223 protein-coding genes, 5 tRNA genes and 1 pseudogene (2 of these 229 cut by a window edge) are annotated in these 222,241 nt (G+C 64.9%); 111 read left to right on the top strand and 118 right to left on the bottom strand.

The window, feature by feature from the left end; genetic code table 11:
* From HALO32_RS12975 to HALO32_RS12910, 15 genes are all read right to left on the bottom strand, one after another.
* On the bottom strand, nt 1–22 hold the start of the coding sequence (locus HALO32_RS12975; protein ID WP_151444280.1) for a hypothetical protein. The gene continues 164 nt to the left of window position 1, outside the view; only the first 22 of its 186 coding nucleotides appear in the window; it begins with the start codon at nt 20–22; its stop codon lies beyond the left edge, outside the window.
* Nucleotides 23–112: 90 nt separating this feature from the next.
* Complete coding sequence (locus tag HALO32_RS18315; protein WP_151444279.1) at nt 113–502, bottom strand: DUF1353 domain-containing protein; 390 nt, start codon at nt 500–502, stop codon at nt 113–115.
* Nucleotides 453–830: a hypothetical protein gene (locus HALO32_RS12965; protein WP_151444278.1), complete on the bottom strand. Its 378-nt coding sequence runs from the start codon at nt 828–830 to the stop codon at nt 453–455. Before HALO32_RS12965 ends, HALO32_RS18315 begins: the two co-directional genes overlap by 50 nt.
* Before the next feature lie 2 nt (nt 831–832).
* Nucleotides 833–1,159 (bottom strand): 6,7-dimethyl-8-ribityllumazine synthase, encoded by a 327-nt coding sequence (locus tag HALO32_RS12960; RefSeq protein WP_151444277.1) that lies wholly within the window; start codon nt 1,157–1,159, stop codon nt 833–835.
* Between the two features lie 8 nt (nt 1,160–1,167).
* Nucleotides 1,168–1,719: a glycoside hydrolase family 24 protein gene (locus HALO32_RS12955; RefSeq protein ID WP_151444276.1), complete on the bottom strand. Its 552-nt coding sequence runs from the start codon at nt 1,717–1,719 to the stop codon at nt 1,168–1,170.
* 120 nt (nt 1,720–1,839) lie between these two features.
* Nucleotides 1,840–1,915, bottom strand: a tRNA-Met gene (locus HALO32_RS12950).
* 163 nt (nt 1,916–2,078) lie between these two features.
* A complete protein-coding gene (locus HALO32_RS12945; RefSeq protein WP_151444275.1) occupies nt 2,079–2,702 on the bottom strand; it encodes a hypothetical protein in 624 nt (207 codons plus the stop codon).
* Nucleotides 2,703–2,715: 13 nt separating this feature from the next.
* Nucleotides 2,716–3,330: a VRR-NUC domain-containing protein gene (locus HALO32_RS12940; RefSeq protein WP_151444274.1), complete on the bottom strand. Its 615-nt coding sequence runs from the start codon at nt 3,328–3,330 to the stop codon at nt 2,716–2,718.
* Nucleotides 3,327–3,593, bottom strand: coding sequence for a hypothetical protein (locus tag HALO32_RS12935; protein ID WP_151444273.1), 267 nt, complete (start codon nt 3,591–3,593; stop codon nt 3,327–3,329). The genes HALO32_RS12940 and HALO32_RS12935 overlap by 4 nt, the downstream gene beginning before the upstream one ends.
* Nucleotides 3,590–3,877: a hypothetical protein gene (locus HALO32_RS12930; protein ID WP_225809996.1), complete on the bottom strand. Its 288-nt coding sequence runs from the start codon at nt 3,875–3,877 to the stop codon at nt 3,590–3,592. Before HALO32_RS12930 ends, HALO32_RS12935 begins: the two co-directional genes overlap by 4 nt.
* A complete protein-coding gene (locus tag HALO32_RS18240; protein ID WP_267902497.1) occupies nt 3,874–3,996 on the bottom strand; it encodes a hypothetical protein in 123 nt (40 codons plus the stop codon). The genes HALO32_RS12930 and HALO32_RS18240 overlap by 4 nt, the downstream gene beginning before the upstream one ends.
* Before the next feature lie 91 nt (nt 3,997–4,087).
* Nucleotides 4,088–4,777, bottom strand: a complete 690-nt coding sequence (locus HALO32_RS12925; RefSeq protein WP_151444272.1) for a hypothetical protein — start codon at nt 4,775–4,777, stop codon at nt 4,088–4,090.
* Nucleotides 4,774–5,091 carry a hypothetical protein gene (locus HALO32_RS12920; protein WP_151444271.1) on the bottom strand — a complete coding sequence of 106 codons (318 nt, stop codon included), beginning with the start codon at nt 5,089–5,091 and terminating at the stop codon, nt 4,774–4,776. The genes HALO32_RS12925 and HALO32_RS12920 overlap by 4 nt, the downstream gene beginning before the upstream one ends.
* Nucleotides 5,088–5,798: a replication protein P gene (locus HALO32_RS12915; protein ID WP_151444270.1), complete on the bottom strand. Its 711-nt coding sequence runs from the start codon at nt 5,796–5,798 to the stop codon at nt 5,088–5,090. Before HALO32_RS12915 ends, HALO32_RS12920 begins: the two co-directional genes overlap by 4 nt.
* Nucleotides 5,731–6,681: a helix-turn-helix domain-containing protein gene (locus HALO32_RS12910; RefSeq protein WP_151444269.1), complete on the bottom strand. Its 951-nt coding sequence runs from the start codon at nt 6,679–6,681 to the stop codon at nt 5,731–5,733. The genes HALO32_RS12915 and HALO32_RS12910 overlap by 68 nt, the downstream gene beginning before the upstream one ends.
* Nucleotides 6,682–6,761: 80 nt before the next feature.
* On the opposite strand from HALO32_RS12910, the gene HALO32_RS12905 reads away from it, so the two are divergent.
* Entirely contained in the window at nt 6,762–7,184 is a 423-nt protein-coding gene (locus HALO32_RS12905; protein WP_151444268.1) for a hypothetical protein, read from the top strand.
* Nucleotides 7,185–7,369: 185 nt separating this feature from the next.
* On the opposite strand, the gene HALO32_RS12900 is transcribed toward HALO32_RS12905, so the two are convergent.
* On the bottom strand, nt 7,370–7,660 hold the full coding sequence (locus HALO32_RS12900) for a hypothetical protein (RefSeq protein ID WP_151444267.1): 291 nt from the start codon (nt 7,658–7,660) through the stop codon (nt 7,370–7,372).
* Between the two features lie 378 nt (nt 7,661–8,038).
* Between HALO32_RS12900 and HALO32_RS12890 the strand changes: the two genes are divergently transcribed.
* The 12 genes from HALO32_RS12890 to HALO32_RS12840 all read left to right on the top strand — a co-directional run bounded on the left by HALO32_RS12890 (nt 8,039) and on the right by HALO32_RS12840 (nt 15,091).
* Nucleotides 8,039–8,773: an XRE family transcriptional regulator gene (locus HALO32_RS12890; RefSeq protein ID WP_192576506.1), complete on the top strand. Its 735-nt coding sequence runs from the start codon at nt 8,039–8,041 to the stop codon at nt 8,771–8,773.
* Nucleotides 8,774–8,858: 85 nt separating this feature from the next.
* Nucleotides 8,859–9,377: a DUF6978 family protein gene (locus tag HALO32_RS12885; RefSeq protein WP_192576505.1), complete on the top strand. Its 519-nt coding sequence runs from the start codon at nt 8,859–8,861 to the stop codon at nt 9,375–9,377.
* Nucleotides 9,367–10,140: a DUF1828 domain-containing protein gene (locus HALO32_RS12880; RefSeq protein ID WP_151444265.1), complete on the top strand. Its 774-nt coding sequence runs from the start codon at nt 9,367–9,369 to the stop codon at nt 10,138–10,140. Before HALO32_RS12885 ends, HALO32_RS12880 begins: the two co-directional genes overlap by 11 nt.
* Nucleotides 10,141–10,284: 144 nt before the next feature.
* Nucleotides 10,285–10,938: a BRCT domain-containing protein gene (locus HALO32_RS12875; protein ID WP_192576504.1), complete on the top strand. Its 654-nt coding sequence runs from the start codon at nt 10,285–10,287 to the stop codon at nt 10,936–10,938.
* Between the two features lie 1,227 nt (nt 10,939–12,165).
* Nucleotides 12,166–12,582, top strand: coding sequence for a response regulator transcription factor (locus tag HALO32_RS12870; RefSeq protein ID WP_192576503.1), 417 nt, complete (start codon nt 12,166–12,168; stop codon nt 12,580–12,582).
* Nucleotides 12,579–12,950 carry a hypothetical protein gene (locus HALO32_RS12865; RefSeq protein ID WP_151444262.1) on the top strand — a complete coding sequence of 124 codons (372 nt, stop codon included), beginning with the start codon at nt 12,579–12,581 and terminating at the stop codon, nt 12,948–12,950. Before HALO32_RS12870 ends, HALO32_RS12865 begins: the two co-directional genes overlap by 4 nt.
* Complete coding sequence (locus HALO32_RS12860) at nt 12,947–13,249, top strand: hypothetical protein (protein WP_151444261.1); 303 nt, start codon at nt 12,947–12,949, stop codon at nt 13,247–13,249. Before HALO32_RS12865 ends, HALO32_RS12860 begins: the two co-directional genes overlap by 4 nt.
* Nucleotides 13,246–13,371: a hypothetical protein gene (locus HALO32_RS18235; protein ID WP_267902496.1), complete on the top strand. Its 126-nt coding sequence runs from the start codon at nt 13,246–13,248 to the stop codon at nt 13,369–13,371. Before HALO32_RS12860 ends, HALO32_RS18235 begins: the two co-directional genes overlap by 4 nt.
* Nucleotides 13,368–13,661: a hypothetical protein gene (locus HALO32_RS12855; protein WP_151444260.1), complete on the top strand. Its 294-nt coding sequence runs from the start codon at nt 13,368–13,370 to the stop codon at nt 13,659–13,661. The genes HALO32_RS18235 and HALO32_RS12855 overlap by 4 nt, the downstream gene beginning before the upstream one ends.
* A gap of 11 nt (nt 13,662–13,672) precedes the next feature.
* Entirely contained in the window at nt 13,673–13,876 is a 204-nt protein-coding gene (locus tag HALO32_RS12850; RefSeq protein WP_151444259.1) for a hypothetical protein, read from the top strand.
* A gap of 10 nt (nt 13,877–13,886) precedes the next feature.
* Complete coding sequence (locus HALO32_RS12845; RefSeq protein ID WP_151444258.1) at nt 13,887–14,138, top strand: hypothetical protein; 252 nt, start codon at nt 13,887–13,889, stop codon at nt 14,136–14,138.
* Between the two features lie 11 nt (nt 14,139–14,149).
* Entirely contained in the window at nt 14,150–15,091 is a 942-nt protein-coding gene (locus tag HALO32_RS12840; RefSeq protein WP_151444257.1) for a recombination-associated protein RdgC, read from the top strand.
* 8 nt (nt 15,092–15,099) lie between these two features.
* Here the strand turns inward: HALO32_RS12840 and HALO32_RS12835 are convergent, their stop codons facing one another.
* Nucleotides 15,100–15,612 (bottom strand): hypothetical protein, encoded by a 513-nt coding sequence (locus tag HALO32_RS12835; protein WP_151444256.1) that lies wholly within the window; start codon nt 15,610–15,612, stop codon nt 15,100–15,102.
* A 316-nt stretch (nt 15,613–15,928) separates the two neighbouring features.
* On the opposite strand from HALO32_RS12835, the gene HALO32_RS12830 reads away from it, so the two are divergent.
* The 11 genes from HALO32_RS12830 to HALO32_RS12780 are packed head-to-tail and all read left to right on the top strand — an operon-like array spanning nt 15,929 to nt 21,892.
* Nucleotides 15,929–16,237 carry a hypothetical protein gene (locus tag HALO32_RS12830; RefSeq protein ID WP_151444255.1) on the top strand — a complete coding sequence of 103 codons (309 nt, stop codon included), beginning with the start codon at nt 15,929–15,931 and terminating at the stop codon, nt 16,235–16,237.
* Entirely contained in the window at nt 16,234–16,440 is a 207-nt protein-coding gene (locus tag HALO32_RS12825; RefSeq protein WP_151444254.1) for a hypothetical protein, read from the top strand. The genes HALO32_RS12830 and HALO32_RS12825 overlap by 4 nt, the downstream gene beginning before the upstream one ends.
* Nucleotides 16,437–16,859, top strand: coding sequence for a hypothetical protein (locus tag HALO32_RS12820; protein WP_151444253.1), 423 nt, complete (start codon nt 16,437–16,439; stop codon nt 16,857–16,859). The genes HALO32_RS12825 and HALO32_RS12820 overlap by 4 nt, the downstream gene beginning before the upstream one ends.
* Nucleotides 16,856–17,110, top strand: a complete 255-nt coding sequence (locus tag HALO32_RS12815) for a hypothetical protein (RefSeq protein WP_151444252.1) — start codon at nt 16,856–16,858, stop codon at nt 17,108–17,110. Before HALO32_RS12820 ends, HALO32_RS12815 begins: the two co-directional genes overlap by 4 nt.
* A complete protein-coding gene (locus HALO32_RS12810) occupies nt 17,107–18,729 on the top strand; it encodes a class I SAM-dependent methyltransferase (protein ID WP_151444251.1) in 1,623 nt (540 codons plus the stop codon). The genes HALO32_RS12815 and HALO32_RS12810 overlap by 4 nt, the downstream gene beginning before the upstream one ends.
* Nucleotides 18,726–19,424 carry a hypothetical protein gene (locus HALO32_RS12805; protein WP_151444250.1) on the top strand — a complete coding sequence of 233 codons (699 nt, stop codon included), beginning with the start codon at nt 18,726–18,728 and terminating at the stop codon, nt 19,422–19,424. Before HALO32_RS12810 ends, HALO32_RS12805 begins: the two co-directional genes overlap by 4 nt.
* Complete coding sequence (locus HALO32_RS12800; protein WP_151444249.1) at nt 19,421–19,636, top strand: hypothetical protein; 216 nt, start codon at nt 19,421–19,423, stop codon at nt 19,634–19,636. The genes HALO32_RS12805 and HALO32_RS12800 overlap by 4 nt, the downstream gene beginning before the upstream one ends.
* Nucleotides 19,633–20,028 carry a hypothetical protein gene (locus tag HALO32_RS12795; RefSeq protein WP_151444248.1) on the top strand — a complete coding sequence of 132 codons (396 nt, stop codon included), beginning with the start codon at nt 19,633–19,635 and terminating at the stop codon, nt 20,026–20,028. The genes HALO32_RS12800 and HALO32_RS12795 overlap by 4 nt, the downstream gene beginning before the upstream one ends.
* Nucleotides 20,025–20,546, top strand: coding sequence for a hypothetical protein (locus HALO32_RS12790; protein ID WP_151444247.1), 522 nt, complete (start codon nt 20,025–20,027; stop codon nt 20,544–20,546). Before HALO32_RS12795 ends, HALO32_RS12790 begins: the two co-directional genes overlap by 4 nt.
* 3 nt (nt 20,547–20,549) lie before the next feature.
* Nucleotides 20,550–20,759: an excisionase gene (locus HALO32_RS12785; protein ID WP_151444246.1), complete on the top strand. Its 210-nt coding sequence runs from the start codon at nt 20,550–20,552 to the stop codon at nt 20,757–20,759.
* A complete protein-coding gene (locus HALO32_RS12780; RefSeq protein WP_151444245.1) occupies nt 20,759–21,892 on the top strand; it encodes a tyrosine-type recombinase/integrase in 1,134 nt (377 codons plus the stop codon). Before HALO32_RS12785 ends, HALO32_RS12780 begins: the two co-directional genes overlap by 1 nt.
* Before the next feature lie 108 nt (nt 21,893–22,000).
* Here HALO32_RS12780 and HALO32_RS12775 read toward each other — a convergent pair.
* Nucleotides 22,001–22,076, bottom strand: a tRNA-Ala gene (locus HALO32_RS12775).
* Between the two features lie 229 nt (nt 22,077–22,305).
* On the opposite strand from HALO32_RS12775, the gene uvrY reads away from it, so the two are divergent.
* The 8 genes from uvrY to nadB all read left to right on the top strand — a co-directional run bounded on the left by uvrY (nt 22,306) and on the right by nadB (nt 28,672).
* A complete protein-coding gene (gene uvrY / locus HALO32_RS12770) occupies nt 22,306–22,953 on the top strand; it encodes a UvrY/SirA/GacA family response regulator transcription factor (RefSeq protein WP_151444244.1) in 648 nt (215 codons plus the stop codon).
* A gap of 65 nt (nt 22,954–23,018) precedes the next feature.
* Nucleotides 23,019–24,833, top strand: a complete 1,815-nt coding sequence (gene uvrC, locus HALO32_RS12765) for an excinuclease ABC subunit UvrC (RefSeq protein WP_151444243.1) — start codon at nt 23,019–23,021, stop codon at nt 24,831–24,833.
* A 66-nt stretch (nt 24,834–24,899) separates the two neighbouring features.
* On the top strand, nt 24,900–25,451 hold the full coding sequence (gene pgsA, locus HALO32_RS12760) for a CDP-diacylglycerol--glycerol-3-phosphate 3-phosphatidyltransferase (protein WP_151444242.1): 552 nt from the start codon (nt 24,900–24,902) through the stop codon (nt 25,449–25,451).
* Nucleotides 25,452–25,510: 59 nt separating this feature from the next.
* Nucleotides 25,511–25,585: transfer RNA gene (locus HALO32_RS12755), tRNA-Gly, on the top strand.
* 119 nt (nt 25,586–25,704) lie between these two features.
* Nucleotides 25,705–25,778 (top strand) — tRNA-Cys (locus tag HALO32_RS12750).
* Between the two features lie 35 nt (nt 25,779–25,813).
* A tRNA-Leu gene (locus HALO32_RS12745) sits at nt 25,814–25,900 on the top strand.
* Between the two features lie 58 nt (nt 25,901–25,958).
* The gene (locus HALO32_RS12740) at nt 25,959–27,104 is read left to right on the top strand and encodes an FUSC family protein (protein WP_151444241.1); all 1,146 of its coding nucleotides are present in this window, start codon (nt 25,959–25,961) and stop codon (nt 27,102–27,104) included.
* Nucleotides 27,101–28,672 carry an L-aspartate oxidase gene (gene nadB / locus HALO32_RS12735; RefSeq protein ID WP_151444240.1) on the top strand — a complete coding sequence of 524 codons (1,572 nt, stop codon included), beginning with the start codon at nt 27,101–27,103 and terminating at the stop codon, nt 28,670–28,672. Before HALO32_RS12740 ends, nadB begins: the two co-directional genes overlap by 4 nt.
* Before the next feature lie 48 nt (nt 28,673–28,720).
* On the opposite strand, the gene HALO32_RS12730 is transcribed toward nadB, so the two are convergent.
* Together HALO32_RS12730 and HALO32_RS12725 are read right to left on the bottom strand one after the other, a co-directional pair.
* On the bottom strand, nt 28,721–29,119 hold the full coding sequence (locus tag HALO32_RS12730) for a protein YgfX (RefSeq protein ID WP_325063458.1): 399 nt from the start codon (nt 29,117–29,119) through the stop codon (nt 28,721–28,723).
* Nucleotides 29,079–29,372: an FAD assembly factor SdhE gene (locus HALO32_RS12725; protein ID WP_151444238.1), complete on the bottom strand. Its 294-nt coding sequence runs from the start codon at nt 29,370–29,372 to the stop codon at nt 29,079–29,081. Before HALO32_RS12725 ends, HALO32_RS12730 begins: the two co-directional genes overlap by 41 nt.
* Before the next feature lie 223 nt (nt 29,373–29,595).
* Here HALO32_RS12725 and HALO32_RS12720 point away from each other — a divergent pair, with 223 nt between their 5' ends.
* Genes HALO32_RS12720 through lapB form a run of 3 tightly spaced genes read left to right on the top strand, consistent with a single transcriptional unit; the run spans nt 29,596 to nt 31,436 of the window.
* Nucleotides 29,596–29,892 carry an integration host factor subunit beta gene (locus tag HALO32_RS12720; protein ID WP_089849146.1) on the top strand — a complete coding sequence of 99 codons (297 nt, stop codon included), beginning with the start codon at nt 29,596–29,598 and terminating at the stop codon, nt 29,890–29,892.
* A gap of 52 nt (nt 29,893–29,944) precedes the next feature.
* Entirely contained in the window at nt 29,945–30,250 is a 306-nt protein-coding gene (locus tag HALO32_RS12715) for a lipopolysaccharide assembly protein LapA domain-containing protein (RefSeq protein ID WP_089713164.1), read from the top strand.
* A gap of 1 nt (nt 30,251) precedes the next feature.
* The gene (gene lapB, locus HALO32_RS12710; protein ID WP_151444237.1) at nt 30,252–31,436 is read left to right on the top strand and encodes a lipopolysaccharide assembly protein LapB; all 1,185 of its coding nucleotides are present in this window, start codon (nt 30,252–30,254) and stop codon (nt 31,434–31,436) included.
* A 6-nt stretch (nt 31,437–31,442) separates the two neighbouring features.
* On the opposite strand, the gene pyrF is transcribed toward lapB, so the two are convergent.
* Nucleotides 31,443–32,144, bottom strand: coding sequence for an orotidine-5'-phosphate decarboxylase (gene pyrF, locus HALO32_RS12705; RefSeq protein WP_151444236.1), 702 nt, complete (start codon nt 32,142–32,144; stop codon nt 31,443–31,445).
* A gap of 244 nt (nt 32,145–32,388) precedes the next feature.
* Here pyrF and HALO32_RS12700 point away from each other — a divergent pair, with 244 nt between their 5' ends.
* Nucleotides 32,389–32,670, top strand: a complete 282-nt coding sequence (locus HALO32_RS12700; protein ID WP_151444235.1) for a ComEA family DNA-binding protein — start codon at nt 32,389–32,391, stop codon at nt 32,668–32,670.
* Between the two features lie 84 nt (nt 32,671–32,754).
* Here HALO32_RS12700 and HALO32_RS12695 read toward each other — a convergent pair whose 3' ends face one another.
* Nucleotides 32,755–33,516 (bottom strand): SDR family oxidoreductase, encoded by a 762-nt coding sequence (locus tag HALO32_RS12695; RefSeq protein WP_151444234.1) that lies wholly within the window; start codon nt 33,514–33,516, stop codon nt 32,755–32,757.
* Between the two features lie 225 nt (nt 33,517–33,741).
* Here HALO32_RS12695 and HALO32_RS12690 point away from each other — a divergent pair, with 225 nt between their 5' ends.
* The 4 genes from HALO32_RS12690 (at nt 33,742) to HALO32_RS12675 (ending at nt 37,405) form a co-directional block, all read left to right on the top strand.
* Nucleotides 33,742–34,266 (top strand): FxsA family protein, encoded by a 525-nt coding sequence (locus HALO32_RS12690; protein ID WP_151444233.1) that lies wholly within the window; start codon nt 33,742–33,744, stop codon nt 34,264–34,266.
* A gap of 210 nt (nt 34,267–34,476) precedes the next feature.
* Entirely contained in the window at nt 34,477–34,770 is a 294-nt protein-coding gene (locus HALO32_RS12685) for a co-chaperone GroES (RefSeq protein WP_133484406.1), read from the top strand.
* A 63-nt stretch (nt 34,771–34,833) separates the two neighbouring features.
* Nucleotides 34,834–36,480, top strand: coding sequence for a chaperonin GroEL (gene groL, locus HALO32_RS12680; protein ID WP_151444232.1), 1,647 nt, complete (start codon nt 34,834–34,836; stop codon nt 36,478–36,480).
* A gap of 190 nt (nt 36,481–36,670) precedes the next feature.
* Complete coding sequence (locus tag HALO32_RS12675) at nt 36,671–37,405, top strand: RNA methyltransferase (RefSeq protein ID WP_151444231.1); 735 nt, start codon at nt 36,671–36,673, stop codon at nt 37,403–37,405.
* Here the strand turns inward: HALO32_RS12675 and HALO32_RS12670 are convergent.
* From HALO32_RS12670 to HALO32_RS12620, 11 genes are all read right to left on the bottom strand, one after another.
* Complete coding sequence (locus HALO32_RS12670; protein ID WP_151444230.1) at nt 37,400–38,749, bottom strand: Na+/H+ antiporter family protein; 1,350 nt, start codon at nt 38,747–38,749, stop codon at nt 37,400–37,402. The two genes, HALO32_RS12675 and HALO32_RS12670, sit on opposite strands and share 6 nt — an antisense overlap.
* Before the next feature lie 283 nt (nt 38,750–39,032).
* On the bottom strand, nt 39,033–40,058 hold the full coding sequence (locus tag HALO32_RS12665) for an Lnb N-terminal periplasmic domain-containing protein (RefSeq protein WP_151444229.1): 1,026 nt from the start codon (nt 40,056–40,058) through the stop codon (nt 39,033–39,035).
* A gap of 73 nt (nt 40,059–40,131) precedes the next feature.
* Nucleotides 40,132–41,100, bottom strand: coding sequence for a branched-chain amino acid transaminase (locus HALO32_RS12660; protein ID WP_151444228.1), 969 nt, complete (start codon nt 41,098–41,100; stop codon nt 40,132–40,134).
* Between the two features lie 20 nt (nt 41,101–41,120).
* On the bottom strand, nt 41,121–42,251 hold the full coding sequence (locus HALO32_RS12655; RefSeq protein ID WP_151444227.1) for a class II histone deacetylase: 1,131 nt from the start codon (nt 42,249–42,251) through the stop codon (nt 41,121–41,123).
* Complete coding sequence (gene lhpI, locus HALO32_RS12650; RefSeq protein ID WP_151444226.1) at nt 42,248–43,189, bottom strand: bifunctional Delta(1)-pyrroline-2-carboxylate/Delta(1)-piperideine-2-carboxylate reductase; 942 nt, start codon at nt 43,187–43,189, stop codon at nt 42,248–42,250. The genes HALO32_RS12655 and lhpI overlap by 4 nt, the downstream gene beginning before the upstream one ends.
* 1 nt (nt 43,190) lies before the next feature.
* Entirely contained in the window at nt 43,191–43,547 is a 357-nt protein-coding gene (locus HALO32_RS12645) for a RidA family protein (protein ID WP_151444225.1), read from the bottom strand.
* Nucleotides 43,548–43,573: 26 nt separating this feature from the next.
* Nucleotides 43,574–44,608: a histone deacetylase family protein gene (locus tag HALO32_RS12640; protein ID WP_151444558.1), complete on the bottom strand. Its 1,035-nt coding sequence runs from the start codon at nt 44,606–44,608 to the stop codon at nt 43,574–43,576.
* Between the two features lie 11 nt (nt 44,609–44,619).
* Nucleotides 44,620–45,897: a TRAP transporter large permease gene (locus HALO32_RS12635; RefSeq protein ID WP_151444224.1), complete on the bottom strand. Its 1,278-nt coding sequence runs from the start codon at nt 45,895–45,897 to the stop codon at nt 44,620–44,622.
* Entirely contained in the window at nt 45,894–46,439 is a 546-nt protein-coding gene (locus HALO32_RS12630; protein ID WP_151444223.1) for a TRAP transporter small permease, read from the bottom strand. The genes HALO32_RS12635 and HALO32_RS12630 overlap by 4 nt, the downstream gene beginning before the upstream one ends.
* Nucleotides 46,440–46,511: 72 nt before the next feature.
* On the bottom strand, nt 46,512–47,585 hold the full coding sequence (gene dctP, locus HALO32_RS12625) for a TRAP transporter substrate-binding protein DctP (protein ID WP_151444222.1): 1,074 nt from the start codon (nt 47,583–47,585) through the stop codon (nt 46,512–46,514).
* 95 nt (nt 47,586–47,680) lie between these two features.
* Nucleotides 47,681–48,526, bottom strand: coding sequence for an AraC family transcriptional regulator (locus tag HALO32_RS12620; RefSeq protein ID WP_151444221.1), 846 nt, complete (start codon nt 48,524–48,526; stop codon nt 47,681–47,683).
* Between the two features lie 145 nt (nt 48,527–48,671).
* Between HALO32_RS12620 and HALO32_RS12615 the strand changes: the two genes are divergently transcribed.
* The 8 genes from HALO32_RS12615 (at nt 48,672) to HALO32_RS12580 (ending at nt 56,974) form a co-directional block, all read left to right on the top strand.
* A complete protein-coding gene (locus HALO32_RS12615; protein WP_151444220.1) occupies nt 48,672–49,778 on the top strand; it encodes a pyridoxal phosphate-dependent aminotransferase in 1,107 nt (368 codons plus the stop codon).
* Nucleotides 49,779–49,781: 3 nt separating this feature from the next.
* Complete coding sequence (locus tag HALO32_RS12610; protein WP_151444219.1) at nt 49,782–50,990, top strand: MFS transporter; 1,209 nt, start codon at nt 49,782–49,784, stop codon at nt 50,988–50,990.
* Between the two features lie 220 nt (nt 50,991–51,210).
* Nucleotides 51,211–54,006, top strand: coding sequence for a monovalent cation/H+ antiporter subunit A (locus HALO32_RS12605; RefSeq protein ID WP_151444218.1), 2,796 nt, complete (start codon nt 51,211–51,213; stop codon nt 54,004–54,006).
* On the top strand, nt 54,006–54,344 hold the full coding sequence (locus HALO32_RS12600) for a Na+/H+ antiporter subunit C (protein WP_151444217.1): 339 nt from the start codon (nt 54,006–54,008) through the stop codon (nt 54,342–54,344). The genes HALO32_RS12605 and HALO32_RS12600 overlap by 1 nt, the downstream gene beginning before the upstream one ends.
* The gene (locus HALO32_RS12595; protein WP_151444216.1) at nt 54,341–55,864 is read left to right on the top strand and encodes a monovalent cation/H+ antiporter subunit D; all 1,524 of its coding nucleotides are present in this window, start codon (nt 54,341–54,343) and stop codon (nt 55,862–55,864) included. The genes HALO32_RS12600 and HALO32_RS12595 overlap by 4 nt, the downstream gene beginning before the upstream one ends.
* Nucleotides 55,861–56,367, top strand: a complete 507-nt coding sequence (locus HALO32_RS12590; RefSeq protein ID WP_151444215.1) for a Na+/H+ antiporter subunit E — start codon at nt 55,861–55,863, stop codon at nt 56,365–56,367. The genes HALO32_RS12595 and HALO32_RS12590 overlap by 4 nt, the downstream gene beginning before the upstream one ends.
* Nucleotides 56,364–56,633 carry a K+/H+ antiporter subunit F gene (locus tag HALO32_RS12585; protein WP_151444214.1) on the top strand — a complete coding sequence of 90 codons (270 nt, stop codon included), beginning with the start codon at nt 56,364–56,366 and terminating at the stop codon, nt 56,631–56,633. The genes HALO32_RS12590 and HALO32_RS12585 overlap by 4 nt, the downstream gene beginning before the upstream one ends.
* Nucleotides 56,630–56,974: a Na+/H+ antiporter subunit G gene (locus tag HALO32_RS12580; RefSeq protein WP_225809993.1), complete on the top strand. Its 345-nt coding sequence runs from the start codon at nt 56,630–56,632 to the stop codon at nt 56,972–56,974. The genes HALO32_RS12585 and HALO32_RS12580 overlap by 4 nt, the downstream gene beginning before the upstream one ends.
* 41 nt (nt 56,975–57,015) lie before the next feature.
* On the opposite strand, the gene HALO32_RS12575 is transcribed toward HALO32_RS12580, so the two are convergent.
* Nucleotides 57,016–57,642, bottom strand: a complete 627-nt coding sequence (locus HALO32_RS12575; protein ID WP_151444213.1) for a TetR/AcrR family transcriptional regulator — start codon at nt 57,640–57,642, stop codon at nt 57,016–57,018.
* A 236-nt stretch (nt 57,643–57,878) separates the two neighbouring features.
* On the opposite strand from HALO32_RS12575, the gene HALO32_RS12570 reads away from it, so the two are divergent.
* Entirely contained in the window at nt 57,879–58,982 is a 1,104-nt protein-coding gene (locus HALO32_RS12570) for a class I SAM-dependent methyltransferase (RefSeq protein ID WP_151444212.1), read from the top strand.
* Nucleotides 58,983–59,147: 165 nt separating this feature from the next.
* Here HALO32_RS12570 and HALO32_RS12565 read toward each other — a convergent pair whose 3' ends face one another.
* Nucleotides 59,148–59,510 (bottom strand): alpha/beta fold hydrolase, encoded by a 363-nt coding sequence (locus tag HALO32_RS12565; protein WP_151444211.1) that lies wholly within the window; start codon nt 59,508–59,510, stop codon nt 59,148–59,150.
* Nucleotides 59,511–59,815: 305 nt separating this feature from the next.
* Between HALO32_RS12565 and HALO32_RS12555 the strand changes: the two genes are divergently transcribed.
* A complete protein-coding gene (locus HALO32_RS12555; RefSeq protein WP_225809990.1) occupies nt 59,816–60,097 on the top strand; it encodes a flavin reductase in 282 nt (93 codons plus the stop codon).
* A gap of 80 nt (nt 60,098–60,177) precedes the next feature.
* Here the strand turns inward: HALO32_RS12555 and HALO32_RS12550 are convergent, their stop codons facing one another.
* Both HALO32_RS12550 and cysK read right to left on the bottom strand, forming a co-directional pair.
* Entirely contained in the window at nt 60,178–60,807 is a 630-nt protein-coding gene (locus HALO32_RS12550) for a carboxymuconolactone decarboxylase family protein (RefSeq protein WP_151444210.1), read from the bottom strand.
* A gap of 17 nt (nt 60,808–60,824) precedes the next feature.
* Nucleotides 60,825–62,324, bottom strand: coding sequence for a cysteine synthase A (gene cysK / locus HALO32_RS12545; RefSeq protein ID WP_151444209.1), 1,500 nt, complete (start codon nt 62,322–62,324; stop codon nt 60,825–60,827).
* A 167-nt stretch (nt 62,325–62,491) separates the two neighbouring features.
* Here cysK and HALO32_RS12540 point away from each other — a divergent pair, with 167 nt between their 5' ends.
* The 4 genes from HALO32_RS12540 (at nt 62,492) to HALO32_RS12525 (ending at nt 67,330) form a co-directional block, all read left to right on the top strand.
* Nucleotides 62,492–64,795: a hypothetical protein gene (locus tag HALO32_RS12540; RefSeq protein ID WP_151444208.1), complete on the top strand. Its 2,304-nt coding sequence runs from the start codon at nt 62,492–62,494 to the stop codon at nt 64,793–64,795.
* Nucleotides 64,792–65,349, top strand: coding sequence for a nickel-binding protein (locus HALO32_RS12535; protein ID WP_151444207.1), 558 nt, complete (start codon nt 64,792–64,794; stop codon nt 65,347–65,349). Before HALO32_RS12540 ends, HALO32_RS12535 begins: the two co-directional genes overlap by 4 nt.
* 104 nt (nt 65,350–65,453) lie before the next feature.
* On the top strand, nt 65,454–66,014 hold the full coding sequence (locus tag HALO32_RS12530) for an OsmC family protein (RefSeq protein ID WP_192576502.1): 561 nt from the start codon (nt 65,454–65,456) through the stop codon (nt 66,012–66,014).
* Nucleotides 66,011–67,330: an NAD(P)-binding domain-containing protein gene (locus tag HALO32_RS12525; protein ID WP_151444206.1), complete on the top strand. Its 1,320-nt coding sequence runs from the start codon at nt 66,011–66,013 to the stop codon at nt 67,328–67,330. Before HALO32_RS12530 ends, HALO32_RS12525 begins: the two co-directional genes overlap by 4 nt.
* A 36-nt stretch (nt 67,331–67,366) precedes the next feature.
* Here the strand turns inward: HALO32_RS12525 and HALO32_RS12520 are convergent, their stop codons facing one another.
* A complete protein-coding gene (locus HALO32_RS12520) occupies nt 67,367–68,236 on the bottom strand; it encodes a class I SAM-dependent methyltransferase (RefSeq protein ID WP_151444205.1) in 870 nt (289 codons plus the stop codon).
* A gap of 1,170 nt (nt 68,237–69,406) precedes the next feature.
* Between HALO32_RS12520 and HALO32_RS12515 the strand changes: the two genes are divergently transcribed.
* Nucleotides 69,407–70,582: an RNA-guided endonuclease InsQ/TnpB family protein gene (locus HALO32_RS12515; protein WP_151444204.1), complete on the top strand. Its 1,176-nt coding sequence runs from the start codon at nt 69,407–69,409 to the stop codon at nt 70,580–70,582.
* Between the two features lie 50 nt (nt 70,583–70,632).
* Here the strand turns inward: HALO32_RS12515 and HALO32_RS12510 are convergent, their stop codons facing one another.
* Nucleotides 70,633–71,577 carry a helix-turn-helix transcriptional regulator gene (locus HALO32_RS12510; RefSeq protein ID WP_225809987.1) on the bottom strand — a complete coding sequence of 315 codons (945 nt, stop codon included), beginning with the start codon at nt 71,575–71,577 and terminating at the stop codon, nt 70,633–70,635.
* A gap of 78 nt (nt 71,578–71,655) precedes the next feature.
* Here HALO32_RS12510 and HALO32_RS12505 point away from each other — a divergent pair, with 78 nt between their 5' ends.
* The 3 genes from HALO32_RS12505 to HALO32_RS12495 are packed head-to-tail and all read left to right on the top strand — an operon-like array spanning nt 71,656 to nt 73,942.
* A complete protein-coding gene (locus HALO32_RS12505) occupies nt 71,656–72,360 on the top strand; it encodes an ABC transporter permease (RefSeq protein ID WP_151444203.1) in 705 nt (234 codons plus the stop codon).
* 20 nt (nt 72,361–72,380) lie between these two features.
* Nucleotides 72,381–73,082, top strand: a complete 702-nt coding sequence (locus HALO32_RS12500) for an ATP-binding cassette domain-containing protein (RefSeq protein ID WP_151444202.1) — start codon at nt 72,381–72,383, stop codon at nt 73,080–73,082.
* 44 nt (nt 73,083–73,126) lie between these two features.
* On the top strand, nt 73,127–73,942 hold the full coding sequence (locus HALO32_RS12495) for a substrate-binding domain-containing protein (protein WP_151444201.1): 816 nt from the start codon (nt 73,127–73,129) through the stop codon (nt 73,940–73,942).
* A gap of 28 nt (nt 73,943–73,970) precedes the next feature.
* On the opposite strand, the gene HALO32_RS12490 is transcribed toward HALO32_RS12495, so the two are convergent.
* On the bottom strand, nt 73,971–74,930 hold the full coding sequence (locus HALO32_RS12490) for a LysR family transcriptional regulator (protein ID WP_151444200.1): 960 nt from the start codon (nt 74,928–74,930) through the stop codon (nt 73,971–73,973).
* A gap of 123 nt (nt 74,931–75,053) precedes the next feature.
* On the opposite strand from HALO32_RS12490, the gene HALO32_RS12485 reads away from it, so the two are divergent.
* The 6 genes from HALO32_RS12485 (at nt 75,054) to HALO32_RS12460 (ending at nt 83,448) form a co-directional block, all read left to right on the top strand.
* Nucleotides 75,054–75,995 carry a sodium-dependent bicarbonate transport family permease gene (locus tag HALO32_RS12485; protein ID WP_151444199.1) on the top strand — a complete coding sequence of 314 codons (942 nt, stop codon included), beginning with the start codon at nt 75,054–75,056 and terminating at the stop codon, nt 75,993–75,995.
* Nucleotides 75,996–76,228: 233 nt separating this feature from the next.
* Nucleotides 76,229–77,398 carry an isovaleryl-CoA dehydrogenase gene (locus tag HALO32_RS12480; protein ID WP_151444198.1) on the top strand — a complete coding sequence of 390 codons (1,170 nt, stop codon included), beginning with the start codon at nt 76,229–76,231 and terminating at the stop codon, nt 77,396–77,398.
* 240 nt (nt 77,399–77,638) lie between these two features.
* A complete protein-coding gene (locus tag HALO32_RS12475) occupies nt 77,639–79,246 on the top strand; it encodes a carboxyl transferase domain-containing protein (protein WP_151444197.1) in 1,608 nt (535 codons plus the stop codon).
* A gap of 7 nt (nt 79,247–79,253) precedes the next feature.
* Entirely contained in the window at nt 79,254–80,084 is an 831-nt protein-coding gene (locus tag HALO32_RS12470; RefSeq protein WP_151444196.1) for an enoyl-CoA hydratase/isomerase family protein, read from the top strand.
* Nucleotides 80,081–82,114 carry an acetyl/propionyl/methylcrotonyl-CoA carboxylase subunit alpha gene (locus HALO32_RS12465; protein ID WP_151444195.1) on the top strand — a complete coding sequence of 678 codons (2,034 nt, stop codon included), beginning with the start codon at nt 80,081–80,083 and terminating at the stop codon, nt 82,112–82,114. The genes HALO32_RS12470 and HALO32_RS12465 overlap by 4 nt, the downstream gene beginning before the upstream one ends.
* A 434-nt stretch (nt 82,115–82,548) precedes the next feature.
* Nucleotides 82,549–83,448 carry a hydroxymethylglutaryl-CoA lyase gene (locus HALO32_RS12460; RefSeq protein ID WP_151444194.1) on the top strand — a complete coding sequence of 300 codons (900 nt, stop codon included), beginning with the start codon at nt 82,549–82,551 and terminating at the stop codon, nt 83,446–83,448.
* Between the two features lie 170 nt (nt 83,449–83,618).
* On the opposite strand, the gene HALO32_RS12455 is transcribed toward HALO32_RS12460, so the two are convergent.
* From HALO32_RS12455 to HALO32_RS12445, 3 genes are all read right to left on the bottom strand, one after another.
* Nucleotides 83,619–85,883, bottom strand: a complete 2,265-nt coding sequence (locus tag HALO32_RS12455; protein WP_192576500.1) for an SIR2 family protein — start codon at nt 85,881–85,883, stop codon at nt 83,619–83,621.
* A 237-nt stretch (nt 85,884–86,120) separates the two neighbouring features.
* Nucleotides 86,121–87,362, bottom strand: coding sequence for a hypothetical protein (locus tag HALO32_RS17975; RefSeq protein ID WP_192576499.1), 1,242 nt, complete (start codon nt 87,360–87,362; stop codon nt 86,121–86,123).
* Nucleotides 87,363–87,447: 85 nt separating this feature from the next.
* A complete protein-coding gene (locus HALO32_RS12445; RefSeq protein ID WP_151444192.1) occupies nt 87,448–88,200 on the bottom strand; it encodes an endonuclease/exonuclease/phosphatase family protein in 753 nt (250 codons plus the stop codon).
* Nucleotides 88,201–88,399: 199 nt separating this feature from the next.
* On the opposite strand from HALO32_RS12445, the gene HALO32_RS18310 reads away from it, so the two are divergent.
* Nucleotides 88,400–88,891: a site-specific integrase gene (locus HALO32_RS18310; protein ID WP_407646867.1), complete on the top strand. Its 492-nt coding sequence runs from the start codon at nt 88,400–88,402 to the stop codon at nt 88,889–88,891.
* A 92-nt stretch (nt 88,892–88,983) separates the two neighbouring features.
* On the opposite strand, the gene HALO32_RS12435 is transcribed toward HALO32_RS18310, so the two are convergent.
* The 4 genes from HALO32_RS12435 to HALO32_RS12420 all read right to left on the bottom strand — a co-directional run bounded on the left by HALO32_RS12435 (nt 88,984) and on the right by HALO32_RS12420 (nt 93,038).
* Nucleotides 88,984–89,913, bottom strand: coding sequence for a LysR family transcriptional regulator (locus HALO32_RS12435; protein ID WP_151444191.1), 930 nt, complete (start codon nt 89,911–89,913; stop codon nt 88,984–88,986).
* A 132-nt stretch (nt 89,914–90,045) separates the two neighbouring features.
* On the bottom strand, nt 90,046–91,686 hold the full coding sequence (locus HALO32_RS12430) for an acyl-CoA synthetase (protein WP_151444190.1): 1,641 nt from the start codon (nt 91,684–91,686) through the stop codon (nt 90,046–90,048).
* Nucleotides 91,687–91,770: 84 nt separating this feature from the next.
* A complete protein-coding gene (locus HALO32_RS12425) occupies nt 91,771–92,562 on the bottom strand; it encodes an enoyl-CoA hydratase (RefSeq protein WP_151444189.1) in 792 nt (263 codons plus the stop codon).
* 26 nt (nt 92,563–92,588) lie between these two features.
* On the bottom strand, nt 92,589–93,038 hold the full coding sequence (locus HALO32_RS12420; RefSeq protein WP_151444188.1) for an OsmC family protein: 450 nt from the start codon (nt 93,036–93,038) through the stop codon (nt 92,589–92,591).
* A 420-nt stretch (nt 93,039–93,458) separates the two neighbouring features.
* Here HALO32_RS12420 and HALO32_RS12415 point away from each other — a divergent pair, with 420 nt between their 5' ends.
* The 3 genes from HALO32_RS12415 to nfo all read left to right on the top strand — a co-directional run bounded on the left by HALO32_RS12415 (nt 93,459) and on the right by nfo (nt 97,491).
* A complete protein-coding gene (locus HALO32_RS12415) occupies nt 93,459–94,844 on the top strand; it encodes a solute carrier family 23 protein (RefSeq protein ID WP_151444187.1) in 1,386 nt (461 codons plus the stop codon).
* A 119-nt stretch (nt 94,845–94,963) separates the two neighbouring features.
* The gene (locus tag HALO32_RS12410; RefSeq protein ID WP_192576498.1) at nt 94,964–96,388 is read left to right on the top strand and encodes a dihydrolipoyl dehydrogenase; all 1,425 of its coding nucleotides are present in this window, start codon (nt 94,964–94,966) and stop codon (nt 96,386–96,388) included.
* A 254-nt stretch (nt 96,389–96,642) separates the two neighbouring features.
* Nucleotides 96,643–97,491, top strand: coding sequence for a deoxyribonuclease IV (gene nfo, locus HALO32_RS12405; protein WP_151444185.1), 849 nt, complete (start codon nt 96,643–96,645; stop codon nt 97,489–97,491).
* 66 nt (nt 97,492–97,557) lie between these two features.
* On the opposite strand, the gene HALO32_RS12400 is transcribed toward nfo, so the two are convergent.
* The 5 genes from HALO32_RS12400 to HALO32_RS12380 form a co-directional block, all read right to left on the bottom strand.
* Nucleotides 97,558–98,241, bottom strand: a complete 684-nt coding sequence (locus HALO32_RS12400) for a DNA-3-methyladenine glycosylase I (RefSeq protein WP_151444184.1) — start codon at nt 98,239–98,241, stop codon at nt 97,558–97,560.
* Entirely contained in the window at nt 98,231–100,129 is a 1,899-nt protein-coding gene (locus tag HALO32_RS12395) for an ABC transporter ATP-binding protein (RefSeq protein WP_151444183.1), read from the bottom strand. The genes HALO32_RS12400 and HALO32_RS12395 overlap by 11 nt, the downstream gene beginning before the upstream one ends.
* 105 nt (nt 100,130–100,234) lie before the next feature.
* On the bottom strand, nt 100,235–100,837 hold the full coding sequence (locus tag HALO32_RS12390; RefSeq protein ID WP_151444182.1) for a LysE family translocator: 603 nt from the start codon (nt 100,835–100,837) through the stop codon (nt 100,235–100,237).
* A 239-nt stretch (nt 100,838–101,076) separates the two neighbouring features.
* Nucleotides 101,077–103,596 carry a two-component system response regulator gene (locus HALO32_RS12385; protein ID WP_151444181.1) on the bottom strand — a complete coding sequence of 840 codons (2,520 nt, stop codon included), beginning with the start codon at nt 103,594–103,596 and terminating at the stop codon, nt 101,077–101,079.
* Nucleotides 103,593–106,598, bottom strand: a complete 3,006-nt coding sequence (locus HALO32_RS12380; protein WP_151444180.1) for an ATP-binding protein — start codon at nt 106,596–106,598, stop codon at nt 103,593–103,595. Before HALO32_RS12380 ends, HALO32_RS12385 begins: the two co-directional genes overlap by 4 nt.
* A 126-nt stretch (nt 106,599–106,724) precedes the next feature.
* Here HALO32_RS12380 and HALO32_RS12375 point away from each other — a divergent pair, with 126 nt between their 5' ends.
* Nucleotides 106,725–107,027 carry a helix-turn-helix transcriptional regulator gene (locus tag HALO32_RS12375; protein ID WP_151444179.1) on the top strand — a complete coding sequence of 101 codons (303 nt, stop codon included), beginning with the start codon at nt 106,725–106,727 and terminating at the stop codon, nt 107,025–107,027.
* 12 nt (nt 107,028–107,039) lie between these two features.
* On the opposite strand, the gene HALO32_RS12370 is transcribed toward HALO32_RS12375, so the two are convergent.
* The 3 genes from HALO32_RS12370 to HALO32_RS12360 form a co-directional block, all read right to left on the bottom strand.
* Nucleotides 107,040–107,909, bottom strand: a complete 870-nt coding sequence (locus HALO32_RS12370; RefSeq protein ID WP_151444178.1) for a DMT family transporter — start codon at nt 107,907–107,909, stop codon at nt 107,040–107,042.
* Nucleotides 107,910–107,946: 37 nt separating this feature from the next.
* Nucleotides 107,947–108,417 (bottom strand): GNAT family N-acetyltransferase, encoded by a 471-nt coding sequence (locus tag HALO32_RS12365; protein ID WP_151444177.1) that lies wholly within the window; start codon nt 108,415–108,417, stop codon nt 107,947–107,949.
* A gap of 438 nt (nt 108,418–108,855) precedes the next feature.
* Nucleotides 108,856–109,224: a truncated hemoglobin gene (locus tag HALO32_RS12360; protein WP_151444176.1), complete on the bottom strand. Its 369-nt coding sequence runs from the start codon at nt 109,222–109,224 to the stop codon at nt 108,856–108,858.
* Nucleotides 109,225–109,327: 103 nt separating this feature from the next.
* On the opposite strand from HALO32_RS12360, the gene HALO32_RS12355 reads away from it, so the two are divergent.
* On the top strand, nt 109,328–111,373 hold the full coding sequence (locus HALO32_RS12355) for an ATP-binding protein (RefSeq protein WP_151444175.1): 2,046 nt from the start codon (nt 109,328–109,330) through the stop codon (nt 111,371–111,373).
* Nucleotides 111,374–111,419: 46 nt separating this feature from the next.
* Here the strand turns inward: HALO32_RS12355 and HALO32_RS12350 are convergent, their stop codons facing one another.
* The 4 genes from HALO32_RS12350 to HALO32_RS12335 form a co-directional block, all read right to left on the bottom strand.
* Entirely contained in the window at nt 111,420–113,672 is a 2,253-nt protein-coding gene (locus HALO32_RS12350; protein WP_151444174.1) for an OsmC domain/YcaO domain-containing protein, read from the bottom strand.
* A 186-nt stretch (nt 113,673–113,858) separates the two neighbouring features.
* On the bottom strand, nt 113,859–114,317 hold the full coding sequence (locus tag HALO32_RS12345) for an acyloxyacyl hydrolase (protein ID WP_192576497.1): 459 nt from the start codon (nt 114,315–114,317) through the stop codon (nt 113,859–113,861).
* A gap of 157 nt (nt 114,318–114,474) precedes the next feature.
* Entirely contained in the window at nt 114,475–114,738 is a 264-nt protein-coding gene (locus HALO32_RS12340; protein WP_151444172.1) for a Txe/YoeB family addiction module toxin, read from the bottom strand.
* Nucleotides 114,735–114,977, bottom strand: a complete 243-nt coding sequence (locus tag HALO32_RS12335) for a type II toxin-antitoxin system Phd/YefM family antitoxin (RefSeq protein ID WP_151444171.1) — start codon at nt 114,975–114,977, stop codon at nt 114,735–114,737. The genes HALO32_RS12340 and HALO32_RS12335 overlap by 4 nt, the downstream gene beginning before the upstream one ends.
* Before the next feature lie 172 nt (nt 114,978–115,149).
* Between HALO32_RS12335 and HALO32_RS12330 the strand changes: the two genes are divergently transcribed.
* On the top strand, nt 115,150–115,569 hold the full coding sequence (locus HALO32_RS12330; RefSeq protein ID WP_151444170.1) for a DCC1-like thiol-disulfide oxidoreductase family protein: 420 nt from the start codon (nt 115,150–115,152) through the stop codon (nt 115,567–115,569).
* A gap of 85 nt (nt 115,570–115,654) precedes the next feature.
* On the opposite strand, the gene HALO32_RS12325 is transcribed toward HALO32_RS12330, so the two are convergent.
* The 3 genes from HALO32_RS12325 to HALO32_RS12315 form a co-directional block, all read right to left on the bottom strand.
* Nucleotides 115,655–116,620 (bottom strand): universal stress protein, encoded by a 966-nt coding sequence (locus HALO32_RS12325; protein ID WP_151444169.1) that lies wholly within the window; start codon nt 116,618–116,620, stop codon nt 115,655–115,657.
* Entirely contained in the window at nt 116,617–118,281 is a 1,665-nt protein-coding gene (locus HALO32_RS12320) for a cation:proton antiporter (RefSeq protein ID WP_151444168.1), read from the bottom strand. The genes HALO32_RS12325 and HALO32_RS12320 overlap by 4 nt, the downstream gene beginning before the upstream one ends.
* Nucleotides 118,282–118,442: 161 nt before the next feature.
* Nucleotides 118,443–119,477: an Acg family FMN-binding oxidoreductase gene (locus HALO32_RS12315; RefSeq protein WP_151444167.1), complete on the bottom strand. Its 1,035-nt coding sequence runs from the start codon at nt 119,475–119,477 to the stop codon at nt 118,443–118,445.
* Between the two features lie 134 nt (nt 119,478–119,611).
* On the opposite strand from HALO32_RS12315, the gene HALO32_RS12310 reads away from it, so the two are divergent.
* Nucleotides 119,612–120,121: a CIA30 family protein gene (locus HALO32_RS12310; protein WP_151444166.1), complete on the top strand. Its 510-nt coding sequence runs from the start codon at nt 119,612–119,614 to the stop codon at nt 120,119–120,121.
* A gap of 63 nt (nt 120,122–120,184) precedes the next feature.
* On the opposite strand, the gene HALO32_RS12305 is transcribed toward HALO32_RS12310, so the two are convergent.
* Together HALO32_RS12305 and HALO32_RS12300 are read right to left on the bottom strand one after the other, a co-directional pair.
* On the bottom strand, nt 120,185–120,778 hold the full coding sequence (locus HALO32_RS12305; protein ID WP_151444165.1) for a hypothetical protein: 594 nt from the start codon (nt 120,776–120,778) through the stop codon (nt 120,185–120,187).
* A gap of 107 nt (nt 120,779–120,885) precedes the next feature.
* Nucleotides 120,886–121,563 carry a TVP38/TMEM64 family protein gene (locus HALO32_RS12300; RefSeq protein WP_225809983.1) on the bottom strand — a complete coding sequence of 226 codons (678 nt, stop codon included), beginning with the start codon at nt 121,561–121,563 and terminating at the stop codon, nt 120,886–120,888.
* A gap of 316 nt (nt 121,564–121,879) precedes the next feature.
* Here HALO32_RS12300 and HALO32_RS12295 point away from each other — a divergent pair, with 316 nt between their 5' ends.
* On the top strand, nt 121,880–123,199 hold the full coding sequence (locus HALO32_RS12295; RefSeq protein ID WP_192576496.1) for a peptidoglycan-binding protein: 1,320 nt from the start codon (nt 121,880–121,882) through the stop codon (nt 123,197–123,199).
* A gap of 100 nt (nt 123,200–123,299) precedes the next feature.
* Here the strand turns inward: HALO32_RS12295 and HALO32_RS12290 are convergent, their stop codons facing one another.
* Together HALO32_RS12290 and HALO32_RS12285 are read right to left on the bottom strand one after the other, a co-directional pair.
* Nucleotides 123,300–124,421 (bottom strand): GGDEF domain-containing protein, encoded by a 1,122-nt coding sequence (locus tag HALO32_RS12290; protein WP_192576495.1) that lies wholly within the window; start codon nt 124,419–124,421, stop codon nt 123,300–123,302.
* 262 nt (nt 124,422–124,683) lie between these two features.
* The gene (locus tag HALO32_RS12285) at nt 124,684–124,953 is read right to left on the bottom strand and encodes a CDGSH iron-sulfur domain-containing protein (RefSeq protein WP_151444162.1); all 270 of its coding nucleotides are present in this window, start codon (nt 124,951–124,953) and stop codon (nt 124,684–124,686) included.
* Nucleotides 124,954–125,133: 180 nt separating this feature from the next.
* Here HALO32_RS12285 and HALO32_RS12280 point away from each other — a divergent pair, with 180 nt between their 5' ends.
* The gene (locus HALO32_RS12280; RefSeq protein ID WP_151444161.1) at nt 125,134–126,039 is read left to right on the top strand and encodes a cation diffusion facilitator family transporter; all 906 of its coding nucleotides are present in this window, start codon (nt 125,134–125,136) and stop codon (nt 126,037–126,039) included.
* 33 nt (nt 126,040–126,072) lie between these two features.
* On the opposite strand, the gene HALO32_RS12275 is transcribed toward HALO32_RS12280, so the two are convergent.
* Together HALO32_RS12275 and HALO32_RS18230 are read right to left on the bottom strand one after the other, a co-directional pair.
* Nucleotides 126,073–127,731: an MBL fold metallo-hydrolase gene (locus HALO32_RS12275; RefSeq protein WP_151444160.1), complete on the bottom strand. Its 1,659-nt coding sequence runs from the start codon at nt 127,729–127,731 to the stop codon at nt 126,073–126,075.
* 9 nt (nt 127,732–127,740) lie between these two features.
* Nucleotides 127,741–127,872 (bottom strand): hypothetical protein, encoded by a 132-nt coding sequence (locus HALO32_RS18230; protein WP_267902495.1) that lies wholly within the window; start codon nt 127,870–127,872, stop codon nt 127,741–127,743.
* A gap of 148 nt (nt 127,873–128,020) precedes the next feature.
* Here HALO32_RS18230 and HALO32_RS12270 point away from each other — a divergent pair, with 148 nt between their 5' ends.
* Nucleotides 128,021–128,419: a RidA family protein gene (locus HALO32_RS12270; RefSeq protein WP_151444159.1), complete on the top strand. Its 399-nt coding sequence runs from the start codon at nt 128,021–128,023 to the stop codon at nt 128,417–128,419.
* Nucleotides 128,420–128,481: 62 nt separating this feature from the next.
* Here HALO32_RS12270 and HALO32_RS12265 read toward each other — a convergent pair whose 3' ends face one another.
* The 7 genes from HALO32_RS12265 to HALO32_RS12235 all read right to left on the bottom strand — a co-directional run bounded on the left by HALO32_RS12265 (nt 128,482) and on the right by HALO32_RS12235 (nt 135,052).
* Nucleotides 128,482–129,537, bottom strand: a complete 1,056-nt coding sequence (locus HALO32_RS12265; protein WP_151444158.1) for a L,D-transpeptidase family protein — start codon at nt 129,535–129,537, stop codon at nt 128,482–128,484.
* Nucleotides 129,538–129,668: 131 nt separating this feature from the next.
* Nucleotides 129,669–130,664 (bottom strand): substrate-binding domain-containing protein, encoded by a 996-nt coding sequence (locus tag HALO32_RS12260; protein ID WP_151444157.1) that lies wholly within the window; start codon nt 130,662–130,664, stop codon nt 129,669–129,671.
* Nucleotides 130,665–130,782: 118 nt separating this feature from the next.
* Complete coding sequence (locus tag HALO32_RS12255) at nt 130,783–131,310, bottom strand: gluconokinase (protein WP_225809982.1); 528 nt, start codon at nt 131,308–131,310, stop codon at nt 130,783–130,785.
* A gap of 15 nt (nt 131,311–131,325) precedes the next feature.
* The gene (locus HALO32_RS12250) at nt 131,326–132,606 is read right to left on the bottom strand and encodes a TRAP transporter large permease (protein ID WP_151444156.1); all 1,281 of its coding nucleotides are present in this window, start codon (nt 132,604–132,606) and stop codon (nt 131,326–131,328) included.
* A 1-nt stretch (nt 132,607) separates the two neighbouring features.
* A complete protein-coding gene (locus tag HALO32_RS12245) occupies nt 132,608–133,207 on the bottom strand; it encodes a TRAP transporter small permease (RefSeq protein WP_151444155.1) in 600 nt (199 codons plus the stop codon).
* A 100-nt stretch (nt 133,208–133,307) separates the two neighbouring features.
* Nucleotides 133,308–134,384 (bottom strand): TRAP transporter substrate-binding protein, encoded by a 1,077-nt coding sequence (locus tag HALO32_RS12240; RefSeq protein ID WP_151444154.1) that lies wholly within the window; start codon nt 134,382–134,384, stop codon nt 133,308–133,310.
* 311 nt (nt 134,385–134,695) lie between these two features.
* Nucleotides 134,696–135,052 carry a hypothetical protein gene (locus tag HALO32_RS12235; RefSeq protein ID WP_151444153.1) on the bottom strand — a complete coding sequence of 119 codons (357 nt, stop codon included), beginning with the start codon at nt 135,050–135,052 and terminating at the stop codon, nt 134,696–134,698.
* 151 nt (nt 135,053–135,203) lie between these two features.
* Between HALO32_RS12235 and HALO32_RS12230 the strand changes: the two genes are divergently transcribed.
* From HALO32_RS12230 to HALO32_RS12215, 4 genes are all read left to right on the top strand, one after another.
* Nucleotides 135,204–136,355 carry a ChaN family lipoprotein gene (locus tag HALO32_RS12230; RefSeq protein ID WP_151444152.1) on the top strand — a complete coding sequence of 384 codons (1,152 nt, stop codon included), beginning with the start codon at nt 135,204–135,206 and terminating at the stop codon, nt 136,353–136,355.
* 226 nt (nt 136,356–136,581) lie between these two features.
* The gene (locus HALO32_RS12225) at nt 136,582–136,989 is read left to right on the top strand and encodes a glutaredoxin family protein (RefSeq protein ID WP_151444151.1); all 408 of its coding nucleotides are present in this window, start codon (nt 136,582–136,584) and stop codon (nt 136,987–136,989) included.
* 91 nt (nt 136,990–137,080) lie between these two features.
* Nucleotides 137,081–138,844, top strand: coding sequence for a chloride channel protein (locus HALO32_RS12220; protein WP_151444150.1), 1,764 nt, complete (start codon nt 137,081–137,083; stop codon nt 138,842–138,844).
* The gene (locus HALO32_RS12215; RefSeq protein ID WP_151444149.1) at nt 138,831–139,937 is read left to right on the top strand and encodes an extracellular solute-binding protein; all 1,107 of its coding nucleotides are present in this window, start codon (nt 138,831–138,833) and stop codon (nt 139,935–139,937) included. Before HALO32_RS12220 ends, HALO32_RS12215 begins: the two co-directional genes overlap by 14 nt.
* Nucleotides 139,938–139,948: 11 nt before the next feature.
* Here the strand turns inward: HALO32_RS12215 and HALO32_RS12210 are convergent, their stop codons facing one another.
* The gene (locus tag HALO32_RS12210) at nt 139,949–140,383 is read right to left on the bottom strand and encodes a GFA family protein (protein WP_151444148.1); all 435 of its coding nucleotides are present in this window, start codon (nt 140,381–140,383) and stop codon (nt 139,949–139,951) included.
* 168 nt (nt 140,384–140,551) lie between these two features.
* Nucleotides 140,552–141,757, bottom strand: a complete 1,206-nt coding sequence (locus HALO32_RS12205; protein WP_151444147.1) for a methyltransferase — start codon at nt 141,755–141,757, stop codon at nt 140,552–140,554.
* 147 nt (nt 141,758–141,904) lie between these two features.
* Here HALO32_RS12205 and HALO32_RS12200 point away from each other — a divergent pair, with 147 nt between their 5' ends.
* Entirely contained in the window at nt 141,905–142,771 is an 867-nt protein-coding gene (locus tag HALO32_RS12200; RefSeq protein WP_151444146.1) for an SDR family oxidoreductase, read from the top strand.
* Nucleotides 142,772–142,873: 102 nt separating this feature from the next.
* Here HALO32_RS12200 and HALO32_RS12195 read toward each other — a convergent pair whose 3' ends face one another.
* The 4 genes from HALO32_RS12195 to HALO32_RS12180 form a co-directional block, all read right to left on the bottom strand.
* The gene (locus HALO32_RS12195; protein WP_151444145.1) at nt 142,874–143,842 is read right to left on the bottom strand and encodes a YbgA family protein; all 969 of its coding nucleotides are present in this window, start codon (nt 143,840–143,842) and stop codon (nt 142,874–142,876) included.
* A 132-nt stretch (nt 143,843–143,974) separates the two neighbouring features.
* Nucleotides 143,975–144,445 carry a GFA family protein gene (locus HALO32_RS12190; RefSeq protein WP_151444144.1) on the bottom strand — a complete coding sequence of 157 codons (471 nt, stop codon included), beginning with the start codon at nt 144,443–144,445 and terminating at the stop codon, nt 143,975–143,977.
* 62 nt (nt 144,446–144,507) lie between these two features.
* Nucleotides 144,508–145,248, bottom strand: coding sequence for an aspartate racemase/maleate isomerase family protein (locus tag HALO32_RS12185; protein ID WP_151444143.1), 741 nt, complete (start codon nt 145,246–145,248; stop codon nt 144,508–144,510).
* A gap of 114 nt (nt 145,249–145,362) precedes the next feature.
* On the bottom strand, nt 145,363–145,644 hold the full coding sequence (locus HALO32_RS12180) for a DUF503 domain-containing protein (RefSeq protein ID WP_151444142.1): 282 nt from the start codon (nt 145,642–145,644) through the stop codon (nt 145,363–145,365).
* A gap of 137 nt (nt 145,645–145,781) precedes the next feature.
* On the opposite strand from HALO32_RS12180, the gene HALO32_RS12175 reads away from it, so the two are divergent.
* The 3 genes from HALO32_RS12175 to HALO32_RS12165 all read left to right on the top strand — a co-directional run bounded on the left by HALO32_RS12175 (nt 145,782) and on the right by HALO32_RS12165 (nt 147,316).
* The gene (locus HALO32_RS12175; RefSeq protein WP_151444141.1) at nt 145,782–146,456 is read left to right on the top strand and encodes a glutathione S-transferase family protein; all 675 of its coding nucleotides are present in this window, start codon (nt 145,782–145,784) and stop codon (nt 146,454–146,456) included.
* Nucleotides 146,457–146,533: 77 nt separating this feature from the next.
* Entirely contained in the window at nt 146,534–146,923 is a 390-nt protein-coding gene (locus HALO32_RS12170; protein ID WP_151444140.1) for a gamma-glutamylcyclotransferase family protein, read from the top strand.
* Between the two features lie 69 nt (nt 146,924–146,992).
* On the top strand, nt 146,993–147,316 hold the full coding sequence (locus HALO32_RS12165) for a hypothetical protein (protein WP_151444139.1): 324 nt from the start codon (nt 146,993–146,995) through the stop codon (nt 147,314–147,316).
* Between the two features lie 127 nt (nt 147,317–147,443).
* On the opposite strand, the gene lpdA is transcribed toward HALO32_RS12165, so the two are convergent.
* The 11 genes and pseudogenes from lpdA to HALO32_RS18135 form a co-directional block, all read right to left on the bottom strand.
* Nucleotides 147,444–149,546 carry a dihydrolipoyl dehydrogenase gene (gene lpdA / locus HALO32_RS12160; RefSeq protein WP_151444138.1) on the bottom strand — a complete coding sequence of 701 codons (2,103 nt, stop codon included), beginning with the start codon at nt 149,544–149,546 and terminating at the stop codon, nt 147,444–147,446.
* Nucleotides 149,547–149,560: 14 nt separating this feature from the next.
* The gene (gene aceF, locus HALO32_RS12155) at nt 149,561–150,862 is read right to left on the bottom strand and encodes a dihydrolipoyllysine-residue acetyltransferase (RefSeq protein WP_151444137.1); all 1,302 of its coding nucleotides are present in this window, start codon (nt 150,860–150,862) and stop codon (nt 149,561–149,563) included.
* 17 nt (nt 150,863–150,879) lie between these two features.
* Entirely contained in the window at nt 150,880–153,549 is a 2,670-nt protein-coding gene (gene aceE, locus HALO32_RS12150) for a pyruvate dehydrogenase (acetyl-transferring), homodimeric type (RefSeq protein WP_151444136.1), read from the bottom strand.
* A 36-nt stretch (nt 153,550–153,585) separates the two neighbouring features.
* Nucleotides 153,586–155,856, bottom strand: coding sequence for an NADP-dependent malic enzyme (locus tag HALO32_RS12145; RefSeq protein ID WP_151444135.1), 2,271 nt, complete (start codon nt 155,854–155,856; stop codon nt 153,586–153,588).
* A gap of 525 nt (nt 155,857–156,381) precedes the next feature.
* Complete coding sequence (locus tag HALO32_RS12140) at nt 156,382–156,672, bottom strand: type II toxin-antitoxin system RelE/ParE family toxin (RefSeq protein WP_151444134.1); 291 nt, start codon at nt 156,670–156,672, stop codon at nt 156,382–156,384.
* Nucleotides 156,669–156,893, bottom strand: a complete 225-nt coding sequence (locus HALO32_RS12135; RefSeq protein ID WP_151444133.1) for an addiction module protein — start codon at nt 156,891–156,893, stop codon at nt 156,669–156,671. The genes HALO32_RS12140 and HALO32_RS12135 overlap by 4 nt, the downstream gene beginning before the upstream one ends.
* 119 nt (nt 156,894–157,012) lie before the next feature.
* The gene (gene hsdR, locus HALO32_RS12130; RefSeq protein WP_151444132.1) at nt 157,013–159,418 is read right to left on the bottom strand and encodes an EcoAI/FtnUII family type I restriction enzme subunit R; all 2,406 of its coding nucleotides are present in this window, start codon (nt 159,416–159,418) and stop codon (nt 157,013–157,015) included.
* Nucleotides 159,419–159,858: 440 nt separating this feature from the next.
* A complete protein-coding gene (locus tag HALO32_RS12125; RefSeq protein ID WP_233279920.1) occupies nt 159,859–160,878 on the bottom strand; it encodes a restriction endonuclease subunit S in 1,020 nt (339 codons plus the stop codon).
* Between the two features lie 96 nt (nt 160,879–160,974).
* A pseudogene (locus HALO32_RS18305) lies at nt 160,975–161,130 on the bottom strand (restriction endonuclease subunit S); the annotation flags it as partial.
* Nucleotides 161,127–162,164: an HsdM family class I SAM-dependent methyltransferase gene (locus HALO32_RS12120; RefSeq protein ID WP_225810030.1), complete on the bottom strand. Its 1,038-nt coding sequence runs from the start codon at nt 162,162–162,164 to the stop codon at nt 161,127–161,129. The pseudogene HALO32_RS18305 and the gene HALO32_RS12120, both read right to left, overlap by 4 nt.
* Before the next feature lie 12 nt (nt 162,165–162,176).
* Complete coding sequence (locus HALO32_RS18135; RefSeq protein WP_225809979.1) at nt 162,177–162,599, bottom strand: type I restriction-modification system subunit M N-terminal domain-containing protein; 423 nt, start codon at nt 162,597–162,599, stop codon at nt 162,177–162,179.
* A 374-nt stretch (nt 162,600–162,973) separates the two neighbouring features.
* Here HALO32_RS18135 and HALO32_RS12115 point away from each other — a divergent pair, with 374 nt between their 5' ends.
* A complete protein-coding gene (locus HALO32_RS12115) occupies nt 162,974–163,348 on the top strand; it encodes a hypothetical protein (protein WP_151444130.1) in 375 nt (124 codons plus the stop codon).
* A gap of 53 nt (nt 163,349–163,401) precedes the next feature.
* On the opposite strand, the gene HALO32_RS12110 is transcribed toward HALO32_RS12115, so the two are convergent.
* The gene (locus tag HALO32_RS12110; RefSeq protein WP_151444129.1) at nt 163,402–164,310 is read right to left on the bottom strand and encodes a LysR family transcriptional regulator; all 909 of its coding nucleotides are present in this window, start codon (nt 164,308–164,310) and stop codon (nt 163,402–163,404) included.
* A 117-nt stretch (nt 164,311–164,427) separates the two neighbouring features.
* On the opposite strand from HALO32_RS12110, the gene HALO32_RS12105 reads away from it, so the two are divergent.
* The 7 genes from HALO32_RS12105 (at nt 164,428) to HALO32_RS12075 (ending at nt 171,191) form a co-directional block, all read left to right on the top strand.
* On the top strand, nt 164,428–165,294 hold the full coding sequence (locus HALO32_RS12105; RefSeq protein ID WP_151444128.1) for a class I SAM-dependent methyltransferase: 867 nt from the start codon (nt 164,428–164,430) through the stop codon (nt 165,292–165,294).
* Nucleotides 165,295–165,336: 42 nt separating this feature from the next.
* Nucleotides 165,337–166,275 (top strand): carbon-nitrogen hydrolase family protein, encoded by a 939-nt coding sequence (locus tag HALO32_RS12100; protein WP_151444127.1) that lies wholly within the window; start codon nt 165,337–165,339, stop codon nt 166,273–166,275.
* A 211-nt stretch (nt 166,276–166,486) separates the two neighbouring features.
* Entirely contained in the window at nt 166,487–166,765 is a 279-nt protein-coding gene (locus HALO32_RS12095) for a peptidylprolyl isomerase (protein ID WP_151444126.1), read from the top strand.
* Between the two features lie 127 nt (nt 166,766–166,892).
* On the top strand, nt 166,893–167,099 hold the full coding sequence (locus HALO32_RS12090; RefSeq protein ID WP_151444125.1) for a DUF6494 family protein: 207 nt from the start codon (nt 166,893–166,895) through the stop codon (nt 167,097–167,099).
* Nucleotides 167,100–167,106: 7 nt separating this feature from the next.
* On the top strand, nt 167,107–168,030 hold the full coding sequence (locus tag HALO32_RS12085) for an ABC transporter ATP-binding protein (protein ID WP_151444552.1): 924 nt from the start codon (nt 167,107–167,109) through the stop codon (nt 168,028–168,030).
* Nucleotides 168,027–168,788, top strand: coding sequence for an ABC transporter permease (locus tag HALO32_RS12080; RefSeq protein WP_151444124.1), 762 nt, complete (start codon nt 168,027–168,029; stop codon nt 168,786–168,788). The genes HALO32_RS12085 and HALO32_RS12080 overlap by 4 nt, the downstream gene beginning before the upstream one ends.
* A 138-nt stretch (nt 168,789–168,926) precedes the next feature.
* Complete coding sequence (locus HALO32_RS12075) at nt 168,927–171,191, top strand: vWA domain-containing protein (protein ID WP_151444123.1); 2,265 nt, start codon at nt 168,927–168,929, stop codon at nt 171,189–171,191.
* A gap of 360 nt (nt 171,192–171,551) precedes the next feature.
* Here the strand turns inward: HALO32_RS12075 and HALO32_RS12070 are convergent, their stop codons facing one another.
* Both HALO32_RS12070 and HALO32_RS12065 read right to left on the bottom strand, forming a co-directional pair.
* A complete protein-coding gene (locus tag HALO32_RS12070) occupies nt 171,552–172,550 on the bottom strand; it encodes a hypothetical protein (RefSeq protein ID WP_225809977.1) in 999 nt (332 codons plus the stop codon).
* 30 nt (nt 172,551–172,580) lie between these two features.
* The gene (locus tag HALO32_RS12065; protein WP_151444122.1) at nt 172,581–173,582 is read right to left on the bottom strand and encodes a hypothetical protein; all 1,002 of its coding nucleotides are present in this window, start codon (nt 173,580–173,582) and stop codon (nt 172,581–172,583) included.
* 173 nt (nt 173,583–173,755) lie between these two features.
* Between HALO32_RS12065 and HALO32_RS12060 the strand changes: the two genes are divergently transcribed.
* The 5 genes from HALO32_RS12060 to HALO32_RS12040 all read left to right on the top strand — a co-directional run bounded on the left by HALO32_RS12060 (nt 173,756) and on the right by HALO32_RS12040 (nt 178,571).
* A complete protein-coding gene (locus tag HALO32_RS12060) occupies nt 173,756–174,271 on the top strand; it encodes a molybdopterin-dependent oxidoreductase (RefSeq protein ID WP_225809975.1) in 516 nt (171 codons plus the stop codon).
* Complete coding sequence (locus HALO32_RS12055) at nt 174,271–175,704, top strand: sensor histidine kinase (protein ID WP_192576494.1); 1,434 nt, start codon at nt 174,271–174,273, stop codon at nt 175,702–175,704. The genes HALO32_RS12060 and HALO32_RS12055 overlap by 1 nt, the downstream gene beginning before the upstream one ends.
* A complete protein-coding gene (locus tag HALO32_RS12050) occupies nt 175,691–176,773 on the top strand; it encodes a response regulator (protein ID WP_151444121.1) in 1,083 nt (360 codons plus the stop codon). The genes HALO32_RS12055 and HALO32_RS12050 overlap by 14 nt, the downstream gene beginning before the upstream one ends.
* A gap of 73 nt (nt 176,774–176,846) precedes the next feature.
* Nucleotides 176,847–177,854, top strand: coding sequence for a nucleoid-associated protein YejK (gene yejK / locus HALO32_RS12045; protein WP_151444120.1), 1,008 nt, complete (start codon nt 176,847–176,849; stop codon nt 177,852–177,854).
* Between the two features lie 132 nt (nt 177,855–177,986).
* Entirely contained in the window at nt 177,987–178,571 is a 585-nt protein-coding gene (locus HALO32_RS12040; RefSeq protein ID WP_151444119.1) for an NAD(P)H-dependent oxidoreductase, read from the top strand.
* Nucleotides 178,572–178,666: 95 nt separating this feature from the next.
* Here HALO32_RS12040 and trxC read toward each other — a convergent pair whose 3' ends face one another.
* The gene (trxC, locus tag HALO32_RS12035) at nt 178,667–179,104 is read right to left on the bottom strand and encodes a thioredoxin TrxC (RefSeq protein ID WP_151444118.1); all 438 of its coding nucleotides are present in this window, start codon (nt 179,102–179,104) and stop codon (nt 178,667–178,669) included.
* A gap of 194 nt (nt 179,105–179,298) precedes the next feature.
* On the opposite strand from trxC, the gene HALO32_RS12030 reads away from it, so the two are divergent.
* Both HALO32_RS12030 and HALO32_RS12025 read left to right on the top strand, forming a co-directional pair.
* Nucleotides 179,299–181,563 carry a bifunctional diguanylate cyclase/phosphodiesterase gene (locus tag HALO32_RS12030; protein ID WP_192576493.1) on the top strand — a complete coding sequence of 755 codons (2,265 nt, stop codon included), beginning with the start codon at nt 179,299–179,301 and terminating at the stop codon, nt 181,561–181,563.
* Nucleotides 181,564–181,575: 12 nt separating this feature from the next.
* Nucleotides 181,576–183,375: an ABC transporter transmembrane domain-containing protein gene (locus tag HALO32_RS12025; protein ID WP_151444116.1), complete on the top strand. Its 1,800-nt coding sequence runs from the start codon at nt 181,576–181,578 to the stop codon at nt 183,373–183,375.
* A 14-nt stretch (nt 183,376–183,389) separates the two neighbouring features.
* On the opposite strand, the gene HALO32_RS12020 is transcribed toward HALO32_RS12025, so the two are convergent.
* Genes HALO32_RS12020 through HALO32_RS12015 form a run of 3 tightly spaced genes read right to left on the bottom strand, consistent with a single transcriptional unit; the run spans nt 183,390 to nt 186,599 of the window.
* Nucleotides 183,390–185,003, bottom strand: a complete 1,614-nt coding sequence (locus HALO32_RS12020; RefSeq protein ID WP_225810028.1) for a DNA polymerase II — start codon at nt 185,001–185,003, stop codon at nt 183,390–183,392.
* Nucleotides 184,940–185,782, bottom strand: a complete 843-nt coding sequence (locus tag HALO32_RS18130) for a hypothetical protein (RefSeq protein ID WP_225810046.1) — start codon at nt 185,780–185,782, stop codon at nt 184,940–184,942. Before HALO32_RS18130 ends, HALO32_RS12020 begins: the two co-directional genes overlap by 64 nt.
* Before the next feature lie 46 nt (nt 185,783–185,828).
* A complete protein-coding gene (locus HALO32_RS12015) occupies nt 185,829–186,599 on the bottom strand; it encodes a metallophosphoesterase (protein ID WP_151444115.1) in 771 nt (256 codons plus the stop codon).
* Nucleotides 186,600–187,072: 473 nt separating this feature from the next.
* On the opposite strand from HALO32_RS12015, the gene HALO32_RS12010 reads away from it, so the two are divergent.
* A complete protein-coding gene (locus tag HALO32_RS12010) occupies nt 187,073–187,957 on the top strand; it encodes an NAD(P)-dependent oxidoreductase (RefSeq protein WP_151444114.1) in 885 nt (294 codons plus the stop codon).
* On the opposite strand, the gene HALO32_RS12005 is transcribed toward HALO32_RS12010, so the two are convergent.
* A complete protein-coding gene (locus HALO32_RS12005) occupies nt 187,948–188,265 on the bottom strand; it encodes a cupin domain-containing protein (protein WP_225809973.1) in 318 nt (105 codons plus the stop codon). The two genes, HALO32_RS12010 and HALO32_RS12005, sit on opposite strands and share 10 nt — an antisense overlap.
* Nucleotides 188,266–188,419: 154 nt before the next feature.
* Between HALO32_RS12005 and HALO32_RS12000 the strand changes: the two genes are divergently transcribed.
* The 6 genes from HALO32_RS12000 to HALO32_RS11975 all read left to right on the top strand — a co-directional run bounded on the left by HALO32_RS12000 (nt 188,420) and on the right by HALO32_RS11975 (nt 194,502).
* Nucleotides 188,420–189,274: an AAA family ATPase gene (locus HALO32_RS12000; RefSeq protein ID WP_151444112.1), complete on the top strand. Its 855-nt coding sequence runs from the start codon at nt 188,420–188,422 to the stop codon at nt 189,272–189,274.
* A gap of 3 nt (nt 189,275–189,277) precedes the next feature.
* Complete coding sequence (locus HALO32_RS11995) at nt 189,278–190,468, top strand: vWA domain-containing protein (protein WP_151444111.1); 1,191 nt, start codon at nt 189,278–189,280, stop codon at nt 190,466–190,468.
* Between the two features lie 113 nt (nt 190,469–190,581).
* The gene (locus HALO32_RS11990; protein ID WP_151444110.1) at nt 190,582–191,217 is read left to right on the top strand and encodes a hypothetical protein; all 636 of its coding nucleotides are present in this window, start codon (nt 190,582–190,584) and stop codon (nt 191,215–191,217) included.
* Nucleotides 191,214–191,969, top strand: a complete 756-nt coding sequence (locus HALO32_RS11985) for a DUF3307 domain-containing protein (RefSeq protein ID WP_151444109.1) — start codon at nt 191,214–191,216, stop codon at nt 191,967–191,969. The genes HALO32_RS11990 and HALO32_RS11985 overlap by 4 nt, the downstream gene beginning before the upstream one ends.
* Nucleotides 191,970–192,110: 141 nt before the next feature.
* Nucleotides 192,111–193,832 carry a proline--tRNA ligase gene (locus tag HALO32_RS11980; protein WP_151444108.1) on the top strand — a complete coding sequence of 574 codons (1,722 nt, stop codon included), beginning with the start codon at nt 192,111–192,113 and terminating at the stop codon, nt 193,830–193,832.
* 22 nt (nt 193,833–193,854) lie between these two features.
* Complete coding sequence (locus tag HALO32_RS11975) at nt 193,855–194,502, top strand: lytic transglycosylase domain-containing protein (RefSeq protein WP_407646856.1); 648 nt, start codon at nt 193,855–193,857, stop codon at nt 194,500–194,502.
* A gap of 195 nt (nt 194,503–194,697) precedes the next feature.
* Here the strand turns inward: HALO32_RS11975 and HALO32_RS11970 are convergent, their stop codons facing one another.
* A complete protein-coding gene (locus HALO32_RS11970; RefSeq protein WP_151444107.1) occupies nt 194,698–195,717 on the bottom strand; it encodes an acyltransferase family protein in 1,020 nt (339 codons plus the stop codon).
* A 129-nt stretch (nt 195,718–195,846) separates the two neighbouring features.
* Between HALO32_RS11970 and HALO32_RS11965 the strand changes: the two genes are divergently transcribed.
* Nucleotides 195,847–196,716 carry an alpha/beta hydrolase gene (locus tag HALO32_RS11965; protein ID WP_151444106.1) on the top strand — a complete coding sequence of 290 codons (870 nt, stop codon included), beginning with the start codon at nt 195,847–195,849 and terminating at the stop codon, nt 196,714–196,716.
* Nucleotides 196,717–196,849: 133 nt separating this feature from the next.
* Here the strand turns inward: HALO32_RS11965 and ccoM are convergent, their stop codons facing one another.
* From ccoM to rfaH, 3 genes are all read right to left on the bottom strand, one after another.
* Entirely contained in the window at nt 196,850–196,966 is a 117-nt protein-coding gene (gene ccoM, locus HALO32_RS18270) for a cytochrome c oxidase subunit CcoM (RefSeq protein ID WP_278033512.1), read from the bottom strand.
* A gap of 128 nt (nt 196,967–197,094) precedes the next feature.
* A complete protein-coding gene (locus tag HALO32_RS11960) occupies nt 197,095–197,601 on the bottom strand; it encodes an FKBP-type peptidyl-prolyl cis-trans isomerase (RefSeq protein ID WP_151444105.1) in 507 nt (168 codons plus the stop codon).
* Nucleotides 197,602–197,645: 44 nt separating this feature from the next.
* Nucleotides 197,646–198,188, bottom strand: a complete 543-nt coding sequence (gene rfaH / locus HALO32_RS11955; RefSeq protein ID WP_151444104.1) for a transcription/translation regulatory transformer protein RfaH — start codon at nt 198,186–198,188, stop codon at nt 197,646–197,648.
* Nucleotides 198,189–198,384: 196 nt separating this feature from the next.
* On the opposite strand from rfaH, the gene HALO32_RS11950 reads away from it, so the two are divergent.
* Nucleotides 198,385–199,746: an AmpG family muropeptide MFS transporter gene (locus HALO32_RS11950; protein ID WP_151444103.1), complete on the top strand. Its 1,362-nt coding sequence runs from the start codon at nt 198,385–198,387 to the stop codon at nt 199,744–199,746.
* Between the two features lie 21 nt (nt 199,747–199,767).
* Here HALO32_RS11950 and HALO32_RS11945 read toward each other — a convergent pair whose 3' ends face one another.
* Both HALO32_RS11945 and HALO32_RS11940 read right to left on the bottom strand, forming a co-directional pair.
* Nucleotides 199,768–201,588, bottom strand: a complete 1,821-nt coding sequence (locus HALO32_RS11945) for an SEC-C domain-containing protein (protein ID WP_151444102.1) — start codon at nt 201,586–201,588, stop codon at nt 199,768–199,770.
* Nucleotides 201,589–201,651: 63 nt separating this feature from the next.
* A complete protein-coding gene (locus tag HALO32_RS11940; protein ID WP_151444101.1) occupies nt 201,652–202,896 on the bottom strand; it encodes an ABC1 kinase family protein in 1,245 nt (414 codons plus the stop codon).
* Nucleotides 202,897–203,015: 119 nt separating this feature from the next.
* Here HALO32_RS11940 and HALO32_RS11935 point away from each other — a divergent pair, with 119 nt between their 5' ends.
* From HALO32_RS11935 to HALO32_RS11925, 3 genes are all read left to right on the top strand, one after another.
* Nucleotides 203,016–204,935, top strand: coding sequence for a DNA topoisomerase III (locus HALO32_RS11935; RefSeq protein ID WP_151444100.1), 1,920 nt, complete (start codon nt 203,016–203,018; stop codon nt 204,933–204,935).
* A 16-nt stretch (nt 204,936–204,951) separates the two neighbouring features.
* Nucleotides 204,952–205,887, top strand: a complete 936-nt coding sequence (locus HALO32_RS11930) for a ketopantoate reductase family protein (protein ID WP_151444099.1) — start codon at nt 204,952–204,954, stop codon at nt 205,885–205,887.
* A gap of 61 nt (nt 205,888–205,948) precedes the next feature.
* A complete protein-coding gene (locus HALO32_RS11925) occupies nt 205,949–206,521 on the top strand; it encodes a hypothetical protein (RefSeq protein WP_151444098.1) in 573 nt (190 codons plus the stop codon).
* A 103-nt stretch (nt 206,522–206,624) separates the two neighbouring features.
* On the opposite strand, the gene ppc is transcribed toward HALO32_RS11925, so the two are convergent.
* The 5 genes from ppc to cysM are packed head-to-tail and all read right to left on the bottom strand — an operon-like array spanning nt 206,625 to nt 214,784.
* Nucleotides 206,625–209,273 carry a phosphoenolpyruvate carboxylase gene (gene ppc / locus HALO32_RS11920; RefSeq protein ID WP_151444097.1) on the bottom strand — a complete coding sequence of 883 codons (2,649 nt, stop codon included), beginning with the start codon at nt 209,271–209,273 and terminating at the stop codon, nt 206,625–206,627.
* Nucleotides 209,270–210,166, bottom strand: a complete 897-nt coding sequence (mazG, locus tag HALO32_RS11915) for a nucleoside triphosphate pyrophosphohydrolase (RefSeq protein WP_151444096.1) — start codon at nt 210,164–210,166, stop codon at nt 209,270–209,272. The genes ppc and mazG overlap by 4 nt, the downstream gene beginning before the upstream one ends.
* The gene (relA, locus tag HALO32_RS11910; protein ID WP_151444095.1) at nt 210,163–212,448 is read right to left on the bottom strand and encodes a GTP diphosphokinase; all 2,286 of its coding nucleotides are present in this window, start codon (nt 212,446–212,448) and stop codon (nt 210,163–210,165) included. The genes mazG and relA overlap by 4 nt, the downstream gene beginning before the upstream one ends.
* Nucleotides 212,441–213,886, bottom strand: coding sequence for a TRAM domain-containing protein (locus HALO32_RS11905; RefSeq protein ID WP_151444094.1), 1,446 nt, complete (start codon nt 213,884–213,886; stop codon nt 212,441–212,443). Before HALO32_RS11905 ends, relA begins: the two co-directional genes overlap by 8 nt.
* Nucleotide 213,887: 1 nt before the next feature.
* Complete coding sequence (cysM, locus tag HALO32_RS11900) at nt 213,888–214,784, bottom strand: cysteine synthase CysM (protein WP_151444093.1); 897 nt, start codon at nt 214,782–214,784, stop codon at nt 213,888–213,890.
* 118 nt (nt 214,785–214,902) lie between these two features.
* Between cysM and HALO32_RS11895 the strand changes: the two genes are divergently transcribed.
* Nucleotides 214,903–217,632 carry an ATP-binding protein gene (locus tag HALO32_RS11895; RefSeq protein WP_151444092.1) on the top strand — a complete coding sequence of 910 codons (2,730 nt, stop codon included), beginning with the start codon at nt 214,903–214,905 and terminating at the stop codon, nt 217,630–217,632.
* Here HALO32_RS11895 and acpS read toward each other — a convergent pair.
* The 7 genes from acpS to lepA form a co-directional block, all read right to left on the bottom strand.
* Nucleotides 217,572–217,949, bottom strand: a complete 378-nt coding sequence (gene acpS, locus HALO32_RS11890) for a holo-ACP synthase (RefSeq protein WP_151444091.1) — start codon at nt 217,947–217,949, stop codon at nt 217,572–217,574. The genes HALO32_RS11895 and acpS overlap by 61 nt on opposite strands.
* Nucleotides 217,946–218,746 carry a pyridoxine 5'-phosphate synthase gene (gene pdxJ / locus HALO32_RS11885; protein WP_151444090.1) on the bottom strand — a complete coding sequence of 267 codons (801 nt, stop codon included), beginning with the start codon at nt 218,744–218,746 and terminating at the stop codon, nt 217,946–217,948. The genes acpS and pdxJ overlap by 4 nt, the downstream gene beginning before the upstream one ends.
* Nucleotides 218,747–218,979: 233 nt before the next feature.
* A complete protein-coding gene (gene recO / locus HALO32_RS11880) occupies nt 218,980–219,690 on the bottom strand; it encodes a DNA repair protein RecO (protein ID WP_151444089.1) in 711 nt (236 codons plus the stop codon).
* Nucleotides 219,691–220,590, bottom strand: coding sequence for a GTPase Era (gene era / locus HALO32_RS11875; RefSeq protein WP_151444088.1), 900 nt, complete (start codon nt 220,588–220,590; stop codon nt 219,691–219,693).
* Nucleotides 220,587–221,291, bottom strand: coding sequence for a ribonuclease III (rnc, locus tag HALO32_RS11870; RefSeq protein WP_151444087.1), 705 nt, complete (start codon nt 221,289–221,291; stop codon nt 220,587–220,589). The genes era and rnc overlap by 4 nt, the downstream gene beginning before the upstream one ends.
* A 56-nt stretch (nt 221,292–221,347) precedes the next feature.
* A complete protein-coding gene (gene lepB, locus HALO32_RS11865; protein WP_151444086.1) occupies nt 221,348–222,151 on the bottom strand; it encodes a signal peptidase I in 804 nt (267 codons plus the stop codon).
* Nucleotides 222,152–222,165: 14 nt separating this feature from the next.
* Nucleotides 222,166–222,241, bottom strand: the end of a protein-coding gene (gene lepA / locus HALO32_RS11860; RefSeq protein ID WP_151444085.1) for a translation elongation factor 4. It continues 1,742 nt past the right edge of the window; 76 of the gene's 1,818 nt are visible here — the last part of the coding sequence; its start codon lies off the right edge, out of view; it ends in the stop codon at nt 222,166–222,168.

Here is a 222,241-nt window from a genome sequence, read left to right as displayed (position 1 = left end):
CGAACTGTTCGCGCTTTGTCATATCGTTTCCCCGTGTGCCACCAGAGCCCTATCAGATAGTGGGCTATCAAGTAGCGGCGCAGCCAGACGAATCTCGTTCGGCGCCACCTCGCTACCATCCGCCTTTGCCATGCCTTGAGATGGCCCAGTGGAAGCTGTCGGCTATCCATGACTTGGCCCCGTGATAAAGCATCACCGCCCTGAATGCGGAATCGGCAAACGTCTTGCTGACCTGGCGCCAAAGGTGGGAGTAGAACCAGTCATGCAGACAGCTTGCTTCCCATGCCGGGGCATACGTCGGCGGGAAGAGCCACCAGAGCCACCAGGGGATAGACGAGCCGTTGAAGACATATCCTTTGGGAACGCAGTACCAGACGCCATCAATGCAGACCCACCAGTCCTTGGCGACTACCCACCGAGTGCCGCGGCCTTTCAGCCACGGTGTCTTTAGGTCACTCGGCGCCTTGTACGTCAGGAGCCGGCTGGGTATCTGTATCTGCATCGCCCTGCTCCTGGAAGCGGCGCTGGTCTTCGCGGGCCTGCTCGATGTCTATGGTCGCGCCCTCGGGCAGATCCTCGAGCTGTCGTGCGATCTCGGCCGCCAGGGCCTGCTCAGCGTCAGTGCACAACCCCGATGCGGGATAGCCCGGCACCTGCGCGCGAATGAGTGCCAAGGCAGCAGCTCGGGTCACCGGGCTTGTTTCCGTGCAGTAAGTGCGCTGCCGTGCGAGCACGCGCTCTGAGAGGCTGGTGGATTGCTCACCAGGTTGAGAGGTAGCGCACCCGGCAATAACCAGGGCGCCGAGAACAGCAACAATGACTCGGATCATGATCAACTCCCGATGTGCAGTAGCTTGATGACGGCATTACCGACGAAGGCGCCTATCGCGCCGAGAATGACCAGCGATGCAGCCCCCACAGCAGCCCACCGCCCATTCAGGGCCCTGGTCTGCGCCTTGCCGGATGCAGCAGCCACCGCCAACTGAACCTCGAGCTCACGAATGCGCTGGCTGTACTCAGATAGCTGGATGGCGTGGCTGTCGATCTGGGCCGACTGTGCGTTCTGGCGCTCCTCCATCCGCGTCAGTCGGTCCAACACCTGCGCCAGCAAGCCCTCGATTCGGTCGAGTTGCGATCCCTGCTTCGGTACCTCAGACATAGTCACGCTCAAACCCTGCCCGGTTGATCCTCGGCGACCCGGCCGCCCGCCCTGCGATACACCTCGACAAGTTCCTCGGTATCCACCTCACGCTGGCCATAGCCCGCCCCAGGCAGGCTCGCCCAGATGCGACGGCACGCATGGATGGCCTCGCGGATCCGGCCATCGTGAATCAGGCCCAGGGCCCGGCATTGACGGACCAGCTGGATGGCGCCCGCGTCCTGGCTGGCCGGGCTGAAGTCGCGCAGGTTGAAGCGCCTCGCCAGATCGTCCCAGGTGCGGGACAGAAACTGATAACGGCCGGCCGCAGAGCTGGAGATGCCGTACCGAGGCAGAGAGATGAGCTGGCGAGGATGGTCGCTGTAGTCACTGAACAGTCCGCCACCCACGATGACGTTGTAGCCATCCTGGTCACCGAACCGAATCGTTCCCTCGGCGTGCGCCAGCATGTCGAGGAAGGCCGCCACATTGCCCTTGTCGTCAGCCGATGGATCGACCGGGGGCTCGAACGCAACGAGCTCTGCCTCGTCCAGCCAGTGGGCGGGAGTGTGGGCGGTCATGGCTTACCTCAGAGAGAAAAGGCCCGGCTAGTCGCGGGCAAGGCAAAGGCGCCAGGTGGCGGCGTCATCACGAGAAAGGGGTGGCCATCCCTGGCCGGGGAACACGCATGGCAACGTGTCTGGTAGCAGGCCCTGGAGTCGAACCAGGTATCTCCGGGTTATGAGCCCAGCGACTTGACCGTCTGTCCCGCCTGCTGAAAACGGAAACGCCCCGCCGGATGGCCGGCAGGGCGTTGTGTTGGGTGGCGCCTGGCGGGTCGATCGCCAAGCTATGAATAATGTAGTGGACTCGTGGAGAAAGCGCAACATCTGGTAGCTCTATCAGACTCAACCACTACAGGTTGACTCACGACACGAACCTAGCGCTTCGCGAGCATGATCAAAGCGGCCTTGGCTGACTTCGCGGCATCCTTGATCGCCTGGCCGTTCCTGAATGCCATCACCTGGTGTGCGCGACGAACACGCACGCTACCTTTCGTGCGCTTCTCCTCATCGATGCAGTCGAAGGTGTGAGCAGGCGGAGAGCCAGGCGGCATGCCCAGCAGCTGAGCGTAATGCCCAAGGTTGCCGGCGATCTGGTCGTAGCTCTTGATCCACTCCTTGCCGGTACCGTACTGGTTGCCATTGCCGTGGAGCTTGCGGGCCTGGATCAGCGCGGCGAGCAGTTGACGGGATGGCAGCCGAGCCGCGGCGACCCAGCGGCGGGCCGTTTCGTGCTGCTCGTGGGTGTAGATGCCTCGGTCGTAGAGCATGGCCAGTGGCTCCCGGGCGATGTCGGTGCTGCCCGGTGCCCAACCCGGGGCGATGGGGCTGCCGCCATAGCCCTGCAGGTGTTCGTCGCCGTAGAGCGTGCGACGCTCGGCTTCCATGTCGAGGATCCGGGTGACGAAGACCCGGGTGGCCTCCGGGTCGTGGTCCGGGTGCTGCTCCCGCGCCAGCTCGCGCAGCTCCCAGATATGCATCCGCTGATAGTTTCGCGCCACGCATCCCCCTCGCTCAGTCCGTGGTGTCGTCGGTACCGCCAGTGCTGCCATCGCCATCGTCGCTCTCCTTTCGCCATTCGGTGCCGTTCTCCAGCACCAGTCGATCGCCCACCACCTGGGTGCGGGGCCAACTGGCATACTCCCTGAGCACTCTCTTTGCCTCCTCGAGACCGAGCGCCAATGCCGGGCAATAGCCCTCGTACTCGCTGCCTTCTAGCCACTCGAACTGACTCGGGGCCAGGTCCGCATCCCGGGGAGGAGTCGCCTTAAGTTCGAGGTAGAGACCATGCCATCCACCTCGAGCCTGACGAGTCACCAGGTCACTGACCCCCGACTTGCTGCCTTGGGCTTTCATGGCCTTGGCCGTCTTCCAGGCCCGCAAGCCGCCATTCGGGACGCTGTAGGTATGGTCGTAGAACTCCCCTACCGGCGTGCCTCGCATCTTCTCGCCCAGCAACCAGCGGATCAGTACCGCCTGTTCCTGACCTTCCCAGTCCACCGGGCGCTTGCGTGGCGTGCCATCCTTGTTGATGGCGCGCTTGCGCGGGGCCTTGTGTCCTTTCGCCCCGGGCGGCGGGTTGCGCTTGGCCTGCGCCAGCGTTTTGGGCTTGGTGCGGTAGGTCGTCATAGCGCCAGTTCCTGGTTGCGATCCCACAGGGCGAAGGCCCGGGCGATCTGATCGAAAGCGGTCGCGGCCTCAGGATCCGTGGCCAGGTGCCCAAGACTCTCGATGCCGCACTGTTCCTCAAGCCAACGCCGAGCGGTATAGCGGCTGTGCTGCCAGCTGTTGCTCCTCGCTGTCGAGATGCTGGAATCCAGCCATTCGCAGAAGCGCACATCATCAACCAGAGCCCATGCCTGGTCTTCCAGCTGGTGGTTGGCTTCGGTCACAGTCCCGCCCTCCTCTTCCATCGCATGTGATCGGCCACAATCCGGCGGTACATCGCCGCGGCCTGCTCGTTGTGATCCAGCTCGGCACGGCTCTGGATACCGCACGCCTGGCGCAGGGCATCGGCGGCGTCCTCGGGTGTGTGGGTGCCATCGGGCAGCTGGGCCGGGCTCAGGCCCTGGCGCCAGCGGCGGCGCTGGTCGAGGTAGAGCCCGAACACCGGAAGCTCGCAGAGCATCGCGGCCTGACGCGCCAGCGTTCCGCCCTTGGTCTCGCTCTGTGTCACGGCCGGTTGTCCTCGTCGAAGCCATAGATCTCGCGGTGGATCTGGAACAGCGTCACGCCCAGGGCGATCGTGAGCCCCGCAATGGCGAACAGCAGACCGGCGTGGATCAACGTGGTCATCACCGCAGCACCTCCAGCGAGGCGATGAGCAGCGCCAGGTAGATCGGCGAGGCCAATATCACCAGCGCCAGGCTCTTCAGGGTTCGCTTCTTCACGCGCATGACAGGCCTCCCGCTTCGAGCAGCTGCTGGCCGGTTTCCTGCAGCCAGCGGATCTCCCCGGCCGCATCAACGTCGCCCTGCTCATAGCGCCGGCGGGCATCCGCCAACAGGGCCATCTGCATGGCCGCGCAGCGGTTCACCAGGTCAGGCGCCAGCGGGCCAGGGCCGATGCGCTCCACTGTGGCCGGGTACTCAACGGGCGGCAGCGCCTGACCAGACCCATCGCCCTCAATGGCCAGGTCGGCCGCCAGCGGCGTATGGCAGTCGGCAGCCGGCTCCTCTGGGCTATCAGGATCATCGAAGGCCGGCGCGGCGGGATCAGGCCGCGTCACCGGCTTGGGGGCAGCGCCTTGGCGAGTGCGCAGTGTGTCGCGGCTCTTGGGGCGTACCGGCGGCGCCTCTTCCAGAGACTCGGGTGCCGGGGCGGCGGGCACGGTGCCCGTCTTGATCATGCGGGCGGCACGGAAGCCGTCCCGCGTGGGCCACCAGGCGTCACCCTTCATGTCGACCAGGCCCTGACGCTTGAGCGAGGCCAACGCCACCAGCATGGCGTCCTGCTGATGGCCGGCGCGGGCATTGCAGGCGGCCATCACGATCAGGGTCGAGATGAGGCGCGGGTTCTCGTCGTGCTCTTCCACCAGCGCCAGCAGGGCCCGTTGTTCGTTCTTTGGCAGGTTCATGCCGGCATCTCCTGGGACTGGGTCGCGCCCTGGGCAACCTCCGATGGGCTCAGGTCGAGCACCTGGCGGGCGGGCTTGCCCACAGTGCCGACCACCTCGAGGCGGCTGGCATCCAGCAGGGCATTGCAGCGGCCGCAGACACTGGCCAGCGGGATCCCGGTACGCTCGAAGATCTCGTGACGCGTGCTGGGACCGTTGGCGCGAAGGTCGGCAAGGATCGCCAGCTTCTGGTGGGCGGCGCGGCCGGAGCGGCGCACGTCGTCCCAGCCCTCGCGGGAGACTTCCTTGCCGGTGGGTTGCATGGCGGCAGTCATGATCCGTTCCTCCCCAGTGCCGCGCGCAGGGAACGCAGCCCCTGGTCGGCGTTCATGGCATGTGGCAGGCCGTCGGCCTCGGCTTTCTGGGCGGCGGCTTCGCGCCCGGCGCGTTCGGCCAGCTCGGCGGCACTGCGGCTGCCGTCGTGCTCGAGCAGCTGGCGGGGCGTCAGGTCCTCGCCGGCCATCACCCGGTTGATCAGCGCCGTGTACTCCCGGGCGAAGCGGCGCTCCAGGCGCTCGACCCGGCTGGGCTGAACATGGGTGATCTCCCACCAGCCCACGGCAGCCCCGGCCAGGCGCACCGCCTCGTGACGCCAGCGATGGCCGGCGGGGTCGTGGGCATGGCCCGCGGCCTCGCGCCACGCTTCGGCCACCGCCGGCAGGCCCAGGTCCTCGGGGCGCGGCTCGCACAGGGCGGCGAAGGCCACCGGCTGGGGCGGCCAGGCCTCGTCACCGGAGCGAGCCGACTCGCGCACCTGCTGGCGCAGCCGAGAGATCCCCAGCTCCAGGTGGCGCCGGCTCAAGTGCGAGAGCTCGGCCAGCCAGGCACCGTCGGCGTCATAGCTGCCCCACTGGCTGGAGAACTTGTGGCCGAACAGCTGGCCCAGGGCATCGAACACCAGGTCCATGTCCTGCTCAGCCAGCGCCGGAGCATTGGCCGTCGAACGTGCGTCCGGCGTGGGGCTGCTGGGCGGCTCGGTCACGTGCACGCGCCTCTGCTGCGGTGAGACGACGCGCTGGAGTACGGTCTCGGCGGTTGGCATGGTCACCTCCGTGGGCGGGCTTGGCAGCCTGGCGCTGCAGGTTCTGGTGGACCCACTTGGCGAAACGCCGGGTCCAGTCGGCAGGGGTAGCGGAGCGCCCGGGCTGGGCGGCGAAGTGCTCGCGGAAATCGATCAGTGCGGTACCGACGTCAATGTCCACGGGCAAACCGCGGTCGAAGCAGGCGCGCTGCCAGGTCGGCATGTCCGGCTCCCAGTCCAGGGTCATCGGCTGCTTGCGGTCACGATGGCCGGCCAGGGGTGGAGTCTGGTCGGCAGAGTCGTCCAGGGGCTGGCCGTCGTCGCTCAGGTTCTCGCCGAAGTGGTCCGGCGAATCGCTCGCGTCCGCGCCAGTGAGAGAGGGGGTTGGTGGTAGAGTCCTAGTGGTAGATTCAAGGGGTGACACCGGTGACACCCTCCCCCTGTCACCGGTGTCACCCTCCCCTGTCAATTTGTCACCCTCGGGGGGTGTCAGGTTGTCACCCTCCCCCGATTGGTCAGATATAGAGGGGGTGTCAGATTGACGCCCTACCGGGAAGCGCTCATCGACGCCCAGGTGATAGCGGTTCGACATCTGCCGGCCGTTGACCGCGTGGCGAATCTCCACCCTCACCAGGCCGTGAGCTTGCAGCAGCTCGATGGCCCGCTGAACGCTGCGCACCGAGCAGCCCATCTCCTCGGACATGGTGGTGATTGAAGGCCAGCTGGCATGCTGCTCGTCGGCGTAGTCGGCCAGCAGCATCAGCGCCAGCCGGGCCGGTGCCTTCACGGTGGCCGGCAGTGTTTTCAGGGACTGACGCGCCCAATGCATTGCGGCCAGGCTCATACTTCTTCACCCCCGGGAAAACAGAAGGCAATGGCGTCAGCTACGCTGGGAGTTCTCACACAACCCGATGGAGCAACGACATGGCCAAACCGATTGACTACGACGAGCGCTGGTACCAACTGCTGGATAAGGCAGCAGGCGGCAATCGCAGCGATCTTGATGACATGCCAGCTCAGAAAGCCGAGACGGCAATCATGAGCGCCTTCCGCCGGTATCTGCTGGCTCACTATTGCGACCAGGTGAAGAACGAACTGGGACCAGCACTGAGGCCGGAAAAAGACGCAGACGCCTTGCGCATGAGGGTCATGGCACTGCATCACTGGAAGTTCAGCGAGGTTGAGAAGCTGAACTCCAGCGCCCTGATCGCCGCCTTGAATGAGCAGCTGGCGCATCTCACGCTCCCACCTGAGGCGATCCAAACGGTTGAAAACCTGATGGACCGTCGCCCGAACCTGAAGGCGGCTCTTGATCATCACCGGTCACAGGAGCCGGGTGTTCGGTAGGCCCATCCGGCAGGCCGAGCTGCTGGCGATGCTTACGCACCTCCTCCGCCAGCTCGGCCTCCTTCTTGCGAAGCGCACGAGCGTCTTGCTCTTTGTCTTCAGCATGTAAGCGGGCGTCCTGCAGCTGGCGAATCAGAAACCCCAGCCTGACTTCCAGCTCCCACTGCTGCTGCTCTTCGAGTGGTTCAAACATCACGCTCCCCTCCTGTTGTCGGCGCCAGCCCCTCGAGCTCGCGCTGGTATTCCTCGGCCAGGCGCAAGTGATCCCGCCGGGCCCACTCCACCTTGGCGCGTCCTTCCGGATGCCAGGAGGTGGTCAGCGCCAGCAGTTCAGCCATGGCGGTGTGGAAGCGCACGCGCAACTGGGCGCACTCGATGGAACGGCCGGCACGCTCGGCGGCCTCGATCTCGAACGCCAGGCGGCTGGTCTCGGTGATCAGCGCCTCGCGGTTGGCAGTGGGTGTGGTCTCGGTCATGGCGGGCCCCTGTATATCCGTTCACGCCTCACCGGCCGCAGCGCGACTGGTGGAGGCAGGACTAGGCTGTGAATCAGAGGTCGGCCCGGCGTTTTCGAGAAGCCACTGCGCGGTGAAGGCACCCTGGCTTGCAGAGGCCATGCGATGAGCGTGCTGGGTCTCGCCGGTGTACTCGGTCCGGGGGAGCGAATCGCGATGGAGCCACTTGTAAACCCCTCGCGGGGTGATGCCACAAATGCGGGCGCATTCAGCGACGCCACCCACTTTGTCTATTGCGAAGCGCAGCGCGCTCATGAGCGTGGACCTCTAGATAATGTACTTACGGTACATCATAGACGGGAACTGAAAGTACATTCAAGCTCACCTATCGTTGAACCTATGGTTCATACTGAAGATTCACGGGCTGAATTCAGCGCCCGTTTGAGGAAAGCACTTGCCCGCGCCGGATTTTCCGGACGCGGCGAAGGCGTATGGCTGGCTCAGGTCGCAGGTGTTACACCTAAGGCCGCAAGCAAGTGGCTGAATGGCGAATCACGCCCTGGTCATGACAAGGCCGTAGCCCTAGCTGCCAAGCTGGGCGTTCGTGAAGACTGGCTGGTGTATGGCAGGGGCCACATGACAGACGACCACCCCTCCATGACCGAACCCCAGTCGCTCACCATCACCGAGGGAGAGCCGGGGCCGGCGGGGCTGGACGAGGTCGAACTGCCGTACTTTCGCGAGGTGGAGATGGAGGGCGGGATCGGCAGGACGCAGGTGATCGAGAATCACGGCATGACGATGCGTTTCCCAACCGCCAAGCTGGCCAAGAAGAACGTCAACCCGATGAATGCCGCCTGCGCCACCCTGGTCGGCAACTCAATGGAGCCGCGCATCATGGATGGCAGCCCCATCGCGATTGACCGTGGCTGCACGCGCATCGAGGACGGCAAGATCTACGCCATCGACCACGGCGGCATGCTGCGGGTGAAGTACCTTTACCGCCTCCCCCTGGGGCGCATCCGCATCGCCAGCGAAAACTCAGCCGAGCACCCGGACGAGATCGTCAGCCCGCCGGAGCTGGAGGAACTGCGCATCATCGGCCGCGTGTTCTGGTGGGAAGTGTTTGACTAACCGCCGGATTTCCATCACCGGACCCGGCCTGATCCGTTGCAGCCGCCGCGGAAGTCATTAAGCGGATGAAACGCAAGGAGGCTTTGTGACCCAGCTCGTTCTGACCGATGATGAAATCTCCGTACTGCTCAGCACGCACAAGACGGTGACCAATCCTCGTGCGCGCTGGAAGCAGCAGAGCGGTTCGATGCAGAAGAACTACAAGGTCAAGTCGACATGCGGCCTGCACTTTGTGCTCTACCTGCGTCAGAACATTCGCTTAGAAGAGAGCTTTTCTTGCGGGCTTCGATACTGTCATCCTGAGGGCAAGCATAAGGATGTGACACTATGCCGCTACAATGGAAACGATCATATCCACGAAAACCCGCTCGAAGGTAAAGGCAAGATCTACAACCAGTGCCACATCCACCATGCAACACAGCGCTACATGGCAGCAGGCCGAAAAGCAGAGCACTATGCTGAAACCACGGCACGCTACGATGATCTACAAGGCGCAGTTCTTGCCCTTTGCCAGGACTGCCACATAGACTTCCCGGCCCGCACAGGACCATTGTCAGACGTACACAACGATATGTGGGGTGACGACAGCAAACATGACGATTGATATGGAATCCTTGAGAAAGCAGCTTTGCTCCGCGTTCTGTGAGGACGTGAAGGTCTCTGCACGCAAGGATTCCATCCGCGTTTCTCTACCGCTTGTGGCCAGGGATGGTGACCATCACACAGTCTACCTGTCCCGCGGCGATGGCGGCTGGCGAATCTCCGACATGGGCACCTCGCTGATGCGCCTCAGCTATGAGAACGATCTGGGCACCCTACTGTCAGGCCCACGGGGCGATCTCTTTCAGCAGATCGTCAGTGAATCCGGTCTTCAAGAAGAAGACGGGGAGTTGTTTCTTGAGGTTCCGACCGACGGCCTACTGCGTGGTCTCTTCTCGATGGGCCAGGGAGCATCGCGCATCGAGGATCTCGGGCTATGGTCGCGCACCCGGGTGGAGTCAACCTTCCGAGACGATCTGCGCAGCATTCTTCTTGAGGCAGTTGGCGAGAAAGAGGTAGTCGAGGACTACATCGTGCCGGGAATCGAAGATGCAGAGCTGTACCCTGTGGATTTCTATATTCGCGCGGAACGACGGCCGCTCTATCTGTTCGGTGTGAATACGCCGGACCGAGCCAGGATCTCCACCATCGTGATGCAGCACCTGATGCACCAACATCACGACTTCGATTCCTTCGTGGTGTGCTCAGACTTCTTCAGCTTGCCTAAGGCTGACGGCGCTCGACTGATGAATGCCGCCAACGACATGGTTCACAGCATCGATAACGTCGCCGACTTCCAGCGCAAGCTAAAACACCGGATGGCCTGAGCCCCATTTCCAGACCCAACCCGCCCACCGTGGCGGGTTTTTTGTACCTGTCTGTCGGTGATCGCTTACAGCGCCGGTCAGCTCCCTTTGCCACACTGCTTGATGGGCCCCAAGCCCCAGGGAACAACAACAAGGGAGCTATGCATGTCCACTTCATCAATCAATCCGCACGGCCAGCCGGTCACTCGCCGCCTGGTCATCGCACGTAACGCCGATCGTGACGCCAATGAACTGATTGGCTTGGCGCGTGGCGTCCTCGCTGACGGCATTGTTAACCAGGGCGAAGCCGAATTCCTGCTCCGCTGGCTGGAGGAACGGCCCGAGTCGCTCAACGTCTGGCCTTTCAGCGTGCTTTTCGAAAGGCTGAATGACGCCCTTCAGGATGGTCACCTCGATGCAGAGGAGGAAGCCGATCTGATGGCCCTGCTGCTGGACTACACCGGTGGCGGTAGCCTGACAGGCGGTGAAGATACCAGCGCCAGCCGACAGTCCTCCGCCCTGCCCCTCTGCGAACCCGCGCCGGAGATCGAGTTCGAAGACTGCCACTTCGTGCTCACGGGCAAATTCATCACCGGCACCCGCGCCGAGTGCGAAGCCGAGATCATGGAGCGAGGCGGCCTCACACAGAGCAATCCCACGCGAAAGACCCGCTTCGTGGTGATCGGCAACCTGGGCAGCACTGACTGGGCCCAGTCCAGCTATGGCCGTAAGATCCAGAAGGCCGTGGAGCTACGCGCCGATGGCCGAGACCTCGCCATCGTCAGCGAGAAACATTGGGCCAGTTACCTTGGCGACTGACCGACAAAGGCAAGCCCCGCCAACCCGCCCACCAAAGCGGGTTTTTCGTGCTTGCCCTACCTGCTTCCCAATGAGAGCGCCCCGGCCATCCATGACCGGTGCGCGGGGCAAGACGTGACGCGGCGTTTCATGGCGGCCCGTAGGTCGAATTCGGCTTGCATCAAACCCGCTGAACCGCACCAAACCGGCAGCTACCACATCTTGATTCACGCGAATTATCCACATGCAAAACGAATAAAGGAGATTAACGTTTTAGACCTCCCTATTCATCCGCCTTGTGCTGTGATTTCGCCCCACGGATAGCCACAAACGATCCACAGGTTATCCACTTGATGGGGCTCGGAAAGCACACTATCTTGGAGCCGTGCGCTTAGGCAGAAGCTCATGGAGTGGCTGTAGATGCATCGGCGCACAACGAGGAAGGGCCCTTCCCCGGCTAGGAAGAGCCCTTTAGAACCACTGCAGTAGCTTGGTGCGGTGGATGAGGTAATCAGAATCTCAAGGTTCCCGCATCACGGACGCTGCAACGTCTAGCGAGGCCTTCAGATCTGGTGAGATAGCTTACCTACGGGGGTAACTGTAGTGCTGAAGCCTAAGGCTGTAAACACCTACTTGAACGCGTTGCCGTTCAACCTGGAAGGCCGCAGGCGACGCCGTCTCGGTCGCCCCCCTCCCCCGCGCTGGGCCTGCATAAGCATAGGTACTCAACCATGCATAGCAGTGCTAACCAGCGGTATGAGTTGGAACGCCGCAAGGCAAGTGAGGCGGCCCGCATCCTGCGCGAATGGCAGGAGCGAAAGCCATGGCTCCTCAAGCGGGCCCGCTTAGAGCGAGCCAATCAGGGTGATCTGGAGTTGTAACTGGCTCGCCCCACAGAAACCCGCCACGGTTGGCGGGTTTTTTATATCTGCCCTACCCGAACCCCAACGAAAGCGCCCCGGCCATCCATGACCAGGGCGCAGGGGCACAACATGACGCGACGTTGATCCTTGGCGACCCCAGAGGTCGCGTGCGGCATGCGTCACGCCCTCAGCATGGCCCTGGCTCGCACTGGCCGCCGTAGCAAAGTGCCGACCCCGCCTGTAAGCCATCACCGACACATCCTGTAAGCCACCGCCCATCGAGGCGTGGTATCTCTGCGCCTGATAAATGTACTTTCGGTACTTGACCATGATGTACCCTTGGTTCATATTGGTTCACAAGAACAACTCAACGGGGATCACCGCCATGGCCACCACCATCGTCACACCCATCGAGGCACAGGAATTCGAGTTTGCTGGTTGGCGCTGCCGTACCGGCAAACGCCACTCCGGCCTGCCGACCATCGCCCAGGCCCAGGTGCTGGCCGGCCTGGCCGCCGGGCTCACGCAAAAGGAGATCGCCCGAGCACGCGGTGTGAGCCCCGCCACCGTGAAGGCCGCCGTGGCCACCCTGCTTTTCCACCTGCATGCCCAGCGCGCCGCCGGCGCCGTGGCCGAGGCCCTGCGCCGTGGCTGGATCGCCCCGCTCCTGCTGGCGCTGATCGTCGGCGCCATGAACCCGAACAGCGAGGCACTGCGCGTTCGCCAACCCACCCGGACACGGACCCAGGTCAGCACCAGCCGCGTCGTCAGCCGCCGTGACACAGGGAGTATCTACGCATGAACCACCTCAAGCGCATTCCCACCAGCACTCGCCTGATTATTTCGCTCGTCACCGACCGGGTGATGGACGTCAACCTGGACGGCCAGCACTGGGCGTATCTGTACACCTTCACCGGCGAGATCCGCAGCGGCCAATACCTGGGTTTCCGCATCGTCACCATGCCGGTGGGCGCAGAGCATGGCGATCCTGAGGCCGTAAGCATGGAGACCGATCTGGAGAACCTCTGGAAAGAAGGCCTGGGGTTCGTCGATGACGAGACCGCGAAGGCGCACGTCGAGCAGCAGTTGACCGCCATGCTCGATCACTTGGACAGCCTGCTGATCGACAGCATGAGCGAGGGCCCCGCCCTCCAGGCGGTGACGTCATGAGCCTCTACCTCGAGCCCCGTCGTTTCGCCATGGCCCTGCTCGTGAGCGCCTGGCGCGTCTACTGCCAGAGCCACCACGGCGCGGCACTGCCCGGCACGGTGATTGAGGCCGTGCCTTGCGAGGGCTGTTCAGGTTGGTGGCCCGCATTCCGCAATCCCTGGGGCGTGCTCGTCATCCTCACCGGCGAGAAGCCGGCCGCCACCCCCGAGGCCGCTCGCGAGCAGCTGAGAAGCCGCCTGGAGGCCGCCCACCAGGCCGGCGCCATCCGCCTGCCCGGGGTGATGGAGGGCGCGGCATGAGGTTCCTGCTCTCACTGATCCTGCTTGGCTATCTCGTCACCTGGATCACGTTCGCTGCCATGGAGCGCTTCGACGTGCTCCAGGTAGAAGCGCAGCGCCAGCAACAGGAGCGCCTGCCATGATCCGCGTCGCCCTCATTCGTGCCCTACAGATCCTCTCCGTGGCCGCCGCCCTGGTCGCCATCTACTCCCTTAGCGCCTGGCTCACCGCCATCGATCGCCAGGTGGAACGCGCCAGCCTCGAGGCCTACTGCACCGGCGTCGCCGTGTGGAGCGCCGAGGAATCCCGCGGCATCGCCCCCGAGCGCCGCACCGGGCACCCGGACTACGACGAGCGCGCCGCGGAGGACTGCCCCGGGATGCGCCCGGCAGGCCTCAACATTACCACCGAGCGCCAGCTGGCGCGGAATTAAGGAGAGCCGAGATGCTCCAGCGAATCGCCGCCGCCCTAGCCATCGGTGCAGCCGCAAGCGCACCGAGCCTGACGCGCAACATCGATGCCCTGGCCATCGGGCCAGAGCAGGCGCCCACCCGCAACGGGGGCCGTCATCGCACCGTCGCCCAGGATCAACGCCGGGCCGCCAAGCGCCGGGCAACTCGTCGAGCTAAGCGGCTCGGGCATCGCTGAGGAGGTCGTCATGTCTTTCGCAACAGTCACCGTGGATGTGGACGTCGAGCTCTGCGAGATCGACACCGAAGATCTTCAGCGCGAGCTGAGAAAGCGCCGCGCGACGGATGAAGAGTTGCCCGATGGCTACGACCCCATCGAGGGGAAAGGAACCCTCGGCCTGGCAGAAGCCTGTTTCGAAGCCCGCCGGCGAGGCGATGACGCCCGCGCCCTGGAGCTCGTCGACCGACTCATCTACGCGGCCCTGGGCCGGATCATCTGAGGAGAGACCCAATGTGGTTCCGCAACCTTAACCTGTACCGCCTGCACGACGCGCCCCAGCTGGATGCCGCGGCCCTCGGGCAAGTCCTGGGCGAGCAGGCCTTCCGTCCCTTGGGCGGCAGCGAAGCGCGCCGGATGGGATGGACACCACCCGCTGGCCGAGCCGGCACCCAGCTATTCCACGAACTGCAGGGCCACTTGCTGCTCACTGCCCAGCGCCAGGAGAGGATCCTGCCCGCCAGCGTGGTCCGCGAGGAAGTCGATGAGCGTGCCGAGGCCATCGAGACCAGCGAGGGCCGCAAGCTGCGCCGCCAGGAGAGGCTCACGCTCAAGGAACAGGTGTTCGAGGAGCTGCTGCCCCGGGCCTTCGTACGCAGCCAGCGCGTAGATCTCTGGTGGGACACCAAGCGCCAGCTGACCGGCGTCAACGCCAGCAGCCGCAAGCGTGCCGAGGAAGTGCTCGACCTGCTGCGCGAGACCCTGGGCAGCCTCAAGGTCACCCCACTGGCTACCCAGACGCTGCCCATGCGGGCCATGACCGAGTGGCTCGGCAATGCGAGCTCGCGCCCAGCCGACCTGATCATCGGCGACCAGGTGGAGCTCAAGGCCAAGGGCGATGACGGCGTGGTACGTGGCCGCCAGGTGGATCTCGACAGCGACGAGATGCAGCAGCTGCTCGAGAGTGGTCGCCAGGCCAGCAAGCTCGCCCTTCAGCTGGAAGACCGCTTCACCTTCGTGCTGCACGACGACCTGGCCATCAAGTCGATCCGCTTCGATGACCGCCTGATCGACGAGGCCAGCCAGGCCGACGACGGCGACGACGCCATCATCCGGCTCGAGACCGACTTCCTGCTGATGGCCCAGGCCCTGGGCGACAACATCGACCGCCTTCTCGAGTGGATGGGCGGCGAGGCCGGGCAGCCCGCAGCATCACCCAACCCCGGGAGCTTCTGATGCGCGATTCAGTCTGTTTTCACCGCGTCATCGCTCGGCTTCTGGGAGCGTTCCGGCTCGCAGGGCTGGCCACCGACCAGCAATGCCAGCATGCGTGCACTGAGCGACAACGGCGCCATGTGACTATTCCGGCCGCGCTGCAGGCACGCCTTGTTGAAGGCGATCTCCTCGATGGCAGCCAGAGGCCGACTGTCGTGTTCATGGATTCGCTCGAACTGGTCGATCAGCTCGGTATCACTCAAGGCTTGCCGGCGAGCGAGAAGACTCGCGTAGCGCAGCTTCTGCGAACGGGCCTGGCCCGCAGCCTCCCCGAAACGGCAAACGAATTGCAGAGCCGCCACCGTGGTGACCGTGAGTCCCAGCGCAACAGTGCTGGTGATGTCAGCCAGCACTGCAGAGCCCAGCAGAATGAGCAGGAAAGTGCAGAGCCGGTCCGCCCTGGCATTCAGGGTCTCGGTCAGCTTCTCCACGTTGTACGACGTATAAACCGTGAATTCCCCCTCGTTGCGTTCCGGGCTCATACGGCGCCTCCAGAACTACGGCTTATTGGGGGGCGGGGGCGGCGGTGGTGTCCTGCGGATCGGCACATGATCTTTCCTTTCGCGGTCAGGCGGAGTCGAGGGCCAGTGTGGCTGACGACTTCCATCGCGTTTCTGAGACATAGCGAATTTCCGTGCTGTTGTGGTGTGTCTTCACGCTAGCACAGCGCCATTCCGGCTTCCTGCTGTTGTGGTGATAGCAGGCGCGTCACCTGCGAAGTGGTGAGTTCGTCGGGGCTGCCCGGCACCTATTCGACAAGCCGTCTGTCCCTACGGCCTGTCAGGCTCAGGAGTCCCCATGCCCCACGATGCAAGCATCTACCGCGTCGAGGATCCCGCCACCGGCGAGATGATCACGCTCAAGGAGTTGGCCAGGCGACACCGCGTCCCCTACCCCACGGTTCAGCGCCGCAACCGGGAGGGGAAGACCGGTGCGGACCTGGTGAAAAAGCCCGACCAGCGCTACCAGGTTGGCGGCCGTCACAGCAAGACGGGCGGCATCCGCCAGCTACCGCCCACGCGCCAGCAGATTGCCCAGGAGGTGCTGGCCACCCCGGACGGTCGTCTGGCGTCCACTCTTTTCAGGGATTTCGGGAGGTCGGCATGAGCATCAACAGCCTGATCAGCACCAGCGCCAACGATTGCCGGATCACCCTCGAAGGTGAACTGAGCAGCAACCCGGCCAGGGCAGCGCGCATCGCCATCGAACTGCTCGAGCAGCTCCAGGGCATGGAAGGCCAGGCCAGCCGGCGCAAGGTGACCGCTGCCATTCTCCGAAAAGCCGCGAAGGCGTTGGAGGTGGGATCGTGAATGCTGCCGAACAGACGCCGGACCTCTTCGCCGATACCACTGCCGAGCCACCGCGCGGCATCAGCGAGGGCCCCACCTTCGATTACGAAGCGAAAGGCTGGCGAGAAGGCTGGTATTGCCGGGACACCATCATGTCCGGCTGGACGCTCAGGCCTTATGACCAGGACGCGCTCGACTGGATCCGGATCCAGCTGGCCGATGGGCGGCTCGAGTACAGCGAGATCCTGAGCAGACGGCGGGCCGCGAAGATCGAGAGCGACTTGGGCTATTCCGCCGACCTCATGTTCAGCCACTGCCGGTACCTGGTGCTCACCGGCGAGATCATCGAGAGCAAGCGCTACTACGGCTCACCCGACCCGAAGAGCAAGGATTACCACGGCTGGCATCCGCGCTTCGAACTGGCGGGAGGTAAGGCATGACCCTCTTCACTTACTGCCCCGACTGCTGGCCCGCCGACATGGTCGACTATGTCGATGGTCACTGCGCCATCTGCGGTGCCGTGCTGACCACCACCACAGATCCCGAGAAGCACATCAGCCTGCTGGAAGAGCAGCGCGACTGCCTCGCCGACTGCCTGCACGACGCCATGCAGTGGCTGGAACACGCCGGAGTGAAGACCGTGCCACGCCGGCCGGCGTTGGGACTGATCCACGTCAGGAGGCAGCCATGACCGACCTTTCCATCGGCGAGCAATTCTTCGCGCCAGCCACCACCGACATGGTCGCCGGGCTGCACGGGCAGTACCGCCGCGATCGTCAGCGCATCCAGCAGGTGGTCGAGTTCGTCCGGCCCGATCAGTTGGGCAACGTGCTCCACTACTTCATCGCCGGCAACCAGGATCGGCGAGACCGCTTCACCGGCAGCGTCGCCCAGCTGTTCGGTGAGACGGGTGCCGTGGCCGCGCTGGATGCCGACTACTGGCAGCGGGCCCTGGCGCTCACCGACGTGATGGACTTCATGCCGGCGGAGCGCCGTGAAGAGTGGCATACGCTGATCCGCGAGCACCAGGCGCCAGAGTTCAGCGAAGAGACGGTGCGCGCCACCCTGGGCGCCCTGCTCGCCCAGCGCATGGACTTCCTCGCCGAAAAGGTCGACGGCATCTTCCGCGCCCTGAGCCGCGAGCACGTGACCAACCGCCCCGAAGGGTTCAGCAAGCGGCTGATCCTCACCGGCGTGACCAACGACTGGGGCCACTACGGGCGCCAGCAGACCGGCCACCTCAACGACCTGCGCCAGGTGGTCGCCAAGCTGATGAACCGCGACGAGCCCGGCTGGCAGGCCAGCCACCGCCTGGTCGAGATCGCCCGGCGCGAGCATCGCGGCGAGTGGCTGGCGGTCGACGGCGGTGCCCTGCGCCTGCGCTGCTACAAGAACGGTAACGGCCACCTCGAGATCCACGAGGACATCGCCTGGCAGCTCAACCAGATCCTCGCCCACCTGCACCCGGCGGCGATCCCCAGCGAGTTTCGCACCGCGCCCAAACGTGCCAAGCGCCGCCACTATACGTTGATGGAACGCCCGCTGCCCTTCGCCGTGCTCAATCTCATCGCCGAGATGCGCCCGATCATCCACCACCTGGTACGCAACCAGTTCGGGGATCGCGAGATCGAGCCGCTGACCCGCAACCGTCACAACCTCGGCCTGCCGTTCGGCGAGCATGACAAGCACCTCGTCAAACAGGCCGGCATGGCGCTCGAAGCTATCGGCGGCGTGAAGTACAGCGCCAAGAACTCCACCTGGTGGGAATTCGACTACGACCCCGGCGAGGCCATCGGCCTGATCGTCGCCAGCGGCACCGTGCCTGACCACCAGAGCCACCAGTTCTACCCCACGCCCCGGGGGCTGGCGGAGAAGGTCGCAGAGCTGGCCGACATCCAGCCCCACCACCTGTGCCTGGAGCCTAGTGCCGGCACCGGTGCCCTGGCCGACCTGATGCACGAACCGCTGTGCATCGAGGTCAGCGCCCTCCATTGCCAGGTGCTCGAGGCGAAGGGCTACGCGAAGATCCCCGGCGACTTCCTGGCCCTGGTCGATGACATACAGGCGAAGCACAAGCCGTTCGACCGCATCCTGATGAACCCGCCCTTCTCGCAAGGCCGCTGGCAGGCGCACACCGAAGCCGCCGCCGATCTCCTGGCCCCCGGCGGCCGGCTGGTCGCCATCCTGCCGGCAAGCTCTCAGACCACATTCCACCTGGAGGGACTGGCATGTACCTGGCAAGGCCCGTTCGACAACCAATTCCCCGGCGCCAGCGTGTCGGTGAGCATCCTGATAGCGGAGGCAGCATGAGCGGAAAAAGCAGAGACCAGTGGGCCAAGGAACTGCTGACCTCGACTTTGGCCCTGGCCTGGCACGCCAGCGATCCCCAGACTCGGAAAGTCGCGGATGCCGCGGCCGTGCAGGTGGAGCGATTGCAGGCCGCTAAGACAAAGGCCGAGGAAGCCGAGCTGGCCGCCGCGCAAGAGCTGGACGAAGTCAAAGCCAAGGCTGATCGCCTACAGCTCGAGGCCGAGGCCAGCGCCCAGGAGGCCCGCACCCAGCGCGCCACGGTGCATGAGATCTATCAAGTCGTGACCAAAGGCACCGGCGAGCCGGGTGACTGGCATGGCGCCGGGCCGGTGCGAGCTCTCATGGATCAATACGACGCTCTCGCTGCCCACAACGTCCGACTGATCGAAGCCGGCAACGCGCTGAGGGCCGAGCTGGCGTTCTGGCAGGGATCTGATCACGCGCCGAGGTCGCAAGCGGCTCGGGACCGCTGGACATTCGCGGCGGAGGAAGCGCCAGCGACCAGCCTCGCCCGCCTCAAGGCGCATTGGCAAGCGGAGGTACTGGAGGGTTTCGGTTTTGATTGCCGAGATAACGCCCATGCAGCAGCGGATAACGGACACCCAAAAGCTGCCGATGGTATGGCCGATGCCGCTGACAGTGCATTTGAGGAGGCCGACCGCCTCCGCAAACAAGCCGAGGGAGGTGATGCATGACCACCTGGCTACCGGCACTCATCATCGTCTGGGTCGCGCTCTGCGCCGTCATCGGCCTGACCGAGCCGATGTTCAACTCCAACTCGCCGAGCAAAGGCGGCGGCGACTGGCTGCTCGGCGGCATCGTCGGGCTCGTGTTCGGGATCGTGTCCGGGGCGGTCATCTATGCCCTGGTGAGGCTGGGCGTTTGGCTCGCTGGAGGTGGGGTATGAGCATGCGCGACCACATCATCAAATGGGCCCGCGAGCGAGAGCCCGTATCCATCAACGAGCTCGCCGAGCATGTGCAGATCCTGTTCGACAAGCAAGCCAGAGCGGCGAGTGCAGGAATGGACGCTGCCAAGAAAGGCGGCGCCTACATGGAAGCCGAAGCGAAGCGTTTGTATGCACAAACCAACCCCGAAGCGCTGGAAAGCGAACGCCAGGCTAACGCCGAGTTGACCGAGGAACTGGAACGGGTGACGACCCAGCGCGATGCCGCCCAGGCCAAGCTCGACGCGATCGGTCAGCTCAGCCCCACCGACTACGACGACCGCGAGCAGCTGTTGGGCGCGTTATTCCGGATCCTGCACGGGATGGAGACAGACAAGGAGCCCACCGAGTGACGCAGCCCACCCACACCCACAAAACCCGGGGCGGCCGATTCGCCCTGGTCGCCCACTACAACGGCGACACCTCGCTCGAGTCTCACCAGATCGTGGTCTACCGAGACCTGGATCTCGAGGTCGACACCGCCACCACCACCAAGGACTGGGAGACCAACTGGCGCCCGGTGGCCGGCGACGATTGCACGGTCTGCATGGGCACCGGCACGGATCAAATCAAAGGCAACAAGGATCGCCCCTGCGGCGGCTGTTTCGGGTTGGGGAAGGTACGGCAGGACGGCGAGACACCAAAGGATCGATGGCAGTTGGCCGAGGTAGCGGCAGGGATCATCAAGCGCCAGCAGCAGGAGCTCGAACAGAGACGCCAGGCGATGGCGCTGCCCGGGGTAAAGGCCGCTCTGGAGGCGCACCGGATGGAGCGTCAGCGCCAGCAAGAAGATGCGGTCGCGGAGCAGGAACAGAAATGGCGGGGAAGCCGCGGCCATGGCCCGGGCGGCGCAAGGCATACGGGAGACTAGACTATGGGCAAGCTGATGGATCCAGATCAGTGGCGGCACGCGCGGTTCGCTGGTACACCACCAGCCATGTCGACCATTCGCAAATGGTGCCGGGAAGGGGTGCTGCCAGCCAAAAAAATCGGCGGCGCCTGGTTCATCGACCTGGACGCCGAGAAGATGATGACCGGCAACGAGCTCGCCGACAGCGTGCTCAAGGAGATGGAGACCCGCTGATGGCAGCCAGGCCGCGCAAGCGCAAGCACCGGGGGCTGGAGCCCAACCTCTATGAGTCCGGGGGCTACTACACCTACCGAAACCCGCGCACCGACAAGAAGACCGGCATGGGCAGCGACAAGGCCAAGGCCCAGGCGGCCGCGCGGATCCTCAACGCCAGGCTGGTAAAGGGTGCAGACCTGGTGGCCAAGGTAGAGGGCACCAGCGGGCTCACCCTGGCGCATGCCATCGAGGCCTTCCGAAAGGAGCGCGTCGATAGCGCCAGCAAGCTGGCCCCAGGCACCCGGGCCAACAAGCGATACGCCCTGCAGCGGATCGCCAAGGATCGCGGCGACATGCCCCTCGAGCAGATCACCACGCGTTGGTGTGCCGAGTACCTGGACGAGCATTACAAGGGCGAGCCCTACCGGTACCACCGCGCCCTGCTCGCCCAGGTGTTCCAGTTCGCCCGCACCAAGGGCTGGCTGGGCGACAACCCCATCGAGCCCACCAGCAAGAGCGACACCGGCTACACCAAGCAGCGCCGCCGCCTCACCCCCGGGCAGTTCCAGGCCATCTATGATCAGGCCGAGCCATGGTTTCAGGTCGCCATGGAGCTCGCCCTAGTTTGCCTGTTCGGCCGGGCCGAAGTCGCCGCCGCCCGGTATGATCACATCGTCGACGGCCGGCTCCGCTATATAAGGAAGAAGACCCGCACTCGCAGCCACACCGCCTACGTGGCCATAGAGCTGACACCGGCCATCGAGGACATCATCCAGCGCTCACGGCTGGTGCCACCGGTGTCGCCCTACATCGTCCATCGGGTGCACCAGCGGATCACCGCCGAAACCCGCGCCCGCGACCATTGGAGCCGAGTTACCGACGACATGCTCTCTAAGACCTTCTCCCGCCTGCGCGACAAGGTGCCGGAGATCGCCAAGCTGGAGCCGCGCCAGCGACCCACCTTCCATGAGATCCGCTCGCTCGGCTCCAAGCTGCTCGAGGATACCGGTGCTGACCTGGGTGAGATCCAGGTACTGATGGGCCACGCCGACGAGAGCATGACGCAGCACTATCTCGACGGTCACGGCATCCGCTGGCTCGAAGCCAAGGGCCCGGGAAAGGGCATGCAGGCGCTACTGGAGGAGGCCTGAGAGCCGATAAACCGTGTGGAGTTTTCCCAGTATTTTCCCAGTTTTTTACCAGTGCACGAAAAAGCCCCCTGGCGAGTTAGGCCAAGGGGCTGATTCACATGTTCTTTTTGGTGGAGCCTAGCGGGATCGAACCGCTGACCTCAACACTGCCAGTGTTGCGCTCTCCCAGCTGAGCTAAGGCCCCACGTTGTTCCGTCTTGCGTGAACGAGGCGAATAGTACGCAGCCTCCTCAGGAGCGTCAACCCCATGCTGGCAAATTCACTCTTCTGCCTTTGACCAATTCCCCTTAGGGACGGGATGTGCCACCCTGCCTAGACTGTTACCGAGCCAGCGCGCACCTTGGCGCCTTCATACTTGGCCAGGTCCCGCCCAGGGACAACACCCATCTACTACGTTTTCAGGAGCGTCTGCGTTGATCAGGGTTCTTGTAGCCGATGACCACCACCTGGTTCGGACCAGCATCGCCCACCTGCTGAATGCCGAACGCGGAATACGCGTGGTCGGTGAGGCCGCCGATGGCGAGGAGGCCATCAACAAGGCGCGCAAGCTCGAACCGGATATCGTGCTGATGGATATTCGCATGCCGGGAATCGGCGGCCTGGAAGCCACCCGCAAGATCCACCGCTTCGCCGGAGACATCCGCATTCTGGTACTGACCGCCTTCATCGAGGAGACCTTCGCTCAGCGCCTGCTCGAGGCCGGCGCCCACGGCTTCATCAGCAAGGGCTGCCAGCACGAGGAGATGGTCGAGGCGATCCACTGCGTGTTCGGCGGCAAGCGATATGTCAGCCCGGAGATCGCCCAGCGGCTGGTGCTGTCGCGCATCGATGCACCGGACAACCCCTTCGACCAGCTCTCCCAGCGCGAGCTTCAGGTCGCGATGATGGTGGTCAACTGTCAGCGCGTTGCCGACATCGCTGATCGCATGTTTCTCAGCCCCAAGACCGTCAATACGTACCGCTACCGGATCTTCGAGAAGCTCGGCGTGGCCTCCGACGTTGAGCTGACCCACCTAGGCCTGCGCCATGGCCTGGTCGACGGTTTTACCGACGCCGATTGAGCGCCCCTATGGCCCGGATCTGGTAGCATGTAGGCATTGTTATCTATCCCCGGCACGCCGTTTCCATGAGCTTCGATTCCCGCGACTTCCTCGGCAGCGTCAGCGAATCCCCGGGGGTCTACCGCATGCTCGATGAGCACGGCGAGACCCTCTATATCGGCAAGGCGCGTCGCCTGAAAGCACGCCTGGCAAGCTACTTTCGCGGTGCGCTCAACACCAAGACCCAGGCCCTGGTCGGCCGCATCGCCGATATTCAGGTGACGGTGACGAACAGCGAGACCGAGGCCCTGCTCCTCGAACAGACGCTGATCAAGGAACTGCGCCCGCCATACAATATCCTGTTACGCGACGACAAGTCCTACCCCTTCGTTTTCGTCAGCGACCGCCACCCCTTCCCCGCCCTTGAATACAAGCGCGCCAGGGTGCGCCATAACGATGGGCGTTACCTCGGCCCCTACCCCAGCAGTGGCGCCGTGCGCGAGAGCCTGTCGCTGATGCAGAAGATCTTCCGCATTCGCAACTGCGAGGACAGTGTCTTCGCTCATCGCACTCGCCCCTGCCTGCAGCACCAGATCCAGCGCTGCAGCGCCCCCTGTGTGGGCTACATCAGCGAGGCGGACTATCGGCGCGACCTGGAGCATGCCGTGATGTGTCTCGAGGGCAAGAGCGACACGGTGACCCAAGAGCTGAGCGAGGCCATGGAAGCTGCCAGCGCCCGCCTGGATTTCGAGGAGGCCGCCCGGCTGCGTGACCAGGTCCAGCACCTTCGCCAGATGCAGAAGCGCCAGTTCGTCGACACCGGCGGCGGCGACGCCGATGTCTTCGCGTTGGCCAGCCGCCCCGGTGCACTGTGTATCTCGGTGCTCACGGTACGCCAGGGCCGTCTGCTGGGGGCCCGACACCATGCCCCGGCCAACGGGCTTGACCTGGGGCCCGAGGCACTGCTCGGTGACTTCATCAGCCAGTTCTACCTGGGTCAGGCCAGGGAGATCCCGGCGGAGGTGATCACCAGCCACCCGGTACCGGATGCCACGCTTATTGCCCAAGCAGTAAGCGAACGCGCCGGCAAGCGCATCCGCTTGACCGACCAGGTCCGCGGACATCGCGCCCAGTGGCGGGAGCTCGCCCGCACCAATGCCGAACAGCAACTGGCCAGCCAGCTGGCCAGCCAGACCCAGCTGTCGAAGCGTTTCGCGGCGCTGCGCGAGGCCCTGGAACTCGAGGACACACCCCGCCGCCTGGAGTGCTTTGACATCAGCCACAGTCACGGTGAGGCCACGGTGGCCTCCTGCGTGGTGTTCGACGAGAACGGGCCGCGCAAGTCCGACTACCGCCGCTTCAATATCGAGGACGTGGCCGCCGGCGACGACTATGCCGCCATGCGCCAGGCGCTCACCCGGCGCTTCAAACGCCTTGCCGAGGGCGAAGGCGAAAGCCCGGATATCCTGATCGTCGATGGCGGCAAGGGACAGTTGAACATGGCCCGGGAAGTGTTCACCGAACTGGGCGTCAACGGCATCACCCTGCTCGGCGTGGCCAAGGGCACGACGCGCAAGGCAGGGCTCGAGACACTGTTTGTCGAGACCGTCGACCGCAGCCTGGACCTCGATGGAGCATCACCGGCCCTGCACTTGATCCAGCACATCCGAGACGAATCCCATCGCTTCGCCATTGCCGGGCATCGGGCACGGCGCGACAAGACACGGCGAACCTCCACTCTGCAGGACATTCCGGGTGTGGGGCCGCGTCGGCGACGAGAACTGCTGCGCTTCTTCGGCGGCCTGCAGGGGGTCAAGCAGGCCAATCGTGAGGAGCTGGCCCGAGTCCCCGGCATCAGTGCCACGCTGGCCGAAACGATTCATCGTGCCCTGCATGGATGAGACCGGCCCCGAGGGATAGAATAAGGAGGATTCCGGTATCTCCCAAGGCAAGGATCGCACCTCCCGATGAATATCCCCAACCTGCTCACCCTGGCCAGAATCCTCTTCATCCCGCTGCTGGTGGTGCTGTTCTATCTGCCCTTCAACTGGAGCATGCCACTGGCCGCCGCCCTGTTCGCACTGGCCGCGGTAACCGACTGGCTCGACGGCTACCTGGCCCGGCGCTGGGACCAGTCCACCCCCTTCGGCGCCTTCCTCGATCCGGTCGCCGACAAGCTGATGGTGGCCGTGGCCCTGGCCCTGCTGATCGAGCGCTACGAGGCCATCTGGCTGACCCTGCCGGCGCTGGTGATCATCGGCCGTGAGATCGTCATCTCGGCGCTGCGCGAGTGGATGGCCGAGATGGGCAAGCGCGGCCAGGTGGCCGTATCGTGGATCGGCAAGGTCAAGACCACCTTGCAGATGGTCGCTCTTCTGGTGCTGCTGGCCTTCCCCCCGGGCACCCCTATCGCTCTGCTGGGCGTCGTGATCCTGTATGTCGCGGCCCTGCTGACCCTCTGGTCGATGTTCCTCTATCTCAAGGCGGCATGGCCGCACCTGAGCAGCTCGATGCGCTGAAGGGAGTGGAAAATGTTTGACAGTCACCGACTTATCCGTATAATTCGCTCTCGAGTCAGGCGGGAATAGCTCAGTGGTAGAGCATCGCCTTGCCAAGGCGAGGGTCGCGAGTTCGAATCTCGTTTCCCGCTCCAGACTCGAAAAAAGCAGTAACAAGAGTCATTGCGTGCGACTGCGAGGGTCGCGAGCCGGTGCGCCGGTCCGATCGAATCTCGTTTCCCGCTCCATTCCCCACGAATGGCACGACTCATGAGGCTGGATGGCAGAGTGGTTATGCAGCGGACTGCAACTCCGTGTACGCCGGTTCGATTCCGACTCCAGCCTCCATCACTCCCCCCACTGCCCCCGCTCGGAACCGTGCCGCCCGGATGGCGAAATTGGTAGACGCAAGGGACTTAAAATCCCTCGGTGGCAACACCGTGCCGGTTCGAGCCCGGCTCCGGGCACCAGCTTTTCAGCACCCTTCCCGCAAGCGTCGGGCGCGACCCTCCAACGGGACGCCATGACATGATCCTGCCTCGCCTGCGCGACCCCTATTTTAATTACCAGCACCGGCGCAAGCTGCATGTGCTGCGCATCGTGATGGCACTATGCATCACCTTTAGCATCATCGAGTTCTTCGCCGTCCAGCACAGCGGCTGGGCACTGGTCAGCACCATCATGGTGATGGGCAATCTTCCGCATATCGGCGGTGTGCTCGACAAGGGACGCCAGCGGCTGCTGGGGACCCTGCTCGGCGCTGGCTGGGGCCTGCTGCTGATCCTGCTGCCGCTGCCCTGGCCGCCACTCGCTCCCCTTGCCGCCCTGGCCGGCATCGCCGTTGCCACCTGGCTGACCTTCAGCAACCGGCATGGCTACAGCGGCCTGATGTTCGCGATCAGCCTGCTGCTGGTGATCGGAGACGGCACCCGGGAGCTTGATATCGCCCTGTGGCGCGCCTTCGACGTGCTGCTCGGCACCCTGGTAGGCATCACCGTCACGTTGCTGGTACTGCCGCAGAAGGCCACCGACATGCTGCGCTTCATGCTGGCCGATAACCTCGACGGCATGGCCCGTCTCTATCATGTTCACACCTCGGCCACGGCGGCCCCCGACATCGATGCCCGCGAGACCCTCAAGGCCACCAGCAGCCTTTTGGTCAAGCAGCGAGGCCTGGTAGATGCCATCCATCGTGAAAGACGACTGAGCCGCCAGGAGCTTGATGACCTGATCTCGCTACAGCGGCGTATGCTCTCCACCATCGAGCTGCTGCTCGAGACTCACTGGACAAGCCGGGATGGACATGATCGCATCGACGCCATGGCCGGCCTTCGCGAAGAGCAGCATACCCTGGCTCGCGGCATCGGCACCCTGGCCTTCCAGGTGCGGACCGGCCAGCCCATCGACGTGACCATCACCCCCTTCGAGCTGCAACGCCACGCCGAACAGGCCGGCAATGGCCGGTCCGCCGATGGCCGCATGCTGTTCAGTCCCAGCGGCTACCTGTGGCTCAATCGAGAGCTGGCACGCCTGACCGCCGACCTCGCACGGCGCCTGGGTGGCCTGGAACGTCTACCCAGCCGGCGACTGCGTCGCCGAGCGCCCCATCACGGGCTCACCGAGAACCCCTCCGGCATCGCGGCAGCCGCCAAGCAAAGAAGGAACGGCAGATGACAGACGGCAAGCATGAAGTGCTGGTCATCGGCGGCGGGGTCGCCGGACTGGCACTCGCCCTGGAGGTGGCCGACCACCGCCGGGTCACGCTGCTGCGGCCGGCCAGCGATGACCAGGGCGCCAGCCGCTGGGCCCAGGGCGGTATCGCCGCTGTGCTCTCTCCTCAGGACGACGTAGAGGCCCATATCGCCGACACCCTGGTGGCAGGCGATGGCCTGTGCGACGAGCGAGCAGTGCGCTTCACCGTGGAGCAGGGGCCTTCGGCGATCGAATGGCTGCTGTCGCTGGGCGTTCCCTTCACGCCGGACACGAGTCCCGATACCGGCTATCCTTACCACCTCACCCGCGAGGGGGGGCATGGCGCACGGCGTATCATCCACGCCGACGATGCGACTGGCCGGGCCGTGGTCGAGACCCTCAGGCAACATGTGGACGCCCACCCCAATATCGGGAAGTACGGCGATCTCACTGCCATCGGCCTGATCGGCGACAGCGAGGGCCACTGCCGAGGGGCGCGCTGTCTGGACACCGACGGCCGCCTTCATGAGCTGTTGGCCGATGACACCGTGCTCGCCACCGGAGGAGCCAGCGGCCTCTACCGTCATACCACCAGCCCCCAACCCGCCAGCGGGGAAGGTATGATGATGGCTGCCGAACTCGGCGCCGAACTGATGAATCTGGAGTTCCAGCAGTTCCACCCTACCTGCCTCTTTGATCCCGAAGGCCCTGCCTTCCTGATCAGTGAGGCGGTACGCGGCGAGGGCGGGCTGTTGATCAACGCCTTGGGTGAGCGCTTCATGCCAGCGCTGGACCCCCGAGCCGAGCTGGCACCTCGTGATATCGTTGCCCGGGCCATTGATGCCGAGAAGCAGCGCACCGGCAGCGATCATGTCTTTCTGGACATCCGTCATCTCGGCGAAACTGCCATCCGTCACCACTTCCCGACCATCCACGCCCACTGCACCAGTCGCGGGCTCGACATCGTGCATCAGCCGATCCCGGTCGTGCCCGCAGCCCACTACAGCTGTGGTGGAGTCACCACCTACCTGGATGGCGCCACCACGGTCCCGCGGCTGCACGCCATCGGCGAGGTGGCCTGCACCGGCCTGCACGGGGCCAACCGCATGGCCAGCAACTCCCTGCTGGAGTGCCTTGTCTATGCCCGCAGCTGTGCACGACGACTCCAGACTGCCGACACCCTGCCGATTGCCAAACTGGCCCCGGCGCTGTGGGGCAGTCAGAAGGTCTCCCTGGAAAGCATCGAGGAGATCCGCGAGGCAATGCGTCAACTGATGAGTGCCCGCATGGCCATCGTGCGCACCGATCAGGGGCTGAACGAGGCTGCCCGGGGTCTGGCACAGCTGCATGACCGCCTCGCCCCCCAGGTAAGGAGTGCCGCGCCCTCGGTCCCCCTGACGAACCTCTGGCATGCTCTTCGCCTGGCGCGCCTGAGCGTGGACTGCGCCCGCGCACGACGCGAGTCACGGGGACTTCACTTCAATCCGGACTGCCCGATACATGGTGATGAGACCCCGCACCCTTCGCGAATCCAGCTTGAGGAGATGTGATCCGCTGCTCCCCTCCGGGCGGCAACCCCGAGTTTTCACGAGAGGTCTTCAAGGAAGCGGAGACAGTTCCCGACGAAGGCGGCGAAGCGATTCGGCATCGCTGCTGTCGGGCCACAGCCACAACCGCCGTCCCTCGACCCTCAAGCCGATCAGCCAGGGGCCGAGATAGTCGCAGCGCAGACTCACCGGCCGCCAGGCCTGGCCGGCGCTGTCTCGCCATGACCAGACCACACCACCGGCCGCCTTCGGCGTGGCACGCAACTCCCCAGACGAACGGCGCCTCGCCAGGGTCAGCCATACCCCACCCAGCACCAAGACCGCCAGCACGGCGGTCCAGGGGGGTGCCATTGCCGCCAAGAGACCGACAATGGACACGGCCACCAGGCCGTGGGCAGCCAGCGACAGCCTAGAGGTTGCGATAGCGATCGTTGTCGGTGGTCTCGGCATGCTCGACGATCATCTTGACGATGCGCCGCCGGGCCGAATCCTCGGGCCACTCGCGGCGCATCAACCAGGCGAACAGGTCCTGATCCTCCTCCTCGATCAATGATCGGAAGGCCGCCCGGTCGGCCTCGTCCAGCTCGCCATAGCACTGCTCGAGGAAAGGGATCAACAGCAGGTCAAGCTCCCACATGCCACGACGCGAGTGCCAGTAGAGACGCTTGCGGAGGATGGCTTCCGGAGACGAATCGTCGCTCAAGGTCGGCCTCGTTGTGTCGAATGAGTGTGGCTCCAGTATACCCGAGCCCTGCCCTGCCGGCAGCCTGTCGGACCCTCGCTGTCCTTACTCGGCCCACGCTCAGCCCTCGGATTCGAGAAAAGGTCGTAGTGCGTTGTTTTCTCGACACTTGCACAGTATGCTTTGGAAAAACAACAACGCCGGGATCGCGTCGACCCAGGCAGGACCGCACGGAGTAGAGCCGATGACCAAGTCCGAACTGATCGAACAGATCGCCATGCGACAGCCGGAGCTGTCGGTCAAGGAAGTCGAGGCGGCGGTACGCCTGATCCTCGATGACATTACCGATACTCTGTCCGAGGGAGGACGCGTGGAGATCCGCGGCTTTGGCAGCTTTTCGCTGCACTACCGGGAACCTCGGGTGGGCCGCAACCCCAAGACAGGGGAACCAGTCGCACTCGACGGCAAGTTCGTGCCACACTTCAAGCCCGGCAAGGAGCTGCGCGAACAGGTGGATGCCAGCCGCGCGCTCGGCTACTGAGCGGCGCCCCCGCGACCGCCGACTCTCCTTCAACCGACATGGGAACAAGCACATGCGTTGGCTAAAAGGCCTGATCCTGGCCATCATCCTGCTGGTGGTGCTGCTGATCGGCATCCTCTTTGCCGTCAACAACCAGCAGGCCCTGCCCCTCAACCTGATCTGGATCGAGCTGCCTGCAGCCTCGCTCTCCGTCTGGCTGCTGGCTTCGCTTGCCGTGGGTGTGCTGTTGGGCATGCTCGCCATGAGCGGCGTCTACCTGCGCCTGCGCACCCTGCTGACCCGTGCCCAGCGGCACAACCAGCAGCAGCGCAAGGAGCTTGATCGCCTGCGTGTCCAGGAGATGAAGGAACTCCCCTAGGATGCCCGATGTTTTCCTGCTGGCCATGCTGGTGGTGGCTGTCGCCATCGGCTGGTGGTTGGGCCGCCGGGAGCGTCAGGAATCCGGCAGGACCTCAGTGCCATCGGCGCTGCCGCGGGACTACTTCGTCGGCCTCAACTACCTGCTCAATGACCAGCAGGACAGGGCCATCGAAACCTTCATCGGCGCTCTGGAGGTCAACAGCGAAACCATCGAGACCCACCTGGCGCTGGGCAACCTCTTTCGAACCCGCGGGGAAGCTGACCGTGCCCTGAAGATCCACCAGAACCTCCTCGCCCGCCCGACACTGACCGCCGGGCAGAGCGACAGGGTACAGCTCGAGCTCTCCCGCGACTTTCTTGCCCTGGGGCTGCTGGACCGCGCCGAGCGCCTGCTGCAGAGCCTGGTGCGCGACTGCCAGGACGACGAACTGCGCGATACGGCGAGGCGGCTACTGGTCGACCTGCTGGAACGTGAGGGAGAATGGCGGGCCGCACTGGATGTCGCCCTGCCAAGGCTTGTCCGCCAGCACGACGACATCCGCCGCGCGGCGGCGCACTGGCTGTGCGAGCTGGCTGAACAGGAGCGTCATTCGGCCAGCCCCGTTCTGGCCCGGCGCCATCTGCGCCAGGCGCTGACCACCGACCCCCGCTGCGTGCGCGCCAATCTACTGCTGGCCGCCATGGAGCACGAGACCGGCCACTACAAGCCGGCCATCCGGCTGCTCAGGCGAATTCCCGACCAGGACCCCGCCTTCACTCCAGCCATCCTCGACCCTCTGACCCGCGCCTATCGCCTGCTGGACGACGAGGAGGGGCTGATCCGCTGCCTGCGGGAACTTCTCGATCAGTCACCCAGCACCAGCGTGATCACCCGGCTGGCCGAGACACTGCGTCATCATCATGGCGATGACCGGGATGCCCTGTTGCTTGTCATCCGGCAACTCGAGCGAGAGCCAAGCCTGGGCGCCGTACACTACCTGCTGTCGCTCTATCGGCACGACGCCAAGGAGAATGAGGACGAGCGTCTCGCCGTCCTGCAGCAGCATATCCATACCCTGGTACAGGCCCTGCCTCGCCACCGCTGTCGGCGCTGCGGTTTCTCGGGCGAACGACTGCGCTGGCAGTGCCCGCGCTGCCGCAACTGGGGCACGACCAAGCCGATCATCGGCATCGAAGGGGAGTGACCAGGCTCAAACGCCGCCCAGTTCGGACTCTATGGCGGCCAGGGCAGCCATGGGGTGCTCGGCCTGGGTCACCGGTCTCCCCACCACCAGATGGGTGCTGCCAGCGGCCATGGCATCCGCCGGGGCCATGACACGACGCTGGTCACCGTGCACGGCGAAGCTTGGCCGAATGCCGGGCGTGACCTTCAAGAACGCGTCGCCGCATAGACCGCGCAGACGTGACGCTTCCTGCGCCGAACAGACCACCCCGTCCATGCCACTCTCCCTGGCTAGCACTGCCAGGCGCTCGACCTGTTCGGCGGGGGAGGCATCAATACCAATATCGGACAGGTCGGCAGCTTCCATGCTCGTCAGCACCGTTACCGCGATTAGCCGGGTTGTCAGCCCCTGACGATCCAGGCGCTCGCGTGCCGCCTCCATCATCCGTCGACCACCGCTGGCATGGACGTTGACCATCCATACGCCTTGCTCTGCGGCGGCCTGAACCGCCCCGGCGACGGTGTTGGGAATGTCGTGGAACTTGAGATCCAGGAATACCTCGAAGCCGCGGCCATGCAGGGCATCGAGCACCTCAGGGCCGCTGCGAGTAAAGAGCTCCTTGCCCACCTTCAGTCGGCACCGTGAGGGATCGAGGCGATCGGCCATGCACAGGGCAGCGTCCAGGGAGGCATAGTCGAGGGCGATGATGAGAGGGGAATCGGTAGACACGAACCGGGCTCCTGGCAAGAGGAAATCGTCGATAGAGTATACCAGCCATGCCTGACGGAATCGGTACGAGATCTCCGATCTGAAAACGGCGACGTCACCTCTCACCTGAAAGCCAAGGCGACGGACCATTGAAGTCGTGTCCTACATGTAAATGGGCAGAAGACCCAAGGGATTTTCGTCCATTCACGGCTAGCTTGAAAAAGGCACCCGCCGAGGATGCGATTCCATCAAGGGAGGAAGTAACATGAATAAGAGGATTCAAACCCTGTTAGGGGCCAGTCTCGTCGCCCTGATATTGGGTCTTGCACCGCTTTGTGCCGTCGCTCAGGAGATGGAGCCGATCAACGTCAACAGTGCCGATGCCGAATTACTGGCCGAACTACCGGGCATCGGGGAAACGCGTGCAGCCGCGATTATCGAGGACCGGGAAGCCAAGGGTCCCTATGAGAGCGCCGAGGACCTGACGCGGGTCAGCGGCATTGGCGACGCCACCGTGGAGGGGCTCGCCGACCAGGTGACATTCTAAGCGCAGGAATGTCTGTCAGTCCCGACGACGCCGGCCGCAAGGCCGGCGTTATCTTTCGTCGGGCAATTACTGCTATCGAGATGGCTAGAGTCGCAAACCGCCGTCACACTCGATCACGCGCCCCGTGAAGTAGTCATTGGTCATGATGAAGGCCACGCTCTCGGCGATGTCCTCGGGCTGACCGAGCCGTTGGAGCGGTACACCTGCTGTCAGCTTGTCGAGCATGTCCTGACGCATCGAGGCCGTCATGTCCGTCTCGATGAACCCCGGTGCCACCGCCCCCACGCGAATACCGTAGCGTGCCAGCTCGGTTGCCCAGGTCGTGGTCAGCGCCACCACGCCGGCCTTGGCCGCGGCATAGTTGCTCTGGCCCATGTTACCGGCCCGAGAAATGCTCGAGATATTGACGATAACGCCCTGATGGCCCGCCTCTATCATCTGTACCGACGCCTCGCGTCCGCAGAGGAAAACGCCTGTCAGATTGACGTCGATCACCTGTTGCCACTGCTCCACCGGCAGGGTCTTCTCCACCTTGCCCTCCCTGGCCTTGACCAGCAGGCCGTCGCGCACGATTCCCGCATTGTTGACCAGACCCTGGATAGGGCCCAGCGATAACGCGATATCGCCGAACGCCTGTTTCACGGATGCTTCATCGGCTACGTTGACCACGAAGCCACGGGCCTCGACTCCCTCGTCGTGCAGGGTGGAAACGGCGCTGTCCAGGGCATTGCCATCCATGTCCATCAGGGCAAGCTTCGCTCCCTGCGCACCGAGCTGGCTTGCCATTGCCAGGCCGAGGCCACGGGCGCCGCCGGTGATGGCGATGACGGTGTTGTCGAGTTTCATAGGCACTTCTCCGGGAGATGGGGAGTCGCGCTGTCGGCGCGATTGCCGGGCAGCCGCCGGCAGGGGGGTACCAGCTGCTGGTGTATCATCATCATTATGATGCACTGCACCATTACCATAACGAATCGTGGAAGGACTTTCCATCACTTCATCACGACACGGCGGTGGCTTGAATTCCCTCGCCCCGCCCCAATCACCTGCGGAACTGTCACACGCGGAGTCATCATGCCCTTTCTCGTCATCTTTACCCTCTTCGCACTGCTCGACTTCGTCATCCTCTTCTCCGTCGGCAGCCATATCGGCCTGCTGAGCACCCTGCTACTGGTCCTCGCCACCGGTTTCATCGGCTTGCACCTCATCCGCCGGGAAGGCGTGGCTACCTTCGCCCGTGCCCAGGAGCGCATGGCCCAGGGAGAGATTCCCTCGGGCGAGCTGCTGACCGGTGCGGCACTGATCTTCGGCGGTGCGCTGCTGATGGCGCCCGGCTTCCTCTCCGATGCGCTGGGGTTCATGTGTCTGATCCCCAATGCACGACGTCAGCTGGCCAGGATGCTGGCCTGGGTGGGGGTACGCGTGAAGGGGCTGCATGTGCATGCCGAAACCTATCGCCCACGCCGCGGCTCGGATGCCGACTGGCAGCAGGCGGGGCCAGGTCGGGCATCCGACGGGGCGCAAAACGGGGAAGCCCACAGCGGCCGGAAAAACGAGCCCCTGGAAGGCGAGTTCATCTCGCGTGACGACTCACGTTGAGCCGGACACAAAAAATTTTCGGCTGGGGCCTTGAAAGGCCAATGCAGAGCCCCACTTATCCGACAGCATCAGGATTCGGCACGGGCTAACCCCCGGGCCATCGACACGGAAGGCGAACCTCGCCTCCACCTCGCAGCTTGACTGCGGGTTGATGATGAAAACCGCCTGGGCAACGCCCTGGCACTGCAAACCATCAGGAGAACGTGAGCAATGAACATCCGCCCCTTGCACGATCGCGTCGTGATCCGTCGCGTTGAAGAAGAACAGAAGACCGCTGGCGGCATCGTGCTTCCGGGAAACGCCCAGGAAAAGCCGACTCGCGGCGAGGTCCTAGCTGCCGGTAACGGCCGGATCCTCGACAATGGCGATGTCCGCCCGCTCGACGTCAAGGTCGGTGACACCGTGATCTTCAAGGATGGCTTTGGCGTCGAGAAGCAGAAGATCGACGGCGAAGAAGTGCTGATCATGAGCGAGTCCGACATTCTGGCTGTTGTCGAAGGCTGAACTCGGACACGACCCGCAACTGTTCGATACTGACGTTCACGAACTCACAGGAAATATACGAAAATGGCAGCAAAACAAGTCAAGTTCTCTGATGATGCCCGCAAGCGCATGGCGCGTGGTATCGATGTCCTGGCCAACGCCGTCAAGGTTACCCTCGGACCGAAAGGTCGCAACGTGGTACTGGAGAAGTCCTTCGGCGCCCCGACCGTGACCAAGGATGGTGTTTCCGTGGCCAAGGAGATCGAACTTAAGGACAAGTTCGAGAACATGGGCGCACAGATGGTCAAGGAAGTCGCCTCCAAGACGTCCGACGTGGCCGGCGACGGTACCACCACCGCGACCGTACTGGCCCAAGCCATCGTTACCGAAGGCATGAAGTCCGTGACCGCGGGCATGAACCCGATGGATCTCAAGCGCGGCATCGATCAAGCCATCACGTCGGCCGTCAAGGAAGTCCAGGCCCTGTCCGTGCCCTGCACCGACTCCAAGGCCATCGCCCAGGTCGGTACCATCTCCGCCAATGGCGACGCCCGCATCGGTGAGATCATCGCCGAGGCCATGGAGAAAGTCGGCAAGGAAGGCGTGATCACCGTCGATGAAGGCCGCGGCTTCGAAGACGAACTGGATGTCGTGGAAGGCATGCAGTTCGATCGTGGCTACCTGTCGCCCTACTTCGTCACCAACCAGGACACCATGGCGGTCGAGCTGGAAGACCCCTACATCCTGCTGGTCGACAAGAAGATCTCCAACATCCGCGAGCTGCTGCCGACGCTGGAAGCCGTCGCCAAGGCCGGCAAGCCGCTGGTGATCGTGTCCGAGGACATCGAAGGCGAGGCGCTGGCCACCCTGGTAGTCAACACCATGCGCGGCATCGTCAAGGTCGCAGCCGCCAAGGCACCGGGCTTCGGTGACCGCCGCAAGGCCATGCTGCAGGATATCGCCATCCTCACCGGCGGCACCGTGATCTCCGAGGAGGTCGGCCTGACCCTCGAGCAGGCAACCCTGGATCACCTGGGCACCGCCAAGCGCGTGACCATGTCCAAGGAGAACACCACCATCATCGATGGTGCCGGCCAGGACGGTGATATCGAGGCCCGCGTCGGCCAGATCCGCGCGCAGATCGAGGAAACTTCCTCCGACTACGATCGCGAGAAGCTTCAGGAGCGCGTCGCCAAGCTCGCCGGCGGTGTCGCCGTCATTCGTGTCGGTGCCGCCACCGAGATCGAGATGAAGGAGAAGAAGGCTCGCGTCGAGGATGCCCTGCACTCCACTCGTGCCGCCGTCGAGGAAGGCGTGGTGCCCGGTGGCGGTACCGCCCTGGTGCGCATCCTGGCCAAGGTCGCTGCGACCAGGGGCGACAACGAGGACCAGAACCACGGCATCGCGCTGACCGTGCGGGCCCTGGAATCTCCGCTGCGCCAGATCGTGACCAATGCCGGCGAAGAAGCCTCCGTCATCCTCAACAAGGTGAAGGATGGGGAAGGCAACTACGGCTACAACGCTCAGACCGGCGAGTTCGGCGACCTGTTCGAGATGGGCGTGCTGGACCCGGCCAAGGTGACCCGTTCTGCCCTGCAGTCCGCTGGCTCCGTCGCCGGCCTCATGATCACCACCGAGTGCATGATCGCCGACGACCCGGACGAGAAGGAAGCCGGTGGCGGCGACATGGGCGGCATGGGTGGTATGGGTGGCATGGGCGGCATGATGTAACGCCAGCCCCCTGCCCCAGGCCTAGCCTGAGACAGACCCCGCCGGTGAAAGCCGGCGGGGTTTTTTGTGGCCAGCGCAAAGCGCCGAGCTACAAGCGCCAGGAAACCCGGATCTGGCGGCTTGGCGGCTTGGCGGCTTGGCGCGGTAAGATACGCCTCCACGCTCATCACCTGACGCCAGTCGCCTGCCCATGCTATCGAACATCCGTATCGTCCTCGTCCAGACCTACCATCCCGGCAATATCGGCGCCTCGGCGCGGGCCATGAAGACCATGGGCCTGACCGACCTGGTGCTGGTCAATCCCCGCCAGTTTCCCGACCCCGAAGCCTCGCGACTGGCCGCGGGCGCAGAGAATCTGGTCGACAATGCCCGAGTGGTCGGCTCGCTGTCCGAGGCGGTCAGCGACTGCGTCCAGGTCGTCGGGGCCAGCGCGCGCCTGCGCAGCCTGCCGCTGCCGCACTTCGACGAACCCGACGAGATGGCCCGGGAACTGGTGGAGCAGGCCGGCCATGATCCGGTGGCCCTGGTGTTCGGTCGCGAGCGCTTCGGCCTGACCAATGACGAGATCCGCTGCTGCAGCCACCAGGTGAGCATCCCCGCCAATCCCGACTACGGCATCCTCAACCTCGCCCAGGCGGTGCAGGTCCTGGCCCACGAGCTCTTCACCGCCTGGCGACGCCGCCCCGACAGCGGCTACCGCTCACCGCGGCCGGCGCAGGAGCGCCAGCCGACACGCGAGCAGCTCGGTCACTTCCAGGCGCATCTCTCGCGGGTGATGCAGAGCAGCGGCTTCATCACCCAGCCCCATGCCCGCACCGAGGATCAGCTCGAGTCCCTGTTCGCCCGCGCCCAACCCTCGCGCCGCGAGCTCTCGCTGCTGCGCGGCCTGCTCGCCTCGCTGGAGCGTCACCTGCCGGATTCATAACGTCATCGCCGCCAGCCAGCCGAAGGCGATCAGCGGGATGTTGTAGTGCAGGAAGGTCGGCACCACGCTATCCCAGATGTGATCGTGCTGGCGGTCGACATTGAGCCCCGAGGTGGGCCCCAGGGTGGAATCCGAGGCGGGCGAGCCGGCGTCGCCCAGCGCCGCGGCGGTGCCCACCAGCGCCACGGTGGCGAGCGGCGAGAAACCGAACTGCACCGCCAGGGGCACGAAGATCGCCGCAATGATCGGAATGGTGGAGAACGACGAGCCGATACCCAGGGTAATGAATAGCCCCACCAGCAGCATCAGCAGCGCGGCCAGGCCGCGGTTGTCGCCGATCACTTCCACGCTGGAAGCCACCAGGGTCTCGATCTGGCCGGTGGCGGTCATCACCGCAGCGAAGCCCGAGGCGGAGATCATGATGAAGCCGATCAGCGCCATCATGCGCATCCCGCTGGTGAAAAGGTCATCGGCCTCCCGCCACTTGAAGATGCCACCCACGGACAGCAGGGCAAAACCTACCAGGCCACCCAGCACCATGGAGCCAGTGTAGAGCTGGATGCCCAGGGCAGCGACGATGGCCAGCACCGACATCATCAGTCCCAAGGTGTGAGGTTCGTGGGTCTCCGGATGATGGTGCGGCATGTTGGTGGTGGCCACATCCAGGGCCTCGTAGTCGCGGGGCCGCCGGTAGCTGATGAACACCGCCACCAGCAGACCGAGTGCCATGCCACCCACCGGCACGCCCATGGCCAGGGGCACCATCCCCCGACTGATCTCGAGTCCCAGCGCCTCACCGGCCTGATTGATGTTGGCCAGCAGGATGTCATTGAGAAAGATGGCCCCGAAGCCCACCGGCAGCAGCATGTAGGGGGCTGTCAGACCGAAGGTCAGTGCGCAGGCCACGGCTCGGCGATCCAGGCGCAGCTGGTTCATCACCTTGAGCAGCGGCGGGATCAGAATGGGGATGAAGGCGATGTGCACCGGAATCAGATTCTGGGAGGAGATTGCCACCAGCAGCACTGCACCGAGCAACAGATACTTGACCACGGCCTTCCGGTCAACGGTAGCCTCCTGCCCCAGCAGGGCGATCAGGCGCTTGGCCAACAGGTCCGGCAGCCCCGAGCGCGAGATCGCCACCGCGAAAGCGCCGAGGGTGGCATAGGCCAGCGCTACCTTGGCGCCCCCACCCACTCCGTCGTTGAAGGCGGCCAGGGTCGCCTCGATGGAAAGCCCGCCAACCAGCCCCCCGACCAACGCACCCACCACCAGGGCAAAGACCACCGAGACCCGTGCCAGCGACAGGCCCACCATCACCAGCACCGCAATGATTACTGCATTCATGACAGCTTTCCCGAAAAAGGAGTTGGATTGAGATGAAACGGCGCAGGATTCTACCAGAAGGCTACTGGACCTGCCGCGGCACCTCACCCCGATGTCATGCCACCGTCAACGGAGCATCACACCGCTGTCACGGGAATCGACGATAGTGTCGGGGACAGGCAAGGGATACTGCCGAGCACGTCGCCAGGGATGCGAGGGGGCTGGACGCCCTGCCAGGGAGAACGGCATCGGGACGATGCCCAGGGAGGAGAGATGTCGCCACGACGCCCGCGTCGTGGCGTTTTCATGGCTGGCGATCCAGGGACTCCCAGCCGGGAACGCCTCGACGGATACGCCGTGAGAAGTCCGGGGCATCACCCGCCTGACGGGCACGCTCGGTGACATCCCCACGCCGGCGCAGCTCATGCAGGGAGTGGCCAGGCACCAGGCCACCATGGTCGTGAATGTAGCCTGGCAACAAGGCGCTGAGCAGAAGGCGATGATCCAGCGGCAGACCCCCGATGATCCGTCGCATCATGACGAATATCAGAGTGGTGCAGTTGGCGGTGATGGTGTGGTAGAAGCGCGGCTCGCGCGCCAGATCGTTAGCCGCCGTCACCAGCGCCAGCAGCAATTCTTGGCGGGCCTCGTAAGACAGGGTGACGTGGTAAAGGGTCACCCGCTCTCCACGCACGTTGCTGCGCAGGCGGACTGCATCGCGTTCGTCGGCGGCGATGATCGCCAGCTCATACTGCTTGAAGAAGCCAGCGATCTCCGAGAAACGCTCGTGGCGTTCGCGACGCACCTCGACCGAGAAGGCCACGAAATCGTCATCGGCCGGCGTCTCGCCGGAAAAGCTGAAGGAAACCAGTACGTGGGCGATACCCGGCCGCCCCCAGCTCGAGACGAACAGATCGACCGCCTTCAGGCGATGCAGGTCGTAGACGCGTCGCTCCCAGCCGCCGCGCGCCTTGTCCGGGGACTGCCAATCGAAGTGACGTACGTGATGCAGGGTCAGCCGGTCGCCCTCGACATCGCCGGTCGCCAGATAGGCGACGTCCTCGGCCCAGTCGCGATGTTTCGCCGGCGTAAGACGCCGCCACCAGGCCAGCAGCGCCATCATCTGCACCGCCATGGCGGCAAGCGGACCCAGCCGCGCCCCCTGCCAGGCCAGCCACAGCCAGACACCTCCCGCGAGCAGCCAGAGTCCTACCACCAGCCACCGCCCTAGGCGTGGCAGTGCCAGGCGATGACCCAGGGCCAGCGCTCCCCAGAGGGTAGCGAGCAGCAGCGCCAGGCGAAGGATGCCATCCAGCAGGACCAAGATCATCGCTCCCCTTGCGAACAGGCTATCGCGAGGCTATCAGAGCTGGCTGGGCTGGAGGCCAACGGCGGCTGGCGGCTCAGGCGCCGGTCAGCCAACCGGCGAAGCCCTGCAGGTCGTCGCCGAGCTCGCCTCGGGTGACACGGTGGTAGAGCCGCTGCAGCCGGGCGGTCAGCGACGCCTCGGCGATGGGTTTGTCCGGCGGCGGCGCCCCAGCCCGGGCACCGATGTGCCGACCATCGAGCTCGCGCAAGGGCAGCAACTCGGCCGCGGTGCCGGTGACGAAGGCCTCGTCGGCAATGTAGAGCTCGTCGCGGGTGATACGCCGCTCGCGAACCTCGATGCCCAGCACCTCACGCGCCAGATGAATCACGCTGTCGCGGGTGATGCCCTGCAGGCAGGAGGTCACCTCAGGGGTATGCAGCACGCCATCGCGCAGCAGGAAGATATTGGCCGCCGAGGCCTCGGCGACATAGCCCTCCGGGTCGAGCATGATCGTCTCGTCGAAGCCCGCTTTCACGGCGGTGTTGAGCGCCAGCATCGAGTTGACATAGTGGCCGTTGGTCTTGGAGCGACAGAGGCTGATGTTGACATGATGGCGCGCCCAGGAGGAGGTCAGCGCACGCAGGCCGATCGATGCGGCCTCCGGAGAGATGTAGTCTCCCAGGTCCCAGGCGGCAATCATCACGTGCACGGAAAGCCCCTTGGCCCGCAGCCCCAGGCCCTCGGCACCGAGGTAGACCGTCGGCTTGAGGTAGGCATTGGTCAGGCCGTTGCGCACCAGACACTGGCGCTGGGCCTGTATCAGCGCCTCATCATCGAAAGACAGCGGGATATCCAGGGCATGAGCGCTATCCAGCAGCCGACGGGTGTGCTCCACCACCCGGAACAGGTGGGCGCCCCTTGGACCATCGTAGGCACGCACGCCCTCGAAGCAGCCCATGCCGTAGTGGAGGGTATGCGTCAGCATATGGGTGCGGGCATCGCGCCACGTCAGCCATTCGCCATCATGCCAGAGCCAGCCGTCGCGGTCGTAGAGAGGTGTCATGGAGTTGCGTTCCTTTCGAATCAGAGGCGACCGGCCGCGGCCCAGGCCTTGCGCCAGCCGTCGATCAGCTCGCGCTGGTGGGGCTGCAGGGCCTGGTAGGGCCAGGCGGCGATTTCCTCATCCTGGGGGTCGGGTACCGCAATGGCGCTGCCGGCAAGGGCCTGGACGACCGCGTGACCGCACAGTGGGACATAGCCCTCCGAATAGCCACCCTCGTGGACCATCACCAGTCGGCCCTGGCAGCGGCGTTCGGCCAGCTCGCAAACCTGGCGAGTCATGCGCGCGAAGGCGCCGCTATTGAGCAGCATCTTGCCCAGCGGATCCTTGGCACAGGCGTCATAGCCGCAGGCCACCACGATCAGGTCGGGCGCGAAGGCCTCGATCGCCGGCAGCACCAGCTCGCTCATGGCGTGCTCATAGGCCCCGAGACCGCAGCCCGGCGGCAGCGGCAGATTGAGGCAGGCGCCTTTGCCGGCCCCCTCCCCCTGCTCCTCGAACGTGCCGGTGTCGAGGGGGAAGTTGCCCGCCTGGTGGATCGAGACCGTCAACACCTCGGGATCGGAATAGAAGGCCGCCTGCTGTCCGTTGCCGTGGTGCACGTCCCAGTCGAGGATCGCCACGCGCCCCACCTGCCCCAGGGCACGCGCCCGCATCACGGCCACCGGAATGTTGCCCAGCAGGCAGAAGCCCCGCCCCTGGTCAGCCTCGGCGTGATGCCCCGGAGGACGACAGAGCGCGTAGGCGCGCTGCAACTCGCCACTGGCCACGGCGTCTACCGCGGCGATAGCCAGGCCCACCGCCTGGCGTGCAGCGGCCAGGCTACCCGGTGTGTAGGGGGCGCAATCGCCGCCATCGCCGCCGCGTCCTCGGTCGCCGGCCGCCAGCGCCTCCAGATAGCGAGGCGTATGGAAGCGCTCGAGAGCCTCGCGGGTGGCCGGCGGTGGCTTGCGCACCGCCAGCTCATCGATCAGTCCGGAGACTTCCAGCAGGTTCTTCAGCCGCCGCTTGCTCTCCGCGCTCTCCGAGGCCGGCTGCGGCTGCAGGAACTCGCCGGGGGCCGAGAAGACCCCGATGGCCCCCGGATCGTGCCAGAAGCAGCGCTCGTGCCAGAAAAACCCCGTGGTCGGCGCATCGGTTCGCGCCGCTGTCATCCGCGGCCCTCCTGCTGTTCCCAGACCTCGATGGCCGCGGCCAGGTCCTCCAGCGACGCGCCCACCGACTTGAACAGCGTGATGGCATCGGCCGAGGAGCGCCCGGGCCGCTCGCCACGCAGCAACTCGGCGAGGTCGCCGCGGATGGCGTCGAAGGCGAAGCCTCCCTCGTCGATCGCCTGCAGGATGTCGCCCGCCTCGCCCTGCGCCCCGGCATAGGTATCGACGAACACCTCGCTACGGGCCAGACACTCGGCATCGGTCTCGCGCATGGTCGGCCGGAACGCCCCGATCAGGTCGAGGTGGGTGCCGGGTGCGAGCCAGTCACCCCGGATCAGCGGCGCGGTGGAGAGCGTCACGCAGCTGATGATATCCGCCTCGCCGGTCGCCGCCTCGAGGTCGGTGACCGCGGCGCTGTCGAAGCGGTCGGCATAGTCGGCAGCCAATTGCTCGGCCTTGGCGGGGTTACGTCCCCACACCCGCACCCGGGTGATGGGCCGCACCGCGGCATGCGCCTCGATCACCATGGGGGCCAGCTTGCCGGTGCCCACCACCAGCAGGGTCGCGGCATCGTCTCGGGCCAGCTCCCGGGCCGCCAGGGCCGAGGCCGCCGCGGTGCGCCGTCGGGTCAGTTCGCTGCCGTCGATGCAGGCCAGGGGGCGCCCATGGGCACCCTCGCTGAGCAGGTAGACGCCGGCGATGGCCGGGAGCCCATGATCAGCGTTCTGCGGGAAGACATTGACCATCTTCACGCCGATGTAGCCGGCCCGCTCCCAGGCTGGCATCAGCAGCATGGTGGCCTCGCCATCGGGGCGATGCATGGCGTGGTGGTGACGAGGCGGCGACTCCACCCCTTCGCGAAAGGTCGTGGCCAGCCGCTCGACCAGCGCGGGCCAGGCCAGCGAGGCCGACACCTCATCGGCAGTGATGATGCGCATCTCAGGCCTCCGGCAGCGCCGCGGTGACCATGATTTCCACCTTCCACTCGGGCTTGGCGAGCTTGGCCTCGACGGCGGCACGTGCCGGCGGGCGACCGGGAACTACCCAGCCGTCCCAGGCGGCGTTCATCTGGTCGAATTCGGCCATGCTGGTGACCCAGATCTGGGCGGCAACCAGGTGCTCCTTGGAAGTGCCGGCCTTGGCCAGCAGGTCATCAATGCGGGCCAGCACCTGCTCGGTCTGGCCGCGCATGTCCGCAGAGGGGTCGGACGGCACCTGGCCGGCCAGGTAGACGGTGCCGTTGTGCACGGTGATCTGGCTCATGCGGGCATTGCTGTCATGATAGGTAACGGTCATGGCGTGCTCTCTCGTCAGGATGGCAGTCAGGCTGCGGTATAGCCGCCCAGCAGGGCGGCCAAGTTATCGCCCAGGTGCTGGGTGGGGTACCCCCCCTCCTGCACCAGCACGGTGGGCAGGTCGATGGCGGCCAGGCGCCGCCCGATCTCGGTGAAGTCCTCGGTCTCCAGGGCCAGGCCGGCCAGCGGGTCGTCCTTGTGGGCATCGAGCCCCAGGGCCACCACCAGCGCCTGGGGCCGGAAGGCGGCCAGGCGTTCGATCAGGCGGTCCAGGGTCGCCAGGAAGGTCGCGCCATCGCTGCCCAGGGGCAGCGGCAGATTGACGTTGGCCCCCTGCCCGTCGCCTTCACCGAGCTCGTCGGCTCCGCCCCAGAAGAAGGGATAGAAGTCGCCGGGGTCGGCATGCAGCGAACCGGTCCAGACATCACCGCGGTCGTAGAAGATGTCCTGGGTGCCGTTGCCGTGGTGGAGATCCATGTCGAGGATCGCCACCCGCTCGTGGTGCTCGCGCAGCACCGTGGCGGCCAGCGCCGAGTTGTTGAGGAAGCAGAAACCGCCGGCCCGCTCGGGGCCGGCATGGTGGCCCGGCGGTCGACACAGCGCATAGGCCGAGGGCTCGCCGGTCAGCACGGCGTCGGCGGCGGCCTCGGCGCTGGCGGCGCTGGCCAGGATGCCGGCAAAGCTGTCGGCGGTCATCGGGCAGGCCATGTCATGCATGTGCCAGCCCACCAGACCCACCGGGTGCCGAGGGTAGTGGTGCCCGCCCCCGCAGGGGTGGACGTTGGGCGCCACGATCTCGGCAGCATCCGGCAGCGCCCGCCAACGGGCATGGATGGTCTCGAGGAAATCGAGATAGCGCGGTACATGGATCCTGGCCAGGCGGTCTCTCAACCGCGCGCTGTCGACCTCGGTGGGTGGTGTCATGGAGAGGCCCAGGGACGCCAGTCCCCGTGTCAGCAGTTCGGCCCGCACCGGCCCTTCCGGCGAGGCCACCGGCCGACCGCGCAGCAGGAAGGTCGGCGGCGCATGTCGCTCCTGATCGGGATGGTAGAAGAGCTTGATCATGGGGTTCCTTAGCCCAGCAGTGAGGGAATCCAGGTGGAGAGCGACGGAAAGGTGACCAGCAGCAGGATCACCACGATGAAGGCGACATAGAACGGCAGCGAGGCAATGATCGCCCGTTCGAAGGGCACGTTGGCAATCCTCGCTGCCGTCATCAACGTCATCCCCACCGGAGGCGTGACGTTGGAGATATTGAGCACCACGATCATCAGGATGGCGAAGTGCAGCGGGTCCACGCCCAGCTGGATCATCGCCGGCACCAGCACGGGGGCCACCACCACCAGCGCCGGCAGAACGTCCATGATGGTACCGACCAGGATCAACAAGGCACAGACCAGCAGCAGTTGCAGAAAGGTCGAGTCGCTGAAGGTGGTGATCAGGCCCGCCGCCTCACGGGCGATGCCGGAGCGGGTGACGAACCAGCCGAGCACCGCCGAGGTTGCCAGCAGAAAGAACACCACCCCCGAGAAGCGAACCGTCACCACCAGGGCGTGCCAGATCTTGCGCCAGGTGAGGCTGCGGTAGAAGACCACGCCAATGGCGATGGCATAGACGGCGGCGAACCCGGAGGCCTCGGTAATGGTGGTCATCCCCGAGAGGATGCCGCCGAGGATGATCAGCGGCACGACCATGGCGGGCAGGGCCACCAGGAAGGCCACGACTGCCAACTTGAACGGCGTGGGCGCCTGCTTGGGATAGCCCCGTTTCCAGGCCAGGAAGAAGCTCACCGCGAGCAGGGCCAGGGCCATCAGCAGGCCGGGAATGATCCCGCCGGCGAAGAGGTCGATCACCGAGATGTCACGCAGCAGGGTGGCATAGACCACCATCACCACGCTGGGCGGGATGATGGGTCCGATGATCGACGAACAGGCGGTGATCGCCGCGGCGTACTCCGCGTCGTAACCCTGTTTCTTCATCTCGGGAATCATGATCTTGCCGATGGCCACGGTGTCAGTGATCGCCGCCCCGGTCAGGCCGGCGAAGAACACCGATACCGAGATGTTGACGTGGGACAGCGCCCCGCGCACCCGGCCGAAGAGGGCGTTGTTGAAGGCGATCAGCTTCTGGGTCAGGCCGCCCTGATTCATCAGCTCGGCGGTGAAGATGAAGTAGGGCACGGCGATCAACAGAAAGCCCGAGACGCCGGCGAACATGCGATCGGCAATGATGCCGAGCATGCGCTCGCCCCCCATGGCGAAACCGCCGGCCAACCCCGACATGGCCATCACCACGGCCACCGGGGCGCCGATCAGGAGAAGCACGACGAAGGCAATGATCGCAGGCGTCATGAGCGCTCCTCCATGTCATTGGCATCGATGAGCTCCTCGATCACGGTCTCATCGTCGATGAAGTGTTCCAGCAGGTCGAAGCCCTGCACCAGGTGCAGCAGGATGATGACCCCGCTGATCGGCACCACGATGGCAGTGACCTTGCCGGAAATCTGGATCTGGTCGGACACCATGTAGACCTGGCTGGCTCCCTCGAAGAAGACCCAGCCGTACCAGACCAGCATCAGGGCGAACAGCGCGATGACGGCGAGGCAAAGCCCTGCCGCCACCTTGAGCAGTGCCCGTGGCAGGCTGCGCACCAGCAGCGTCATGGCCACGTGCTCGCCGTAGCGCAGCGAGATGGTCATGGAGAGAAAGCCGATCCAGGGCAGGAAGAGCCGCGCCAGGGAGTAGGTCCAGCTCAGGGTACTGCCGGTGGCCAGCTTGTAGAGGAAGGCCGTGAAGGAGATGCCCAGCATGAACAGCACACAGGCCACACACGTCACGATCGCTACCTGATTGACCACGTCACTCAAGCGACGCAGGGATTGAAGCAGGTGCATCGGATCACCTCACAGGCAGCGTCGACCGACCGGTCAATCCGGCCGGTCGACGGGACGGATCAGAGTCGAGCTTCAGCGGCCATAGACGGCCACGTCGGATTCCTGCACCTCTTCACCGACCCGGGCCACTTCCGCGAGGAAGGCATCGACCTTGTCGGCCTCGATGCCGAAGTCATTGACGATCCAGTCCCTCCATGCCGGCGTGGCGATCTCCGCCATGCGCTGACGCTCTTCGGGGGGCATGATGTAGCACTCCTCGAAGCGCTCGCAGGACTGTTGCCAGCTGGCCGTGGCCAGCGCGCCGGACATGCCATGGCCGATGGCGACGGCCTCGCGGGCGGAGGTGACAATGGCCTCCTGATGCGCCTCGCTCAGGCTCTGGAACCACTCCTCGCTGACCAGCCAGGCAGCACTGTTGTAGACGTGGCCGGTGAGCGTGGTGTAGTCCGTTACCTCGTCGAAGTTATAGGTGACATTGAGTACCGGCGCGTTGAACTGACCATCGGCGAGGCCCGTCTCCAGAGCGGTAATCACCTCGCCCCAGGGCAGTGGGGTGGCCGAGGCGCCCAGCGACTTCATGATGGCGACGTGCCCCGGATTCTCCTCGGTGCGGATATTGAGCCCCTCGAGGTCCTCCACGGTCTTGATCGGGCGCTCGTTGTTGGTGAAGGCCACGAAGCCGCCACCGTCATCGAAGGTACCGAGATAGCGCATATCGGCTTCCTCGATGGTCCCCGACATGAAGTCGGCAAACCACTCGCTATCGAAGAAGGTCCAGGCCTGGCGCCAGTTGTCGAAGATGAAGGGGGCAGTCATCATCTGGTAATCGTCGTAGAAGGACGACATGGCACCAGTGGTGATGATCGTGGATTGCAGGGTACGGCCGCCCTGGACCTCGGAAGCGGTCTCCACCTCGGAACCCAGCTGGCTGTTGCCGAAGATCGAGACCGTCACCTCACCATCGGTGCGGGTCTCGACCAGGTTCTTGAAGTGCACCAGCGCCGGATAGACCTCGTTGTTGCTCATGTTCTCCGGGAGAATGGTAGCGATCGCCATTTCCGTGGACTGGGCCTGAACCTGCGTGCTGGCGATGGCCAGGGGCAATGCAGCCAGTGCCAGAGCGCCGGGGAGTGTCTTCGCTTTCATGGTCAACCTCTCGTCATTTTGTCATTGTCTTGTCTTTGTCACGAGTCTGTCTCGCTCTCCCTATGGAGGACACAACGAGACAGCTGTTCTTCAGACTAGGTCGACTCGGCCGCTTTCGCTTGCCCTATACTGCGGTGCTCTTGCCCGAAGCTCGCCAATGTGTGGCTCTCACGGCGAGCTACGGAGGGCGAAACCTCGAAGCAGCGGCGGTAGGCGCGCGAGAAACTGCCCTGATCGCGAAAGCCCACCAGAGAGGCAATATGCCCGAGACTCAAGCCGCTGTGGGTCACCAGCGTACGGGCGTGATCCAGGCGACGTCGCTGGACATAGGCGAGCGGGGTCATGCCGGTCAACTCGCGAAAACAGGCATGAAAATGCCCCGCGCTCAACGCGCAGAGTGCCGCCAGCTGCTCCACCCGGATCTCGTCGGCAAGATGGTGGTCGATCCAGGCGTCCAATCGGCCCAGATCGAGGCGTTCGCGTAATCCCGGGCCGAGCGCCGCCCCGGTATCCTCTGAAAGGGGCTGGGACTCGAGGTGCAGATAAAGGGCCCGCAGCAGCAGCGCGGCGATCTCGCTGTGCAGTGCAGGACAGCACTCGAGCTGCTGCATCAAGCTGGCCGCCAGGCGATTGAGCCGCGGCGGCACGCTGAAGAAGCGCGGCCGCTCGAAGAGTCGCTCGATGGCCTCCCCATCGCGCAGCGCCGGCAGGCTGGTGGCAGGAATGTCGAGCACGAAGGTGCGGTTGCGCCCGTCGCCCCGATAGTCATGGTGTCGGCCACAGGGGATCAGGCAGCCCCGACTGCCGGTGATGCGATCCCCCCGGCCCTCGATGGAGAGTTCGGTGGTCCCGCGAGTAGCGAGGATGAGCTGGTGGTGATCATGGGCATGGGCCACGTACTCCTCGCCCAGGGTGGCGGCGCGAATATCGAGTAATGCCATCGGGAGTAACGCCTTCCAGTCGCCGTCTACAGCGTCAAGATGGCGTGAAGAAAAGTTGAAAACAAGTCGGCTCAGCCTTGACCACGACCGGCGCCTGACAGACCGTGACTGAATCCCCCCGAACACAGCTGACTGGGAGTTCACGATGCCCCGTTTTCCCGACCACCTGACCGGCGACGGACCCACCAATCCCTTCCCGGGGATCCGTGTGCTGGAGCGGCGCCTGGGCCGCGAGATCCCCCACCGCCTGGGCTCCAACGAAGGGCTCGACATGCCTCACCGCGCCCTGCGTGCGCACTTCGGCGATGCCATGGTCGAGCATGCCTACTGCTACGGGGATTCGGAGGCGCTGGGGATCCGCCAGCGGCTCGCCGACCAGCAGGGCATCCCGCTCGAGGCCCTGCTGGTCGACGCCGGGGCCGACAGCCTGATCGCCCTTGCCCTGCGCACCGTGGCCGAGCCCGGCACTGCCGTGGTGGCCACCGGCGGCACCTACCCCACCTTCGGCTACTTCGCTCGGGGCCAGGGCTGCCGGCTGGTCGAGGTACCCTACGAGGAAGCGCCCGGCCGCCTCGCCCCCGACCTCGAGGCCCTTTCCGCCGCTGCCAGAAGGGAACGGGCGCGGCTGGTCTATCTGGCCAATCCCGATAACCCCGGCGGCCACCTGCATGACGACGCGGCCATTCGCCAACTGCGCGAGACGCTGCCCGACGACTGCTGGCTGCTGCTCGACGAGGCCTATCACGACTTCCGCGATGATGCAGAGTCGTCCTTCGCCCGGGAGGTACTGCCCGGTGTGTTTCGCCTGCGCACCCTCTCCAAGGCCCATGGCATGGCGGGTCTGCGCATCGGCTATGCCATCGCCGAGCCCGCGACGCTGGCGATGATGATGAAGGTCCGCATCCATTATGCGGTCTCGACGCTGACCCAGGCCGCCGCCGAGGTGGTGCTGGACCACCCAGACGAGACCCACGAGCATATTGCCGCGGTGCTTGAGCGTCGCCAGCGCCTGGCCGAGCACTTCCGCGGACTGGGTGCCGAGGTGCTGCCCAGCGCCACCAACTTCATCGGCATCCGTCTGCCCAGCGTCGAGCTCGCCGAGCGGGTCCATCGGGAACTGCTCGAGGATGGACGACTGATTGCCCGTCCAGCGCACCCGAACCTCGGCCATGTGCTGCGCATCACCGCCGTAGAGGATGCCCTGGTACCGGGCCGGTTAGCGATCCTGGAGCGTGCCCTTGAAGAGGGTTGAGGAATGGATGCTCTGCGCCGCCACACCCTGCTGATCATCGTCCTGGGCAGCCTGGTCATCTCGCTGGCCATGGGCCTGCGCCACGGCTTCGGGCTGTTCCTCGAGCCGATGAGCTCGGAACTGGGCTGGGGCCGCGGTGTCTTCGCCTTCGCCCTGGCCATACAGAACCTGCTGTGGGGGCTCTCCCAGCCCTTCGTCGGTGCCCTGGCCGATCGTTTCGGTGCCGCCCGAGTGGTGGTAGTAGGCGGAGGCCTCTATGCGTTGGGCCTGCTGTTCATGGGACTCTCGGAGTCGGCACTGGGCATGACCCTCTCCGCCGGGGTGTTGATCGGCCTGGGCCTCTCCGGCACCACCTTCTCGGTGATCCTCGGCGCCGTAGGCCGGGCCGTGTCGCCCGAGAAGCGCAGCCTGGCCATGGGTATCGTCAGTGCCGCCGGCTCCTTTGGCCAGTTCGCCATGCTGCCCGGCACCCTGGGTCTGCTGGGGTGGCTGGGCTGGTCGGCGGCGCTGCTGGCGATGGGCGCCATCGCCGCGCTGATGCTACCCCTCGGGGCCCTGCTGCGTGATCGTCCCTCGGCCAAGACCGCCAGCGATATCAGCCTGGGCGCTGCACTCAACGAGGCCGCGGGTCACCGCGGCTTCTGGCTACTCTGCCTGGGCTTCTTCGTCTGTGGCTTCCAGGTGGTGTTCATCGGCGTCCATCTGCCCGGCTATCTGGTCGACAGCGGCATCGCCGTGCCGGTGAGCAGCACCGTGCTGGCTCTGGTCGGCCTGTTCAATATCTTCGGCACCTATACCGCCGGCTGGCTGGGCGGGCGCTTCTCCAAGCCGCGCCTGCTCACCTGGCTCTACCTGATCCGCGGCGTGGTGATCACCCTCTTCCTGGTCGCTCCCTTGAGCCCCGTGAGCGCCTACCTGTTCGGCATCGCCATGGGGCTGCTGTGGCTTTCCACGGTGCCGCTGACCAACGGCATCGTTGCCTCCGTGTTCGGTGTGCAGCACCTCTCCATGCTGGGCGGCATTGTCTTCCTTTTCCACCAGTTCGGCTCCTTCATGGGCGTCTGGCTGGGCGGCTATCTCTATGATCTGCAGGGGGACTACGAGGTGGTATGGAATATTGCCATCCTGCTCTCGGTGGTAGCCGCCGCCCTGCACTGGTTCATCACCGAGCGACCGGTCAACCGCCCTGCCCGCACAGGCGTCGAGGCATGAGCGGCAAACGACGGGGGCGGCTCACCCTCCCTGTCCCGGGGTGATCCGCCTCTGCCGCATGCCTTCACCATCCCCTGTGAGACAGGTAATCTCGGGATACCCATCGGCGAGTGTCCGACGACATCACCTTCGGTTGACGCCAATCAAGGCACTCCACTCTGCCTGGGTGTGAAGTGTCGGAAACATTCCGCACTCGATGCTGGACAGGGAGACGCGTCCCATGCCGCTTGCGCTGATCATCCTTCTACCGCTGACGGGCGCCTGCCTGCCCGCCCTCATGCAGGGTCGATCATCGCGCCTGCTGGCCTCGGTTTCGGCGATTCCTGCCCTCTTGAGCCTGCTGCTGTTGCTCAGCTGGCTGCCGCACGTCATGCACGGAGGCGAAGCCATTGTGCAGCAGCTGACCTGGCTGCCGTCGCTGGGCCTCAACGTGGCCTTCCGTCTCGATGGCCTGGGACTGCTGTTCGCCCTGTTGATCACCGGCATCGGCTGTCTGATCCTGCTCTATGCGCGCTACTACTTCGAGGGTAACGACGCCTCCGCACGCTTCTTCACCCTGATCCTGCTGTTCATGTCGGTCATGCTGGGCATCGTGCTCTCCGAGAACCTGCTCTTCCTGCTGGTCTTCTGGGAGCTGACCAGCCTGATCTCCTTCCTGCTCATCGGCTTCAATACCGACCGCCAGGCCGCCAGGCTGGGCGCGCGAATGTCACTGGTGATCACCGGCGGTGGCGGGCTGGCCCTGCTCGGCGGGCTGGTGCTGCTGGGCCAGGCCGCCGGCGGCTATGACCTCTCCACGGTGCTGGCGGCGGGCGATCGTATCCGCAGCCATGAGCACTATGGGTTAATGCTCAACCTGATCCTGCTGGGCGCCTTCACCAAGTCGGCACAGTTTCCCTTCCATCTCTGGCTGCCCCATGCCATGACGGCGCCGACCCCGGTCTCCGCCTACCTGCACAGCGCGACCATGGTCAAGGCGGGGCTGTTCCTGCTCGCCCGGCTGCATCCGGCACTGGGCGATACCCCGGAATGGTTCCACCTGGTCACCCTGACCGGCATGCTGACCCTGATGGTGGGTGCCTTCGTGGCCATGTTCATGCATGACATGAAGGGGCTGCTGGCCTACTCCACGGTCTCGCACCTGGGGCTGATCATGCTGCTGATTGGCCTGGGCACCCCCATGGCGCTGGCGGCGGCGCTCTTCCACCTGGTATGCCATGCGCTGTTCAAGGCCCCGCTGTTCATGATGGCGGGTTATGTGGATCGAGCCACCGGAACCCGTGACATGCGCCAGATCAACGGCATGTGGCGCTTCATGCCCGCAATGATGGTGCTGACGGGCATCTCCGCCGCCGCCATGGCCGGCCTGCCACTGATGAGCGGCTACCTGAGCAAGAAGATGCTGTTTACCGAGAGCCTGCTGGTGACGGCGCCCGACTGGGCCGTGGTGGTGATCCCCGCCTGGGTGACCCTGGCCGCGCTCTTCTCGGTGGCCTACTCGATCCGGATCTTCCATAACGTCTTCTTCAACGGCCGGCCCATTAACCTGCCCATATGGCCCCCCAAAGGGCCTCGCCCGGCGGCGCTGTCGCCCATCGCGCTGCTGGCCCTGGCCACGCTGCTGGTGGGGCTGATGCCGGAGCACGTCTATTCCGCCCTGGTCCAGCCAGCCTTCGCCGCCGCGCGTCAAACGCTTGTCGATCCCTATGACTTCTCGACGCTCGGCGGCAGCGTACCCATGATCATGAGCCTCGCCGCCCTGGCCGGTGGCGCGCTCTTCTACGCCATGCGCGACCCGCTGTTTCGCCTGCACGCCAGCCTGCCGGAGGTGGACGCCAAGGAGATCTTCGACTGGATCATGCGAAGCGCCATCGCCCTCTCCCAGCGCCGCGTCTTCCAGCTCGAGAATGGCTCGCTGCAGCGCTACCTGGTCTTCATCATGGTCACCGTACTGGTGCTGGTCGGCCTGGAGCTGCTGGCCGTCGACCGCTGGGACGGGGGCGTGGCACTGGCCCCGCTCGATCCGTTGACCGTGCTGGCCGCCATCCTGCTCTGCCTGGCAGCCTTGGGCGTGGTGGTCTTCCATCACTATCGCCTGCCAGCCCTGCTGCTGCTCGGCGTGACCGGGCTCTTCGTCACCGTCACCTTTGCCCGCTTCTCGGCGCCGGACCTCGCCCTGACCCAGCTGATGGTGGAGGTGATGGCGGTGGTGATCATGATGCTGGCGCTCTCCTTCCTGCCGCAGACGTCACCCCAGGGCTCGACCTCCTTCCGGATGGGGCGCGACCTCGCCATTGCCGTGCTGATGGGCATCGGGGTAACGGCCTTCAGCTTCGCCATCCTCACCCGTCCGCAGGAGACGATCTCCGGGTTCTTCCTGGCCAACAGCGTACCCGGCGGTGGCGGCACGAACGTGGTCAACGTCATCCTGGTGGACTTCCGCGGCTTCGATACCCTGGGCGAGATCACCGTGCTGGGCATCGCCGCCCTGGCGGTGTTCGCCTTCACTCGCGACCTGCATCTCAAGGAGCGCGTGGTGGATACCCATCCCGGCCATTGGGTCGCCGAACCCCATCCGATCATGCTCAGTACCGTGGCCCGCCTGGTGCTGCCGATCGCCCTGCTGGTCTCGGCCTATATCTTCCTGCGCGGACACAACCTGCCCGGCGGCGGCTTCATCGCCGGGCTGATCACCGCGGTGGCGCTGACCCTGCAGTACATGGCGGGCGGGCTGGTCTGGGCACAGGAACGCATGCTGTCTCCGTTCCGGCCACTGATCGGCGCCGGCATCCTGATCGCCGTGCTGACGGGCCTCGGCAGCTGGCTGTTCGGTTACCCCTTCCTCACCTCGGCCCACGGCCACGTCAGCCTGCCGCTCATCGGCGAGTTCGAGCTGGCCACCGCCATGCTCTTCGATCTCGGCGTCTACGCCACCGTCGTCGGATCGACGCTGCTGATACTCGCCAACCTCGGCAAGCTGATGACCGTGGCCGGCCCCGGCAAGGAGATCGGCTGATGGAACTGCTCTACGCGATCACCCTCGGCGTGCTGACCACCTGCGGGGTCTACCTGCTGCTGCGGGCCCGAACCTTCACGGTCATCCTGGGGCTGACGCTGCTCTCCCATGCGGTGAACCTCTACCTGTTCGCCTCGGGGCGCCTGGTCGCCGGAGCGCCGGCCATCGTCGGCCTCACCGAGCGCTCGGCCGACCCGCTGCCCCAGGCCCTGGTGCTCACCGCCATCGTCATCGGCTTCGCGATGACAGCCTTCGTGGTGGTGCTGGCCCTCAAGGCCGCGGTGGAGCTACGCAACGACCACGTGGATGGTGAGAACCCCGACGAGGACCGCGCATGAATCACGCCCTGATCCTGCCGATCCTGCTGCCGTTGATCACCGGCGCCGGACAACTGCTGTTCTACCAGGCGCCCTTCGCCCTGCAGCGTCTGCTGGGCTTCGCCAGCACCTTCTGGCTGGTGCTGCTGGGAATCTGGTGCCTGCAGATTGCCGGCACCGGCGAGCATGTTCTATACCACGCCGGCGACTGGCCGGCGCCGTTCGGCATCGTGCTGGTCCTCGACCGACTCTCCGCCATCATGCTGGCGCTGACCGCCGTGCTGGGGTTCTGCTGCCTGCTCTATGCCAGCAGCGGCAGCGATACGCGGGGGGCCCACTTCCATGCCCTCTTCCAGTTCCAGCTGGCCGGCCTCAACGGGGCCTTCCTGACCGGCGACCTGTTCAATCTCTTCGTGTTCTTCGAGATCCTGCTGATCGCCTCCTATGCCCTGCTGCTGCACGGCGGGGGCCGCGCCCGCAGCCGTGCCGGGTTGCACTACGTGATCATCAACCTGGTGGGCTCGGCACTGTTCCTGATCGCCCTGGGCACGCTCTATGGCCTCACCGGCACCCTCAACATGGCCGACCTGGCCGTGCGCGTAGCGCAGGCTCCCCCCAGCGACGCCCCGCTGCTCGCCGCCGCCAGCCTGGTGCTATTGGTGGTGTTCGGCGTCAAGGCCGCCATCCTGCCGCTGCTCTTCTGGCTACCACGCGCCTATTCGGCCGCCACCGCACCGGTCGCCGCACTCTTCGCCATCATGACCAAGGTCGGCATCTACGCCATCCTGCGTGTCTTCCTGCTGGTCTTCGCGCTGGGCGAGACGCCGGTCAGCGAGACCGCCTGGGGCTGGCTCTGGCCACTGGCGCTACTGACCCTGGCGCTGGGCGGCATCGGGGTGCTGGGCTCGAACAGCCTGCGTACCCTGACCGCCTACCTGGTGATCCTCTCGGTGGGCACCCTGCTGGCCACCATCAGTCTTGCCACCGAGGCAAGCCTCGGCGCCGCGCTCTTCTATCTGATCCACAGCACCGGCATGACTGCCGTCTTCTTCCTGCTGGCCGACCTGCTGGGCCAGCAGCGCGAGGAGGGCTACGACCGTTTCTCTGCGACCGGGCCCATCGGCCATCGCTGGCTGCTGGGCACACTGTTCTTCATTGCCGGTATTGCCATGGTGGGCCTGCCCCCCTTCAGCGGCTTCGTCAGCAAGGCGTGGATCCTGCAGGCCAGCGCACAGGAGCCCCAGGGATTCTGGCTGTGGGGCGTGCTGCTGGCCGCCGCGCTGCTGACCCTGATCGCCTTGAGCCGCACCGGCAGCAGCTGGTTCTGGCGCCCTGGCGAGATGGACAAACCGTATCCACTCGAGCGGGGCCCGCTGACGCTGGTGTCCCTCATGGTCGGCCTCAACGGGCTTCTGGCAGTGTTCGGTGACCCGGTGATGGGCTACCTCGAACTGACCGCAGAGCAGCTGCTCGACCCGCGGGCCTACATCGCCGCCGTGCTGCCCGAGGCTACTGCTGCCCGCCAGGAGATCTCACCATGATATCGTCATTTCGCACCCGGCAGTTCTGGCTGCCGCGCCCCCTGTTCTCGCTGTTCCTGGCCCTGCTCTGGCTGGCGATGGTCAACGACGTCAGCGTGGCGCATGCCCTGCTGGGACTGGGCCTGGGCGTGGCCATTCCCTTCACGACCCACGCCTTCTGGCCCGAGGAAGCAAAGATCAAGCGCCCCCTGCCGCTGCTGCGCTACCTGCTGGTGCTGCTGGTGGACATCCTGCGTTCCAACCTGGTGGTGGCGCTGCGCATCCTGCGCCCTGCCCGGTATCTGCAGCCGGGCTTCTTCGTCTATCCGCTGACGCTGGACGACGATTTCGCCATCACCATCCTGGCCAGCACCATCTCGCTGACACCCGGCACCGTCTCGCTCCACTACGATGCCGAGGCCAACACCCTGCTGGTGCACGCCCTGCACCTGGAGGACGAAGAGGAGGCCATCGCTACCATTCGTGAGCGTTACGAGCAGCCTCTCGAGGAGATCTTCCGATGATTGCCGTCGTCATACCGATCGCCATGACGCTCTTCGCCGTCGCCGCCCTGCTCAACCTCTACCGCCTGGCGATCGGCCCGGATATCGTCGACCGGATCCTGGCGCTGGATACCCTGATGATCAACAGCATCGCGCTGATCGTGCTGGCCGACATCTGGATGGGCCTGGGCATACTGTTCGAGCTGGCCCTGCTGATCGCCCTGATGGGCTTCGTCAGCACCGTGGCCATGAGCAAATACCTGCTTCGGGGGGACGTCATCGAATGACCAGCATCGACATGCCCTGGTATCTGCAGTTCATCATCGTCGCCTTCCTGCTGTTCGGCGCCCTGGTCGCGCTGATCGGTTCCTGGGGGCTGGCCAAGCTGCCCGATTTCTACACGCGCCTGCACGGCCCTACCAAGGCCAGCACCCTGGGCGTCGGCTGCACCCTGATCGGCTCGCTGCTCTACTTCAGTCTCCAGCAGGAGGGCATCTCGGTGCAGGAAGCCCTGGTGACGATCTTCCTCTTCGCCACCGCCCCGGTCAGCGCCCACATGATGGGCAAGGCCGCCCTGCGCCGGCGTCTGAAGGGCGTGCCGGGAACCCGCAACATGCCCGAACGTTAGCGGCGGTCCAGCCTGCACGCCCCCCCTGCGCAGACGAGCCCTCAATGCAGCTCCCCGGCCTTCGGCTCGAACAACAGTTGGATATAATGGCGCAGCAACATGAGTTGGGTGGGCAGTATCTGCGGGTCGCCGGTGGCGCGACTCAGAACCAGCCCGCCCTCGATGATCGTCGACACCATGTCGGCCAAGACCTCGGTATCGACCGGCTCCCGTGGAGCATGCTGCACGACGATCTCGTCCAGGATGGCACTGAAGCGCGCTCGCCACTGCAGGACGATATGCCGGTTGAGTTCGCGCACATCGCGATCGAAGAGGCGCTCCTGGTAACAGTAGGTCGCCACCAGACAGCCGGGATAGTCCCCCGGCAGATCGCTCATCGTCTCCGCCAGCAGCTTGAGGCCTGCCAGGAAGCCATGGAGGGGGTCACCGGCCAGCTCGCGACCACGGGAAAAGATATCGTCCAACAAGGCATCCTCGCGCTCCATATAACGCTCAAGCAGCGCTCGCGCCAGCACGTTCTTGTCGTGGAAGTGGTAGAAGAAACCACTCTTGGTGATGCCCGCCTCGGCGATCAGCTCCTCGATGGAAGTGGCACCGAAGCCCTTCGCCAGTACCGCCGACTCCGCAATCGCCAGGATGCGTTCGCGGGTCGCTTCGCCCCTGCCCATCTTCATCACCACCCCGGTTCACCGTACCGGACGTCCAGTTTGGCGGCCCCGACACCCGCAAGGGCCGCACCGTTGCCGCCTACACCTGACCTATATAGCTGATTCTAGTCGAGACTCCCCGGCGTGTGAGAACCCGACCACGGGTTCACTAGCCGCACCCCCGAGTTACGCCCAAGCTGCTGGTAGGAAAGCCGGCCCCCGGCTGCGCTCACCAACACCAACAGGAGGGACAAATCATGACGGCACCCCATGACACAACCCCGGCCCTTGCCACCCTCGATGAACGACACGTCGAGGCCTTCGCCGACCGCCTCGTGGACCACCTCAATGGCGGCGCCTTGAGCTTGATGACCTCGCTCGGTCATCGTACGGGCCTCTTCGACACCCTGGCCGACATGCCACCGGCCACGAGTTCCGAGGTTGCCCAGCGTGCCGGTCTCGCCGAGCGCTATGTCCGCGAATGGCTGGGCGCCATGACGGTTGGCAACATCGTCGAGCACGACCCGGCCGCCGGCACCTACCACCTGCCGCCAGAACACGCTGCCTGCCTCAGCCGACGCTCGCCCACGGACAACATCGCGGTGTTCGCCCAGTACATACCGCTGCTCGGCAGTGTGGAAGACGACATCGTGCGCTGCTTCCACGAGGGCGGCGGCGTGCCCTATGAACGCTTCGGCCGCTTCCACGAGATCATGGCCGAGGACAGCGGGCAGTCGGTGGTACTGGCGCTGGAGTCGCACATACTGCCGCTGATACCGGGACTCCTCGAGCGCCTCGAGAGCGGTATCCATGTGCTCGACGCCGGCTGCGGCAGCGGTCGGGCCCTCAACACCCTGGCACGCCGCTTCCCGCGGAGTCACTTCATCGGATATGACCTCTCCAAGGAAGCCATTGCCAAGGCTCGCCGGGAGGCAGACGAGCTCGGCAATACCAACGTGGTCTTCGAGGTACGCGACCTGACCGACTTCGACCGCACCGCCGAACCGGCCACCTTCGATCTCATCACCACCTTCGATGCCGTGCACGACCAAGCCGACCCGCCTGCCCTGCTCCGCGGCATCCGTCGCGCCCTGGCCGATGACGGCATCTATCTGGCCCAGGACATCAAGGGTTCGAGCCATCACCATCAGGACCGCGGCCACCCCATCGGACCGCTGCTCTACACCCTTTCCTGCATGCACTGCATGACGGTGTCGCTGGCCCGCGGTGGCGAAGGACTCGGCGCCATGTGGGGCCGGGAAAAGGCGCAGGCGTACTTCCGCTCTGCCGGTTTCAACGACATAGAGATTCACGAGCTCGATCACGATTTTCAGAACTACTGGTACGTCTGCCGGCCCTGAATCGCCCAGGGGCCTCCGACCACGACGTGGCACCTGCCCGGCGCCATTCAGGCGTCGGGCTCTCGACACGGGACAGGGACTGGTGTGTCCCTGCCCGAACGTTGCACTCCTGCCCAATGGCGCTCGCCGGTAGCTTGGAGCTGGCGGCGGGGTGAATCGGCCCAGTCAGCTCCGTGTGGCGTGCACGAATGCCGCCAGTTCCATATTGAAGGGTTGGGGATCTTCCAGGAACGTCATATGAGCAGCCGCTTCGTACCAGGATGACTTGGCGCTTGGACAGACCGCCAGGATGTGCTCGGCCATGGCAGGCAGGACATGTTGGTCCAGCCGGCCCTGCGAAACCAGTACCGGCACCTGCATGTGCTGAAGGACGTCGTCACAGTCGATCTCCCGCATCAGCAGAGCGGCCCGAACCTTGGCAGGAACGATGATGTTGTATGCCAGTGCATATTCGAAATCCACCGCCGCCATGGGGCGGGCGACCAATTCCCGAACGAACTGCCGCATTGCCTCGATATTGGTCGGCAAATCCGGCTGCGTCGCCGCCTCGACATGGGATCGGGTCGGAGGGGGCTAGCCCCCGTCTGCCCACACCACCAGGCATACGGATCCGTACCATGGCGGTTGGTCAAGTGTTAGCAAACCGCTTCATGTAGAAGCTTACACCCCGGAAGCCCTGGGCATGCCACCAGCGGTTGTTCATCGCGAATCGTGTTAGATGGAGCTGGGCCAGGAACTGAACTGGTCTAATTGTAGCGGGGAGTGCATCATCAACCTCCCCACCACCCAGCTGACCGACGCCGTGATCAGCATCGGCAACACTAGCGGCGCCAGTGTCGACAAGTTCGAATACTTCGACCTCAGCGCCGAGCCGACCGAGCCGGCCGAGCCGGCCGAGCAGGCGAATCGACGAGTGTCACGCCCACTTCGAGTGTCGCCTCTTAGACGACAGGCTCGTCGACCGCTACGACTTCTTCATCTGGGAAGTCGTAGCGGCACAGGTGGCGCCGACGCCGGCCCATCCGCAGACCCTGCACTACACCGGCGACGGGGTCTTCATGGTCGCCGGCGAGGTGATCGACCGACGCCACCAGTTCCTGCCCCAGATGCAGTGAGGCCCGACCTTCCCCGGCTGTGTTGCCAAGGGGCTGGCCCCCGCCCGGCGCGGTGACGTCTTGATCAGGCTTACCCAGCACTAGGGTTCGGCCACCGGCAGTGCCAAGGACATCGCCTGTCGCTCGTCCTCATCGCCGGCGATGGGGCGCCCCACGGTAAGCGCCTCGCGCAGCGCGGGCGCCATCTCCCGATAGGCGATATCGGCCCGGGCACCGAGGCCGTCCAGCACCTTGGTGAAGAAGGCCCGCGCGGCGGCCACGGCCACGATGTCGAAGATCTCGTCATCGCCGAGCCCGTGTGCCCCCAGCCGGTCGATATCGGCCTGAGTCACGCCGGCGGCGTCATCGGCCACCTTCGCGGCCAGTGCCATCATCTCCCGCTCCGCCGCGTCGAGCGTATCCCCGCCCTCGAGGATCGCCTGCAGCTGCGGCGTGCCCACCAGCCCCGCCAGCGCCTGGCCGTGGGCCAGCGCGCAATAGGAGTTGCCCAGTGCCCGCGCCGCAGCCAGGGTCACGAGCTCGAAGCGCCGCGGGTCGACGTGACGCCGGATGCTCCCCAGCAGGGCCGCCCAGCTCGCCATCACCTCGGGGCGATGGCAGAACACCCGGGCATAGTTGGGCAGGTAGCCGAAGTGGGCCTGCTGGCGCCGGTACATCGCCTGTACCTCGCCCGAAGCCTGCTCGGGCGCAATCGTGTCGATGAAGCTCATCTCGTCGTTCCTCCCGGTCATGCCGCGCTAGTGCGCGGATGCAGCCACCCCGGCAGCAGCGCATAGGGGTCGATCTCCACATCGCGGCGATAGGCGATGCCGCTGGCGTCCAGACGCCGGCGCAACGAGCCGTCCCGCCAGGCATCGAAGAGCTCGGTGCAGCCCCCGATCGACTCGCCGCCGACAAAGATCCGCGGGATGGTGGTGGCCCCGGTGCGCTCGGCCAGTACCGCGCGAATCCTGCCGCCCAGGTCGCCCTCCTGGTAGGCCACCGCGTCGAGGTCGACGCTGCGGTACTCGATCCCCAGGCGTGCGAAGAGCTTGCGCACCGACCAGCAGAACTCGCACCACTCCAGGGCGAACATTACCACCGGCTCGGTGGCCACGGTCTCGTCGACGAAGCGCTCGGTCTCGGGATCCAGCGCCACCGGCGCCGCGGATGTCGCCTCCGCCGGACGGGGCGGCGCCGCGGGGGCATCGAAGCGGTAACCCGGCGTGGAGCGCGACAGGGCAAGCTCCTCGTCGCTCATCGCCTCGCCGATGCCGTCGAACAGCGGGGTGGAGAGGTAGCGCTCGCCGGTGTCCGGCAGCATGCAGACGATGTTGCTGCCGGGCGGTGAACGGCGCGCCACGTCCAGCGCGGCGGCCAGGGTGGCCCCGCTGGAGATGCCGACGAAGATACCCTCGCGGCGGGCCAGCTCGCGGGACAGCCTCAACGCCTCGTCGCCCGCCACCGGCACCACCTCGTCGACATGCTGCGCCGCCAGGGCCTCCTCGGTGAGCCGTGAGATGAAGTCCGGGCTCCAGCCCTGCATCAGATGGGGGCGGAAGCGCGGATGGCTGGCCGAGGGGCTACCGCCGGCATCCCGCGGCTGCGCGATGCCGCTGCCCAGCAGGGCGGCGTTGTCGGGCTCGGCAACGACCACGCGTATCGCCGGGTCCGTCTGCTTGAGCACCCTGGCCACCCCCTTGAGGGTGCCGCCCGTGCCGAAGCCGGTCACCCAGGCGTGCAAGGACTCCCCGCGGAAGTCGTCGAGGATCTCCCGGGCCGTGGTCCGCGAGTGCACCTCGGCGTTGGCCTCGTTCTCGAACTGACGGCAGAGGAAGTAGCCGTGGCGTTCGGCCAGTTCCACCGCCTTGTTGAGCATGCCGGTGCCCTTCTCGGCCGCGGGGGTCAGCACTACCCTGGCCCCCAGGAAGCGCAGCAGCTTGCGCCGCTCCACGCTGAAGCTCTCCGCCATGGTCACCACCAGCGGATAGCCCTTGCTCGCGCAGACCATGGCGAGCCCGATGCCGGTGTTGCCGCTGGTCGCCTCGATCACCGTCTGGCCAGGGCGAAGTACGCCGTCGCGCTCCGCCTGCTCGATCACCGCCAGGGCCATGCGGTCCTTGACCGAGCCCATGGGATTGAACGCCTCGAGTTTCACGTAGAGGTTCACCCCGGCGGGGGCCAGCCGGTCGAGCCGCACCAGCGGCGTGCGGCCGATGGTGTCCAGAATACTGTCGTAGCGTGCCATGTCGCTGCTCCTCGTTAGGGGGATCGGTGCCTTGCAGGGTCAGCCTGCGCCGCCGCCGAGGGAGCGGGCGTGGTAGCCAGCGTGGTATTTTCAGGTCACGCCCCGCGGGCGCGGCCGCCAGACGCGCTATACTCAAGGGTGGTCTCTCTCCTGGGAGGGGGCAGGCGATGAACACACTGACCCTCAACGTGCTCGGCGATCTCGAGGTGGTTCGGGATGGCCGGGTGCTGACCCTCCCGCCGTCGAAGAAGACCCGCGCCCTGCTGGCCTACCTGGCGATGAGCGACCGCCCCTTCTGTCGCGAGCACCTCTGCGACCTGCTGTGGGAGATTCCCGACGACCCCCGCGGCTCGCTGCGCTGGAGCCTGTCGAAACTGCGCCGGCTGGTGGATGAACCGGGCCGGCCGCGCATCATCGCCGACCGCCTCAGCGCGGCGCTGGATACCGGCGACCTGGATGTCGACCTCCTGGCCCTACATGGTGTCCAGGGGGAGGCACTCGAACAGGAGGAGATCGCACGACTGGAGCGCATCGCTGCCCGCTATCGTGGCCCCTTCCTGCAAGGCCTCGATCTGCCGAACTTCCACGACTTCCACAGCTGGTGCCTGGCCGAGCGGGAGCGTGCCCTGCGAGCCCAGGTCGCGCTGCTCTCGGTCCTGGTCCGCCGCCTGGCCGAGGCTCCCGAACGGGCCCTGACCCATGCCCATGCGCTGGTCCGGCTGGCACCCTTCGACGAGGACGCCCGCGCCCACCTGGTCCGGCTGTTGATGAGTCTCAACCGCCCCCGGGAAGCGGAACAGCACTGCCAGCTGGGGTTGCGCCTGCTCGGCGAGGCCGGCATCCCCTCGACCGGCGCCCTGCTGCGCGCCCGACGGACGCCGCCGGCCGTTCATTCCGCCACCGGCCCCCCGCTGCACCGCCGGGCCAACGAGGCGCGGTCGCAGGCGGCTGCCCCCTCGCCGGCAAATCCTCCGAGCGCCGCGCTGCCCGCCTCCCTGGAGGGAGAGCCTCTCGAGGGCGAGCCCCTTGAGGTGTTGCGCTGGGCCGCGCTGCTGGGCGCCTGTCCGAATGTCGCCGTATTGGCACGGCTCAGCGGCCTCGAGGCCCAGCGCATCGGCGCGGCCCTCGAGGCCGCCGAGCGACGCGGCCTGCTGCAGGCCACCGAACACGGGCTGTGCTTCGCCGACGACGCCCTGCCGCGCCGCCTCTACGAGGCGATCTCCCCGGCGCGCCGCCAGCTGATGCACCGCCATGTCGCCGAACAGCGGCTCGGCGATGCCCACCTCGACCTGGACAGCGCCGCCGAACTGGCCCACCACGCCCGACGCAGCGGTGACCCGGCGCTGGCCGCCGAGGCCCTGATCGCGGCCGGACGCGCCTGCCTGCGCTTCTTTGCCAACGACGAGGCCCTGCACCTCGCCCGCCAGGGCGTCGAGATGGCCGAGCGACTCACTGGCGCCCGCCGGGTCTGTCTGCTGATCGAGCTGCGCGACGTGATGCTCCATGCCGCCCCCCTGGCGGACTGGCAGGACACTGCCAGGGAACTGGTGACCCTCGCCGAACAGGCCCTGGAGCATGGTGCCCTCACCCATGCCCGGCTCGGCTACCAGCTTGCCAGCCAGGTTCGCTGGTCCCATGGCCAGTGGCGGGATGCCCACGAGGAGGCCCTGCAAGCCGAGCGGGTCACCCACAGCGCCGACGACCGCGACCAGATCGTCGCCATGGCGGAAACGGCGAAGTGCCTGGCGATGCTGGAGCGTGACCTCGACCGGGCCGCCGGGATGCTCGACGACGCCCGCATGCTGGCCGACCGGCAGCGGCTGAGTCACCCCGCCATTTCCATGGCCCTTGCGCTGATGCGCTTCCACGACAACCGGCTGGAGGAAGCAGAGGGACACTTCAAGGAGGCGCGAACCCTTTGCAAGGCCAGCGGTGATCGGCTCGGCGAGTTCCAGGCCAACGAGGGCCTGCTGATGCTGGAGCTCGAGCGAGGCCGCTTTCCCGAGGCCCTGAAGCGCGGCATCACCCTCGCGGAGATCGGCGAGAAGCTGCGCGAGGGCAGCGAGGCCCCCTTCGCCTGCGCCGCCCTGGCGCTCTGCCGCTATGCCCTGGAGGACCAGGCGCTCCCCCTGGAGACCGCCCTGGCAACGCTGCGTGACGCCGACGCCAAGCACCGGCTCTGCTGCCTGCTGATCCACGCCGCCCGGCTCGACCTCGAGCGTGGCCGGGCGCTCGACGCCATCGCGCGGGCCGGGGAGGCCCTGACCCACGCCCGGACCCTGGAGCGTGCCACCGAGCAGCTGCTCGCCCACGGCGTGCTCGCCGAGGCCCACCGGGTGACCGGCAGCATCGACGCGCAGGGCCAACATGCCCAGGCGGCGACCGAGATCGCCCAGCGGCCTGTCGCCCGCTGGGCGCGGCTTAGGTCGGCGGCCCTGCTGGCTGACACCCGGCCGGAGGACACCGCATGATCGACCTCGTCCTGGAGCGCCGTTTCGCGACACCGCTCAGCGCCGAGCTCGTCAGGACGCTGTCGGAGGCGGCGGAGAGCTGCTTCTCCCTTCACCGGGTCGCCTGGGAGGGCAGCCTGCTGGCGCGGGACGGCCGACGCATGGTCTGCCGCTTCCGGGCCCCGGACGTCGAGTCCGCACGCAACGCCCTGCGCCAGGCCGGCGCCGAGATCACCACCCTCTGGCCCGGCACGATCCACGACGCGCCGGGACTCGACACCGGGGCACTCGCCGCGGCCAACGTGCTGGTGGAGCGTGCCTTCGCCGCGCCGGTCAGCCTCGCGGCGATCCAGGCCCGCGAGGATGCCGGCGCGGCCTGCCTGCAGAACCACCGGGTGCGCTTCGTGCGCACCCTCTTCTCGCGGGACGCCAAGCGCATGCTCTGCCTCTACCGGGCCCCCGATGCCGAGTCGGTGCGTCTCGCCCAGCACCAGGCCGGCATGCCGCTGGAGCGTGTCTGGGCCTTCCAGACGATCCTCCCCGGCCTCCCGGTCGATTCCACGCCCGTCCCCTGAAAAACCACGGCCTCTCCCACGCCGGCTCCCACGTCCCGGCCCCAGAGTCGTGCCTGACGGGTGAGCCCACCCGCCATACCACGACAACCCGAGGAGAGACCACCATGCAGACCGCCATCCGCGAGATCGACAACGGCGTCAACGTCACCGCCCTGCTGGGCGCCCGCGAGGCCCTGTCCCAGGCCCCCGAGGCCGCACGCTTCACCTGGCGCGCCAGCTGCGACTGGGTGATGGGCACCCACAGCCGCGCCACCGTCGAGGGCTTCCACGGCCTCGGCGAGGAGCAGCACCACAAGACCCGCTTCGCCTTCGATACCGACCACCCCGAGGTCTTCGCCTCCGAGGACCATGGCCCCACCCCTGTGGAGTATGTGCTGGTGGGCCTCGCCGGCTGCCTGAGCGCCGGCGTTGCCGCCGTCGCCCAGCACCGCGGCATCCAGCTCCGCTCGGTGCGGGCCCGCCTGGAGGGCGACATGGATATCCAGGGCATCCTCGGCATGGACCGCGACGTGCGCAACGGCTTCGACGACGTTCGGGTCACCTTCGAGATCGATGCCGACGCCACCCGCGAGGAGGTCGAGGGCCTGGTCGCCCAGTCACAGAAGCGCTCGGCAGTCTACGACATCCTCACCAACCCCACCCAGGTCTCGGTGCAGGTGAAATGAGCAACGCACATCCCGGACGGCGGCCCCGCCCGCCCCGCGCCGTGACCGTGGTGGTCATCGGCGCGGGCCAGGCCGGGCTCGCCATGAGCCACTACCTCGGCCGGGCCGGCATCGAGCATGTGCTGCTGGAACGTGGCGAGGTGGGCAACGCGTGGCGCCATGAGCGATGGGACTCGCTCAGGCTGCTGACCCCCAACTGGCAATGTCGTCTGCCCGGGCTCCGCTATGCGGGGCCCGACCCTGACGGTTTCATGGCCATGCCACAGGTGGTCGACTTCTTGCTCGACTATGCCCGGCGATGTTCGGCCCCAGTTCAGGCCGGCACCAGGGTGCTCTCGGTCCGCCAGGCAGACGACGGCTACCGGGTGATCACCGAGCGTGGCGAGTGGCGCTGCCGGGCGGTGGTGATCGCCAGCGGCGCCTTCAACCTGCCCGTGATACCTCCCCTGGCCAAGGCACTGCCGGCATCGGTCGACCGCCTGACGGCGCGGGAGTACCGCAACCCGCAGCAGCTGGCGCCCGGGGGCGTGCTGGTGGTGGGGGCCTCGGCCAGCGGGCTGCAGCTCGCCAACGAGCTCCAGCGCGCCGGCCATCCGGTGACCCTGTCGGTGGGCGAGCATGTGCGCCTGCCACGCCGCTACCGTGGAAGGGACATCCAGTGGTGGCTGGAGGCGGCCGGCATCCTCGACCAGCGTATCGACGAGGTGGACGACATCGAGCGGGCCCGCCGCCTGCCCTCGCCACAGCTGGCCGGCGGCGACATCCCCGCCACCCTGGACCTGAATGCGCTGAGCGCACGGGGCGTCAGGCTGGTCGGCCGCCTGGTGGGCCTGCAGGACACCCGGCTGCAGTTCTCCGGCTCGCTGCCGGCCCACTGCGCCGCGGCGGACCTCAAGCTGGGACGGCTGCTCGACACCCTCGATGCCTGGGCGCGGATACGCGGGCTGGATGGCCGCCTCGAGGCACCGCAGCGCTTCCCGCCAACCCGCCTGCCTGACGCCCCCTGCCTAGGGCTGGACCTCGCCGATGGCGACATCCGCACCGTGCTGTGGGCCACTGGGTATCGCCCCGACTACAGCTGGCTGCAGGTGCCGGTGTTCGACCGCAAGGGACAGCTGCGCCACCACGGCGGCGTGGTCGACGCCCCGGGCCTCTACGTGCTGGGCCTGCCGTTCCTGCGCCGGCGCAAGTCGAGCTTCATCCACGGGGCCGACGACGACGCCCGGGAGCTCTGCGACCACCTCGCCGCCTGGCTGGCCGGGGGGCAACGCCAGGGCGCCATGCCCCGGGGCCTGTGTACCGCGATCGGTGCGTGACCTCGCGCCTGCACGTGCGCGAAGGGCGGCGCGGGCTCAACCTTCCGGCTTGCGCGCGGTGATGGTCCAGGAGCTTGAGCCCATGACGATCTTGCCGTCCTGCTCGAAGGGGGCCAGGGCTTGGCGCAGCGCCTCCTCGATCTGCGGGCGCTGCCGCTCGGCCTCCTCGCCGGCCTCGCGGAACACCTCCCCGGCCGGCCCCAGGGCGAGCTGGAAGCGCATGGCGTTCTCCACCGAGTCGCCCACCTCGACCGGCCCGTCGTTGCGTTCGAAGGCGATGTTCTCGAAACCGGCGATCTCCAGCTGCTGGGTGACCACCTCGGGATTGGCCATGGAGAAGGGCCCCGGGCCACAGGTGCGGGCGTCCTCGCCGGGCGGTGGCAGGAAGTCCAGCACTACCTGTTTGGGCAGCCCCAGCCAGGGGTTGTCCTCGATATCGCGCCAGACGATGAACATCAGCTCACCGCCCGGCTTAAGGGCCTTGTGGACGTTGCGCATGGCCACTACCGGATGTTCGAAGAACATCATGCCGAAGCGCGAGAAGCAGAGGTCGAACTCAGGCTCGAAGGGGTAGCGCTCGACATCGGCGGCAATGAAGCGCACGTTGTCGACGTCCGCCTCCGCGGCGCGGCGCTGGGCGTCCTCCAGGAACTGTGCGACGCAGTCCAGGCCCAGGACCTCGCCCCGAGGACCGGTGCGGCGCGCCAGCTCGATGGCGGTATCGCCCCAGCCGCAGCCGACATCGAGGATCCGGCTACCGGGTTCGATATCGAGTCGCGTGAGCGGAATCCGGCTGTGGTAGCTCAGACCGTTCATCAGGATGTCCTGGAAGCGATCGAACTTGTCGGCCAGGGTGTCGTTCCAGAATTCGACGTATTCGCTGGTGGTTTGCGTGGTCTGTTGCATGGCGTACCTCCGGGATGGAAGCCATGGGAGTCGCGGCGTCTCGCACCGCAGCACGTCGACGGGGCATCACGCTGACACGATCCGCCGTCTACCTATCAGTTCTAGCAGCTGGTCTCCCTTTCTGCGGCTCCTATCATGATTCAGGCCCATGAACGGGCCAGGGTCTGTCGAATCTGATGAACAGCCAGTATTTCAGTACGCGATTACCTTATACCAGGCGGATTGGGCTCATTTCCGCTAGCGACAAAGCAGAGCTTTTTGTACATCAAGAGGCCACTCGTGAAGCCCATAAGTGAAAAAAAATCTCACATCGAAACCATTCAGCTTACGCGCCGCAGGCTATAATTAAGCAGCCCAAGCCAGACCTCCCTGACGGCGATCACAAGACCCTGCACACAGGCCATGAACGAGTGCTCCTGATGAACCCGCGTGTCCTGCAGGGACGCTTTCCTTGCCCTCTCGAGATCCACCAGGCCGACGGCACGGTGCCTACCGGCAAGGCGTGGCGCCGTAGGATCCACCTCGGTATCGGGCGTCACTCGGCACCCAGGATCGGATACCGATGACCGTTACCGCCTAGATACCTCAACGAGGCAATGACCATGAAACTCATGGCATGCAGTTCGGCCCTGATCATCGCACTGCTGTCCATCTCTCCCGTTATGGCAGCAGATTCGGTGTATCTGGAAGAGCGTACGAAACGCCTTCACGAAAAGGCGAAGACATCCACCGTGGTACCGACAACAATGCAACAAAAGGTAGGAACGCGCACAACGGGAGCAAGAGCGGTACCGGCGGCGACAAACACATCCCCCGATCCCTGGTGGCGCTGACACCCAGCGCTGTATATCAAGCGCTCCCCGGACAAGGACCATGGTGGATAAGCAGCAGTCCCCTCACCGCCACGGCTCGCCATCGAGCCGTGGCGGCTTCCTGTTGCCCCGAGGGGAACCCGCAGCGTTCCGGTAACCGAGTACGCTGTCTTGCCGGCGCACGGGCGAACAGACATCGAGCCGTCTCGACGCCATAACGGGAACGCTCAGCAAAATCCGCGTGAACCCTCGCCCACTCGGGCGGGGAGGTAAGCGGGCAGCGCGGTAGCGCTGCTGGGGTTGCCCGACAGGATAAGACGACATACGCTGTACATACATCCATGCTATGTGCTTCGTTATGTTGAATGCCACGAAGATACGCATCTACCCCACGACCGAGCAGGTGGCGTTTCTGAACCGCCAGTTCGGCGCGGTGCGTTTCTGCTACAACACCGGCCTTCGCATCATGTCCCATCGCTACAAGCGCCACGGCCACTCGTTGAGTGCAAAACACGACATCAAAAAACTGCTGCCGGTGGCCAAGAAGTCCCGCCAGTATGGCTGGCTGAAAGAAGCGGATTCCATGGCTCTCCAGCAGTCGTGCATCAATCTCGACCAAGCCTTCCAGCGCTTCTTCGACCCCCATCAAAAGACGGGCTACCCGCGCTTCAAGAGCAAGCGGGGCAAGCAATCCAGCTACCACTGCGTCGGCGTCAATGCTGGCGATAGCTGGATCAAGGTGCCCAAGCTCGGGCCGATCAAGGCCAAGGTGCATCGCAAGGTTGAGGGCAGGCTGAAAAGCATCACCCTGACCCGGACGGTCACCGGGAAGCACTACGCCTCGCTGCTCTACGAAACAGAACAGGTCGCCCCGGCACTGCTGAAGGATGTAGACGCTGCCGGTGTCGTCGGCCTCGACATGGGGTTGTCGCATCTGGCCATTGACTCCACCGGCCGCAAGATCGCCAATCCGCGCTTCCTCAAGCAGGCGCAGAAGAACCTCAAGCGCAAACAGCAGGCGCTGGCCCGCACGAAGAAGGGCAGCGCCCATCGAGCTAGGGCACGGCTGCTCGTCGCCAAGGCGCACGAGCGGGTGGCCAATGCCCGCAATGACTTCCAGCACAAGCTCTCTCGACAGATTGTTGACGACAACCAAGCGGTGATCGTCGAGACGCTGAAGGTCAAGAACATGATGAAGAACGCCAGGCTCGCCAAGCACATCGGCGATGCGTCATGGCATGCCTTGACGGCCAAACTGGACTACAAGGCCAAGGAGCAGGGCAAACATCTGGTCAAGATCGACCCGTGGTTTGCCAGCTCCCAGACCTGCCATGTCTGCCAGCACAAGATGCACGCCATGCCGTTGAGTCTCCGGTCGTGGGAGTGCCCCGCCTGCCACACACAGCACGACCGGGACATCAACGCGGCGCTGAACATCAAGCATCAAGGCATAGTGAAGTTGAAGGCGGAAGGGCTGTCCGTCACTGCCCATGGAGGCTTGCGTAAGTCCGGCATGTCGCCGGCTGCTGCCTGAGAAGTGGGAAGCCTCGCCCGTGGCGCGTCAGCGCTTAGGGCGGGGAGCAGTCACGCGTTATAGACCACCCGCTCCAGCTCGCTGATGTCATAGCCGCCCAGCGCCTCGGCGCGCTCGGCAAAGCGCGTCTCACGGGCGAAGGCCAGCAGCCGCTGGATCGGCGGCTCGAAGTAGCTGCGCCGCCGGAGGGCCAGTTCGAAAGCCTCCTCATGCAACCCCACGAAAGCCAGTCCCTGACGGCGCGCCGCCGCCTCGACGCCTAGCCCCGCATCCGCCTCGCCCTGGCGGATCGACAGCGCCAGATCATCCTCGTTGAGCGACGGATGCGGGGTAAAGTGCAGCCGGCCGGTATCGATCCCCGCCCGGGCCAATAGCCAGGTCAGCAAACGCTGGGCTCCGGCATCCGGTTGTCGGTGAGCCACGCGCACTGTGTCCCTAACCAGGTCCTCGAGGCCGTTGATGCCCAGGGGATTGTCCGGCGCCAGCAGCAGCCCCTGGCGACGCCTCGCCCAGCGCACCATGACCAGGTCGCGCATGCCGCCGAGCCCCAGGGTCTCGGGCCGGTTGTAGCTTCCGCTCCGGGCGTCCAGCAGGTGCATGCCCGCCACCATCACCTCGCCGGCCAGCAGGCGCCGCACCCCGTCACCGCTGCCGTGGCAGAGCAGCGCCAGTCCCGCCCCGCTCTCGCGCACCGCCCACTCCAGCAGCGGGTCCTGGCTGCCCGCCAGCACCACGGGCACCGGCCGGCTACTGGCCCGGTCGCCCTCCAGGTGGTTCATCAACCACAGATCGATGCTCTGGCGCGGAAAGAGCAGCTTGCCGGTCACGCGCACGCAGGGCATCGCTCCCTGGCGCACCAGGTCATAGACCTTGCGCTCCTTGAGGCGCAGGTAATCGGCCACCTCGGCGGTGGTCAGGTAGGTGCGGGACGCACTCCCCCGGTCGGTTTCCCGCATGCAGGCCCCCTTGGCGGCAATGATGTCGTTATCCTGCATGGTACTGCATGAATTCCTGCGTTGGATGCGCCTTGGCGATTTAACGCACAAGATGCAGGGAGAGCGCAGGAGAGCCCGATGCCCGACGATGCCAACGCCTTCCAGACCGCCCTGGCCCTGATCCTGGGGGGCGATCCCGATCTGATCGGAATCGTGGCGCTGTCGCTGCAGGTTTCGCTCTCCGCGGTGCTGATCGCCGCGCTGATCGCCCTGCCGCTCGGTGCGGCGCTAGCCCTGTGGCGCTTTCCCGGCCGCGGGGCGGTCATCGTGATGCTCAATGCCCTGATGGGGCTGCCGCCGGTAGTGGCCGGGCTGGCGGTCTACCTGCTGCTCTCCCGGGCCGGGCCCCTGGGCGAGTTCGGCCTGCTCTTTACCCCCGGCGCCATGGTGATCGCCCAGGTGATCCTGGTGCTGCCGATCATCGCCGCCCTGACCCGCCAGCAGGTCGAGGAGCTACACGGCGAGTACCGCGAACAGCTCACCTCGCTGGGCGTCTCGCGCCCGCGGCGCATCCCCACCCTGCTGTGGGACGCCCGCCTGGGGCTGACGACCGTGATGCTGGCCGGCTTCGGCCGGGCCAGCGCCGAGGTCGGGGCGGTGATGATCGTCGGTGGCAACATCGACGGCGTCACCCGGGTGATGACCACCGCCATCGTGCTGGAAACCAGCAAGGGCAACCTGCCCCTGGCGCTAGGGCTGGGCATGGTCCTGCTCGTGCTGGTCGCTCTGGTCAACGCCGCCGCCCACCTGGTGGGCGAGACGGCACAGAGGCGGCTGGGATGAACGACATGCGGCGGCTACCCATGGCAGCCATACCCTCGCTCGCCCTGGAGGGCGTCGGCTTCACGCATCGCGGCCAGACCCTGCTGCATCCCCTGGACCTGCGCCTCGCCGGCTGCCAGCGCACCCTGGTGATGGGCCCCAACGGTGCCGGCAAGAGCCTGCTGATGCGCCTGGCCCACGGCCTGCTGGCCCCTTCCAGCGGCCGCGTGAGTTGGGAGGGCCGCCCGCCCCGCCAGGCGATGGTCTTCCAGCGCCCGGTGCTGCTCAAGCGCTCGGCGCTGGCCAACCTCACCTATGTCCTGGCGATCAACGGCACGCCCTATCGTCGGCGCAAGCCCCTGGCACGCGAGGCGCTGGAGCGCTTCGGCCTGGCGACCCTCGAAAAGCGCCCGGCCCGGGTGCTCTCGGGGGGCGAGCAGCAGCGTCTGGCCCTGGCCCGGGCCTGGCTGGTTGATCCCGAGGTGTTGTTTCTCGACGAGCCCACCGCCGCCCTCGACCCGGCCGCCATCCAGGCGGTGGAGTCCGCCGTGGGCGATTTCCATCGGCGCGGCACGCGCATTCTGATGACCACCCACGACCTCCAGCAGGCTCGACGCCTGGCCGACGACATCGTGCTGCTCTTCGGCGGCCGACTGGTCGAGCACAGCCCGGCCGAGCGTTTCTTCAGCGATCCGCAGACCCCGGAAGCCAGAGCCTTTATCCGCGGCGAGCTGGTCTGGTGACCGCTCGCGCCCCCTGCGCCACTCCCGAAGGAGGGAAGAACATCATGAAGAAGGCAGGACTCACCCTCGTCGCCATCGGCCTGGCGGGGCTCTCGCTGGGCGTCTCGGCCCGGGACGAGGCGCCCTACATCATCCTGGCCTCGACCACCTCCACCGAGGCCTCGGGCCTCTTCGACGCCATCATCCCCCCCTTCACCGAGAAGACCGGCATCGAGGTCCGGGTGGTCGCCGTGGGTACCGGCCAGGCCTTCGAGATCGCCCGCCGGGGCGACGCCGACAGCCTGCTGGTGCACGACACCGCCGGCGAAAAGCGCTTCGTCGAGGAGGGTTACGGCAGCGAGCGCGCCGATGTGATGGCCAACGACTTCGTGCTCATCGGCCCCGGCGAGGATCCGGCAGGCATCAGCGAGGCCGACACCGTGGAGCAGGCCTTCACGCGCATTGCCGAGGCCGCGGCGCCCTTCGCCTCACGCGGCGACGACAGCGGCACTAACCGCGCCGAAAGGCGCCTCTGGCAGGCCGCGGGCGTCGAACCGGGTGGCGAGTGGTACCGGGAACTGGGCAGCGGCATGGGCCCGACCTTGAACACCGCCGCCGGCATGAACGCCTACGTGATGGCCGACCGCGCCACCTGGGTCGCTTTCGACAACCGCCAGGACCTGGAACTGCTGTTCGAGGGCGACGAGGCGCTGTTCAACCCGTACGGCAGCGTGCTGATCGCTCCCGAGCGACATCCCCACCTCAAGCACGACCTCGCCGAACAGTGGCATGAGTGGCTGCTCTCCGAGCAAGGCCAGGCCGCCATCGCCGACTTCGAGGTAAAGGGCCAGCCGCTGTTCTTCCCCAGCGCCGCCGAATGACCCTGTAGGGTCAGACCCTTCAGGATACTTAAGGGTCTGACCCCAGCCCCGCCAGCAGGCCCGCCAGTTCGTTGCAAAGAAAGCGCGACTCGACGCACTCGTCCAGGTGTCCCTCGGCAAAGCGCAGCAGCCCCAGCGCCGCATGGGGCAGCCGCCGGTCGCGGCGCACGATGAACTGCCAATGGCTCTCGAGGGGCAGACCCGCCACCGGCAGGATCACCAGGTCCGGATGCTCCGGCGGCAGCACGTGCTCGGAGAGCACGGCGAGCCCCATTCCCGAAGCCACGCCGACCCGGATCGCCTCGTTGCTGGCCATCTGTAGCGTCGGCCCCAGGGTCAGCCCCTGCTCCTGCAGCCAGCTCTCGAAAAGCATCCGCGTGGCCGAGCCGGGTTCGCGCAGCAGGAAGCGCTCGCCCAGCAGCTCGCTCATCGCCACTTGGTCGCGTCCCGCCAGGGGGTGGCCCTGGGGCGCCACGGCCACCAGGGGGTTGCGCAGGAAGCGGCCAGCCCGGGCATGGGCCAGCGAAGGGGGATGGCTGAACACGTAGAGGTCGTCGTCCTGGCGCTCGAAGCGGGTCAGCACCTGGCGACGGTTGCCGATATGCAGGGTGACGTCCACCTCGGGGAAGGCGCGGCTGTAGGGGCCGAGCAGGCGCGGCAGCACATACTGGGCGGTATTGACCAGGGCGATGGAGCAGCGCCCCCGTGCCCCGCCGCGCAGCGAGGCCAGGTAGTCTTCGACGTCGTCGAAGCGCCCCAGCACCTCGCGGCTCGCCCGATAGAGCTCGCCGCCCGCCTCGGTAGGCACCAGGCGCCCCTGGCGGCTCTCCAGCAGCGGCTCGCCCACCGTCTCGGCCAGGCGGCGCAGCTGCTGGGAGACCGTGGGCTGGGTCAGGTGAAGCCGTCGCGCCGCCTCGCTGACCGAGCCGGCATGCACCACCGCCACATAGACCTGCAGCAGGCGGAAGGTCAGATGTCGGATGTTCATTGCGGCAGTGCCCCGGCTTACATAGATGATTATCCATGATGCAGTGCCAAAGAGTTTATTGGAATCAATGACCCGAGCTTCGCAGAATGCGTGGCGTTTTCCTCCGCTACCCGAGACCCTCCGATGCCCGATATCGTGGTGATGTTCTTCCTGCTCGGCCTGCTGGCCGGGCTGGTGAAGTCCGACCTGACCATTCCCAAGGCCGCCTACGACACCCTGAGCCTGCTGCTGATGCTGACCATCGGCCTCAAGGGCGGCATGGCGCTCTACGGCAACCTGGGCTGGTCGCTGGTGCCCGAACTGGCCGCCGTGGCGGCGCTCGGCGCGCTGATCCCGCTGGCCCTGATGCCGGTGCTGCGCCGCCTCGCCCGCCTCTCCGCCGCCGACAGCGCCAGCATTGCCGCCCATTACGGCTCGGTGAGCGCCGGCACCTTTGCCGTGGCGCTGGCCTTCGCCGAGAGCCGCGCGCTGCCCATCGGCGCCGAGGTCACCCTCTATCTGGTGATGATGGAGCTGCCGGCGATCATGGTCGCCATCGCCCTCTACCGCCGCCATGCGGGCAAGAGCTCGGGCGAAGCGATGCAGGGGATCTGGCACGAGACCCTGACCAACCGCGGCGTGATCCTGCTGGCCGGCGGCGCGGTGATCGGCGCCATGTATGGCCCCCAGGAGGGCGCCAACGTCACCGAGCTCTTCACCGGTGCCTTCCATGCCGTGCTCGCCCTCTTCCTGCTGCAGATGGGCCTTACCGCCGCCGAGACCCTGCGCCCGATTCCCTGGTTCCACTGGCGCCTGCTCACCTTCGCCCTGGTGGCCCCGCCGCTGCTGGCCATGGCCGGTCTGACCGTCGGCCTGGCGCTGGGCCTGCCCCAGGGCTCCCTGCTGATTCTCACCGCCCTTGCCGCCAGCGCCTCCTACATCGCCGCGCCGGCCGCCATCCGCACGGCGATCCCCCAGGCCAACATCGGCCTGGCGATGCTGGCCTCGCTCGGCTTCACCTTCCCGCTCAACGTGATCATCGGCATCCCGCTCTATCACCAGCTGATCACCTGGCTGACGGCTTGAGCTCCCGAGACCGGCCACCAGGCAGTGGCCGGTCTCACTCCTCGCCACTCACTCCTCACTCATCACCCCTCGCCCTGCTTTCGACATTCGTCGTAGCGGTAAGAACCTGCACTTTACGTTAACGTCAACCTCGCCTAATCTTGTGCCATCTGCCATCTTGATGGCACCACTTTGCCTGTGGCGCCGACCGCCCGAGCGATCGGCGTCTCACCTGACAAGAACGGGAGCCCGCCATGCAAACGCCCTACAAGCCCCTCGATTTCGGCCTCGATGACGAACTGAACATGCTGCGCGATCATGTCAATGCCTTCGCCCGCGACGAGATCGCCCCGCGCGCCGCCGAGATCGACGAAAAGAACGAGTTCCCCAACGATCTCTGGCAGAAGTTCGGCGACATGGGGCTGCTCGGCATCACCGTGTCGGACGAGGACGGCGGTAGCGGCATGGGCTATCTGGCGCACTGCATCGCCATGGAGGAGATCTCCCGGGCCAGCGCCTCCGTGGGTCTCTCCTACGGCGCGCACTCCAACCTCTGCGTCAACCAGCTCAAGATCAACGCCAGTGCCGAGCAGAAGGCCAAGTACCTGCCCAAGCTGATCAGCGGCGAGCATATCGGCGCGCTGGCCATGTCCGAGCCGGGCGCCGGTTCCGACGTGGTCTCCATGAAGCTGCGCGCGCGCAAGGATGGCGACAAGTACATCCTCAACGGCAACAAGATGTGGATCACCAACGGCCCCGACGCCGATGTCCTGGTGGTCTACGCCAAGACCGACCCGGAGGCCGGCTCCAAGGGGATCACCGCCTTCATCATCGAGAAGGACATGCCCGGCTTCTCCACCGCCCAGAAGCTCGACAAGCTGGGCATGCGCGGCTCCAACACCTGCGAACTGGTGTTCCAGGACTGCGCCGTGCCGGAAGAGAACATTCTCGGCGAGCTGGGCAAGGGCGTGCGCGTGCTGATGAGCGGCCTGGATTACGAGCGCACCGTGCTCGCCGCCGGCTCCATCGGCATCATGCAGGCAGCCCTGGATGTCGTGGTGCCCTATGTCCACGAGCGCAAGCAGTTCAACCAGTCGATCGGCGAGTTCCAGCTGGTGCAGGGCAAGATCGCCGACATGTACACCACCCTGAACGCCTGCCGCGCCTATCTCTACGCCGTGGCGGCCGGCTGCGACCGCGGCCAGACCTCCCGCAAGGACGCCGCCGGCGTGATCCTCTACTGCGCGGAGAAGGCCACCCAGGTGGCGCTGGACGCCATCCAGCTGCTCGGTGGCAACGGCTACATCAACGAGTACCCCACCGGCCGCCTGCTGCGCGACGCCAAGCTCTACGAGATCGGCGCCGGCACCAGCGAGATCCGCCGCATGCTGATCGGCCGCGAGATCTTTAACGAAACGGCATGATCGGTGACTTCTCGCTGTAGGAGCCTTGCGTGCAAGGCGATGGCAACGGGAGCTTATCGCGCTGCAAGCAGCGCTCCTACAATGAGCCAGAATCAGCCTGATAGGCCACCGGGCCTGTCCTGTAGGAGCACAGCTTGCTGCGCGAATGGCGCCGACAGGCGCCCCTGATTAAGCTCGCTAACGCGATCCGCTCCTGCATTCGTCATCAAGGCACCGGTAAAGACATCCAAGGGATCCAAGATGAGCATCCTCCAGACCCAGATCAATTCACGCAGCGACGTCTTCCAGGCCAACGACGTCGCCATGCGCCACGAGGTCGGCAAGCTGCGCGAGCTGACCGCGGCCATCGCCCAGGGCGGCGGCCAGAAGGCCCGCGAGCGCCACGAGTCCCGCGACAAGCTGTTCGTGCGCGACCGCATCGATCACCTGATCGACGAGGGTTCGCCCTTCCTCGAGTTCTCGTCGCTGGCCGCCCATGAGGTCTACGATTCGGCGGTGCCCGCCGCCGGCGTGGTCACCGGCATCGGCCGCGTCTCGGGGGTCGAGTGCGTGATCGTCGCCAACGACGCCACGGTCAAGGGCGGCACCTACTTCCCGCTGACCGTGAAGAAGCACCTGCGCGCCCAGGAGATCGCCCGCAAGCACCGCCTGCCGTGCCTCTACCTGGTCGACTCCGGCGGCGCCTTCCTGCCCCGCCAGGACGAGGTCTTCCCGGATCGCGACCACTTCGGCCGCATCTTCTACAACCAGGCCACGCTCTCCGCCGAGGGCATCCCGCAGATCGCCGTGGTCATGGGCTCCTGCACCGCGGGCGGCGCCTACGTGCCGGCCATGGCCGACGAGTCGATCATCGTCAAGGAGCAGGGCACCATCTTCCTGGGCGGCCCGCCGCTGGTGAAGGCCGCCACCGGCGAGAGCATCAGCGCCGAGGACCTGGGCGGCGCCGACGTCCACGCCAAGAAGAGCGGCGTGGCCGACCACTACGCCGAGAACGATGCCCACGCCCTGCAGCTGGCCCGCGCCTGCGTCTCGCGCCTCAACTGGCAGAAGCGCGGCCAGCTCAAGATGCAGGCGCCCAAGCCGCCGCGCCTCGACCCCAGCGAGCTCTACGGTATCGTCGGCACCGACCTCAAGAAGCCCTACGACGTGCGCGAAGTGATCGGGCGCATCGTCGACGACTCCGATTTCGACGAGTTCAAGCGCTACTACGGCGACACCCTGGTCACCGGCTTCGCCCATATCCAGGGCTACCCGGTGGGCATCGTCGCCAACAACGGCGTGCTGTTCTCGGAGAGTGCCGTGAAAGGCGCGCACTTTATCGAGCTGTGCGCGCAGCGCAAGATTCCGCTGATCTTCCTGCAGAACATCACCGGTTTCATGGTGGGCTCGAAGTACGAGCACGAGGGCATCGCCAAGCACGGCGCCAAGCTGGTCACCGCGGTGGCCTGTGCCAAGGTGCCCAAGTTCACCGTGCTGATCGGCGGCAGCTTCGGCGCCGGCAACTACGGCATGTGCGGCCGCGCCTATGATCCCAACCTGCTGTTCATGTGGCCGAATGCGCGCATCTCGGTGATGGGCGGCGAGCAGGCCGCCGGCGTGCTCTCCCAGGTCAAGCGCGAGCAGATCGAGCGTGAGGGCCGCGAATGGACGCCGGAGGAAGAAGAGGCCTTCAAGGCGCCCACCCGTGAGCAGTACGAACACCAGGGCCATCCCACCTACGCCAGCGCCCGGCTGTGGGACGACGGGGTGATCGACCCGCTGCAGACCCGCGAGATCCTCGGCCTGTCGCTGGCCGCCGCCATGAATGCCGAAGTGGAAGAGACCCGCTTCGGCGTGTTCCGGATGTGAGGTCGAGATGACGCAGACTTATTCACGACTGACGATCGACGACCGCGGCGTGGCCTGGCTGACCCTGGAGCGCCCGGACGTTCACAACGCCTTCGACGACAGCCTGATCGCCGAGCTCAATGTGCACCTCGAGCGTCTCCACGATGCCGCACGGCATGGTGAAGTGCGGGCCGTGGTGCTGGGCTCCGAGGGCAAGAGCTTCTCCGCCGGTGCCGACCTGAACTGGATGAAGCGCATGGTGGCGTACGACGTCGATGACAACATCGCCGACTCGCGCAAGCTCGCCGCGCTGATGCACGGCCTGGACACCCTGCCCTGCCCCACCGTGTGCCGTGTGCAGGGGGCCGCCTTCGGTGGCGCCGTGGGCCTGGCCGCCTGCTGCGACATCGTGATCGCCTCCGAGAAGGCGAAGTTCTGCCTCTCCGAGGTGAAGATCGGCCTCTCGCCGGCGGTGATCAGCCCCTACGTGCAGCGTGCCCTGGGGGAACGCCAGGCGCGCCGCTACGCGCTGACCGCGGAGGTGATGGACGCCCCCACCGCCCTGGCGCTGGGCCTGGCCCACCGAGTGGTCGAGCCCGAGACGCTCGACGACGCCGTGGCCGCCATGCTCGACACCCTGCTCGCCGGCTCGCCCCAGGCACAGCGCGCGACCAAGGCGCTGCTCGCCGAGGTCGCCCGCGCGCCCGACAGCAAGGCCACCCGCGAGCACACCTGCCAGGTAATCAGCGAGCTGCGCGTCAGCGCCGAGGGCCAGGAAGGGCTGGCCAGCTTCTTCGAGAAGCGCCGCCCGGCCTGGATAAACGATAGCGACACGACCGCCACGGAGCGACGCTCATGAGCCTCAATACCTTCGACACCCTGCTGGTCGCCAACCGCGGCGAGATTGCCTGCCGCGTGATGCGCACCGCGCGTGCCATGGGCCTGCGCACCGTCGCCGTCTACTCCGACGCCGACGCCAACGCCCGCCACGTGCGCGAGGCCGACGAGGCCATCCGCCTCGGCCCGGCCGCGGCCCGCGAGAGCTACCTCAAGGTCGAGGCCGTGGTCGAGGCCGCCCAGCGCAGCGGCGCCGGCGCCATCCACCCCGGCTACGGTTTCCTCTCCGAGAACGGCGCCTTCGTCGAGGCGCTCGACCAGGCCGGCATCGTCTTCGTCGGCCCGCCCGCCTCGGCCATCGCCGCCATGGGCGACAAGTCCGCCGCCAAGGCGCGCATGGCCAACGCCGGCGTGCCGCTGGTGCCGGGCTACCACGGCGACGACCAGGACGATGCCCTGCTCAAGGCCGAGGCCGACAAGATCGGCTACCCGGTGCTGCTCAAGGCCAGTGCCGGCGGCGGCGGCAAGGGCATGCGCGTGGTGGAGTCCGCCGCCAACTTCCAGGCCGCGCTGGACGGTTGCCGCCGCGAGTCCCAGGCCGCCTTCGGCGACCAGCGCATGCTGATCGAGAAGTACCTGACCCAGCCGCGCCACGTCGAGGTGCAGGTGTTCTGCGACAGCCTCGGCAATGGCGTCTACCTCTTCGAGCGCGACTGCTCCGTGCAGCGCCGCCACCAGAAGGTGCTGGAAGAGGCCCCGGCCCCGGGCATGACCGCCGCGCTGCGCCGCGAGATGGGCGAAGCCGCGATGCGCGCCGCCAAGGAGATCGGCTACGTGGGTGCCGGTACCGTGGAGTTCCTGCTGGACATCGACGGCTCGTTCTTCTTCATGGAGATGAACACTCGCCTGCAGGTGGAGCACCCGGTCACCGAGATGATCACCGGACAGGACCTGGTCGAGTGGCAGCTGCGCGTGGCCATGGGCGAGGCGCTTCCCCTCACCCAGGAGGAGCTGACCATCACCGGCCACAGCTTCGAGGCGCGGCTCTACGCTGAGGACCCGGAACAGGACTTCCTGCCCGCCACCGGCACCCTGACCCGCTTCGCCATGGACCTGGAAGGCGCCGGCCTCGACCCCGAGCGCGTGCGCCTGGACAGCGGCGTGGAGACTGGTGACGCCGTCTCGATGCACTACGACCCGATGCTCGCCAAGCTGATCGTGCACGGCAACGACCGCGCCCAGGCGCTGGCGACCCTGAACCGGGCGCTGGCCGCCCTCGACGTGCAGGGCGTGGTCACCAACCGCGCCTTCCTGCAGCGGCTGGCCACCCACCCCGCCTTCCGTGACGCGGAGCTTGATACCCGCTTTATCGAGAAGCACGAGGAGACGCTGTTCGCGCCGCGCCGCTACAGCGTCGAGGAGTATGCCGGGGCCGCCCTGGTGGGCCTCAACCAGCTTTCCCGCGAGTGCGAGAGCGACTCGCCCTGGGACCGCCACGACGGCTTCCGCGTCAACGCCCCGCGCACCATTCGCATCTCCCTCTGCGACCCGGCCCACGCCCAGGACGACGACGATTCCGAGGCCGTGGTGGTGGTCGAGGGCACCCGCGAGGACAACAGCGGCCCCTGGCACCTCACCATCGGCGGCGAGACGCTCACCGCACGCCTCGACCCGCTGGCCGGCGACGCCGTGGCCATGACTCTTGACGGCCACCGCCGCCGCCTGCAGGCCCGCCGCGACGGCAACGTGGTGGTGATGGTCGACCCGCGCGGCGAGACCCGCCTGTTCTGGCGGCGCATCGACGCCATCGACCACGGCCACCACGAGGCCGAGTCCACCCTCACCGCCCCCATGCACGGCACCGTGGTGGCGCTGCTGGTGGAGCCCGGCCAGAAGGTGGAAAAGGGCATGCCGCTGATGGTCATGGAAGCCATGAAGATGGAGCACACCATGACCGCACCCGCCGACGGCCATGTGGCCAGCTTCCACTTCCACGCCGGTGATACCGTCGGCCAGGGCGACGTGCTGCTCGAGTTCGCTCCGGACGAATAATCGGGTGTTCGTGGGAGCAGCAGGGTTGGTGGGAGCACAGGTTTTCGTAGGAGCGCTGCTTGCAGCGCGAAGGGGTTACCCTTCTGGAGCAACGCTCCCAGCACAATGAGGCCGCCCTTCGTGGGAGAGCTGCTCCCAGCATGACGGGGTTGCCCTTCGTGGGAGCACTGCTTGCAGCGCGAATGGAGGCCGCAGGCCTCCCCTGCCAGAGACAGGCACCATCACGGGCCATACGTCTCGGCCGGGGCCTGCTCCGAGGGTCGAAGCCCCGTGGGTCAGACCCCGGCGGCGGCCAGCCCCACCGGCGACGACCCCCGAAACAAGTCACACGGCTTGGCGGGGTCTGACCCGGAGGGGCCTGCCACCGAGCTCAAATAGCCAAGATCCTGGCCGGGGCATGCCCCCGTCAGGCCGATAAGGATGGGAGACAACCGATGGCATTCCCCACACACGTGCGCCTGGTCGAGGTCGGCCCGCGCGACGGGCTGCAGAACGAGCCCGAGCCGATCAGCACCACCACCAAGCTCGAGCTGATCGAGCGCCTCGGCGCGGCGGGCATAAGCTACATCGAGGCGGCCAGCTTCGTCTCGCCCAAGTGGGTGCCGCAGATGGCCGACCATCTGCAGGTGATGAAGAACCTCGCTCGGCAGGAGGGCGTCACCTATGCCGCCCTCACCCCCAACCTCAAGGGGCTGGAAGGCGCGCTGGAATGCGGCGTCGAGGAAGTCGCGGTATTCGGCGCCGCCTCCGAGGCCTTCTCGCAGAAGAACATCAACTGCTCGGTGGCCGAATCCCTGGCCCGTTTCGAGCCGGTGCTCGAGCGCGCGCAGCAGGCCGGCGTGCTGGTTCGCGGCTACGTCTCCTGCGTGCTGGGCTGCCCCTACGAGGGCGAGATCGCCCCGGCCAAGGTGGCAGAGGTCTCCAAGGCGCTCTATGACATGGGCTGCTATGAAGTCTCGCTCGGTGACACCATCGGCACCGGCACCCCGCTCAAGGCCAAGCGCATGATCGAGGCCGTGAGCCGCGACATCCCTATGACCCAACTCGCCGCCCACTTCCACGACACCTACGGCCAGGCACTCGCCAACCTCTACGCGGTGATGGAAGAAGGCATCGCCGTGGTCGACAGCTCCGTGGCGGGCCTCGGCGGCTGCCCCTACGCCAAGGGCGCCTCAGGCAACGTGGCAAGCGAGGACGTGGTCTACCTGCTCGACGGCCTCGGCATCGAAACCGGCATCGACCTCGACGCCCTCGCCGCCACCGGCACCTGGATCACCCAGGCCATCGAACGGCCCAACCGCTCCAAGGTCGGTGTGGCGCTCTCCGCTAAGTAACAGCAGAGCCAAAACGAAAAGCCCCCGGGCCAGGTGAGTGACTCGGGGGCTTTTGGGTTTCGTTTGTTATGTTCATTTAACGCCAGAGCGCACCGGCGCACTCTAGTGCGTCCGAGTGACGCGAATTGTTAGGCCGGTTTGGTACCCCTATGTTTCACATGCTTTCTATATTACGCTGAGCGCATTAGTATTATTTCTTTTACGCTCTCCAGAATAGTCGATGTTTCTTGTGATTCGGCATAACTGTCATCATCGAATTGGACAGATTGAAGGGTTGCCGTCAAACGATTCAAATGCATCAGTAAAGCGTTACATTCCGTGACGGTTAGAGCATAGCCGCGAACACGTACAAAGTTTTCCAACTCCTTCAACGCACGGAGAGCATATGGCCGATGACTCGCTTCATTTAGCATCGAAGCAATATTATCCAGCTGTGTAAGGATTTGCTCAAACCGTACTACGGACTTCGATTCTGTATCTGCCGATTCGAGCATCAAGAGTATACGAAGTGCATGTGTATCTAGTTGGAATGTTTTAAAACCTGTTAAAGAACTTGCTCTTGCGTATGCAGTATTTAAGAAGCGTTCTGCCGCCCCGAGCTCCTTCATATCCATCATCAGTATCGAATATTGCAACCAAAATAATGGCTCACCATTTACATTAATGTCCCTGTGCAACTGATCAAACAGACCAGCCAATAATGAACTTTGGTTCGAACCTTTAACTAAACGCTTAAGATTTGTGACCTGCATAAAATAGCTAGTAATCGCTTGATAAGGCCGACGCGGCTTTCTCCTTACCCCTTCTGTAACTATACTATAAATGCTGGAAACTACATCTTCAGCATCAAAAAAATTTTCCGACAAATATTCAGAGAATATCGGAGAGTGGGGGCGAAGATCATCCCCATTAAAATGAACAATTTCTGAAGCCGCCTCCCTAAACTTCGAGGCTAAAACGTATGTATCACCACCTGTAATTGCCCTTAAGAATGCCGAATCAGGGTATTGTCCAGCAATGTTTAACAAATGGATAGAGACCATAGCCGTACGTAAAGTTGAGTCGCCGAGTATGGGTTCAAGCTCCTGTTGCAGCTTCTCTTTGATCCCTGAGTGCTTGTAGACGGAAGTTACGACCTCTCGAATATCTTCACATCGAGACAATTCTTTCCTAAGTGCAGGCTCCAAAATTCCCGCATCATCAAGCAAATGGAAAAAATCGTCTTTCTCGGCTTCCAATAGGCCATTTAGATTTATCCTTTCCAACGGTGAGGGCAGGCGCTCTCGAATTTCGTGCAGGCGAACGTCCTGTATTCCGGTCCTAATAGCGATCACGAATTTAGCTGCATCCAGCCTATCTGCAGTGGCCCGAATTACGTCAAGGGCTACATCATATGAGTCAAAGATAATTACAACATTGTTCAATGAATGAAGAGCATTTATATCTTGATTCAATGTCGGGGATATATCTTGACACCAGAAGCATTTATATCCAATCTCCGACAGCTTATAAGCAAGAAGGCTTAGAAACAGAGACTTTCCGTTTCCTAACCGGGAATGAACAAGTAGACTACGTGCAGTTTTTAATATAGCAGCTGCGTTTTCAACTCGTTCTTGACGAGGAACAACATAGGTTCGTCCAGGCAATGATGCAATACAGCGCTTTTCATTAAAAGTCCCATACGTAACAAGATTAAGAATCTCTATAGCAGTTGGTGGCGCCAATGTCTTTTTGTCTTTGTGTGGATCAAAATACCTAAAGGATTTAAGTGAAAAAGGATCTTTAAGTCGGTCAAGTCGTGGCAGGCTGATGCACCTCTTAGAAAAATCTTCAAGACCTTCCGGGATTACTTGGCCATAATTTTGAACCCTTCTCTCAAATATTTTATCGGTTGACCTATTAACGAAATAGGTTTTATCTTTAATATCAGTCACCGGATGAAGAAGCGCTGATATATGGTAGTCTGAGAGGCTATACCCAATAAAGAAGCAATTCGTTGCAAACCTAATGTCCCGTATAAATTCGTCATACCAAATCGAATTCTCGAAATGCTGCTTGATATACGAACCTTCATTTAATATTAACTGCTCTAATACATTACCCCTGTTTGTTTTTCCTATCGTGCCATGCAAGTGGACAACGGAACCCGGAAGGATTTTTCTAGGTTTCTTTTCATCATAGTTGAACGACTTAAAACTACGCTTTAAATCAAAAAAAGCTTTCTCAACGCTATCATCATAATTTGTAGTATAGATACGAAGCCAAGGGAGCTCCAAAAGCTTAAGCTGAGCTTCAGAAAGTTCATTAATGGTGAATGTTTCGTAGAGAAGTTGGTATAAGTCAGTAGTCCTAGCCACTTCGTCAGCTAACGTTTGGAAATTATGATCGTTTTTATCTACACCGACGATTTCGGCAAAAATAGACTTAAGCTTCAATCCGCTGGGTAACGATTCGCCAAGTATGTTTTTCGATGCGACCGAGAATCCCGATCCAAGAAAAAGAATGGAGCCTTCTGGGTCTAGAGTCTTTAGTTATTTCATTAGTGCTCTTCTCTTATAAGCTCGGAATTTATTTGTCCATCAGTCATAGCGTGTTGACTAGATATACGTCTAACGCCGCGCTCTGCGGCAAATTTGGAGCGCACCGAAAATTTGTCCGACAGCAGCACTTTGTTAGCCATTTTTAAGGTCCTTAGGAACTTGATACCAGCTACCTCTTTTTCTTCTGATAGACCTCTGTATGGATAGACTGTCCAATTCCTCAGTGGGGTCTGGCATTTGATCAGATGGTAGGGTTGGCGCATCAGTGAAGCCTTTAATATGTTGAAGAAGTTTGTCATTTGCTTCACTTGAAAGGGGAGCCAAATTCTCACTTTTCTTTCGCCAGCTTGTGCTCATCATATCCCAAAGCTCTGCAGTCAAAAAACCACCTTCGGTTGGAGGTTTGCTGGCGAATGAAATCACGCCTCTATCCTTGGTTTCTTGAGGCAACGTCAAGTAATGGTCGTTTAATCTTTTTAGATCTGTTTTAAGATCCGGCCCCCAAACGAATCTCTGATCTTTACCAAGAAAAAGACTGGCAGTACTCCGATGCAATCTATCTCCAGATATAAAGATGTTACAAAAAGGTAAATAATGGAGATATGCTATATCAATTTTGTTTGAGGGTCGATCGGCTGAAATAAATCCCCGAGACACGCAAATGTGAAAAAAGACTTCAACTTTAATTACATGAGCAGCATACGGGGCATAGCGATTTAGTGGCGGAAATCCAGAGACTTGATATCTATGTACGAATTCCCGTTGATACTCTGGGGGGATCCCGATTGTTTTAACAATGAAGGCAATTAAGTCATAAGGCTTACTTGAGATACTGACCATCTGACTAGCGGCAGCGAAAGCGTCATCCATATTTTTGCACTGTGAAATATCTATCCCCAATTTTTGGGCGTAGTCAGATGAACTCTCAAAGGATAAAGATTTAATATGTGCTCGCCAGGCTCTTGCAAATTCTCTTTCTATCTGTAGATATTCTCCATCTTGCCACCTATTGAATGCTTTCGCTTCGGGAGAAATATCAATGTTTACACCTCGCTTTCCTCCCGATTCCACAGGCCGCCCACCTGCAACGATTGGTCTATTGGACATTGAAACCGGCTGCCCCAATAAATTGGCTAGCAGTAATTCACTATGATGGACGTTAGGAGCTCCACTCAACTGAGGTGACTTCTCAGCAATATTACCAACTACTTGATCAGCAGTTCTGCCTCTACTCATTTCCTTATCTAAATCAGCTAACGTTTCCACATAAAATAGCGGAGAAATATTTGGAATAAAGAATTGATCGAACCAAACAGATTCATCGAGGCTCAATGACTGCAAGAACGACTTATCGAAAAGTGCAATAGGTCCCATTTTACCTCTCCGTGGCTAACGCCCGGCTCACGCGCCGGCTTGTAGCCGCAAAGCGGCGGAAAATCGGTCGCTGTGCAGCCGATTGTTAACTGTTGATGCTCAACGTCAACGGTACGTGGTCACTTATTGAAATCCACTCGTCGCGCTGACCGACCTGCAAACTACATTCTTCTGCAAAGTCTGACGAGGTGAAAACATAGTCAATGTGATAGGCCTTCTCGCGGTTCCGCTGCAAGAAAAATGTTGGGCTGGTCTCATTGCCCTGTTCTTCCTCGAAGACTCGATGATACTGGCTCTTGAAACCCATCTCGCTGAGCTCAGCAACTACGTCTGAGTGATTCCACCAGCGGTCCGGCTTATCCCAGCGCACATTGCTATTAAAATCGCCGAGAATGACTGTCTTTGGCCCGCTAAGATCGTCACGGTGAATCTGAAGGTACTTCCAGAATTGCCCCATGTAGCCAAATGCTTCTTCATTGCGCCCCTTAGTCCAGACGGCCAGCACGGTGAAATCTTTATTGATAGTGAAAGGGAGAAAAAGCCTGAGATCTTCTGTGCTCCAATTCAGTGTATCACTTTTGCTGATAAGCCCAAGGACGGCAAAGCTGCCACTCCAAGTTAACTTTTCGACTCGATGACCGTTTCGCGGAAAAATGCCGATACCTCGATTTTTTGACTCGCCTACCCAAAGGTAAGAACCGGCCCAATCTCTATACGCGGGCGTCGATAGCGCAGGATCTTCACATTCCTGAACCACCAAGACATCAGCTCGCAAGCTATCTGCTTCTGCAAGCTTTCGTCTGAGTGCTCCATTACAGTTCCAAGTTACGACTTTCATAGATAGAGTCAGTTAACAGTGATTGGACTGCACACCCTGATATTGGATAAACACGCCTGCGCGTTCAACAACGTTATCGAGCACGTTTCTTCGCACCTAACTTATTGATTTGACATAACCCGAAGTATAATTCGGCTACCTATACAGAATTCGCGCGCTTGCACGTTTTGCCATCACCAATAATATTGTATGCATATCCATGCATCTGGAGGGAGGCGGTATGGAGTCGCAAAGCAGACCGCCGAAGCTGATGGACCGAGTAAAGGCCACCATGCGGGTAAAGCGCTACAGTCCACGTACAGAGAAGACCTACTGCTACTGGATTCGCTACTTCATTCGTTTCCACGGTATACGGCATCTCGCCGGCATGGGAGGCGCAGAGGTACGCGCCTTCCTGGAACATTTGGCGGTGGAACGCCAGGTGGCGGCGGCCACGCAGAATCGGGCGCTGAATGCCCTCGTGTTTCTCTATCGACCCGTTCTCGATCACCCCTGGGGCATATCGAAGAAGTCTCGCCCGCCAGGCGTCCGCGACATCTTCCCGCCGTCTTGTTCCATAAGGCAGTTATGGGAAAGATTCAGCCACGCTACCGCCCCTACCTGGGCATGTTGCGATGACCTCCGCCATCCATGCGATAGTCCCTGCGTTCCGTCGATGTCTTTGTCAGTCAGGGCGTCTTCGCGACCTTGAAGACCAGCGTAGGCGAGTGGGAGAGGCATGCAAAGCCAGCTTTGGTCGGAGGGAGCTGTTGGTGGTGGCGCGCCAGGGCCGGCTTTTGGCATTCAGGCGGGCAGGTTGGCCTCGTCCACCAGCCATTCGCGGAACTGAGTGGCGATGGGGCGTTCCAGGCCGGCGCCGGCGCTGACGACGTAGTACGCCTGGTCACAGTGGAGGGGGCATTCGGTGGCAACCACCAGTTTGCCGGCCTCGAGTTCCGCCTGATGGAGGTCCCGGCTGCCGAGCAGGATCCCTTGGCCGGCAAGGGCCGCTTCCAGCGCGAGCAGCCCGTTGCCGAATCTCAGTTCCCGGAGCGTTCCGATGTCGCCTCCCTGCAGCTGAAACCACTCCTTCCAGCCGCAAGGCTCGTCGAAGCGGCTGAGAGTGCTGTCGCACAGCAGCGGCAGCCGGCTCAGGGAGTCGACAGCGTCCACGCTGGCCACCATCTCCGGTGTGCCGATGGGTACAAGCTCGAGCCCCATGAGGCGCTGCGGCTCGATGTCGGCATAACGGCCGTAACCGAGGCGTACGGAAACGTCGACGCCGGCGCGCTTGAGCTCGGCAACCCCGAAATCGCTCTCACGGCTGCGGTCCACCGTGTGCAGGCTCGCCTGCAGCCGCACTTCGGCCTCCGGGCAGCGGGCGTAGAAACGGTGCAGGCGCGGCACGATCCACTTGGTGGCGAACAGCGGCTCGGCACATACGGTGACGATCAGGCGCTCCTCGCCGTAGGCGCGAATCTTGTCCACGGCACGCCCCAGGGTCTCGAACCCCTCCTGCAGTTCCGGCAGGGCCACGCGCGCCGCCGGGGTCAGGCTGACCCGCCGGTGATGGCGCACGAACAGATCGACGCCGAGATACTCCTCCAGCGCCTTGACCTGATGGCTGATGGCCGCCGGCGTGACATTGAGCTCCTTGGCAGCCGCGGTGAAACTCCTGGTTCGCGCGGCAACCTCGAAGTAGGAGAGTGCGATCAGCGGTGGGCGTCGTGACATGACCAATACTCACTCGGGAGGGCGATGGGACAGTGCGCGATCCGTGACGCGTGCGACGGCCACTATAATCGCCAGTGATAGAAAAGACAGGCCGCGCCCCTGGACCGCTTCTGCCCCACCGTGCCGACCGGCTCAGGCGGAAAGCCGTGACTCGAGTTGCTGGCGCAACAGGAACTTCTGGATCTTGCCGGTCGAGGTGGTCGGCAACGCCCCGAAGATCACCTTCTTGGGCGCCTTGAAGCGGCTGATATTCTCCTGACAGAACGCGATCAGGGCCTCTTCACTCAACTCGCTGCCGGGCCGCAACTGGACAAAGGCCGCCGGGACTTCGCCCCACTTGGCGTCTGCCATCGCCACCACGGCCGCGAGCTCGACGTCGTCGTGGCGCTGGATAACGTCCTCGACCTCCAGCGAGGTGATGTTTTCCCCGCCCGAGATGATCACGTCCTTCAGTCGGTCACGAATCTTGATGTAGCCGTCCGCTTCCACCACGGCCAGGTCGCCGGAGTGAAACCAGCCGCCGGAAAAGGCTTCGCGGGTGGCGGCCTCGTTGCGCAGGTAGCCCTTCATGACGATATTGCCGCGGAACATGATCTCGCCCACCGTCTCACCGTCGGCGGGGACGGGTTCCTGCGTGACCGGGTCCAGCACCGCGACGCTTTCCTGCAGCGGATAGGTCACCCCCTGGCGCCCGTTGAGCCGGACACGCTCCTCCAGGGGGCGCTGATCCCAGCCGTCCTGCTTGGCGCATACCGAGGCGGGGCCATAGGTCTCGGTCAGGCCGTAGACGTGGGTAAGCTCGAAGCCGATCCTTTCCATCCGCTCCAGCACCGACGCGGGTGGCGCCGCCCCGGCGATCAGCCCCGACACCTTGTGCTCGATCGGCTCCGATGCCGCAACGGCTGCGTCGGCGATCATGGCGTGGACGACGGGCGCGCCGCAGTAGTGGCTGACCCGGTGTTTCCTGATCAGACCCAGGATCACCTCCGGATCGACCCGGCGCAGACAGACGCTGGTGCCGCCGATCGCCGCCAGCGTCCACGGGAAGCACCAGCCGTTGCAGTGGAACATCGGCAGGGTCCACAGGTAGACCACCTCCCGGGGCAGCGTCCAGGAGAGGACGTTGCTGACGGCATTGAGGTAAGCGCCGCGGTGGTGGCTGACGACCCCCTTGGGATTGCCGGTGGTGCCGGAGGTATAGCCCAGCGCGATCGCATCCCACTCGTCGGCCGGCAGCTGCCAGTCGTCCTGCTCCGGTTGCTCGGCGAGCAACGCCTCGTACTCCAGGTCACCGATGAAGCGCTCTTCGCCCTGGCTCGGGTCGGAGACATTGATCACCGTGGGCGCGGGTCCTTCCATCCGGGCCAAGGCCTTTTCGACCACATCGGCGTACTCGGGATCGACCAGCAGCAGGCGCGAACGGCTATGGTCGAGAATGAAGGCGACCGCGTCCGGATTCAGACGGATGTTGATCGCATTCAACACCGCCCCCCGCATGGGAATACCGAAGTGGGCCTCGTACATGGCGGGGACATTCGGCAGCATGACGGCCACCGTATCGCCCCGACTGATGCCGAAACGCTTCAACAGGGAAGCCAGTCGGCAGCAGCGGGAATAGGTCTGCTGCCAGCTGTAGCGCGTCTCGTTGTAGATCAGCGCCGTCCGCTCGGGATAAACAGCGGCGGCCCGCTTGATGAAACTCAAGGGAGAGAGCGGCACATGATTCGCCGCATTTTTCTCGAGCGTGTCATTGAAATGGCAGATATCACTCATGGTCTTGCCCCTATTGTTGTCATGGAGGGTTCAGCGCCCCGGCCTTGCAACCGGCATGTCGATTCTCTGGCGCACGCCGTGGCGCTACTCCGCCCAAGCGGGTTTGCGCTTGGCCAGAAAGGCATCGATCCCCTCGCCTGCGTCGGGACTCATCATGTTCTCGGCCATCACATTGCCAGCAAGTTCGTAGGCATCGGCCAATGCCATCTGACGCTGGGGATGGAACATGGACTTGCCGAAGCGCACCGCCGCCGGGCTCTTACTGAGGATCTGCTCCACCTTGGCGCTCACGGCAGCCTCCAGCTCGGCATCCGCGGTCACGCCACTCACGAGTCCCCACTCCAGGGCCGTGTCCGCATCGATGAAGTCACCGGTCACCAGCATGTCGAACGCCCGCTTGGAAGAGACGTTGCGGGAAAGCGCCACCGCGGGGGTTGAGCAGAACAGGCCCACGTTGATGCCCGAGACCGCGAAGCGGGCCGATCGAGCAGCGATGGCCAGGTCGCAGCTGGCCACCAGCTGGCACCCCGCCGCCGTGGCCATGCCCTGAACCTTGGCGATAACCGGTACCGGCAACGCAACGACGCTCTGCATCACCCGGCTGCAGCCGCGAAACAGTTCCTGGTAATAGGACTTGTCGGGATTGGCGCGCATTTCCCGCAGATCGTGACCGGCGCAAAACCCCCGCCCCGACGCACTGATCACCACACAGCGAACAGCAGGGTCGGCGGCGATCGCATCCAGCTCCCGCTGCAGTGTGGCCAGCATCGCGTCGGAGAGCGTGTTGAACTTGTCCGGCCGGTTCAATGTGAGGGTGACGGCCCCACCCTGGTCTTCCCTGAGAAGGATGTCGTTCGACGCTTGATTCTGGTTCATACATGACTCCCGCCAGCGATGGCTCATTACAGATGGTTGATCGTCACCTCGGCGGTGATCGAATTGCGGATGAAACAGCTCTTGTGGGCGTTGGCATGGATTCGGGATATCGCCTTTTCATCCGGCATCTTGTCGCCGCCGAAGGTAATGCGCGGCGACAGCTCGATCCGCGTGATCTCCAACCCTTTCTTGTTACTGCTCTCGAGATGGCCGACCGGGTCGTCCTCATAGGATTCGACCCGATACCCCTGGAATTCGGCGATTGCCAGGAAAAACAGCATGTGGCAACTGGACACCGCACTGATCAGCATCTGCTCCGGGTCGGCGCAGCTTGGATCGCCCTTGAATTCAACCGATGCGGACACGTCGACCTGCTGGTCACCATTCAACGTCACACAGTGATTGCGCGAGTAGGTGTTGGCGTCGGTTGCGTGGGGGTTGTGCTGCCAACGGATAGCGGACTGATGAACTGACATGGATAAAGCCTCCTGCTTGCGAATGACGTAACGGTAAGCGACCCGGGAAATCGCTGTAAAACGACGATTGCTAAGCAGTTGGGTTAGCCTGGCTAATGTGAAGCCCTGCAGCCCTCTTCCGCGGCTTACTGGCATGCTCCTGAGAGGCCAGCAGGGCCCGCCGCCCGAGCCCAAATCCTGGATTATTCACACTAAGCCAAATGTTGAGAAATGATCGCTTTACCCCGCACGAGGCCACGGCCAGGCTGTCTCTGCCTGACGCAACCAGGTTAACGACATTCCAGCAACACACTCTCTACGGCGCGTCTCATCCTGGCTTGTCCATTCAAGCAGGAGACGAAACCAGAACCGACAACTCCCAACCACCCAGGCACGTCTTTTAAACAACAAAGCACCCTATAAAAAGACGAGGAGTCCAACATGTCTTTGATTGATCGCAAGTACGGAGAGGAGCACCCCTATTGGGCGGCCATACCCTTCATCCATTACCGCTGGGAAACCGCGGAAACCATCCAGGCATTGATCATGTTCGTGGTCTCACTAGGGATGATTCCACTGCTGGAGCAGTACCTCGGCGTGCCCTACGATGTGGCATTGGCGTTCGTGGTGGTCTGCGGCGTCGGCTTCATGCTCCCCAACCTGCTGGGGGTCCCGTTCGTCCCCGGCTGGATCACCCCTGCCATCCCGGTGGTCCTGCTGTTCATCGGTCAGTTCGAGGCCGGTCCCGAGGCCATCAGGGCCCTGGTGGGGCTGCAACTGGTGATGACCTTCATCTTCTTTTTCCTGGGTATCACCCGCCTGGGTACCAAGTTGGTCAACCTCATTCCCAGTTCCATGAAGGCGGGCATCCTGCTCGGCGCCGGCATCGCCGCCATCACCGGGGAGATCTCCGAGGGCGGTCGCCTGGCCAACACCCCCTGGGCGCTGAGCATCGGTTTTGCGGTCACCGCCTACACGCTCTTCTCGCTCTCCTTCCGCGACCTGGTCGAGAAGAATCGCTGGGCCAAGATCCTCTCCAGCTACGGCATGGTTCCCGGCACCCTGGTCGCCATCGGCATCGGCTGGATCATCAGCGAATATCCTCTGCCGGCGGTGGAATTCGGCCTCACCTCTCCGGCCTTCACCGAGATGTGGAACTACCTGCCCTTCACGGTGGGCTTCCCCGGCCTGGATATCCTCTGGATGGCGATTCCGACCGCGATCATCGCCTACATCATCGCCTTCGGTGACATCATCGTGGGCCAGAGCCTGCTGGCCAGGGTCGATCACCTGCGCCCCGACGAGAAGATCGAAGTCAACGTCGACCGGGTGCATATCGTCACGGCCATCCGCAACCTCATTCACAGCCTGTTTGCCCCTTACCCGGGCCTGTCCGGACCGCTCTTCACCGGCGTCATGGCCACCATCGCCGAGCGTTATCGCTACGGTCGATCGGCGATGGATACCATCTACAGCGGTGCCGGGGTGTTCTGGATCGTCGGCTTCCTGGCGCTGTTTCTGCTGCCCCTGGTGACCCTGTTCAAACCGGTGCTGCCGATCGCCCTCTCCATCACCCTGCTGATCACCGGCTACCTCTGCATCACTGTGGCGGTGGAGCAGGTAAAGGACGCTACCGCCATGGGGGTCGCCGGCATCATGGGGGTCGTGCTGGCGGTCCACGGCGCGGCCTGGGGTCTAGGGGTCGGTATCATCCTCTACCTCATCATCGAAAAGCGCAGCAAGAAAGCGCTGGCCGAACACGTCGATGAGGAACCCGAAGAGCCTATCCATCTGGAGGAGAAGGCCGCCGACTTCGGCAATAACTGACTTCTCCCGGAGGCTAGCCCGCGGCGATTGGCTCCGTCGGCCAATCGCCTTCCACCGCCCACCGGATGAACGCCCCGTTGTTGCCATCGCCGCAGCGCGGGCGCATGAGTGAAACCACCATGAAGACCCTGAATGTTGAATACGCGATCGTCGGCGCCGGCACCTCGGGACTCGGCGCCTACTCGAAGATCAGCCGCCGGACCGACAGCCTGGTAATGATCCAGGACGGCCCCTACGGCACCACCTGCGCTCGGGTCGGCTGCATGCCCAGCAAGCTGCTCATCACCGCTGCCGATCACGCGCACCACCTGGCCAACAGCGAGTTCTTCGGGGTGTCGGCCTCGGGTCGCGTGGATGGCCGCAAGGTCCTCGAACGGTTGCGCCGGGAGCGGGATCATCGATTCGTCGCCAACAACCTCCGTTACGTCGACAAGATTCCGGCCCACCACAAACTGGAGGGTCGCGCCCGGTTCATCGCGCCGGGCCGGCTCAGGGTGGGCGAATCGGTCGAGGTAAGGGCGCAAAGGATCATCCTCGCCTGCGGCTCGCGGCCTGCCATCAGCGCAGTATTCGAGCCCGTGATGGCCCGCGTCCTCACCAGCGACACGCTCTTCGAACTGGAGGACCTGCCCCGCTCGATCGCCGTGATCGGCATGGGCGTCATTGCGCTGGAACTGGGGCAGGCACTCCACCGCCTGGGCGTCGAAACTGCCATCTATGGCCGTTCCGGAACGATCAACGCCCTCACCCACCCGGCCATGCAACAGGAAGCGCTCGAGATCCTCGGCGCCGAACTCGATTGCTACCCCAGCGGCCGAGTGATCAGCACCTGGGAGGACGCGGAAGGTGCCTGGATCGAGTACGAACAGTCGAACGGCCAGTGGGTTACCCGGGTGTTCGACAGGGTGCTGGTCGCCACGGGGAGGGTCTCAAACGTCGACCGGTTGGGGATAGAGCATGGCGGCATGGAACCCGGTGAATCCGGTGCGGTGACAGCCGACCCGCAGACGATGCGCTGCGCCGGCCATCCCGTGTTCATTGCCGGGGATGCAACCGACCAGCTGCCGGTGTGGCACGAAGCCTACGATGAGGGACGTATCGCCGCCGACAATGCCCTGAGCTATCCGGAAACGGTACCTGCCGAGCGCCGACCGCCGTTGATGGTGCTCTTTACCGACCCCCAGATCGCCACCATCGGTCAACGCTTCCGACAACTTCAGGACCGGGAGATCGTGATCGGCGACCTGCCGTTCACAAGTCCCCGGCATGTGGTCTGGAACAAGGCCCAGGGGCGTATACAGGTCTACCTGGACGCGCGAACCGGCGTCATCCTCGGTGCCGAGTTGCTGGGGTACCAGGCCGAGCACCTGGCCCACCTGCTTGCCCTGGCCATCACACACAACATGACGGCGAAGCAGGTATTGTCGATGCCTGTCTACCATCCCAGCGCTGAAGAACTGCTGCGGGAGGTCTTGATCGATGCCCAGAAAAAGCGCAAGCATTACGAGGTTGAGGCCACGAGCGTCTCGGAAGAGATTGCCTAGTTGTTTCGTCCCGGAGTGTCAGGAGGCGCGTAAGCGGTCCGCCTCACAGCGCCGGCGGAAAAGCCGCTTCGCGTCGATGCTTTTGCCATGTGCCTAGGTTTCAGTACAGGCTCTTTGGACTGATGCAGGTCTGCCAGGATTTTCGTGGCTTGACGCTTGAGCCTATGCGAGGCCCAGCGGGGTTGCAAAGTCGAGTCTGGTTGTCGCGATGCTATGATAGGGCCACACCGAAGCGATAATGGAAGGAATCCCGCGTGAAATACCTCGGAGCCCATGTCAGTGCCGCCGGCGGCCCCGACCAGGCGGTGTTGCGCGCCGTGGAGATCGGCGCCGATGCCTTCGCCCTGTTCACCAAGAACCAGCGCCAGTGGAACGCCAAGCCGCTGACCGACGAGGCCATCGAGGCCTTCCGCACGGCCTGCGATAAACACGGCTTCGGCCCGGGGCAGATCCTTCCCCACGACAGCTACCTGATCAACCTCGGCCACCCGGAGAGTGCCGGGCTCGAGAAGTCCCGGGCGGCCTTTCTCGACGAGTTCCAGCGCTGCGAGCAGCTCGGCCTCACCCTGCTCAACTTCCATCCCGGCAGCCACCTGAAGAAGATCAGCGAGAGCGAGTGCCTCACCCGCATCGCCGACTCCATCAACCAGGTGCTCGCCGAGACCCGCGACGTGACGGCGGTGATCGAGAACACCGCCGGCCAGGGCACCAACCTGGGCTGGCGCTTCGAGCACCTGGCCGAGATCATCGACCAGGTTGATGACAGATCGCGGGTCGGGGTCTGCATCGATACCTGCCACGCCTTCGCCGCCGGTTACGACCTGCGCACCGCCGAGGCCACCACCGCCACGCTGGATGAGTTCGACAAGGTGGTAGGCTTCACGTACCTGCGCGGCATGCACCTGAATGACGCCAAGAGCGCATTCGCCAGCCGCGTCGATCGCCATCACAGCCTGGGCGAGGGCAACATCGGGCTGGACGCCTTCACCACCCTCATGCGCGACCCGCGCATCGACGGGATTCCCATGGTGCTGGAAACTGTCGAGCCGGCGATCTGGGCCGAGGAGATCGCCTGGCTGCGCGCTCAGGTCACCACCACCTGAGTGATCCGCGCTGACGCCGCCCTGCCCCGGCGCGAGCCGTGACGACGGCATTCACAACGGCGTGCGCTAGAACCCGGGATTGATGCTCAAGGAGAGCATCGCCGAGAGCTGGCAGAGCGGCCTGCCGGACGCCTGCTGCAACGCATTGAAGGCGTCCTGTACTCGCTGTTGGTCGCGCTGGCTCGTGGGCGTCTGGTCCACGATGCCGGCGGCGGCCAGGCGGGCCACCACATCGCTGGTGTGTAGGAAGGTGTCCTTGCCGACCAGGCGCAGGAAGCCGGCGGCCGAGCGTCCGCCCAGGCGAGCGCCACGCCTGGCCAGCAGGCGCCAGAGGCCGACGATATCGCTGCTCGGCCAGTCGGCGATGAACTCGCCGAAGTTTCCGCCCTGCTCCTGACGGATATCCAGGATGAATTGCGCGTTCCGGGGGATGGTCTGCAGCTTGGTGCGATGGCGGATAAGGCGCTCATCCTGCATGAAGCCTTCGATCTGCTCCGGGGTAAGCAACACCAGCGTCTCGGGCGCGAAGCCCCAGAAGGCCTCCTCGAAGGCGGGCCACCGGGCATCAACCACCGAGTGCTGCATGCCGGCCCGGAATACCCGCCGACTCATTGCGGAGAGGTAGCGGTCATCCCCCAGCCGCTTCAGCTCGTCGGGGGTCAGCGCCCGGGGGAGGAAGGCCTCCATGGCGTCGTCGGATTCGAAACGCCGGCGGACCGTGTCGCGGAGCCATCGATAATCAAGTCCCATGCCTGCCTCGCTCTGCCTGTGCCTCACTCTCCTCCACGTCCACCCCGATGAAGCCGCCGGACTGGCGCTGCCACAGGGCGGCATAGAGGCCGCCCTTGGCGAGCAGCTCGCCATGGGTGCCGCTCTCCACGATCTGGCCCTCGTCTAACACCACCAGGCGGTCGAGCATGGCGATGGTGGAGAGGCGATGGGCGATGGCGATCACCGTCTTGCCCTCCATCAGCGTGTAGAGCTGCTCCTGGATCGCCGCCTCCACCTCGGAATCCAGCGCCGAGGTGGCCTCGTCCAGCACCAGGATGGGGGCGTTCTTGAGCAGCACCCGGGCGATGGCGATGCGCTGGCGCTGGCCGCCGGAGAGCTTGACCCCGCGCTCTCCCACATGAGCATCCAGGCCGCGGCGGCCCTGCAGGTCCACCAGGTCATCGATGAAGGTATCGGCATGGGCGCGACGCAACGCCTCCTGGATCTGCGCTTCGCTGGCCTGGGGGCTGCCGTAGCGGATGTTGTCGCGCACCGAGCGGTGCAGCAGGGAGGTGTCCTGGGTCACCATGCCGATATGCCGGCGCAGCGACTCCTGGGTCACCTCGGCGATGTCCTGGCCGTCGATCAGGATGCGCCCGCCTTCCAGATCGAAGAAGCGCAGCAGCAGGCTGGCCAGGGTCGACTTGCCGGCCCCGGAGCGGCCGATCAGCCCCACCTTCTCACCGGGGGCGATGGTCAGGTCGAGGCCATCGAAGACGCGAACGCCCTCCCCGTCCGGGCGCGCATAGCCGAAACGCACGGCGTCGAAACGTATCTCGCCCTTCGGCACCGCCAGCGCCGCGGCATCGGGCGCGTCCTGAACCGCCGGCTCCCGGGCGATGGTGTTGAGGCCATCCTGTACCGTGCCGATGTTCTCGAACAGCCCGGCCACCTCCCAGAGAATCCAGTCGGACATGAAGCGGATGCGCATCACCAGGGCGATGGCCACGGCAATGATGCCCAGCGAGACCGTCTCCAGGTACCAGGCGCCGATGGCCATGGCCGCCACCCCGGTCAGCAGCAGGGAGTTGAGCACCGTCAGGCTCACGGTGAGGCCGGTGGCCAGGCGCATCTGCCGATACACGGTACCCATGAAGCCCTGCATGGCATCGCGGGCGTACTCCTGCTCGCGGCGGGTATCGGCAAACAGCTTGATGGTCTGGATGTTGCTGTAGCTGTCGACGATGCGCCCGGTCATCACCGCCCGGGCGTCGGCCTGGGCCATGGAGACCGCCCGCAGGCGCGGCACGAAGGCCCACATGATGGCGATATAGCCGGCCAGCCAGAGCACCAGCGGCAGCATCAGCCAGGGCTCGGCGCGGCCCATCAGCAGCATGGCCCCGGTGAAGTAGACGAGCACATAGACCATCAGGTCCATCAGCTTCATCACCGTCTCGCGCATCGCCAGCGCCGTCTGCATCACCTTCTGGGAGACCCGTCCGGCGAACTCATCCTGGTAGAAGGCCAGGCTCTGGCCGAGCATGTGGCGATGGGCCAGCCAGCGGCCGATCATCGGGTAGTTGCCGAAGATGCTCTGGTGAGTCACCAGCGCCTGCAGCAGGGTCAGCAGCGGCAGGCCGACCACCACCAGCGCCGCCATGCCGGCCAGGCGCCAGCCATGTTCGGCGAAGAAGCCCTCGCGCTCGGCCGTGGAAAGCCAGTCCACCAGGTCGCCCATGTAGCTGAAGAAAAGCACCTCCGCCGCCGAGACCAGCGCCGTGAGCAGCGACATCACGACCAGCAGCGGCAGCACCGGCCGCGAGAAGTGCAGGATAAAGGCAAACAAGCCCCGGGGCGGAGTCCCCTGCTTTCCCTCGGGATAGGGATTCACCAGGGTCTCGAAGGTGCGGAAAAGAGCGCGAAACATGACAGCCGTCCGGTTGCAGGGGTTGAGCTCAACATTATCGAGGCCCTTGGAGGGCAGCCCACCCAGCTACGCCCTCACTGGCTGATGGATCCGCCGTTAACACGCTCAGCCCAGAATGAAGATCACACAGGCGGCGGTGAGTGCACCCATCACGCCGTTGAAGATCCGCCAGGCCCGTGGAGTGTCGAGCCAGCGGCCGATGGCCGTACCAAAGCCCGCCCAGAGCGCGATGCAGGGAAAGCCCACCAGCTCGGCGAAGCCGGCCAGCAGCAGGGCATTAACCAGGATGTCGCCCTCCGCCGGCAGGAAGCCGGCCATCAGCGCCAGCCCCATCACCCAGGCCTTGGGGTTGGCGAACTGGAAGGCCGCCGCCTGCCAGAAGCTCAGCGGCCGGCCCTCGCCACGCAGCCGCAGATCCGGCGGCGGTGCCGTGGCGATGCGCCAGGCCAGGTAGAGAAGATACACGCTACCCACCACGCGGAGTGTGGTCTGCACCAGCGGGTAGCGCTCGAAGAGGATACCCAGTCCCAGGGCGATGCCGGTAAAAAGCAGGAAGCAGCCGCCCAGGATGCCAAGCATATGTGGCAAGGTGCGCAGGAAGCCGTAGTTAGCGCCCGAGGCGGTCAGCATCACGTTGTTGGGACCGGGGGTGATGGTCATCGAGACCATATAGAGGGCCGCCGGCCCGAGGAACGCCAGGGCTTCCATGTCATTGAATCCATGCGGGAGGGATCAGATCGATTGTGCTTTCAAAACGGCTCGACGCAAGGGGCGATAGCCAGCCGACGTCCGCCATTCTATCGGCCCGACGTCAGCACCGGAAGTGACCCCTGACACCTGCCCCTTTCCCCGTCTCCAGTGTGCTTTGCAGCAGGGCAAGATCATTATCGACAAATCATACGGATACGTGGGCAAAACCCAAGCAGGTGGATCAGAGGCGACGCACTCTAGTCCATGCGAGTGATGCGCATGGGTGAAACCTTCATGTGTGTGATCTTGCCGACATTCTCCATGACGTCGGCAACCTTCTCCGCCGCGACGGGTCGGCTCCACAGATATCCCTGCGCGAGATCGCAATCGAGGCCCGTCAACTCACGGAGCTGTTCCTGGGTCTCGACGCCTTCGGCGATGGCGGTCAGGCCGAAGCTTCGGGCGAGGTCGATCGCCGCCGTGATCAGGGCGCGATCCTGGGCGTTCGTCGTGATCCCACTGACGAAGCTCTTGTCGATCTTGAGGATGTCGACGGGAAGGCGTCGCAGGCTCGAGAGTGATGAGTACCCCGTTCCAAAGTCGTCGATCGCGAACTTGATCCCGTGCTTGCGGAGCTCGCCCATGGTGGTCTTCACGGAGGGCTCGTTCATGAGCGCCGACTCGGTGATCTCCAGGTGCAGGCAGGTGGCGGGAAAGCCGGTGTCTGCCAGGGCCGTGAGAACCATGCTCGCAAAATCGCCGGATGCGAACTGTCGCGGCGAGACGTTGACTGACAGCATGAATGGCGCAGGGCTGGCCTGGTGCCAGACAAGGGCATCCCGACAGGCGGTCCGCAGGATATGCTGGCCGAGCGGTTCGATCAGCCCGATCTCCTCCGCCAGGGCAATGAAGGTGTCAGGGGAGATCAGCTCGCCGGATGAGGTCCGCCAACGAGCGAGAGCTTCGACACCGACGACACGGCCGGTCCCCAGATTGACAATGGGTTGGTAATGCGGCTCGATCTCGCCGTTGGCGAGTGCGCCACGCAACCCTGTAGCGCGGGCCAGGTGTTCCTGGGCTCTGCGTTGTATGTCAATGTCGAACAGCGCGACACAGTTGCGCCCATTGCCCTTGGCCCGGTACATGGCCGCATCGGCATCGCGCAGCAGGTCGGCCCCGTCTGTCGATTCGTCGCCGATGGCAATACCGATACTGGCGGTGGCTAACAGCTCCAGCGATTTCAGCTGGAAGGGAGTGTCCAGGGCGGCCTGGATGCGGGCCCCGATGGCAAGCGCCGTTCGCTCGTTGCCGATATTGGGGCAGAGGATGGCGAACTCGTCTCCGCCGAACCGCGCCAGTGTGTCGGGCGGGCGCATGATGCTGCGCAGCCGATCGACCACGGAAATCAGCAGCTGGTCGCCGACGTCGTGGCCGAGGCCGTCGTTGACGAACTTGAACCCGTCGAGGTCGAGGAAGAGCACCGCGTGGCGGTGACTGGTACGTTTTGCCCCCATCTGGACCTGTTCCAGACGGTCGAGGAAGAGTGTCCGGTTGGGAAGCTCGGTGAGCGGGTCGTGTGTCGCCAGATGCTCGAACTGGACGTTCGCACCGGCGCGCCGGAGCATGGAATCGAGGTGATTCGCGACGTCACCGACGAACTGGTGGCCGTCAAAGGAGAGCTGTGATCCACTATCGTTCCAGACGGAGATCGTCGCCAAATCGCCGACATCCACACGGATGACCCCACCGGTCTGCTCATCCACCTCTGGGGCGTCCGGCTCACCGCGCAAGGTGACCCGGGCATGCCAGTCGTCCGGTCCGAGGATGCCGGTAATCGTGGTCTCGGCGGCCCTGGCAACCGAGGCGATGTCATCGGCGGCCAGGGCGTAGCGGCCGAGTTCCGCCACCGCGGTTTGCTGGGCAGCGGTCCGGGCGAGGAGTTCCTGCGCCAGTGTCAGATCCGTGATATCGGAGAGCGTTCCAACCCAGCCAGATCGCTGACCATCAACATCATGCATCGCCTGGGTCGTCACTAAGACGACTCGGGGACCGCCCTCGACACCTTCAATGGTAAACCGGTAGCGGAGCGAGGCGCTGTCAGCCAGCGTGTCTTCGTCGTTAGCCCGGGACTCGGCATCGATGATCGAGTCCCAGTCGCAGCCAAGTGCCTCGTCCGCCGTGATGCCGGTAATCTCGCTCCAGCGGGCATTGGTGTAGACATAACGGTTGTTGGCGTCGGTCTGGAAGATGCCGATGGGCGCGGCATCGGTGAGGGAACGAAGCTGATCGGCGGTCTGCTGGACCACCCTGGACCGAGCGGCGAGGTTCTCCGCGTTGAGGAAGACGTGCGCGAAGAACGAGACCTTCGAGCGAAGCTCTGCCGGCGGAATGGGAGCAAACAGGAAGTCGACGGCACCGCCCGCATAGTGGTCGACCTGCCCGACCTCGTCGCTGCTGAAGGCGGTGACGAAGATGATCGGGGTCATCTCGGACTGCCAACGTTCCCGAATGAGCTTGGCCGTCTCGAAGCCATCCATCCCCGGCATGGTGACGTCGAGAAGGATGACCGCGAAGTCCTCCTGCATGATGAGACGCAACGCGGCGACACCCGAGTCGGCCTCGACGAGGCGGTGGCCCAGCGGCTCGAGGGCGGCCTTCATGGCGAGCCGCTTTGACGGCGTGTCGTCGACGATGAGGACAGGGGCCGAGCGTAGCAACGTCGGCGGCGGCGGTTGGGCCGCACCCAGGGTAAGGCGCTGGTCGGTGTCGAGTGTCAAGGTAGGGTTACCGCCTGCTGGAGCCACGGCTCGAGTGCCCTGAGGAGCTCATTCGTGTCGACGGGCTTGGGAACATAGTCGTTGGCGCCGGCTGCGATGCAACGCTCGCGTTCGCCGCTGACGACCTTGCCGGTCACGGCGATGATCGGCAGGTCTCTCAGCCCCTCGAGGCTGCGGATTGCGCGGATGGTCTCGTACCCGTCCATGACCGGCATCATGATGTCCATGAGGACGATATCGACGGCCCCGCCATCGTCGACGAGCAGGGCAAGGGCGTCGGCGCCGCTCTCCGCGGTGAGCACTTTCGCCCGCGAACGCTCGAGCAGCGCGGTCAACGCGAAGAGGTTGCGGAAGTCGTCGTCGACGACAAGCACTCGGGTGCCCTTGAGGTCCGCGGGCGCCTGCCGAGCCGGGTGCAGGGTGGCGGGCGAGGATGGTGCCTTCTCTTTCAGCCGACCGGGCTCGACAACCGGATGGTGGAAGACAGGACGTGCCGGTTCGGTCGGGAGAGGAGGTCTCTTTGCCTGCGAGGTCATGACGGGTTTATCGACCGGCTTCGCCTGGCCGGTTGTCTCCTCCACGGGCAGAAAGAGCGTGAACGCGCTCCCCTGGCCCGGCGTGCTGGAGACCGTGATCTCGCCATGGAGCAGGCTCGCCAGCTTGCGACTGATCGAGAGGCCGAGCCCGGTGCCTCCATAGGAACGACCCGTGGAGCCGTCACACTGGGCAAACTCCTCGAAGATCCGGTCGTGGTCTTCGGGCTTGATCCCGATACCCGTATCGCTGACGCAGAACGCGATGACCGCTGAAGCAAGCTCCAAGGCAGTGTTCTCGGCACGCCATCCACTCTGCGCAGACCCGATACTCACACGGATGCCACCCTCGGTGGTGAACTTGAACGCGTTCGCGAGCAGGTTCTTGAGGATCTGCCGCAGGCGCTGCAGGTCGGTGACGAGACTCGTCGGGCAGCCGGGAGCGATCTCGATAGAGAACTCGAGGCCCTGGACCTTTGCCGCGGGTGCGAACTCACTGCGCAACGTCTCGCAGAGCGCTTCGACGGAGACCTCGGCGAGTGTCGCGACGACCGTTCCGGACTCGACCTTGGCCAGGTCGAGGATCCCGTTGAGCAGCGCCAGGAGATCCTGTCCCGAGGAGCGGATGACGCTGGCGTACTCCACCTGGACGGCCGTCATGTTGCCGTCCGGGTTCGTCTCGAGCTGTTCGGCGAGCATCAGCAGGCTGTTCAGGGGGGTACGGAGTTCATGGGACATGTTGGCGATGAACTCGGACTTGTACTTCGACGAGAGGGTGAGCTGGCCGGCCTTCTCCTCGAGCAGATCCCTGGATGCTTCGGCTTCGGTGTTCTGTTCGGCAAGCAATTCAGCCTGTTTTCCAAGGTCTTCATTGGAAGCGCGCAGCTCCTCCTGTTGCGTTCGCAGCTCCTCTGCCAGGGACTGGGCCTGCGCCAGTAGCGTCTCGGTCAGGGTGTTGGCCTCCAGCGAGTTCAAGACGAGTCCTATGCTCTCGGCCAACTGATCGAGGAACGTCAGGTGAGTCTCGGTGAAGGCATTGAAGGAGGCGAGCTCGACCACGGCGCGCACCGACCCCTCGAACAATATCGGCAAGACGACGATGTTGAGCGGCGGCGACGCACCCAATCCCGAGTTGATTCGCACGTAATCGCCGGGAACCTCCGTCAGCAGGATTCGCTTCTTCTCCTTCGCGCACTGCCCGACAAGGCCCTCGCCCAGACGGAACCTGGTCGAGAGCGTTCGGCGCTCCTCGAAGGCGTAGCCCGCCTGGAGAGTGAGTACCGGATCGGTCGCATCGCTCGATCCAGTCATCGTATAGAAGACACCGTGCTGGGCAGAGACGAGGGGCGCCAGCTCGGAGAGGATCGTGCTCGAGACCGTGCTAAGGTCACGTTGTCCTTGCAGCATGCGGGTGAAACGTTCCCGGTTCGTCTTCAGCCAGTCCTGCTCGAGGTTCTGGCGAGTCGTCTCCCGCAGGTTGCGAATCATCTCGTTGAGGCTGTCCATCAGCGCCGCCACCTCGCCGCGGGCTTCAATGTTGACCTGTCGGGTGAGGTCTCCCTCCGTGACGGCAGCAGCGACTTCGGCGATGGCACGCACCTGGTCGGTGAGATTGGCCGCGAGCTGATTGACGTTGTCGGTCAGATCCTTCCAGACACCGCCGATCTCCGTCGACCGTGCCTGGCCACCCAACTCCCCTTCGACACCCACTTCACGTGCCACACGGGTAACCTCCCCGGCGAAGGCGTTGAGTTGATCGACCATCGAGTTGACGGTGTTCTTCAACTCGAGGAACTCGCCGTTGACGTCGATCGTGATCTTCTTGCTCAGGTCCCCGTTGGCCACGGCCGTGGTCACCTCGGCGATATTGCGTACCTGGCCCGTCAGGTTCCCGGCCATCAGGTTCATGCTCTCGATGACATCCTTCCAGGCGCCATGCACCTCGAGTGATGAGGCGGCTGCCTGGCCGAGCTTGCCTTCGGTACCCACCTCCCGCGCCACTCGCGTGACCTCCGACACGAAGACGTTGAGCTGATCGACGTTGCCGTTGATGGTCTCCTTGAGGTCAAGCATCTCGCCACGCACATCAGCGGACACCCGCTGACTCAGGTTGCCAACGGCAACGGCACCGATGACATCCCGCATCTCGCCGACGGGAGCGGCCAGGGCCTCGATGAGGCTGTTGACCGAGCCGATACTTTTTGACCATGCCTGGGTCTGCCCCACCAGTGACGCCCGCTGCGAAAGGCGACCCTCGGTGCCCACGAGATCGCTCACCCTGGCCAGCTCTCGCTCGAGTGACTGGTTGGCGATGATGATGTCATTGAGCCCGTCGGCGACCTTGCCGGGCACACCCGTCCAATCGAGCGGCATGCGCGCCGTGAAGTCGCCTTCCTTGACGCGAGCCATCACATTAAGGAGGTGTGCACCGGTTTCGCCGGCGTGGAGATCGAGCGTCGTATCCAGCATGATTGGTCCCTCGCGTCCTGGACCCCTATCTTTACCATAATTATAGAAATTTTTTACATGTATTTTATTGCTAGAATAATTACTCGAGTGAATTGAGATCCTTCGACATAGCAATCGGACATACGAATGACACGCTGGAGTTTCCTTACCACCCATGCACGGGTATTGCTGATCATTGCCGGGGAGCCGGACATCCGGCTCCGGGACATCGCGACCGCCCTCGGCATTACCGAACGGCGAGCCCATGCCGTGGTCGCCGATCTCGTCGACAACGACTACGTGAACAGGCAGCGCGTCGGACGCCGCAACCGCTACGAAATCCAGTCGCAACGCCAGATCAACGACGATGTCATCGCACTGAACATCGGCGACCTGCTGGATCTGCTCGTACGCACCAGCGCCAAGAGCGGGAACATCGATGGCGATTGAAGGAGGGGGGTGTCAAGCGCTCGAGGAGACGCTCAGCGTGGTCACCGTGATCAGAATCAGGCCCATGCCGAGGAGTTGGATCATGCCCAGGCTTTCATCGAGCACCACGACGCCGAACAGCGACGCCGTGACCGGCTCGACCATCGCCACGATGGAGGCCACGGCCGGGGCGGTGTAGTTGAGGCCGACGATATAGAGGATGAAGGATACGCCGGCACCGAGCACGCCCAGGGTGACGAAGAGTGGCCAGCTCGGGGTGCTCAACGCCGAAAGGGTCTGCTGGGTATCGCCGAGCGAGAACAGGATGAGCGCCAGCACCGTGAACGCGATGACGAGAATGGCCTGGGGGCTGCCGTGGGGTGCCGCATACTTGAAGCCGAAGATGAAGAGCGCATAGGAGAGCCCGGAAAGCAGCCCCGCGGCAACGCCGATGGGGGTGACACCGCCTGGCTGGATGTCGTAGATACGCGTCAGCAGCACGATCCCCAGCATGACCATGGCGATGGCGACCCACTTGAGCGGCGTGGGCTGCTCGAGCCTGAGGGCAAAGGAGACGAGAAAGACGAAGACTGGCGCGCAATACATCAGCGTCGCCGCCACCGCCACGCTGCCCTCGGAAATACTGATGAAGTAGAAGGTGAAATTGCCGGCCACGCCGAGACCGGCAATCGCCGCCCAGAACCAGAGACGGCGATCGGCCAGGCCGCTGCCGCTCGGGCGCAACGCCAGCCAGACAGCCACGAACACCAGCCCGATCGCACCCCGGTAGAACGAGACGACAAGGGGTTCCCAGCCATCGTCCATGAGCACGCCACCAATGCCACCTGACAGCCCCCAGAACAGCGCGGCCAGCATCACGAATAGCGTACTCAATTTTGCCATGTAACCTCCTTATGGCACCGGTAAGTTCGACGTTCGCTCAGCAATCACGACGCATGATAGTCACCGCCTCGCCGCGGTAGTCGCGCCGCTCGAGATCACGCCATCCCAGCCGTCGATAGAGTGCCTGCTGATCCGGCGTGTAGAGATAGAGGCGGTCGTGACCATGCGCCCGAGCTTCTTCTTCCACGCGCTGGACCAGTCGCGAGGCGATGCCCCGGCCACGCCATTCGGACCGCACGAAGACCGAAGCCAGCCAGGGTGTCAGGTCGCGACGATCGCTCATGTCGTCGGCCACCAGGCTGGCCATGCCCACCGGCGCATCGTCCAACAGGGCCGCGAACACCGACGGCACCCCTCCCGCGCCGCATTCATCGCGCATCAGGGCAATGGCGGTGTCCAGTCGTCTGCCGGGGTGCAGATGCCCCCAGGTGTCGTGAGCCCACTCGGCGAGGATGGCCACATGGGGCGAGTCGTCCTTGAGGCGAGCAATGCGGATCCGTTCCGGCATCTGGGGGGTCCTCTTGTGGTGCTCCATGATCGCCGCGCTTGCCGGCAGCCGTCCCGGCCATCGAGATGCGTCCGGTACGCTGACGCTTGCTAACCCTACGATAATAAGGGGCTAGGGTGTAAGGCCTGCCCCTTGCCGCATCCGCTCCGCCCTGCACCTCGGGGTTTTGTCCCGGGGCCGGTCAACGGCTACGCTTCACGCATGATCGCACTGGCAGACATCCAATGGGCGCAGGCGCGCCTCGGCGACACCCTCTTCCCCCCCCCTGGTGCTCGACTATGCCTTGAGCGACCAGCTGGGCCGGCCCCACCATCACTGCGCCCCCGAGCAGGATCAGCCCGGGAGCACTCCACCACCATGGAAGTTACGGCTGGTGCTCCATCCGCCGGGCGGTCTGAGAAGCCGTCCGGCGAGGACTGATGTGCTGGAACGGTCAGCCTATAGATGAATGATTTCCTCCTTGAGCGAATAGGCAACGCCCAGAACTTCGTTGCAGACCGGCTGCGGATATTCCATCTCCTGCATGGCCTGCATGATGTCGTCGACCACGGCGACGAATTCGGCCGCACTGACGTTCATCCCGGTGTGCGTCTCGATCATCGAGCGCCCGGTGTATTCCACCGGCCCGCCGGAGCCGGCCGCGAGGAACTCCTTGACCTTCTCGCGGGCGTGGTCAATTGCCTCTTCGTCGAGGGCTCGGTACCTTGGTCCGGCGACCTCGTTCTCGAGGTGGAGGTCGACGATGCGATTGACCAGCTTGTCAATACCGGCGTGACCGCCGAGCCTTTCGTAAAGGGTGTCACTCATGGCAGATCCTCCTCTTTTGGATGGTTGCTCGTCAGGTGTACTGGGCACCTACCCCAAAGAGCGTGACAATCCTTGTGACAACCGGAACAAGGAGGGCCAAGCGATGACTGGAACGGATCTAGCGCCGATTCGCGCTGCCCTCGACGGCGGCGACTTCATCCGGGCACAGCAGCTGCTCGCCGGGCTGTCCGCACCAGTCTCGGCCGAGCTGCTCGAGCTGCGCGCCCAGGCGGCGTATGGGGCCGGCGATCTGGAAGGCACGCTGGCCGCCTATGGCGAGCTCTACCACCTGCACCTGGAAGACCACCGCACCCACGAGGCGGCGTTCGCCGCGGTCATGGTGGGCATGTACCTGATGATGGACACGGGCCTGATGGCCACCGTGCGGGCCTGGCTGTCGCGGGCGGAACGCCTGGTGGAAGACGCGCCCGATAGCCCGGTCTGGGCGTGGCTCGCCGCGGTACGGACCTACGAGCGCCTGATGTGTGGCGACATGCCGGGCACGGGGCAGTGGGCCCAAAGGGCCATCGACGGCGGGCAACGGCACAGCCTAGCGCCCCCCTCGATCATCGGCCAGGTGGCCCTGGCCCGGGTCCGCATCCATGACGGCGAGCTCGATGAAGGGCTGAGCGCCCTGGACGATGTGGCCGTGGCGCTTAGCTCGGGCAACCTCGACCCCCTCACCACCGGGCAGATGTGGTGCGAGCTCATCTGCGCGATGCAGTGGATCGGCCAGCACGACCGAGCCGAAGAATGGACCGAAGCCATGGAACGCTGGCGCCAGGGCGCCGCGTTCGGGGGCCTCCACGGCCGCTGCCGGGTGCACCAGGCGGAGATCATGCGCCTGCGCGGGCCCTGCGACGCCGCCGAACAGGAAGCCTTGCTGGCCTGCGAAGAGCTGCGACCCTGGATGCGGCGGGAGTTCGGCTGGCCATTGACCGAGCTCGGCAACGCGCGGCTGCGCAAGGGCGATTTCGCGGGCGCCGAGGATGCCTTCCTGGCGGCGCACCAGAATGCCTGGCTCCCTCAACCGGGGCTGGCGTTGTTGCGGCTGGCCCAGGGACGCGTCGATGACGCCTTCGCGATGATCGAGAGCGCCCTGGCGTCTCCGTTCGACATCCCGTCGAAGGAGCGCCCGCCGACAGGCGGCCTGAGACGAGCCCCTCTGCGCGAAGCTCAGGTAGTGATCGCCCTGGCGGCCGGCGACGATAACAGAGCGCGCGAAGCCGCCGCCGACCTCGCGGAGATCGCCCGGACCTACCAGAGCCGCACACTGCACAATTCGGCGCTCGCCGCGCAGGGGCGCCTGGCACTGCACGACGGGCGGGAAAGCGAGGCGGTCCGGCTGCTGAGCGAGGCCGTCATGGAATGGATCTCGCTGCGCATGCCGTTCGAGGCGGCGAGTCTGCGTGTCGAGCTCGCCGCAGCGCACCGCGCGGCGGGCGACGACAGCTCGGCCGAGCTGGAGCTCGACGCCGCCTGTCGCGCCTTCGAGGCGCTCAACGCCGGGCCCTGGGCGGAACTGGCTCGCGAACAGGTGCCGGCGACACCCTCAGGGCAGACTGCCAGCCCCGAGCGTTGCGTCTTCTGCCGCGAGGGGGATATGCGAACGGTGACCTTCGGTGGCACCACCGTCCACTTGAGGGACCTCAAGGGCATGCGCTATCTGGAACGCCTGCTGACGGCGCCCGGCCGGGAGTTCCACGTCCTCGACCTGGTATCGGTGGAGCGCGGGGCGCTCACCACCGGCGGGCCTGCGGAGGAGCTTGTCGCCACTCGCCAGTGCGGTCTGGAGGTGTTCGATTCGAAGGCGCGCGAGGCCTATCGGCAGCGGCTCGCCGAGACGGAAGAGGACATCGCGGAGGCCGAGGCGAACAACGACCTGCACCGCGCGGAACTGGCGCGTGCCGATCGCCAGTTTCTCGTCGACGAGCTCCGCCGCGGCGTCGGCCTGAACGGTCGGGCCCGGACCGTCGGCGGTGGCGTGGAGCGCGCACGCACCAGCACGACCCGTTCGCTGCGCTACGCCCTGGATCGGATCGCTCGGCACCATTCGAGCCTCGGCGAGCACCTGGAGCGAACGGTACGCACTGGCACCTATTTCGCCTACGAGCCGGATCCCCGCGCACCGGTGAACTGGAAGACCTGAGCGCACGCCCCCACGCCGCCTGCCGGCGAGCCGACGCCGGGCGTTATCAACCCGGCAGCTCTTCGGGTCGGGTCACCCGCGTCCCACCAGCAGCGCCATACCGCTGCGCACGATGGGCATGCAGCTTCTGATAGCTCTCGATCAGGCGTTGGTGCTTCTCGAGGCCCTCCAGCGCCATGCTGGTCGGGGTCAGGCCGTGGAAACGCACGCTGCCATTCACCGAGCCCACCACCGATTCCATGGTCGCCTCGCCGAACATGCGCCGGAAGTTGTACAGGTAATCGTCCAGCTCCAGCTCGTCATCGAGGAGGACCTCCAGTACCGCGCTCACCGCGCGATAGAAGAGATTACGCGCCACGGTGTTGTCGTTGTACTGCAGGAAGATATCGACCCGCTCCAGTGCCTCCTCGTGCTGGCCCAGCGCCAGGTTGATCAGCAGCTTCAGCTCGAGGATGGTGAGCTGGCCCCACTCGGTATTCTCGTCGAACTCGATGCCGATCAGGGTGACGATATCCTGGTGATCGTCGATCTGGGTCTCTTCCAGGCGTTCCAGCAGCTCGGCCAGCTGCGCGTCGCTGAGTTCGTGCAGGTGGAGGATATCCTCACGGAACAGCAGCGCCTTGTTGGTGTTGTCCCATACCAGGTCGTCCATCGGGTAGACCTCGGAGAAACCGGGCACCAGGATGCGGCACACCGGCGCGCCCAGGTCTTCATGGACGGCCATGTAGGACTCGAGGCCCAGCTCCTCGAGGATGCCGAACAGGGTCGCGGCCTCCTGGGCGTTGCTACTGGAACCGCTGCCGGAGAAGTCCCAGTCGACGAACTCGACGTCCGAGCGGGCGCTGAAGAAGCGCCAGGAAATCAGCCCGGAGGAGTCGATGAAATGCTCCACGTAGTTGTTGGGCTCGGTGACCGCCAGCGAATTGAAGGTCGGCGGCGGGAAGTCGTTGAGCCCCTCGAAGCTGCGCCCCTGCAGCAGCTCGGTGAGACTGCGCTCCAGCGCCACATGAAAGCTCGGGTGCGCACCGAAGGAGGCGAAGACACCGCCGGTCCTGGGGTTCATCAGCGTGACGCACATCACCGGAAACTGACCGCCCAGGGAGGCATCCTTCACCAGCACCGGAAAGCCCTGGGCCTCCAGCGCCTCGATGCCCTCGACAATGGCCGGGTAGCGCGCCAGCACCTCCTGGGGCACATCAGGCAGCGCCAGCTCCTCCTCGATGATCTGCTTCTTCACCGCGCGCTCGAAGATCTCCGACAGGCACTGTACCTGCGCCTCGTGCAAGGTGTTACCGGCGCTCATGCCGTTGCTGAGGTAAAGGTTCTCGATCAGGTTGGACGGGAAATAGATCGTCTTGCCATCGGACTGGCGCACGAAGGGCAGCGAGACGATGCCGCGATCCGCCCGCCCGGAGTTGGTATCGACCAGATTCGAACCGCGAAGCTCGCCCTCCGGGTCGTAGAGCTCGAGGCAGTAGTCATCGAGGATCTCCGCCGGCAACGCGTCGTTCGGACCGGGCTGGAACCACTTCTCGTCGGGATAGTGGACGAAGTCGCTCCCCGCCACCTGCTCGCCGAAGAACTGGTCGTTATAGAAGAAGTTGCAGCTCAGCCGCTCGATGAACTCGCCCAGTGCCGAGCAGAGCGCACTCTCCTTGGTGGCGCCCTTGCCGTTGGTGAAGCACATCGGCGAGGCGGCGTCGCGGATATGCAGCGACCAGACATGAGGCACGATATTGCGCCAGGAGGCGATCTCGATCTTCATGCCCAGCGCCGCCAGTTGGCCGGAAAGATTGGCGATGGTCTGCTCCAGCGGCAGATCCTTGCCCTCGATCCAGGTACCGTTCTCGCCATTCTCCTCGCCCAGCACCTTGCCCATCAGCAGCGCCTGGGCGTCCTCGTCGATGTTCTCCACCGCCTCGACCTGGAACTCCGGACCGGTCTGCACCACCTTCTTCACGGTGCAGCGGTCGATGGAGCGCAGAATGCCCTGGCGGTCCTTGTCGGAGATATCCTCGGGCAGCTCCACCTGGATCTTGAAGATCTGGTTGTAGCGATTTTCCGGATCGACGATGTTGTTCTGCGACAGGCGGATGTTCTCGGTGGGAATGTCCCGCGCGTTGCAGTACACCTTGACGAAGTACGCCGCGCACATCGCCGAGGAGGCCAGAAAGTAGTCGAACGGCCCCGGCGCCGAACCATCCCCCTTGTAGCGGATGGGCTGGTCGGAGATGACGCTGAAGTCGTCGAACTTGGCCTCCAGCCGGAGGTTGTCGAGATAGTTGACCTTGATTTCCATGGAGGGGGCACCGGAGCGTTGGGCGAAGCGGGGGAGAAAACCGGCCATTATCCATTTTTTGGGGGGCTTCGTCTTGGGGAGGTGGTCAAAAAATCACCAATCCAAGCGCATTGAGGGCAATGCCCCACCCGACCCCAAGGCCCTGAGGTTGGCGGAGAACGCCGCCAGGCGCCGCGCCGACGATGCTCAATATCGGTAGCGAACCTCGATCATGTGAAAATCCGCCCCGGTCGTGTCAGACCCATTCACGCCGGCATCGGAGTAGTGAAGAAACCGGTAGCCGAGCCCCAACTCACGATATAGCGGCCCGCCGATGCCCAGGGTCAGGGCGAACTGGAAGGGCCCGCCAAAATCCTGCGTGCCGAAGCGATGCCGACTGAACAGGGCGCCACCCGCGCCCAGGTCCAGGAGGAAGCGCCCATTTTGGCTCCCGAGCGTCACCTCCGGAATGGCCGACACGACAAGCGCGTTCTCCCCCGCTCCCCGCAACACGCCGGCACTTGCCATCAAGCGGGTACCTACCCGCCAGCCTGACGTGGAGAAGGGCTCCCAGGGCAGCGCGACGTTGGCCGACAGGTCATACTCCTCGAAATCCTCCGGCGCCTCCTCCCCCAGCAGGGTCTTCTCCGAGAGTCGGGTACGCAAGCTGAGACTCTGCAATTCAAGGTCATCGGCGAAACTCGGGGGAGTAGCGAGCAGGCAAGCGAGGATGATCGGTAACAGCCTGAAAGACACTGAATGGGGAGGCATCCAGATCACTGACATGGCAAAAAATAGTTCGGCAACGGCGCGTGATTCAACATTATTCGTAGTGGCTCCAGAGCCTGAGAATTTTCACCACTCGCTCATCCTCGATCACTTGGTAGACCAGCCGATGCTGAATATTGATGCGGCGTGAATAAGCCCCCTCAAGATCACCAATGAGCGTCTCAAAAGGAGGCGGCTTGTGATAGGGGTCTTCTGCAATCAGTGCCAACAATTCCTGTGCTTTTGGCTTGAGCCCGCTGGAGGCGAGTTTCTTTGCGTCCTTCTTTGCTTGCTTGGTATAAACTAACTTCCATGTCACCAGCCCAGTTCCTCATCACATTCATCCACGGCAGTATCCATCCCCTCACGAATAGACTCCCGCATACCGGGTACAGAAAGCAGGTAAAGTGTTTCCTGAATTGCCGACCAGTCTTCTTCGGATACCAGTACTGCCTTGTTCCGCTTGCCCATGATGACGATTGGCTGGTGAGACTCGGCGGTTTCGTCGATCAACCGATAGAGGTTGCTGCGTGCCTCAGTTGCTGAGATTCCGGTCATGACGCACCTATTTTGTGTTCAACTTTCCACCAAGTGTACGATTCCAGGCACGTACGTCAAGACGAACGTCATGCACGACTGTCATTTGATGGACATCAGAACGACGAGGCCGATGGACCGCGTGAAGGCCACCATGCGAGGGTGAACGGGTACCTTCGGGGAGGAAGCCGCTGTGTCACGATCAAACGATGTCCAGGCACCCGACGAGGGCCGCCGGCTGCGGCTGGTCTACGATGGGGACTGCCCGATATGTCGGCGCTATGTGCGCTGGCAGCGCATTCGTCGCGACGTCGGCGAGCTGAAGCTGATCGACGGGCGCCAGGACAGCGAGGCACGCCATGAGCTCAGCGACCGGGGTATTGACCTGGACCAGGGCTTCGCCCTGCAGGTCGGCGATCGCTGGTATCACGGCAGCGAGGCCCTGCATCGCCTCAGCCTGCTCGGCACGCGAAGCGGCGTGTTCAACCGGCTGATGTATCGCCTGTTCGCCAGCCCCCGGCGCGCCGCCCGCCTCTACCCTTGGCTCAAGGCCTGTCGCAATGGCCTGCTGCGCCTGTGCCGCATTCCGCCCATCGACAACCTGCGTCGGTGAGCGGCACCGGCGGCACACGCCTTCACGGGCGGGCGACGGTCGAGGGCGTCACGGCAATCGACCATGGGTTGCGCCGGGGCCAGGGTCACTTCAGGGTGACCGGTGAGACGAACCCCGGCGGCTTCAGTGCCAGCACCGAACACTGCAACTGATAGAGCACCGCCTCGGCCGTGTTGCCGATGATAAACCCCGGGATTCCGGTTCGCGCCACCGTGCCCATCACGACCAGGTCTGCCTTCAGCTTCTCGACCAGCTGAGGGATCTGCTTGCGCGGCGCCCCCATGGGCAAGTGAACCCAAGGAGATAGGTAATCGTAGGCGTCCGACCCGATGCGCTCGCGAAGTCGATGGGTCATTCTGTCCATGCCGACCTGGTGACGGGACTGTTCTATCTCGACGATGTGACGCTCGGTCGTGTCGGGATCGTTAGCCCAGATGCCCACGAAACCGGCTTCCGGCGCATCCCAGGCATGCACGAGATGCAGCTGGGCGAAGTCCGACAAGGCCAGCGAGAAGGCCAGCTCCACGATACTGTCGTTGAGCACCTGCTCATCGGGCCCGCCTCGGTGGACCTCGACGTCGACAGCCGCGACGATGCATTGGTAGTTGAGCTTTTCCTCCGGCTTCATGAGCCAGACGGGACAGGGGCACTTGCGCATCAGGTGCATGTCATCGCTGCCGAACAACAGCCGGCTCCACTCCGGATTTTCCGCCGTCTTTATCACGAGATCATGGTCATCCCGCAGCACCGCTAGAATGACCTCGATGAACGTGATCCCGGTCAGCACCTTGATATGGCAGGCGATCCGATCGGCATGGGGGGCGACCAGCGACTCGATCCATCCCCGGCGCTCGGCCATCACCGCATCCCTTAACTCAGCGGCTGATGGCCCCCGAGGCGCCAGCGAGAGGTCCAGCATCTCCTCGGGGATGACATCGATGAGGGTCAGCATTGCCTGGTTGTTCTCCGCCAGCGACACCGCCCGGGCGAGCCCGGCCTCCTGGGAGACGGACGGCTCTACGACATAGAGGATGTTTCGGAAGCGTTTCATGCCTTTTCCCCTCCACGGGATTCGACCGACGCATGGGACGCCATCACTCGGATGGCGGCTTCCCTCGCGGCGTCTGCGTAAGGTACCAACACCAGATCCACGCCCTCCTTCTCGAACCGTTGGACATCCCGTTGCTGGGAGACGGCTACCGCCACCTTCCCCGGGTACCCCTGCTGACGAAGCCCCTGCAGCATCATGCGATTGACGCCAGGGTCTCGGAGGGTGCTGACGACCCAGCGCGCCTTTTGCAACGGCAAGGTGGCCAGGAACTCCGAATCTTCCGCATCCCCGTAACACACCCGGTATCGGTCGCGGGCGTGCTGCTGGACGGTGGTGGGATCGAAATCTACCGCCAGCAGACGACAGCCCCGCTGCCTGAGGTCTGCCGCAAGGGCCGCGCCATAGCGACCCAGCCCGATCAGCAGGACGTCCACCTCATTGTTGTCACCCATCAGGTCATCGAGTTCCCTGTGCGGCACCTGGCGCTCGAAGATCGAGAGCCTGGGCGCCAGGCGTTCATAGAGGGCATGCGAATAGAGGATCATGTAGGTGGAGACACTGATGGTGATCAGGCCAACGAGGGTGATCAGCCCCACCGTCTCCTGTTGCAGATGCCCCAGGGCCAGGCCCATCGCCGCCAGGATCAGAGAGAATTCGCTGATCTGGGCCACCGTGAGGCCTGCGAGGAAGCCGGTGCGCTTGCGATAGCCCATGTAGCCCATGATGGCCATGACGATCAGCGGATTGCCGACCAGCACGAACAGCGAGAGGACCGCCGAGGCCACGAGCTGTGCCCCCAGTGTCCCGAGGTCCAGGGTCGCACCCAGCTCGATGAAGAAGAACAGGAGCAGGAAATCGCGAAGGCTCACCAGGCGTGATGCCACCTGCTCACGGTAGGGCGTGGAGGCGATGGACACCCCGGCTAGGAAGGCCCCGACTTCCTTGCTGAACCCGAGCGCCTCCCCTGCCATGGCCCCCAAGACCGCCCAGGCGATGGCGAAGAGCATTAAGAGTTCCGACGAGTGGGCCAGCCGATGCAACAGACCCGGCAGGACATAGCGCATCAACAGGGCCACCCCCAACAGCATGGCGGTACCTGTCAGCAGGACCTTCAGGGCCTCCCAGCCCATGCTGACGTCGCCGTCGGCCTGGCCGTAGGCGGTCAGGCCGATCATCACCAGTACCACCACGATGTCCTGCACGATCAGGAAGCCGACCGCGATCCGGCCATGTAGGGAGTCCACCTCCCGCTTGTCGGACAGCAGCTTGACGATGATGATGGTACTGGAAAACGTCAGGGCCACGGCCACGTAGAGGGCGGTCACCGGTGACATGCCGAGCCACAGCGCGATGACGTAACCCACCGCCGAGGTGAACACCACCTGGCCCAGGCCGGAGGCGAGCGCCACCGGTCCCACGGTCCGAATGATGTGCAGGTCGAGCTTCAGCCCCACCACGAACAGCAGCAGGGCGATGCCGAGCCGCGCGAACAGCTCGATCTCGGTGCGCTGCTCCACCAGGCTCAACCCCGAGGGCCCGAGCAGGATGCCCACGCCGATGAAGGCGACGATGAGCGGCTGGCGCAGTTGCTGCGCCAGCACACCCCCCAGCACTGCGAGACCGAGGACCATCCCGATCTGGGCAAACACGCTCTCAAGCATCTTGACCGCCCTCACATCTCATAACGCAACATGCTGATTGCGCTTTCTTTTCAGGCCAGCCTTTCGCCTGCACCCAACAGTATAAACCAGCCCGTTGCGCAGAACTTAGCCTGAAGCGAACGAGAGGCGCATGAACGCATGCTCGATGCCCAGTTCCTCCATCACGACGATGACGGCGTGGACGTTATCACGCTCTCCACCGGCCGACGCAGCGAGCGCGGCATGGTCGGGGCTCGGCCGATGCGCACCACCAGGTCTGGACGCTCACCGGACAGTCCCAGCGACCGGGCGAACGCGGGGCGTACGCTCGCCTCCTCCACCGGCTGATTGACGAAGGCGTTGCGTATGCCCAGCGCTGTGGCCTGCAGGGCGAAGCGCTGGTAGCAGCGGCCGGCCTCGACCCAGTGTGCCCGGTCATCCTCCGCCGAGACGAACACCGCCAGCCCCGCAGAGCTACGGACCTGGCGCGCCAGCTTGGCGTTCTCTGCCTTCGGCCGCAGCATGGCGCGCATCAGGAGCTTGCCGAGCCAGCGCGGCGCCTGAGGGTTGCCGGTCGCCCGGCCGCTCAGGCCATCGCTCTTCTCCACCGCCTCGGCGTCGTTGAAGCGGATCCAGGCCTCCAGCTCCCGTCGGAAGGCGGGATTCTTCAACTGCCGGGTGTTGGCGCGCTGGATATGTTCCAGCGCCCGCTCGATGGGCTCGCGCTCGGTGAGCAGCAGCACCGAGACGCCATTCCCGTTGCCCGCCGCCTCCAGCAGTCGACGCTGCTCGGCGGAAAGTGGCGTGCCGTCGTAGTCACTGCGCGTGCATTGCCGTGAGGCGATAGCCTCGAACAGCGGCGACGCCTCGGCCTCTCCAGGCGTGAGGCTCACCCGAATCTCGCCGTCGCCCTGTGGTCGGAACTCTGCCTGAGCAGAAAGCCCCATCGCCCGAGCGGCCAGGCACAGATTCTCCGTCGCACAGCCCAGGGATACGTAGAGGTGGTGATCGTCCGGGTCGACCACCGGCGTGCGCCGGGTAAAATCCGGCAGGAGGGTAATGGCGCCCTCCTCCACCCGGAACTGCCAGCACTGGGTATTGTGGCCAGAAGGGGCCAGGGTGGCGAAGTGGATGAGCAGGCGCATTCGCTCGGCCTCATCCTGCGAATGCCATTCCTCCAGGTTCCAGGTGTGCTTCACCGCCTCGTCGTAGTTCATGGTGCCCTCGCAATGGCTGGCTAATGTCTCTCAGAGTATGTCGCAATTCTTGCACGGTAGTGCCCAGTACAAGACAGCACGCGACATGGCAGGCAAGCTGAGCCCAGGGTAAACGGACGGCCAGAGGAGGCGCCATGACACGCCTGATCGACTTTCAGCTCGCGGACGAGGCAACACGCTGGCGAGCCATCAACGATGACGTGATGGGTGGGATCTCCCAGGGCAACCTGCATATAGAAGCGGGCATCGGCGTGTTCAGCGGCGAGATTTCGCTCGAGAACAACGGTGGTTTTGCCTCGGTGCGCCGCGAACCCGAGGTGATCGACCTGAGCGACGCCTCGGGCGTTGTGCTTCATGTACGTGGCGACGGTCGCCGCTACCAGCTGCGCTTGCGTACCGGCGAGCTCTTCGATGGAGGCGCCTACCGCGCGCTGTTCCAGCCATACGCCGGCGAGTGGCAGCGAGTCGCACTCCCCTGGAGTGAGTTCGAGGCCGTCTTCCGCGGCCGCAGGCTGGAGAATGCACCGCTGCTCGACCCCGCGGCGATCCAGCAGCTGGGATTCCTGATTGCCGACCGAACCGCAGGGCCCTTCCGGCTGGAGGTGGACTGGCTCGATGCGATGGGCCACGAAGTGACGCCCTGACGGGCAGCATGCTCTGCCCTCTCTATTTTGTCCGTCACGGCAGGGCATACTCCTCTCGCCCGCTCACTGGCCAACAGACCGAACGCTGCCCGATTCCACCGGCTGGAAACGGTGCCATTCGGTTGAGCTGCCGGCGACGGGCACCACAAAGATCACACCGAGCGCGGAAGCGCTCACCTGAACCACCAAAGTGCCATCGTTCGCCCTGGTGAATCGATAGGTCATGGACTCGAAGCCACTGACTTGTTCCGCCACCCAACGAGACGACTCAAGCAACAGCCAACCATCCTCGCAGAGGTAATCCTCCTGCCGCTGCAGGATGCGTTGCTCGAGGGGAGCAGCCTCGTCGAGCGCTTCGACCATGAGCTCCGCGTTCGCATCGCCCGTGATCCGCACCCGCTTCGCTCGCACCGCCGTGGTACTGTTCGCATGGAAATAGCTGGAGAGATAAGGCGGGGAATACTGAGGCGAGCCACCCTCCGGTACCGCGCGTTCCCCCGCGTTCCGGTAAACGCCTGTGAGCGAGGGGCAGCTATCGCCTGGGGATGCTGAGAGGCCGCCCCATTCGACGGGATAAGTGCCGTGCGAAGAACACCCCGATGAGAGAACGGCGGCGACGATCACCGGATACCAGGCAGCACTGACTGAGCACCTCATGGACGATTTCCTTCAGAGGACAGCGGGGTGGCGTCCCGATTCACGCTAGCGCTCTTGCACTACCGCTATTTATGGATACCCCGGCTCAACGCGAGGCACTATCCCTTCTACCCCAACGGATGGCCATGGGCCTCTACCCGACGGCGCAGCCAGGCGCCAGTCAGCAGCAGCAGGGTCAACGCAGCGAGTGGCAAGAGCACATCGGGACTGACAGCGTCCTCCCGTTCCACCGCCTCCAGCGCGCCGTAAATGGCGCTGGAATAGACCGCCCACTTCACCCCCAGGCCGATGATGGCCGCCATCACAAACGTAACCAGCGGCAGGCGCAGCAGACCCGCCGCAAAGTTGACCACGGAGTGTGGGAAACCCGGAAATACCCGCAGGGCGCACTGGGTCAGGAAATCACTTCGCTTTTCCAACTTGCGCGTGACCTTGCGAGTGAGACCCTTGGACGTCCAGCGATCGCTGAAGCGGGAAGAGAGGTAGTAGGCTCCCAGGCCACCCACCACGCTGCCGACAGTCAACATCAGGGTGGCGGCCAAGGGATTATAGAAGGGTGCGATCAGCCAGAGTCCGAAGCTGCCGGGAAGGCCTAATGTCAGGGTCACCGCCATTATCAGGATCACCGAGACGATCACGGCGGGCTGGTGAGAAGCCCCGTCGGCCCAGCGCTGCACGTCGGCCAGTTCCGGCGCGTACCAGATCCACAGATAGCCAACCATCAGCAGCGTGGAGCTGATCGTTACCCATCGCCAGGGGCGCCTTGGCGAACTGTCGTTGAACATCGAGGGGTCTCGGTCATTGATCAATCGTCATCGTGCCACGCCCACTGCGCCGGGTCACGGTTCCCGACATTCGGAAAAAATCGAGGTACCTCCCCGATTGCTCCGATTGCGGCCGAGGCTGGCCATTCAGTTACGAATTCTCGGTAAGCGCCAGCATGTAGTGGCCACGCGATCACGCAACTTCCTCGTCCTGGTGATACGCTCAGAGAGAGGAATGCCTGTCGCCTGCCCGGAACAGCCGGACAGGCAGCGGCATCCCTACCGTCCCGACATTGGGATGTCGTGGATAGCAAGCCCGTTCAAAGGAGGCATCACCGTGATCATCAAGGGACTCGCACTCAGTCTTATCCTCTTCGGCTACGCCGGACTGGCCAGCGCCGATTACGCCGACGGCATGCGCTACTATGAGCAGCAGGAGTATCGCCAGGCACTCCAGGAATTCAGCGAAGCGGCCAGAAGCGGCGATGCCGATGCCCAGTACATGCTCGCCCGCCTGTACGAGTCCGGCAACGGGACCGTCCAGAATTTCGTGCAGGCTCACAAGTGGTACAACCTGGCCGCCGCGCGCGGTCACCGCCATGCCGGGGAGGCACGCGACTCGCTGGCCGAACGCATGACGTCTGGTCAGGTCGCCGAAGCGCAGCAGTCGGCGCGTGGCTGGCAACCGGAAGAGCAGAAAGAAGAGGAATCCTCTTCACAGGCCACACAGCGTTCGCGACCCGATATCGAGAGCCTGACGGACCGGCAAGGCATAGCCGAGATACAGCGTGAGCTCAATCGGCTCGGCTATGACGCAGGCCCGGTGGATGGCGCCATGGGAAGACGGACCCGCAGTGCAATACGCGAGTATCAGGCCGACAAGGGCATTGCCCGGAACGGCCGCGCCTCGGCCGAACTGCTGAAACGCTTGCGCCAGACGGAGAAGGAAGAGGTGGCCGCCCCCTCGCAGCCGCAACCCGAACCCGAGTCTCGGGTCGTCCTGCAGGACGACTTCCGCGACGGTGATTTCCGCCGCAACCCGTCCTGGTCAGTGCTCAGCGGCGACTTCGAGGTCGAGGATAACGGCCTGCGCAGTATCGTGGAGATGCAGCGGACGACCCAACGCGATTCCCGCCGTCTCAGCGCCGACCGGCCGGAAGAGATCGGTCTGGCAATGCTGGAGCTGATCCTCGATCAGACGGGCAATACCAGGCAGGGCGAGGTGTCCGCCCCCGTGGAACCGGCGCGCATCTTCGTCAACTCCCCCGTCGACAACGCCTTCAGGATGGAGCTGGAGCTGGCCTCCCGGCAGCGGCCTGGCAGCCTTGAGCTTGGGCTCTTCCAGGGCAACCGGCCCAACGGCACCGGCTATCGCCTGGTCTACTCTCCCGGCTCACGCCCAGGGCTCAGTCTGGTCAGGCTGATTTCCGGAGGTGCCGAAGTCGTAGCGCGCCACGAGGGCAGTCTCGACCTCGAGGATGGCAGGTTCCACCGCCTTGTCTGGACGCGTGACGAGGACGGGCGAATGGAGGTCCGCGTGGATGACCAGCGCCTTATTCAGGCACGGGAAAACGGCCTGCGCGATCCCTTCCAGGGCTTCGTGCTGGCCAACCAGGGAGGCGATTACACCCTGCGGAGAATCCGCCTGGAGGAGTAGCGCCTGCACCAGCGCCCCAGGCCGTCAATTACCCAGGGTTCTGGCTCCCGATCTAGAAAACGTGCTGCTTCCAGAGAGGCGGCACTTTTCTCGGTAACCATCAGTGGGTCCCGTCGTTCTTCCGCTTTTCATCGTTGGCCTCCACCCAACGGGCCCGACCCGTTTCCTTGGCCCGGTACATGGCCTGGTCGGCCAGCCGATAGATGGTCTCGGAATCCGGACCCGGCCCGGGAGCTCGGCACAGCAGACCCGCGGATGCTGTGATGTGCCGATGCGGGCCACCGGGAGAAGGGACTTCCATGGACTCGATGACTTCAAGCAGCCTATCCGCCATCAATGCGGCTTCGCTCCGATCGCGAGGACGGAACACGATCCCGAATTCCTCCCCGCCCAACCGGAACACATGATCCTCGGCACGATTGAATAGCCCTTGCACTGCCTTCGCGAGCCGCTGCAGCAGTTCATCCCCTTCGGGGTGTCCGAACGTGTCGTTGTACGCCTTGAAAGAATCGATATCGAGCATCAGGAACGCGAACAGCCGATCATCGGAACGCCGCCTCATTTCCCGGCTGATCACTTCATCAAAGGTGTAGCGGTTCTGCAGGCCGGTCAACGGATCATGAGCGGACTGGAAGGCGAGGGTATCTTTCAGCGATTTCAGCCACGCGATGGACTGTTGCCGACTTCGCAAGTACAGGGCCATCACCGCTGCCTGGAATGCCATGGCGAGCGTAATGGACAGCGCACCATCCAGCACGGCGACCATATCTTCGAAAAACCCTCCAGTATTGGTCAGGATAACGGCATATAGACACAGGACCATCAGCGCTGTGCCGATGCTGGCTCGATAAACCGAATCCAGTAACAGGTAGGCAGGCGCCGGGTAGATCAAGGGTATGGTGACGGCGAGGACACTCTCTCCTCTTGCCACAGCCAGCAGTAGAAGAAGGACGAACAGGGCGAGGTGCGACAGTTTGGCCATCACACCGAGCGGTGCACCCGCGCGCAACCCCACGATCACGCCCAGCGTCAAGGCGATACCCAGCAGATCGGTCGCAATTCGCAGCGTTGACCAACCAAACGAGCCGGTCGAATCGAGCACAAGGAAGAGCAGGAAAGCCACACACCCGGCTCCCGCCATCACATTCATGATGCTCAGACGGAGAAAATCCGGATCTTCCAGTGTGGAGCGCCCTCCCGAGGTGATGAAATCCTTCCACAATACCGACCTGGCCCTGTACGTCATAGCATCCCGATACGCGCGTATCGCCTCCAAGTGGGCTTTGAGCATCGGACTATAGTCGGCCTGCAGTCAGCCGACGCCTAGAGCACGTCGTTCTTCAATGGCGAGTATAGGAGAGAAAGGGGCTGTCCCGGCCTCCAAGGCTCTCGAAACCTCTCTGGGCGCCGTATTCGACGACCAAGTGGAGGCTTCAGGGCAAGACCATGATCCGGGCCAGGTGGTCAGGACAGGTGGGCGCCGGTCATGGCGCCTCCCTACCCACCTGCGCTTGACTGAACTGCTGGTGGGTACCGTCGCAGAAGGGTGCGTTGCCGGTCTGCTTGCACTGGCACAGGTAGGCTTCGCCATCCTGCTCGGCCTCGAACACCTTCGGCGTGAAGCCCGTGCCCTTGTGAGAGCCGTCGCAGAAAGGTTGTGTCTGGGAATGGCCGCACGCGCAGAAGGCATACTTCTTGCCCTTCTGGAGGGTGACAGGCTTTGGTTGGTTGTCGGCGATGACGGGCTGGCTCATGGGGCCTCCTGATGTCGGGAAAGAGAATAACAGTCTGGATGAGGGCCCTTGGCCTTGGCAATCTCGAGCCGGCTATCGAGGCAAACGCCGCAGCGCCGGAGGGAAGCTCAACGCGCCGTCCCCTCGCCCGCCATTTCCCACTCGGCTAGACTGAAGCGCTTTCCGAACCCGAGACGCCACATGCAAGCCACCCTCGAGCAGCGCGCGCTGAAGCTATCCATCCTCGTCACGCTGGGTGTCTCCAGCCTGGGGGTCATCTTCGGCCTGCTCGCCGGCTCGCAGTCGATCCTCTTCGATGGCGTCTTCTCCACCATCGACGCCGCCATGTCGGGACTGGCGCTCTTCGTGGCGCGCCTCGCCGTGCGCGAGGCCAGCGACCGCTTCCAGCACGGCTACTGGCACCTGGAGCCGCTGGTGGCGGCGCTCAACGGCAGCATCCTGATGCTGCTCTGCTTCTATGCCTTCCTCACCGCCCTGCTGGACCTGCGCGAGGGCGGCCGCGAACTCGCCTTCGATCTGGCGATCGGCTACGCCGTGGTAGTGGCCATCGTCTGCTTCGTCATGACCGGCTACCAGCGGCGCATCAATCGCACCGCGGACTCCGAATTCGTGCGTATCGACATGCAGGGCTGGCTGATGGCGGCGCTGATCACCACCTCTCTGCTGGTGGCTTTTGTTATCGCCCGCTTCCTGCAGGGCACTGCCTGGGCGCACCTCACCCCCTACGTGGACTCGGTGCTGCTGATGGTACTGACGGCCAGCTTCATGCCGGTGCCCATCGGTATCGTACGCCGCGCCATGAAGGAGGTGCTGTTGATCGCGCCGAGCGGGATCGACCGCGAAGTCCATGCGGCCATGGCGCCGGTGATGACGCGCGAGGGGCTGCTGCGCTACTACAGCCATGTGGCCAAGGCCGGCCGCGGCCACTATATCGAGATCCATATCGTCACCACGCCCGAATACGGCCAGGGCCAGGGCATCGCCGTACTCGACGAGATCCGCGAGCAGATCAGCGCCGGCTTGAGCCCGCCGCCGGAACGGCGCTGGTTCACCGTGGCCTTCACCGCCGACGAGCGCTGGGCATAGGCCTGTCGCCCGTCGTTCGGGCACAGGCGGCCCTCAGCCCTCCCGGGAGACCCACTGCCCCGCCTGCTGCGCCGCGCGCCCTTCGGCCTCGAGCTTGAGCAGGTGGGCCAGCGCCGAGCGCGCCGCTACCCTCTGCTTGTCCTCCGGCACATCATCGTAGGCGTGGCGCGTCAACGCCTCCAGGCTCGCCGGGCCATGGCGCGCCAGGGCCCGGCGCACCTTGTGTTCCCGGGCCAGGCGATGGGTGACCAGGAAGTCGATAGCGGCGTGGCCCTCGCCGATCAGGAAGCCGTGGCCCGGGGCGATGGTGTCGAAGGGTTCCTCGCCGAGGGCGTGCAAGGCAGCCAGATAGGCGGCCATGTCGCCGTCCGGCGGGTTGATCACCACCGTGGAGCCCTGCATCACCTGATCACCGGCGAACAGCAGCCGCTCAGGCTCCAGCAGATAGCAGAGATGGTTGGACGCATGCCCGGGGGTATGCAGCACCTTCAGCATGCCCGCAGGCGTTGCGAGGCGCTCGCCATGGCGGGGCCGGTCGTCCGGCGAGAAACCGGCGTCCTGGCTGGCGCCGGGCGGAGGCGGCAGACCCACCAGTCGAGCACCGGTGCGCGCCTTGAGCCAGGCCGCTCCCGGCGAGTGGTCGATATGGGTGTGGGTAACCAGGACCCGGGAGATCTTCCCGCCGGCCAGCCCAAGCAAGCGTTGCAGATGCGCCGGCTGCACGGGGCCAGGGTCGATCACCAGATGATCCTCGCCGTCACCCAACAGATAGCTGTTGGTGCCGGGACCGGTCATCACCCCCGGATTGGGCGCGGTCACCCGGGTCACCCCCGGCGCCAGTTCGACCGCCCTGCCGGGCTCGATCTCGGCGCTGGCCGTGCCCTGCCGCAGTGGGTCCAGGCGGCGTACCTCTGCATAGGCCGGGGCATCCGGCTCCACCTGCCAGGTGGCATTACCCTTGCGGGCCGGCCAGGGGCGGCTGGGATGCGGGGTCGGGGGGTTGGCATGGGCGTAGCGCAACAGCCCCTCGGCGGTGGAGAAGTCGGCAAGCAGACGCAGTGTACGCAGGGTGGGATAGCCCAGCGAGAGACGGCCCTGGCGGTGGTCCGAAAGCACTCGGGCGGGAGAACGCCAGAGATGATCGATGGTCTCGCTGCCATCATGCAGCGCCTGCTGGTCGGGGGGCGCCAGGGCCACGAAAAAGCGCGTATCGAAGCGCCGCGGCGCGCCCCGGGGCGTGACCCAGTGCCCCAGGTAGGCCAGCCGGTCCAGCGGCAGCCCGAGGCCGTAGCGCTCGCAGAGTCCTCGGAAGCTCGATTCCTCGCGCCGCAGGGACTCCCGCCCCTCGCTCAGTACCGGATGATCCGCCGGCGGCAGGTTCCCCTGGCCATCCACGGCCAGCAGCAGCCCCGCCTCCTCGAAGCACTCGCGCAGGGCCGCGATCATGTAGTCGGCCCCGCCCTCGTCGAGGCTCAGGGTCTGGCTGATGGCGGCATCATCGCACCCGGAGGCAAAGGCTCGGACATCCGGGTCCTGCGGGTCCACGGCCCCGCCGGGAAACACGAAGTAGCCGGGCAGGAAAGCTGCCTGCCAGGTGCGCTGCAGCAGCAGGACCTCCAGCCCCTGCTCGCTGTCGCGCACCAGGGCGAGCGTCGCGGCGGGGCGCATCTCGCGCTTGCGCTCGTCAGCCATCAGCGCGACTTAACCACGGCCAGGAGCGATCTCGTCGGAATCGAGGCCCAGCGCCCGGATGAAGGGCGATGCCAGGAGAATGTGCTCCACCTTGGTCCGGTAGTCGGCATGGGCGGGGACGAAATCAGACGTGGACGGCATGGGGCCTCCTGGGCAAGAAAAGGGCCGGCCAACAGCAATACCACAGCGGCGGCGAGGCGCCCAGCCTCCTGGAAGCCGGCGCGTTGGGGCGGTGCCCCTGACACCAGCTAGACTCAGGAAAAGTCAGCACCACGGAAAAGGAACCCCCATGCCGAAATACCACAACGATGCCACCCTGCCCATCCCGCTCTTTCCCGGCAGTCATATGGTGATCGACGACGACTACGTCTTCCTTTCGGGGCTGACGGCCGAGGATATCCAGGGCGGCGAAACCATGCTCGGCAACATAGCCGAGGAGACTCGCCTGGTGATGCGAAGCATCCAGCGCATGCTGGCTTCCGCCGGATGCGACATGTCCGACGTGGTGCGCGTCGACGTTCACATCACCAGCCTCGAACTGATCCGCGACATGGACGCCGCCTATGCGGAGTTCTTCGACTCGAGACGCTACCCGGCGCGCACCTGCACCCAGTCACCCCGCCTCTATGGTTCTGCCCAGGTCGAGATCACCGTGATGGCGCGCCGCCCTGCACCGCATCAATTGTGACCCTGAGAGCGGCCTTCCAGCCGACCTCAAGGGTCATCGCGACGTCCCTTTGCCAGCCTCCATCACCCCTCCTGGCGGGTGTCCAACTGATCGTGCCAGGGCCGCATGGCCAGGATCTCGTCGAACCACTGCAAAGGCTCGGGTTCGATGGCGTCATCCGGCCGTGGCGCCAGCGCAACCGGCTGCCAGCTGCTGGACTCCAGCGACTCGCGTAGACGGGCATAGTCCACCGGGATCTGGGACGCGGCCTCGGTCTCCTGCAGCTGGTGGAGCGCCTCCAGCAGATCCCCCATGCCGTTTTCCTGCTCATCGAGGGGCTTGAAGGACTGCACGTAGAGACGTTCCCCCTCCTGGCCTACCTTCACCGGCATGTCGATGATGTTGACCCGCTCGCCGACATCGATGCGGGAGAAGAGCGCCTCGATGGTCTCGGGCATCATGCGGATGCAGCCACGGCTGGCGCGCATGCCGATACCGTCCGGGCGGTTGGTGCCGTGAATCAGGTAGCCGGGGATATCGAGCAGGATGGCGTGCTGACCCAGCGGATTGTCCGGGCCGGGCGGCACCACCTCGGGCGGGGGTTCGCCGTTCTCCCTGGCCTCCTGGCGCACCGATTCGGGCGGATACCAGGCCGGGTCCTTGAGCTTCATGGTCGTCTCGGTCACGCCCAGCGGAGTGTTGAAGCCCTCCCGGCCGATGCCGATGGGATAGGTCTCCACCCGGGGCGTCTCGCCCTCTGCAACGTCCGGATAATAGTAGAGACGCAGCTCGGACAGGTTGATCACCACGCCTTGGCGCTGCGTCGGCGGGAGGATGTAACGCGCCGGGATCACCACCTCGGTGCCCGGATCGGGCGCCCAGAGACTGACGTCCGGGTTGGCGTTACGCATCTCCTCATAGCCGATATTGTGCTCGCGACCGATGTCGAGCAGCGTCTGCCCCTCACGGGTCTCGACGCGGTAGACCTCGCCGACCATGTTGCCCGACTCGGGAAGCGGGTAGTGGCCACGGGGCCACTCCTCCTCGGCCATGGCCGCCACTGGCAGACACATCAGCGCCAGGGACAGGACCAGGGGTCGGCAGCATCTGGAAAAGGGGACAATCGCGGAAGGGTTCATGATGGCCAGGGACTCGAAGATGGCGTCGTTAGGGAGTGCGGTTTAATGAACAGTGTTTCATGGCGTTCGCCTCACGGCAAATAGAGGTGAGGTGGCCCGTCTCGACGCACTCTCGAAGGGCCTCATCATCTCTAGAGCGTTTCGCCCACTTCGATACGATACCCCAGATCGATGATCCGCTTCTCGGTGTCGTTGCGCTTCATGCCCGCCAGCAGCAACTTGGCGGCCTGGCGACCAATCGCTTCACGAGGCGTGACCACGCTGGCCAGGCGCGGCGACATCACCTGGCCCACGTCGTGACCGTGGAAGCCAGCAATGGAGATACACTGTGGTACCGGAATACCGCGGCGCAGGCACTCGAAGTAGGCCCCGACGGCAACATCGTCATTGGTACAGAAAAGCCCGTCCACATCGGGATGCTCGGCGAGCACTTCCGCCATGAGCGCTGCCCCCACGCTGAAAGACGACCGCTGGGTGCGCTGAAGCTTCAACGGCGCCAGGCCGTGCGCTTCCATGGCCTCACGATAGCCCTGGTCGCGCTGACGGGTGCGCTCGTCGAGACGCACCGCCAGGTAGATGATACGACGCCGACCATGGCGGATCATCTCGCTGACCATGTCACGCGCCGCGGCGACATTGTCAAACCCAACCGCGTGATGAACCGGAGGCGTCAGCGAATCCATGATCTCGACACAGGGGATGCCGGCAATTTCGAGCATGCGGCGGCTACGCGGAGTGTGTCGACTGTCGGAGAGAATCACGGCATCGACATTATACGAGAGCAGCGAGGACAGGCTGCGCTCCTCGAGCTCCTCGCTATAAGCGTAGTGAGAGAGCATCAAGTGATAGCCGTCCGGCTCGGTGACCGACTCGATCCCCACCAGCACATCGGCGAACACCTGGTTGGTCAATGAAGGCACCAGCACCCCTATAGAACGGCTGGTGGATTTCGACAGCAGGTCCGGGGCACGGTTGGGGATATAGCCAAGCTGCTCGGCCACCGCCAAGATGTTCTCACGCAGCCCGGCCGACACCGATTCGGGATCGCGCAGGCACCGGCTCACGGTCATCTTCGTGACACCGATCCGGTCGGCGATATCCTGGAGCGTGGGGCGACGGTTTTTCAAGGCGGCTCGCAGCCTGGGGAAATAAGTCGTACGACTGGGTCCTGGGGGACAGGGGTGAATGACACCCTAGTCGACGCGGCGCCAGGAGTCGACCCGGCGCCAAGCCCGAGAGCACTGACTAAAGAGCGATCCGTTGCAAGAAGTGGTCGACCAGCCGGTCGGGCGACAAGGCGATATTCAATTCCACCGCCTCCTCCTCGCCAGGAGATTCAAGGTCGCTCAGCTGGCTATCGAGCATCCTGTCGCCCTTGAAGAAATGTCCTTCCCTCGAGGTGAGCCGATGATGCAGCTGCTCACGATCACCGCTAAGAAACAGGATTTTCAAGCGGGGGTCACCACGGCGCAGGGTATCGCGATAGCGCCGCTTCAGCGCCGAACAGCCGATTACCACACTGATATCCCGTCGACGATACTCGGCAAATATCTCCGCCAGCGTCTCGAGCCATGACTTACGGTCCTCGTCATTGAGCGGAATGCCACGGGCCATCTTGTCGATGCTGACCCGGGAATGATAATCATCGCCATCGATGAACTCGGCGCCGAGTCGCTCGGCCACCAGGCGGCCGATATGAGTCTTCCCTGAGCCGGACACGCCCATGACAAGGATACGGTTTGAGTGCGTCACCACTGTTGCTGTCTCCACCATCTTGACTCTCCTCGTCTACCCGCTAACGGCGGTAAGGTTGGGCAGCCAGGTGACGATGCCCGGGAAAGCCACCAGGATGACCAGCACCACCAGCAACGCCACATAGTAGGGCAGCATGGCCTTGACCAGTTGCTCCATCGACACCTTGCCTACGCCACAGCCGACATACAGGCAGGTACCGACTGGCGGCGTCAGCAAACCGATACCCAGAATGAACGCCATCAGCACACCAAAGTACACCGGATCAACACCGACCGAAGTGACAATCGGCGTCAGCATGGGCGCCATGATGACCATCGCCGGCGTGAGATCCATCACGAAGCCTATGATCAGCAACAGGAAAGCGACGATCATCAGCAGCCAGAACGGATCCTGAGTGATTGCCTGCACCTGCTTGACCAGCGTCTGCGGCACCATGTTGATGGTCAGGAACCAGGCAATCACCGTGGCGAAAGCGAGCAGCAGCAGCACCATGCCGGTCAGACGCGCAGTGCGGATCAGCATGCCCCACAGTGCCTTGATGTGAAACTCGCGATAGACCACCAGCGAGATAAACAGCGAATAGAGCAGCGCTGCCACGGCCGCCTCGGTGGCGGTGAACACCCCACCGATGATGCCGCCAATCACGATCACCGGCAGCACCAGCGCCAGCCAGGCGGCCTTGAAGGTTTCCCAGAGGCGGTCGAGGCGAAATTTCCTGGTCTGGCCGGCGTGCTGAAGGGTGGCCAGGATGAAGGTGGTGACCATCAACGCAAAGCCGATCAGCATCCCCGGGACGATGCCCGCAATGAACAGCCGGCTGATCGAGGTTTCGGTCACGATGCCGAACAGGATCAGCGGGATCGACGGCGGAATAATGATGCCGATCACCGAGGATACGGTGTTGATAGCCGTCGCATGGGGTGCCGAATAGCCCTGCTGTTTCATCGAGGGAATCATCATCGCCCCGGTGGCCGCGGTATCGGCGACGGCCGATCCGCTGATGCCGCCGAAGAACATCGAGCCGGTGATAGCCACCTGGCCCAGGCCACCCCGCATGAAACCGACCAGCGCGCCGGCGAGATCCATCAGGCGACGGGCAATGCCACCGTTACTCATGACTTCGCCGACCAGAATAAAGAAAGGAATCGCCAGAAGCGGGAAGCTGTTGACGCCCCGAATGGATTGTTCGATCAAGATGGATAGCGGTATATCGGAAAGCAGCGCCATGACCAGTGCCGCGACACCCAGGCCGAAGGCAATCGGCAAGCCGATGGCGATGCTCGCAAAGAGGATGGCAAGGAATATCCACAACATTTCAGTGCGCTCCGTGGTCAGGATCAGAAGAGGAGGCCAGAAGCGGGTCGCGGATCAGCCGCACGCATTGCCAGGCACGCCATAGCGCTACCGCCACGATGAAGATCGCGCACAGCACCAGGGAGAGATTGATCAGGTTCCAGGGCACGCCGAGAATCGCGGTGCGGCCGGTGGAATGAGTCATTACCACATAGCCACCCCACAACATGATGGCCATCAGCCCGCTGATGATCAGGTGTTGCAGTAGATAGAGCGTGTAGGCGCCCCGCTTCGGAAGCTTGCGCACCAGGATATCCACGGCAATGTGCTCGAAACGCGCGAAGGCCGCGGCGGCACCGATGAAGACCAGCCAGATGAATAACATGCGCGCCAGCTCATCGGCCCAGGGCAACGATTGATTGAGCAGCGAGCGACCGATCACGTTGGCGGACACCGAGATGATCAACGCCACCAGGATGGCCGCAATCAACTGCTCCATGGCGACCGTCAGCCAACGGAATATCGCCGGTCCCTTGCGTGCTGCAAAATCCAGCTCGAGGGGCTTGCGGTTGGGATCATCAAGATAGACATCGGGTTCAGGAATGGGGGTCGAGTGAGACATGGCAGACTCCAGTGACAGGACAAGGGGCCGAAGCCCCTTGTCCCTGCGCAGCGTGTGCAACTTCCTCGTGCAACCTTAAGCAACGGTTACAGGGGGTTGCTCAGTTGGACATGGTCTCTTCGGCAATGGCCTGGATTTCAGCAATCAGGTCCTCGCCAATTTCCGGCGCCCACTCGTCATAGACCGGCTGCACGGCTTCCTGGAAGGCAGCGATCTGCTCATCGTTCAGGCGCGTGATCTGCATGCCGCGTTCCTCGAGCTGGTTGCGCGACCAGTCGTCATACTCGGCGGCCAGCTGGATTTCATACGCGGCGGACTGGCGAGCGGCTTCCTGAACCAGGTCCTGGTAGGCCGGATCGAGGCGATCCCAGGTGCGCTCGGACATCATCATGATAAACGGCGTGTACACGTGGCGGGTTTCGGAACCGTAGTCCTGCACTTCATGGAAGTTCGACGTCAGGATGGTGCTCCAGGGGTTCTCCTGGCCATCGACCACGCCCTGCTCCATGGCCGAGAACAGCTCACCGAAGGCCATCGGGGTCGGGTTGGCACCCAGGGTTTCCCAGATGGACAGATGAACCGGGTTCTCCATGGTGCGGATGGTCAGGCCACCCATGTCGAGGCCGCCGACGTCTTCCGGCGTCTCGACCGGGCGCACGCTGTTGGAGAGCTGGCGATAGCCGTTCTCGGAGAACGCCAGCGCCTTGATGCCGGTACCGTCGAAGGAATCGAGCATGCCCTGGGCAACATCGCTCTGCATGACCGCCACGGCCGCCTCACGGGTCGGCAGCAGGAACGGCAGGTCAAACGCCGCCAGTTCCGGCACATAGGTGGTGGCCGGCGATGAGGACGGATACGACATGTCCAGTGTGCCGGTCTGCAGCATCTCCATCATCTGTACGTCATCGCCCAACTGGCTGTTGGGGAAGATATTCACGGTCAGGCGGCCTTCGCTGCGCTCTTCGAGAATATCGGCGAAATGCTGGCTGGAAATGTACTGCGGAGAGGATTCGGCCAGGCCGATGCCCATGCGAATGGTGTGACTGCCGTGGTCCTCTACCACCTCACCATCGATGGCGGGCGGTGCGGACAGGTCCGGCGTCTGGGCATGGGCCATGCCCAGTCCCATCGTTGCCACACCGGCGAAAGTCAGGGTTCCAAGAAGGAATCGAGTCATGGCGCTTTCTCCATTGATGATTATTCATTGTTGGCACGGAAGTATTCCTGCCGAATCAACGAGACCGATGGCATCGGCCATCGGATATCGACGTTACCGGTAATGTTACTGGTAACTCTTGGCGGAGAAGCCTAGATCCGAGCACCATTCAAGTCAACGCGGGAAAGGGCATCGGTGATTAGACATTAGTCGTGGTACCAACGATCAATGGGCCTCGGACACGTGCCTCGACCCAGCGCGTCAGCAGGATCCAGGGGGCAACGGCAGGCACCAGACGCCACCGCAGTGCGCCACGCTTACTGCCGGCGACATCACTCGCTTTCCAACCGCTCAACGTGCTCCAGCGTCAACCGGCGCCCCTCGCTGACCGAGAAACGAAAATGGCCCTCGACCCGCACGGCCTCGCCCAGGTGAGGAGCGATCCGCTCGTGTGGGAAGATCTCGACCCGGTTGAGGTCCTCGTCCTCGATCCAGTAGTGCAGCGGATCCTCGAAGTGGCGCACCCTGCCACGCGTGGCCACCCGGCTGTCGTCATGGGCCTCGGGGTTGTTGACCAGTACCGGCAGTGGCACCTCGCTGACCGGCGCCTCCCCGCCGCAGCCCATGAGCAGAACGCCGGCGAGCAGTGTCGCCGCCAGGAGGCCGGTGCCTCTCGAGAGTGGTTCCATCACGTCTCTCCCGCTAGTCGAGGGTCGTCCACCATGGACGACACCGCAGCCAGTATCGCCCAAGCGTCACGGCGCCGTCATCGCTGAGGCGCTTTTCGCCCGGGGGGCCTCGGGGTAGGCTGGACGGATGCCCCTCCACCGAGAGTCGTCGATGTCGCGATCCCGCTCCCCCGTCCGCTCCCTGTACGTCGGTGCCGCCCTGGCCTGCCTGACCCCGCTCTCCGCCCTGGCCGACGAGTGCCCTACCCCCGGCCAGTGGCATGTCGAGGGCGGTGAGACGCTGACCACCGCCGATCTGATGGTGGAGCTTGCCGACACGGGCGTGGTGCTGCTCGGCGAGCAACATGACCGCCTTGACCATCATCGCTGGCAGCTCCACACCCTGGCTGCCCTGCATGCCCACCGTGCGGAGATGGCGATCGGCCTGGAGATGCTGCCCCGCGAGGCCCAGCCGGCACTAGACGCCTGGGTGGCCGGCGAGCTCGACGAGGCGGCTTTCCTCGAGCAGAGCGACTGGTACCGGGCCTGGGGTTTCAACCCGGACCTCTACCTGCCGATCCTGCACTTCGCGCGCATGCAGCGCATACCGCTGCTGGCGCTCAACGTGACTCCCGCACTGCGCGGGCGCCTGGCCACCGAGGGCTGGGAGGCAGTGCCCGAGCAGGAACGCTTCGGCCTCACGCCGCCGGCCCCGGCACCCCCCGCCTACCGCGAATCACTGGAAGCGACCTACACCCAGCATGTTGAGCGCGACGACAGCCCGGCGGATCTCGAGCGCTTCATCGCGGCACAGCTGGTCTGGGATCGCGCCATGGCCACGGCGCTGGCGGATGCCGCCAAGGACGGCCGCCTGGTGGCGGGACTGATGGGAAAGGGTCATCTCGCCGACGGCGACGGCGTGCCTTACCAGCTCGACGACCTGGGCCTGCATGACCAGCGCAGCCTGCTGCCCTGGGCGCCGGGCTCCGACTGCCAGCCGCCCCTCGAACAGGCCGATGCCCATTATGTGCTGGGAGACGAGTCCGCCTTTCAGCCGTCGGACCCACCGCGACTGGGCGTGCTGATCGGCGAGCACGCAGACGGCGTGCGCATCGAGGGTATCGCGCCCGACAGCGTGGCCGAAACAGCCGGCCTCGCCGAGGGGGATATCATTCTTACCGCCGCTGGCCTGCCCATGGAGCGGCCCGCCGACCTCACGGCCGTGGTCAGTCGCCAGGCCCCCGGCACCTTGCTGCCGCTGGAGATTCGCCGCAGCGGCGAGTTCCAGGACATGCTGATCCACTTTCCGAACGACGCGCCATGAACCGCTCTGCCCTACGGCTGGCGGGCCGGCTGGTACCCGCACCACGGCCAGCGCAGCTACGTGGTGCAGGGTCTCGATGGCCGGACCACACAGGCGGGTGCCTGGGCGGTCGATGAGAATCCGCTGCGAATCACCTTCACCCGCTGACGGGATGGCACCGCAGCGCCCGGGCAGGCATCATGGGCGGCCCTGATCCACCCTTCATCCGCGAGGTTTATCACTGCCGATGAGAATCCTGATTCGCACCTTCTTTCGCGGCCTGCGCCTGGTGCTGGCGCCGGTCATGCTGATCTCCGAGAAACTCTCCACCCCTCAGGCCATCGAGCGCAGCCCTGAAGAACAGGCCCGGGTCGACGAAGCGTGCCAAAACCTGGCGCTCTACCAGTTCCGCACCTGTCCGTTCTGCATCAAGGTGCGCAAGGAGATCGCTCGCCTGGGGCTGAATATCGAGGTCCGCGATGCCCAGCTCGATCCCGACCATCGCCGTGAGCTCCAGGAGGGCGGGGGCCGCGTCAAGGTGCCCTGCCTGAAGATCATTCACGACGACGGCGTCACCGAGTGGCTCTACGAGTCCGAGGATATCAACGCCTGGCTGCACCGCCGCTTCGGCAAGGCCGAGGCCCAGGCCGCCTGAAGCGACGTGCCCATGGGGTACACCAGGCACGGCCGGCAGACAGTTTACGGCGGCACTTGCCCTGTGCAGGCTGGCCACCTACACCTTGAAGATGGATTCCCTTCCAGAACGCATCGCTTCCGGCCGCGGTCCCCTGTCCGTCGTCCGTTTCCTGGGCCTGGTGCTGCTGGGGGCCATCGTCGGGGCCGTCGCCGCCCTGCTCGCGGTGGCCTTTGTCAGCGCGGTGCTGGCCCTCAATGACCTGCTGCTGATCTCGCCGCGCAGCCGCATGATGTTCGACCATCCCGGTCTGTTGCTGGCCGCCACGATCGCGGTGCCAGCGCTGGGAGGCCTGGTGGTCGGCCTGCTGCATCTCAGGATCCCCGAGCGGCGCCCCCATACCCCGGCCGACGTGATCGCCGCGGTTCAGACCCGCCACGGCCGGCTGCCGGCCCGGGCCGGGGGGCTCTCGGCACTGACTGCCCTGGTCTCGCTGGGGTCCGGGGCCTCGGTGGGTCAGTACGGCCCCCTGGTCCATCTCGGCGCCACCCTGGGCTCGCAGGTCGCAAGGCTGCTGCGCCTGGGACGCTCCGACGATAACATCACCATCGCCTGCGGGGTGGCCGCGGCCATCGCCACCGCCTTCAATGCCCCCTTGGCGGGCATCGTCTTCGCCCACGAGGTGGTGCTTCGCCACTACGCCCTGCGCGCCTTCGCCCCGGTGGCCGCGGCCGCCCTGGTCGGCTATGTGATCGCCACCAATGTGCTCGACCGCGGTGCCCTCTTCCATGTTGCCGACACCGCCGTCCCCCTGCCCTGGGAGTTCGTGGCCTTCCTCGCCATCGGCGGCCTGGGGGCCCTGGTCGCCGGGGCCTACATGCACACCATCCTGGGTGTCACGCGCCTGGCCGGCTCCCTGCCGATCGCCGCACCCCTGCGCCCCGCCCTGGCCGGCGCCCTGCTGGGCCTCACCGCGCTGTGGATTCCCGACATCCTCGGCATGGGCCAGGAGACCCTGCGCTTCGCCACCATCGCCGGCGCGTTCGGCAGTGCCGAGCTGCTGCTGGTACTGGTGCTCAAGATCGCCGCCACCGGGCTCTGCCTGGGCATGGGCTTCAGCGGCGGGGTGTTCAGCCCGGCGCTGGTCATCGGCACCCTGTTCGGTGCCCTCTGCGGCAGCCTGGTCGGCCAGCTCAGCGGCGCGCCCCAGGAGACCTTCGTGTTCTATGCCGTATGCGGCATGGTGGCGGTGACCTCGCCGGTGATCGGCGCCCCCTTGACCAGCCTGCTGATCGTCTTCGAATTGACCGGCAGCTATGCGCTGACCACCGCCGCCCTGGCCAGTGTGACCCTGGCCAGCCCCATCGCCGCCCAGCTCTTCGGCCGCTCACTGTTCGACATTCAGCTCGAGCGTCGCGGCCTGGACCTTTCCGCCGGACGCGGACGTGCCGTTCTGCGCACCACGCCCGTGGCCGATTACCTGAGCGAGGACTGCGTGACCCTGCATCCGCAGACGCCCGTGGCCGAGGCGGTGACCACCCTGTGCCGGGCCCGACATGGCGAGGGGTACCTGGTCGATGACCAGGGACGCTACCGGGGCTGCGTGAGCCTGGCCGACCTGGAGGCCGCACGAGAGTCGGCGAGCGGGCCGGCGCGGGTCGGCGAGGTAGCGACCCTGGCACGACCGGTGGTGCAGCCGGATACCTCGCTGTGGGACGCCATGGCCAAGTTGCAGGACGTCACCGGCGAGGCCCTGCCGGTGGTCGACCCCGCTGCGGAGGACGCCTTCCGGGGCGTGGTCTTCGAGTCGAGCATTACCCGCGCCTACCTGGCACACGGCGACGAAATGAGACGGGAGGAACATGGCACGGGATAAGCATAAATGGCGACTGGCGTGCGTACTGTGGCTGGGGATGTTCCCAGGCGTGCATGGGCAGGCGGACGACGGTGTTCTCAGCATACTGAGCTGGGGGGGCGCCTATGAGCGCGCCCAGCAGGCGGCCCTCTTCGCACCCTATACCAACGCCACCGGCATCTCGATCGAGGTGGCGCAGTACGATGGGGGGCTGGAGGACCTGCGCCGCGCCGTGGCCGAGGATGAGGTGCCCTGGGACCTGATCGACATGACCCGCAGCGAGGCCATGGTCGCCTGCGCGGAGGGGCTACTCCAACCGCTCTCACCCACCCTGCTGGCGCCAGCCCCGGACGGCACGCCGCCGGAGCAGGACTTCGTGCCCGACGCCTTCGGGCGCTGCGCCATCACCCACAGCATCTTCGCCACCGTGGTCGCCTATCGCCGTGATGCCTTCCCCGGCACGCGTCCCGACGGCATCGAGGACCTCTTCGACCAGCAGCGTTTCCCGGGGCCTCGGGCGTTGCAGCGAACCCCGGCGGTCAACCTGGAATGGGCACTGCTCTCCTATCGCGTGCCCCACGAGGAGCTCTACGGCCTGCTGAGCACCCGGCGCGGCCTCGACCTGGCGCTGGAGCGCCTCGACGACCTGGAGAATATCCACTGGTGGGAGGCCGGCGATACCCCGCCGCGGCTGCTCTCCGAGGGCAAGGTGGTGATGGCCTCGGGCTACAACGGCCGCTTCTTCGACGCCATGGTCAACCGCGGGGTGCCCATCGAAATTCTCTGGGACGGTCAGGTCCAGGAGCACGAGACCTGGGCGATCCCTCGCGGGGCCCCCCATCCCGAGACGGCCCGAGACTTCCTGCGCTTCGCCACCACCACCGAGCGCCTCGCCGATCTGGCGAGGCACATCCCCTACGGCCCGGCCCGTCGCTCGGCGGCCGTTCGCGTCACCACCCACCCCGACAGCGGCGTGGATATGCGCCTGCACATCCCCACCCATCCGCTGAATGCCGAACGGGCACTGACCAAGGACGAGGCCTGGTACGCCCAGTCCCTGGGACGCATCCAGGAGTACTTCCAGGCCTGGCTGGAGGCGAGGGAAGCGCAGTGATTCCGATCACGTCACTCGTCGAGGGTCTCCCCCGTACCGCCCATCTCGGCGGGCACGTCGCGCATCTTGGGCAGGCCATCGACAATGCGCAGCACCGACTCCTGATAGTGGACATGCAAGGCCGGTTCGAACGTCAGGTCGGGGAGGATCGCCGCATAGACATCGACCAGCCCCATCCCGGGATGGTCGGTCAACACATGGCCGCCGCAGCTCCGGCACCACTGGCGAAGGCTGGCCGGCGTCCGGTGGTAGCTGGCCAGCGTGTCGGCCCCCTGCACCACTTCCACCGCCTCGGGCTTCCACAGCGTGAAGGCGTTCACCGGGCCCGCCGACCAGTGGCGGCAGTCCTCGCAGTGGCAGTAGCCCATGGCTGCCGGTTCACCGGTGACCCTCAGCTGGACGGCACCGCAGAAGCAGGCGCCGTGATAGGTCTTGGCATCGCTCATCTCACACCTCCCGGGAGGGTTCCTCCTGACAAGAGAATCCCCCCTAGTGTAGAAGCTCCCTCGCTAGGAGCCTGTCGGATTTGACCGATCGTCGCGAGAGATTCGGCTTTCGAGACAAGTTTATCGATCTGATGAGGCGAATAGCCCGCTATTTAACGAATCATGCTCCTAGCCCCGCGAGGCCCGCAGCATCAGGTTGCGTGGCGTCAATTCGCGGTCGCAGAAGGTGCCAAGTTCGACCCTGAAGCCCGCCTCCTCGAGGCGTCGCTGGCGGTCCAGCACCAGCCACACCTCCAGCGGACGCCGGAAGAGATGGCGAACCAGCTCGAGGCGGGAGACCTCGGCCTGGCGTCGCTGGCCCTCCTCCTCGAGGGCGCCCCAGTCGATGCCCGCCGGCAGTGATAGCCCCTTGCGTTCGGCCGCCCAATGGCAGAATCCGGCGCAACTGTCGGGCATCCGGCCATAGGCCAGGCTCGGTACCGGCAGGTAGGCATCCAGGCCCCGTACCTGGCGCTGCAGGGCATCGAAACCCAGCCGCCAGGCATTGGACCTCTGACGGTGGCGGCGTACATGGCGCGGTGCGGTCACGGTCTCCTGCACCGCCATGGCCAGGTCTTCCCGGGAGAGCGACAAGCCGTGCTCGGCGGCCAGCTCGCGTCCCCCCTGCGAGAACGGCCGATAGTGCGCATCGGCGCTGCGGTGATAGCAGCACGGCGCCAGGGTCACGGCACTGCCCTGCTCGGCAGCCAGCTCGATCAGCCGCCCGTGCAGGTCGCCGCAGGCATGCAGGGCCGCCACCTGAGTATCCGCCGCAAGCCAACGGGCGGCGTCGGGGGCCAGCACATCCTGCTGCGCCAGTCGCACCCGGGCCCCCCGCCGCTCGGCCAGCGCCTGGCCGTCGCGGCAGAGGGCGGCCTGCCACTCCAGGCCGGTGACCTCGCGGTCGAGATGGCGGGCCAGGGTCCGGGCCAGATGGCCCTTGCCCGCACACCACTCCAGCAGTTTGGCCTCCGGCTGCGCCGCCATCCGGGGCACGAAGGCCGCGACCTGCTGCCACTTGCGCCCCCCCATGTGCTCGGCCCACGCAGGGGGCAAACACGCTCCCTCGGCCGGCAGCTCGGGAAGCGCGACCAGTGACTCGAGTTCACCCACCGGTAGCCACTTGGCCAGGGGAGATGCGGTAAAGGGAGCGGCCTGCAACCGCTCACATTGGGCGTCATCGAGTGAGCGCAGCCTGTCGGCGAGCTCGGGATGCGCCTCGGCCCAGGGCAGCCGCCGATGCTGGAACGGCATGGGCCCCCACAGCGGCTGCCACTCGGCCAGCAGTTCGGTCAGTCGCGCAAAACGCTCGGCATGGGAGGGGATCACGGGCATGGCGGTTCGGTCTCGAAACAGGGGCGCATTGTAGGGGCTTCACGATTGGCTTGCATGGCCGGGCGCCAGGCGACAGAGTGCGGAGTTGACCTCCGGGCGTCCTCATGGCGCCGTACCCCGACCTTCCCTCTGGCAGGAGCCCCAGTGATGCCCGCCTCTCCCGATGCACCCTCCCGCAGCGTGCTGGTCACCGGCTGCTCCAGCGGCATCGGCCAGGCCGCCGCCCGGACCCTGGTCGACCGCGGCTGGCGGGTGTTCGCGACCGCCCGGCGCGAGGAAGACCTGGCCAGGCTGCGCGAGGCCGGCCTGGAGGCCCTGCCCCTCGAACTGAAGGACAGCACTTCCATCGAGGCCTGCGTCGCGGCGGTACTGGCGGCAACCGGGGGACGGCTCGATGCGCTGTTCAACAATGCCGCCTATGGCCAGCCCGGGGCCGTGGAGGACCTCAGCCGCGAGGTGCTGCGCGCCCAACTGGAGACCAACCTGCTCGGCACCCATGAGCTCACCTGTCGGGTGCTGCCGGCGATGCGCCGCCAGGGCCACGGGCGAATCGTGCAGAACAGCTCGGTTCTGGGCCTGGCCGCCCTGCCCTACCGCGGCGCCTATGTCTGCTCCAAGTTCGCCCTGGAGGGGCTGACCGATACCCTGCGCCTGGAGCTGACCGGCAGCGGCATCCAGGTCAGCCTGATCGAGCCGGGGCCGATCAGCAGCCGCTTTCGCGAGAACGCCTACCGCGCCTTCAAGGCGCATATCGATACCGCGCACAGCGCCCATGCCGAGACCTACCGCGCCGTCGAGGCGCGGCTGGCCGGCGATGACAGTGGCGGGCGCTTCACCCTCGGCGCCGAGGCGGTGGTCAGCAAACTGGTGCACGCCCTGGAGAGCCCGCGCCCCAAGGCGCGCTACTACGTGACGCTGCCAACCCATCTATTCGGCACCCTCAAGCGGTTGCTCGGTACCCGGGCACTGGACAAGGTGCTGCTGCGCTCGACTCGCGATGAGCGGGAGCTCTGAGAACATTCTGAATGCACGGAACCGGCCCTGTAGGAGCACAGCTTGCTGCGCGATGGCACGCCCCTGTGGGAGCACAGCTGGCTGCGCGATGGGGTGTCTTCTTCAGATGGTATTGCGCAGCCCCAGCTCGTAGGGGTGCGGATCCAGGTAGGTCTGCTCGCGGATATAGTCCGAGCCATGGCGCTTCACGTAGTGGTTGAGCAGGCGGATCGGCACCACCAGGTGCACACGCCCCAGGCGATAGTCCTCGATGGCCGCCAGCAGGTCCTGGCGGGTCTCGCCGTCCACCGCCTCCTTGAGATACCCCAGCACATGCATCAGTGCATTGGCGTGGGTCTTGCGGGTCGCCGGCCGGCCCAGCGCAGCCATGAAGCGCTGCAGGTAGTGGGCCATGGCCTCCTCCAGCGGCAGCTTGCTTGACTCGGCCAGGTAACGCCCGAGCTCGCGATAGGCTTCCACGTGATGGGCCATCAACAGGTACTTCTGGCGACTGTGGAACTGCAGCAGAGCATGGTAGCTGGGGTCGGCCTCGACCCGGCGCTTCCAGTCGTCGAAGGCGTAGACCCGGGTGATGAAGTTCTCGCGCAGCACCGGGTCGTTCATGCGCGCCTCCTCTTCCAGCGGCAGTTCCGGGAAGTGGCGGCGTAGGGCACGCACGAAGGCGCCCGAGTCGGCGTGGCTGGGCATGCCGTTGGGGTGGTAGACCTTGACCCGCTCCAGCCCGCAGCTCGGCGACCCCTTCATCAGGATGAAGCCACGCAGATGGCGGTGGCTGTCGGCAAAGGCCGTGCTGACCTTGTCCAGTTCCTCGGTGACATCGAGGCTCGGATCCCTAGTGCCCTGCACGCGAGGCTCCTCGCCCTGCAGCCCGACCAGACGGATGGGGTCGCGGGGAACACCGAGTCCGGCCTCGAGTTCAGGGCAGAAGGGCTCGAAGTCGAAGCGGTCCTGGAGGACCTCCAGGCAGTAGCGGGAGCGCTTGTGCCCGCCGTTGTAACGCACCTGCTCGCCCTTCAGGCAGGCGCTGATACCCACCGGAATCCCTTCGCTGCTTGCCGCCTGCTCCGCCATGACCGCTCACCTCCTTTCGACATGCACCACTCTCCGTGCATCGCTTGCCGGGGGCCTTCCTCCGCCATGCCCACCGGGCAGCGCCATTGTGGCACAGCCGGATAGCGCTGCCAGTTCCGTCGCGCCTGCCGACTAGCGTTCCAGGCCCCGTCGCCGGTGCCATTCGGCCAGGCTCTCCTCCGGATAATGGGCGAAGCACTGGTCGTTGTCGTGGGCCTCTACCTCCACCCAGGAGGCCTTGCTGTCGAGCAGCAGGTGGACCCGCTCGGGCGGAACCGGCAGCTCGCTGTCGATCGCCGAAGCGAAGGGATGGACCAGTTCGGGCCAGCCCGGGTCGAAGACCCACAGCGCACTGGCGCAACGGCCACAGAAGTGGCGCTCGCCGGAGCTCTGCTCGCCGTCGATGACGGCATGGTAGATGCGCTTGTGCTCGGCGCCCTCCACCTCGAGGGTATCGGCCAGCGCCCCCAGGTTGATGGCGTAGCCGCCCCCGCCGGCAGTCTTGCGGCAGACCGAACAGTAGCAGCGCTGATAGGGATAAGGGTGCGGTGACTCGACGCGGAAGCGCACCGCGCCACAGTGGCAGGAGCCTTCGAGCAGCATGATGATACCTCGCTATGAAAGAGTAATATCTGCCACCCCCGTTGCCGAGGTTGTGATGGAGCTCAGATCGAGGCAAGCGGTCCCAGCAACGCTTCCGCCCGGTCTTCCGACAAGCCGGAGCCGCCCAACAGCTTGAGCCCGGCCCATAGGGTCACCTGGTTGGCGGTCAGCAGTTCCCGGCCGGTCTCGCGGCTCAGGGCCTCGCGCAGGAACAGCGAATTGATCGCCGTGTCGGGGACCAGCAACGGCCGCGAGGCATCGGGATAGCGCGCACAGAAGCGACGCACCTCCGCAGACAGATCGGCCCGATGGGAGTCGGCGGCATAGGGACAGTCCAGCGCCTTGTCGTTGACCACGGTGACGCCTGCTTCGCGCAAGAAGCTCACCAGTCTCAGGGTCACGTCGTCGGGGTAAGGGCTGAGCAGGTCCACCCGGGTATGCCCCAGGGCGGCCAGCGCCTCGCGGAAGGCCAGCGCCGTACTGGTCACCGGCACGCCCAGCCGGGACGCCAGGGCCGCACGCTGTTCCCGGGCCCAGTCAAGCCCGCCGATGAAACTGGCACTGGTGCAGGCCCATACCACGGCCTCGGCCCCGCCCTGTTCCACCAGCGTCCCGCCCACCGGGGCCAACCGCTCTACCTCGCCCAGCGCCAGCAACGCCGCGAGCGCATGGTGGCCATCGCTCGGTACCTTGCCCACCCGGATCCTCGACAGCCCGGCCACCTCGTCGCCGAGGGTGTACCACTCGTAGTCATCCGGTCCGTCGTCGGGCAGCAGGATGCCCAGGCAGGATTCTTGCGACATGCGATGATCTCCCGGTCTGGCGTTGCACAAATGAATGTTGCCCAAGGGGTCAGGACGTATCCTCAGGCTATCGCAGTTGCCCCGGCGGATGGCAATAGTCCGAGGGCGTCACGCTCAGAGGATCTCCCGGGTGGCATCCAGCACTCGGCCGTCGACCGTGCGCTGCAGCTTGTCCTCGATCTCGCTGCACAGCGACGACACCTCCCGCGAGGCGCTGCCCACCACCACGAAGGTCCACTCGCTGGCATCGTGGCGGTCGAGATCGCCGCTTTCGCAGACCGCCACCGACGGGTAGCGTCCGAAACGCTCGTGCAGGCCCCCCATGCGCTGGCGCTTCTCCTTCAACGAGCCGCAGCCCGGCAGGGCAATCTTGAGAGTAAGGACGGCGATATGCATGGAGGACTCCTCTGGCCTTCAAGGTATCTCCCAGGGTGGCAGCTGGTGCCCCCAACGCCTACCCAGGCTGAAGGCAGCATAGTAGCCTTTCTCCATCGCCTGCCCCGACAGGGATCAAGATTACCTCAGGAGACCCCATGATCCGTCTTCATCACTGCGTCAACGCCCGCTCCTTCCGCCCCCTCTGGATGCTCGAGGAGCTGGACGTGCCCTATGAGCTGATCCTGCACGAATTCCCGCCGCGCGTTAACGACAACGCCTTTCTGGCAGTCAATCCGCTGGGTACGGTGCCCGCCCTGCTCGACGGCGAGGTATGCATGACCGAGTCGGCGGCCATCTGCCAGTATCTCGCCGCCCGCCATCCCGAGACCGGGCTGGACGTGGCCAGCCAGGATTCGGCCTATGCTGACTACCTCAACTTCCTGCACTTCGGCGAGTCGACCCTGACCTTCCCGCAGACCCTGGTGCTGCGCTACGGCCAATTCGAACCCCCGGAACGCCGCCAGCCCCAGGTGGTGGAGGACTACAGCCGCTGGTTCCTTTCCCGGCTGCGGACCCTGGAGCCACGCCTGGAGTCACGGCCCTGGCTCTGCGCCGAGCGCTTCACCGCCGCCGATGTCTCGGTGGGCTATGCGCTGCTGCTGGCCAGTCAACTGGGGCTGGACGAGCGCTTCAAGCCCAATGTAAGCGACTACTGGACACGCCTCCAGAAACGCGAGGCCTTCCAACGGGCCCTGAAGGTCCAGCATGACACCGCCGTGGCCCAGGGTGTCTCACCGGCAACGGCCATGGCAAAAGCTGAGACGAGCTGACGACGGCATAGCATCGAGCCAGGCGGCGGGGGTATGCTCTCCACCGCCAGATAACCACGCTCTGGAGCACCTATTTCATGCATACTCCCGCCCTCGCCGTTACCCGCACGCCGCTGGTTGCCGTCTACGGCACCCTCAAGCGTGGGCTGCGCAACCACCACTGGCTGGAAGGCGCCTCCTTCCTGGGCGCGGACGTTCTCACCTCGGCCACCCTCTACGATCTCGGGCCCTATCCCGCCGCCAAGCCCGAGACCTCCCGGGGTATCGTGGTGGAGGTATTCGAGGTCAGCGCCCGGCTGCTGGCAGACCTGGATCGGCTGGAGGACTACCGGGTGCGGACACCGAAGCATGGCGACTACGAGCGCGTCATCCATACCACCGCCTTCGGTCCCGCCTGGCTATACCTCTACAACCATGCGGTGGCCGGATGCCCGGTGATTCGCGAAGGGGCATGGCAGCCCCGCTAGCCACAGGGCCGTGGTATAAAGGCAGACGCTCAGGAACCCCTGACTGGCAATGTCACCAAGGAGACGGTCATGGTCCGCTTCATCTTTTACCTCGCCCTGCTGGCCGGCCTGGCCTATGGCGGGCTCTACTTCTATTACGGTGTGGAGATCAAGCGTGCCCTTGAACATCGACTCGATGATCTCGGCCTCACCGCCGTGGAGGTGAGGCGCATCGACTTCCCGCCCATGGCACCCGTGACCGAGGACGCCCAGATCAGTGCCGAGGTGAGCTATGGCGGTGCCGAGGCGAGCCTCGACATCCGTGTGATCGGCCATCCGCTGTTCTCCGAGGAAACCCGCCTCGAACTCGACAGCCTGCAGACCTTCCGACTGACCATCGGCGCCGGCAAGTGAACGAGTGCTCGGATCGGCTCACGGAGGATTAGCCAGGATCGAGCCCGAATGAAACCCCTCCCTTGCCCATCAACCCGGTTGTTGGACAGGGGAGGCGTAGCGGTGTCAGCCGCCTATGGCTTTCCTACTACCGCTTCTTCTGCGGCGGCAGATCGGTGCACACCCCTTCGAACAGTTCGGCGGCCATGCCCACCGATTCGCCCAGGGTCGGATGCGGGTGAATGGTCTTGCCGATGTCGGTGGGATCGCAGCCCATCTCGATGGCCAGGCAGAGTTCGCTGATCAGGTCGCCCGCCTGGGTGCCGACGATGGCCCCGCCGATGATGCGGTGGGTCTCTTCGTCGAAGATCACCTTGGTGAAGCCCTCGTCGCGCCCGTTGGCGATCGCCCGACCGGACGCTGCCCAGGGGAACACCGCCTTGCCGTACTTGATGCCTTCGGCCTTGCACTGCTCCTCGGTCTTGCCGGCCCAGGCGACCTCCGGGTCGGTGTAGGCCACCGAGGGAATCTGGCGGGCATCGAAGACGCTCTTGTGCCCAGCCGCGACCTCGGCGGCGACATGCGCCTCGTGCACCGCCTTGTGGGCGAGCATCGGCTGGCCGATGATGTCGCCGATGGCGAAGATGTGCCCGACGTTGGTGCGCATCTGCTTGTCGGTGGCGATGAAACCGCGCTCGTCGACCGCCACCCCGGCGTTCTCGGCGCCGATCTTATTGCCGTTGGGGGTGCGCCCGACCGATTGCAGGATCATGTCGTAGGTCTGCGGATCGGCCGGGGCGTTATCGCCCTCGAAGCTGACCTTGAGACCACTCTTCAGGGCTTTCACCTCGGTGGTTCGGGTCTTGAGCATCACCTTGTCGAAGCGCGGGGTGTTGACCTTCTCCCAGACCTTGACCAGGTCACGGTCGGCGCCGGTCATCAGCCCGTCGAGCATCTCGACCACGTCGATGCGGGTGCCCAGGCTGGAATAGACCGTGGCCATCTCCAGGCCGATGATGCCGCCGCCGATGACCAGCATGCGCTTGGGAATGTTCGTGAGTTCCAGGGCGCCGGTGGAATCGACCACCCGGGGGTCGTCGGGAACGAACGGCAACCTCACCGACTGCGAACCGGCGGCGATGATGCACTGGCCGAACTTGATCACCTGCTTGTCGCCGGTCGGCGCCTTGCCGTCACCGCTAGTCATGGCGACTTCCAGGTGGTGCGGGTCGAGGAAGGTCCCCACCCCGCGCACGACGTCGACCTTGCGTGCCTTGGCCATGCCGGCCAGGCCACCGGTGAGCTTGCCGACGACCTTTTCCTTCCAGCCGCGCAGCTTGTCGAGATCGATTTTCGGCTTGCCGAAGGCGATGCCGTGATCGGCCATGGCATTGGCCGAGTCGGTGACCGCCGCGACATGCAGCAGCGCCTTGGAGGGAATGCAGCCGACGTTCAGGCACACCCCGCCCAGGCTGGCATAGCGCTCCACCAGCACGGTCTTCATGCCCAGATCGGCGGCCCGGAAGGCAGCCGAGTAGCCGCCCGGGCCGGCGCCCAGCACCAGCATCTCGCACTCGATGTCGGCACCGCCGGTATGGGTGGCCGCCTGGGGGGCGGGTGCAGTGGCCTTCCCTCCGCCTCCCTGCGCGGGAGCGGGTTGCGATGCGGAAGGTTCTCCCTCCGCTTCCAGCATCAGGATCGACGAACCTTTCGACACCTTGTCGCCGACCGACACCAGCACGTCAGTGACCTTGCCGGCCTTGGGCGCGGGTACGTCCATCGAGGCCTTGTCGGACTCCACGGTGATCAGCGGGTCCTCGGCGCGGATGGTATCGCCGGCGCGCACCAGCACTTCGATGATCGGTACATCGCTGAAGTCGCCGATATCGGGCACCCGAACCTCTTCCAGGCTGCCGCCGCCATAACCACCGCCGGCATCGCCGGGCGCCGCCGAGCCAACCCCTTCTCCATGCACCGCCGGATGCGGGTCGTGGTCCGCCACCCGGGGGCCAGTCTCGGCCGGCTCCAGCATCATGATGACCGAGCCTTCGGAGACCTTGTCGCAGGCCTGGACCTTGAGTTCTCCGACCGTGCCCGACATCGGGGACGGCACGTCCATGGAGGCCTTGTCGGTCTCCAGGGTGATCAGCGGGGTTTCGATATCGATCGCATCGCCCGGCTCGACCAGCACCTCGATGACCTCGACATCCTGGAAATCACCGATGTCGGGAACCTTGATTTCAGTTGCCATGGTGTCGTTTCCCCTTACATGATCATGCGCCGCATATCGGCGAGCAGGTTGGCGAAATGCACATTGAAGCGTGCCGCGGCGGCGCCGTCGATCACCCGGTGATCCCATGACAGCGACAGGGGCAGCATGAAGCGCCAGGCCGATTGCTTGCCGTCCGGCGAGACCTGCTTCCAGTAGGAGCGACACACGCCCATGATGGCGACCTCAGGGGCATTGATGATGGGCGTGAAATAGATCCCGCCGATCCCGCCCAGCGAGGAAATGGTGAAACAGCCGCCCTGCATCTGATCGGGCTTGAGCTTGCCGTCGCGGGCCAGCTTGGCCAGCGAGCCCATTTCCTGTGCGATCTCGACCACCCCTTTCTGGTCCGCGTCGCGGATCACCGGCACCACCAGGCCGTTGGGCGTGTCGGCGGCAAAGCCGATGTGGTAGTACTGCTTGTAGATCAGGTTGTCGCCGTCCAGCGAGGCATTGAACTCGGGAAACTGCTTCAAGGAGGCGACCGCCGCCTTGATCATGAACGCCAGCATGCTGACCTTGATGCCCGCCTTCTCGTTGGCCTTGTTGAACTGCACCCGGAATTCTTCCAGGTCGGTGATATCCGCCTCGTCATGGTTGGTGACGTGGGGAATCCTCACCCAGTTGCGATGCAGGTTGGCGCCGGAGATCTTCTTGATACGCGACAGCGGCTTGGTCTCCACCGGGCCGAACTTGCTGAAATCGACCTTCGGCCAGGGCAGCAGATCCATGCCCTCACCACCGCCCGATGGCGAGGCAGCGGCCGGCTGTGCCGCGGGAGCGCCGCCCTTGGCGAAGGCCTGGATGTCCTCCTGGGTGACCCGGCCTTTGAGGCCGGTCGGCGGCACGCGGTTCAGGTCCACGTCCAGCTCGCGGGCCAGTCGACGAGCCGAGGGGCTGGCGTGAACCCGGCTGAAATCCGCAATGGGGCCGGACGGCGCTGCGGTGGAAGGGGCAGACGGCGCAGGAGCAGAGGGCGCCGCCGCCGGTGGCGGTGCTTTCTCGTCTCCCCCGGCGGGTGCCGCGGCCTTTTCGCTCGCTCCGGCGTCTCCCGCTCCCGCCTCGCTCTCCAGCATCACGAGCGTCGAACCTTCGGAGACCGAATCGCCGAGCTTGACCTTGACCTCCTTGACCGTACCCGCCATCGGCGCGGGCACGTCCATGGAGGCCTTGTCGGACTCCACGGTGATCAGCGGGTCCTCGACCTGAACGCTGTCGCCGGCCTGGACGTGGATTTCGATGATCGGGACATCGGTGAAGTCGCCGATATCCGGTACCTTGATTTCTTGGATGGCCACAGTTCTTCTCCTCCGGCTCAGGCGTACAGGGGGTTGGGCTTTTCGGGATCGATGCCGTATTTGGCGATGGCATCCCGGACCTTGGCGCTCTTGAGCTTGCCCTCGTCGACCAGGGCCTGCAGCGCGGTCAGGGTGACGTAATAGCGATCGACCTCGAAGTGGCTGCGCAGGGCCTCTCGGCTGTCGGAGCGCCCGTAGCCGTCGGTACCCAGCACCTCGTAACGCCGCGGGACAAAGGGACGGATCTGTTCGGCAAACATCCGGATGTAGTCGGTCGAGGCGATGACCGGTCCTTCGCTGCCTTCCAGGCACTGCTCGACATGGCTCTTGCGCAGGGTCTTGCCGGGATGCAACCGGTTCCAGCGCTTCACGGCATGGCCATCGCGGGCCAGTTCGTTGAAGCTCGGGCAACTCCAGACATCGGCCGCCACGCCCCAGTCGTCGCGCAGCAGGTCCACCGCGGCAATCACCTCGTTGAGAATGCTGCCACAGCCCAGCAGCTGAACCCGCGGGCTCTTGCCCTTGGCCTCCGCCTTGCTGAACGAGTACATGCCCTTGATGATGTCGTCCTCGGCCCCTTCGGGCAGCGCCGGATGATGGTAGTTCTCGTTCAGCGTGGTGATGTAGTAGAAGACGTCTTCCTGGTCCTCGTACATGCGTTTCATGCCATCGCGCACGATCACCGCCACCTCGTAGTGAAAGGTGGGGTCATAGGACATGCAGTTGGGAATGAACTGGGCAAACAGCTGGCTGTGGCCGTCCTGGTGCTGCAGGCCCTCGCCGTTCAGGGTGGTGCGCCCCGAGGTGCCACCGATCAGGAACCCCCGCGCCATCATGTCCCCGGCCGCCCAGGCCAGGTCGCCCACGCGCTGGAAGCCGAACATGGAGTAGTAGACGTAGAAGGGGATCATGGTGACCCCGTGGTTGCTGTATGACGTGGCGGCCGCGATCCACGACGACATGGCACCGTCCTCGTTGATGCCTTCCTGCAGGATTTGGCCCTTCTGGTCCTCCCGGTAGGGCATGATCTCGTCGGCGTCCATGGGCACGTACTTCTGCCCTTCGGGCGCGTAGATCCCGATCTGGCGGAACATGCCCTCCATGCCGAAGGTGCGCGACTCGTCGCAGACGATCGGCGTAAGCCGCGGACCCAGGGTCTTGTTCCGGGTCATGGCGACCATGATGCGCACCAGGGCCATGGTGGTCGACATGGTGCGCTCGCCGGTATCGGCCAGCACCTGCTTGAACATGTCCAGCGGAGGCGCCTCGAGCACGTCGCCGTTGCGCTGGCGCTGGGGCAGGTAACCCCCGAGAGCCTTGCGATTCTCGTGCATAAACTGCATTTCGGGGCTGTCCTCGGGCGGCTTGAAGAACGCCGCCTGGGTGACCTGTTCGTCACTGAAGGGCAGGTCGAAGCGCTTGTTGAAGTGCCTGAGATGATCCTCGCCCAGCTTCTTCTTCTGGTGGGAGATGTTCTGCCCCTCACCGCCCTCGCCCATGCCGTAGCCCTTGACGGTCTTCATCAGCAGCACCGAGGGCTTGTCGCTGGTGTTGACCGCTGCGTGATAGGCCGCATAGACCTTCTGCGGGTCGTGGCCACCACGTACCAGCTTGTAGTAGATGTCGTCGTCCGACAGGTGGGCGACCATTTCCTTGAGCTCCGGATACTTGCCGAAGAAGTGCTCGCGGATGTAGCCGCCGCCCTTGACCTTGAAGTTCTGATACTCGCCGTCAACGCACTCTTCCATACGCTTGCGCAACAGTCCCTGGGTGTCCTTGGCCAGCAGCTCGTCCCAGCCCGCCCCCCACAGGCACTTGATGACGTTCCACCCCGCTCCCCGGAAGTTGCCTTCCAGTTCCTGGACGATCTTGCCGTTGCCCCGCACCGGGCCGTCCAGACGCTGCAGGTTGCAGTTGATCACGAAGATCAGGTTGTCCAGCTTCTCTCGAGTGGCCAGGGCGATGGCCCCCTGGGACTGCGGCTCGTCCATCTCGCCGTCGCCCAGAAACGCCCAGACCTTGCGTCCCTCGGTGTCGGCCAGCCCCCGGTGGTGGAGGTACTTCATGAAGCGTGCCTGGTAGATGGCCATGATCGGCCCCAGCCCCATGGAGACGGTGGAGACCTGCCAGAAGTCCGGCATCAGATAGGGGTGGGGATAGGAGGAGAGCCCCTTGCCATCCACTTCCAGGCGGAAGTTCTCCAGTTGCTCCTCGGTAAGCCGCCCCTCCAGATACGCCCGCGCGTAGAAACCCGGGGCGGAATGACCCTGCACGTAGATGATGTCGCCGCCGTGGCTATCGCTGGGAGCATGCCAGAAGTGGTTGAAGCCCACCTCGTACATCACCGCCGACGATGCGTAGCTGGCGATATGCCCACCGGGTTCGGCGGGTTTCTTGTTGGCACGCACCACCATGGCCATGGCGTTCCAGCGCAGATAGGAGATCAGCCGCTGCAGCAACGCCTCGTCACCGGGCAGCTTGGCCTCCTTGTGGGGCGGGATGGTGTTCAAGTAGGGCGTGCGGGTGGTATCGGGCGCTTCGGCGCCGGTCCGGTAGGCCTCTTCCACCGCCTTGTGCAGCAGGTAGGTGGCCCGTTCGGGGCCCACGCGCTCCACCACCACGTCGACGGCTTCCTGCCATTCCCGGGTTTCCAGTGGATCAAAGTCGTTGTAGTTTTCGAATGCCATGGATCGTCTCTCTCGGTTGGGTCGGAATGGTTCTGGTTATCGATCGGTCTGCGCCTCAACCACGGCGAAAGCGCTCATGTTGGTGATGCCCCGCGCCGTCACCGTTCGGTTGAGCACTTGAACCGACTTGGCGGCCCCCAGGAGGATGGGGCCCACCGCCACGCCGTTGCCCAGCACCTTGAGGGCGGAAAAGGCAATGTTCGCCGCGTCCAGATTGGGCATGATCAAGAGGTTGGCTTCGCCCTCGAGGAGCGAATCGGGGAGGATGCGCCCGCGAACGCCCGTTGACAGCGCCGCGTCGGCCTGCATTTCACCATCCACCACCAGGTCCGGTGCACGCTCCCGAATCAGCGCCAGGGCCTGGCGCATCTTCTGGGCACTCTCGAAGTCGTCACTGCCGAAATTCGAGTGGGAGACCAGCGCCGCCCGAGGAGTGATGCCGAAACGGCGGACCTGTTCCGCGGCCAGCAGGGTGATCTCAGCGATCTGGCTGGCATCGGGGTCGTAATTGACGTAGGGATCGGCAATGAACAGCGTGGCCCGTTCGAGGATCAGCAGTTGCAGGGCAGCCGCCGTGCTGACGCCCTCACGCAGGCCGATGACATCCAGCACCAGCCCCAGGTGCTCGCGGTAGGTGCCCACCGGGCCGGTGATCATGGCGTCCACATCGCCGCGGCGCAGCAGCAGCGAGGCCAGGATGGTGGCGCGGCTGCGCACTCTTTTCTCGGCGGCATCCGGTTGAATGCCCCGACGGCCCATCAGCCGGTGATACTCGCCGGCCAGTTCGGCGTAATGGGGATAGTCCTGGGTGTCGATCAGTTCGAAATCGACGTCGACCTTCACCGGCAAGCCCAATTCCTCGATGCGCGCCTCGATGACCGCACGGCGGCCGATCAGCACGGGCTTGGCATAGCGCTGACTGACGCAGACCTCCATGGCACGCAGGACACGTTCGTCCTCGCCTTCGGCGTACAGCAGGCGGAGGGGGTTCTGTCGCGCCCGCTCGAACACCGGCTCCATCACATTGCCGGAGCGATAGACCAGCTTGGACAGCGAGCGGGCATAGGCGTCCAGGTCCGCGATGGGACGGGCAGCCACCCCGCTCTCCATGGCGGCCTTGGCCACCGCCGGCGGGATGGTGTCGATCAGGCGCGGGTCGAAGGGCTTGGGCAGGATGTACTCGGGGCCGAAGGTCATCGCCTGCCCGCCATAGGCCACCGCCACCGTTTCCGGCACCGTGGTGGTCGCCATGTCGGCGATGGCCATGACGGTGGCCAGCTTCATTTCCTCATTGATGGTGGTGGCGCCGCAATCCAGCGCACCGCGGAAGATGAAGGGGAAGCACAGGACGTTGTTGACCTGGTTGGGGTAATCCGAGCGCCCGGTGGCGATCACCGCATCGGGTCGTACCGCCTTGGCCTCCTCCGGCATGATTTCCGGGATGGGATTGGCCATGGCCAGGATCAAGGGGCGATCAGCCATGGTCGCCACCATTTCCGCCTTGAGCGAGCCCCCGGACGAGAGACCGAAGAAGACATCGGCCCCGTCGACGGCATCGGCCAGGGTGCGGGCCTCGGTCTGGACCGCATAGCGTGCCTTGTACTGGTCCAGGCCCCCGGCACGGTCAGTGTGGATCACCCCGCTGCGGTCACAGACCAGGATGTTTTCCTTGCGAACTCCCAGGGCCACCGCCAGATCCAGACAGGCCAGGGCCGCGGAGCCCGCGCCGTTGCACACCAGGCGGATATCGGCGAGGTACTTGCCCACCACCCGCAGGCCGTTGAGCAGCGCGGCCGCCGTGACGATGGCGGTGCCGTGCTGGTCGTCATGGAAGACCGGAATATCCATCCGCTCACGCAGGCGCCGCTCGATCTCGAAGCACTCCGGCGCCTTGATATCTTCCAGATTGATGCCGCCGAAGGTGGCCTCCAGGCCGGCGACGATGTCGATGAACTTGTCCGGGTCGCGCTCCTCGATCTCGATATCGAAGACGTCGACATCGGCGAACTTCTTGAACAGCACCGCCTTGCCTTCCATGACCGGCTTGGAGGCCAGGGCGCCGATGGCGCCCAGGCCCAGCACCGCCGTGCCGTTGCTGACCACCGCCACCAGGTTGCCGCGGGCGGTGTACTCGGCCGCATTAAGGGGATCACGCTCGATCTCCTCACAGGCGGCGGCCACACCGGGTGAGTAGGCCAGCGACAGATCGCGCTGACTGGCCATGGGCTTGATCGCCTGGATCGCCAGCTTGCCGGGGCGGGGATATCGATGGTACTGCAGGGCGCTCTCGCGCAGATCGTCTGCCATGTGCTTGGCCTCACTAGCGTGCACTCGCATCGACAGCGGCTTCTGATGGCCACCTTGCCGATCTCGTTGTCGAACTGCTCTCGGGCCGATTCCCTTGGCCGAACCTCCCTGCCCCGGGCTCGGCGCGATCAGCCGGTAGACTTCAAGCTAGTCGAAAGGTGAACGGCCCTGCCAGTACCTCGAGTGTCGACGACGCCTGCGTTGAAAATTGATCCGCAAGATCCGGTCCACCGGACCTTGCTTCAACGCCGGTAGAGGGAAAGCGGCCTGATCAGATCAAGACGGAGCAACGAATTTTTTTGAAAACCATAGAATGCGGGGTGCTGAAAATAAACATATAAGAATATATAGATGTCACTCAGGCCATTGCGGGGGATGGTTGAATTTTTGTGCTTCTGTAGACCGATAATTAGCAAAGGACAAGGTTACGCTGTCGGCCAGAATCGATCGTTGAGCTTATCCTGATATAAAGACTGCCATCAGTTGCGCGAGGTGGGAGCGTCGACTGGATGACATTTTTCAGCACTAACGTCGAACTTTCCAATGGCCTGGTTCCCGATGAAGGTTCATTACGGCAATAATAAGTAGCATCTCTTCCTCCTCGGAGTACAGCACCCCATAGGGGAATCTTCGAACCAAAGCCCGTCGAATATCACCGTCAAGTATCGGCCACGCCCTTGGATACGATACTGCTCGCTGGACAGCAGAAAAAACCTCAACAGAAAGATCGTATCCGAGGCCAGGCTCAATTTCCTCGTAATAGTCAACAGCTTCACGAAGTTCGCGCTCGGCATCGGGGTGGAAGCGGAAACTCATCGCGATCGCTCACCCCAGATTTTCTCGAATACCTCCTGACCCGGGACGGCCTCCACCTTGCCGGAGCGCACGTGTTTCAAACGCTCCCGCGCCACTGAGGCCCACTTCTCATCAATTCTTGCCTCAGGGGGGTTGAGACTACGAAGGAGAGAATCAACCACTAGTGCACGCTCTTCCACCGGGAGAGCCTCTGCCTTATCAATCAGGTCTTTGATACTCATAAAAACCTCTCCTATGAACTCTGTTGTTACTGCCGAACAGCGTATTAGACGGCGTGCTCGATGTTCTTTCGCGCAGCAAGCAGCGCTCCCACAAGCGCCCTTTCGGCACTGGCAGAACCTTATGCTGATTCATACAGCCTCGCCTGAAAGCCGATGAAGACTTCGCGGATATTCTCGACGCTGCCGAGTTCAGCGATGGCGTCGGTGGGGGTCTGGTACTTGAGTTCGATCAGCCGGGGCAGCTTGTCCTGGGCGAGTTCGCCGACGCCATCCTGGATGTAGTGGTCCAGCACGAAGCCGAGGAATTCACGCTGGCGGTAGTCGTAGTCGGAAAAGAGCCGTTCTCGTTGGCTGGCCACGCGCTCCTCGCGGCTGAGCGGCGGCAGCGCGAAGGCGATGTAGGCCAATACGTCGAAGAGATCGCTGTTCTCGGCATCGACCAGGCGGCCGATCTCGCGGAGCTGCTCGCTGCCGTAGCCCTTCTCGGCCAGGGTATCGAGCAGCGCCTGGCGGGTGTCCGGTCGGCTCCAGAGCCGGCGCAGTTCATCCTCGTCGTGGAAGAGTGCGGGGAGTTCACCGAACAGCTGCCGGATGAAGTCAGCGGCCGACATCGGCTTGCCGTCCGGGCTCCAGAAGGTGGTGGCGCTCATGTGCTGGAGCTGGCGGAACTTGCCCGGCGCCAGTTCGACCTCGACGACCGCCTTCCCTACTCCGCCACATTGGCAAGGCGCCTCGCCGCACACCGGGCAGGGTGCCGGCGGTTCCTTCTCGCAGGTACAGGGGCGATTGCCGCAGGCCTCGCAGGGCGAGGGCGGGCTGACCAGACAGACGCAGGGCGTTTCGCCGCAGCGGGCGCAGGGCTCGGGCGCGACCGGGTCGCCGTCCCACTCCGGGTCGTTGAAATGCTCGTAGGCGCGAACGAAGTCGAGGATGGTGAAGTAGTCTTTGCCGTCGAACAGGCGGGTGCCGCGGCCGATGATCTGCTTGAACTCGATCATCGAGTTGACCGGGCGCATCAGCACGATATTGCGGATGTTACGGGCGTCCACGCCGGTGGAGAGCTTCTGCGAGGTGGTGAGAATGGTGGGGATGGTCTTCTCGTTGTCCTGGAAGCGGCGCAGGAAGCGTTCGCCCTCGGCGCCGTCGTCGGCCGTCACCCGCACGCAGTAGTTGGGCTCCGGGCGGATCTTGAACTGGTTGATCAGGTCGCGCACCGCCAGGGCGTGGGCCTGGTTGGCGCAGAACACCAGGGTCTTTTCCCGCGGGTCGATCATCTCCATGAACACCTGCACCCGGTACTGTTCGCGCTCCTTGATCGTGATGATCTGGTTGAAGTCGGGCTCTGCGTAGCGCCTGCCCTCCTCTACCTCGCCCTGGACCACCTTGTCGTCGGGCGTGTAGACGTAGTCGTCCAGGGTGGTGGCGATCTGGCGGACCTTGAAGGGCGTCAGGAAGCCGTCGTTGATGCCCTCCTTCAGCGAGTAGACATAGGCCGGCTCGCCGAAATAGGCGTAGGTGTCGGTATTGGTGCTGCGCTTGGGCGTGGCGGTCAGGCCCAGCTGCACCGCCGGGGCGAAGTACTCGAGGATGGCCCGCCAGCTGCTCTCGTCGTTGGCGCCGCCGCGGTGGCACTCGTCGATGATGATCAGGTCGAAGAAGTCCGGCGGGTAGTCGCCGAAGCTGGGCGCCGGGTTGCCCTCCTCGTCGCGGCCGCTCATGAAGGTCTGGAAGATGGTGAAGAAGAGGTTGCCGTTCTTGGGCACCCGGCCCTGCTTGCGGATGGCGTCCGGCACGATGCGCACCAGGGCATCCTCGGGGAAGGCGGAGAAGCAGTTGTAGGCCTGGTCGGCGAGGATGTTGCGGTCGGCCAGGAAGAGGATGCGCGGGCGGCGGCGCGTGTCGTCATCGCCCTGCCAGGCCGCCAGGTTCCAGCGGCTGTGGAACAGCTTCCAGGCGAGCTGGAAGGCGATGGCCGTCTTGCCGGTGCCGGTGGCCAGCGTCAGCAGTACGCGAAGGCGCCCGGCGGCGATGGCCTCCAGGGCCTGGTTGATGGCGTTGTGCTGGTAGTAGCGCGCCTGCCACTGGCCGCCGTTGTCGTGGAAGGGCACCTCGCCGAAGCGCTCGCGCCAGGGGTTCGGCACGGGGAAGGTCTCGGACCAGAGCGCCTCCGGCGTGGGATAGCCGGAGACCGGGCCTTCCTCACCGGAGTGCATATCGACCCGGTAGAGTCCGAGGCCGTTGGTGGCATAGGCGAAACGCGCCCGTAGCCGCTCGGCATAGCGCTTGGCCTGTGCCAGACCCTCGGTGACGGGAAGGTCGCGCTTCTTGGCCTCGATCACCGCCAACTTCTGGCCCTTGTAGAAGAGCACATAGTCGGCGATATCGCCGCGGATGCGCTGCCCCGCCCCTTGAAGCCGCCCCAGGGTGATCATCTCGCGCCGAACCCGGCTGCCCGCCACCACGCCCCAGCCGGCTTCCTTGAGGGCGGGGTCGATCAACTCGGCGCGGGTATCGGCTTCGTTCATGGGTGGCATCCTTGGGTGCATTCCCTGGCGTTCTTAAGTGCCCTTCAACCCACTATCTCGATTCGGCGGCGGCTTGTCCAACCTCTAGGTCAACGTGTAAGAAATCCTTACAGGTTGCTCGGCAAAGGGTCACTTGACGATGAACTACCGAGGAATACTCGGCAGTTGCCAAGTATCTGGCGCGACCTAATGAGCCTGCTCGGCCCCAGTTGTTGCATTTTTTGCAACAACTGACCATGCAGCTCATCAGGCAATGTGCATATTTTGCACATTGCTTTTCTCGTCCGGCTCGGCTTGTCTCTCCGTCGGTAGGCCCGGTAAGCGCCAGCGCACCGGGCGTGGGATGGTGGCACCGCAACGCCTGATGCGCCTCCGGCTTATCAGGCCTACATCCTGGTCGGCCTCCTGGTAGATAACAATGGGTGCCTGACTGTTATCGCTCATGCCGTCACCTCCTCCACCGCCGCCTCGGCACTCTTGGCCGTCAGCTCGCCGGAGAAGGCCTTCTGAAGCAAGGACTGCTTCAGCTCGGCGAGGGCGGTGAGCTTTTGCTGGTAGATTGCTTCAAGACGCTGCGCTTCATTTCTCAGGTTATCTATCTCTGCCGCTATGCGAGACTGTTCACTCAGGTCAGGCAGCCTGACAGGCAACGACTTGATGATGCCCATGTTGAGGCCCGCCATGATCGAGCCCTTGGCATGCTTTTCCAGGTATTCACGCGCCATCGGATGGTAGAGGAAATAGCTGTGCAGAAACTCTGGCAGACAGCGCTCCTGGTCGAGCGTGATGCAGCATAGATGTTTGGTGTTGATTGCCGTGGGGATATCATCCGGAACGATCGCACAGCGACCACAGGTCCCCATTATGGTGATAATCACGTCGCCCGGCTTGACCGTATAGCGCTTCATCTCTTCATATTTTTTCTCGCTAATGAAGCGACTTTTTCTCCAAGCGAATTCATTATCGACGGCATTGTCGATACCGAGCACGGCAATGCCTTCATCCACAAACTCACTATGCAGCAGCTGGCTACCGAAAGGACCCGTTCTGATAGCTCCCTTCTTGGGAAGGGCAAGCTCTTCGACTTTGGATCTTCCCCAACCCTTGGCATCAGGATCACCAAATACATGATGCACAACCGAGGATTCGAAAAGCTCCCGGGCATTGCCAAGGTTCTTTTCGATATTGGCAATGACCGTATCGATCCCTTCAAAAGCCTCATCAAGGATAGCGACAAGGCGCTTTTGCTCATCTAGGTCAAGCAGAGGAATCCTCAATCCTTTAAGCACTTCTGTCTGCAGGCGGTGAACCGTCGCGCCTCTTGTAACTTTCTCTAAAAGTAGACTTTCTTGGCTTATTAAAAAATAGTAAAGAAAGGAGGAAGATATGCGACGGGAAGGGATGATTGCCTTGATATCCTGATTTACAGTCAGTTCAGACGAAGCTATGGATATTGGCACAGTCCTTGCCAATATTCCTGATCTGACGACTAGGAGGAGGGCGCACTCAGGTATAATTGATATAGAGCTATTTGAAACACCATCCTCAGTCACTGTATCAATAGATGTGCTGATATATGTTGACTTCATATCTTTGGGCGACACCCAAAGAATTTCACCTCCCCAATATGCAGGTTTATTTTTCGAAGGCGTCCCGCCTCCCTTGAAGGTTGCAACTTCCGCTAGCCGAACTTTATCCCACCCTTCCCTCATAACATCCCCCGAATGCCTTCCAGGATCTCCTCGGCCTCGCGGTCCAGGGTCTCGATCTCGTTGATGATCACTTCGGGGTCGCGCAGCGGCGCCGCCTCGGCCTTGTTGGGGTTCTTCGCCGAGAGATCGAAGGTCTCGCGGTCCAGGTCGTCGACGCTGACGCGCCAGGAGTTGTCGGAATCAGCGAAGGTCGCCTGCAACGCGACGAATTCGGCCAGGTCGTCGTCATTGAGCGGGTTGGTCTTGCCCAGGCTGCGGCCGGGGTCGAGCTGGTAGTACCAGATGTCGCGGGTCGGGGCGCCCTTCTCGAAGAAGAGCACCACTGTCTTCACGCCGGCGCCGAGGAAGGTGCCGCCGGGGCAGTCGAGCACGGTGTGCAGGTTGCAATTTTCCAGCAGTTCCTGGCGCAGCGCTTTCGAGGCGTTGTCGGCGTTGGAGAGGAAGGTGTTCTTGATCACCACCGCGGCGCGGCCGCCGGCCTTCAGGCGCTTGATGAAGTGCTGCAGGAAGAGAAAGGCCGTCTCGCCGGTCTTGATCGGGAAGTTCTGCTGGACCTCCTTGCGCTCCTTGCCGCCGAAGGGCGGGTTGGCAAGTATCACGTCGAAGCGGTCCTTCTCCTGCAGGTCGGCGAGGTTCTCGGTCAGGGTGTTGGTGTGCACCAGGTTGGGCGCCTCGATGCCGTGCAGGATCATGTTCATGATGCCGATGACATAGGGCAGGCTCTTCTTCTCCTTGCCGTAGAAGGTATGCGCCTGGAGGGTGTCGAGCTGTTGGGTGGTGAGCCGGCGCGGCTCGTCGCTTTTGAGCCCGTAGCGCAGGTAGTCGTGGGCCTCGCAGAGGAAGCCCGCCGAGCCGGCGGCGCCGTCGTAGATGCGCTCGCCGATACGGGGGTCGATCACCCGGACCATGGCGCGGATCAACGGGCGCGGCGTGTAGTACTCGCCGCCGTTGCGCCCGGCGTTGCCCATGTTCTTGATCTTGGCCTCGTAGAGGTGCGAGAGCTCGTGCTTCTCCTCCTGGGAGCGGAAGGTCAGGCCGTCGACCAGTTACAGGGCATCGCGCAGGCTGTAGCCGCTCTGGAACTTGTTGCGCACCTCCGAGAAGATCTCGCCGATCTTGTATTCGATAGTATCCGGCCCGCTGGCGCGCTCGCGGAAGCCCTGCAGGTAGGGGAAGAGGTCGCGATTGACGAAATCCAGCAGGTCGTCGCCGGTCAGGGCGCTGTCGTGGTCCAGGCCGCCGTCGCGCTTGCGGGGTGCGGCCCAGGTGGACCACTGGTAGGGCGTATCGATGATGAAGTCGAAGGCCTTGCCGGCCAGGGTGGCGTTCATGGCGCGCCGCTGCTCGAGGTCGTCCAGGTACTTGAGGAAGAGCAACCAGGAGGTCTGTTCGGTGTAGTCCAGCTCGGTGGCGCAGCCGGCCTCTTTCCAGAGCACATCGTCGATGTTCTTGAAGGTCTGCTCGAACATGGGGGTCGCGGGTCCTTGCGAAAAAACGTGGGAGTAATGCTACGCCGCGGCATCGGGAGGCGCCAACTGCCGGTGAAGGAGAATATCGCGCTGCAAGCAGTGCTCCTACGAGACCGGTTCGCGCTGCAGCAGCGCTCCCAAGAAGACCCGCTGTGAATAGGGCCGCGCAAGGCAAGACCGGATAGATTGGGCAGCGTAACCGGCCTCTCCAGCACCCGGGCCCAGAAAAAATCGATTCTCGCGAAAAAAGATGTGAACCGAAACCTGACGAGTAACGACCCATCAGGGAAGCAAACGAACTAAGCTCAAGTCTGGTGTATGGCTCTACCCTCCAGGCTCTTTCACAACCAGAACCCCAATCGGGAGCAATAAAAATGACAATATTCAACCACAAGGCTCAGGCAACGGCGCTACTGTTTACCACGCTCATGCTGGGGGTATCCATGTCCAGCCATGCCCTTTCACCCCAGGCAGCCATGGAACAGGGACTGATAGATGAACCGAGGACGGAGTACAGAATAGAGTGTATGGACGGCACCCTATTTTTAACCTTCTTCCCGACTTCAACCATCTGTGATGGACATGGCGGTATAAACGCTTCCGGGGGTGGCGGGATTGGCGGAGGCAAGGGGGATGTGGGCACTGTCATCGGCGTCGATAACAACCCCACCGGGATGCGACTGGGCAACAACCCCGTCGGCGTCAAGCTCGATAAAAGCCGCCGAATCGCGGCTCCCGTACAAGAGTAGAACTCCAGCCGTTCCAATAAACCCAGCGAATGATTCCCCGGTCTTCAAGTCCCCTACCCCGGCCCCTGCGCCGGGGCTTTCATGTCCATCCGCGGAAGGCGGCCCTCGAACAGTGCAAACTGCGCCTCTATCTGGCTCAGCATATGCTCGCGGAAGGCAACGACGCGCCGGGCGTGCCTCAAATCGGGGTGGTAGAGGAGCCAGAGGCCGAGGTCGAGCAGCGGATCGGGGTCACAGAAGCGCTCCAGGGCGGCGTTGCTGTCGCCCATGAAGCAGGGCAGGTAGGCCAGCCCCAGCCCCTGCTCCAGGGCGGCGACGGTGAGCAGGGTGTCATCGACGAAGAAGCTGTAGGAGTGATCCGGGCAGGCCTTGTGTGTCCAGTCATGGTGAAAGCCGCAACACTCCACCCCCAGCCAGCGGGGCGATTCGCCCGAGCCGCGCAGCTGTTGCAGGTAAGCGCTGCCGCCATAGACGGTGGAGGCGATGGTTGTCAGCCGGGCGCCGATCAGGGTGTCGACCGGATCATTGGTCAGGCGGATGGCGATATCGGCCTGGCGCTCGGCGAGGCTGACATACTTGTTGGAAACTTCGATGTGCAGCTGGATATGCGGATTCTTGATGCTGAAACTCGCGAACATCGGCATGAGTACCGTGGAGGCCATGTTGTTGATGGCCGAGACATGCAACTCCCCCGCGAGCAGACAATCCTGGTTGCCCATGGTGCCTTCGAAATCGAAGATCTCCATTTCCATGCGGGTAGCGGAGTGCTTGAGTTCCTCGCCGGCCGAGGTCAACTCGTAGCCTGATTTCTTCCTGTTCAGCAGCCGGGTTCCCAGGCTCTTCTCCAGCACCAGCAACCGGCGGGAAACCGTCGAATGCTGCACGTTCAGCCGCCTGGCAGCACCACTGATGGAACCCTCTCGGGCGACGGTCAAAAATATCCGCAGGTCATCCCAGTGCATGAGAACCCCCGGCATGTGCATTTTTGCCAATCCGGTGTCGATTTATCGCGATTGAGACAACAGTAGCCCCCGCCTACTCTTCGAACAAGCAAATAATTGCCTATAAGGAGAGCCGCCATGACCGTTATCGCGAAAGAATTCGATCCCATTGCCTTCAAGGAAACCACCCGGAAACAGTGGGATAACGCTGCCCAGGCCTGGGACCAGTGGGGAGGCTTGCTGAACCGCTGGTTGGGGCCGGCCACCGAGCTGATGCTGGACATGACCGACGTATCGCGAGGAAGACGTGTGCTGGATGTCGCGGCCGGTGCCGGCGAACAGACACTGGCCGTAGCACGCCGCGTGGGCCCCGAAGGGTATATCCTTGCCACCGATCTCTCCGAGGGAATCCTGACTCTGGCAGCCGTCAATGCCATCCGGGCCGGCTATACCCATATCGACACCCGGGTCGTCGACGGAGAGATGCTTGACGACTTGCAGGACGAACCCTTCGATGCGGTCATTTCCCGGGTGGGGTTGATCTACTTTCCCGACCAGCTGAAGGCGCTGAAGGGGATGCGCCGTTGCCTGAAGCCCGGCGGACGAGTCGGCGCCATGGTCTATGCCGATGCACCGGCCAATCCCTTCTTCTCCATTCCCGTCGGCATCATTCGCCGTCGCGCCGCCCTGCCCCCACCGCTGCCCGGCCAACCGGGACCCTTCAGCCTGGGTGACCCGGACGTCCTGTCCCAGCGCCTCGAGGAAGCCGGCTTCCACGACATCGAGATCGCCCGGGTACCGGCACCCCTACGGATGGAATCGGCCCTCGAGTGCATGCAGTTCGAGCAGGAATCCTTCGGAGCCCTGCACCAGATGCTGAGTGGCCTCTCGGCCGTCGAACAGGATGATGCCTGGGCGGAGATCGAGGAGGCGCTGAGCCAGTTCGAACAGGATGGGAAGTTCGAAGGGCCCTGCGAAATGCTGGTAGCCGCGGCCACCAGGTAGGATTTTCCGAGCCAGTCAATGATTCGCCATGGGGAGAGCGTCATGACCACGATAGCCATCGTTCAGGAACCGCCGGTCTTTCTCGATCGGGAAAGGACCATCGAAAGGGCGGCAGAGCAGGTGCTCAAAGCCGCCGACCAGGGCGCCGAGCTCGTGGTCTTCCCGGAGACCTACATCCCGGGCTATCCTGCCTGGATCTGGCGGCTGAAGCCAGGGGGTGACTGGGGGTTGTCGGAGCAGCTGCACGCACGCCTGCTGGACAACGCCGTGCAGCTCGAATCCGGGCAATTGACCCCCCTGCTCGAGGTAGCGAGGGAGAGGCAGGTGACCATCGTCTGCGGGATAGAGGCGCGTGACGAGGATGCCAGCCGCGCCACCCTCTACAGCGCCGTGCTGACCATCAGCCCCGAGGGTCGAGTGCAGAACTGCCATCGCAAGCTGATGCCCACCAACCCGGAGCGCATGGTCTGGGGCTTCGGCGATGCCCGCGGGCTCAAGGTCGTCGACACCCCGGTGGGCCGGGTGGGGGCGCTGATGTGCTGGGAAAACTTCATGCCCCTGGCCCGCTATGCCCTCTACGCCCAAGGCATCGACCTCTACATCGCACCGACCTACGACAGTGGCGAGAAGTGGATCCGCAGCCTCCAGCATATCGCCCGGGAAGGCGGCTGCTGGGTGCTGGGTGCGGGTGTCGTGCTGCACAGGCAGGACCTTCCCGCCGACTTCCCCGAGATCGAGCGGCTCTATCCCGATGCGGACGAATGGATCAACCAGGGCGATTCCGTGGTCATCTCGCCCACCGGCGACATTGTGGCCGGCCCGCTGCATCAGGAGACCGGCCTGCTGCTCGCCGATATCGATATCCGCCAGGTGGCTGCCGCCAGGCGCAGCCTCGACATCGTCGGGCACTATGCGCGTCCGGACATCTTCACGCTGCAGGTCAACACGCGGGCCCAGCGCCCGGTCGAGTTCAATGAATAGCATCGGAGCCCCCGGCCACTCAGGCCAGGGCTGTAGCCGCGCTGGAACTGGTTGCGCTCCTCCAAGCCTCATGAACACTTGAAGGGCAACATGGAATCTCCCACAAGGCCCGCCTCGCAAAGCAGGCTTCTCCCGGGAAAGGGCGGGGGATGGCATGGTATGCTCCCGGGGATATCAACCGGCATCCCTGCCGACCTTCGAGGAGAGCAACATGGCCAAGGCAAGCGCACGTCATATCCTAGTGGACAGCGAAGCGAAGTGTAACGAACTCAAGTCGGAGATCGAGGGCGGACGCGACTTCGCCGAGGTCGCACGCGAGCACTCTTCCTGCCCTTCCGGCAAGCAGGGCGGCGAGCTCGGCACCTTCGGCCCGGGCCAGATGGTGCCGGAGTTCGACAAGGTGGTGTTCGAGGGTGACGTGGGCAAGGTGCACGGCCCGGTGAAGACCCAGTTCGGCTACCACCTGCTGGAGATCACCGACCGCAACTGAGCACCCGTCGCGTTGGAGTCGATGCCGTGCATGGCCACCATGCACGGTTTTTCTTGTACAACCCCTGTATCACCCCGCCAGTCGCGTTAGACTAGGAACCCCAGCGATCACCACAGGAGGAGCCGCGATGAACGACGAGGCCTTTCAACACAGCATCCGCAAACTGCTGAAAAACGTGGGCGTCACCACCCAGCAGGAGATCGAGAAGGCGGTGCAACAAGCGCTTGCCGACGGGCACCTCAAGGGTGACGAGCGGCTGCCGGCCCGGGTCACCGTGGAGGTGGATGGCCTGAGCCTGGCGCTCGATTTCGACGGAGACATCACCCTTGAGTGACGCGCCAATGATCCGGGTCGAGGGGCTCTCGAAGACCTTCTCGGATGGCTTCAAGGCGTTGGTGGATGTCGACCTCAGCATCCAGCGGGGCGAGATCTTCGCCCTGCTCGGCCCCAATGGCGCAGGCAAGACGACCCTGATCAGCGTGATCTGCGGGCTGGTCAACGCCAGCCGCGGCCGGGTGCTGGTGGATGGCCACGACAACGTCGACGACTACCGCGCCGCACGGGAACTGATCGGCCTGGTGCCCCAGGAGCTGACCAACGAGGCCTTCACCACGGTGTGGGACACGGTTAGCTTCAGTCGTGGGCTGTTCGGCAAGCCACAAGACCCGGCACATATCGAGAAGGTGTTGCGTTCCCTGACCCTGTGGGAGAAGCGCGACAGCCGGCTGCTGGAGCTCTCCGGCGGCATGAAGCGCCGGGTGCTGATCGCCAAGGCGCTGTCTCACGAGCCTCAGGTGCTGTTCCTGGACGAACCCACCGCCGGTGTGGACGTGGAGCTGCGCCGCGAGATGTGGGAGGTGGTGCGCAGCCTGCGCGATCAGGGCGTGACCATCATCCTCACCACCCACTACATCGAAGAGGCCGAGGAGATGGCCGACCGCATCGGCGTGATCCGCCGCGGGGAGATCGTGCTGGTAGAGAACACCCACGCGCTGATGCGCAAGCTCGGCAGCAAGGAGCTGACCCTGCACCTGCAGGAGCCGCTGGAGGCCGTACCCGAGTCGCTGGCGGGCCACGGCCTGGAACTCGCCAACGAGGGCCATGCGCTGGTCTACAGCTACGATGCCGCCCGCCAGGAAGGGGGCTCGTCGATCTCGGGGCTGCTGGCCGACCTCGAGGCAGTGGGACTGCGGGTCAAGGACCTGCACACCCGCCAGAGTTCCCTGGAGGATATCTTCGTCAGCCTGGTCCAGGAGCGCGCATGAACCTGCAATCCGTGAAAACCCTCTACCTCGCCGAGATGGCGCGCAGCCTGCGCACCGTGCTGCAGAGCATCGTCTCGCCGGTGATCTCCACCTCACTCTACTTCGTGGTATTCGGGGCGGCCATCGGCACCCGGATCAGCGAGGTGGATGGCGTCAGCTACGGGGCCTTCATCGTGCCGGGCCTTATCATGCTGATGCTGCTGACCCAGAGCGTGGCCAACGCCTCCTTCGGCATCTTTTTTCCGCGCTTCTCGGGCTCGATCTACGAGATCCTCTCGGCGCCGATGTCCTATGTCGAGGTGGTGATCGGCTATGTCGGCGCGGCTGCTACCAAGTCGATGGTCCTGGGATTGATCGTGCTGGCCACGGCGCGGCTCTTCGTGCCCTATTCCATCGAGCACCCCCTGATGATGCTGGTCTTTCTGGTACTCACCGCCACCACCTTCAGCATGCTGGGCTTCATCATTGGCATCTGGGCCGACGGCTTCGAGAAACTGCAGCTGGTGCCGCTGCTGGTGATCACACCGCTGACCTTCCTCGGCGGCACCTTCTACTCCATCGACATGCTGCCGCCCTTCTGGCAGACGGTGACCCTGGCCAACCCGGTGGTCTACCTGATCAGCGGCTTCCGCTGGAGCTTCTACGGCATCAGCGACGTCAGCCCGTTGGTCAGCCTGCTGGTGATCCTGCTGTTCCTGGGGTCGGCGCTGGCGGTGCTGCGCTGGATCTTCAAGAGCGGCTACCGGCTCAAACCGTAAAAGCCAACTCGATCCCGGAATTGCTGAAGCGATACTCTCCACTAGAGCCCTTCCTCTGCCCCCTCGAAATGAAGGGGGCACGCTGACACCGCCCTTGGCTATGCTGTGCCTTGATGCTTAGCAATCTGGAGGTGCTGCATGGCCCGCTTGAGCCGATCCGTTTCCCTGCTCCCCGCAATGTTGCTGCTGGGCGCCACTCCTGCCATGGCCGAACGCGTAGGGGTCATGGTGCTCGATGCCTCCGGCTCCATGTGGAATCGCATGGAGGGCGACATCACGCGCATCGAGGTCGCCCGTGACGTGATCGACGAGTATCTCCAGGATCGCGATCCCGAGGTGCCCCTGAGCGTGCTGGCCTATGGCCACAACCGCCGGGGCGATTGCGGGGATATCGAGGTCATTGCCGCCATGGAGCTCCAGGATGCCGATACCTTGGCGGACCAGATACGTGCCCTCAATCCCCAGGGCATGACACCGATCGCCGACAGCCTGCGTCTCGCCGCCGAGCAGATTCCCCGCCCTGCCGAGGCCGCCGACATCATCCTGGTGACCGACGGGTTGGAGACCTGCGACGGCGACCCCTGCGCCGAAGCGGCGCGGCTGGCGGAACAGGGACTGGCGATTCGCGCCCATGTGGTCGGCTTCGGGCTTACCGACAGCGAGGTCCAGCAGCTTTCCTGCGTGACCGAGCAGACCGGTGGAGAGCTCTTCCAGACCAACTCCGGCGCCGAGCTGGCTAGCGCCCTGAGCCAGGTGGAGCAGGCCGCCGCGGAACCCGCTCCGGAACCCGAGCCGGAACCCGAACCGGCACCTCCCCCCGCCGCCGAGCTGACCGCTCCCGACGAGGCGCCGGCGGGCTCCGTCATCGAGGTCGCCTGGACGGGACCCGATGACGACCGGGACTACGTGACCATCGTCGAGGCCGGGGCTCCAGCGGGCAGCTACCTCGACTACACCCGCACCAGCCGGGGATCGCCGCTGACCATCACCGCCCCGGATGCCCTGGGCAACCACGAGATCCGCTACGTGCACCAGCAGAGTGGCGAGACCCTGGCCAGCCACCCCATCACCCTGACACCGGTGGAAGCCAGCCTCTCCGCCCCCGAGGAGGTCGTGACGGGCTCGCAGATCGAGGTCGAGTGGCAGGGCCCCGACAATCCCCGGGACTACGTCACCATCGTCGAGGCCGGGGCGCCCGAGGGCAGCTACCTCGACTACACCCGCACCAGCCGGGGGTCGCCGCTGACGATCACCGCCCCGGATGCCCTGGGCAACCACGAGATCCGCTACGTGCTCCAGCAGTCCGGACGTACCCTGGCCAGCCATCCCATCAACCTGATCCCGGCATCTGCCGACGTCACCGCGCCCGAGGAGGCCGTTGCGGGCTCGGTGATCGAGATCGAGTGGGAAGGCCCTGACAACCCCCGGGACTACATCACCATCGTGGAGGCCGGAGCCCCCGAGGGCAGCTACCTCGACTACACCCGCACCAGCCGGGGTTCACCGCTGACCATTACCGCCCCGGATGCCCTGGGGAACCACGAGATCCGCTACGTGCTCCAGCAGTCCGGGCGTACCCTGGCCAGCCAGCCGATCACTCTCATTCCGGCATCCGCCAGTGTCACGGCGCCCGAGGAAGCCGTCGCGGGCTCGGTGATCGAGGTCGAGTGGGAAGGCCCCGACAATCCTCGGGACTACATCACCATCGTCGAGGCCGGGGCCCCCGAGGGCAGCTACCTCGACTACACCCGCACCAGCCGGGGGTCGCCGCTGACCATCACCGCCCCGGATGCCCTGGGCAACCACGAGATCCGCTACGTGCTTCAGCAGTCAGGGCGTACCCTGGCCAGCCAGCCGATCAGCCTGGTTCCCGCCACGGCGCAATTGATGGTCAACGAGCCCATCGTGCCGAGCGGCGAATTCCAGGTGGAGTGGGTGGGCCCCGACAACCCCCGGGATTACATCACCATCGTCGAGGCCGGGGCACCGGAAGGCAGCCATACCGACTATGTGCGTACCAGCAGAGGTTCGCCGGTCACCCTGGATGCCCCGACAGAGCCGGGTGACTACGAGGTCCGCTACGTGATCCAGCAATCGGGAAGGACCCTGGCCAGCGAGCCGGTCAGCGTGGGGGCCGGTGAGGTCAGCCTGGCCATCGAGGGCACCCCCGAGGCCGGCGGCGTGGTCACGATCAACTGGCAAGGGCCGGGACGTTACGAGGATTACATCCAGATCGTCGAGGCGGGCAGTGCCGCCGATGCCGACGCCATCCGTGAGGCCCGGGCCAGCCAGGGCAGCCCCGTGCAGCTCTTCGCTCCCAGCTCAGCCGGCGACTACGAGGTCCGCTACAAGGCCTCGGACAGCGGTGAGGTACTCGAGCGGATTAGCTTCAGCCTGGAGTAACGGACTCGCTGAACGAAAGCGGCGAGGCCTGGGCCTCGCCGCTGTTCGCTTGTAGCATGCCGGGCCCCGAGGCTGGGAGACCCCGTGGGTCAGACCCCGGCGGAGGGGTAAACCGCCGGGGAGGTGCACCGAGGTGCACCATGAGAGGCCTGGCAGTGTGGCCGGGGTCTGACCCGAGGGGGCTGGCCACCGAGCGCTTCCATGAACATGCCGCCGATGTCGCGAAAAATGTCACGATCAGAACTCAACTAGCGGCCTGCTCCCGCACGGCCTCCAGGTCCCACGCCTTGAGCAGTTCCACGGCAGGCGCCTGGGAATCCAGCACCTGCCCGTTGACCTGCATCAGGATGCGGCCACCCATCAGGCTCGAGAATCGGCCGGTGAGGCCCCGGCTTTCCCGGATGAAGGGCGCTCAGTGGATTCAGCCGCCTTCTGTTTGAGCTTGCGGAACTTCTTCGACATGCCGTCGAGCTTGGCCTCCCATTCGGGATCGGGTTGCTGCCCCTCGATGGTCTTGAAATAGGCCTGCATCATGCAGGTAATGGCGAAGGGTTCCAGCAGTGCCACCTTGACGCTCCAGGCGAAGAGCAGCGCCACGATCACCCCGGTGGCGGACCAGCCACCGGGAATCAGGTAGGCCACCAGGGCTGCTGGAGCCAGCATGATCAAAAACACCAGCAACGAGAGACCGTAGACGATCAGCGCCAGCCAGGCAGCGTTCTTGAGCATCGGCTTGGCATTCTGGCCGTATAGCACGAGGGCATCACGGGAGGATGCCCAGGCATTGTCGGAGCGCGTCTTGATGCAGTAGGCCAGGATCACCTCGTCGATGAACCCGACGGCTATCTTCAGGATGGCCTCGAGGAGGCGAATGAACTGCCGCGCGCCGGGAATCGGCAGCAGCCCGAAGACCCCGCGCATGAGGCCGGTGATGGTGCGCAGCACCCCCTTGATCAACTGGTCGATACCGAACAGCAGGCTGGCCTGGCCGAAACGCTCTCGGACCACCGTCTGCGCATGATCGATCTGACCGCGCCCCTCGGGCAGCGTCTGGCCGTCGAGCAGCTCCACCAGTACGGCAATATGCCCCGCCTTGACGACATAGAGCAGATACTCGCGCAATACATACATCACCGCGCCCACGATACCGAACCCGATGGCGCCTCCCCAGAAGGTGCTGGCGGCGCGAAATCCCTCGTCACCCAGGCCACCGATGCCCCAGCCGATGCCGGCCCCCACGCCGCTCATCAGTACGTAGGCCAGCGCCACGCCAAAATAGACGACCAGTCGAAAGAGAATGAAGGGCAGCGTGCGAAGCATGAGCCCCAGTGCCTGTCCGATCCGAAAATCCCACATCATCTGACTTCCTCTTCAGTTACCCGCTTACCGTTACCCATTCTGGGTTCCGGGTGATGCCACCGGATCAGGATCACTGGCTTCCATGCGCAGAAAAGCCTCCAGTTCGGCGCGAATATCCTCGACGATATCGTCCGCATGAGTGATCCGCATGTAGAAGATCGAGAAGTAGATCACCTTCACCGAAGTAGTCATGCGCTCCAGCACCACGCTGAACAGCTTGGCGATCCACACGGCGACAAGAATCGGCAGCGCGGAGATGGGCAGCGTTTCCGGAAGCGGGCCGGCACCGGCCAGAGCGGTACCCGCCAGGGGGTCGCCCAGCAGGAAGGCCGGCAGGCTCTCGCCCACCCAGATGCCCACCACCAGCCCCAATAGCAGCGTCACGGCGAAGACGGGAAACATGATGGTTCCCACGGCACGCGACGCCACATCGATCCCGAACACACCCACCAGCGTCTCCGGCACGCTCTCCCTGAGACGACCCATGCGTGACACGCTTTCGCGGATACCATGGCCGTCAACCACCACCGAGGGCAACAGGTAGTGGTTGACCAGGTCCCAGACCTCACGCAGGCCCTTCAGCAGCAGCGACATCAGGGCGCCGACGGGCCCTGAGCGCAATGTCCAGCTGAGCATGCCGCTGAGCATCATATCCAGCAGGGCGATCTTTCTCGCGCTTCCCTTCAGCGTCTTGATCCTGGCCTTGGCGTCCGCGGCGGAGCGTTGGTGGCCCTGCAGTGCCTCGGTCACCAGCCAGCTCTGTCGCAGCTCCTGGCGTGTGTAATAGAAGTACTTGTAGACGAACATCCCCAGGCTCAACAGCAGCGGCAAGGTGCCGCCATTGTTCCCCCAGATGCTGATCACACTGTAGAAGAACAGGCTGACCATCACCACGGCATAGAGAGACATGCGAATCCAGGGGCGCAGAATACCCGGGTCACGTCCCACGAGGCTGAAGGTATGCTTGAGCAGATAGCCGAGTTGCTCGACGCGTTCCTTGATGCCGGGTTGGCGCAAGGTGCCGGTTGTCATGGCGTGTACTCCCCATGTCCTTGACTGAATGCCTGCCCGACAACATAGCGTCTTGCCCTGACGCCGGCCCCCTTCATTTGAAGGGGGTAGGCGCGCAAGCTGGAGGCTAGGATCAGTAGCCACTGGCATGACCTTGGCGAAGAGACCTCAACATTGTGAACAGCGGGAGAGACATGATGCTGATCAGGCACTGCCTTGTGCTGGCCACGTTGCTGCTTTCGGGACCGGTTCTGGCCCAAGCTGACGCCGCGACGCTTCCGGCTCCCGAGGGAGCGGTCAAGCTGGTCGTCAGCGGACAGATAGCCGCCACCAACCGGGGTGCAGAGGCCCACCTGGATCTGGACCTGCTGGAGCCCCTGCCGGGTCATGAACTGACCACGTCCACCTCAGTGACCGACGGCGTGAACCACTTCGAAGGCTTCCTGATGCGTGATCTGCTGGAGCGGCTCGGCGCCAGCGGGGAGACCGCCATTGCCCTGGCACTGAATGACTACGTCGTCGAGATTCCCTTGCAGGACTTTTACGACTACGACGTCATCCTGGCCACGCATATGGACGGGCAGCGGCTGACCCGTCGCGACAAGGGCCCCTTATGGATCGTCTATCCGCGCGACGACCATGCCGAGCTCCAGGACATTCGCTACGACTACCGCTGGGTTTGGCAACTTCACCGACTCGAGATCGAGTAATGCCCAGGCTGCGTCCCTTCCCCGCCTACCTGGTATCCAGCCTGGCCATCCTGGCGTTTTCCGCCTTCCTGGCCTTTGCGCTCGTTCGTCTGTTCCAGGTCGAGAAGGACATGCGCGACAACGTCGACGAGAACATGCTGTGGGTGGTCACTCAGGCACAGGTCGCCAGTCACCGGCTGGACCAGGCCGTGAGCCGACGCGCAATGGGCCACCGGGGCTCGGACCCCGAACTGCGCCTGGATATCCTCGCCAGTCGCCTGACGCTGATGGACGACGGACCCCAGCGCCGCTACCTCGCTTCTCAAGGGCTGGAGAGCCCGCTGGATGCGGCGCTCGATGATCTCCAGGCCCTGCTGGCAACCGTCGACGACAACGAAGGCGAGTCGCGGTTTCGTCCCGCCACCCTGATGCCACACCTCGATGGCCTCATGGACCGCCTCAATCGCATCGCCAATGCCGTCATGATGGCCGAGTGGGAAAGCACCGGTGCCCGTCTCGATACCTACCGCAGCAGCCTGTTGCAGGTCATCGGTTCCGTCATCGGCATCACCCTGAGCGGCCTCGCCCTGATGCTGCTGCTCATCCATGCCCTTGGCCAGCGCCGCATCGCCCAGCAGGCATTGACGGCACACCGCGATCAGCTGGAGGGAGAGATCGCCAGGCACACCAGCCGCTACAAGGAAACCGCCGATGCCCTGGCCAGCGCCTTGAATCGTGAACGCGGTGTCAGCGAGTTCTACCGCAGCTTCGCGGCCATGGTTTCGCACCAGTTCCGTACCCCGCTGGCAGTGATCGACTCCGGACTGCAGCGCCTGCTGCGCCGCGATCGACACTTCACCGCCGAGCAGCGCAGCGAGCGCTATCAGCGGCTGCGCGAAGCGGTGGAACAAATGACTCGCCTGGTGGAGTCCTCGCTGACTGCGGCGCGACTCGATGGCCAGCAGGTCGAGGCCAACCCGACTCGCCATTCGCTGGTGTCCATCGTCGATCACCTGTGTCGCCTGCAGGAGGAGGCGAAAGGCGTCGCACGGTTGACCACGTCGCATGGCAGCCCCGAGGCCCTGGCCTGGTGTGACCGCGCCCTCACCGAGCAGGTGCTGGCCAACCTGATCTCCAATGCCCTCAAATACTCTCCCGCCGACAAACCCGTTTGCATTACCACGGCGAGGGAAGGCGATGAGGCGGTGTGCCGGGTAGCGGATGGCGGCCCGGGCATTCCCGGCGACGAGCAGGCCCGACTCTTCGAACGCTTCTTTCGTGGCAGCAATGCGGCAGGCAAGGATGGCATCGGCCTGGGGCTGAACATCGCCCGTCACCTGGCACGCATCCAGCAGGGTGACCTGGAAGTGAGCGCCACCCCCGGGGAAGGGTCCGTATTCACCCTGCGGCTGCCCGCCGCCGACCAGGAGGAGAGGCCCGATGCCTCATCTTGAACGCTCCCATCAGCCACCGCTGATCCTCTGCGCCGAGGACCAGGAGGACCTGCGCACCGACATCTGCGAGGAACTCAGGGAAGCCGGCTATGCGGTACTCGAGGCCTCAGACGGCGAGGCGACGCTGCAGCAGATAGAGGCCAGCGCACCGGATCTCATCCTCTGCGATATCAACATGCCCGGCCTCAATGGCTACGACGTACTGAAAGAAGTGCGCGAGCGTCGGCCTTATCTGGCCGACACCCCCTTCATCTTCCTGACCGCGCTCTCGGATCCACGCGACATCGTCGATGGCAAGCGCTGCGGCGCCGATGACTACCTGGTCAAGCCCATCGATTTCGACCTGCTGCTGGCCACGGTGGAGGCCCGCCTGCGCCAGGTCAGGCGCATGCGGGCAAAATCGAACCATGAACTGCAGGAGCTGCGTCAGGCCATGGCCGGCCTGCGACACGAGGCCTCGCGCCAGGCCTTTCGCTCGGCGACGCGGGCGCTGGACCTGGTGGCGCCCGGCATGGTGCTGATCGATGGCCAGGGGCATGTCACCTTCGCCAACCAGCGTGCCCATCGTCTGATCGAGGAAGCGGATGCCTTGCTGCTGAACGATACCCTCTCGGCCAGGGGCAGCGAGTCACGCCCGTTACGCAAGGCCATCGCGGATGCTTCCCAGGCCAGTCAGCGTGGCGAGGAACCCGTCTATTCGCTGCGCCTGCCGCACCGTCCGGGCGATCACGGACTGCTGGTGATGGTATGTGCCATGGGGCTGGGAGCCAGCGCCGAGCAGGATGATACCAGCGTGGTCGTGCTGCTCTCCGCACCCGACCAGCGACCTCCCTTGCCCGAAGGCGTGCTGGCCAGTCTCTTCGGGCTGACGCCGACCGAGACCCGTATCGCCATGGCGCTGCTGGAAGGCTTGCGTACCGAGGAGATCGCCGCGCGGATGGGTATCTCGCCTACCACCGTCGCCTTCCATCTGCGCAACCTCTTCCAGAAGACCGAGACGCATCGTCAGGCCGACCTGATCGCCCTGCTGCTGGCCGGCTCGATGACCGCCTGCCTGGAAGGGCGGTGACGGCAGCGCGCCTATCGGCGGCGCCTCCCTGCGGGTATCATCCTGGCCCTCGTCCATCACCGCGGGAGGCGCCATGCCGATTCTCAACGCCATCGTTCATCGCATCGAGAAGGCCGCCGGGGAGGCGCCGATGAGTCTGGTGCCCGCCACCTCCCCCCTGCCCTCCTCTCCGGCCCTGGACGACCTGCTGGCCGGCTTCAACGATGCCTTCAATGCCAAGCCCAAGGCCTGGGGCCACTTCGCCGAGACGACGCCCGAGGGCGAGGTGAGCTCGCCTTTCGCCAGCGAACTGGCGGGTTACCTCGAGGGCAGCCGCGACTTCGTCGCCTTCTCCCGCGATCTGGCACAGCGCATCGCCACACTGGTCGGCGCCCACCTGTCGCTCTCCGGCGACCTCCTGGTGCTCCACCACGAGGTCGGCGACGCCCGCTTCCTGAGCTTCGCGCTGCTGCACCACCGGGCGGGGTTCGCCATCGACGAGGCGTTGCAGGTGGTATCGGCGCGCCAGCTCAACCTGACCCAGATGAGCCTGGCCGCGCGCCTCAACCTCAACCAGTGGCAAGCCGGCGATTCGAGACAGTACCTCTCCTGGACCCGCGACCGCGGCGGCAAGAAGCTCGCCGAGGGCTTCGCTGCCCTGCTCGGCGCCGAGGAGGGCGTCGACGCCAGCGGCGAGACCCGCACCCTGCTCAAGGCCTTCAGCGACTATGTCGAGCAGGAGGATCTCCCCGAGGAAGCCAGCCGCGAGAAGACCGATGCGCTGATCGACTACGCCAGCGACCAGGCACGCCGCGGCGAACCGATGACCGTGGAAGCGCTCTCGGAAGTACTCGACGAGCAGCAGCCGAAGGCCTTCTATGACCATATCCGCAACGCCGACTACGGCCTCTCCGCAGAGATTCCGCCGGATCGGCGCACACTCAATCAGTTTCGCCGCTTCACCGGGCGCGCCGGTGGGGTTTCGATCAGCTTCGACTCCCACTTGCTCGGCTCGGGCGTGGAGTACGACGAGGACCGGGACCGCCTGATCATCAAGCAGGTGCCCAGGCAGCTGCGCGAACAGCTCAAGCGGCAGAGCTGACTGCCCCAGCAGGGCGCTGCTGCCAGGCGCTGGCAGCGGCGCAAAGGGCCGCAATGGCCGCTGTGTCGTGATCCACGGGCATCCGTTCGGCTATGCTATGGCCCTGACTCACGCCGCCACGAGAGACACATCATGAGCCGCATCCTGATCCTTCAGGGCCACCCCGATGCCACGCTCGCTCACCTGCTGCATGTTCTGGCCGAGCACTACCGCCTAGGCGCGGAGACCGCGGGGCACGAGATTCGCACCGTGCGGATCGCCGACCTGGACTTCCCGCTGCTGCGCAGCCAGCAGGCCTGGCAGGAAGGGCGCATGCCAGCCTCCCTCGAGGAGGCAGCCGACGCCATCCGCTGGTGCGAGCACCTGGTACTGTTCTTCCCGCTGTGGCTCGGTGACATGCCGGCTCTGGTGAAGGGATTTCTCGAGCAGGTGATGCGGCCCCACTTCGCCTTCGAGTACCAGGAAGGTAACCCGCTGGGCCGCAAGGGGCTGAAGGGACGCTCGGCGCGCGTCGTGGTGACCATGGGCATGCCGGCCGCGATCTACCGCCATCTCTATCGCGCCCACAGCGTGAGGTCGCTGGAACGCAATATCCTGGGATTCGTGGGCTTCGCACCGGTACGCGAAACACTGATCGGGTCGGTGGAAACGCTCAACGCGGACGACTGCCGCAAGTGGTTCACCCGCCTGGAGAAGCTGGGTGCCAAGGCCGAATAGCCACTCCCCCTTTCCGGTGCGTGGCTGATACTCACCCTGCAAGCAATCGCCTGTAGCCTTGCGCCCCCACCCTGCCACCAGGATACCGATGGCCTTCACGCCAGGTGCGGTTCGAGCCACTGCCTCAACTGCGGCCCCTGCAGCACTCCTGGCTGGCGGGCGACTTCCCGACCGTTCCTGAAGACGATCAGGGTAGGAATGCTGCGGATGCCGAAACGTGCCGCCAGCGCCTGTTCGGCCTCGGTATCGAGCTTGGCGAAGCGCAGGCGAGGCTCAAGCTCGCGAGCGGACTCGGCGAATATCGGTGCCATCATCTTGCAAGGCCCGCACCAGCTGGCCCAGAAATCCACGACCACCGGTAATTCGCTTCGCTCCACCAGGGCGTGGAAATTGCCGCTGGTGAGTGGTACCGGCTCCCCGGTGAAGAGATGCTGCTTGCACTTGCCGCAGGTCGGGCCATCGTCGAGACGAGCACGACTGACGCGGTTGATGGCGCTGCAATGGGGGCAGCCAAGAATCACGGAATCTGACACGGGACGTCCTTTCAAGGAGGGGTGTAGATCGCAATATGATTCCGACCACCGGCCGCTTCAAGGGGAATTGCGTCAATCACGAACATGCACACACTTCGCCAAGATGAGACACTTGTCGCATCGCTTGCCCCGGCATGCCGAAATGCCGAAAACCGCTTCGCCTCTGTCCTGGACTCGCCAGGGGAACGAACCATATGACGACTGATATCGATATTGCCCATGCCAAGATCCATCGACTCAGTCGACTCTACCTGACCCTCAGCCGCTGTAACCAGGCCGTTCTCGAATCGGCCAGCGAGTCCGATTTGCTGGCCTCGGCCTGTCAGATTGCCGTGGACGCCGGCGAGCTGGCCATGGCCTGGGTGGCGACAATCGATCCGGAGACCGGAACCATCAGGGTAGCTGAACGCTTCGGCCGAGGGGTGGAGTATCTGGAAAGCGTGCAGATTTCACCGGATGCCGAGGACCCCAATGGCCGGGGTCCGACTGGAACGGCCCTTCGCGAGGGGCATCCGGTCTGGTGTGACAACTTCATGCGAGACCCCAGGACAGCACAGTGGCATGCCTTAGGCGAGAGATTCGGCTGGAGCGCCTCCGCCTCCCTGCCACTCACCAGCAACGGCCACGTCGTCGGCGCCCTCAACCTCTACCTGACCCAGCAGAATGCTTTCGACGCGGCGACACGTGAACTGCTGGGCGAGATCGCCGCCGTGATCAGTTTCGGGCTCGGCAGATTCGCCCTGGAGGCGGCTAGACAAGAGGCCGAGGATCGCCTTCGTGACAGCGAGGATAGATACCGCAGCATCGTCGAACACTCCCGGGATGCCATTCTTCTGACGGCCCCCGACGGGCGAATCCTCGCTGCCAATCCGGCCGCTTGCAGAATCTTCGGTTGCACCGAGAGTGACATCCTGCGCCTGGGACGCAATGGCCTGGTCGATACCGCTGACCCGAGGGTAACGGCTGCCGTCGAGGAGCGAAGGCGAACCGGCAGCTTCAGCGGTGAATTGACCATGCGGCGCTACGACGGGGAACGCTTCCCGGCGGAGCTGTCCACCTCGGTCTTCCAGACGCACAGCGGTGAAGTGCGTACCAGCATGCTCATCAGAGACGTCACCGAACGCAAACGCAATGAAGCCCAGCTGGCCTATCTCGCCCAACACGACGCCCTGACCGGCTTGCCGAACCGCCTGCTGCTCACCGATCGACTCAACTTGGCCATCGCTCAGGCAGAGCGTGACGGTACGTCACTGGCGCTGATGTTTCTGGATCTCGATCGCTTCAAGCAGGTGAACGACCTCATGGGGCACGAACTCGGTGACCAGGTGTTACACCAGGCGGCGCAGCGCCTGAAAGCTTGCGTCCGCGCCTCGGATACCCTGAGTCGCCAGGGGGGAGATGAGTTTCTCATCGTCCTGCCGAATATCGGTTCACCCGAAACGGCCGTTCCGGTGGCCAGGAAACTGCTGGACACTCTGATCACGCCCTTCTCTCTCGGCGACAGGGAGATGGTATTGAGCGGCAGCATCGGCATCGCCTGCTACCCCGAGGATGGGACGGATGCCGACTCACTGTTGCGCAATGCCGATGCGGCCATGTACGTGGCCAAGGACCTGGGGCGCAATCGCTACCAGTTCTACTCCCCGGCCATGAACGAGCGAATACGCGAACGCCTGATGCTGGAGATTGACCTGCGTCGTGCCATCGAGCGAGGCCAATTGTTCCTGAACTACCAGCCGCAGTTCGCGTTCACTAACCGGCTCGTCATCGGCCTGGAAGCCCTGGCCCGCTGGCAACACCCGACCCTGGGGCTGATTCCGCCCGATCAGTTCATTCCCATGGCGGAAAACAGCGGGTTGATCGTGCCGATCGGGGCCTGGGTCCTCGAGACCGCCTGCCAACAGCAAGCTGCCTGGATAGCCGAGGGCCTCATCGACGGCCCCATGGCGGTGAATGTCTCCATGCACCAGTTCCGTCAGCCGGATTTTATCGAACGAGTCACCGACGCCTTGTCCAGAAGTGGACTGTCGGCGTGTCATCTCGAACTCGAAGTGACCGAGAGCGTGTTCATGCAAGACCTCGACCGGGTGATGCAGACCCTGGAAGCCTTGCGCTCGCTGGGTGTCAGACTTTCCATCGACGACTTTGGTACCGGCTATTCGAGCCTGAGTCATCTCAAGAAGCTCCCCATCTACCGTCTGAAGATCGATCAATCCTTTATTCAGGGCCTGCCCCTCGACCAGGAAAATGCCGCCATCGCCGGCGCCATCATCAGCATGGGCAAACGCCTGGGATTCGAGGTACTGGCCGAGGGGGTCGAGACCCAGGAGCAGGCCCGCTACCTGCACTCCCTGGAATGCGATGCAGGACAAGGCTATCTCTTCGCCAGGCCGATGGCGGCCCGGGAATGTACCGACTTCCTGCGTGACGGTGCCGGAGCGACTCCCGCGCCCTCCTGATACGAGCCCCGAATGACTCCACGCCCCGATCCACGAATCCTGCTGCGCCTGCTCGGCCTGCTGCGCCCCTATCGCTGGCGGCTGGTGCTGGCGGGCGTCGCCCTGCTGCTGGCGGCGTCCAGCGTACTGGTGCTGGGCCAGGGCCTGCGGCTGGTCATCGACCAGGGCTTCCTGGCGGCGGACCGCGCCAGGCTCAACCAGGCACTGGGGATGCTGCTGGTGGTGGTCAGCGTCCTGGCGATGGCCTCGGCGCTGCGCTACTACCTGGTCACCTGGATCGGTGAGCGCCTGGCCGGGGACCTGCGACGCCGGGTCTTCGACCATCTGCTGGATCTCGAGCCCGGATTCTTCGAGGCCAGCGACGGGGAAGGCGGCGGGGCCGGCGAGATCACCTCGCGCTTGACGGCGGACACCAGCGTGCTGCAGACCCTCTTCGGCTCCTCCCTGTCGCTGGCGGTGCGCAACCTCCTGATGCTGGTGGGGTCGGTGATCCTGATGCTGGTGACCCAGCCCTGGCTCTCGGCCATCGTGCTGCTGGGCATTCCCGCCACGGTGCTGCCCATCCTCTGGTATGGCCGCCGGGTACGCCGACTCTCCCGCTTCAGCCAGGACCGGGTGGCGGAGCTGGGTCGCTATGCCGGCGAGGCCCTGGCGGGGATTCGTACCGTCCAGGCCTTCCATCACGAGGACATCGAGCGCCGGGACTATGGCCGGCGGGTGGAAGAGGCCTTCACCAGTGCCGTGGAGCGCACCCGGCAACGCGCCTGGTTGACCGGCATCGCCATGCTGGTGGTCTTCGCCGCCGTGGGGGTAATGCTCTGGCAGGGTGGCCAGGCGGTCCTCGCCGGCACCATGACCGGCGGCGAGCTCTCGGCCTTCGTCTTCTATGCGGTGCTGGCGGCCGGGGCCGTGGCCACCCTGGCCGAGGTCGCCGGAGACGTCCAGCGGGCTGCCGGCGCCGCCGAGCGTCTGCTTGAGTTGCTGGATACCCGGCCGGCCATTCAAGCGCCGGCTGCCCCGGTGCCCCTGCCCGAGCCGGTGAAGGGCGATATCCGTCTGGAAGGCGTGGACTTCACCTATCCGGGCCGGACCCAAGCCGCCCTGGCAGAACTCGACCTGCATGTCCGCCCCGGCGAGCGGGTGGCGCTGGTAGGCCCCTCCGGAGCCGGCAAGAGCACCCTGCTCGCCCTGCTGCTGCGCTTCCACGACCCGGACCGGGGCACTCTGCGGCTGGACGGCATCGACCTGCGCGACCTGGACCCTCGCGAACTGCGCTCGGCGCTAGGACTGGTAGCCCAGCAGCCCACGCTGTTCACCGGCAGCGCCGCCGAGAACCTGCGTTTTGGCAAACCCGACGCGAGCCTTGAGGAACTCCGAACGGCGGCCCGGGATGCCAACGCCCTGGACTTCCTCGAGGCCCTACCGCTGGGCCTGGATACCCCGCTCGGCCCTGGCGGTGTTCAGCTTTCCGGCGGGCAGCGCCAGCGCCTGGCCATCGCCCGGGCGCTGCTAAAGGAGCCCCGGGTGCTGCTGCTCGATGAGGCGACCAGCGCCCTGGATGCCGAAAGCGAGCAACTGGTGCAGCAGGCCCTCGACCGCCTGATGCAGGGCCGCACCAGCCTGGTGATCGCTCACCGACTGGCCACCGTAGTCGCTGCCGACCGTCTGCTGGTGCTGGACCAGGGCCGTCTGGTGGCCAGCGGTCGCCACGATGAACTGCTCGAATCGAGCCCGCTCTACCGTCATCTTGCCGAGCTGCAGTTCGGGCGCCATCCGGGGGCCGCCACCCGCGGCACTCCCGCTCCGCCCTGACTCGCCCTGTCGACTCAGAACAGCCCCAGCTGACGATCGATCAGGCTTTCGAAGTCGTCGCCGACGAAGGGCAGGATGGCATCGGCCACCGGCTGCAGCTGACGCGTCAGGTAGTGGTCAGTATCGATGGCCGAGCGCAGGGCCTCCAGCGGCTCGGGGCCGGCCACCGTCATCACGTAGCGGATCCAGCCGCCGTTCTGGTACTGGCGCGGCCGGCCCAGGCGATCGTTCTCCGCATCGGCCAGCCGTGCGGCGCGTACATGAGGCGGCACATTGCGCTGATAATCATCCAGACGACGGCGCAGACGCTTGCGATAGACCAGGCGTTCGTCGAACCCCCGCTCCCGGGCACGCCGCAGGAAGGCCTGCACATAGTCGCGGATATAGTCCCGCCAGGGCTCGCCGATGAAGACCCGCCGGTAGAGCGCCTGCTGGAACTCCTTGGCGAGCTCCGTCCAGTCGCTGCGCACCGTCTCCAGCCCCTTGAAGACCAGCTGCTCCTCACCGTTGGCATCACGCACCAGCCCGGCATAGCGCTTCTTGCTGCCCGCTTCGGCGCCGCGGATGGTCGGCATCAGGAAGCGCCGGTAATGGGTCTCGAACTGCAGCTCCAGGGCACTCTCGAGGCCAAATTCCTTGGCCAGGTGTTCGCGCCACCAGGCGTTGACCCGGGCCACCAGCCGGTGGCCGATCGCCCTGGCGTCGGCCTCCCCGTGGGCGCGACCCAGCCAGACGAAGGTGGAATCGGTATCGCCGTAGATCACGGTATAGCCCTCTGCCTCGATCAGCTCGCGGGTGCGGTGCATGATGGCGTGGCCGCGCATGGTGATCGAGGAGGCGAGGCGCGCATCGAAGAAGCGGCAGCCCCTGGAGCCGAGCACCCCGTAGAAGCTGTTCATGATGATCTTCAGCGCCTGGGAGAGCGGCGCATTGCCCGCACGCTTGGCCGCCTCGCGCCCCTCCCATACCCGGGCCACGATGGCCGGCAGGGCGTGACGGCTGCGCGAGAAGCGTGCCCCGCAAAAACCCGGCACGGAGGCGGCGTCAGAGGGCTCGGCGAGCCCCTCGACGAGCCCCGCCGGGTCGATCAGGAAGCTGCGGATGATCGAGGGGTAGAGGCTCTTGAAGTCGAGCACCAGAACCGAGTCATAGAGGCCGGGGCGGGAGTCCATGACGAAACCGCCGGGGCTCTCGGCCGGCTGCCCCTCGCCGAGGTTGGGTGCCACCAGGCCCAGTCGATGCAGCCGGGGCAGATAGAGATGGGTGAAGGCCGCCACCGAGCCGCCACTGCGATCGGCAGGCAAGCCGGTGACGGTAGCCCGCTCGAGCAGGAATTCGAGAAGCTCGGTCCTGGCGAAGATCCGCGTCACCAGTTCGCAGTCCTTGAGGTTGTAGCGGGCCAGGGCCGGCTTGTCCTCGGCAAACATGCGCAGGATATCGTCGAGGCGCTGGTAGGGATTGTCGATCGCCTTGCCCTCGCCGAGCAGGGTTCGAGCGACGTTCTCCAGGCTGAATGAAGGGAAGTGCCAGGTGGCCGAGCGCAGCGCCTCGATGCCATCGATGATCAACCGTCCGGCAGCGGCGGCGAAGAAGTGATTGGGCTTGTGGCCATGGGCCCGCCACTCCAGCTCGGCACCGTTAGTCCCAGCCGCAGCGGCACGCCAAGCGCGCGAGCATGCTCGCGCAGCACGCGCAGGTCGAACTGCACCAGGTTCCAGCCGATGATGGCATCGGGATCGAACTCGGTGAACCAGGCATTGAGACGCTCGAGCAGCTCGCCCCTGGAACCGCAGTAGTCCAGCCGGAAATCGAGCTCGCCCGCCTCGTCCTTGCCGTCGCCCTTGCCACGGTGCGGCCCCAGCATATAGACCTGGCGCGCCCCGCAGCCTTCCAGCGCAATCGAATAGAGCTCTCCCCGGGCGCTGGTCTCGATATCTAGCGAGACCGTGCGCAGCCTCGGGCGATAGTTCGATGCCGGCCTCAGGCGTGCGTCCACCAAGCCGCCCTGCCCGTCCTCCGGCCCGGTCACCGCCACCGGCGCGGTGATGAAACGCTCCATCAGGTAGCGTTCCGGCGGCCGGATATCGGCCTCGTAAAGTACCAGGCCGGCCTCCGCGAAACGGCGCTCGAGGGCACTCAGCTGTCGATACTGTCGGCAATAGAGGCCCAGTACCGGGCGTCGGTGGAAATCGCGCAGCTCGAGCTCACGCAGGGATACGCCAGCTTCGCCGGCCAGCACGGCCTGGGCCCGCTGGCGTTGCTCGGCGGGCAGGAAGGCCACCGAGGGTTGCACCGGCAGGCGAACCTCGAGCGGGCCCTCGTCGGTCGCCAGCCAGAAGGTAACATCAGTGCCCCGGGGCGAGTCCTCCCAGTGCCGCGTCAGGATAAAGCCGTGGCGCGTCGACAAGGACACTATCCGAGGCTCGCCGCCAGGCCGGCAGAGCTGACCCGCATCATGCGTCGCCCACCTCGACTATCAGGTCGGCCATAAACAGCGGCGGATCGAACTCGTCGGGGTATCCGCCTGGGTTGGCGACAACTCGGGTCCCCCTCGCCTCGAGGTCCACCGGCTCGTGGACATGGCCGTGGACCCACAGGTCCATGCGGCCCATCAGCTGCGGCAGATGGGAGGCGAAGGCCGGAGACAGCATATCGCCGCGGTAGCGCAACGGAATACACTCGGCCAGGGGGGCATGGTGGCTGATCACCACCCGCGGGCCGCTTAAGGGCCGAGCCAGTTCCGCCTCCAGCCAGGCCAGCGCCTCGACATGCAGGCGGCGGCTCTCCTCCGGGGTGAACATCGCCCCTTCCGGCTGCTCGATGATCTGGAAATCCGGCATCAGGGTCAGCGCCCTGGCCTCGATCAGCGCCGGGTCATGCTCGGGCTGGCCGGCGTAGAGGGCGAAGTCGGTCCACAGCGTCGTGCCGTGAAAGCGCACGCCGTCGAGGGTCAGCGAACGGTTGTCCAGCAGATGGATACCGAGTCCCTCGGCTTCGGCAGCCAGTTCGCGGCGCAGGGCTGGCATGCAGGTACCGTAGAACTCGTGGTTGCCGGGAACATAGAGAATCGGGGTACCGGCAAAGCGCCGTGCTGCCCAGCCCAGCCCCTGGATGTCGGCGTGAATATCGCCGGCCAGGATCACGGCATCGGCCTTGGCTTCCGGCAAGTCCGGTGGACGATCGACATGTTCCAGGTGCAGGTCCGAGAGTACCCTGAGGCGCATCGTCAGTTCCCTTTCAGCGAGCCATCCACGCCAGTGTGATACAGGCGTCAAGCGAACACTACTGCCCGGTCAGCATCTCGAGTTGACGCCATCCATTCGGGAAGTGACTCGAGCCTGAAAGCCGGGCGGCCCCTTGTGGGCTCGTCTCTTTTGGCCTAACAACCAGCGATTAACTAAAAAAGGTCCCCCGAAGGGGACCAATTGGAGCACGCCAGCTCACTCGGTGATTCGCCATTCAGGCTCGGCGATCATGACGTTTCTATAGCGAGAACCGCGCCAGAAAAAAGAAAATCATATAAATACAAAGCTTTGCGGAAAACAACTGCTTCAGAGCCCGGCCGGGAAAGCTTCTTCCCATGCGGCACTGCACCATACGAGTGCCCTGAGACGAAATGATGCGCCATGGCGAGTTGCCGAAAAACCCGTCCATCCCGCATGCTGCCTCTCCCACCCCATTCACCAGGAGATTCTTAATGACCCAGCCTCGCCTCGGCTTCATCGGCATCGGCTTGATGGGCAATCCCATGACGCGTCGACTTCTGGAGGTCGGCTTCGACGTGACCGTATGGAATCGTACGTCCGCCAAGGCCGACCCCTTGCGCGAGGCCGGCGCCAGGGTAGCCGGCACGATCGCCGAGCTGATGGAAACCGTGGACGTGGTAATGCTTTGTCTGGCCAATACCACCGTGGTGGAAGACGTGGTGTTCGGCGAAGGAGGGATAGCCCAGCACGGCCGTGCCGGTCAGCGGCTGGTCGACCTCTCGAGCAGCGACCCCGCCGCGACACGTGACTTCGCCGACTGGCTCGAGAGCGAATGCGGCATGCGCTGGGTGGATGCGCCGGTCTCAGGGGGTGTCGCTGGCGCGGAGGCGGGCAGCCTGGCCATCATGTGCGGCGGCGATGCCGAGGATATCGACGCTATCCGGCCATTGCTGGCGCCGCTATCCGCGCGGGTGACCCACATGGGCCCGGTGGGCAGCGGCCAGGTGACCAAGCTATGCAACCAGATGGTGGTCGGCTGCCAGGCGGCGGTGATCGCCGAGATGGTGGCCCTGGCCGAGGCCAGCGGCGTGGATGCCAGTCGGCTGACCGAGGCCCTGGCCGGCGGCTTCGCCGACTCGACGCCTTTCCGGATCCTCGCCCCGCGCATGGCGGCTAGCGACTTCAATGAGCCGCCCTGGCACCTGCGCACCCTGCTCAAGGATCTCGACATGGCGGTAGCCCAGAGCCAGCGCAGCGGCAGCGCCACGCCCATGAGCGGGCTGGCCGCCCAACTGATGCGCGCTCATGCCAGCCGCGGCCATGCCGAGCACGACCCGGCCACCCTGGTGGAGACCTATCGCTCACGTCAGGAGTAGTGAACCGCCAGCCACAGGGTAGCCTGCTGAGGCTCCGTCCACTTGACGCGATGCCGGCAGTGCGCCGGAATCGTGCAGTAGTCTCCCGGAGCGAGCTCCACATCCTCGCCCTCCTCGAAGGCGAGCACCGCCCGGCCCTGCAGCACCACCACCCATTCATGCTGCGGCTGGTCGTACCAGCCCTCTTCCGGCGAACGATGGCCGCACGAGACGATGCGCTCGATGCTGACGTCCTTGCCGCCCGCCAGCTCCTCGAACTGCTCCGCCTCCAGGGATAGCGGAATCGATGTGAAGAGGTTGTTCGCCACTGTGTCTCTCCTTCCAGCCATCACGTCGACATCTGGACGTTCCGCGGATAGTGTATCCGTCCATTTGCCACCTGGCCGAATTTGTCCGCTGTCCCGCCCTTCCGTACACTCGTTTGACTCCTGACCCTTCGACGAACCAGCCGAGGCACGACCCATGGCGTTTGATTCCACTTCCACCTATGTGGCCACCGAGGCCCTGAAACAGGCGGTCGATGCCGCCGTGACCCTGGAACGCCCACTGCTGATCAAGGGGGAGCCGGGCACCGGCAAGACCCTGCTGGCCGAGGAACTGGCCGGCTCGATTGGCACTCGGCTGATCACCTGGCACATCAAGTCCTCCACCAAGGCCGCCCAGGGGCTCTACGAGTACGATGCCGTGAGCCGCCTGCGCGACTCCCAGCTCGGCATCGAGGGCGTGGAAAACGTCGCCAACTACATCGCGCCCGGCAAGCTGTGGGAGGCCTTCACCGCAGATGAGCGGGTGGTGCTGTTGATCGACGAGATCGACAAGGCGGACATCGAATTCCCCAACGATCTGCTCCAGGAGCTGGATCGCATGGAGTTTCATGTCTACGAGACCGGCGAGACCGTTCGCGCCCGCCACCGGCCAATCATCGTGATCACCTCCAACAACGAGAAGGAGCTGCCCGACGCCTTCCTGCGCCGCTGCTTCTTCCACTACATCGAGTTCCCCGATCGCGAGACCATGCAGGCTATCGTCGACGTGCACTTTCCCGAGATCGCCCCGAAGCTCGTTGCCGAGGCCCTGGAGGTGTTTTTCGACCTGCGCCAGGCCCCGGGCCTCAAGAAGAAGCCCTCCACCTCGGAGCTGGTGGACTGGCTGAAGCTGCTGATGGCCGATGAGCTGGCCCGGGAGTCCCTCTACCAGCGCGACCCGGTGAAGGCGATCCCGCCGCTGGCCGGGGCACTGGTCAAGAACGAGCAGGACACCGCGCTGCTTGAGCGGCTGGCCTTTATGATGCGTCGCCAGGGCAACCAGAGGCGCTGAGACATGTTCATCAGCCTCTTCGAGACCCTGAAGCGCCATGGCGTGCCGGTATCTCTGCGCGAGCTTCTCGACCTCCACGCGGTCGTGGAGCGCGGTGTGGTGTTCGCCGACATGGAGGCCTTCTACCAGCTTGCGCGCACCGTGATGGTCAAGGACGAGCGCCACTTCGAACGCTTCGATCGCGCCTTCGCCGCCTGGTTCGAGGGGCTGGAAAACCTCGACGCCGCCATCGAGGCGATGATTCCCGATGACTGGCTACGCCACGAGTTCGAGAAGCAGCTCAGCGAGGAGGAGAAGGCCCAGATCGAATCCCTGGGTGGCCTCGAGAAGCTGATCGAGACCTTCAAGCAGCGCCTGGAAGAGCAGGGGGAGCGCCACGCCGGCGGCAACAAGTGGATCGGCACCGGCGGCACCAGTCCCTTCGGCGCCTATGGCTACAACCCCGAGGGCATCCGCATCGGCCAGGACGGCTCGCGCCACCGCCGCGCCGTCAAGGTGTGGGACGAACGCCGCTTCCGCGACTACGACGACTGCCTCCAGCTGGGCACCCGCAATATCAAGATGGCGCTGCGTCGCCTCAGGAAATTCGCCCGCCAGGGGGCCGCAGAGGAATTCGACGTCGACGCCACCATCCGTGAAACGGCCCGCGACGCCGGCCTGCTCAATGTGCAGATGCGTGCCGAGCGTCACAATGCCGTCAAGGTGCTGCTGCTGCTCGACGTGGGCGGTTCCATGGATGATCACATCCGCACCTGCGAGGAGCTCTTCTCGGCCGCACGCTCGGAGTTCAAGCACCTGGAGGCCTACTACTTCCATAACTGCGTCTACGAGGGAGTGTGGCGCAGCAATGCCGGCAACCAGGCCCGGCGCCATGGCGAGCGCGTCCCGACAATGGACGTGCTGCGCACCTATGGCGACGACTACCAGGTGGTCATCGTCGGTGATGCCGCCATGTCGCCCTACGAGATCACCCACCCCGGCGGCAGCGTGGAGCACTTCAACAACGAGCCCGGTGCGGCCTGGCTCAAGCGCCTGGTCGACCACTTCCCGCGCCTGGCCTGGCTCAACCCCATGCCGCAACGCGCCTGGGACTTCACCCATTCCACCCAGTTGATCCGCGAGTTGATCGACGACCGCATGTACCCCATGACCCTGGAGGGACTGGAGGACGCCATGCGAGAGCTGGCTCGATAGTCCTTTTATAGCCCTTTTGGGCTATTTCTCATCAGTATAACCTTTAAGGGCTATTAAATGGAAAGATAGCCCTTGGAGGCTATACTTGAGGGGAGTACCCAGGAGGATCTGCCATGCCACCGCGAATGGCCGTGCTGACCGGCGACGTGATCGACTCGCGCAAGATCGACGACCGACCTCGCCTCTATCGGCTGCTGGATGACAGCCTGGCCGAGCTGGCCGACCGGCATGGCGGCCACGGCGAACGTTTCCGCGGCGACGGCTTCCAGCTCGCCCTGCCCCGGGCGGCGCCGGCCATGGAGGCGGCCGTGGCGCTGCGAGCATCGCTGATCGAGCATTCCGAGCCGGACCAGCGCTGGGATGCCCGCATCGCCGTGGCGATCGGCCCGGCGGAGCGGGGCATCGCGGAGGCCGACGGTGCCACCTTCGTGGCCTCGGGTCGCGCCCTGGATGCCCTGGCCGACACCACCGCCCACCTGACATTGACCCGACTGGAGGCCCCCGAGGATCCAGGCCTCACCCTGCTGGTCCGCTTCATCGACGACATGCTCGATGGCTGGTCGCCCTACTCCGCCGAAGTCGTCGGCCTGAGTCTTCGTTACGACGCCTCCCAGCAGGCCCTGGCCGAGCGACTGGGTATCCGCCAGCCCAGCGTGCACAAGCGCCTGCGCGCCGCTCGCTGGGCCCTGCTCTCCGACACCCTCGCCTACCTGAGCCAGCGACTCGCTGACGAGGAAGCCTCACCATGAGTCCCGATGCTCTCTCGCTCTTGATGGGCCTGATATTGGGCCACCTGGTCGGCGACTTCCTGCTGCAACCGCGTACCTGGGTGGAGGAGCGCTATCGGCTGCGCCAGCGCTCCCCGTGCCTGCTGCAGCACGCCCTGGTCCATGGTCTGCTCGCCGGCGGCGTACTGCTGGTGGCAGCCACGGCCATGCCCCGGGGGCTGACCGCGGTGCTGCTCGGTGCCCTGGTGATAGCCGTCACCCACTGGCTGATCGACCTGGCCAAGGCCCGATTACCGGCCGGTGAACTGCGCTGGTTCCTGCTCGACCAGGCCTGCCACCTGCTGGTGCTGCTGGGGCTCTGGTTGGCGTGGCTCGGCAGCCTGGCTCCCCTGCGCGAGCTCGCCGCCTGGCTCACGTCACCGACGGTGCTGGGCATGGCGGCCGCCTACCTGCTGGTGACGCGCCCGCTGTCAATCGCCATCGCCCTGGTCATGCGGCGCTGGAGCGCGCAGCTCGAGGAGACCGGCACCCTGGCCAGCGCCGGAGCGCGCATCGGCGTGCTGGAACGGCTGCTGGTGCTGACCCTGGTGCTGCTGGACCAGCTCACCGCCGTGGGCTTCCTGCTCGCCGCCAAGTCGGTACTGCGCTTCGGTGACCTGCGGGACACCCGCGACCGCAAGCTCACCGAATACGTGCTGCTGGGTACTCTGCTCAGCGTCTCCACCACCCTGGTGCTGGGCATGCTGGTGCGCCTGCTGCTGTTGGAGGGCTGATCAAGGCCCGCGGGAACGTCGAGGAAACACAAGCTTTTGCCGCCTTGGGCAGCGGGCCGTACAATGCTCGATCATTGCCGCCGACCTGCGCGGCCCCGCTTCCGTCACCCGTACGAACACGCTCGAGGAACCGCCGGACCCATGCGCGCTAGCCAACTGTTGATCGCCACCCTCAAGGAAACCCCTGCCGATGCCGAGGTCGTCAGCCACCAGCTGATGCTGCGCTCAGGGATGATCCGCCGCCTCACCTCCGGCCTCTACACCTGGCTGCCACTGGGCATCAAGACCCTGCGCAAGGTCGAGCGCATCGTGCGCGAGGAGATGGATCGTGCCGGCGCCCAGGAGGTGCTGATGCCGGCGGTGCAGCCCGCCGAACTATGGCAGGAGTCCGGCCGCTGGGAACAGTACGGTCCGGAACTCTTGCGCCTCAAGGATCGTCACGAGCGCGACTATTGCGTCGGGCCTACCCACGAGGAGGTGATCACCGACCTGGTACGCAAGGAGATCGCCAGCTACAAGCAGCTGCCGGCCAATTTCTACCAGATCCAGACCAAGTTCCGCGACGAGATTCGGCCGCGCTTCGGGGTGATGCGTTCCCGCGAATTCATCATGAAGGATGCCTACTCCTTCCACGTCGACGAGGCATCCCTCAAGGAAACCTACCAGGCGATGTACGACGCCTACACGCGGATCTTCACCCGTCTGGGCCTCGACTTTCGCCCGGTGATCGCCGACAACGGTGCCATCGGCGGCACGGGCTCCCACGAGTTCCATGTGCTGGCCGACTCCGGCGAGGATGACATCGTCTTTTCCACCGAGTCCGACTACGCCGCCAACATGGAGAAGGCCGAGGCAATGCCGGCGCCGCTGGGCAGCGATGCCCAGCGCCCCGCCCCCAGCGAGGCGCTGCATCTGGTCGACACCCCGAATGCCAGGACTATCGCCGCCCTGGTGGAGCAGCACGGCCTACCCATCGAGAAGACCCTCAAGACGCTGATGGTCCAGGGTACCGAGGGCGGCCTGGTGGCCCTGCTGGTACGCGGCGACCACGAGCTCAACGAGGTCAAGGCCGAAAACCTTCCCGAGGTGGCCGCCCCGTTGGCCATGGCCGGAGAAGAGGAGATCCGCGCCGTCGTGGGGGCCGGGCCCGGTTCGCTCGGCCCGGTGAACCTCGAGATGCCGATCATCATCGACCGCTCGGTCGCCCTGATGAGCGATTTCGGTGCCGGGGCCAACGTCGACGGCAAGCACTACTTCGGCATCAACTGGGAGCGCGACGCGGCGCTGCCGAAGGTCGCGGACATTCGCAACGTGGTGGAGGGCGACCCCTCGCCGGATGGCAAGGGCACGCTGGCCATCAAGCGCGGCATCGAGGTCGGCCATGTCTTCCAGCTGGGGCGCAAGTACAGCGAAGCGATGAACGCCACCGTACTCGGCGACGAAGGTCGTGCCGTGCACCCCTGGATGGGCTGCTATGGTATTGGGGTAACCCGCGTCGTGGCCGCCGCCATCGAACAGAACCACGACGACGCCGGTATCATCTGGCCCGAGGCCATCGCTCCCTTCCAGATCGCGATGGTGCCGATGAACGCCCACAAGTCGCAGCGGGTTCGCGAGGAGTCCGAGCGGCTGTATCAGGCTCTCACTGCCGCCGGCTTCGAGGTGCTGCTGGACGACCGCGACCTGCGCCCCGGCGTGCGGTTCGCCGACCACGAGCTGATGGGCATTCCCCACCGCCTGGTGATCGGCGACCGCGGCCTGGACAAGGGGGAACTGGAGTACAAGGGACGCCGTGACAGTGACGCTACCATGGTACCGGCCGAGCAGATTCTCGACTTCCTGGGCGAGAAGGTCGCTCGCTAAGGGCTCCCGGGCCGCCCTGGCGGTGGCCTGCTGCCTCTGGGCCACCACAGCACTGGCCCAGAGCAGCGGAGGCTTCATCGCCGCCCTGCCCGCCTCGCTGTCGCCCGAGCGGCCCGCACCAAGGGTGCGGGCCCTACCGGAGACGCCCGCCAGCCTGCGCGACACCCTCGACAGCATCCGCGGAGCACCCGTGTCGGCCGCCGAGATCTGGGCGGCCCGCCAGTGGCTCAACGACATGGAGCCGCGCCTTGCCCGCTACCTGCCGGATCCGGCAAGGCGTCGCGAACTGCTCGGCCGCATCCACCATGAGGCGCGGCTGGCCGGCCTCGCGCCGGAGCTGGTGCTGGCGGTGATCCAAGTGGAGAGCGCCTTCAAGGCCGAGGCCGTTTCCTCGGCTGGCGCCGTGGGGCTGATGCAGATCATGCCATTCTGGATCCGCGAGCTGGGCCTGCCGGCCGACGACCTCCAGGACCCGCGGCGCAACCTGCGCTATGGCTGCACGATACTGGCCCACTACCTGGCCGTGGAAGACGGCGACCTAACCCGGGCGCTGGCGCGCTACAACGGCAGCCTGGGCAAGACCTGGTACCCCGAGCGGGTGATGCAAGCCCTGACCCGTCACTGGTCGCCGACGAGCTCCGCCCCGATACGCAACACCGCCGAGCGCTGAGCGGCGAAGGAACCTCCTCTCACTCTGCTCATCGGGCTGGGGGGCACCTTCACTGTTGGGCATCGGCTCCATGCCGTTACCGAAGCCGGGCTCTTCAGCCGGGGTGCCCGGGTCGGAAGTAGAACCCGGATTCGCCAGGTGATCGGCGGCGCAGTCTGCAGACTGCGCCGCGGAGTCTGCCGACTTCGCCGTGTATCAGGCTACTTGCAGTCGCTTGCCGAAAAGCAGCCCGCCCCACTCAAAGCGGTTGACCGCCAGGTTCCAGACGATGGAACCGGCCATGCCCACCACGGCCAGGGCCATCAAATAGAGTCCCAGCGGCAGTCGCTGGTCGGAGTCCAACAGGTCCACCAGGTTGAAGAACATCGGGTGGGCCAGGTAGATGCCGAAGGAGAACTCGTTGAGGCGTTTCACCAGGAGGGGCGCTCGACGGCCGCCAAGTGTCCTCATCACCCAGAGTGTGAAGAGCAGGAACAAGGGCACGACCCAGACTTCCTTGGAGGAGTATTCGACCCAGCCGGGCAGCGATAGCAGAACGACCAGGCCGACCAGAGCAAAAAGCCAGCGGGGTCGGCTCAGCGCCACCAGCCAGGGCGGACGCGCCTCGGGGCGATCATGGTAATGGCGCACCAGTACCAGCGCCAGGAAGAAAAGGTAGAGCCAGCCCAGCGGCGCGATCCAGTGCAGATAGCCCGGGGGCAGCGCGCTGCTCCACTGCCAATAGCCCCACCACGCCATGCTGATCAGGCTGCCGATCACCAGCCAAGGTGTGCTGGGCAGCCAGCGTTCGAGATGCAGGCGGCCATAGAGCCAGTACAGGGCGTAGAACTGGGCAGCAATGATCAGGAAGTAGCCATGCCAGCCGGCGTAGAGCAGGTACTCGCGCACGATCTCCACGAGGCCGGCATCCGAACCGGTCTCACGCAGGCGCAGGAACTCTGCCATCGAGTAAGCCAGGCCGTAGATCAGGTAGGGGACCATCACGTACTTCACTCGGCTACCCAGAAAGCCCCCGGGAATGTTGCGCCCATAGCGCATCGAAAACAGGAAGACCGAGATGAAGATGAAGATCGGGGTGCCAAGCACCGTGGGGATACGGGCCAGATCGGTGGCCAGGTTGTCCACGCGCTGGTTAAGGTGATCAAGGAGGTGGAAGCTGAACACCGCCAGGCAGCCGTAGGCACGCAGCCAGTAGATTTCTTCGATGCGTTGCATGTATCAGGTCTCTGCCATGCTCGCGTGGGTTGAACGCCCATGCCGGGCCCGTAGTCGGACCGTGAGAGTGGGCATGAATTCCCTAGATCGGAAACTGGCAACCCATACGCGCACAGGGAGGGACTTGATATGTCGGCAGCCAGACGCTGCACACTGACGATCCTGATGCTCCTGATGCTAGCCGGCCAGGCGCTGGCCAGCCAAATATCCCATCACCGTTTCCACTCCGATACGCTGCAGCGCGACTACCCTTACACCCTGTACCTGCCTGATGGTTATCATGACTCTGGGCTTGACTACCCGGTTATCTACCTGCTGCACGGCTCGTTCGGCAACGACCGCGACTGGATGACCCGCGGAGCGCTGAAGAAGATTGCCGACCGCATGATCCGCCAGGGCCGGATCCCCCCGGCGGTGATCGTGATGCCCGGCAGCCGGAGCTGGTGGGTCGACGGCCATAACGAACCGGCCGGCACCGCTTTCCTGGAAGACCTGCTCCCCCATGTGGAGTTCGTATGGCGCGTAGTGCCGAAGCGCGAATGGCGGGGTATTGCCGGCCTCTCCGCCGGCGGCTACGGCACCGTCAACTTCGCTCTCGAGCGGCCCGAGCTGTTCGCCGCCGCTGCGGCCTTGAGTCCAGCCAGCTACTACCCGCTGCCGCCCACCAACTCCACGGCCCGGGAGCATCCCGCCTTCCTGACCCCGGACAAGCGCTTCGACGCCGACCTATGGCAACGGCTCAACTACCCTGCGCGCCTCGACCGCTACCTTGGGCAGGATTACGTCGTACCGCTCTATCTAAGCGCCGGCAACCGCGATGTTTTTGATGCCGTGGGCCATGCCCGTCGGCTGCAGGCGGCACTGGAAGTGCACCAGCCTGGCCAGGTGCCGCTCGAGGTATTCTCGGGTGGCCACAGCTGGCGGGTATGGCGAGCCAGCCTCGGGCCAGCACTGGACTTCATGTTCCGCTATCTGGCAGCGCCGATACCCACCAGGTAGCGAAGCGCAGGGCACCTCGTCAGCTCACCATCGCTACCTTGTTGGCCCCCGCAGAAAAAAAAAGCCGACCCAAGCGGGTCGGCTACTGGGGGGAAAGCTCCCCCCTCCCCTGACGACTCTTGAAGCGGCTGGATCAGTGCTTCTTCTTGCGATGGTGGTCACGAACGATGAATGCGACCCAACCTCCCATGAATGCGACCATCATCGCGACGGTTACAAGTCCGAAAATCACGGCGTCATCCAGATACATGGTGGTGTCCTCCCGTCCCGATGTGTTGAGTGAACTCTAGTCCCTTCGGCGGGAGGGAAAGCTGACCTGTATCAAGTTTCTCCGCGGCCTGGCCAAGGCACGGAAATTCCATTGATGCAGGTCAATTTTCACGGCATCTTCTTGTCCTCGACCTCGCCGGGGTCGGTGCCCGGAGGCAGCGGATGGCCCTTGGCAAGCTCGGCACGGGTGGCATCGCGAACCTCCAGAACCTCGAGGCGGTAGCACAGCGTCTCGCCGGCCAGCGGGTGGTTGGTATCGACGACAACGGCATCGTCTCGGACCTCGAGCACGGTGACGATCTCGGGGCCATCGTCACCCGGGGTCTGGAAGCGCATGCCCGGCGCGATGTCCTCCACCGGGAAGGCGTGGCGACCGACTTCGCGCACCAGGGCTTCGTCGCGTAGCCCGTAGGCCTCGGCCGGCATCAGGGTAACGGAGAGCTGGGCCCCGGATTCCTGACCCTCGAGTGAGCGTTCCAGGCCGGCCATGATGTTACCGTGCCCATGCAAGTATTCGAGCGGCTGCTGGCGAACACGGGAGTCGTCGAGGACACTGCCATGCTGGTCGCTGAGCACATAATGCAGGGTCACGATCCGTTGTGGGGCAATGGTCATGGGGTCTCCTGGCGAGGATGGGTAAATGACAGACCTGGCGTCACCTAGTCGCGGCGGCTCAGCTGGCCGACAGGCAACTCCAGGCGCTGCTGCTTGTGCAGCATGTTGAGCAGCACGATGGCGCGCTCCTCCCCCTTGTGGCTGGCGAAGACGGCCTGGAGGTCCTTGAAGGGCCCCTCGGTGATCTCCACCGCCTCGCCGGCACGAAAGTAGACGTTGGAGCTTGCGTCCTCTTCTCCACTGCCGTACTCGAGCAACGTGTCGATCAGCTCGTCGCTGACCGGCACTGGCCTGTCCAGGCCGAAGGTAACGATCTTGAGCACGCCGCGGGTGGAGCGGATAGGCCGCCAGTTGCTGGCCAGGCGGTCGAGTCGAATGAACAGATAGTAGGGAAACAGCGGTTCGGTGACCCACTCGAGCTTGCCGCGCCGCTTCTTCTGGACCTGCAGCACAGGATGGAAGATCTCGAAGCCCTGATTGGCCAGGTGCTCGGTGGCGCGGAAGGACTCTCCACCCTTGCACTGGATCACGTACCAGCGGGGCACGGCATCGTCGGTCTCGGCCTGGAGAATCTCGGAATCGCTCATGTCGCTCCTGATCGGGTTCCTGCTGGTGTCATTGCCGGGGCTCTGCAACAATCCCACCGCATGCCAGCCCGGCTGAAACCGCTCGGGTGACAGGGGGCGGACGCTGCCCGTCCCGCCTGCCGACGCAGGATTTTATCATCGATAGCCGAGGCCTGGGTGGCCTCCGTCGAGTCCAACGCAAGGAGTGCTGACCGACATGCCGATCCCCACCGTCCAACGCAGCTGGCGCGACGCCCTGGCCATCTACCTGCGCGCGCCGGTCATCACCATGCTGTTCCTGGGCTTCTCCGCCGGCCTGCCCTTCCTGCTGGTGTTCTCGACCCTGTCGGCCTGGCTGCGCAGCACGGGAGTCGAGGTGGCGGCCATCGGCTTCTTCGCCTGGATCGGCATGCTCTACTCGATCAAGTTCTTCTGGGCCCCGGTGGTGGACCGGCTCGCCCTGCCAGTGCTGACCCGCACCCTGGGCCAGCGCCGCGGCTGGATGCTGCTGGCCCAGGCGATGATCGCCAGCGGCCTGGTGGGGCTGGCCGGAGTCGACCCGGTGGGCCACCTGCCCCTGGTAGCCGCCTTTGCGCTACTGGTCGCCTTCGGCAGCGCGACCCAGGACATCGCCATCGACGCCTTCCGCATCGAGTCCGCCCCCGACGATATGCAGGCCGCGATGGCCTCGACCTACATCATCGGCTACCGCGGGGGTCTGCTAGCGGCCGGAGCTGGCGCCCTTTACGTGGCTTCGCTGGCCTCCTGGGAAATCGCCTACCTGACCATGGCGGCGCTGGTCGGCATCGGCGTGATCACGGTGCTGCTACGACCGGAGCCCGAGCGACTCTCGCTGAGCACCCAGCTGATCCATGAACCCCGGGTCCGTGCCTTCCTGCGCGCCTCCCGCGGTCGGTCGAAGCCGCTGCGGCGGATGGGAGCCTGGGTGACGGGCGCGATCGTCTGCCCTTTCACGGACTTCTTCACCCGGCACCGTCGCAAGGCGCTGTGGCTACTGCTGTTCGTGGCAGTATTCCGGATCAGTGACCTGGCCATGGCCTCCATGGCCAATCCGCTCTATATCGATCTGGGCTTCACCCTGGCCACCATCGCCAACGTCACCAACATCTTCGGCATCGCCATGAGCATCGGCGGCGGAATCCTCGGGGGGCTGCTGGTGGCCCGCTACGGTATCGGGCCGATCCTGATACTCGGCGCGGTGGCCGCGGCGCTGACCAACCTGCTGTTCACGGCCCTGGCGCTGGCCGGCCAGAACCTGCCGATGCTGGTAATGGCGATCATCGGCGACAACCTGGCCAACGGCCTGGCCAGCGCGGTCTTCATCGCCTTCCTGTCGAGCCTCACCTCACGGGCCTACACGGCCACCCAATACGCGCTGTTCTCGTCGCTGATGACCCTGCCGGGCAAGTTCCTCAGCGGTTTCGGCGGCCTGGTAGTGGAAATCGAGGGCTACGCGACCTTCTTCCTGGTCTCCACTCTGCTGGGGGTGCCGGCCGTGCTGCTGGCAATCTGGATCAGCCGCGACCCCGACCTGGTGCCGGCGCCCAAGGCAGCCTGATCGCCTTGGGCAGCCACTCGGTCAGTTGGCCGGCCCCGCCTGTAACCAGGCCAGGGCACCCGGGGTAGTCCGCCACTGGTCGCGCATCAGGGTACGGTATTGCCAGGCCTCGGCACGGGAACCCAGCTCGGCGACGCCCTCGCCGCCGACGGGACGGGGGTTCTCGGCGCACAGCATGGCCACGGCGTGGGGATTGTGCCGGGCTACCTCCGCCAGCGCCTCCGCGGCCTCGTCACGGCGCTCCAGGCGGTAAAGCGCCAGCACCCGCCCCATCAGCAGCCCCAGCGGCGGGGTCTCGTCGTCAGCGACCTCGAGCTCTCGCTCGCTCAAGGCCAGGGCCGCGCGGTCACGACCCTCCCGAAGCAGCTGGTCAAGCACCAGCTCGCGCAGGCCCAGGCTGTCCTGGTCGTCCAGGGTGAGCAGCCGTTCGGCCAGCTGGCGGGAACGCGCCCGAGCACCGCGCTCCATGCCCACCACCAGCGCTAGGCCGGTGCGCAGCAGCAGGGCGTTGTCGGCGCTGTCCCACAGGAACGGCCCCTCGCCCTCGGAACGCACCTGCTCTAGCCAGCGTTCCAGCCGGCTTGCCAGGGGCTCGAACAGGCTCGGTGCCATCCACGGCAGGCTGCCGAAACGACTGGCCAGTGCCAGCGCCAGGGATTGCACCACCGCGGGGGCGTCCAGCCATTCGGGATGGGCGCAGAGGGCCGGCAGCCACTCCCCGGCCTGCGGCCAGGGATCCTCGTCGAAGCCCATGGGGGCATCACTCTCGACCTGGGACCGGAAGACCTTCTGCCAGGCGGCGAACAGGGTGTCCTCGCGGGCAGTGGTGTGGTATTCGAGGCCGTCCTCGCCGCGGCGAATTTCCAGACGCGGGGCCACGGGCAGCGATTCCAGCAGCGCCTGCAGGGCCACCAGCGGCTCTGCCAGGTCCTCCTCGGCACTGAGCAGCTGATCGGCCAGGGTCGCCCCGGGGTTCTCGGCCAGGTCGGCCAGGAACTGCAGCTGGTCGGCGTCCAGATCCCCTTGACGGGCCAGGCGGCGGAACCAGAAGCGCGAACGCTCGGCGGCCTCCTCTTCATGGCCCTCGTGCAGCAGCAGCATGGCCTCGATATAGGCCAGGGTCGGTGAGTCCGGCAGGGCCTGCTGCGCGCGCACGAAGGCCGCCCGGGCGCTGTCCAGGTCGTCGTTGTCCAGGTGCATCAGGCAGAGGCGTTCCAGGGCCACGCCGCGCAGGAACAGCGGCCCGCGGTCGAGCACGGCATCGAGCAGGGCTTCGCGCTTGCGATGGAAGCCGCGCTCCTGGTAGAGGTCGATAAGGATCTCGAAGGCGGGCTCGGCCTGTTCGGGAAGCATCAGCCAGTCGGAGAGCTCGAACAGCGACTCGAGAATCTGCTGGGCGCGCCCGCGCTGGCCGGACTCGGCGGCGATCAGGCCCGCCTCGAGCAGCGCCTGGGCCGGAGCGCGGCCGCTGGCCAGAGCGGCCTTGAGGGTATCGCCCTTCCAGTCACGCAGCGAGAGCATCCACATCAGGTGCGGCGGCACATGGCCGGGTAGACTGACCGCCCCACAGCAGTCCTTGGTCTTGCGTCCCGAATCACACCAGCAGGGCTCGTTGCGCCCGGGACGGGCGAGGGGCTCGGCGGCAAAGTCGAGTCGCGCCAGCGGAGTCTGCGACCAAAGCTCCGGCGCCAGCGCCTGGGCCAGTGCCAGGTCGCCACCCACCAGAGCCGGCCCCTCGTCACGGGCCCAGGCCATCAGCGTGGGGTAGCGCTCATCCTGACGAATGGCCTTGAGCGCCCCCGAGGCAAAGCCCAGCAGCTGTTCCACCCATACTGCCAGCATTGCGCACTCCAACGATGGGAAAGCGACATAGTCTACCAGTCTGCCCGGGGGCTTGGCAGCCGTTCATCCCTTCGCCCACTCAAGCAGCGGTCGAGTGCGCGCCTGCATGTCCAGTCGGGCGCCGAGGCGTACCAGGTTCCAGTAGTGGCCGTTGAGGGTGCGTGACAACAGCAGTGTATTCGCCGGGGGCTGTAGACGGTCCATGGCCGCCCAGACCTTCGGCGAGAGCTCACGCAGGCGACGATGCACCCGCACGTCGCCGAAGGCCTGCTCGCCGGGGCGAAACAGCGGCTCCACCGCCTCGGCGGACTCACGATAGAGCGAGAGCGGTGCCCCCTGTCCCTGGCGGCCACCCAGCTTGAGAACCGCCTCGTCCATGGCCAGGGGGTCCTTTGCCAGGGTCGCCTCGAGCAGTTGCAGCATCGCCCGCAGGCGCGATTCGGGCACCGGGATCACCGCCCCCAGGTCATAGAGGACCAGCTGCCCGCGATCGTTGACGGCAAAATTGCCGGCGTGGGGGTCGGCGTGGAGTTCACCATGGGTGAAGAGCTCTTCGGTGATCCAGTCGACCAGGGTCTTCGCCACCTTCTGGCGAAGGTCGTCATCGCCTGCCTCCAGTTCACGCAGCGGCGTCCCGGGCTCGTAGCGCATGGCCAGCACCCGTGGGCCGGAGAGCTCAGGCAGCGGCTCGGGGATGACCAGGCTGTCGAGGTGCGCGTAACGCCTGCGATAGCGGGCCAGGGCCTCGGCCTCGGCGTGGTAGTCGAGCTCGCCGCGCAGGCTCACCGCCAGCTCCTCGAAGAGGGCATCCAGGCGCGCCTGGGGCACCTTGAGCCAGCGGCCCAGGCGCATCAGGCGCCGTACCTGCGCCAGATCGCTCTCCAGCACGTCGACAAGCCCCGGGTACTGCACCTTGAGCACCAGGGTCTCGCCGCCCAGGGTCGTGGCACGGTGCACCTGCCCCATGGAGGCACTGGCGAAGGGCCGCTGCTCGATCTCGGAGAACACCGCGTCCAGGTCACCGTACTCGTCGACCAGGGTGCGTCGGATACCCTCCCAGGGCATCGGCTCGGCCTGGCGTTGCAGGCGAGAGAGCTCCTCGGCGAGGTCCGGCGGCAGCAGGTCGTCCCACTGCGACATGATCTGGGCCAGCTTCATCGCCGGCCCCTTGAGCTCGGAAAGCCCTTCGAAGAGGGCTTCCCCCAGGGCCCGCCAGTCGGCCTGCCCGCCCATGCGGGTCCGCATCAGCGCCCCGCCGGTGCGAGCGCCGAGTCCCAGCAGGCGTCGGGTACGGCCGCGTTCGCGCATGACCTTTCTCCTTCGATCAATATTGTACAACCATTGTACATATCTCGACGCAGCTTACACCTGGCGAGACCTGGAAAATACTGGAAGAATGTCCATGCCACTCACTGCGACGAGGCATCATGCGACTGATCATCGCCGAGAAACCGAGCCTTGCCCGGGCCATCGCCGAGGCCCTGCCCGGCGCCGCCCGTCGCGACGACGGAGCCCTGGTGGTCGGCGAGACCACCGTCACCTGGTGCCTGGGCCACCTGCTGGAGCAGGCCCCGCCCGATGCCTACGACGCCGCCCTCAAGCAGTGGCGCCTCGATCATCTGCCGATCCTGCCGAGCCGCTGGAAGCTGATGCCTCGCCCCAAGGCCCGTGGCCAGTTGGCGGCGATCCGTCGACTGCTCAAGTCCACCTGCGAGGTGGTGCATGCCGGCGACCCTGACCGCGAGGGCCAGCTACTGGTGCAGGAGGTAATCGAGTACCTGGGCTGGAAGGGACCGGTCTCCCGGCTACTGATCAGCGACCTCACTCGCCCGGCGGTACAGCGCGCGCTCGCTCGGCTCGAGGACAATCGTCGCTTCGAGCCCTTGTACCGAGCGGCCCAATGCCGCGCCCGGGCCGACTGGCTCTACGGCATCAACCTGACCCGGGCCTGGACGCTCATCGGTCGCCAGGCCGGCCACGACGGGGTGCTCTCGGTGGGACGGGTCCAGACCCCGGTATTGGGGCTGGTGGTACGCCGCGATGCCGAAATCCGCGACTTCAATCCAATACCCTTCTTCGTGCTGTGGGCCGATCTTGCCGTCCCCCAGGGGCAGCTCCGGGCCTGGTGGGTGCCCGGTGAGCCTCATCCCCTCGACGACCAGGGACGCCTGCTGGCTCGGGAGCCTGCCACCGCGCTGGCCGAACGCCTGCCCGGTGCCGAGGGACGGCTCACGGCTCTCGAGAGTCAAGACAAGCGCCAGGCCGCCCCCCTGCCCTACTCGCTCTCCGCGCTGCAAGTGGATGCGGCGCGGCGCCATGGGCTCTCCGCCAAGGCGACTCTGGACATCTGCCAGCGCCTCTACGAGCGCCACCAGCTGATCACCTACCCGCGCTCAGACTGTCGCTTCCTGCCCGAGGAGCATTTCACCGCGGCACGGGCCAGTCTGGAGAGTGCCTGCCGCGTGGACGACACCCTCGGCCAGTGGCTGGCCGGGGCGGATTTCACGCGACGCTCCAGAGCCTGGGACGATCGCAAGGTGGGCGCCCACCATGCCCTGGCCCCCACCGGCAAACCCGCCGACCTCTCGCGGCTGGAGAAGGCCGAGGCCGATGTCTTCCGGCTGATCACCCGCAATGTCCTGGCCCAGTTCTATCCCGCGCTTTCCACCCGCGAGGTAAAGGCAGAGTTCCGCCTTCTCGGCGAGCCCTTCCGCGCCCGCGGCCAGGAGATCCTCGACCCCGGCTGGAAGCCGCTGTTCACCACCCGTGACGAGGCTCCTCCGCTGCCCCCACTCACCGAGGGCGAGAGCTGCCGGGTTCAGGAAGTCGGCGTCGAAGACCGCGAGACGCGCCCACCCGAGCCCTTCACCGACGCCAGCTTGATCAAGGCGATGATGAACATCGCCCGCTACGTCGAGGACCCGACCGTGCGGCGCACGCTGCGCGAGCACGACGGCCTGGGCACCGAGGCGACCCGGGCAGGGATTATCGAGACCCTGGTGGAGCGCGGGTATCTGGTGCGCCAGGCCAAGGCCCTGCGGGCCACGCGACTCGGCAGCGCGCTGATCGCCTCGCTGCCCGAGGCGGTGGGTCGCCCCGAGCGTACCGCGCTCTGGGAGCAGCGCCTGGGCGGCATCGTCGAGCAGGGCGATGCTCCGGCCCCCTTCCTCGCGGCCTTGACCGAGGACCTGCATGGCCTGCTCGCCGCCGCCGATGCGGGCCGACTGCGAGAGGCCCTGAATAACGCCCCGGGGGAGCAGTCCCCTGCGGCCCGCCCGACTCGCGGCAAGCGGCGCGGCGGCTCGCCCCGCAGGGCGGGCGCGGCACGCCGCCCCCGCAGCTCATGACCCCGAGAGACATGCCATGACCCCGTCGACACACTGGATCGTCGGTCCCGGTGCCCTGGGACGACTGATCGCCCACCGGCTGGCCGGGCGGGTCCCGGTGAGGCTGCTCGGCCGCCACCGGCTTCCCGCTCGTCAGACCCTGGTCACGCCCGCGGGCGAGACCCTGATACAGACGTTCGCCATGACCTGGCTCGACACCCTTCCCCGGGAAACGCCCGCCGTAGTGCACCTGACCACCAAGGCCTACGCCGCCGAGGAAGTCCACGCTACCCTTGCCGCCCAACTGCCTTCCGGCGTGCCCCTGGTGCTGTGGCAGAACGGCTTCGCCTGTCAGCCAGCGCTCACCGAGCGCCATCACGGCCCGGTGCTGTGTGCCTCCACCACCGAGGGCGCCCATGTGCAGGCCGACGACCGGGTGACCCATGCCGGCCATGGCCATACCTACATCGGCGCCCTGGACGGTGGACACACGGAGCGGGCCATGACGCTGGCGCGGACCCTGAGCGAGGCCGGGCTGCCGGCCGAAGTGGTCGACGATATTCGCCTGCGGCTGTGGCGCAAGCTGGCCGTCAATGCCGCCATCAACCCCCTGGTCGCACGCTTCACGATCCGCAACGGCCAACTGCGCGACCGCCCCTTCCGCCAGATGGTCGAGAGACGGATCATCGAGGTGTCGGCCATCCTCGACGCCGAGGGCGTCACTCCCCCCGGTGGGGGCGGCATGCAAGATTGGCGGCGGCTGGTCTGGCAGGTCATCGAGGCCACGGCCAACAATCGTGCCTCCATGCTGCAGGACGTGCTGGCAGGCCGACTCACCGAACACGAGGCGATTCTTGCGCCGCTGCTGGCGGCCGCTTCACGACACCAGCTGCCGGCCCCCTGCCTGGCACAGCATCTACTTGACCTGCGCATTCGGGCGGAGAAATTGGCGGTACCGCCGACGCTTTGCTAGGCTGAATTGACGATAATTCGGGCTCGGCAGCCTTCAAACTGTCGCCTCAAGGTCGGGAAACATGCAACCAAGTTCGCGTCTTGCCATCGCACTCTCCAGCATCCTGGCGCTGGGGGTCCTGCCCACGCAGGCTGATTCGACCGTGCCCGCCTACGGGGGCATGGCCAAGAAACTGGTCCAGCTTGATAACGGCATGATCGTCCAGGGAAGCGACGTCGACACCCCCGACGGCTATACGTCGGGTTTCCGGCTCACCGCCGGTTTCACCCCGCAGCACCTGCCACGCCTCGACCTGGGTGCCGAATTCAGCTATCGAGAAAGCGATGACGTGCCGGTCTCCCTGGCCGATGGACAGCAGCTCCTTGACACCACTAGCCTGGGCGGCAGCCTGGTGGCCGGCGTACGTTTCGGGCCCCTCGGCCTCTACGCCAAGTCGGGTCTGGCTGAGTGGCAAGGAAATCCCATAGGCGACGACGAGCAGCTGCAAGAGGGCGGTGGAACGACCAGGGTGCAGGGTTTCGGTGCTCGCCTGCAGCTGCGCCATCTGGTCAGCCGCCTGGAGTTCGAGGAGATCGAAGACCCGACCATGAACCATCTCAACCTGATGACCGCCTCGGTGCATTTTCCTTTCTAGCTGCAAGCTGCAAGCTGCAAGACAGCATATCCTGGATACGTCAAGGAGCAAGCCAAGGGGTTCCTTGGAGCTTGCTTCTTGAAGCTTGTAGCTGGCCGAAGGCCTAACCCGTATTGCGAAGTCCGGCGGCGATTCCCGCCATGGTCACCATCAGCGCCCGGGAAAGGTCCGCGCTGATCGCCCCATCGGCGTCGCGGTTACGCTGCAGTAGCTCCGCCTGCAGACCGTGCAGCGGATCGATGTAGGGATTACGCACCTCGATGGCCTGGCGGATCAGCGGCGTCTTCTCCAGCAGTTCCTGCTGGTCGAGCACTTGCAGCAGCGCCCCCTGGAGTCGACCGAAGCGAGTGCGTAGCCGCTCGCCGAGGGCCTTGAGGGACGGTTCGTCGACCAGCCGGTGTTCGTAGTAGGCGGCGATGCCCACATCGGCCTTGGCCAGCAGCATCTCCAGCATGTCCAGGTATGTACCAAAGAAAGGCCAGTGGTCGCGCATCTCGCGAAGCCTCTCAAGGCCACCCTCCTCCTCCAGCCGCTGGCAGAAAGCCTCGCCACTGCCCAGCCAGGCCGGCAGCATCAGACGTATCTGGGTCCAGGCGAAGATCCAGGGAATCGCCCGCAGGGTCTCGACACCGCCGTCCTGGCGACGCTTGGTGGGTCGCGAACCCAGCGGCAGTCGCCCCAGCGCGCCTTCCGGTGTCACCGACCGAAAATAGGGGACGAAATCGGGGTCCTCCCGCACCACCCCCACATAGGCGCCATGGGCCACCTCGGCCAGACGGTCCATCTCCTCGCGCCATTCTGTCTTGGGCGCCGGCGGCGGCAGCAGGCTTGCCTCGAGGACCGCACAGGCATAGATCTCCATGGAACGCAGGGCGATCTCGGGCTGGCCGAACTTGAAGCGAATCATTTCGCCCTGCTCGGTCACCCGCAGGCTGCCGTTCACCGAGCCCGGCGGCTGGGAGAGGATGGCCGCGTGGGCGGGCCCGCCTCCCCGACCCACGGTGCCACCGCGGCCATGGAAGAGCGTGAGGTCGACGCCGTGACGCTGGCAGACCTCCACCAGCGTCTCCTGGGCCCGGTACTGCGCCCAGGCGGCGGCCAGCTGGCCGGCGTCCTTGGCGGAGTCCGAATAGCCGATCATCACCTCCTGGCTGTCGCCGGCCAGGGCACGATACCCGGGCAGCGCCAGCAGGTGATCGATGACCTCACCGGCATGATCCAGGTCATCGAGGGTCTCGAACAGCGGTGCGATGGGCAGGCTGACCGTGCCCCCCACCTCCTTCATCAGCAGGGCCACGGCGAGCACGTCGGAGGGCTGGGCGGCCATCGAGATGATGTAGGTGCCCAGCGCCTCACGGTGCTCGGAGGCGATGACCCGGAAGGTGTCGATGACCTCACGGGACTCGGCGGAGCACTCCCAGCGCCGCGGGATCAGCGGACGCCGCGAGGCGAGTTCGGTAAGCAGGAATTCCTGGCGCTGCGCCTCGTTCCAGTCGCGGTAGTGGCCGAGCGCCAGGCCCTGAGTAAGCTCCTCCATCACCTGGGCGTGGCGACTGGCCTCCTGGCGCAGATCGAGCTTGGTCAGGGTGACACCGAAGACCGCCACGCGGCGCAGCGTGTCGAGCAGCACGCCGTTGGCGATGGTGTCGAGTCCCACATCACACAGCGAGCGATAGCAGGCCAGTAGCGGGGCATAGAGCTGGTCCCGGGTCTCGATGATGGGGCCGCCTTCGTAGCGCCGCCCGTCGAGCTCGTCCTTGGCCCAGTCCCGCGTTGCCTCGACACGATTCGATAGGCGCTTGAGCAGTTCGCGGTAGGGTTCGGTGACCTCGCCCACCTCGGCCTTGAGTGCGCTGTTGGCCTTCCACATGGAGAGCTCGGCCCTGAGCTGCTCCAGATCGCGCAGGTAGAGGTCCGCCGCCATCCAGCGCCCCAACAGCAGTACCTCGCGGGTCACCTTCGCTGTGACGTTGGGATTGCCGTCACGGTCGCCCCCCATCCAGGAGGCGAAGCGGATCGGTGCGGCATCCAGCGGCAGACGCTCCCCGGCAGTCTCCAGCAGCAGGTTGTCGAGGTCACGATGAAAGTCGGGGACCGCCTGCCACAGAGAGTTCTCGATCACCGCGAAGCCCCATTTGGCCTCGTCCACCGGGGTCGGTCGCTCGTGGCGGATCTCGTCGGTGTGCCAGGCCTGGCTGATCAGTTCCTCCAGCCGGCCCTGGGCACGCGCCACGCGCTCCGGATAGTCGCCGGAAGACTCGATGGCACTGAGACAGTCGTCGATGGCATCATACTTCTGGATCAGGGTACGGCGAATGACCTCGGTGGGATGAGCCGTCAGGACCAGTTCGACGCGCATGCCGGCCAGGGTCTCCACCAGCTTGCGCGGCGAATGACCGGCCCCGCGGGCCCGCTCGAGCAGCTCGGAGAGCACCGGCTGGGAACCGGGCTTGTAATCCTCGACCCGACGGAAGCGCGCTCGATAGTGTTGCTCGGCGATATTGGCCAGGTTGAGAAACTGGTTGAAGGCCCGGGTCACCGGCAGCAGATCTCGGTCGGGCAGCTTGCGAAGGTACTCGATCAGCGCGCGCTGGCTGCCATCCTCGCCATGCCGCCCGTGCTTGGCAAAGCCTCGGATGGTCTCGATTCGATCGACGAAGCCCGGACCCAGATCATCGGCGATGGTGCGGCCCAGGCTGTCGCCCAGGATACGGACATTGTCACGCAGCGATTCGTGCAGATCGTGGCTCATGATCGTGACTCTCCTTGCGGCAATTCCTGGTCGGGAATGTCGAGGTGCTTGGCGGCCTGCCAGTGGCGCTCCATGGTCGCCAGGCCGGCCTCCTGCAGCGGCACCTCGGCGGCGGCCAGGGCCGCCTCGACGTGTCGGAAGCGCCGCTCGAACTTGGCATTGGTGGCACGCAGACACTGCTCGGGATCGGTCTTGAGCGTGCGTGCCAGGTTGGTCACCGCGAACAACAGGTCGCCCACTTCTTCCACCGCGTGCGCCCGATCTCCCGCCAGAAGGGCCTCTTCCACCTCATCCAGCTCCTCGCGGATCTTTTCCAGCACACCGCTGCTATCGGGCCAGTCGAAGCCGACCCGGGCGGCGCGCTTGGAGAGCTTGGCGGCCCGAGAGAGCGCCGGCAGAGTGAGGGGCACGTCATCCAGCACCGACGCCGGAGCACCGTTGCGGGACGTTGCGGAGGTGTCGTTGGCCCGCTCGGCGCGCTCCTCGTCCTTCAGCGATTCCCAACGGGAGTGTACCTGCCGGGTCTCGATCTCCTCGGCGCTCATCCCACGCGGGCGGCGCGAGACCAGGGTGCCGTCGGGGAAGACATGCGGGTGGCGGCGCAGCATTTTGGCAGTGAGGACATGCACTACCTCATGGAAGTCAAAGCGCCCTTCCTCGGCCCCGAACTGGCTGTAATAGACCACCTGAAAAAGCAGGTCACCGAGCTCGCCGGGTAGCTCGTCCCAGGCCCGCCGTTCGATGGCGTCGGCAACCTCGTAGGCCTCCTCCAGGGTATGCGGCACGATGGAATCCCAGTCCTGCTTCACATCCCAGGGGCAGCCCTGCTCGGGATCGCGCAGCACGGCCATCAGCTCGAGCAGGTCGCCGAGGTCATAGCGGGACTCACTCATGTCATTCTCCTCTTGCGCTTGCCAGGCTTGCCCTCTCCGCCCCCGTCGCGCAGACGACGCACCTCGATGACATTGGGCAGCTGCTGAATCCGCGAGAAGAGACGCCCCAGGGTTTCCAGGCCGTCAACCTCGAGCGTGATGGACAGGCGCGCGATGCCGTCAACGGTGTCGGTCAGCGTGTTCACCGAGAGTACGTTGACGTGGTCGTTGCTGAGCACGCCGGTAACGTCGCGCAGCAGGCCCGAGCGGTCCCAGGCCTGGATCTCGATGTCTACCGGATACTGGGTACGGGCTCGCTCGCCCCACTCCACCTCGATGATGCGCTGGGGCTCGTCCAGACGCAGCTGCAGGATATTGGGGCAGTCCTGGCGATGCACAGTGACGCCGCGCCCCTGGGTAATGAAGCCGACGATGGCGTCACCGGGCACCGGATGGCAGCAGTTGGCCATGCTGGTCTTGAGGTTGCCCACCCCGAGCACGGTGATGTCGCTGCCGCTGCCCTTGCCCTGAGCCTTGCGGGGCTTGGCCAGCAGGCGGTCGAGCTGTTCCTGATCATCGCTCTCGCCGAACAGCTGCTGGGCCTGGTGGAGCACCTGGCCGATGCGCAGGTCCCCCGCGCCCAGGGCCGCATACATGTCATCCGGGGTGGGGTAGTTGACCTTGTTGGCCAGGCGGGTCAGGTCCATGTCCTCGACGTCGAGGCGCTTCATCTCGCGCTCGAACAGCGCCCGGCCCTCCTCGAGGTTGCGGTCGCGGGCCTGCAGCTTGAACCAGGCCTGGATCTTGGCCCGCGCCCGGGAGGTGCACACATAGCCCAGGTTGGGATTGAGCCAGTCGCGGCTCGGCCCGCCCTTGCTGGCCGTGAGGATCTCCACCTGCTGGCCGGTCTTGAGCCGGTAGGTAAGCGGCACGATGCGGCCGTTGACCTTGGCCCCCCGGCAGCGGTGGCCCACCTCGGTGTGCACGCGGTAGGCGAAGTCGATCGGTGTGGCGACCCGGGGCAGGTCGATGACGTGGCCGTCCGGGGTGAAGACATAGATGCGGTCCGGGGCCACGTCGCTGGTCAACCCCTCGCGCAGGTCGCCGAAGTCGCCCACCTCCTCGTGCCACTCCAGCACCTGGCGCAGCCAGGCGATCTTCTCCTCGTAGCTGGCGCTTCGCGCGCTGGTATCGTGCCCCTTGTAGCGCCAGTGGGCACAGACCCCGAGCTCGGCCTCCTCGTGCATGGCGAAGGTGCGGATCTGGATCTCGAGCACCTTGTTCTCGGGGCCGAGCACCGCGGTGTGAAGCGACTGGTAGCCGTTCTTCTTGGGGTTGGCGATATAGTCATCGAACTCGTTGGGCACGTGATGCCAGCGCGAATGCACGATACCCAGCACCGTGTAGCAGTCGCTCACCTCGGGAACCAGAATGCGCACCGCCCGGATGTCATGGACCTGGGAGAAGTCGATGCCCTTGCGCTTCATCTTCCGCCAGATCGAGTAGATGTGCTTGGCGCGTCCGTCGACCTGATACCGGATGATGCCCTGGGCCGACATCAGCGACTTGAGGGTCTCCACCACCTCGTTGATGTAACGGTCGCGATCCAGACGCTTCTCGGCGAGTTGCCGGGCGATGGCCTTGTACTCGTCCTCGTGCAGGTAGCGGAAGGAGAGATCCTCGAGCTCCCACTTGAGATGGCCGATCCCCAGGCGATGGGCCAGAGGCGCATAGATGTCGAACACCTCGCGGGCCACCTGCAGGCGCTTCTCGCGAGGCGCATCGCGCACCTGGCGCAAGGCGCAGGTGCGCTCGGCAATCTTGATCAGGGCGACGCGGACATCGTCAATCAGGTTGACCAGCATCTTGCGCAGGTTGTCCTGCTGGTCATGCTGGATCAGGCCCTGGCTGGGCGCCTGAAAGGTGCTGATGGCGGCCATCTGCAGCACGCCGTCGATGAGCCCGGCGACCTCGTGACCAAAGCGCTTATTGACCTCGTCGAGGCCGATCAGCTGCTCGCGCACGGCGCGGTAGAGCACCGCGGCCTCCAGCGCCGTCTGGTCGAGCTTGAGTTCGCTCAGGATATCCGCCATTTCCAGGCCCATGCGAAAGCTCGAGCCATCCTTCAGCCAAGCCTTGTGGGGACGTTCAGCGGACAGTTCCAGTTGCCATGCCAGCTCGCAGACACGGCGCATCTCGTCCACATGGCGCAGATTGACATCGTCCTGCAGACGAGTAAGCCACTGGTCGATATCGATCTTCCCTTCCCGGGTCAGCGGCTGCTCTTCACGCACTTTAACCATCGCTTGACCCTCCTTGGCTCTGTCGCGCCGAGCCGTGATACTCGAACAGCAGCATGGATTCCAGGTGTGAGGTGTGCACGAACATGTCGGCCACGGCCATGCGCCGGATACGATAGCCACCATGCACGAGGTGTGCCGCATCCCGGGCCAGGGTGGCCGGATCACATGAGATGTAGAGCAGTCGAGCCACCGGATGTTCCACCAGTGCCCGGCTCACCGCCTCGGCCCCTTCCCGGGGCGGGTCCAGCACCACCACCGCGGGGGCGACGTCCTGGAGCAGGTCGCGCACGGCCGCCGGTCCGGAGAGGTCTGCCTGGCGCGCCTCGACCTCCAGCCCCCGACCGGAAGCATTGGCACGGGCATTGTCGCCGAGCCGCGCGACCATCGCCGGATTGCCCTCCACCGCCGTCACCCGGGCACCGGCGGCGGCCAGCGGCAGGCTGAAGTTGCCCACGCCGGCGAACAGGTCCAGCACCCGCTCGCCGGCAGCCAGCGGCGCCAGCCAGGAGAGGGCCGTTCTCACCATCAGGTCATTGACCTCGGCATTGGCCTGCAGGAAGTCCCCGGGGGCGAAGCCCAGGGTGAGCGACCCGTCAGGCCCCGACACCCGGCAGCTGAGCGCCGGCGCGGGGGTCAGCCAGGCGAACTCCGCCGCTTCGCGACCCAGCCAGCGGGCCAGGTGTACGCCATGGACGCTGGCGAAGGCCTGCCAGCGCCGGGCATCTCCGGGATGGTCACGCAACTGGCGCACGACCACCACGGCGCCCTGGTCGCTCTCGAGCAGCTCCAGGTGCCCCACCTGGCGTGGTGCCTCGAGCTCTGCCAGCAGCTGGTGCAGTGGCACAAGCAGGGCCTCCAGCGCCGGCACCAGCACGGTGCAGGCATCGATGTCGACCAGGCGGTGGCTATGGCGCGCGCGAAAGCCCAGATGGATGCCCCCGTCGGCGTTCACCTTGACGCCCAGTCGGGCGCGACGACGGTAGTCCTCGCCCGCGCCGGCAAGCAGCTCGGGAGACACGCCGGGCGTGATGCCCTGGCGCCCCAGCAGCTCCTCCAGCACGGCCTGCTTGTGGCGCCGCTGCGCCGGCAGGGTGAGGTGCTGCAGGTCGCAGCCGCCACAACGCTCGAAGTGGGGACAGGGGGGCGCGACGCGCTCCGGCGAGGCCAACAGCAGCTCTCGAACATGGGCCTCGTCGAAGCGCTTGCGGGTACGATGAACGGCAACCTTCACGCGCTCGCCGGGGAGCGCGCCTTCGATGAATACGGTCTTGCCTTGAATCGTGCGTGCCACACCGCGCCCGTCATGGGCCAGCCCCCGGACGTCCAGAATATCCTGCTCTTCGGCAGCGGAGGGCTTACGGTTGTGCTCTTGGCGCCCCTGCAACCCCGAAACACCCGACGGCGCTCGTGTCGGGCGACGCTTGCCCAGCATGGCCATTTCAGGCCTCCGGGGCGAACAGACCGGTGGAGAGATAGCGGTCACCACGGTCACAGACGATGAAGACGATCACCGCATTCTCGACCTCGGCGGCGATACGCAACGCCCCGGCGAGTGCCCCGCCGGACGATACGCCGGACAGGATGCCCTCTTCTCGCGCCAGGCGACGCATGTGTTCCTCCGCCTCCTGCTGGCCGATATCCAGCACCCGATCGACGCGGCGAGCGTCGAAGATACTCGGCAGGTACTCCGCCGGCCAGCGGCGGATCCCGGCAATGCTGGCACCATCCTCGGGCTGCAGGCCGATGATCTGCACCTCGGGGTTGCGCTCCTTGAGGTAACGGGACACCCCCATGATGGTGCCGGTGGTGCCCATCGAACTGATGAAGTGCGTGATGGTGCCGCCTGTCTGCTCCCAGAGTTCCGGCCCGGTAGTGCGATAGTGCGACAGGGGATTGTCCGGGTTGGCGAACTGGTTCAGCGGCTTCCCCTCATGCCGGGCGATCATCGCCTCGGCCACATCGCGGGCCTCTTCCATGCCGCCGTCCTTGCTCACCTCGATCAGCTCGGCGCCGTAGGCGGCCATGGCCTGCTTGCGCTCGGCCGAGGCACTCTCTGGCATGATCAGCACCATGCGATACCCCATGATGGCGGCCGCCATGGCCAGGGCAATTCCGGTGTTGCCGGACGTCGCTTCGACCAGGGTGTCACCGGGGGCAATCTCGCCACGGGCCTCGGCCTGCTCGAGCATGGAGAGCGCCGGACGGTCCTTCACCGATCCCGCCGGATTGTTGCCCTCCAGCTTGGCCAGCAGGGTGTTGCCGCGCCCGGCAGTGATGCGCTTGAGGCGGACCAGCGGTGTATGGCCGACGGTCTCCTCGAGAGTGGGAAAATGCATGTAACCTTCCTGATGGAAACGCCTGTTCGGCATTATATCCCTGCGGCTGCACACTGGACAGGCATCTGCCCGCCCTGTGGCATACTGGAGGCCGATTCACCGCCCGACGAGCCTGCCGATGTCCCTCAAGACCCGACTGATGCTGATGATCTTCGGTCTACCTCTGCTGCTGTTGACCCTGCTGGTCAGCGCGGCCCTGGTGCTCGAGGACCGCCAGCGCTATGCGGCACTTCACGACCAGTTGACGCGAGATGCCGAGCTTGTCGCGCCGGCTCTGGACGCAGCCCTGGCAAGAGGGGACGACCGGTCGCTATCACGCCTGACCGAGGGTCTCCTGGCACTTCCGCATGTTCAGGGGCTGAGCCTGCAAAATGATCAGGGTGAATCCCTCCTGCGGCATGGCCGGCTTGGTGATCTGGCGCCGGCGCCCGACCTCGCCGACTCTCGGCTGCTGGAACGCGAGCGCCAGTGGCTGCTGCAGGTCCCGCTGTCCGATACCACCTCGGCCGCGAGCCGGCTGGTACTCCACGTCGACACCACACCGCTGATGCTCAGCTTCTATCGCTACCTGGCCAGCGCCGGCCTGATCCTGATGCTCGTCGGCCTGCTGCTGTTCCTCGCGGCCTATGTCACCCTGCGGCGCGTTAGCCAGCCACTGGAGGATACTGGCCGCGCCCTGGATCGCCTGGCCCTGGGGGTGGTCCCCGAGCGGCTGACCCTTCCCCCGGCCCCGGAACTGGCAGGATTGGCACGCTGCGTCAATGACCTGGCCGACCACCTCGAGACGGCCCGGGAGGAGATGCAGGCACAGATCGAGCAGGCCACCGACGATCTGAAGGAATCCATGGAGACCATCGAAGTCCAGAACATCGAGCTGGACCTGGCCCACCGTCGGGCCCTGGAGGCCAACCGGGTCAAGTCGGAGTTTCTGGCCAACATGAGCCATGAAATTCGCACCCCCCTCAACGGCATCGTCGGCTTCTGCCGGCTGCTGGGGCGCTCGCGGATGGAACCACGCCAACGCGAGTGGCTGGACCACGTACAAAGGGCCTGCGACAACCTGCTGATGCTGGTCAACGACATCCTGGATTTTTCCAAGCTGGAGGCTGGCCGGGTGGAGCTCGAGACGCTGCCGCTGGACATGGTCAGTCTGGTTGACGAGGTGCTCGGCCTGCAGGCCCCGCTGGCCCATCAGAAGGAGCTGCAGCTGCTCGGCCTGGTCTACGATGACGTGCCGGCTGACCTCAAGGGGGACCCGCTCCGGACCCGCCAGGTCATCACCAATCTGGTCAACAACGCTCTCAAGTTTACCGACCAGGGCGAGGTGACCGTGCGTGTCATGCTGGAACAGACCGGTGGCGGCCGGGTGGTCCTGCGCGTCAGCGTCAGCGACACCGGCATCGGTTTGACCGACGAGGCCCGAGAGCGCCTATTCCAGGCCTTCCATCAGGCCGACATCAGCCACCCGAGAGAATTCGGTGGCACCGGCCTGGGGCTGGCCATCTGCCGGCAGCTGGTCGAGCAGATGGGCGGGGAGATCGACGTCGAGAGCGAGCCCGGCCAGGGCTCGACCTTCTCCTTCACCCTGCCGCTATTGGGTAGCACGGAGTCCGAACGCACCCCGGAGCTCAGCCTGGACGGTGAAAGCATCTTGCTCGAGGAACCCCACCCTCCCACGCGCCGCGCCCTGCGCCATCTGATGACCCGCTGGGGTGCCCGAGTCATCACACAGGAAACGGCCGGCACCGAGCCCGCCACCTCACTGGTCGTGGCGGGGCTGGGCAACGGGGACCTCGACGAGTCACACCTGGCGGCGTGGCGGCGACGCCTGGACGGCCTGGGCTGCCCCGCCCTGCTGCTGGTCAACGCCAGTCCCCCCGACCTCCCGGCTCTGCCCCTGCCTCATGGTGGCGAAGTCCTTGCCAAGCCGGTTTCCCGCTCGGCCCTGGCCGATGCGGTGGTCCGCCATCTGAGAGGGTCGGCTCGGACCCTGCCGCCGGCCACGCAGCGCCGGCCGCCAGCATCGCCGGTTCGTCTGCTGATCGTTGATGACACCGAGTCCAACAGGCGGCTGCTGGATGAGCTGCTGGCCGGACCCGGCTTCACGATCACCCAAGCGGCAAGCGGGGAAGAAGCCCTGGCGCTCGCCCATGAACGCGACTTCGACCTGGTGCTGATGGACATTCGCATGCCGGGCATGGATGGCGTGGAGACGACTCGGGCACTGAGACGGCTCGGTGGCAACTGGAAGCGGGTGCCGATCATCGCCGTTACCGCCCATGTACAGGGCGAACAGCACCAGGACCTACGCGAGGCTGGACTCGATGATACGCTGATCAAGCCGCTGCAACCGCGTCGCCTCGACCAGCTGCTGGAAGAGCACCTGGGCATCATGCTGCCGTCGCGACCCACGATGAGCGAGCCGTTTGCCGGGGGTGAGATGTCAGGGGAGGAGGACCAGGAACTGGCGGTGATCGACCTGGAGCTGGGCGCCCGCCTGGCCGGTGGACGCGAGACCCTCGCCCGGGAGCTGCTGGAGACACTGGCCGACTCTCTGCAAGACAGCGAGGGAGCCATCCGTGACGCCGTCGACCATGCCGACGAGGAGGCCCTGCTCGACGCCCTGCATGCCTTGAATGGCGCCTGCCGCTATTGCGGTACACCGCGCCTGGGGCTGCTGGCGGAAACCCTGGAGACCCGCCTGCGCTCGCGAGGCATGACCGCCGTTTTGCCCCTGCTGTCCGACCTCTACGCCGCCATGGCCGAGCTGCGTGCCTGGCAGGCGAATCAGCCCTCGAGCACCACGAAGGCGACGGTCAGGGCCTCTTCGTCGGAGAGTGACAGGTGAACCGATCTGACGCCGGCCGCCTCGGCCATTTCGAGCGCCTTGCCGGAGAGCACCAGTGACGGCCGCCCCAGCGCGTCGTTGACCACCTGGATCTCGGTCCAGCGCATGCCTCGACGCAGCCCGGTACCCAGCGCCTTGACGAAGGCCTCCTTGGCGGCGAACCGCTTGGCCAGGAAGGCCGCAGGCTGGCCATGGTCACGGTAGTATTCCTGCTCCCGTTCGCCGAGCAGACGCAGCGCAAAGCGCTGGCCGTGGCGAGCCATGGCTCGCTCGAAACGGGCTATCCGGGTGATATCGGTGCCGATCCCGATGATCATCGGCAGCCGTCCGCCTCCGCATCGTGGTCGTGGTTGTGCTCGTCGAGCGAGGCAACGAAACCCGCCTCCTGGCCGGCGATGGCCAGTCGCTTCATCTCGGCCACGGCCTCCTTGAGACCCACGAAGCATGCCCGAGCAATGATCGCATGGCCGATGTTGAGTTCGTGGATGCCCGGCAGCGCGGCGATGGCCTCGACATTATGATAATTGAGGCCATGGCCGGCGTTGACCGTGAGCCCCAGCTCGAGGGCCATCTCGACGGCGGCCGATAACCGGGCATGCTCACGGCGAGCGGCCTCGCCCGCGACCTCGGCATAGGCGCCGGTATGCAACTCGATCACCGGCGCACCGGCCCGGGTCGCCGCCTCGATCTGGTCGGGCTCGGGGTCGATGAACAGCGACACCTCGCAGCCGGCCGCGGCAAGGCGTCGGCAGGCTACGGAAACGGCCTCGAATCCCCCGGCCACGTCGAGCCCGCCCTCGGTGGTCAGCTCCTCGCGCTTCTCGGGGACCAGGCAGACATGGGCCGGACGCAGCGTCTCTGCCAGGCACAGCATCTCCTCGGTAACCGCCATCTCCAGGTTCATGCGCGTGTTGAGCACATCAACCAGCAGGCGCACATCGCGCTCCTGGATATGGCGACGATCCTCGCGCAGATGCACGGTGATGCCGTCGGCACCGGCCTCCTCGGCCAGCAAGGCTGCCTGGACCGGATCCGGATAGCGGGTGCCACGCGCCTGGCGCAGGGTGGCAATATGGTCGATGTTGACGCCGAGCAGGATACGCGGGGGGTGCATGGGAGTCTCCGGAGTCGATGGATAAAGTGGCAAGTGGCAAGTGGCAAGTGGCAAGGAGTCAAGGGTAAAGCGATAAGCTGGAAGCTGGAAGCTGGAAGCTGGAAGCTGGAAGCTGGAAGCCAGCATGTTGCCACCGACACTCGGGACAAGGCGTTATTTCAGACCCAGCCAGCGACGGGGGTGTTGTTCCAGCGGCGGGGGAAGCGCGACTCTTAGGGCTTAAAGCTTATGGCTTACAGCTCCGGGCGGAGCCCGGCCCGCCGGCGCTGGGCAAGCTGGCGCATCAACTCGCGGGAGCGCAGGGGGCGACTGCCGAGCAGCGGGGCCAGCGCCGCCCGGGTGACCGCCTTGGCGGGGCCGGCCAACCCGGGTGCGGACCAGTCGCCGCGAGCCAGCAGCCGCAGAGTGCGCCCATCGATTCCGGCCTCGCCGGCCACGAAGGCCCGTGAGACCGGGTCGAGGACATAGCGTCCCTGGGGGTCCAGCTCGCCCCCCTCGGGGTCGGTGAAACGTGGCCAGGCGTCCAGTGCCTCGAGCGCCGCCAGCTCGAGCCGGCGCAGGGCACCGGCACGCCCCTCGGGGCGTGGCAGCACCTCGAGCATCGCGGTGTAGAAGGCAAAGACCTCGGCAACCGGCAGCTCCACGGGCAGCACCCGCGTCAACAGTTCGTTGGCATAGAGGCCACACAGCAACCCCTCGCCAGCGAGCAAGGCGGCACTGCCGTGCCCCTCCATCAAGCGCAGGCGCTTGAGCTCGCCCTCCCCCACCCAGGTGACGTGCAGCGGCGCGAAGGGCTGCAGCCGAGCCCGCGAACGCGACCCGGGGCGCTGTACGCCCTGGGCCACGGCCCGGACGCGCCCATGATGGAGGGTCAGCAACTCCACCAGGGCACTGGTCTCACGGTAAGGCCGCTTGTGCAAGAGGAAGGCGGGTTCGGGTTGCATTTAATCCAGGTCGTAGCCCAGGCTCTTCAGCGCCCGCTCGTCGTCGGACCAGCCGCGCTTGACCTTGACCCAGAGGTTGAGCATCACCTTGGCCCCCAGCACCCGCTCCATGTCGAGGCGCGCCTCGCGACCGATGTTCTTGATGCGCTCACCGTTCTCGCCGATCAGGATCTTCTTCTGGCCGGCCCGTTCGACCAGGATCAGGGCGCTGATGTGCACCACGCGTCCCTCGTCGCGGAACTCCTCGATCTCCACCGTCATCTGGTAGGGCAGCTCGTCGCCGAGCTGACGCATCACCTTCTCGCGAACCAGCTCGGCGGCCAGGAAGCGCTGGCTCTTGTCGGTGATCTGGTCCTCCGGAAAGAAGTGCACGCTCTGGGGGAGGTGCTTGGCGACCTCGGCCTCGAGCTCGGGCACGTTGGTACCATGCTTGGCGGAGATCGGCACAATAGCGGCGAAGTCGCGGCGCGCGCCGACCTGCTCCAGCCAGGGCAGCAGGCTGGCCTTGTCCTGCAGGCGGTCGACCTTGTTGACCGCCAGGATCACCGGCGCGGGGACGTGCTCGAGGCGCTGCAGCACCACCTGATCCTCGTCGCTCCAGCGCGTGCGGTCGATGATGAAGACCACGCAGTCCACATCGCGCAGGGCCTGAACGGCGGCCTGGTTCATGAAGCGGTTGATCGCCTTGTTGCGATCCTTGGCCATGATATGAATGCCCGGGGTATCGACATAGATGAACTGGGCCTCGCCCTCGGTCTTGATGCCATTCACCTGGTGACGGGTCGTCTGGGGGCGCCGCGAGGTGATCGACACCTTCTGGCCGAGAATCCGGTTCATCAGCGTCGACTTGCCGACATTGGGACGGCCGACGATAGCCACGAAACCGCAGGTGGTGGTCATGAGCGGCCCCCCGTACTGTTGGACTTGGGCGGTTCGAGACGTGACAGAGCCTGAGCGGCGGCCTGCTGCTCGGCATGGCGACGGCTCGAGCCGATGCCGAGGGTGTGATCCTCGAGCACCTCGACATGACACTCGACGGTGAAGGTCTGGGCATGGGCCTCTCCCTCTACCATGGTCACCTCATAACGCGGCAAGGCGACCTGACGAGACTGCAGGAACTCCTGCAGGCGGGTCTTGGGGTCCTTCTGGGTATCGTCGAGACTGATGGCTTCCAGGCGCTCGGCGTACCAGGAGAGCACCCGTGCCCGGGCGACCTCCATGCCGGCATCCAGATAGATCGCCCCGAGCACCGCCTCGACGGCATCGGCGAGGATCGAGTCACGACGGTGTCCCCCGCTCTTCATCTCACCCGAGCCCAGCCGCAGGCAGTCGCCGAACGCCATCTCCCTGGCCAGTTCGGCCAGTGTCGGACCCTTGACCAGACGCGCACGCAGCCGCGACAGTTGACCTTCCCGGGCCTGGGGAAAGCGCTGGAAGAGCGCCTCGGCGATGATGAAATTGACGATGGAATCACCGAGAAATTCGAGGCGTTCATTGTTCTGGCCGCCGTAACTGCGATGGGTCATGGCCAGCTCAAGCAGACCGGGGTCGGCGAACGTATGACCAATGCGGCGGCTGAAGGCGTTGAGGGAGTTGCTCACGAAGCTCCTGAATCATCGATGACAGACATGAGTATTGTATCGGCAAGCGCCGCGTCCTACTCGATACGGCGCATGCTGGTGAAGCTCGGCAGACCACCGTCCCAGTGCATCCAGACGGCAAAGGCGCGCCCGACGATATTCTCCTCCGGCACGAAGCCCCAGTAGCGGCTGTCGTTGGAGTGATCCCGGTTGTCGCCCAGGGTGAAGTAGTGCCCCTGGGGCACCTCCAGCTCGCGCACCTGGGGACCAGGATCCCGAGGATTATTGTAGATACGGTGCTCGAGCTCGCCCAGTTGCTCGGCCAGCAACAGCTCGTTGGGCGCCTTGAGGGGGCCGGCTTCCAGCAACCGCTTGGGCACCGCCTCGCCGTTGATGTAGAGCTGCTTGTCCTCGTAGCGGATCCGGTCACCCGGCAGACCCACGACCCGTTTGATGAAGTTCACGGAGGGCTCATCAGGAAAGCGGAACACCATGACGTCACCACGTTCGGGCTCGTCGAGATCCACGATCTCGGTATTCACTACCGGCAAACGCAGGCCATAGGCAAACTTGTTGACCAGGATAAAGTCACCGACTTCCAGGGTCGGTCGCATCGAGCCGGACGGGATCTGGAAAGGCTCGACCACAAAGCTGCGCAGCACCAGCACCACCAGCAGCACCGGGAAGAAGGAGCGCGCATAGTCCACCGGCCAAGGCTCCTTGAGCGCCTTCTCGCGGGCTCGTTCATTGAGCCCCTCGGTAGTACCGGCCTCGGCCGTGGCCAGGCGCCGCCGGCGGGCAGGAAGCCACCAGAGCCGATCAAGCAGCCAGATCACTCCGGTGACGGCCACTGCCACCACCAGCATAAGAGAGAAGTCCATGCGGTTATCCGTTCCTAGTCATTGACCCTGAGCACGGCAAGGAAGGCGTCCTGAGGGATTTCCACCCGACCGACCTGCTTCATGCGTTTC

The sequence above is a fragment of the Halomonas lysinitropha genome, assembly GCF_902500215.1.
Classification (GTDB): domain Bacteria; phylum Pseudomonadota; class Gammaproteobacteria; order Pseudomonadales; family Halomonadaceae; genus Halomonas; species Halomonas lysinitropha.
This window is presented reverse-complemented; position numbering and strand designations above follow the sequence as displayed.

What these genes read in the sequence shown, in the direction of transcription:
- HALO32_RS18315 (WP_151444279.1), bottom strand. Translation starts at nt 502, where the DNA reads ATGCAGATACAGATACCCAGCCGGCTCCTGACGTACAAGGCGCCGAGT.
- HALO32_RS12965 (WP_151444278.1), bottom strand. Translation starts at nt 830, where the DNA reads ATGATCCGAGTCATTGTTGCTGTTCTCGGCGCCCTGGTTATTGCCGGG.
- HALO32_RS12960 (WP_151444277.1), bottom strand. Translation starts at nt 1,159, where the DNA reads ATGTCTGAGGTACCGAAGCAGGGATCGCAACTCGACCGAATCGAGGGC.
- HALO32_RS12955 (WP_151444276.1), bottom strand. Translation starts at nt 1,719, where the DNA reads ATGACCGCCCACACTCCCGCCCACTGGCTGGACGAGGCAGAGCTCGTT.
- HALO32_RS12940 (WP_151444274.1), bottom strand. Translation starts at nt 3,330, where the DNA reads ATGACGACCTACCGCACCAAGCCCAAAACGCTGGCGCAGGCCAAGCGC.
- HALO32_RS18240 (WP_267902497.1), bottom strand. Translation starts at nt 3,996, where the DNA reads ATGACCACGTTGATCCACGCCGGTCTGCTGTTCGCCATTGCGGGGCTC.
- HALO32_RS12925 (WP_151444272.1), bottom strand. Translation starts at nt 4,777, where the DNA reads ATGAACCTGCCAAAGAACGAACAACGGGCCCTGCTGGCGCTGGTGGAA.
- HALO32_RS12920 (WP_151444271.1), bottom strand. Translation starts at nt 5,091, where the DNA reads ATGACTGCCGCCATGCAACCCACCGGCAAGGAAGTCTCCCGCGAGGGC.
- HALO32_RS12910 (WP_151444269.1), bottom strand. Translation starts at nt 6,681, where the DNA reads ATGAGCCTGGCCGCAATGCATTGGGCGCGTCAGTCCCTGAAAACACTG.
- HALO32_RS12905 (WP_151444268.1), top strand. Translation starts at nt 6,762, where the DNA reads ATGGCCAAACCGATTGACTACGACGAGCGCTGGTACCAACTGCTGGAT.
- HALO32_RS12900 (WP_151444267.1), bottom strand. Translation starts at nt 7,660, where the DNA reads ATGACCGAGACCACACCCACTGCCAACCGCGAGGCGCTGATCACCGAG.
- HALO32_RS12890 (WP_192576506.1), top strand. Translation starts at nt 8,039, where the DNA reads ATGGTTCATACTGAAGATTCACGGGCTGAATTCAGCGCCCGTTTGAGG.
- HALO32_RS12880 (WP_151444265.1), top strand. Translation starts at nt 9,367, where the DNA reads ATGACGATTGATATGGAATCCTTGAGAAAGCAGCTTTGCTCCGCGTTC.
- HALO32_RS12875 (WP_192576504.1), top strand. Translation starts at nt 10,285, where the DNA reads ATGTCCACTTCATCAATCAATCCGCACGGCCAGCCGGTCACTCGCCGC.
- HALO32_RS12870 (WP_192576503.1), top strand. Translation starts at nt 12,166, where the DNA reads ATGGCCACCACCATCGTCACACCCATCGAGGCACAGGAATTCGAGTTT.
- HALO32_RS12865 (WP_151444262.1), top strand. Translation starts at nt 12,579, where the DNA reads ATGAACCACCTCAAGCGCATTCCCACCAGCACTCGCCTGATTATTTCG.
- HALO32_RS12860 (WP_151444261.1), top strand. Translation starts at nt 12,947, where the DNA reads ATGAGCCTCTACCTCGAGCCCCGTCGTTTCGCCATGGCCCTGCTCGTG.
- HALO32_RS18235 (WP_267902496.1), top strand. Translation starts at nt 13,246, where the DNA reads ATGAGGTTCCTGCTCTCACTGATCCTGCTTGGCTATCTCGTCACCTGG.
- HALO32_RS12855 (WP_151444260.1), top strand. Translation starts at nt 13,368, where the DNA reads ATGATCCGCGTCGCCCTCATTCGTGCCCTACAGATCCTCTCCGTGGCC.
- HALO32_RS12850 (WP_151444259.1), top strand. Translation starts at nt 13,673, where the DNA reads ATGCTCCAGCGAATCGCCGCCGCCCTAGCCATCGGTGCAGCCGCAAGC.
- HALO32_RS12845 (WP_151444258.1), top strand. Translation starts at nt 13,887, where the DNA reads ATGTCTTTCGCAACAGTCACCGTGGATGTGGACGTCGAGCTCTGCGAG.
- HALO32_RS12840 (WP_151444257.1), top strand. Translation starts at nt 14,150, where the DNA reads ATGTGGTTCCGCAACCTTAACCTGTACCGCCTGCACGACGCGCCCCAG.
- HALO32_RS12835 (WP_151444256.1), bottom strand. Translation starts at nt 15,612, where the DNA reads ATGAGCCCGGAACGCAACGAGGGGGAATTCACGGTTTATACGTCGTAC.
- HALO32_RS12830 (WP_151444255.1), top strand. Translation starts at nt 15,929, where the DNA reads ATGCCCCACGATGCAAGCATCTACCGCGTCGAGGATCCCGCCACCGGC.
- HALO32_RS12825 (WP_151444254.1), top strand. Translation starts at nt 16,234, where the DNA reads ATGAGCATCAACAGCCTGATCAGCACCAGCGCCAACGATTGCCGGATC.
- HALO32_RS12815 (WP_151444252.1), top strand. Translation starts at nt 16,856, where the DNA reads ATGACCCTCTTCACTTACTGCCCCGACTGCTGGCCCGCCGACATGGTC.
- HALO32_RS12810 (WP_151444251.1), top strand. Translation starts at nt 17,107, where the DNA reads ATGACCGACCTTTCCATCGGCGAGCAATTCTTCGCGCCAGCCACCACC.
- HALO32_RS12805 (WP_151444250.1), top strand. Translation starts at nt 18,726, where the DNA reads ATGAGCGGAAAAAGCAGAGACCAGTGGGCCAAGGAACTGCTGACCTCG.
- HALO32_RS12800 (WP_151444249.1), top strand. Translation starts at nt 19,421, where the DNA reads ATGACCACCTGGCTACCGGCACTCATCATCGTCTGGGTCGCGCTCTGC.
- HALO32_RS12795 (WP_151444248.1), top strand. Translation starts at nt 19,633, where the DNA reads ATGAGCATGCGCGACCACATCATCAAATGGGCCCGCGAGCGAGAGCCC.
- HALO32_RS12785 (WP_151444246.1), top strand. Translation starts at nt 20,550, where the DNA reads ATGGGCAAGCTGATGGATCCAGATCAGTGGCGGCACGCGCGGTTCGCT.
- HALO32_RS12780 (WP_151444245.1), top strand. Translation starts at nt 20,759, where the DNA reads ATGGCAGCCAGGCCGCGCAAGCGCAAGCACCGGGGGCTGGAGCCCAAC.
- uvrC (WP_151444243.1), top strand. Translation starts at nt 23,019, where the DNA reads ATGAGCTTCGATTCCCGCGACTTCCTCGGCAGCGTCAGCGAATCCCCG.
- pgsA (WP_151444242.1), top strand. Translation starts at nt 24,900, where the DNA reads ATGAATATCCCCAACCTGCTCACCCTGGCCAGAATCCTCTTCATCCCG.
- HALO32_RS12740 (WP_151444241.1), top strand. Translation starts at nt 25,959, where the DNA reads ATGATCCTGCCTCGCCTGCGCGACCCCTATTTTAATTACCAGCACCGG.
- nadB (WP_151444240.1), top strand. Translation starts at nt 27,101, where the DNA reads ATGACAGACGGCAAGCATGAAGTGCTGGTCATCGGCGGCGGGGTCGCC.
- HALO32_RS12730 (WP_325063458.1), bottom strand. Translation starts at nt 29,119, where the DNA reads ATGCCGAGACCACCGACAACGATCGCTATCGCAACCTCTAGGCTGTCG.
- HALO32_RS12720 (WP_089849146.1), top strand. Translation starts at nt 29,596, where the DNA reads ATGACCAAGTCCGAACTGATCGAACAGATCGCCATGCGACAGCCGGAG.
- HALO32_RS12715 (WP_089713164.1), top strand. Translation starts at nt 29,945, where the DNA reads ATGCGTTGGCTAAAAGGCCTGATCCTGGCCATCATCCTGCTGGTGGTG.
- lapB (WP_151444237.1), top strand. Translation starts at nt 30,252, where the DNA reads ATGCCCGATGTTTTCCTGCTGGCCATGCTGGTGGTGGCTGTCGCCATC.
- HALO32_RS12700 (WP_151444235.1), top strand. Translation starts at nt 32,389, where the DNA reads ATGAATAAGAGGATTCAAACCCTGTTAGGGGCCAGTCTCGTCGCCCTG.
- HALO32_RS12695 (WP_151444234.1), bottom strand. Translation starts at nt 33,516, where the DNA reads ATGAAACTCGACAACACCGTCATCGCCATCACCGGCGGCGCCCGTGGC.
- HALO32_RS12690 (WP_151444233.1), top strand. Translation starts at nt 33,742, where the DNA reads ATGCCCTTTCTCGTCATCTTTACCCTCTTCGCACTGCTCGACTTCGTC.
- HALO32_RS12685 (WP_133484406.1), top strand. Translation starts at nt 34,477, where the DNA reads ATGAACATCCGCCCCTTGCACGATCGCGTCGTGATCCGTCGCGTTGAA.
- groL (WP_151444232.1), top strand. Translation starts at nt 34,834, where the DNA reads ATGGCAGCAAAACAAGTCAAGTTCTCTGATGATGCCCGCAAGCGCATG.
- HALO32_RS12675 (WP_151444231.1), top strand. Translation starts at nt 36,671, where the DNA reads ATGCTATCGAACATCCGTATCGTCCTCGTCCAGACCTACCATCCCGGC.
- HALO32_RS12670 (WP_151444230.1), bottom strand. Translation starts at nt 38,749, where the DNA reads ATGAATGCAGTAATCATTGCGGTGCTGGTGATGGTGGGCCTGTCGCTG.
- HALO32_RS12665 (WP_151444229.1), bottom strand. Translation starts at nt 40,058, where the DNA reads ATGATCTTGGTCCTGCTGGATGGCATCCTTCGCCTGGCGCTGCTGCTC.
- HALO32_RS12660 (WP_151444228.1), bottom strand. Translation starts at nt 41,100, where the DNA reads ATGACACCTCTCTACGACCGCGACGGCTGGCTCTGGCATGATGGCGAA.
- HALO32_RS12655 (WP_151444227.1), bottom strand. Translation starts at nt 42,251, where the DNA reads ATGACAGCGGCGCGAACCGATGCGCCGACCACGGGGTTTTTCTGGCAC.
- lhpI (WP_151444226.1), bottom strand. Translation starts at nt 43,189, where the DNA reads ATGCGCATCATCACTGCCGATGAGGTGTCGGCCTCGCTGGCCTGGCCC.
- HALO32_RS12645 (WP_151444225.1), bottom strand. Translation starts at nt 43,547, where the DNA reads ATGACCGTTACCTATCATGACAGCAATGCCCGCATGAGCCAGATCACC.
- HALO32_RS12635 (WP_151444224.1), bottom strand. Translation starts at nt 45,897, where the DNA reads ATGACGCCTGCGATCATTGCCTTCGTCGTGCTTCTCCTGATCGGCGCC.
- HALO32_RS12630 (WP_151444223.1), bottom strand. Translation starts at nt 46,439, where the DNA reads ATGCACCTGCTTCAATCCCTGCGTCGCTTGAGTGACGTGGTCAATCAG.
- dctP (WP_151444222.1), bottom strand. Translation starts at nt 47,585, where the DNA reads ATGAAAGCGAAGACACTCCCCGGCGCTCTGGCACTGGCTGCATTGCCC.
- HALO32_RS12620 (WP_151444221.1), bottom strand. Translation starts at nt 48,526, where the DNA reads ATGGCATTACTCGATATTCGCGCCGCCACCCTGGGCGAGGAGTACGTG.
- HALO32_RS12615 (WP_151444220.1), top strand. Translation starts at nt 48,672, where the DNA reads ATGCCCCGTTTTCCCGACCACCTGACCGGCGACGGACCCACCAATCCC.
- HALO32_RS12610 (WP_151444219.1), top strand. Translation starts at nt 49,782, where the DNA reads ATGGATGCTCTGCGCCGCCACACCCTGCTGATCATCGTCCTGGGCAGC.
- HALO32_RS12605 (WP_151444218.1), top strand. Translation starts at nt 51,211, where the DNA reads ATGCCGCTTGCGCTGATCATCCTTCTACCGCTGACGGGCGCCTGCCTG.
- HALO32_RS12600 (WP_151444217.1), top strand. Translation starts at nt 54,006, where the DNA reads ATGGAACTGCTCTACGCGATCACCCTCGGCGTGCTGACCACCTGCGGG.
- HALO32_RS12595 (WP_151444216.1), top strand. Translation starts at nt 54,341, where the DNA reads ATGAATCACGCCCTGATCCTGCCGATCCTGCTGCCGTTGATCACCGGC.
- HALO32_RS12590 (WP_151444215.1), top strand. Translation starts at nt 55,861, where the DNA reads ATGATATCGTCATTTCGCACCCGGCAGTTCTGGCTGCCGCGCCCCCTG.
- HALO32_RS12585 (WP_151444214.1), top strand. Translation starts at nt 56,364, where the DNA reads ATGATTGCCGTCGTCATACCGATCGCCATGACGCTCTTCGCCGTCGCC.
- HALO32_RS12580 (WP_225809993.1), top strand. Translation starts at nt 56,630, where the DNA reads ATGACCAGCATCGACATGCCCTGGTATCTGCAGTTCATCATCGTCGCC.
- HALO32_RS12575 (WP_151444213.1), bottom strand. Translation starts at nt 57,642, where the DNA reads ATGGGCAGGGGCGAAGCGACCCGCGAACGCATCCTGGCGATTGCGGAG.
- HALO32_RS12570 (WP_151444212.1), top strand. Translation starts at nt 57,879, where the DNA reads ATGACGGCACCCCATGACACAACCCCGGCCCTTGCCACCCTCGATGAA.
- HALO32_RS12550 (WP_151444210.1), bottom strand. Translation starts at nt 60,807, where the DNA reads ATGAGCTTCATCGACACGATTGCGCCCGAGCAGGCTTCGGGCGAGGTA.
- cysK (WP_151444209.1), bottom strand. Translation starts at nt 62,324, where the DNA reads ATGGCACGCTACGACAGTATTCTGGACACCATCGGCCGCACGCCGCTG.
- HALO32_RS12540 (WP_151444208.1), top strand. Translation starts at nt 62,492, where the DNA reads ATGAACACACTGACCCTCAACGTGCTCGGCGATCTCGAGGTGGTTCGG.
- HALO32_RS12535 (WP_151444207.1), top strand. Translation starts at nt 64,792, where the DNA reads ATGATCGACCTCGTCCTGGAGCGCCGTTTCGCGACACCGCTCAGCGCC.
- HALO32_RS12530 (WP_192576502.1), top strand. Translation starts at nt 65,454, where the DNA reads ATGCAGACCGCCATCCGCGAGATCGACAACGGCGTCAACGTCACCGCC.
- HALO32_RS12525 (WP_151444206.1), top strand. Translation starts at nt 66,011, where the DNA reads ATGAGCAACGCACATCCCGGACGGCGGCCCCGCCCGCCCCGCGCCGTG.
- HALO32_RS12520 (WP_151444205.1), bottom strand. Translation starts at nt 68,236, where the DNA reads ATGCAACAGACCACGCAAACCACCAGCGAATACGTCGAATTCTGGAAC.
- HALO32_RS12515 (WP_151444204.1), top strand. Translation starts at nt 69,407, where the DNA reads ATGTTGAATGCCACGAAGATACGCATCTACCCCACGACCGAGCAGGTG.
- HALO32_RS12510 (WP_225809987.1), bottom strand. Translation starts at nt 71,577, where the DNA reads ATGCAGGATAACGACATCATTGCCGCCAAGGGGGCCTGCATGCGGGAA.
- HALO32_RS12505 (WP_151444203.1), top strand. Translation starts at nt 71,656, where the DNA reads ATGCCCGACGATGCCAACGCCTTCCAGACCGCCCTGGCCCTGATCCTG.
- HALO32_RS12500 (WP_151444202.1), top strand. Translation starts at nt 72,381, where the DNA reads ATGGCAGCCATACCCTCGCTCGCCCTGGAGGGCGTCGGCTTCACGCAT.
- HALO32_RS12495 (WP_151444201.1), top strand. Translation starts at nt 73,127, where the DNA reads ATGAAGAAGGCAGGACTCACCCTCGTCGCCATCGGCCTGGCGGGGCTC.
- HALO32_RS12490 (WP_151444200.1), bottom strand. Translation starts at nt 74,930, where the DNA reads ATGAACATCCGACATCTGACCTTCCGCCTGCTGCAGGTCTATGTGGCG.
- HALO32_RS12485 (WP_151444199.1), top strand. Translation starts at nt 75,054, where the DNA reads ATGCCCGATATCGTGGTGATGTTCTTCCTGCTCGGCCTGCTGGCCGGG.
- HALO32_RS12480 (WP_151444198.1), top strand. Translation starts at nt 76,229, where the DNA reads ATGCAAACGCCCTACAAGCCCCTCGATTTCGGCCTCGATGACGAACTG.
- HALO32_RS12475 (WP_151444197.1), top strand. Translation starts at nt 77,639, where the DNA reads ATGAGCATCCTCCAGACCCAGATCAATTCACGCAGCGACGTCTTCCAG.
- HALO32_RS12470 (WP_151444196.1), top strand. Translation starts at nt 79,254, where the DNA reads ATGACGCAGACTTATTCACGACTGACGATCGACGACCGCGGCGTGGCC.
- HALO32_RS12465 (WP_151444195.1), top strand. Translation starts at nt 80,081, where the DNA reads ATGAGCCTCAATACCTTCGACACCCTGCTGGTCGCCAACCGCGGCGAG.
- HALO32_RS12460 (WP_151444194.1), top strand. Translation starts at nt 82,549, where the DNA reads ATGGCATTCCCCACACACGTGCGCCTGGTCGAGGTCGGCCCGCGCGAC.
- HALO32_RS17975 (WP_192576499.1), bottom strand. Translation starts at nt 87,362, where the DNA reads ATGGGACCTATTGCACTTTTCGATAAGTCGTTCTTGCAGTCATTGAGC.
- HALO32_RS12445 (WP_151444192.1), bottom strand. Translation starts at nt 88,200, where the DNA reads ATGAAAGTCGTAACTTGGAACTGTAATGGAGCACTCAGACGAAAGCTT.
- HALO32_RS18310 (WP_407646867.1), top strand. Translation starts at nt 88,400, where the DNA reads ATGCATCTGGAGGGAGGCGGTATGGAGTCGCAAAGCAGACCGCCGAAG.
- HALO32_RS12435 (WP_151444191.1), bottom strand. Translation starts at nt 89,913, where the DNA reads ATGTCACGACGCCCACCGCTGATCGCACTCTCCTACTTCGAGGTTGCC.
- HALO32_RS12430 (WP_151444190.1), bottom strand. Translation starts at nt 91,686, where the DNA reads ATGAGTGATATCTGCCATTTCAATGACACGCTCGAGAAAAATGCGGCG.
- HALO32_RS12425 (WP_151444189.1), bottom strand. Translation starts at nt 92,562, where the DNA reads ATGAACCAGAATCAAGCGTCGAACGACATCCTTCTCAGGGAAGACCAG.
- HALO32_RS12420 (WP_151444188.1), bottom strand. Translation starts at nt 93,038, where the DNA reads ATGTCAGTTCATCAGTCCGCTATCCGTTGGCAGCACAACCCCCACGCA.
- HALO32_RS12415 (WP_151444187.1), top strand. Translation starts at nt 93,459, where the DNA reads ATGTCTTTGATTGATCGCAAGTACGGAGAGGAGCACCCCTATTGGGCG.
- HALO32_RS12410 (WP_192576498.1), top strand. Translation starts at nt 94,964, where the DNA reads ATGAAGACCCTGAATGTTGAATACGCGATCGTCGGCGCCGGCACCTCG.
- HALO32_RS12400 (WP_151444184.1), bottom strand. Translation starts at nt 98,241, where the DNA reads ATGGGACTTGATTATCGATGGCTCCGCGACACGGTCCGCCGGCGTTTC.
- HALO32_RS12395 (WP_151444183.1), bottom strand. Translation starts at nt 100,129, where the DNA reads ATGTTTCGCGCTCTTTTCCGCACCTTCGAGACCCTGGTGAATCCCTAT.
- HALO32_RS12390 (WP_151444182.1), bottom strand. Translation starts at nt 100,837, where the DNA reads ATGGAAGCCCTGGCGTTCCTCGGGCCGGCGGCCCTCTATATGGTCTCG.
- HALO32_RS12380 (WP_151444180.1), bottom strand. Translation starts at nt 106,598, where the DNA reads ATGCTGGATACGACGCTCGATCTCCACGCCGGCGAAACCGGTGCACAC.
- HALO32_RS12375 (WP_151444179.1), top strand. Translation starts at nt 106,725, where the DNA reads ATGACACGCTGGAGTTTCCTTACCACCCATGCACGGGTATTGCTGATC.
- HALO32_RS12370 (WP_151444178.1), bottom strand. Translation starts at nt 107,909, where the DNA reads ATGGCAAAATTGAGTACGCTATTCGTGATGCTGGCCGCGCTGTTCTGG.
- HALO32_RS12365 (WP_151444177.1), bottom strand. Translation starts at nt 108,417, where the DNA reads ATGCCGGAACGGATCCGCATTGCTCGCCTCAAGGACGACTCGCCCCAT.
- HALO32_RS12360 (WP_151444176.1), bottom strand. Translation starts at nt 109,224, where the DNA reads ATGAGTGACACCCTTTACGAAAGGCTCGGCGGTCACGCCGGTATTGAC.
- HALO32_RS12355 (WP_151444175.1), top strand. Translation starts at nt 109,328, where the DNA reads ATGACTGGAACGGATCTAGCGCCGATTCGCGCTGCCCTCGACGGCGGC.
- HALO32_RS12350 (WP_151444174.1), bottom strand. Translation starts at nt 113,672, where the DNA reads ATGGAAATCAAGGTCAACTATCTCGACAACCTCCGGCTGGAGGCCAAG.
- HALO32_RS12335 (WP_151444171.1), bottom strand. Translation starts at nt 114,977, where the DNA reads ATGACCGGAATCTCAGCAACTGAGGCACGCAGCAACCTCTATCGGTTG.
- HALO32_RS12325 (WP_151444169.1), bottom strand. Translation starts at nt 116,620, where the DNA reads ATGAAACGCTTCCGAAACATCCTCTATGTCGTAGAGCCGTCCGTCTCC.
- HALO32_RS12320 (WP_151444168.1), bottom strand. Translation starts at nt 118,281, where the DNA reads ATGCTTGAGAGCGTGTTTGCCCAGATCGGGATGGTCCTCGGTCTCGCA.
- HALO32_RS12315 (WP_151444167.1), bottom strand. Translation starts at nt 119,477, where the DNA reads ATGAACTACGACGAGGCGGTGAAGCACACCTGGAACCTGGAGGAATGG.
- HALO32_RS12310 (WP_151444166.1), top strand. Translation starts at nt 119,612, where the DNA reads ATGACACGCCTGATCGACTTTCAGCTCGCGGACGAGGCAACACGCTGG.
- HALO32_RS12305 (WP_151444165.1), bottom strand. Translation starts at nt 120,778, where the DNA reads ATGAGGTGCTCAGTCAGTGCTGCCTGGTATCCGGTGATCGTCGCCGCC.
- HALO32_RS12300 (WP_225809983.1), bottom strand. Translation starts at nt 121,563, where the DNA reads ATGTTCAACGACAGTTCGCCAAGGCGCCCCTGGCGATGGGTAACGATC.
- HALO32_RS12285 (WP_151444162.1), bottom strand. Translation starts at nt 124,953, where the DNA reads ATGAGCCAGCCCGTCATCGCCGACAACCAACCAAAGCCTGTCACCCTC.
- HALO32_RS12280 (WP_151444161.1), top strand. Translation starts at nt 125,134, where the DNA reads ATGCAAGCCACCCTCGAGCAGCGCGCGCTGAAGCTATCCATCCTCGTC.
- HALO32_RS12275 (WP_151444160.1), bottom strand. Translation starts at nt 127,731, where the DNA reads ATGGCTGACGAGCGCAAGCGCGAGATGCGCCCCGCCGCGACGCTCGCC.
- HALO32_RS18230 (WP_267902495.1), bottom strand. Translation starts at nt 127,872, where the DNA reads ATGCCGTCCACGTCTGATTTCGTCCCCGCCCATGCCGACTACCGGACC.
- HALO32_RS12270 (WP_151444159.1), top strand. Translation starts at nt 128,021, where the DNA reads ATGCCGAAATACCACAACGATGCCACCCTGCCCATCCCGCTCTTTCCC.
- HALO32_RS12265 (WP_151444158.1), bottom strand. Translation starts at nt 129,537, where the DNA reads ATGAACCCTTCCGCGATTGTCCCCTTTTCCAGATGCTGCCGACCCCTG.
- HALO32_RS12255 (WP_225809982.1), bottom strand. Translation starts at nt 131,310, where the DNA reads ATGGTGGAGACAGCAACAGTGGTGACGCACTCAAACCGTATCCTTGTC.
- HALO32_RS12250 (WP_151444156.1), bottom strand. Translation starts at nt 132,606, where the DNA reads ATGTTGTGGATATTCCTTGCCATCCTCTTTGCGAGCATCGCCATCGGC.
- HALO32_RS12245 (WP_151444155.1), bottom strand. Translation starts at nt 133,207, where the DNA reads ATGTCTCACTCGACCCCCATTCCTGAACCCGATGTCTATCTTGATGAT.
- HALO32_RS12240 (WP_151444154.1), bottom strand. Translation starts at nt 134,384, where the DNA reads ATGACTCGATTCCTTCTTGGAACCCTGACTTTCGCCGGTGTGGCAACG.
- HALO32_RS12235 (WP_151444153.1), bottom strand. Translation starts at nt 135,052, where the DNA reads ATGGAACCACTCTCGAGAGGCACCGGCCTCCTGGCGGCGACACTGCTC.
- HALO32_RS12230 (WP_151444152.1), top strand. Translation starts at nt 135,204, where the DNA reads ATGTCGCGATCCCGCTCCCCCGTCCGCTCCCTGTACGTCGGTGCCGCC.
- HALO32_RS12225 (WP_151444151.1), top strand. Translation starts at nt 136,582, where the DNA reads ATGAGAATCCTGATTCGCACCTTCTTTCGCGGCCTGCGCCTGGTGCTG.
- HALO32_RS12220 (WP_151444150.1), top strand. Translation starts at nt 137,081, where the DNA reads ATGGATTCCCTTCCAGAACGCATCGCTTCCGGCCGCGGTCCCCTGTCC.
- HALO32_RS12215 (WP_151444149.1), top strand. Translation starts at nt 138,831, where the DNA reads ATGGCACGGGATAAGCATAAATGGCGACTGGCGTGCGTACTGTGGCTG.
- HALO32_RS12210 (WP_151444148.1), bottom strand. Translation starts at nt 140,383, where the DNA reads ATGAGCGATGCCAAGACCTATCACGGCGCCTGCTTCTGCGGTGCCGTC.
- HALO32_RS12205 (WP_151444147.1), bottom strand. Translation starts at nt 141,757, where the DNA reads ATGCCCGTGATCCCCTCCCATGCCGAGCGTTTTGCGCGACTGACCGAA.
- HALO32_RS12200 (WP_151444146.1), top strand. Translation starts at nt 141,905, where the DNA reads ATGCCCGCCTCTCCCGATGCACCCTCCCGCAGCGTGCTGGTCACCGGC.
- HALO32_RS12195 (WP_151444145.1), bottom strand. Translation starts at nt 143,842, where the DNA reads ATGGCGGAGCAGGCGGCAAGCAGCGAAGGGATTCCGGTGGGTATCAGC.
- HALO32_RS12190 (WP_151444144.1), bottom strand. Translation starts at nt 144,445, where the DNA reads ATGCTGCTCGAAGGCTCCTGCCACTGTGGCGCGGTGCGCTTCCGCGTC.
- HALO32_RS12185 (WP_151444143.1), bottom strand. Translation starts at nt 145,248, where the DNA reads ATGTCGCAAGAATCCTGCCTGGGCATCCTGCTGCCCGACGACGGACCG.
- HALO32_RS12180 (WP_151444142.1), bottom strand. Translation starts at nt 145,644, where the DNA reads ATGCATATCGCCGTCCTTACTCTCAAGATTGCCCTGCCGGGCTGCGGC.
- HALO32_RS12175 (WP_151444141.1), top strand. Translation starts at nt 145,782, where the DNA reads ATGATCCGTCTTCATCACTGCGTCAACGCCCGCTCCTTCCGCCCCCTC.
- HALO32_RS12170 (WP_151444140.1), top strand. Translation starts at nt 146,534, where the DNA reads ATGCATACTCCCGCCCTCGCCGTTACCCGCACGCCGCTGGTTGCCGTC.
- HALO32_RS12165 (WP_151444139.1), top strand. Translation starts at nt 146,993, where the DNA reads ATGGTCCGCTTCATCTTTTACCTCGCCCTGCTGGCCGGCCTGGCCTAT.
- lpdA (WP_151444138.1), bottom strand. Translation starts at nt 149,546, where the DNA reads ATGGCAACTGAAATCAAGGTTCCCGACATCGGTGATTTCCAGGATGTC.
- aceE (WP_151444136.1), bottom strand. Translation starts at nt 153,549, where the DNA reads ATGGCATTCGAAAACTACAACGACTTTGATCCACTGGAAACCCGGGAA.
- HALO32_RS12145 (WP_151444135.1), bottom strand. Translation starts at nt 155,856, where the DNA reads ATGGCAGACGATCTGCGCGAGAGCGCCCTGCAGTACCATCGATATCCC.
- HALO32_RS12140 (WP_151444134.1), bottom strand. Translation starts at nt 156,672, where the DNA reads ATGAGTTTCCGCTTCCACCCCGATGCCGAGCGCGAACTTCGTGAAGCT.
- HALO32_RS12135 (WP_151444133.1), bottom strand. Translation starts at nt 156,893, where the DNA reads ATGAGTATCAAAGACCTGATTGATAAGGCAGAGGCTCTCCCGGTGGAA.
- hsdR (WP_151444132.1), bottom strand. Translation starts at nt 159,418, where the DNA reads ATGAACGAAGCCGATACCCGCGCCGAGTTGATCGACCCCGCCCTCAAG.
- HALO32_RS18135 (WP_225809979.1), bottom strand. Translation starts at nt 162,599, where the DNA reads ATGTTCGAGCAGACCTTCAAGAACATCGACGATGTGCTCTGGAAAGAG.
- HALO32_RS12115 (WP_151444130.1), top strand. Translation starts at nt 162,974, where the DNA reads ATGACAATATTCAACCACAAGGCTCAGGCAACGGCGCTACTGTTTACC.
- HALO32_RS12110 (WP_151444129.1), bottom strand. Translation starts at nt 164,310, where the DNA reads ATGCACTGGGATGACCTGCGGATATTTTTGACCGTCGCCCGAGAGGGT.
- HALO32_RS12105 (WP_151444128.1), top strand. Translation starts at nt 164,428, where the DNA reads ATGACCGTTATCGCGAAAGAATTCGATCCCATTGCCTTCAAGGAAACC.
- HALO32_RS12100 (WP_151444127.1), top strand. Translation starts at nt 165,337, where the DNA reads ATGACCACGATAGCCATCGTTCAGGAACCGCCGGTCTTTCTCGATCGG.
- HALO32_RS12095 (WP_151444126.1), top strand. Translation starts at nt 166,487, where the DNA reads ATGGCCAAGGCAAGCGCACGTCATATCCTAGTGGACAGCGAAGCGAAG.
- HALO32_RS12090 (WP_151444125.1), top strand. Translation starts at nt 166,893, where the DNA reads ATGAACGACGAGGCCTTTCAACACAGCATCCGCAAACTGCTGAAAAAC.
- HALO32_RS12085 (WP_151444552.1), top strand. Translation starts at nt 167,107, where the DNA reads ATGATCCGGGTCGAGGGGCTCTCGAAGACCTTCTCGGATGGCTTCAAG.
- HALO32_RS12080 (WP_151444124.1), top strand. Translation starts at nt 168,027, where the DNA reads ATGAACCTGCAATCCGTGAAAACCCTCTACCTCGCCGAGATGGCGCGC.
- HALO32_RS12075 (WP_151444123.1), top strand. Translation starts at nt 168,927, where the DNA reads ATGGCCCGCTTGAGCCGATCCGTTTCCCTGCTCCCCGCAATGTTGCTG.
- HALO32_RS12070 (WP_225809977.1), bottom strand. Translation starts at nt 172,550, where the DNA reads ATGATGTGGGATTTTCGGATCGGACAGGCACTGGGGCTCATGCTTCGC.
- HALO32_RS12065 (WP_151444122.1), bottom strand. Translation starts at nt 173,582, where the DNA reads ATGACAACCGGCACCTTGCGCCAACCCGGCATCAAGGAACGCGTCGAG.
- HALO32_RS12060 (WP_225809975.1), top strand. Translation starts at nt 173,756, where the DNA reads ATGATGCTGATCAGGCACTGCCTTGTGCTGGCCACGTTGCTGCTTTCG.
- HALO32_RS12055 (WP_192576494.1), top strand. Translation starts at nt 174,271, where the DNA reads ATGCCCAGGCTGCGTCCCTTCCCCGCCTACCTGGTATCCAGCCTGGCC.
- HALO32_RS12050 (WP_151444121.1), top strand. Translation starts at nt 175,691, where the DNA reads ATGCCTCATCTTGAACGCTCCCATCAGCCACCGCTGATCCTCTGCGCC.
- yejK (WP_151444120.1), top strand. Translation starts at nt 176,847, where the DNA reads ATGCCGATTCTCAACGCCATCGTTCATCGCATCGAGAAGGCCGCCGGG.
- HALO32_RS12040 (WP_151444119.1), top strand. Translation starts at nt 177,987, where the DNA reads ATGAGCCGCATCCTGATCCTTCAGGGCCACCCCGATGCCACGCTCGCT.
- HALO32_RS12030 (WP_192576493.1), top strand. Translation starts at nt 179,299, where the DNA reads ATGACGACTGATATCGATATTGCCCATGCCAAGATCCATCGACTCAGT.
- HALO32_RS12025 (WP_151444116.1), top strand. Translation starts at nt 181,576, where the DNA reads ATGACTCCACGCCCCGATCCACGAATCCTGCTGCGCCTGCTCGGCCTG.
- HALO32_RS12015 (WP_151444115.1), bottom strand. Translation starts at nt 186,599, where the DNA reads ATGCGCCTCAGGGTACTCTCGGACCTGCACCTGGAACATGTCGATCGT.
- HALO32_RS12010 (WP_151444114.1), top strand. Translation starts at nt 187,073, where the DNA reads ATGACCCAGCCTCGCCTCGGCTTCATCGGCATCGGCTTGATGGGCAAT.
- HALO32_RS12000 (WP_151444112.1), top strand. Translation starts at nt 188,420, where the DNA reads ATGGCGTTTGATTCCACTTCCACCTATGTGGCCACCGAGGCCCTGAAA.
- HALO32_RS11995 (WP_151444111.1), top strand. Translation starts at nt 189,278, where the DNA reads ATGTTCATCAGCCTCTTCGAGACCCTGAAGCGCCATGGCGTGCCGGTA.
- HALO32_RS11990 (WP_151444110.1), top strand. Translation starts at nt 190,582, where the DNA reads ATGCCACCGCGAATGGCCGTGCTGACCGGCGACGTGATCGACTCGCGC.
- HALO32_RS11985 (WP_151444109.1), top strand. Translation starts at nt 191,214, where the DNA reads ATGAGTCCCGATGCTCTCTCGCTCTTGATGGGCCTGATATTGGGCCAC.
- HALO32_RS11980 (WP_151444108.1), top strand. Translation starts at nt 192,111, where the DNA reads ATGCGCGCTAGCCAACTGTTGATCGCCACCCTCAAGGAAACCCCTGCC.
- HALO32_RS11970 (WP_151444107.1), bottom strand. Translation starts at nt 195,717, where the DNA reads ATGCAACGCATCGAAGAAATCTACTGGCTGCGTGCCTACGGCTGCCTG.
- HALO32_RS11965 (WP_151444106.1), top strand. Translation starts at nt 195,847, where the DNA reads ATGTCGGCAGCCAGACGCTGCACACTGACGATCCTGATGCTCCTGATG.
- ccoM (WP_278033512.1), bottom strand. Translation starts at nt 196,966, where the DNA reads ATGTATCTGGATGACGCCGTGATTTTCGGACTTGTAACCGTCGCGATG.
- HALO32_RS11960 (WP_151444105.1), bottom strand. Translation starts at nt 197,601, where the DNA reads ATGACCATTGCCCCACAACGGATCGTGACCCTGCATTATGTGCTCAGC.
- rfaH (WP_151444104.1), bottom strand. Translation starts at nt 198,188, where the DNA reads ATGAGCGATTCCGAGATTCTCCAGGCCGAGACCGACGATGCCGTGCCC.
- HALO32_RS11950 (WP_151444103.1), top strand. Translation starts at nt 198,385, where the DNA reads ATGCCGATCCCCACCGTCCAACGCAGCTGGCGCGACGCCCTGGCCATC.
- HALO32_RS11945 (WP_151444102.1), bottom strand. Translation starts at nt 201,588, where the DNA reads ATGCTGGCAGTATGGGTGGAACAGCTGCTGGGCTTTGCCTCGGGGGCG.
- HALO32_RS11940 (WP_151444101.1), bottom strand. Translation starts at nt 202,896, where the DNA reads ATGCGCGAACGCGGCCGTACCCGACGCCTGCTGGGACTCGGCGCTCGC.
- HALO32_RS11935 (WP_151444100.1), top strand. Translation starts at nt 203,016, where the DNA reads ATGCGACTGATCATCGCCGAGAAACCGAGCCTTGCCCGGGCCATCGCC.
- HALO32_RS11930 (WP_151444099.1), top strand. Translation starts at nt 204,952, where the DNA reads ATGACCCCGTCGACACACTGGATCGTCGGTCCCGGTGCCCTGGGACGA.
- HALO32_RS11925 (WP_151444098.1), top strand. Translation starts at nt 205,949, where the DNA reads ATGCAACCAAGTTCGCGTCTTGCCATCGCACTCTCCAGCATCCTGGCG.
- ppc (WP_151444097.1), bottom strand. Translation starts at nt 209,273, where the DNA reads ATGAGCCACGATCTGCACGAATCGCTGCGTGACAATGTCCGTATCCTG.
- mazG (WP_151444096.1), bottom strand. Translation starts at nt 210,166, where the DNA reads ATGAGTGAGTCCCGCTATGACCTCGGCGACCTGCTCGAGCTGATGGCC.
- relA (WP_151444095.1), bottom strand. Translation starts at nt 212,448, where the DNA reads ATGGTTAAAGTGCGTGAAGAGCAGCCGCTGACCCGGGAAGGGAAGATC.
- HALO32_RS11905 (WP_151444094.1), bottom strand. Translation starts at nt 213,886, where the DNA reads ATGGCCATGCTGGGCAAGCGTCGCCCGACACGAGCGCCGTCGGGTGTT.
- cysM (WP_151444093.1), bottom strand. Translation starts at nt 214,784, where the DNA reads ATGCATTTTCCCACTCTCGAGGAGACCGTCGGCCATACACCGCTGGTC.
- HALO32_RS11895 (WP_151444092.1), top strand. Translation starts at nt 214,903, where the DNA reads ATGTCCCTCAAGACCCGACTGATGCTGATGATCTTCGGTCTACCTCTG.
- acpS (WP_151444091.1), bottom strand. Translation starts at nt 217,949, where the DNA reads ATGATCATCGGGATCGGCACCGATATCACCCGGATAGCCCGTTTCGAG.
- pdxJ (WP_151444090.1), bottom strand. Translation starts at nt 218,746, where the DNA reads ATGCACCCCCCGCGTATCCTGCTCGGCGTCAACATCGACCATATTGCC.
- recO (WP_151444089.1), bottom strand. Translation starts at nt 219,690, where the DNA reads ATGCAACCCGAACCCGCCTTCCTCTTGCACAAGCGGCCTTACCGTGAG.
- era (WP_151444088.1), bottom strand. Translation starts at nt 220,590, where the DNA reads ATGACCACCACCTGCGGTTTCGTGGCTATCGTCGGCCGTCCCAATGTC.
- lepB (WP_151444086.1), bottom strand. Translation starts at nt 222,151, where the DNA reads ATGGACTTCTCTCTTATGCTGGTGGTGGCAGTGGCCGTCACCGGAGTG.